The sequence below is a fragment of the Cronobacter dublinensis subsp. dublinensis LMG 23823 genome (assembly GCF_001277235.1).
Lineage (GTDB): Bacteria > Pseudomonadota > Gammaproteobacteria > Enterobacterales > Enterobacteriaceae > Cronobacter > Cronobacter dublinensis.
The window spans coordinates 3,829,154-4,057,644 of the sequence record NZ_CP012266.1 but is presented as its reverse complement, the minus strand read 5'-3'; the positions used below and the strand labels follow the sequence as shown (position 1 = coordinate 4,057,644).

The window sequence follows — 228,491 nt, the reverse complement described above, 5'->3', positions numbered from 1 at the left end:
CGCTCTGGTGGCGTGACCTTCGCTGCGCGTCCGCAGGACCACAGTCAAAAAGTTAACAAAAAGATGTACCGCGGCGCGCTGAAAAGCATCCTGTCCGAACTGGTACGTCAGGATCGTCTGATCGTTGTCGAGAAGTTCTCTGTTGAAGCGCCGAAAACCAAGCTGCTGGCACAGAAACTGAAAGACATGGCTCTGGAAGATGTGCTGATCATCACCGGTGAACTGGACGAAAACCTGTTCCTGGCCGCACGCAACCTGCACAAGGTTGACGTTCGCGATGCTACAGGTATCGACCCGGTTAGCCTGATCGCCTTCGACAAAGTCGTAATGACTGCTGATGCTGTTAAGCAAGTTGAGGAGATGCTGGCATGATTCGTGAAGAACGTCTGCTGAAGGTGCTGCGCGCACCGCACGTTTCTGAAAAAGCGTCTACTGCGATGGAAAAAACCAATACCATCGTTCTCAAAGTTGCTAAAGACGCGACTAAAGCAGAAATCAAAGCTGCTGTGCAGAAACTGTTTGAAGTCGAAGTCGAAGTCGTTAACACCCTGGTTGTTAAAGGGAAAGTTAAACGTCACGGACAGCGTATCGGTCGTCGTAGCGACTGGAAAAAAGCTTACGTCACCCTGAAAGAAGGCCAGAATCTGGACTTCATCGGCGGCGCTGAGTAAGTCGGAGGAGTAATACAATGGCAGTTGTTAAATGTAAACCGACATCTCCGGGTCGTCGCCACGTTGTTAAAGTGGTTAACCCTGAGCTGCACAAGGGCAAACCTTTTGCTCCGTTGCTGGAAAAAAACAGCAAATCCGGTGGTCGTAACAACAATGGCCGTATCACCACTCGTCACATCGGTGGTGGTCACAAACAGGCCTACCGTATTGTTGACTTCAAACGCAACAAAGACGGTATCCCGGCAGTTGTTGAACGTCTTGAGTACGATCCGAACCGCTCCGCGAACATCGCGCTGGTTCTGTACAAAGACGGCGAGCGCCGTTACATCCTGGCCCCTAAAGGCCTAAAAGCTGGCGACCAGATTCAGTCTGGCGTTGATGCTGCAATCAAACCAGGTAACACCCTGCCGATGCGCAACATCCCGGTTGGTTCTACTGTTCACAACGTAGAAATGAAACCAGGTAAAGGCGGTCAGCTGGCACGTTCAGCTGGTACCTATGTTCAGATCGTTGCTCGTGACGGTGCTTATGTCACCCTGCGTCTGCGTTCTGGCGAAATGCGTAAAGTGGAAGCTGACTGCCGCGCGACTCTGGGCGAAGTTGGTAACGCTGAGCATATGCTGCGCGTTCTGGGTAAAGCAGGTGCTGCACGCTGGCGTGGTGTTCGTCCTACCGTTCGCGGTACGGCGATGAACCCGGTAGATCACCCACATGGTGGTGGTGAAGGTCGTAACTTTGGTAAGCACCCGGTAACTCCGTGGGGCGTTCAGACCAAAGGTAAGAAGACCCGCAGCAACAAGCGTACTGATAAATTCATCGTACGTCGCCGTAGCAAATAATTTTAGAGGATAAGCCATGCCACGTTCTCTCAAGAAAGGTCCTTTTATTGACCTGCACTTGCTGAAGAAGGTAGAGAAAGCGGTGGAAAGCGGTGACAAGAAGCCCCTGCGCACTTGGTCCCGTCGTTCAACGATCTTTCCAAACATGATCGGTTTGACCATCGCTGTCCATAATGGTCGTCAGCACGTTCCAGTCTTTGTTTCCGATGAAATGGTCGGTCACAAACTGGGTGAATTCGCACCGACCCGTACTTATCGCGGTCACGCGGCTGATAAAAAAGCCAAGAAGAAATAAGTAGGAGGAAGAGATGGAAACTATCGCTAAACATCGCCATGCTCGTTCTTCTGCTCAGAAGGTTCGCCTGGTGGCTGACCTGATTCGCGGTAAGAAAGTGTCGCAGGCTCTGGATATTCTGACCTACACCAATAAGAAAGCGGCTGTATTGGTTAAGAAAGTCCTGGAATCTGCCATTGCTAACGCTGAACACAACGATGGCGCTGACATTGACGATCTGAAAGTCACGAAAATTTTCGTAGACGAAGGCCCGAGCATGAAACGCATTATGCCGCGTGCGAAAGGTCGTGCAGATCGCATTCTGAAGCGCACCAGCCACATCACTGTGGTTGTGTCCGATCGCTGAGACTCTGGAGACTAGCAATGGGTCAGAAAGTACATCCTAATGGTATTCGCCTGGGTATTGTCAAACCATGGAACTCTACCTGGTTCGCGAACACCAAAGAATTCGCTGACAACCTGGACAGCGACTTTAAAGTTCGTCAGTACCTGAACAAGGAACTGGCTAAAGCGTCTGTATCTCGTATCGTTATCGAGCGTCCGGCTAAAAGCATCCGTGTGACCATTCACACTGCTCGCCCGGGCATCGTTATCGGTAAGAAAGGTGAAGACGTCGAAAAACTGCGTAAGGGCGTAGCGGACATCGCTGGCGTGCCTGCACAGATCAATATCGCCGAAGTTCGTAAACCTGAACTGGACGCAAAACTGGTTGCTGACAGCATCACTTCTCAGCTGGAACGTCGCGTTATGTTCCGTCGTGCTATGAAGCGTGCTGTTCAGAACGCCATGCGTCTGGGCGCTAAAGGTATCAAAGTTGAAGTTAGCGGCCGTCTGGGCGGCGCTGAGATCGCACGTACCGAATGGTACCGTGAAGGTCGCGTTCCGCTGCATACTCTGCGCGCTGACATCGACTACAACACCTCCGAAGCGCACACCACTTACGGTGTAATCGGCGTTAAAGTGTGGATCTTCAAAGGTGAGATCCTTGGTGGTATGGCTGCTGTTGAACAACCGGAAAAACCGGCTGCTCAACCGAAAAAGCAGCAGCGTAAAGGCCGTAAATAAGGAGCGTCGCTGATGTTACAACCAAAGCGTACAAAATTCCGTAAAGTGCACAAAGGCCGCAACCGTGGTCTGGCGCAGGGTACGGATGTTAGCTTCGGCACTTACGGTCTTAAAGCTGTTGGCCGTGGTCGTCTGACTGCCCGTCAGATCGAAGCAGCACGTCGTGCAATGACCCGTGCAGTTAAGCGTCAGGGTAAGATCTGGATCCGTGTATTCCCGGACAAACCGATCACCGAAAAGCCGCTGGAAGTGCGTATGGGTAAAGGTAAAGGTAACGTGGAGTATTGGGTTGCCTTGATTCAGCCGGGTAAAGTCCTGTATGAAATGGATGGTGTGCCGGAAGAGCTGGCCCGTGAAGCATTCAAGCTGGCAGCAGCGAAACTGCCGATTAAAACCACCTTTGTAACTAAGACGGTGATGTAATGAAAGCAAAAGAGCTGCGTGAGAAGAGTGTTGAAGAGCTGAACACCGAGCTGCTTAACCTGCTGCGCGAGCAGTTCAACCTGCGTATGCAGGCTGCAAGTGGCCAGCTGCAACAGACTCACCTGTTGAAGCAAGTGCGTCGTGATGTCGCACGCGTTAAGACTTTACTGACTGAGAAGGCGGGTGCGTAATGACCGATAAAATCCGTACTCTGCAAGGTCGCGTTGTTAGCGACAAAATGGAGAAATCCATTGTTGTTGCCATCGAGCGTTTTGTGAAACACCCGATCTACGGTAAATTCATTAAGCGTACGACCAAACTGCACGTACATGACGAGAACAACGAATGCGGTATCGGTGACGTGGTTGAAATCCGCGAATGCCGTCCGCTGTCCAAGACTAAGTCCTGGACGCTGGTTCGCGTTGTAGAGAAAGCGGTTCTGTAATAGAGTAGCGCTCTCTAACAGAATAAACGGCTCAGCGATGAGCCGTTTATTTTTTCTACCCATATCCTGTGAGCGGTGTTATAATGCCGCGCCCTCGATTATGGGGATTTTTAACGACCTGATTTTTAGGTCCCGAAGTAGTAGTTGACATTAGCGGAGCACTGAAATGATCCAAGAACAGACTATGCTGAACGTCGCCGACAACTCCGGCGCGCGTCGCGTAATGTGTATCAAGGTTCTGGGTGGCTCGCACCGTCGCTACGCAGGCGTCGGCGATATCATCAAAATTACCATCAAGGAAGCAATTCCTCGCGGTAAAGTTAAGAAAGGTGATGTGCTGAAGGCGGTAGTGGTGCGCACCAAGAAGGGTGTTCGTCGCCCTGACGGTTCTGTCGTTCGCTTCGATGGCAATGCTTGTGTTCTTCTGAACAACAACAGCGAGCAGCCTATCGGTACGCGTATTTTTGGGCCGGTAACTCGTGAACTTCGTTCTGAGAAGTTTATGAAAATCATCTCTCTGGCACCAGAAGTACTCTAAGGAGCGAATCATGGCAGCTAAAATCCGTCGTGATGACGAAGTTATCGTGTTAACCGGTAAAGATAAAGGTAAGCGCGGTAAAGTTAAGAATGTCCTGTCTTCCGGCAAGGTCATTGTTGAAGGTATCAACCTGGTTAAGAAACATCAGAAGCCGGTTCCGGCCCTGAACCAACCGGGTGGCATCGTTGAAAAAGAAGCTGCTATTCAGGTTTCTAACGTTGCACTCTTCAATGCGGCAACCGGCAAGGCTGACCGTGTAGGCTTTAGATTCGAAGATGGCAAAAAAGTCCGTTTCTTCAAATCTAACAGCGAAACTATCAAGTAATTTGGAGTAGTACGATGGCGAAACTGCATGATTACTACAAAGACGAAGTAGTTAATAAACTGATGACTCAGTTCAACTACAATTCTGTCATGCAAGTCCCTCGGGTCGAGAAGATCACCCTGAACATGGGTGTTGGTGAAGCGATCGCTGACAAGAAACTGCTGGATAACGCAGCAGCTGACTTGGCAGCAATCTCCGGTCAAAAACCGCTGATCACCAAAGCACGCAAATCTGTTGCAGGCTTCAAAATCCGTCAGGGCTATCCGATCGGCTGTAAAGTAACTCTGCGTGGCGAACGCATGTGGGAGTTCTTTGAGCGCCTGATCACTATTGCTGTACCGCGTATTCGTGACTTCCGCGGCCTGTCCGCTAAGTCTTTCGACGGTCGTGGCAATTACAGCATGGGTGTCCGTGAGCAGATCATCTTCCCGGAAATCGACTATGACAAAGTCGATCGCGTTCGTGGTTTGGATATTACCATTACCACTACTGCGAAATCTGATGAAGAAGGCCGTGCTCTGCTGGCTGCCTTTGACTTCCCGTTCCGCAAGTAAGGTAGGGTTACTTCATGGCTAAGCAATCAATGAAAGCACGCGAAGTAAAGCGCGTAGCTTTAGCTGAAAAATACTTCGCTAAACGCGCTGAACTGAAAGCGATCATTTCTGATGTGAACGCTTCCGACGAAGATCGTTGGAACGCTGTTCTGAAGCTGCAGACTCTGCCGCGTGATTCCAGCCCGTCTCGTCAGCGTAACCGCTGCCGTCAAACTGGTCGTCCGCACGCTTTCCTGCGGAAGTTCGGGTTGAGCCGTATTAAGGTCCGTGAAGCCGCTATGCGCGGTGAAATCCCGGGTCTGAAAAAGGCTAGCTGGTAATTGTCACCAATTGAATCACGGGAGTAAAGACAGATGAGCATGCAAGATCCGATCGCGGATATGCTGACCCGTATCCGTAACGGTCAGGCCGCGAATAAAGCTGCGGTCACCATGCCTTCCTCCAAGCTGAAAGTGGCAATCGCCAACGTGCTGAAGGAAGAAGGTTTTATTGAAGATTTCAAAGTTGAAGGCGACACCAAGCCGGAACTGGAAGTAACTCTTAAGTACTTCCAGGGTAAAGCTGTTGTAGAAAGCATTCAGCGTGTCAGCCGCCCAGGTCTGCGCATCTATAAGAAAAAAGATGAGCTGCCGAAAGTTATGGCTGGCCTGGGTATCGCGGTTATTTCTACCTCTAAAGGTGTTATGACTGATCGTGCAGCGCGCCAGGCTGGTCTTGGTGGCGAAATTATCTGCTACGTAGCCTAATCGGAGGAAAGAATGTCTCGTGTTGCTAAAGCACCGGTCGTTATTCCTGCCGGCGTTGACGTAAAACTCAACGGTCAGGTTATCACGATCAAAGGTAAAAACGGCGAGCTGACTCGTACTCTCAACGATGCTGTTGAAGTCAAACATGCAGATAATGCTCTGACCTTCGGTCCGCGTGCTGGTTTTGCGGACGGTTGGGCTCAGGCTGGTACCGCGCGTGCCCTGCTGAATTCAATGGTTATCGGTGTTACCGAAGGCTTCACTAAGAAGCTGCAGCTGGTTGGTGTAGGTTATCGTGCAGCGATCAAAGGGAATGTAGTAAACCTGTCTCTGGGTTTCTCTCACCCCGTTGATCATCAGCTGCCTGCGGGTATCACTGCAGAATGTCCGTCTCAGACTGAAATCGTGCTGAAAGGCGCTGATAAACAGCTGATCGGCCAGGTTGCTGCTGACCTGCGCGCCTACCGTCGTCCTGAGCCTTACAAAGGCAAGGGTGTTCGTTACGCCGACGAAGTCGTGCGTACCAAAGAGGCTAAGAAGAAGTAAGGTAACACTATGGATAAGAAATCTGCTCGTATCCGTCGTGCGACCCGCGCACGTCGCAAGCTCAAAGAGCTTGGTGCGACCCGCCTGGTGGTACATCGTACCCCGCGTCATATTTACGCACAGGTAATCGCCCCGAACGGTTCTGAAGTTCTGGTAGCCGCTTCTACTGTAGAAAAAGCTATCGCTGAGCAACTGAAGTACACTGGAAACAAAGACGCCGCTGCTGCAGTTGGTAAAGCTGTTGCTGAGCGCGCGCTGGAAAAAGGCATCAAAGATGTTTCTTTTGACCGCTCTGGTTTCCAATATCATGGTCGTGTCCAGGCACTGGCAGATGCTGCCCGTGAAGCTGGCCTTCAGTTCTAAGGTAGAGGTGTAAGATGTCTCACATCGAAAAACAAGCTGGCGAACTGCAGGAAAAGCTGATCGCGGTAAACCGCGTATCTAAAACCGTTAAAGGTGGTCGTATTTTCTCCTTCACAGCTCTGACTGTAGTGGGTGATGGCAACGGCCGCGTTGGTTTTGGTTACGGTAAAGCACGCGAAGTTCCGGCAGCGATCCAGAAAGCGATGGAAAAAGCTCGTCGCAATATGATTAACGTCGCGCTGAACCACGGCACCCTGCAGCACCCGGTTAAAGGTGCTCACACGGGTTCTCGTGTATTCATGCAGCCGGCTTCCGAAGGTACCGGTATCATCGCCGGTGGTGCAATGCGCGCCGTTCTGGAAGTCGCTGGGGTTCATAACGTTCTGGCTAAAGCCTATGGTTCCACCAACCCGATCAACGTGGTTCGTGCAACTATTGATGGCCTGGCCAACATGAAATCCCCGGAAATGGTCGCTGCCAAGCGTGGTAAATCCGTTGAAGAAATTCTGGGGTAATTGACCATGGCAAAGACTATTAAAATCACTCAAACCCGCAGTGCAATCGGTCGTCTGCCGAAACATAAGGCAACGCTGCTTGGCCTGGGTCTGCGTCGTATTGGTCACACCGTTGAGCGCGAGGATACTCCTGCTGTTCGCGGTATGGTCAACGCGGTTTCCTTCATGGTTAAAGTTGAGGAGTAAGAGATGCGTTTAAATACTCTGTCTCCGGCCGAAGGCTCCAAAAAGGCGGGTAAACGCCTGGGTCGTGGTATCGGTTCTGGCCTCGGTAAAACCGGTGGTCGTGGTCACAAAGGTCAGAAGTCTCGTTCTGGCGGTGGCGTACGTCGCGGTTTCGAGGGCGGTCAGATGCCTCTGTACCGTCGTCTGCCGAAATTCGGTTTCACTTCTCGTAAAGCAATGATCACGGCAGAAGTTCGTCTGTCCGATCTGGCTAAAGTAGAAGGCGACGTAGTTGACCTGAACACGCTGAAAGCGGCAAACATTATCGGCATCCAGATCGAATTCGCGAAAGTGATTCTGGCTGGTGAAGTTACTCGTCCGGTAACTGTTCGTGGCCTGCGTGTGACTAAAGGCGCTCGTGCTGCTATCGAAGCTGCTGGCGGTAAAATCGAGGAATAAGTAGCAGATGGCTAAACAACCGGGATTAGATTTTCAAAGTGCCAAAGGTGGCCTTGGCGAACTGAAACGCAGACTGCTGTTTGTTATCGGTGCGCTGATTGTGTTCCGAATTGGCTCTTTTATTCCAATCCCTGGTATTGATGCCGCTGTACTTGCCAAACTGCTTGAGCAACAGCGTGGCACCATCATTGAAATGTTCAACATGTTCTCTGGTGGTGCCCTCAGCCGTGCTTCTATTTTCGCTCTGGGTATTATGCCGTATATTTCGGCTTCTATTATTATCCAACTGCTGACTGTCGTTCACCCGACACTGGCAGAAATGAAAAAAGAAGGGGAGTCTGGTCGTCGTAAGATCAGCCAGTACACCCGTTACGGCACTCTGGTGCTGGCAATATTTCAGTCGATCGGTATTGCTACCGGTCTGCCGAATATGCCTGGTATGCAAGGCCTGGTAATTAATCCGGGCTTTGCATTCTATTTCACCGCTGTTGTGAGTCTGGTTACCGGGACAATGTTCCTGATGTGGCTGGGTGAACAGATTACTGAACGCGGTATCGGCAACGGTATCTCAATCATAATCTTCGCTGGTATCGTTGCGGGGCTTCCGCCGGCCATTGGCCATACCATCGAGCAAGCGCGGCAAGGCGACCTGCACTTCCTCCTGTTGCTGTTGGTTGCAGTATTAGTATTCGCAGTGACTTTCTTTGTTGTGTTTGTTGAGCGTGGTCAACGTCGCATCGTCGTGAACTATGCAAAACGTCAGCAAGGTCGTCGTGTTTATGCTGCACAGAGCACACATTTACCGCTGAAAGTGAACATGGCTGGGGTTATTCCGGCAATTTTCGCTTCCAGTATTATTCTGTTCCCGGCAACCATCGCGTCATGGTTCGGGGGCGGTACTGGTTGGAACTGGCTGACAACAATTTCGCTGTATTTGCAGCCTGGGCAACCGCTTTATGTGTTACTCTATGCGTCTGCAATCATCTTCTTCTGTTTCTTCTACACGGCGTTGGTTTTCAACCCGCGCGAAACAGCAGATAACCTGAAGAAGTCCGGTGCATTCGTGCCAGGAATTCGTCCGGGAGAACAAACGGCGAAGTATATCGATAAAGTAATGACACGTCTGACTTTAGTCGGTGCGCTGTATATTACTTTCATTTGCCTGATCCCGGAGTTCATGCGTGATGCAATGAAGGTTCCGTTCTATTTCGGTGGAACATCGTTACTTATCGTTGTCGTTGTCATCATGGACTTTATGGCTCAAGTGCAAACTCTGATGATGTCTAGTCAGTATGAGTCTGCATTGAAGAAAGCGAACCTGAAAGGCTATGGCCGTTAATGGTCGCTTGAGAAGTTACGGAGAGTAAAAATGAAAGTTCGTGCTTCCGTCAAGAAATTATGCCGTAACTGCAAAATCGTTAAGCGTGATGGCGTCATCCGCGTGATTTGCAGTGCCGAGCCGAAGCATAAACAGCGTCAAGGCTGATTATCTCGCATATTTTTCTTGCAAAGTTGGGTTGAGCTGGCTAGATTAGCCAGCCAATCTTTTGTATGTCTGTGCGTTTCCATTTGAGTATCCTGAAAACGGGCTTTTCAGCATGGGACGCATAATCATTATAGTAGGAGTGCATAGTGGCCCGTATAGCAGGCATTAACATTCCTGATCATAAGCATGCCGTAATCGCATTAACCTCGATCTACGGTATCGGTAAAACCCGTTCTAAAGCTATCCTGGCTGCAGTGGGTTTCGCTGAAGATGTTAAGATCAGTGAGCTGTCTGAAGAACAAATCGACACGCTGCGTGACGAAGTTGCCAAATTTGTCGTTGAAGGTGATCTGCGCCGTGAAGTGAGTATGAGCATCAAGCGCCTGATGGATCTTGGTTGCTATCGCGGTTTGCGTCATCGTCGTGGTCTCCCGGTTCGCGGTCAGCGTACCAAGACCAACGCACGTACCCGTAAGGGTCCGCGCAAACCGATCAAGAAATAATCGGGGTGAATTGAATAATGGCAAAGGCACCAGTTCGTGCACGTAAGCGTGTAAGAAAACAAGTCTCTGACGGCGTGGCTCATATCCATGCTTCTTTCAACAACACCATCGTTACTATTACTGATCGTCAGGGTAACGCTCTGGGTTGGGCAACTGCCGGTGGTTCCGGTTTCCGTGGTTCTCGCAAATCCACTCCGTTCGCAGCTCAGGTTGCAGCAGAGCGTTGCGCAGAAGCCGTGAAAGAATACGGTATTAAGAACCTGGAAGTTATGGTTAAGGGACCGGGTCCGGGCCGCGAATCTACTATTCGTGCTCTGAACGCCGCTGGTTTCCGCATCACTAATATTACTGATGTGACTCCGATCCCTCACAACGGTTGTCGTCCGCCGAAAAAACGTCGCGTATAACGCCCGTTTTTAGGAATGTTGGAGAAAGAAAATGGCAAGATATTTGGGTCCTAAGCTCAAGCTGAGCCGTCGCGAGGGCACAGACCTGTTCCTTAAGTCTGGCGTTCGCGCGATCGATACCAAGTGTAAAATTGAACAAGCTCCTGGCCAGCACGGCGCACGTAAACCGCGTCTGTCTGACTATGGTGTACAGTTGCGTGAAAAGCAAAAAGTTCGCCGTATCTACGGTGTGCTGGAGCGTCAGTTCCGTAACTACTACAAAGAAGCAGCGCGTCTGAAAGGCAACACCGGTGAAAACCTGTTGGCTCTGCTGGAAGGTCGTCTGGACAACGTTGTATACCGTATGGGCTTTGGCGCCACTCGTGCAGAAGCACGTCAGTTGGTTAGCCACAAAGCGATTATGGTAAACGGTCGTGTTGTTAACATCGCTTCTTACCAGGTTGGTCCGAACGACGTAGTTAGCGTTCGTGAGAAAGCGAAAAAGCAGTCTCGCGTGAAAGCCGCTCTGGAGCTGGCTGAGCAGCGTGAAAAGCCAACCTGGCTGGAAGTTGATGCTGGCAAGATGGAAGGTACCTTCAAGCGTAAGCCTGAGCGCACCGATCTGTCTGCGGACATTAACGAACACCTGATCGTCGAGCTTTACTCCAAGTAAAGCTTAGTACCAAAGAGAGGACACAATGCAGGGTTCTGTGACAGAGTTTCTAAAACCGCGCCTGGTAGATATCGAGCAAGTGAGTTCGACGCACGCCAAGGTGACCCTTGAGCCTTTAGAGCGTGGCTTTGGCCATACTCTGGGTAACGCACTGCGCCGTATTCTGCTTTCATCGATGCCGGGTTGCGCGGTGACCGAGGTTGAGATTGATGGTGTACTGCACGAGTACAGCACCAAAGAAGGCGTTCAGGAAGATATCCTGGAAATCCTGCTCAACCTGAAAGGGCTGGCGGTGAGAGTTCAGGGTAAAGATGAAGTCGTACTTACTCTGAATAAATCTGGCATTGGCCCTGTAACCGCAGCCGACATCACCCATGACGGTGATGTCGAAATCGTCAAGCCGCAGCACGTGATCTGCCACCTGACCGATGAGAACGCATCTATCAGCATGCGTATCAAAGTTCAGCGCGGTCGTGGTTATGTGCCGGCGTCTGCCCGAATTCATTCGGAAGAAGATGAGCGCCCGATCGGCCGTCTGTTGGTCGACGCTTGCTACAGCCCTGTAGAACGTATTGCCTACAATGTTGAAGCAGCGCGTGTAGAACAGCGTACCGACCTGGACAAGCTGGTCATCGAAATGGAAACCAACGGCACAATCGATCCTGAAGAGGCGATTCGTCGTGCGGCGACCATCCTGGCAGAACAACTTGAAGCTTTCGTTGACTTACGTGATGTTCGTCAGCCGGAAGTTAAAGAAGAGAAACCAGAATTCGATCCGATCCTGCTGCGCCCTGTTGACGATCTGGAATTGACTGTCCGCTCTGCTAACTGCCTCAAGGCAGAAGCTATCCACTACATCGGTGATCTGGTACAACGTACCGAGGTTGAGTTGCTGAAAACGCCGAACCTCGGTAAGAAATCTCTTACTGAGATTAAAGATGTGCTGGCTTCCCGTGGTCTGTCTCTGGGCATGCGCCTGGAAAACTGGCCGCCGGCAAGCATTGCAGATGAGTAACCGGATCACAGGTTAAGGTTTTACTGAGAAGGATAAGGTCATGCGCCATCGTAAGAGTGGTCGTCAACTGAACCGCAACAGCAGCCATCGCCAGGCAATGTTCCGCAACATGGCCGGCTCCCTGGTTCGTCATGAAATCATCAAGACGACCCTGCCGAAAGCGAAAGAGCTGCGTCGCGTAGTTGAGCCGCTGATTACTCTTGCCAAGACCGACAGCGTAGCTAATCGTCGTCTGGCATTCGCCCGCACTCGTGATAACGAGATCGTGGCAAAACTGTTTAACGAGCTGGGCCCGCGTTTCGCGACCCGTGCCGGTGGTTACACTCGCATTCTGAAGTGTGGCTTCCGTGCTGGTGACAACGCTCCGATGGCATACATCGAGCTGGTTGATCGCGCCGAGCCGCAAGCAGAAGCAGCTGCAGAGTAATTTGCAGTGAAGTGAAAAAACCCGCCTCGGCGGGTTTTTTTATATCTGTCGTTCTGTGCTGCTATCGCCTATTCTTCAGTTCTGTTTCATTTCTCATTCCCTTTAAGGAGGCTGCAATGTGGTTAATGGATCAGTGGGCCGAGCGTCATATCCTCGAGGCCCAGCAAAAAGGTGAGTTCGACAATCTTCCTGGTTCCGGCGAGCCACTGGTACTCGACGATGATTCTCACCTCGATCCCGAACTCCGGGTCGGTTACCGGCTTTTAAAAAATGCGGGTTTCCTTCCTCCCGAGCTTGAAGCGCGTCGAGAGGCAGTACTGCTCAACGATCTTCTTAAGGAAATCAACCATCAGCATCCTGATTACCAGACCGTAAGCAAAAGGCTGGCTTTACTTGAGCTGAAGCTAAAACAGGCCGGGCTCAGTACGGATTTTCTTCATGGCAGTTATGCTCACTCTCTTGCCAGCAAACTGGAGGAATAGCGATGTATCGTATCGGAGAGCTTGCACGGCTCGCAGGCGTCACACCAGACACCGTGCGTTATTATGAAAAGCAGCAAATGATGGACCATGAAATCCGCACTGAAGGTGGCTTTCGGCTTTATTCAGAAAACGATTTGCGCCGTCTGCGATTCATTCGTCATGCGCGACAGTTGGGGTTTACCCTTGAATCAATAAGAGAGCTGTTATCGATTCGCATCGATCCGGAACATCACACCTGTCAGGAGTCGAAAAGCATTGTTCAGGCGCGGCTGCAGGAAGTCGACAGCCGTATACAGGAATTACAAAATATGCGCGTTTCTCTGCAGAAGCTGAATGATGCCTGTTGCGGCACGGCGCACAGCAGTGTCTATTGCTCGATCCTTGAAACGCTAGAACAGGGGGCGAACGGACAAACAGGACCACATTGATCTTTTCCAGTCGCAGGCCTACACTTGCGGCGAATAAACCACAGGAGCACTTATGACTCGCTATAAACATACGAAAGGGCAAATTCAGTATAATGCGATAGAAGCCTTGCTACACGATCCTCTGTTTCGTCAGCGTATTGAAAAGAATCTCAAAGGGAAAGGCAGTTATCAACGGAAAGGAAAGTACGGCAAGCGGGGGAACTGGGAGGCCAGTGGCAAACAAGCAGATCGCTTTTTTACCACTGGCCTTCTGCTTTTGAAGACCGTTATGGGTGACGGTTTTGCTCTTTCAGCAAATCGCGAATTTCGGTAAGTAACACTTCTTCTTTGCTCGGACCTGCGGCTTCCTTCGGTTTTTTCTGGTGCAATTTATTGATCACCTTAATGGCCAGAAAAATCGCGAAAGCGACGATGATGAAATCAAATACGTTCTGAATGAAAACGCCATAGTGCATGATGACTGCGGGTGTATCTCCAACAGCCGGGCGCAGCGTCAGGGCGAACTGTTTAAAATCGATTCCCCCTATCAGTAAGCCCAACGGCGGCATAATGATATCTGCCACTAATGACGAGACGATTTTACCGAATGCCGCACCGATAATGACACCCACCGCCAGGTCCACAACATTTCCGCGCATGGCGAATTCGCGAAACTCTTTAAAAAAGCTCATTTTTCTACTCCCTGGATTTCAAAGCCTAACTAAGTCTAACAAAGGAAATATGATTTTCCATTTTCTCGCTGAAGTAAGAATGTCCTTTTATCCTTGAAGATCATGCGGATATATTCAGCGATAATAATAAAGGCGGCCGCAGCCGCCTTTATTATAAAAAGAAGGGGCTTGGCTGGAAGAGACGCTCGACGTCAGTGACATATTTTTTATCGGTCAGGAACATGATCACATGATCGCCCTGCTCAATACGTAAATTGTCATTGGCAATCATGACATCATTACCGCGCACGACGGCGCCAATGATCGTGCCTGGCGGCAGTTTAATATCATCAATTACGCGCCCGACAACGCGGGAAGTCGTCTCGTCGCCATGGGCAACGGCTTCGATGGCTTCAGCCACGCCGCGGCGTAGCGACGACACGCTTACGATATCCGCCTTACGCACATGCCCGAGCAGCGCAGAAATGGTCGCCTGCTGCGGAGAGATAGCAATATCGATAACGCTGCCTTGCACCAGATCCACATAGGCGCGGCGCTGAATAAGCACCATCACCTTTTTCGCGCCCATGCGTTTGGCAAGCATCGCGGACATGATATTCGCTTCGTCATCATTGGTAACCGCGATAAAAAGATCTACCTGATCGATATGCTCTTCGGCCAGAAGCTCTTGATCCGACGCATCACCATAGAACACGATCGTATGCTGCAGCTTCTCTGCAAGCTCTGCGGCGCGCTGTTGATCGCGCTCGATAAGCTTAACGCTGTAATCTTTTTCCAGCCGGCGCGCGAGACCCGCGCCGATATTCCCGCCGCCTACCAGCATAATGCGCTTATAAGGTTTTTCGAGGCGTTGAAGCTCGCTCATCACCGCGCGAATATGCTGGGACGCCGCGATAAAAAACACTTCATCGCCCGCTTCCACAATCGTGGAACCCTGCGGCCTGATGGGTCTGTCGTGACGGAAAATCGCGGCGACGCGCGTGTCGATATGCGGCATATGCTCACGCATCGTGGAGAGCGCGTTACCAATCAGCGGACCGCCATAGTACGCTTTCACGACCGCGAGACTGACTTTACCTTCGGCAAAATTCACCACCTGCAGCGCGCCCGGATATTCAATCAGGCGGTAAATGTTATCAATCACCAGTTGCTCTGGCGCAATCAGATGATCGATAGGCACCGCTTCGGGCGTGAAGAGACGCTCGGCATCACGAACATAATCCGGCGCGCGGATGCGCGCGATTCGGTTAGGCGTATTAAAGAGCGAATACGCCACCTGGCAGGCGATCATGTTCGTCTCATCGGAACTGGTGACTGCAACCAGCATATCGGCGTCGTCAGCGCCCGCCTCGCGCAACACGCGCGGATGGGAGCCGTGCCCCTGTACGACACGCAAATCAAACTTATCCTGAAGTAAGCGCAGACGATCGCTGTTGGTATCGACAACGGTAATATCGTTGTTTTCTCCCACCAGGTTTTCCGCCAGCGTCCCGCCGACCTGACCGGCGCCCAGAATGATTATCTTCATCGTTTTGCTTCACCCGTCCGGGGCCGCCTGCGCGGGCCCAATCACTTTTTGATTAGCTTAGCGTAAAAGAAGCCATCGCCTTCGGTCGCGCCGGGAAGATTCTGTATGCCGGGCGTTTGTGCTGACCCGGTGCCGTCCAGTTGTGCATCCGGCGTTCTGGCGAGGAATGCCAGGATCTGTTCGCTGTTCTCTTCCGGCAAAATGGAGCAGGTCGCATACAGCAGCGTACCGCCTGGCTTAAGGTGTGGCCAGATGGCGTCCAGAATTTCCGACTGCAACTGCGCCAGCTCGGCGATATCGGAATCACGGCGCAGCCATTTGATATCCGGGTGACGACGGATAACACCGGTCGCGGAACAGGGCGCATCCAGCAAAATACGGTCGAACTGCGTATCTCCGCACCATTGCGCCGGGAAGCGACCGTCACCCACCTTGACGTCTGCCTTCATCCGGAGGCGTTTAAGGTTGTCATAGACGCGGGAGATACGCTGCGCGTCTATGTCCACCGCCATCACAGTGGCCTGCGGCGCGGCTTCAAGAATATGCGTGGTTTTTCCGCCAGGGGCGGCACAGAGATCGAGAATAGTTTCACCGTTTTGCGGTGCCAGAAGTTCGACACAGCCCTGCGCCGAAGCGTCCTGTACGGTTACCCAGCCCTGGTCAAACCCTGGAAGAGCACTGACAGGCGCGGGCGTTTCAAGGCGTACGGCGTCAGGATAACGCGGGTGAATATGGCCCGTCATCCCGCACTCTTCGAGCAGGCTGAGCCATTCATCTCGGGAATGATGCTGACGATTGACGCGCAGCCACATCGGCGGACGTTCGTTATTCGCCTCTACGATTGCCTGCCACTGCTGCGGCCAGGCCGCCTGTAACCGCGTTAATATCCACATCGGATGCAGATAGCGCGCATCCTGCTCTGCGAATTCGGCCAGCAATTCTTCCTGTTGGCGCTGAAACTGACGTAACACGCCATTAATGAGGCCTTTGAACTGCATACGCTTGATGGCTACTGCACCCTCGACGGTTTCCGCCAGCGCCGCGTGCGGTGGAATGCGCGTATACAGCAGCTGATAAAAGCCCACCATAATCAGATAGTGAATGGTGCGCTGTTTGCCGGTCATCGGGCGCGACATCAGCTTATTGATAAGCCACTCCAGCTGCGAGAACGTGCGAAGCACGCCGAAACAGAGCTCCTGTAGCAGGGCTTTGTCCTTGTCGGAGACTTTATGCTGGAGCGGTGGCAGAACGGTACTGAGTGACTGGCCTTTTTCGACTACCTGTTCGATAGCCTGCGCCGCCATGCTGCGCAGATTAATGGATTTTTTCATAGCCACGGGCAGGTTAACCTGCATCTGAAATAAAAAGGCCCGGAAATCCGGGCTGTTAATGCCGTCGCTCAGGCGAGAATATGGCCCGGCGTAAACCACTCCTGGCGGGAGTTTAAAAGATCTTGCGCTGACATCGCTTTTTTGCCCGCAGGCTGCAGCTCTTCCAGGTTAAGGATGCCATCGGCCGTCGCTATCTTGATGCCCGCTTTACCGGCCTCAAGCACGGTGCCCGGCGTTGCTTTGCTCTGCTGATCCAGCACTGACGCTTTCCAGACTTTAACCGGCTGGTCGTCAATCATGAAATAGCTGACCGGCCACGGGTTAAACGCACGAATGCAGCGTTCCAGCTGAGCAGCGCTTAGCGTCCAGTCGAGGCGCGCCTCTTCTTTGCTGAGCTTTTCAGCATAGGTGGCGTTTGTGTCATCCTGCTTTTCAGGCACCGCAGCGCCCGATGCCAGATCGCTCAGGGTGGCGAGCATTCCTTGCGGGCCCAGCTGCGCGAGTTTGTCATACAGCGAAGCGCTGGTGTCATCCGTCGTAATCGGGCATGAGAGCTTACGCAGCATATCGCCGGTATCAAGCCCTTTATCCATCTGCATGATAGTCACGCCGGTTTCCGTATCGCCCGCCCACAGCGAACGCTGAATAGGCGCCGCGCCGCGCCAGCGCGGCAGCAGGGAACCGTGGACATTAATGCAACCGAGACGCGGCATCGCAAGCACCGCCTCCGGAAGAATCAGGCCATAAGCGACAACAACCATCACGTCCGCATTCAGCGCAGCCACGAGCGCCTGATTTTCAGCAGGGCGCAGAGACTTAGGCTGGAAAACCGGCAGGCCGTTTTCCTCGGCCAGCACCTTTACAGGCCCTGGCATGAGCTTTTTACCGCGGCCCGCCGGACGGTCCGGCTGAGTAAACACGCCGACAATCTCATGGGAGGAGGACAACAGCGCTTCAAGATGACGCGCTGCGAAATCCGGCGTACCGGCGAAAATAATGCGAAGTGACTCGGACACGTTATTCCCTGTCTTTATTTAATCTGCGGCTTTCGCCTTCATGCGATCCAGTTTTTCAACTTTCTGACGAATACGCTGGCGCTTCATCGGCGACAGATAATCGATAAAGAGCTTACCGACCAGGTGGTCCATTTCGTGCTGGATACAGATAGCCAGCAGGCCGTCAGCTTCCAGTTCGAAAGACTTGCCGTTACGGTCGAGGGCGCGAATTTTTACTTTCTCGGCGCGCGGCACAAAAGCGCGCTGTTCCGGAATAGACAGGCAGCCTTCTTCAATGCCGGTTTCGCCGCACTGTTCCAGCAACTCCGGATTGATAAGCACCAGGCGTTCATCGCGGTTTTCAGAGACATCAATCACGATAATGCGCTGATGAATATCTACCTGCGTGGCGGCAAGCCCAATACCTTCTTCGGCGTACATCGTGTCGAACATATCATCAACGATGCGCTGAATATCTGCATTAACTTCTTTTACCGGTTCAGCGACGATGCGAAGCCGCTCGTCCGGAATATGTAATACCTGCAAAACTGACATAAATTTCCAGAGCTGTATTCAAGAGTTGAAAGGATCTTACCCTCTATTCTAGACAAATCCCCCTTTGATTGACAGCATCAGCAACGAATCACAGGGATTAGAGAGCGGCGTCTGGCGAGGGATAGCGCGATGTCACCAACGGAGATTTGGTTACGCCTGATGGCGGTTTACAGCCTGAGCGGTGAAATAATGGTGCAGGCATTTCAGCGTCTGCAAAACAGGCGGGAGGATCCTGCGGATGCATTGCGCCTGGCGGGGCTGAATGCAAAGCAACGAACACTGTTTTTCAGTTATCCCGCCGCGAAGCTTGATGCGGTTCTGCGCTGGCTTGAAATACCGGGGCATCATCTGCTCACGGCCCTTTCTCCGGCTTATCCGCTCCCTTTACGTGCGATTGAGTGGTTTCCCGGCGCGCTGCTGGTGGCGGGCGACCCAACAGTACTGACCAGACCGCAGATGGCCGTGGTGGGCAGTCGTCATCACTCCTGGTACGGCGAGCACTGGGGGAGCAAGCTTTGTTATGCGCTCGCGGAAGCCGGCCTGACGTTAACCAGCGGTCTTGCGCTGGGTATTGATGCCGTCGCGCATCGCAGTGCGCTGCGGGCTCAGGGGAAAACGATCGCAGTGCTGGGCAACGGCCTGACGCAGGTCTACCCGGCTCGCCACCGTAAACTGGCGGAGGAGATTATTGCGCAAGGCGGCGCCGTCATCTCGGAGTTCCCTTTCGAAGCACAGCCCCGTCCGGCCAATTTCCCCAGACGTAACCGTATTATCAGCGGGTTAAGCTTTGGCGTGCTGGTGGTCGAGGCAGCGCTGCGCAGCGGCTCGCTCGTTACCGCCCGGTGCGCGCTGGAGCAAGGGCGTGAAGTTTTCGCTCTGCCCGGCCCCATCGGTAATCCGGGATGTGAAGGGCCGCACTGGCTGATTCAGCAAGGCGCGATAGCCGTTACGCATCCTCAGGACATTATCGATTATTTACAAAACGAGCTGCCCTGGCTCAACGCGGCGAATTATTCACCGGATCAAGAGGAAGGTGCATTGCCATTTCCCGAGCTGTTGGCTAACGTAGGAGATGAGGTTACACCTGTTGACGTCGTCGCTGAACGTGCCGGCCAACCTGTGCCATTGACAGTAGCCCAGCTACTCGAACTGGAGTTAGCAGGATGGATCGCAGCTGTACCCGGCGGCTATGTCCGAGTGAGGAGGGCAGGCCATGTTCGACGTACTAATGTATTTGTTTGAAACCTATATCCATAACGAAGCTGAGATGCGCGTTGACCAGGATAAGCTGACGCGGGACCTGACGGATGCGGGTTTTGATCAGGAAGATATCTTTAATGCGCTGTTATGGCTGGAAAAGCTGGCGGATTATCAGGATGGTCTTTCCGCGCCGATGCAACTGGCTTCGGATCCACTCTCGATGCGTATTTATACCGCAGAAGAGTGCCAGCGGCTGGACGCCAGCTGTCGGGGGTTCCTGCTGTTTCTGGAACAAATTCAGGTGCTGAATCTCGAAACTCGTGAAATGGTTATTGAGCGCGTCATGGCGCTGGATACCGCCGAGTTTGATTTAGAAGATTTAAAGTGGGTCATCCTGATGGTGCTTTTCAACATTCCCGGATGTGAAAATGCCTATCAACAAATGGAAGAACTGCTCTTTGAAGTGAATGACGGTATGCTGCACTGATATTTTCAGTGCAGTGGTGAATTATGGCAAGGTCAGCACTCTTTTCAGTGCCCAAACACGAGCCCTGCCCAAAATGCGGGGCTGAACTTCTTATCCGTTCCGGGAAGCATGGTCCTTTCCTGGGATGTTCGCATTATCCTGAATGTGATTACGTCCGTCCGCTAAAAGGGCAGGCGGATGGTCACATTGTCAAAGTGCTGGATGGCCAGCAATGTCCGGTATGCGATGCAACGCTGGTGCTCCGCCAGGGACGCTTTGGCATGTTTATCGGTTGCAGCCGCTACCCTGAGTGTGAGCATACCGAGCAGATCGACAAACCTGATGACACCGCCCTGCAATGCCCTCAGTGCAGCACCGGCAATCTGGTTCAGCGGCGTTCGCGCTTTGGCAAAACCTTTTATTCCTGCGATCGCTACCCGGAGTGCCAGTTTGTGATTAATTTCAAACCGGTGGCTGGCGAGTGCCCGGAATGCCATTATCCCCTCCTTATAGAGAAGAAAACCGCACAGGGCGTAAAGCGCTTTTGTGCCAGTAAACAATGTGGAAAGCCGGTAACGGCGGAATCAGACCGTGAAGAATAACCAACCTGCGGACGCGATATCGCATGTCGTCGACGTCCTTAAAAATGAACATGTCATTGCTTACCCGACAGAAGCCGTATTTGGCGTAGGGTGCGATCCTGATAGCGAAACTGCTGTAAAGCGACTGCTTGAACTTAAGCAACGGCCCATGGAGAAAGGGCTTATTCTGATCGCGGCGAATTTTGAGCAACTGAAGCCTTATATAGATGATGAGGCGCTGACGCCAGAACAACGTGAGGCGGTCTTTGCCTGCTGGCCGGGCCCCGTGACGTTTGTCTTCCCGGCGAAGCCGTCAACGCCTCGCTGGCTGACTGGCCGTTTTGATTCGCTGGCGGTGCGCGTGACCAATCATCCGCAGGTTATCGCGCTCTGCGAAGCCTTTGGCAAACCATTGGTGTCGACCAGCGCCAATCTGTCCGGGCTGGAGCCGTGTCGTACGGCGCAGGAAGTCCTGGCGCAGTTTGGCGACGATTTCCCTGTGCTACATGGCGCAACGGGTGGACGGCAAAATCCGTCGGAGATCCGTGACGCGCTGACGGGTGAACTTTTCCGACAAGGTTAACGCATGGAAACTTACGCCGTTTTTGGCAATCCTGTCTCGCACAGCAAATCGCCGTTTATTCATCAGCAATTTGCCGCACAGCTGCAGATTGAGCATCCATATGGACGCGTGCTCGCGCCGCTCTATACGTTCGTGGAAACGCTGGAAGGCTTTTTCATGGCGGGAGGGAAAGGGGCCAACGTCACGGTGCCCTTCAAGGAACAGGCGTTTGCCCGTGCAGATGAGCTGACGGAAAGGGCGGCGCTGGCGGGAGCGGTCAATACGCTGAAGCGGCTCGATGATGGGCGTTTGCTTGGTGATAACACCGATGGTATCGGCCTGCTGAGCGATCTTGAACGCCTCGGTATGATCAAACCGCGCTACCGGATCCTTCTGACAGGCGCGGGTGGCGCAGCCAGAGGCGTCTTATTGCCGCTGCTTTCGTTAGATTGCGCAGTGACAATCACCAATCGCACTTTTGCGCGAGCGCAGGAACTGGCGAACCTGTTCAGCCATACCGGTAGCGTCAACGCCGTTGCGCTCCAGGATCTGGACGGTCACGTGTTCGATCTCATTATTAATGCGACGTCCAGCGGGATCAACGGTGACATACCGGCGCTCCCTGCTGCGCTGATAAATCAGACGGTTGGCTGCTACGACATGTTCTATCAAAAGGGACAGACGCCTTTTCTTTCATGGTGCGCAGCGCACGGCGCCACGCAGATGTCAGACGGCTTAGGAATGCTGGTGGGGCAGGCGGCGCATGCGGTGCTGCTCTGGCACGGCGTACTGCCGGAAGTGGAGCCCGTTATTGAAAAGCTTAAGCAGGAGCTGGCGCAATGAACCAGGCGATTCAGTTCCCCGATCGCGAGCACTGGGATGAACAGCGACAAGCCGTTTGCTTTCCGGCGCTGGTTAATGGCCTGGTGCTCACCTGCGCCATTCCTCAGCCTGTGCTGGTGGCGCGTTTCTCTGGCGAGTCGCCCGATGAATGGTTAGCCGCGTTCCGCGAGCATCGCTGGGATCTGGAAGAAAACGCTGAGCAGCTTATCGCCGCTCAGCAAGAAGATGCTCAGGGTTGGGTCTGGCTCTCCTGAGCCAGATATTCATCTTTCCACTTCACATAGTTATTGGCTGAATAGCGCAGCCCTTCCCGTTCAGCCTCTTTCAGAGGGCGGATCTGCTTTACCGGGCTACCGAGATAAAGGTACCCGCTTTCCAGCCGCTTATTTTGCGGCACCAGACTCCCGGCACCGATCATCACGTCGTCTTCTATAATGGCACCGTCGAGAACGATAGACCCCATCCCAACCAGCACGCGATTACCAATAGTGCAGCCGTGCAGCATCACCTTATGCCCGACGGTAACGTCTTCGCCAATAAGCAGCGGATTACCTTGCGGATTATAGGAGGACTTGTGAGTTACGTGCAGCACGCTGCCATCCTGAATGTTGGTGCGGGCACCGACGGAGACATAGTTTACGTCGCCCCGGATAACCACCAGAGGCCAGACCCCGACATCATCAGCCATTCTTACATCGCCAATCACCACGCTTGAGTTATCAACCATCACGCGCTGGCCGGTCTGGGGGAAGGTATTTTTATAAGGACGCAATACAGAAGACATGATCGCCTCGGTTTTTATCAATTGATAAGAAGACTTTGGTTGGATTTAAGGCGCTGCGCAAGCGTAAATGCGCGTATTCGTTGAGCAGATCGAGCGGGATCGCAGCAATGCGTGTGAAAAAACGACAGTTGAAAGAAAAGATCGAAAAAAGGGTTGTGCTGAAATCAGAGATCCCTATAATGCGCCTCCATCGAGACGGCAATGTGAAGCACTTCACGAAATAGTCGAAGCGATAAGAGAAAAACTCTGAAATTAAGGGTTGACTCTGAAAGAGGAAAGCGTAATATACGCCACCTCGCGACAGCAGGCTGAAAGCCGCGTCGCACCGCTCTTTAACAATTTATCAGACAATCTGTGTGGGCACTCGGGGCACTGATATCTTAACGTCTTCGGACGATAAATGATTATCAAGTCTCAAGTGAACAACAGTTAATTCATTACGAACTAACAGTTTAATTCTTTGAGCATCAAACTTTAATTGAAGAGTTTGATCATGGCTCAGATTGAACGCTGGCGGCAGGCCTAACACATGCAAGTCGGGCGGTAACAGGAATCAGCTTGCTGATTTGCTGACGAGCGGCGGACGGGTGAGTAATGTCTGGGAAACTGCCTGATGGAGGGGGATAACTACTGGAAACGGTAGCTAATACCGCATAACGTCTTCGGACCAAAGTGGGGGACCTTCGGGCCTCATGCCATCAGATGTGCCCAGATGGGATTAGCTAGTAGGTGGGGTAAAGGCTCACCTAGGCGACGATCCCTAGCTGGTCTGAGAGGATGACCAGCCACACTGGAACTGAGACACGGTCCAGACTCCTACGGGAGGCAGCAGTGGGGAATATTGCACAATGGGCGCAAGCCTGATGCAGCCATGCCGCGTGTATGAAGAAGGCCTTCGGGTTGTAAAGTACTTTCAGCGAGGAGGAAGGTGTTGTGGTTAATAACCACAGCAATTGACGTTACTCGCAGAAGAAGCACCGGCTAACTCCGTGCCAGCAGCCGCGGTAATACGGAGGGTGCAAGCGTTAATCGGAATTACTGGGCGTAAAGCGCACGCAGGCGGTTTGTTAAGTCAGATGTGAAATCCCCGGGCTCAACCTGGGAACTGCATTTGAAACTGGCAAGCTTGAGTCTCGTAGAGGGGGGTAGAATTCCAGGTGTAGCGGTGAAATGCGTAGAGATCTGGAGGAATACCGGTGGCGAAGGCGGCCCCCTGGACGAAGACTGACGCTCAGGTGCGAAAGCGTGGGGAGCAAACAGGATTAGATACCCTGGTAGTCCACGCCGTAAACGATGTCGACTTGGAGGTTGTGCCCTTGAGGCGTGGCTTCCGGAGCTAACGCGTTAAGTCGACCGCCTGGGGAGTACGGCCGCAAGGTTAAAACTCAAATGAATTGACGGGGGCCCGCACAAGCGGTGGAGCATGTGGTTTAATTCGATGCAACGCGAAGAACCTTACCTGGTCTTGACATCCAGAGAATCCTGCAGAGATGCGGGAGTGCCTTCGGGAACTCTGAGACAGGTGCTGCATGGCTGTCGTCAGCTCGTGTTGTGAAATGTTGGGTTAAGTCCCGCAACGAGCGCAACCCTTATCCTTTGTTGCCAGCACGTAATGGTGGGAACTCAAAGGAGACTGCCGGTGATAAACCGGAGGAAGGTGGGGATGACGTCAAGTCATCATGGCCCTTACGACCAGGGCTACACACGTGCTACAATGGCGCATACAAAGAGAAGCGACCTCGCGAGAGCAAGCGGACCTCATAAAGTGCGTCGTAGTCCGGATTGGAGTCTGCAACTCGACTCCATGAAGTCGGAATCGCTAGTAATCGTGGATCAGAATGCCACGGTGAATACGTTCCCGGGCCTTGTACACACCGCCCGTCACACCATGGGAGTGGGTTGCAAAAGAAGTAGGTAGCTTAACCTTCGGGAGGGCGCTTACCACTTTGTGATTCATGACTGGGGTGAAGTCGTAACAAGGTAACCGTAGGGGAACCTGCGGTTGGATCACCTCCTTACCTGCAAGATACAACCTCGTAGTGCTCACACAGATTGTCTGATAGAAAGTAAAGAAGCAAAACCTCTACAGGCTTGTAGCTCAGGTGGTTAGAGCGCACCCCTGATAAGGGTGAGGTCGGTGGTTCAAGTCCACTCAGGCCTACCAACTCCGCACGGAGTTGCAGAGGTTTAACTACGATGGGGCTATAGCTCAGCTGGGAGAGCGCCTGCTTTGCACGCAGGAGGTCTGCGGTTCGATCCCGCATAGCTCCACCATCACTTCAGAGTGTACTCCCTGAGTATACTGCGAAGTATTTGCTCTTTAACAATCCGGAACAAGCTGAAAATTGAAACAGACACGCTGCTGCATTCTTCCGTAAATAAGGAATGCGCGGTGTGTCAGAGTCTCTCAAACTCGCAGCACGAAGACTTCTTCGGGTTGTGAGGTTAAGCGAACAAGCGTACACGGTGGATGCCCTGGCAGTCAGAGGCGATGAAGGACGTGCTAATCTGCGAAAAGCGCCGGTAAGGTGATATGAACCGTTATAGCCGGCGATGTCCGAATGGGGAAACCCAGTGTGATTCGTCACACTATCTCAGCATGAATACATAGTGCTGTGAGGCGAACCGGGGGAACTGAAACATCTAAGTACCCCGAGGAAAAGAAATCAACCGAGATTCCCCCAGTAGCGGCGAGCGAACGGGGAACAGCCCAGAGCCTGAATCAGTTTGTGTGTCAGTGGAACGGTCTGGAAAGGCCGGCGATACAGGGTGACAGCCCCGTACACGAAGGCACACAGGCTGTGAGCTCGATGAGTAGGGCGGGACACGTGATATCCTGTCTGAAGATGGGGGGACCATCCTCCAAGGCTAAATACTCCTGACTGACCGATAGTGAACCAGTACCGTGAGGGAAAGGCGAAAAGAACCCCGGCGAGGGGAGTGAAACAGAACCTGAAACCGTGTACGTACAAGCAGTGGGAGCCTTCGTAAGAGGGTGACTGCGTACCTTTTGTATAATGGGTCAGCGACTTATATTCTGTAGCAAGGTTAACCGTATAGGGGAGCCGAAGGGAAACCGAGTCTTAATTGGGCGTTAAGTTGCAGGGTATAGACCCGAAACCCGGTGATCTAGCCATGGGCAGGTTGAAGGTTGGGTAACACTAACTGGAGGACCGAACCGACTAATGTTGAAAAATTAGCGGATGACCTGTGGCTGGGGGTGAAAGGCCAATCAAACCGGGAGATAGCTGGTTCTCCCCGAAAGCTATTTAGGTAGCGCCTCGTGAACTCATCTTCGGGGGTAGAGCACTGTTTCGGCTAGGGGGCCATCCCGGCTTACCAACCCGATGCAAACTACGAATACCGAAGAATGTTATCACGGGAGACACACGGCGGGTGCTAACGTCCGTCGTGAAGAGGGAAACAACCCAGACCGCCAGCTAAGGTCCCAAAGTCATGGTTAAGTGGGAAACGATGTGGGAAGGCACAGACAGCCAGGATGTTGGCTTAGAAGCAGCCATCATTTAAAGAAAGCGTAATAGCTCACTGGTCGAGTCGGCCTGCGCGGAAGATGTAACGGGGCTAAACCATGCACCGAAGCTGCGGCAGCGACACTATGTGTTGTTGGGTAGGGGAGCGTTCTGTAAGCCTGTGAAGGTGTGCTGTGAGGCATGCTGGAGGTATCAGAAGTGCGAATGCTGACATAAGTAACGATAAAGCGGGTGAAAAGCCCGCTCGCCGGAAGACCAAGGGTTCCTGTCCAACGTTAATCGGGGCAGGGTGAGTCGACCCCTAAGGCGAGGCCGAAAGGCGTAGTCGATGGGAAACAGGTTAATATTCCTGTACTTGGTGTTACTGCGAAGGGGGGACGGAGAAGGCTATGTTGGCCGGGCGACGGTTGTCCCGGTTTAAGCGTGTAGGTGTGTGTTCCAGGTAAATCCGGTTCACTTTAACACTGAGGCGTGATGACGAGGCACTACGGTGCTGAAGTAACAAATGCCCTGCTTCCAGGAAAAGCCTCTAAGCATCAGGTAACACGAAATCGTACCCCAAACCGACACAGGTGGTCAGGTAGAGAATACCAAGGCGCTTGAGAGAACTCGGGTGAAGGAACTAGGCAAAATGGTGCCGTAACTTCGGGAGAAGGCACGCTGACATGTAGGTGAAGCCCCTGCGGGTGGAGCTGAAGTCAGTCGAAGATACCAGCTGGCTGCAACTGTTTATTAAAAACACAGCACTGTGCAAACACGAAAGTGGACGTATACGGTGTGACGCCTGCCCGGTGCCGGAAGGTTAATTGATGGGGTTATCGCAAGAGAAGCTCCTGATCGAAGCCCCGGTAAACGGCGGCCGTAACTATAACGGTCCTAAGGTAGCGAAATTCCTTGTCGGGTAAGTTCCGACCTGCACGAATGGCGTAATGATGGCCAGGCTGTCTCCACCCGAGACTCAGTGAAATTGAACTCGCTGTGAAGATGCAGTGTACCCGCGGCAAGACGGAAAGACCCCGTGAACCTTTACTACAGCTTGACACTGAACATTGAGCCTTGATGTGTAGGATAGGTGGGAGGCTTTGAAGCGTGGACGCCAGTCTGCGTGGAGCCAACCTTGAAATACCACCCTTTAATGTTTGATGTTCTAACCTGGCGCCATAATCTGGCGTGGGGACAGTGTCTGGTGGGTAGTTTGACTGGGGCGGTCTCCTCCCAAAGTGTAACGGAGGAGCACGAAGGTCAGCTAATCCTGGTCGGACATCAGGAGGTTAGTGCAATGGCATAAGCTGGCTTGACTGCGAGAGTGACGGCTCGAGCAGGTGCGAAAGCAGGTCATAGTGATCCGGTGGTTCTGTATGGAAGGGCCATCGCTCAACGGATAAAAGGTACTCCGGGGATAACAGGCTGATACCGCCCAAGAGTTCATATCGACGGCGGTGTTTGGCACCTCGATGTCGGCTCATCACATCCTGGGGCTGAAGTAGGTCCCAAGGGTATGGCTGTTCGCCATTTAAAGTGGTACGCGAGCTGGGTTTAGAACGTCGTGAGACAGTTCGGTCCCTATCTGCCGTGGGCGCTGGAGAATTGAGGGGGGCTGCTCCCAGTACGAGAGGACCGGAGTGGACGCATCACTGGTGTTCGGGTTGTCATGCCAATGGCACTGCCCGGTAGCTAAATGCGGAAGAGATAAGTGCTGAAAGCATCTAAGCACGAAACTTGCCCCGAGATGAGTTCTCCCTGAGACTATAAGTCTCCTGAAGGAACGTTGAAGACGACGACGTTGATAGGCCGGGTGTGTAAGCGCAGCGATGCGTTGAGCTAACCGGTACTAATGAACCGTGAGGCTTAACCTTACAACGCCAAAGAAGTCTGGCGTGTTGAGAGACGATTCAGCTTGTGACGGATAAACGTTCATGGCGTAAGCGGTGGACGAACAGAATTTGCCTGGCGGCTGTAGCGCGGTGGTCCCACCTGACCCCATGCCGAACTCAGAAGTGAAACGCCGTAGCGCCGATGGTAGTGTGGGGCCTCCCCATGCGAGAGTAGGGAACTGCCAGTCATCAAATAAAGAACCCCTCAGCGATGCTGAGGGGTTTTTGCTTTCTGGGTACCAGACAACAGCATCAGCCCCGCCTTTTCCCCTCCCCATAACCCGCAACTCTGCGTCCGCTGCGCGATATCCCTTTCACCCTTCAGATCGCTATTCTATTCCCGTGAAACATTTTCACCTTATGCTGGCATGCTCGACATTCACGCCATTCCTGGTTATTGTTGGCTGTCTGGATGTCTAAACGTATAAACGTGTGTTATGAGGTAAGGTTATGCCGATTCGGGTGCCTGATGAGTTGCCAGCCGTAAATTTTTTGCGTCAGGAAAATGTTTTCGTGATGACCACATCACGCGCCAGCGTGCAGGAAATCCGCCCGCTGAAGGTGTTGATCCTCAATCTGATGCCGAAGAAAATCGAAACGGAAAATCAGTTCCTGCGGCTTCTCTCCAACTCGCCGTTGCAGGTCGATATCCGCCTGCTGCGCATCGACAGCCGCGAGTCACGCAACACGCCCGCAGAGCATCTCAACAACTTCTACTGTAACTTCGAAGATATCTGCAACGACAACTATGACGGCTTAATCGTCACCGGCGCCCCGCTGGGCCTGGTGGAGTTCAACGATGTCGCCTACTGGCCCCAGATCAAGCAGGTGCTGGAATGGGCGAAAGAGCACGTCACCTCAACGCTTTTTGTCTGTTGGGCCGTGCAGGCCGCACTGAACATCCTGTATGGCATCCCTAAACAGACGCGGCAGGAGAAAATCTCCGGCGTCTACGAGCATCACATCACGCAGCCGCACGCCCTGCTGACCAAAGGCTTTGACGACTCCTTCCTTGCTCCACATTCACGCTATGCGGATTTCCCGTCGGCGCTGATCCGCGACTACACCGATCTCGATATCCTTGCTGAGTCAGAAGAAGGCGATGCTTACCTGTTCGCCAGTAAAGACAAGCGCATCGCGTTTGTCACCGGCCACCCTGAATATGACGCCCTGACGCTCGCCGGCGAATATTTCCGTGACGTTGAAGCGGGTCTTTCGCCATGCGTACCCTATAACTATTTCCCGGATGACGATCCCACAAAAACGCCGCGCGCCACCTGGCGCAGCCACGGTAACCTGCTCTTTACCAACTGGCTCAACTATTACGTTTATCAGATAACCCCATACGATCTGCGGCATATGAACCCTACGCTCGAATAAAATTCCACGTACGCGATCCTTAAGCGTTTCAGCACGCTCCATAAGGCACCTTCGGGTGCCTTTCTTTATTTTTGAAAATCACTTCACTCTTAATCATTACTTTATTTTCATGAAATTCAATTACTTATTGAGTTTTTTTTGTAAAAATGGAAATTGTTTTTGATTTTGAAATTAGATTGAGTAGTCTTAATGATGCTGTACGAAATCTGAACGTGACAGATCGCGTACGCCAGCAATGAGGAATCTTTTGGATCAAAACCGAGGAGCGCTGCTATGAATCAACAGGCTATTACCGCAGAACTGGCGTTCAGCCAGCCCTTTGGCGAGCAGGAACGACAGATCCTGACGCCAGAAGCCGTCGAGTTTCTTACTGAACTGGTGGCCCGTTTTACGCCGCAGCGCAACAGCCTGCTCGCGGCGCGCCAGCAGGTGCAGCATGATATCGACAGCGGCAAGCTGCCAGATTTCCTTTTGGAAACGGCTTCCATAAGAGGTGGTGACTGGAAAATTCGCGGTATTCCTGACGATCTGCTCGACCGTCGCGTCGAGATAACAGGCCCGGTCGATCGCAAAATGGTGATCAACGCGCTCAATGCCAACGTCAAAGTGTTTATGGCCGATTTTGAGGATTCACTGGCGCCTGCCTGGAGCAAAGTGATTGAAGGTCAGGTTAACCTGCGCGATGCGATAAAAGGCACCATCACCTGGACCAACGAGGCAGGTAAAATTTACCAGCTCAAGCCCGACCCGGCGGTTCTGGTCTGCCGCGTGCGTGGCCTGCATCTGCCGGAAAAACATGTTACCTGGCGTGACGAGCCGATCCCCGGCAGCCTCTTTGACTTCGCGCTCTATTTCTTCCACAACCATAAAAATCTGCTGGCCAAAGGCAGCGGCCCTTACTTCTACTTGCCGAAAACTCAGTCCTGGCGTGAAGCCGCCTGGTGGAGCGAGGTGTTCAGCTATGCCGAAGACCGCTTCAGCCTGCCGCGCGGCACCATCAAAGCCACCCTGCTTATCGAGACGCTGCCTGCGGTTTTCCAGATGGACGAAATCCTGCACGCGCTGCGCGACCATATCGTCGGGCTCAACTGCGGCCGCTGGGATTACATCTTCAGCTATATCAAAACCCTCAAAAATCATCCGGATCGTGTCCTGCCGGACAGACAATCCGTGACGATGGACAAACCCTTCCTGAACGCGTATTCGCGGCTGCTGATTAAAACCTGCCATCGCCGCGGCGCGTTCGCAATGGGCGGCATGGCGGCATTCATTCCCAGCAAAGAGAGCGAGCGCAACACCTGGGTGCTCAACAAAGTGAAGGCGGATAAAGAGCTCGAAGCCGCCAACGGTCATGACGGCACCTGGATTGCGCACCCGGGTCTCGGCGATACGGTCATGGCCGTGTTCGACCGCGCCCTCGGCGAGCATAAAAATCAGCTGCATGTGCTGCGCGACGATGATGCGCCCATTACCGCAGAACAACTCCTTGAGCCGTGCCCCGGCGAGCGCACTGAAGAGGGCATGCGCGCCAATATCCGCGTGGCGGTGCAATACATCGAAGCCTGGATCTCCGGCAACGGCTGCGTGCCGATTTATGGCCTGATGGAAGATGCCGCGACGGCGGAGATCTCGCGCACCTCCATCTGGCAGTGGATCCATCATCAGAAAACGCTCAGCAATGGCAGACAGGTCACAAAAGACTTGTTCCGCCAGATGCTCGCCGAAGAGATGTTGGTCATTCAGGAAGAGCTGGGCGAGCAGCGCTACAGCCACGGCCGCTTTGATGAAGCCGCCCGCCTGATGGAACAAATCACCACCTCTGATGAACTGATCGACTTCCTGACGCTGCCTGGCTATCGCCTGCTGGCCTGAACCTACACCATAACAAAACGGAGCATCTGCCATGAAAACGACTCGTACCCAACAAATTCAGCAGTTAGAGCAGGAATGGACACACCCGCGCTGGGAAGGCATTCGTCGTCCTTACAGCGCGCAGGACGTGGTGAAATTACGCGGTTCGGTTAACCCGGAATGTACGCTGGCGCAGCTCGGCGCGGCCCGGATGTGGCGTCTGCTGCACGGCGAGTCAAAAAAAGGTTACGTCAACAGTCTCGGCGCGCTGACCGGCGGCCAGGCGCTGCAGCAGGCGAAGGCAGGGATCGAGGCGGTCTATCTTTCCGGCTGGCAGGTGGCGGCGGACGCTAACCTTGCGGCCAGCATGTACCCGGATCAATCGCTCTATCCGGCTAACTCGGTTCCGGCAGTGGTGGAGCGGATCAACAATACCTTCCGTCGCGCCGATCAGATCCAGTGGGCGGCGGGCATTGAGCCGGGCGATCCGCGCTATGTCGACTATTTCCTGCCGATCGTGGCCGATGCCGAGGCGGGGTTTGGCGGCGTACTTAATGCGTTCGAGTTAATGAAGGCCATGATTGAAGCCGGCGCGGCGGCGGTGCATTTTGAAGATCAGCTCGCCTCAGTGAAAAAGTGCGGCCATATGGGCGGCAAAGTGCTGGTGCCGACGCAGGAGGCTATCCAGAAGCTGGTGGCGGCACGCCTGGCGGCCGACGTGATGGGCGTACCGACGCTGCTTATTGCGCGCACCGATGCCGACGCGGCAGATCTCATCACCTCCGACTGCGATCCGTATGACAGCGAATTTATTACTGGCGAGCGCACCAGCGAGGGCTTCTTCCGCACCCGCGCAGGTGTCGAGCAGGCCATCAGCCGCGGACTCGCCTACGCGCCTTATGCGGATCTCGTGTGGTGCGAAACCTCCACGCCGGATCTCGACCAGGCCCGTCGCTTCGCCGAAGCCATCCATGCGCGCTTCCCTGGTAAACTGCTGGCTTACAACTGCTCGCCGTCTTTCAACTGGAAGAAAAAGCTCGATGACAAAACCATCGCGTCTTTCCAGGAGGAGCTGTCGGCGATGGGTTACAAATACCAGTTCATCACGCTCGCAGGCATCCACAGCATGTGGTTCAACATGTTCGATCTCGCCCACGCCTACGCGCAGGGCGAAGGGATGAAGCATTACGTCGAGAAAGTGCAGCAGCCGGAGTTCGCCGCAGGTAAAGAGGGCTACACCTTCGTCTCGCACCAGCAGGAAGTGGGCACTGGCTATTTCGACAACGTGACGACCATCATTCAGGGCGGCGCGTCGTCCGTCACGGCGCTGACAGGCTCGACCGAAGAAGCGCAGTTCTGACGACGCGATGGCGGGGGGCGCTAACGCTGACCCGCCTTACGTTCCACGATGGCGCGCTGTCGTTTTGTGGCACTGTAGGGCGGGTAAGCGAAGCGCACCCACCATTGAATAATGGCGCATATCGCTCACAGTCACCGGCTGACGCCTTTCCACTTTCACACACGGAGCCTGCCTATGCCGTCGCGTGGACTCGAACTCCTCATCGCTCAGACCATCCTGCAAGGGTTTGACGCGCAATATGGCCGCTTTCTGGAGATCACGGCGGGTGCGCAGCATCGCTTCGAGCAGGCCGACTGGCACGCCGTCCAGCAGGCGATGAAAAGCCGCATCCATCTCTACGATCATCACGTCGGGCTGGTGGTGGAGCAACTGCGCTGCATCATGGAAGGAAAGGCTACCGATGCGGACTTTCTGCTGCGCGTAAAGCGCCACTACACCGATCTTCTTCCCGACTACCCGCGCTTTGAAATAGCCGAAAGCTTTTTCAATTCGGTCTACTGCCGACTGTACGACCACCGCTCCCTGACGCCGGAGCGGCTCTTTATTTTCAGTTCTCAACCGGAGCGACGTTTTCGCACCATCGCGCGCCCGCTCGCCAAAACGTTTTTCCCGGAACAGGGCTGGCAACCGTTGCTCGCCACCTTGCTTGGCGATCTGCCGCTGCGTCTGCCGTGGCAGGATTTAGCGCGCGACATTCGCTACATCATCGCGCATCTCGGTGAGACGCTCGGCCCGACGCGACTCGCACAGGCGCATCTGGAAGTAGCCAACGAACTGTTTTACCGCAACAAAGCTGCCTGGCTGGTGGGTAAACTGCGCCTGCCCGACGCCACGCTGCCTTTCCTGCTGCCGATTCATCGCAGCGACGACGGCGAACTCTTCGTCGACACCTGCCTCACCGGCAGTGCCGGAGCCAGTATCGTCTTCGGCTTCGCCCGCTCCTATTTCATGGTCTATGCGCCGCTGCCCGCCGCGCTCGTCGAGTGGCTGCGTGAAATCCTGCCGGGTAAAACCACGGCGGAGCTCTACATGGCGATTGGCTGTCAGAAACACGCCAAAACCGAAAGCTATCGCGAATACCTTTACTACCTGCGCCATGCCGACGAACAGTTCATTGAAGCGCCCGGCATTCGCGGCATGGTGATGCTGGTCTTCACACTGCCGGGGTTCGACCGGGTGTTTAAAGTCATCAAAGACCGTTTCGCCCCGCAGAAGGAGATGAGCGAAGCGCACGTGCGCGCCTGCTATCAGCTGGTTAAAGAGCACGACCGCGTCGGGCGCATGGCGGACACCCAGGAATTTGAGAATTTCGTTATCGAAAAACGGCGAATCAGCCCGGCGCTGATGGCGTTGCTGCAACAGGAGGTCGGGCAGAAACTCACCGACATGGGCGACGCCATTTCCATCAGCCATCTTTATATTGAGCGGCGAATGGTGCCGCTCAACCTCTGGCTTGAGCAGGCGACCGGCCAGCAGTTGCGCGACGCCATCGAAGAATATGGCAACGCTATCCGCCAGCTCGCCGCCGCCAATATCTTCCCCGGCGATATGCTGTTTAAAAACTTCGGCGTCACACGCCACGGACGGGTCGTTTTCTACGACTATGACGAGATTTGCTACATGACCGAGGTGAACTTTCGCGATATCCCGCCGCCGCGCTACCCGGAAGACGAGCTCAGCGCCGAGCCCTGGTACAGCGTCGCCCCCGGCGACGTCTTCCCGGAAGAGTTTCGCCACTGGCTCTGCGCCGATCCGAAAATCGGTCCGCTGTTTGAAGAGATGCACAGCGACCTGTTCAGCGCCAGCTACTGGCGCGCGCTACAGACGCGCATTCGTGAAGGGCATGTGGAGGATGTGTATGCGTACCGCCGAAGGCAACGGTTCTGTGTTCGCTGGCCAGGTCCGAGCGCCGACCTGGAGAGTCTCATTTCCGGGCTGACGCCCTCGACGGTGAGCGAAGGGTAGAAGTAAAACAGGCCGGATGCGCAGCCGCTCCGGCCTTTTTGTATAACACGTTGACCGCTTTAACGAATACCGCCATAAGCCAGCGTAACTTCTTTTGCCGCCCGGATAACCAGCGCGCCCAGCTCCGTCACGCGATCGTCGGTCATGCGTGAAATGGGCCCGGAAATGGAGATCGCAGCGAACGCCTCGCGGTGCTCGTCATAAATACAGGCCGCCACGCAGCGCAGGCCGAGCGCGTGCTCTTCATCGTCAAAGGAGTAGCCGCGCTTGCGCGTCTGGGCGAGATCGTCTTTCAGGTGCGCGGGCGCGACCAGCGTTGCATGCGTATAGGCTTTCAGCCCCTGACGGTGCAGCAGCGCCGAGACCTCTTCATCACCGAGCTGCGACAAAAACGCTTTGCCGGCGCCGGAGGCGTGCATCGGCAGCTTGCCGCCAATCGGCGCGGACATACGCATCAGCTGATTACACTGCACCTGGTCGATAATAATCGCCTGATGATCGCTCTTATCGAGCACGGCCAGGTTCACGGTTTCGCCGGAATCTTCCATCAGCGTGCGCAGAATCGGATGAACAATCGCCAGCAGGTTACGGCTTTGCAGAAAACTGCTGCCGATAATAAACGCGTGCGCGCCAATCGCCCAGTGGCCTAAATCGCCGACCTGGCGCACAAAACCCAGCTGCTGCATGGTGGTCAGCAGACGATGCGTGGTGGAGTTCGGCAAACCAGCCTGTTGCGCCAGTTCGGTCAGCGCCACGCTGCCCTGCGATTCGGCGATCCACTCCAGCAGTTTCAGGCCGCGCGTGAGCGACTGCACCTGGCCCGTTGCCTGCGGCGCGGCGGCAGCGGTGGCGTTACGGGGCTTTTTGCCACGTTTGGCGGGTACGGCAGCGACCATAGCGGCCTCCTTTTCTGTATCGTGGAAATCATTTTCGTTTTATTTGGCGATAATGCAACCGCCAGGCAACTCATCGGATCAGTCAATAATGAACATGTCTCAAGTTACCGCCGCGCGCCTTTCCCGCCCGATCGCTTTATGCCAGTATGGTTTGCTGGCCTTTCCGGCCTGGGTTGAGTCGAGTATCAGGAGCATATGTGAGTAGCAAAACTGAACAGCTGCACCGGCAACTAGCTGAACGCATTATGGTGCTGGACGGCGGTATGGGCACCATGATCCAGAGCTATCGTCTGGATGAAGAAGATTTCCGCGGCGCGCGTTTTGCCGACTGGCCGTGCGATCTTAAAGGCAACAACGATCTGCTGGTGCTCACAAAGCCTGACATCATCGCGGCTATTCACTACGCCTACTTCGAAGCGGGCGCCGATATTATCGAAACTAACACCTTCAACTCGACGACCATCGCGATGGCCGATTACCAGATGGAATCGCTGTCGGCGGAAATCAACCTGGAGGCCGCGAAACTTGCCCGCGCCTGTGCCGACGAATGGACGGCGCGGACGCCGGAAAAACCGCGCTATGTAGCCGGTGTGTTAGGGCCCACTAACCGCACAGCGTCTATTTCTCCTGATGTTAACGATCCGGCCTTTCGAAATGTCACCTTTGACCAGCTGGTGGACGCCTACCGCGAATCCACGCGCGCGCTGATCGAAGGCGGCTCGGATCTTATCCTTATCGAAACCGTGTTCGACACGCTCAACGCCAAGGCCGCGATTTTCGCCGTGAAAGCGGAGTTCGAGGCGCTCGGCGTCGAGCTGCCCGTCATGATTTCCGGCACTATTACCGACGCCTCGGGCCGCACGCTGTCGGGCCAGACCACCGAGGCGTTTTACAACTCGCTGCGTCACGCCGACGCGCTGACGTTTGGCCTTAACTGCGCGCTGGGCCCGGATGAGCTGCGCCAGTACGTGGCCGAGCTGTCGCGCATCGCCGAATGCTACGTCACCGCGCACCCCAACGCCGGGCTGCCGAACGCCTTTGGCGAATATGATTTAGATGCCGACGTCATGGCCGCGCAGATCCGCGAGTGGGCGGAGTCGGGCTTTTTAAATATCGTCGGCGGCTGCTGCGGCACCACGCCGGAACATATCGCGGCCATGTGCCGCGCGGTGGACGGCGTGCCGCCGCGCAAACTTCCGGCCGTGCCGGTCGCCTGCCGCCTGGCGGGCCTTGAGCCGCTCAATATCGGCGACGATTCGCTGTTTGTGAACGTCGGCGAGCGCACCAACGTCACCGGCTCCGCTAAATTCAAGCGACTTATCAAAGAAGAGAAATACAGCGAGGCGCTGGACGTGGCGCGCCAGCAGGTCGAGAGCGGCGCGCAGATTATCGATATCAACATGGATGAGGGGATGCTCGACGCCGAAGCGGCGATGGTGCGTTTCCTCAATCTCATTGCCGGCGAGCCGGACATCGCCCGCGTGCCCATTATGATCGACTCCTCGAAATGGGACGTTATCGAAAAAGGGCTGAAGTGCATTCAGGGCAAGGGCATCGTTAACTCCATTTCGATGAAAGAGGGCGTTGAAACGTTCGTACATCACGCAAAACTGGTGCGGCGCTACGGCGCGGCAGTCGTGGTGATGGCGTTTGACGAAGTGGGCCAGGCTGACACCCGCGAGCGCAAAATCGAAATTTGCCGCCGGGCGTACAAAATTCTCACTGAAGAGGTGGGCTTCCCGCCGGAAGATATTATCTTCGACCCGAACATTTTCGCGGTCGCAACAGGCATCGACGAGCACAACAACTACGCGCAGGACTTTATCGGCGCGTGTGAAGACATTAAACGCGAGCTGCCGCACGCCCTGATCTCCGGCGGCGTCTCGAACGTGTCGTTCTCGTTTCGCGGCAACGATCCGGTGCGCGAAGCCATTCACGCCGTGTTCCTCTACTACGCTATCCGCAACGGCATGGACATGGGCATCGTGAACGCCGGGCAGCTCGCGATTTACGACGACCTTCCGGCCGAGCTGCGCGACGCGGTCGAGGACGTGATCCTCAACCGGCGCGCTGACGGCACCGAGCGGCTGCTGGCGCTGGCCGAAAAATACCGCGGCAGTAAAAGCGATGCGGCGGCTGACACCCAGCAGGCCGAATGGCGCTCGTGGGACGTGAAAAAGCGTCTCGAATATTCTCTGGTGAAAGGCATCACCGAATTTATCGAACAGGATACCGAAGAGGCGCGCCAGCAGGCCGCACGCCCGATTGAGGTTATTGAAGGGCCGCTGATGGACGGCATGAATGTCGTCGGCGATCTCTTCGGCGAAGGCAAAATGTTCCTGCCGCAGGTGGTGAAATCCGCGCGCGTAATGAAGCAGGCGGTGGCGTACCTGGAGCCCTATATTCAGGCGAGCAAAGAGGTCGGCAAGAGCAACGGCAAAATCGTGCTCGCGACCGTAAAAGGCGACGTGCATGACATCGGCAAAAACATCGTCGGCGTGGTGCTCCAGTGCAACAACTACGAGATTATCGATCTCGGTGTGATGGTGCCGACCGATAAAATCCTCAAAACCGCGCGCGAAGAGCACGCCGATATTATCGGGCTTTCCGGGCTGATTACGCCGTCGCTCGATGAGATGGTTAACGTGGCGAAAGAGATGGAGCGCCAGGGCTTTACGCTGCCGCTGCTGATTGGCGGCGCTACCACCTCCAAAGCGCATACGGCGGTTAAAATCGAGCAGAACTACAGCGGGCCGACCGTCTATGTGCAGAACGCCTCGCGCACCGTGGGCGTGGTCTCCTCGCTGCTCTCCGACACGCTGCGTAACGACTTTGTGGCGCGCACCCGTAAAGAGTATGAAACCGTGCGTATTCAGCATGCGCGTAAAAAGCCGCGCACGCCGCCGGTGACGATCGCCGCCGCGCGCGAGAACGATCTGGCGTTCGACTGGGAGAGCTACACGCCGCCCGCAGCGCATCGTCTGGGCGTTGAAGAGGTGGTCGCCAGCATTGAAACGCTGCGTAACTACATCGACTGGACGCCGTTCTTTATGACCTGGTCGCTGGCCGGGAAATACCCGCGCATTCTTGAAGATGAGATTGTGGGCGAAGAGGCGCAGCGGCTGTTTAAAGACGCCAATGAGATGCTCGACGCGCTGAGCGCCAATAAATCGCTCACGCCGCGCGGCGTGGTGGGGCTCTTCCCGGCGAACCGCGTTGGCGACGATATCGAAATCTACCGTGACGAGACGCGCACGCATGTATTGTCAGTGAGCCATCACTTACGTCAGCAGACCGAGAAAGTGGGCTTTGCGAACTATTGTCTGGCGGATTTCGTGGCGCCGAAGCACAGCGGCAAAGCTGATTACCTCGGCGCGTTTGCCGTCACCGGCGGGCTGGAAGAGGACGCGCTGGCGGAAGCCTTCGATGCACAGCACGATGATTACAACAAAATCATGGTGAAAGCGGTGGCGGACCGTCTGGCGGAGGCGTTCGCCGAGTACCTGCATGAGCGCGTGCGTAAAGTGCTGTGGGGTTATGCGCCGTATGAGAACCTCAGCAATGAAGAGCTTATCCGCGAAAATTACCAGGGTATCCGCCCGGCGCCGGGTTACCCCGCGTGTCCGGAGCACACCGAAAAAGCGGCTATCTGGCAATTGCTTGATGTGGAAAACCGCATCGGCATGAAGCTCACCGAATCCTATGCCATGTGGCCTGGCGCGTCGGTATCCGGCTGGTATTTCAGCCACCCGGAGAGCAAATATTTCGCCGTGGCGCAAATCCAGCGTGACCAGGTGGAGGATTACGCGCAGCGCAAAGGCATGAGCGTAAGTGACGTAGAACGGTGGCTGGCGGCGAACCTCGGCTACGACGCCGAGTAGTTTCACCCTTCTGGCCTGGCTTCGCCGCCGACGGCCAGACGCTTGCTTCTGTACGCCGGTGGGTGCGCTGCGCTTACCCATCCTGGACCGGATAAAATTCGCTGGATGGATTGGTAGGGCGGGTAAGCGCAGCGCACCCGCCAGTGATGCCATCCGCCATACATCACCGTCCCGCCGACTTCCTTTGATTAACCTCTTATAATGATGACAGGCGCGGTCGATAACCTGTTGATGCGCCTCGTCTCATGACACTCAGGAACTCTCATTGTAAGGAGAAGCCGTGTTAACGCTGTTACACCTGCTTTCTGCTGTGGCGCTGCTGGTCTGGGGCACACACATTGTGCGTACCGGCGTCATGCGCGTCTTCGGCGCGCGCTTGCGCAGCGTGCTTAGCCGCAGCGTGGAGAAAAAACCGCTCGCCTTCTGCGCGGGCATTGGCGTGACGGCGCTGGTGCAAAGCAGCAACGCCACCACGATGCTCGTCACCTCGTTTGTCGCGCAGGAGCTGGTGGCGCTCACGCCTGCGCTGGTTATCGTGCTCGGCGCCGATGTCGGGACGGCGCTAATGGCGCGCGTGCTGACGTTCGATCTCTCCTGGCTCTCGCCGCTGCTGATTTTCATCGGCGTCATCTTCTTTCTGGGCCGCAAGCAGACCCGCGCCGGGCAACTGGGACGCGTCGCCATCGGGCTTGGGCTGATCCTCCAGGCGCTGGAGCTTATCGTGCAGGCGGTCACGCCCATCACCAACGCCTCCGGCGTGCAGGTTATTTTCGCCTCGCTCACCGGCGATCTCATGCTCGATGCGCTGATCGGCGCCATGTTCGCCGTCATCAGCTATTCAAGCCTGGCGGCGGTACTGCTCACCGCCACGCTCACCGCCACGGATGTTATCTCGTTTGAGGTGGCGCTTTGTCTGGTGATCGGCGCGAACTTAGGCTCCGGCCTGCTGGCGATGCTCAACAACGGGGCCGCCAGCCCGGCGGCGCGACGCGTGGCGCTCGGCAGCCTGCTGTTTAAGCTGGTGGGCAGCCTGCTGGTGCTGCCTTTCGTACACCTGCTGGCGCAAACGCTGCATAAGCTGCCGCTGGAGGAGTCGGAGCTGGTCATCTACTTCCACGTTTTCTACAACCTCATCCGTTGTCTGGCGATGGTGCCGTTCGCGGGCTGGATGGCGCGGCTGTGCCAGCGCCTGATTGCCGATGCGCCGGAAACCGATCTGCGCATGAAGCCTCGCCATCTCGATCCCAGCGCCCTGGACACCCCGGCGCTCGGGCTTGCCAACGCGGCGCGCGAAACGCTGCGCATCGGCGATGTGCTGGAACAGATGCTGGAGGTCTACGGCAAGGTGATGCACGGCGAGCCGCGCCAGGAAAAGGCGCTGCGACGGCTTGCCGATGATGTCGACGTGCTTTATACCGCCATTAAGCTCTACATGGCGCGCATGCCGAAAGAAGACCTGGCGGAGGACGAAGCGAAGCGCTGGGCGGAAATCATTGAGATGTCGCTCAACCTTGAACAGGCGGCGGATATCCTGGAGCGCATGGGCAGCGAGGTGGCGGATAAATCCCTCGCCGCGCGCCGCGCGTTCTCGCCGGAAGGCGTCAAAGAGCTGGACACGCTGCTGAGCCAGCTTACCGCCAACCTGAAGCTGAGCCTGTCGGTCTTTTTCTCCGGCGATGTGCCGAGCGCCCGCCGCCTGCGGCGCTACAAGCATCGTTTCCGCATTCTTAACCGCCGCTATGCGCACGCGCACGTGGACCGGTTGCATCAGCAAAACGTGCAGAGCATCGAAACCAGCTCGCTGCATCTCGGGCTGCTTGGCGATATGAAACGCCTCAACTCGCTCTTCTGCGCCGTGGCTTACAGCATTCTGGAACAGCCGGACGACGATGAGGAAAGGCTGGAGGAGTAACCGGCAACCCGTTTCAGCGCTTACAAAAAACCTCGCCTGTGGCGAGGTTTTTTTATTTTGTCGTACAGGCTGGGCGCGCTGGCGTTAACGCCTGCCGCGCACCGGCGTGCTGGCGGACCACGAAAAGGTCGTTTCGCTGTCAGGTTTATACGCCTGCGCTTTTTTCTGTTTGCGGGTTTGTTTGGCGGCCAGTTCGCGCTGCGCCATCAGCTTGTCGATGTACTCTTTTTTAACGTGATTCGCTTCGGAATTGGTCAGCGGGCGGCCGTGAGCGATGCGGGCGCGGTCGAGCAGGGTTTTTAACTCGCGCTGTTCGCTTTCTGTCATCTCTTTCTGGGTCAGTCGGGGCAGGGACATGGTAGCGACTCCTCAGGGGGTGAGCCGCCAGTGTAGCGCAACGCCGCAGGCAACACAGTAACTACGCCCGGTTTTGCCGTGCTTATTTCATCCGGCGTCTCTGACGCTCTCCCAGCTCAGCCCGAAGCGCGCCAGATATTTACGCAGCCGGTCGGCATCGTTAGGGTTGGCCTTTTTCTGGCGTGAAACGGCAAACAGCGTGCGACCGGCATCGGAGAGCGAGGCGCTGCGCCTGCACACGGCGATCACCGCCGCCAGCTGATCTCTGTCGAAGAGATCAAGCGTTGCCGCATCAACAGGCAGCGCGGCGTCAGGGGCTGACCGCGGCTGCCAGCTCGCTTGCAGGCGGGCGATTTCCTCCTCCACCAGCGCGTCCGTGATGCGCCCCTGTTCAGCAAGCGTCGCCATGCGCGCCACCGAACTGCCCAGCTCGCGAAAGTTGCCCGGCCAGCGCGCCTGTGGCGAGCAGGCAAAGGCGAGGTAGGCCTCCCGCGCGGTTTTATCAAAGCGGATCTGCGCCTGTTGCTGGGCGGAGAAGCGTTGCAGCTCATACTCCACGTTGGGCGCGATATCCTCGCGCCGCTCGGCAAGGCCCGGCAGCGCGAACGACCACATATTAATACGCGCGTAGAGATCCTCGCGAAAACGCCCTTCGGCGACCCACGCTGGCATATCGCGATGCGTACCCGCGATCAGCTGAAAATCGCTCTGTACCTCTTTATCCGAGCCGAACGGGAAAAAGGTTTTTTCCTCAATGGCTTTGAGCAGCATCGCCTGTTCGTCGAGCCCCAGCTCGGCTATCTCATCAAGAAACAGCACGCCGCCATCGGCCTCGCGCAAAAGCCCTGGCCGCGCCTGCTGCGCGCCGGTAAACGCGCCTTTAACGTGGCCGAACAGCGTCGACATCGCGTTATCGCCACGAAGCGTCGCGCAGTTCACCGACACCAGCCGCCCCTGCACCAGGTGCCGCGCCTGACGCAGCTGGAAAATACGCGTTGCCAGAAACGATTTGCCCGCGCCGGTGGGCCCGGTCAGCAGGATGGGCGCGGTGGATCGCAGCGCCACGCGCTCGATCTGGTCGATCAGGCGGTTAAAGGTGGCGTTGCGGGTGTCGATGCCCGACTTCAGAAACGAGACCGACTGCTGCTGCTCGCGCTGAAAGCGGCTGGTGAGCGTCGCGTAGCGGCTTAAATCGAGATCGATAACCGAACTGGTGCCGATGGCTTTTTCGGCGTCCGTCACGTCGCGGTGGGCGGGACTGGTTTGCAGCAGACTCGCAGGCAGATAGCGGGCTTCCGTCAGCAGGAACCAGCAAATCTGCGCTACATGCGTGCCGGTGGTGATATGCACCAGATACTCTTCGTGGTCGGTATCAAACGTATAGCGCGTGGCGAAATCCAGCAGCGCGGCGTAGACCTCTTCGAAATCCCACGGGTCGTCCATCACGACGGTATGCGTGCGCACTTGCGTACCCGGCGAGACGGCGGCGATGTCTTCCGTGACCCGCTCGGCGAGCGACGCGTCGCGCGCCTGATGCAGCAGTTCAACGCGATCGACAGGCAAATCCGGCTGCTGGCACAGCGCAACAGAGGGCCGCCATTTCGTCCAGCGGTTGGCGCGTTTACCCCGCTGATCCAGTACCGTACCCAGCATGCCAATCACCACCCGACGTTTTTGCATTGCTTATCCTTAAAGATAAATACCGATAATTATGGATAAATCATAGCGTTTTTCAGGTGAACCGTCCCGACAGATTTGAAAAATTTAATTCATAAAAATCAACAAATTAAAAAATTATTTTTCCCTTAACTGAAACTGGCACGCTTCTGGCAAAGATTAGCTCGTCATCACGCTGGATATGCAGGGGTTAAAGACCCCGCCGGCGCACCGGGAACGGTAATACGTTATCCAGGGGGCGTTCCGCCAGACATGACGTGGAAAACTTTCGGTTTATCAGGTTCGACTCCTGAACATGCTTTTCTCCTCCCAGAGAAACGATCTCAGCAGTACCCCGGCGGTCGGGTGGTTAACGACCGCCACACGCTGACGCCGGTAACGGCGCCGGGCGGCAGGCAGAAAAGACCAGAGCAGCGGTTGCTTCCCCCTTTCGCTTCGCGCCGTTATTCGCGCCAGCTTTAACAGTAAGGGATAAAAATGAATAACAAACTGACGATTCGTAAAGGCCAGCTGGGCTTACTGGCAAAACAGGGCGACTTTTATCAGGTGCTGGAAGCGGGCGAGCATCGCCTGCCGTGGTTTAACAAACCGGAGGTGACCGTGGTCGCGCTGAACAGCGGCGACGTGGCGCCTGAGCTTGCCGACTATCTGCGCCGTTTTCAGCCAGAATGGGTAGAGCGTTATTGCCTGGCGGTCGATACCGCCGATAACGAAACGGCGGCGCTGTGGCGCAACAATGTGCTGGTGGAGATTATCCCGCCGGGCGCGCGTCGTCTCTTCTGGCGTGATGGCGATAGCCTGCGCGCCGTGACTATCGACACCCGCGATGTCCAGGTGCCGACGGAGATCATGAACGCGGTATTGCAGCCGCGCGGTCGCGACGCGGCGGTGAAGGGCCGCGATGCGCTCCTTACCGTCAACGTACCGGCGTGGCACGTGGGCGTGCTGAAAATCGACGGGGTGACCCAGCCGCTGCTGCCGCCAGGCTTGAGCGCATACTGGAAAATCAACCATCTGGTGGAAGCCGAAGTGGTGGATACGCGCCTCCAGGCGATGGAAGTCTCCGGTCAGGAGATCCTGACCAAAGATAAAGTGAACCTGCGCATTAACCTCGGCGCGAACTGGCGTTATCAGGACGTGTTGCAGGCGTACAGCCAGCTCACCAAACCGCTGGAGCACTTATACCGCGAATTACAGTTCGCCCTGCGCGAGGCGGTCGGCACCCGCACGCTCGATGAACTGCTGGAAAACAAGCAGGTCATCGACGACGTGGTGAGCGCGCAGGTGATTGCCCGAATGGCGCCGTTCGGCATCGAAGTCGCGTCAACCGGCGTAAAAGACATAGTGCTGCCGGGCGACATGAAAACGATTTTATCGCGGCTGGTGGAGGCGGAAAAATCCGCGCAGGCGAATGTTATCCGCCGCCGTGAAGAGACCGCCGCGACCCGTTCGCTGCTGAACACCGCGAAGGTGATGGAAAACAACCCGGTCGCCCTGCGACTGAAAGAACTCGAAACCCTGGAGAAAGTGGCGGAGCGTATCGATAAGATCTCCGTTTTCGGCGGCCTGGATCAGGTGCTGCAGGGTCTGGTACAGATTAAAGGAGTATGAAAATGAGCGAGAACCACTATCAGACGCTGGCGCAGGCTAACGGCGCACCGGTAAAAATGTGGACGCACGGCGTGCCGGTAGAGCCGGAAGCGCGCGAGCAACTCCTGAAAACGGCGAAGATGCCTTTTATCTTTAAACATCTGGCGGTGATGCCGGATGTGCATCTGGGGAAAGGCTCGACCATCGGCAGTGTGATCCCGACCAAAGGGGCGATTATCCCGGCGGCGGTGGGTGTCGATATCGGCTGCGGGATGATCGCGGTACGCACCTCGCTTGTCGCGCGCGATCTGCCGGATAACCTGAGCGGGCTGCGCAGCGCTATCGAACGGGCCGTGCCGCACGGGCGTAACGTCGGCCACGGTAAGCGCGATCACGGGTCGTGGTCGAACACGCCGCAGGATGTGGATAACCACTGGGCGACGCTCGCGCCGCGCTTTAAGCGCCTGACCGATAAATACCCCAACCTGCTGAAAACTAATAACCATCAGCACCTGGGAACGCTCGGTACCGGTAACCACTTTATCGAAATCTGTCTTGATGAGCAGGAGCGCGTCTGGGTGATGCTGCACAGCGGGTCGCGCGGCGTGGGTAACGCCATCGGCACGCACTTTATCGGGCTTGCCCAGAAAGATATGCAGCGCCATATCGCTAATTTGCCTGACCGCGACCTCGCGTATTTTGAAGAGGGAAGCAAACACTACGCCGATTACATCGAGGCGGTAGAGTGGGCGCAGGATTTCGCCCGTCAGAACCGTGAAGTGATGATGAATCGCGTGCTGGCCGCGCTGTCCGCCATCATCACGAAGCCGTTTATGACGCAGCAGGAGGCCGTGAACTGCCACCATAACTACGTGCAGAAGGAGACGCACTTTGGTGAGGAGATTCTGGTCACGCGTAAAGGCGCGGTGTCGGCGCAGAAAGGGCAGATGGGGATCATCCCAGGCTCGATGGGCGCGAAAAGCTTTATCGTGCGCGGGCTGGGTAATGAAGAGAGCTTCTGCTCATGCAGCCACGGCGCCGGGCGTACCATGAGCCGTACCGCGGCGAAAAAACGCTTCACGGTGGAAGATCAGATCCGCGCCACGGCGCACGTGGAGTGCCGTAAAGACAGTGACGTCATTGACGAAATCCCGATGGCGTATAAAGACATCGAGGCCGTGATGGCCGCCCAGTCATCGCTGGTGGAAATTGTGCATACGCTGCGTCAGGTCGTGTGCGTTAAGGGATAATTTTAAGGAAAACAACATGGAACTGAACGGCGTAGACGCCGCCATGCGCGAGCGCGTGCGGCAGGTGTTAAGCGAAGTGGAAGAAAAGTATGGCGTGAAGGTGCTTTACGCCTGTGAGTCGGGCAGTCGGGGCTGGGGCTTTGCCTCGCCGGACAGCGACTATGACGTGCGCTTTCTCTATGTGCATCCGCCCGCGTGGTATTTACGAGTTGATGCGCCGCGCGATGTCATCGAACTGCCGATAGACGATACGCTCGACGTCTGCGGCTGGGAGTGGCGCAAAGCGCTCGGGCTGCTCAAGCGTGCGAACCCGACGCTTATCGAGTGGCTCGATTCGCCCGTCGTCTATCAGCAGGATGAAACCGCCATCGCTGCGCTGCGCGAACAGGTGCCGCTGTGGTTCTCCGCCGAGCGGGCGCGCTGGCACTACTACTCGATGGCGCGCAAAAACTTTCACAGCTATTTGCAGGGCGAGCAGGTGCGGCTGAAGAAATATTTTTACGTGCTGCGCCCGCTGCTGGCGGTGCGCTGGATAGAAGCAGGCAAGGGCGCGCCGCCGATGCGTTTTGTCGACTTACTGGATGGCACGGTGGACAATCCGCTGCTGCGTGACGACATCGACGTACTGCTGGCGAGAAAACAGCGGGCGGACGAGGCCGAGTATGGCGCGGCGATGCCGCGGATACACGCGTTCATCGCCGCAGAGCTCGCGCGCGGTGAAATCCCGCCCGACCTGCCGCACAGCGAAAAAGCGCAGGCGAGTCTGTTAGATAAGCTGCTGTATGAAACGGTAATGGCCTGACGATGTCAGGCCATTTTTTTCTTATTCAAACAGATTGTGATGCAGCTTCTGCACGACCTGCTCGGCTTCGTGGCCCGGCACCAGGAAGCAAAGGTTATGGCTGGATGCGCCGTAACAAATCATGCGGATGTTGAACGGCTCCATCACGCCAAACACTTCTTTACCCACGCCGCAGGCTTTAGAGAGATCGTTGCCAATCAGCGCCACCAGCGCCAGGTTCTCTTCCACTTCCACGCGGCAGAGCGAGGAGAGCTCGGTCAACAGCGCCTGGGTGAGCAGCGTATCGCCGGTTGAGGTCGAGCCGGTGGTGTCGAGCGTCAGCGCCACGCTCACTTCCGAGGTGGTTATCAGATCGACCGAAATATTGTGCCGCGCCAGGATGCTGAACACCTCCGCGAGGAAACCGCGCGAGTGCAGCATGTTGAGGCTGTGGAGCGTGAGCAGCGTCTGTTTACGGCGCAGCGCCAGCGCGCGGAACAGCGGCGGGTGCGTGGTTTTGTTGCACACCAGCGTGCCGCCCGCTTGCGGATCTTTGCTGGAGCCGACAAACACCGGAATATCGCTGCGCACCGCCGGCAGCAGGGTCGCCGGGTGCAGCACTTTGGCGCCGAAGGTCGCCATCTCGGCGGCTTCTTCAAAGGCGATTTCATCAATGCGTTTCGCGGCAGGCACCACGCGCGGGTCGGTGGTGTAGATGCCCGGCACGTCCGTCCAGATATCGACGCGGCGCGCCTGTAACGCCTCGGCGAGCAGGGCGGCGGTATAGTCGCTGCCGCCGCGGCCAAGCGTGGTGGTGCGTCCTTTGGCTTCGCTGCCGATAAACCCTTGCGTGATGACCAGTCCTTGCGCCAGGCGCGGCGCGAGCTGCTGTGCGCAGAGTTCGGCGAGGGCCGCGACATCCGGCTCGGCGCGGCCAAAACGGTCGCTGGTGCGCATCACTTTACGCACGTCGAACCACTGCGCCTGCATGTCACGTTCGCGGAGGATCTCGACAAACAGCAGCGTGGACATGAGTTCGCCGTGACTGACCAGCTCGTCGGTCAGCGCCGTAGAGGTGGCAAGCGACGCGGCTTCCGAAAGGGTGGCGATGTTTTCCAGCAGACGGTCGATCTCTTCACGGATAACCGCCGGGTTTTGCAGGCGTTCCAGGATGTCGTACTGAATTTTGCGGATGGCGTCGAGCTTTACAAAGCGCTCGGTCGCTTCCAGCCCTTCGGCCAGCGCCACCAGCAGATTAGTGATGCCAGCGGAGGCGGAAAGCACCACCAGGCGGACCTTGCCATCGTCCAGGACGACATCGGCGCTGCGGTTCATGGCGTCGAAATCCGCCACGCTGGTGCCGCCAAATTTAGCGACCACTAAAGAATTTGTCATAACTACCTCGTGTCAGGGAGCCATCCGTGATGGCACAACGTTTATCAGCCATGGCACAAGGAGAGAGCGGTAAGGGGGCGGACGCAGACGGGAAAAACCACAACCACATTCACCCAGAAGCGCTCCACCTTGCGAAGCGTCCGACTGCGGGCGCTTCGGGTGACAACCCAGGGGATTCAGCCCCTGCAGTCGATAGCGAACGTTGCCAGACGCCGCGCTACCTCGGCGTCGCTCCCCATTACGTGTGGTCGCAGGACTGGCTCCTTGCACACGCTACCTGGGCGACGCGCCTCTTCCGGCGATACTCTGCGCCTTTCGTCCTGCTGCGGCGTTGGCTTTCCTCGCTCACCCCAGTCACATACCTTTGTATGCTCCCGGGGATTCGCTGCGTCGCCGCCTTGCGGCAAAACGAAATGCTGGAGTATCGGTTTTGTTCAGACTGAGCGTGCGTTCGCTTTCTCGCTTACCGCCTTGCCACATCCCGAACTATTTTGGAAAACAGCGACTCATTGCTATTTGTTTTCCCGCAGCGTTGGCTTTCCTCGCTCACCCCAGTCACATACCTTTGTATGCTCCTGAGGATTCGCTGCGTCGCCGCCTTGCGGCAAAACGAAATGCTGGAGTATCGGTTTTGTTCAGACTGAGCGTGCGTTTGCTTTCTCGCTTACCGCCTTGCCACATCCCGAACTATTTTGGAAAACAGCGACTCATTGCTATTTGTTTTCCCGCGGCATGTCTGGCCTGGCAAAACGAAATGCTGGAGTATCGGTTTTCAGCTATTTCAGGTTTCCATGTATTGCGCCTGAAACACTATAAAATTGTCCGGCAGATGGCGCGCAGCGCGCATCGTAGCGGGACGTATTCATAAATAAAGGTTTGGCCGGGGGATTGTCAACGATACGGTCATGGGGATTTTTCATGTTACGCGGCCTGCCAGGAAAATAACTTATAACGGCTATACTTTGCTCTGGTCTCTGGGAAGGCTTGCGTCCGGCCTTATGATAAAAATCATCACAATTTCAGCGACTGGCGCTACAATCGACCGCAGTCACGATTCTCAAATCACAAGAGTATTGCTATGAAAAACATCAACCCAACGCAGACTTCTGCCTGGCAGGCACTACAGAATCACTTTGACGCCATGAAAGAGGTCACGATCGCTGAGCTCTTCGCCAACGACGCCGACCGCTTCAGTAAATTCTCTGCCACCTTCAATGATTTGATGCTGGTGGACTACTCCAAAAACCGCATCACCGAAGAAACGCTCAGCAAACTGCTGGATCTCGCAAAAGAGACCGATCTGGCGGGCGCTATCAAATCCATGTTCTCCGGCGAGAAGATTAACCGCACCGAAGACCGCGCCGTGCTGCACGTCGCGCTGCGCAACCGCAGCAACACGCCTATTCTGGTGGACGGCAAAGACGTCATGCCGGAAGTGAACGCCGTACTGGAGAAAATGAAAAAATTCTCCGAAGCGATTATCTCTGGCGAATGGAAAGGCTATACCGGTAAACCTATTACTGACGTGGTAAACATCGGTATCGGCGGCTCTGACCTCGGCCCGTTCATGGTGACCGAAGCGCTGCGTCCGTACAAAAACCACCTGAACATGCACTTCGTCTCTAACGTCGATGGCACTCACATCGCCGAAGTGCTGAAAAACGTGAACCCGGAATCCACGCTGTTCCTGGTCGCCTCCAAAACTTTCACCACCCAGGAAACCATGACCAACGCCCACAGCGCGCGTGACTGGTTCCTGAACACGGCCGGTGATGAAAAACACGTGGCGAAGCACTTCGCGGCGCTTTCCACTAACGCCAAAGCGGTCGGCGAGTTCGGTATCGACACCGCCAATATGTTTGAATTCTGGGACTGGGTCGGCGGCCGTTACTCCCTGTGGTCGGCGATTGGCCTGTCCATTATTCTGTCTGTCGGTTACGACAACTTTGTCGAGCTGCTCTCCGGCGCGCACGCGATGGACCAGCACTTCTCCACCACCGCGCTCGACAAAAACCTGCCGGTGCTGCTGGCGCTGATTGGCATCTGGTACAACAACTTCTTTGGCGCGGAAACCGAAGCGATCCTGCCGTACGACCAGTACATGCACCGTTTCGCGGCGTACTTCCAGCAGGGCAACATGGAATCCAACGGCAAATACGTTGACCGCAACGGCAACGCCGTGGATTACCAGACTGGCCCGATTATCTGGGGCGAGCCGGGCACCAACGGCCAGCACGCGTTTTACCAGCTGATCCACCAGGGCACCAAGCTGGTGCCGTGCGATTTCATCGCGCCGGCTATCACGCATAACCCGCTCTCTGACCACCATCCGAAGCTGCTGTCTAACTTCTTCGCCCAGACCGAGGCGCTGGCGTTCGGTAAATCCCGCGAGGTCGTGGAGCAGGAATTCGCCGCGCAGGGCAAAGATCCGAAAACCCTCGATCACGTGGTGCCGTTTAAAGTGTTCCAGGGCAACCGCCCGACCAACTCCATTCTGCTGCGCGAGATAACGCCATTCAGCCTGGGCGCGCTGATTGCGCTCTACGAGCACAAAATCTTCACCCAGGGCGCAATCCTGAACATCTTCACCTTCGACCAGTGGGGCGTGGAGCTTGGCAAGCAGCTCGCTAACCGCATCCTGCCGGAGCTTGGCGATGAGAAAGCGATCGACAGCCATGACAGCTCGACCAACGGCTTAATTAACCGTTATAAAGCCTGGCGCGGCTGAGAGCAGCAGCCCTGAAAAATAAGCGTAATGATGCCGGCAATATGCCGGCATTTTTTTCTCAGATAAATCTTGTTGTCCGCCGTCTTCCCGCTACTCTTTAATCTTGAGGTTAATCCGAAAATCGCCGCGCCCGGCTTACGCACGCCGGAAGGGTTTCAGATAAACCGGATAAACATCTTGCAGGTATATATTATAACAAATTGAAAAATATGCGATTTATATAAAATTCATTATGCCATCTCGCGTTATTTGTCTAATTATCCTAAAACCCTGTGCCTATTTCCCTGTGTCGTAAACCGACAGGGGTTGTTGTGTATACTCGGAAGCGCCTGAAAATCTTTTCGGGTAAATCTCCATTCATTCAATGAAGGGAAATTGATATGAAGAAAATCCTTAGTGGCGTTTTCGCCATTGCAGCGCTGGGCGCTGCTGCCTCAGCCCAGGCTGAACCGGTTAGCGTCGGTGAAGCGGCAGGCTCGGCAGCAACCTCCGTGTCGGTGGGCAGCTCCAGCGCCACCGCGTCAAGCACTGTAGGGTCGGTAGTCGGTGTGGCGCTTGCCGCCACCGGCGGCGGTGATGGTTCCAATACCGGTACCACCACTACCACCACCACCAGCACCACCCAGTAAACCCTTCGGGGGCTTTAACCATAACCACACTACGGTGTGGTTATTTTGACTTTTTTTGGGGAAATATCGTGAAGCGACTCGCGATTGTGTTGATGTGCCTGATGCTCCAGGCCTGCTCCACCACCACCAGGGAACTCGGCAATTCACTCAGGCAAAGTATCTTCGGCCCGGATGGCGTGCAGCTCACGGATGAAGATATCCAGAATATGCCCTACGCCAGCCAGTACATGACGCTGAATAATGGCCCGCAGCTTTTTGTGGTGCTCGCGTTTTCTGAGAATGGCCAGCAAAAATGGGTTACGCAGGACCGTGCGACCATCGTGACGCAGCATGGCCGCGTCGTGAAAACCTTAAGCCTCGCCGACAATCTTATCGACATCAATAACGTGGCCGCCGACCCGCTGGCGCACGCGAACCAAATTATCGACGGCGCCACCTGGACGCGCACGATGGGCTGGACCGAGCGCCATCAGGTGCGTTACGCCACCGCGCGTTCCACTTTTACCTGGGACGGCACCGACACGCTGAACGTGGGCAGCGACACGACGACCGTGCGCGTGCTGGATGAAGAAGTGACCACCGACGCGGCCACCTGGCATAACCGCTTCTGGGTGGACAGCGAAGGGCAGATTCGTCAGTCAAAACAATATCTGGGTGCGGGCTATTTTCCCATCACCACTATTCTGTTGAAGGCAGCGAAATAATGAAAACCACTCTTATCGCTTCGCTGATATTTAGCCTCGGCAGCTTTTCCGCTTTCGCCGACGGCACCATTACCGTTTATCGGGACCATGCACAGCCGCTAAAAGTCTCCGGCGCGAAACATCTCGCCGATCTAGTTTCTCAACCGCAGTTAGCCGGCAGCTGGTGGCTGGGCGCGGTTATCAGCGAACGTCAGGCAAGCGTTGAAGCGCAGGCGAAGCATCAGGTGCTGTTAAGCCGCCTGGCGTCACTGGCCGCCGAAGAGGGCGGCGAAGACGGCGCGGCGATTAACCGCGTGCGCCAGCAGTTGCAGGCTATGAAAGTGACGGGTCGTCAGCGCGTGATCCTCGATCCTGACCGGGTGCGGGTGCGTGCGAAAAACAACCCGCCGCTGGAAGGCGACTATGAGCTATGGGTCGGCCAGCAGCCATCCACCATTACGCTCGCAGGTCTGGTCAGCTCGCCTGGCAAGAAAATTTTTACCCCCGGCAAGCCGGTGACCGATTACCTCGATGAAGTCAGCCGTCTGAGCGGCGCTGAGCGCAGCTACGCCTGGCTTATTCAGCCAACCGGGCGCGTGGAAAAAGTGCCGGTAGCCTACTGGAATAAACGCCACGTCGAACCGATGCCCGGCAGCATCCTGTACGTCGGCTTTGCCGACCATACGTTTACCTCAGCGTATGACGGGCTGAACGAGCAAATCATCTCCTCTCTGACGCATCGGATACCGGATTAATGAAAAAACATCACTACTTCAGCCTGCTGGCGCTGGCGGTCGCTTGCGGCTGTCATGCCGAAACGTATCAGGCGCCTGTTGGCCCCTCGCAGACCGATTTTGGGGGCGTGGGCCTGCTGCAGACGCCGACGGCGCGTATGGCGCGCGAAGGCGAGCTCAGCCTTAACTATCACGACAACGACCAGTATCGTTACTACTCGGCGTCTATTCAGCTGTTCCCGTGGCTCGAAACCACGCTGCGCTATACCGACGTGCGTACCCGCGAATACTCCAACGTGGAGTCGTTCTCCGGTAACCAGACCTATAAAGATAAAGCATTCGATCTCAAGCTGCGTCTGTGGGAAGAGGGCTACTGGCTGCCGCAGGTGGCGGTGGGCGCGCGCGATATCGGCGGTACGGGGCTGTTTGATGCCGAATACCTGGTCGCCAACAAAGCCTGGGGCCCGTTTGATTTTTCACTCGGGCTCGGCTGGGGCTATCTCGGCACCAACGGCAACGTGAAAAACCCGTTCTGCCAGTATGACGACAAATTCTGCTATCGCGACCCGAGCTACCAGCGCGCGGGCTCTATTGACGGCAGCACGATGTTCCACGGCCCGGCCGCGATTTTCGGCGGCGTCGAATACCAGACCCCGTGGCAGCCGCTGCGCCTGAAGCTGGAGTATGAAGGCAACAACTACACCCAAGACTTCGCGGGCAAAATCGATCAGAAGAGCAAGTTCAACGTCGGCGCTATCTACCGCGTCGCCGACTGGGCGGACGTTAACCTGAGCTACGAGCGCGGCAACACGGTGATGTTCGGCTTTACGCTGCGCACCAACTTTAACGATCTACGCCCGTCGTATAACGATAGCCGTCGCCCGGAGTATGATCCGCAGCCGCAGGATGCGATGCTGCAGCACAGCGTGGTGGCCAATCAGCTCACCTCGCTGAAATATAACGCCGGGCTTAACAACCCGCAGATTCAGGTCAAAGGCGACACCCTCTATGTGACCGGCGAGCAGTATAAATATCGCGACTCGCGCGAAGGCATCGAGCGCGCCAACCGTATCATCATGAACGACCTGCCGGAAGGCGTGAACCGCATCCGGGTGACCGAAACGCGGCTGAACATGCCGCAAGTGACGACGGAAACCGACGTGGCGAGCCTCAGGCACCATCTCGAAGGCGAGCCGCTCGGCCATGAAACCCAACTGGTGCAGCAGCGCGTCACGCCGGTTGAGGCAGAAAACCCGGAGCAGGGCTGGTATATCGAGAAGTCGCGCTTTAACTTTTCGATAAACCCGGTGCTGAACCAGTCCATCGGCGGCCCTGAAAACTTCTACATGTACCAGCTCGGCCTGATGGGCACCGCCGATCTGTGGCTGACCGACCATCTGCTGACGACAGGCAGCGTATTTGTGAACCTGGCGAATAACTACGACAAGTTCAGCTACACCAACCCGAAAGACAATTCGCCGCTGCCGCGCGTGCGTACCCGCGTGCGTGAATATGTTGAAAACAACTATTACGTTAACAACATGCAGGCGAACTACTTCCAGCATCTGGGCGGCGACTTCTACGGTCAGGTCTACGCGGGTTATCTGGAAACCATGTACGCGGGCGCGGGTGCCGAAGTGTTGTGGCGTCCGGTGGACAGCAACTGGGCGTTCGGCGTCAACGGCAACTATGTGAAGCAGCGTGACTGGACCAGCCCGCAGAACATGATGAAGTTCACCGATTACAGCGTGAAAACCGGGCATCTGACCGCCTACTGGACACCGCCATTCGCGCAGGACGTGTTGTTTAAAGCGAGCGTCGGCCAGTATCTGGCGGGCGATAAAGGCGGCACGCTTGAGGTGATGAAACATTTCGACAGCGGGATCGTGGTGGGCGCGTACGCGACCATCACCAACGTCTCGCCGGAAGAGTACGGCGAAGGGGATTTCACCAAGGGCGTGTATGTGTCCGTGCCGTTTGATCTCTTTACCACCAGCCCGACCCGCAGCCGCGCGGCCATCGGCTGGACGCCGCTCACCCGCGACGGCGGCCAGATGCTGGGCCGTAAATTTGATCTCTATAGCATGACCAGCGATAAGAGCCTGAACTTCCGTTAAAGGTACGGCAGATGTAGGGGGCGGTGGGCGCGCTGCGCTTACCGCCGTTACAAGGTTGTTCGTGTGGGATGGCGGGTGCGCTTAACCACCATACGGTTGAGATGTCGTAGGGCGGGTAAGCGTAGCGCACCCGCCACGCGATTTACCGCTTACAACCGCCGCAACAACCGCGCCGGATTCCCGGCGTACACGCCTTTCTCGGTGATGGGCTTCGTCACCACGCTGCCTGCGCCAATCACCGCACCGCTGCAAATCGACTCTGCGAGGATCGTCGCACCGCTACCAATCGAGACGTTATCGCCAATGGTTATCCGCACCCAGTGGTCGCTGTTCGGGTCTGGCTTGCCGTCACGGAACATATCGTTGGCGAACATCACCCCGTGACCGATAAAACAATCCTCGCCAATGGTCACAGACTCGCAGATAAACGTATGCGACTGCACCCGCGTGCCGCGGCCAATGCGCGTATAGCGCTGGATCTCCACAAACGGGCCGATAAATACCCCGTCGCCCAGCTCGCACTCATACAGGTTGGCGGGGTGATAAATCATCACGTCGCGCCCCACCACGACATCACTCACCCGCGCCTCGCGCATTTTCGGCGTATTTCCGAACATCACGCACGCTCCCGCTCAAGACGAGCGACAATCTGCGCCAGTGCGGCGCGTGGGCTGGTGAGCAATTTGGGGTGGCTGAAGTAACGCGCCGCGCCCGCCATCGAAGCCTGGGCCAGCGCCACGCAGCCTGCGCCGCGCGCGAATGCCTGCTCAGCGGCCCCGGCGACACGCTGGTGAAAGGCGTCATGCTGGCCGCTCTGGAACAGCGTCCAGGCGTCGGGAATAAGCTCTACGGCCAGCGGTGTGGTGGGCGACAGCGTGGCGCGAAACAGCGCTGCGGTCGGGTGAAGCGTGGTCGGCGCGGCGCACAGCACCACCACGGGCTGCCCGGCGGTGGACGCCGCCTGCGCCAGCGCGCGGTCCACGCGCATGATGCCCGGATCCTGGCTCAGGAAATCAGCAGCGGAGCCGAGCGTCGAGCAGGTAAGCAGGACCACATCGGCATCGGTACGCAACTGCGCCAGCGCGGCGATGGTCTCTTTTTCAATCTCTGGCGTCACACCGCCCGCGGCCTGCGCCTGTTCGAGCAGGTGCGGCATGACCTCGTGGGTTAGGGCGTCTTGCGCAAGACTCAGCGAGCGGGCGGCTTCATCAAACACCGCGACGTTACTTTGCGCCGTATGCAGGCAGGCTATTTTCATTCTCTTTCCCTGTCGTCAGTAAGCGTTAACGCGACCGTTAACGGTACGCAGGCCCGTCGGGCGCTGCAAAATCTGAACCCTTGAGTATAGACCCCGTCGCGCGCTTCGTGGCGGCGCGCGCGGACAATAAAAAAGGCGGCCCGCAGGCCGCCGAAACAAACATCAAGTCAGGGATACAATGGATCTACAGTGGCAAAAAAAATGATGAAGAGGGTTAGCCTTTCACGCCGCCCGCCGTCAGGCCGCTCACCAGCCAGCGCTGCGCCAGCAGGAAGACGACGGTAATCGGGATCGCGGACAGCACGGCCGCCGCGGCGAAATCGCCCCACAGGTAGTTTTGCGGGTTGAGATATTGCTGCATGCCCACCGCCAGGGTGTAGCTGTCCACATCGCGCAGCAGCAGCGAGGCGACCGGCACTTCGGTGATGGCGCCGATAAACGACAGAATAAACACCACCGCCAGAATCGGCACCGAGAGCGGCAGCAGCACCAGACGGAACGCCTGCCACGGCGTCGCGCCGTCCAGCGCCGCTGCTTCTTCCAGCGAGCCGTCGATCGTTTCGAAGTAGCCTTTGATGGTCCAGACATGCAGCGCGATACCGCCCAGATAGGCGAAGATCACGCCGCCGTGGGTGTTGAGCCCGATAAACGGAATGTACTGACCCAGGCGGTCAAACAGCGCATAGAGCGCCACCAGCGACAGCACCGCCGGGAACATCTGGAAAATCAGCATACCTTTCAGCAGCGCGCCCTTGCCCGGAAAGCGCATACGGGCGAAGGCGTAGGCGCAGGTGGTGGAGAGCGCCACGATGCCAGCTGCGGTGATCCCGGCGATTTTCACCGAGTTCCACAGCCATAACAGCACCGGGAACGGCGGCGGCGTTACGCGGCCATCGGCATGCTCGACGCTAAACCCGAGCGCGAGACGCCAGTGCTCCCAGGAGATCTGGTCCGGGATCAGGCTGCCGGTGGCAAAGTTGCCGGGGCGCAGCGAAATCGCCACGACCATCAACAGCGGAAACATAATGGCGGCGATAAAGGCCAGCAGCAGCAGATGCGTGGCCAGCAGACGCAGCTTCTGCGATTTCGGTTGAACCATAGCCATGTGAAGTCTCCTTAATCAAACTTAATGCGCGTGGCTTTGAGGTTCACCACCGCCAGCGCACCGACCAGCAGGAAGATCAGCGTGGCGATCGCCGCCGCAAGGCCGAAGTCCTGTCCGCCGCCGCCTTCAAAGGCGATACGCCAGGTGTAGCTCACCAGCAGGTCGGTATACCCCGCAGGCGTCGTCGTGCCGATGCGGTCCGGGCCGCCGTTGGTCAACAGCAGGATCAGCACGAAGTTATTAAAGTTAAACGCGAAGCTTGCAATCATCAGCGGCGTCAGCGGTTTGATGAGCAGCGGGAACGTTATCTTAAAGAAGTTCTGGAACGGGCCTGCGCCGTCCATCGCCGAGGCTTCATACAGATCGTCCGGAATCGCCTTCAAAAGGCCCATGCAGAGGATCATCATGTACGGATAACCAAGCCAGGTGTTGACGATGATTATCATGGCGCGCGCCGTGGTCGGGTCGGTAAACCAGGCCGGTTTGATGCCGAACAGCGCGCTCAGCATCATGTTGATCTCCCCGAAACTCTGGTTGAACAACCCTTTGAAAATCAGAATCGAGATAAACGATGGCACCGCGTAGGGCAGGATCAGCAGCACGCGATAGATGGCTTTGCCCTTGAGCGATTCCCACTGGACAAGACACGCCAGCACCATGCCGACCGCCACCGTCAGCACGACGGTCAGCGCCGCGAATACGATGGTCCAGACGAAGATGGCCATAAAGGGCTTCTGGATGCCATCATCGGCGAAAACGCGTAAAAAGTTGTCCCAGCCGATGGAAACGGTGTAACCGGGGCTGAGCTTTTCATCGCCCCACTGGCCATCGGCATTAATGGCCTGGTAGAAGCCGATGTCGTTATTCGGGCGATATTTCACGCCGCTCTGGTTATTCGTGAGCGTGCCGTCATCGGCGAGCGTGTAGAGCGGGCGGGTGCCGGAGAACTGGCGCAGCGAACTCATAACGAGCTGGCTGGCGTCCGGCAGTTCCGCGGTGAGCTGGGTCAGCGCCTGGCGGTTCTGGGTGATGACGCGAAGCGTCGCGCGCTCGCCTTCCGGCAGGGCAGGCGCGGCGGTGAGCTTGAGTTTCTGCTCGCCGCCGAATTTAAACGGCTCAGAGACGAAGTATTTGCCGCCAGCGCCGTCGGTCAGCGCCAGACGCCACTGTTCGCCTGAAGGGTAAAGGCCGAAGGTGTAGCTGTCGCCCGCCTGATATTTACGGTCCATCAGCACCTGACGCGCGCGCTCCTGGGTGAGCTGGTTGGTGCTGCTGTAGTTGGTAAAGGCGATGGCGATGGTGCAGGCCAGCGGAAAGAGGACGAACAGCCCCATGCCCGCAAGGCCCGGGTAGATATAACGCCACGCGTAGGCACGGCGATTAGCGAAAATATAGAGGCCAACCGAGCTTAAAATCAGCGTCATGATGGCGAACAGGTACTCCCCCTGCGCGTACATTAAAACGACAAGGTAACCCACCAGTAAGCCCAGCAGACCCATCGCCGACCATTTCAGCGCGTCGCTTTGCCACCAGCGTTTCTTTTTAATGACATCCATGGGGATCTTCCTCAACAACGGTGAAAACGTAGGTGTGGCCGTGCCACGATGTAACGCTTTGCATGCTGTGATGGGTACGTTGGCTTACCCACCGGTTTTTGTTGGTGGGTACGCTTCGCTTACCCACCGTAAATCTCTGCAATTGTTTTTGTAGGGCGGGTAAGCAAAGCGCCACCCGCCGTTTTCCATTAAGAATTACTTCGCAATACGGCCCTGCGCGTCTTTCAGCGCTTCGTCAACGGTCTGGCGACCGGTTACGGCGTTGATGACCGCAGTACGAACGGCATACCAGAACGCAGACATCTGCGGCACGTTCGGCATGATTTCACCGGTTTTCGCGTTCGCCATCGTGGCGGCGATGCGCGGATCTTTCTCCAGTTTCTCCTGGTAGGATTTCAGCGCGACGGCGCCCAGCGGTTTGTCTTTATTCACCGCTTCCAGACCTTGATCGGTCAGCAGGTAGTTTTCCAGAAACTCTTTCGCCAGCTCTTTGTTCGGGCTGGCGGCATTAATGCCGGCGCTCAGCACGCCCACGAACGGTTTAGACGGCTTGCCTTTGAAGGTCGGCAACTGGGCGACGCCGTAGTTCACCTTGCTCTTGTCGATGTTCGCCCACGCCCACGGACCGTTAATGGTCATGGCGGTGTCACCCTTGTTGAACGCGCCTTCCGCGATGGAGTAATCGGTGTCGGCGTTCATGTGTTTATCTTTGATAAGCTGAACCAGGAAATTCAGACCCGCTTTCGCGCCCGCGCTGTCCACACCGACGTTTTTCACGTCATATTTGCCGTTCTCAAACTTAAACGCGTAACCGCCGTCGGCTGCGATAATCGGCCATGTGAAGTACGGTTCCTGGAGGTTAAACATCAGCGCGCTCTTGCCTTTCGCTTTCAATTCTTTATCCAGTTTCGGGATCTCTTCCCAGGTCTTAGGCGGGTTCGGCACCAAATCTTTGTTGTAAATCAGCGACAGGGATTCCACCGCCACCGGGTAGGCGATGATTTTGCCGTTATAGCGCACCGCGTCCCAGGTGAAAGGATAGAGTTTGTCCTGGAAGGCTTTCTCCGGCGTGACTTCTGCCAGCAGGCCAGACTGCGCGTAACCACCAAAACGGTCGTGAGCCCAGAAGATGATGTCCGGACCGTCGCCCGTCGCGGCGACCTGCGGGTATTTCTCTTCCAGCTTGTCCGGATGCTCAACGGTGACTTTGATGCCGGTGTCCTGTTCAAACTTCTTACCCACTTCGGCCAGGCCGTTATAGCCTTTATCGCCGTTGATCCAGATAACCAGCTTACCTTCTTCAATTTTGGCCAGAGCAGAGGCAGAAAAGAGCGCCGTCGTCAGCGCGGAGAGGGCGAGGAGGCGTACGCCGCTTTTAATTTTCATAACTCCTATCCTTTTAGTGGTTTGCGCGTGGATACACGTGTTGGCTTTACCTTTACCAGTCTGGGCATCTGACAAGCGCTTCTCATCCTCCTTTCCTCTACGCCCCACCGCCTCGTAATGTGATCTGGGTTACATAAGTAGAATTTATGTGGTCTGGCGCACAGAAAACCGCTGCGTTTTTTGCCGTCCACATCACGAAAATCGCCGCGGGCCGCCCGGCGTCGGGACTGCCGCCAACCCCTCATCCTCCCGTCTCCTCCCCCATAAAAAAGCCGGGGGTGGAGGATGGCCCGGCCTCGCGCAGGGCGCATAGTGCCGTCAACGTGGTTTTCCCCCGCGAGAGGCGGGTGAAGTAGACAAGGGAGAAGGGAATGGCAGGCGTTCAGCTTCGCAACGTAACAAAAGCCTGGGGCGAGGTGGTGGTGTCGAAGGATATCAATCTCGACATTACCGAAGGCGAGTTTGTCGTGTTTGTCGGGCCGTCGGGCTGCGGTAAATCAACGCTGCTGCGTATGATTGCCGGGCTTGAGACCATCACCAGCGGCGATTTGCATATCGGCGGCAAGCGTATGAATGACGTGCCGCCCGCCGAGCGCGGCGTGGGGATGGTGTTTCAGTCTTATGCGCTCTATCCGCATTTGTCGGTTGCTGAAAACATGTCCTTTGGCCTGAAGCTGGCCGGCGCACGCAAAGAGGCTATCAACCAGCGCGTCACGCAGGTGGCCGAGGTGTTGCAGCTGGCGCACCTGCTGGATCGCCGCCCGAAAGCCCTCTCTGGCGGTCAGCGTCAGCGCGTGGCGATTGGCCGTACGCTGGTGGCGGAGCCGTCTGTCTTCCTGCTTGATGAGCCGCTTTCTAACCTTGACGCCGCGCTGCGCGTACAGATGCGCATAGAGATCTCCCGTCTTCATAAGCGCCTTAAGCGCACCATGATTTACGTCACCCATGATCAGGTCGAAGCGATGACGCTTGCCGACAAAATCGTGGTGCTGGACGCAGGCCGCGTCGCCCAGGTCGGCAAGCCGCTTGAGCTTTATCACTATCCGGCGGATCGCTTCGTCGCGGGCTTTATTGGCTCGCCGAAGATGAATTTCCTGCCGGTGAAAGTCACCGCCACCGCCATCGATCAGGTGCAGGTGGAGCTGCCGAACCGCCAGCTGGTCTGGCTGCCGGTAGAGAGTGCCCAGGTTCAGGTGGGCGCCAATATGTCTCTTGGCATCCGTCCGGAACACCTCCTGCCGAGCGATATCGCCGACGTTACCCTCGAAGGCGAAGTGCAGGTGGTCGAGCAGTTAGGTCATGAAACTCAGATTCACATCCAAATCCCTGCTCTGCGTCAGAACCTGGTTTACCGCCAGAATGACGTCGTGCTGGTAGAAGAGGGCGCCACATTCGCTATCGGCTTGCCGCCGGAGCGTTGTCATCTTTTTCGGGAAGATGGCACCGCCTGTCGTCGGTTGCATAAAGAGCCGGGCGTTTAAGCGCCCCCGATTACAAAGAAAAGCAAAAGATCTCAGGAGATAGAATGATGATAACTCTGCGTAAACTCCCTCTGGCTGTGGCCGTCATGGCGGGTATCTTCGCCGCGCAGGCCTCTGCGGTGGACTTCAAAGGTTATGCCCGTTCCGGCATTGGCTGGACCGGTAGTGGCGGCGAACAGCAGTGCTTCCAGGCAACGGGTGCGGGTTCTAAATACCGTCTGGGTAACGAATGCGAAACCTATGCGGAACTTAAATTCGGTCAGGAAGTGTGGAAAGAGGGCGACAAGAGCTTCTACTTCGATACTAACGTGGCGTACTCCGTTGCTCAGCAAAATGACTGGGAAGCCACCAGCCCGGCGTTCCGTGAAGCTAACGTGCAGGGTAAAAACCTGATCGATGCGCTGCCGGGTTCAACCATCTGGGCCGGTAAACGATTCTATCAGCGTCACGATGTTCACATGATCGACTTCTACTACTGGGATATCTCTGGCCCGGGCGCAGGTATTGAAAATGTCGATCTGGGCTTTGGTAAGCTCTCTGTTGCGGCAACCCGTTCCTCTGAAGCTGGCGGTTCGGCCACCTTCCAAAGCGACAGCATTTATGATTACAACAAGAGCACGGCTAACGACGTCTTTGACGTACGTTTAGGTAGCCTGGAATTGAACCCGGGCGGCACGCTGGAACTCGGTGTGGACTATGGCCGTGCCAACGCGCGTGACGACTACTATCTTGCTGACGATGCGACCAAAGACGGCTGGATGTTCACCGCTGAACACGTTCAGACCATCGGTACTGGCTTCAACAAATTTGTTGTTCAGTATGCGACAGATGCGCTGACCTCTCAGGGCAAAGGCCTGTCTCAGGGCTCCGGCATTGGCATCAGCGACACCGATCCTAAATTTGCGTATGCCCAGAACAACAACGGCCACATGCTGCGTTTGATCGACCACGGCTCAATTTCCATGGGCGATCGCTGGGACATGATGTATGTCGGTATGTACCAGGATATCGACTGGGATAACAACAACGGCACCCGCTGGTGGACCGTGGGTGTGCGCCCGATGTTCAAATGGACGCCTATCATGAGCACCCTGCTGGAAGTTGGCTATGACAACGTGAAATCCCAGCGTACTGACGAAACCAACAACCAGTACAAAATCACCCTGGCGCAACAGTGGCAGGCAGGCGACAGCATCTGGTCTCGTCCGGCGCTGCGCGTGTTCGCAACCTATGCGAAGTGGGATGAAAAATGGGGCTATGACCGTGAAGGTAACCCGAGCAACAACGCCAACTATGGCTACGCAGTTAAAGATGGCTTTAACGGCGGCAGCTTCGGCCGCGGCGACAGCGACGAGTGGAGCTTCGGCGCCCAGATGGAAATCTGGTGGTAATCACGCGTTATCGTAGTAACAAGGGGGGCGAAAGCCCCTCTTACCCCTCATTGAAAGTACCGATTTTCGGGAAACGCGCTATTGCCTGGCTACCGTTTCCCTTTCCACCCGAGGTAATAAAAATGAAAAAACGTCTCGTCGCATTATGCTTAAGCGCAGCGCTGCTCGCGGGCGCGCCTGCCGTCAGCGTTGCTGATGTGAATATCGTACCGCAGAACACCGCTGCTGCGCCCGCTATCCCGGCCGCTGAATTACAGCGCCTGACCTGGACCCCTGTCGCGCAGTCGCAAACTCAGACGACCGATCTCGCCGCCATCGGCCAGACCCTGAACGTGCCGGGCATTACCGGTAAAGTCGCCGCGTACAGCGTACCGGCGAATATCGGCGAGCTGACTATCACGCTCACCAGTCTGGCAAACAAACAGACCGGTATTTATGCCCCGAACGTGCTGGTGCTGGATCAGAACTTAACGCCTGCCGCGTACTTCCCGAGCAGCTACTTTACCTATCAGGAACCGGGAGTGGTCTCTGAAGACCGGCTCGAGGGCGTTATCAAGCTGACGCCAGCGCTCGGGCAGCAGAAACTTTACCTGCTGGTTTTCACTACGCCGCAGGATTTGCAAAAGACCACCACCATGACCAACCCGGCGAAAGCTTACGCCAAAGGGGTGGGTAACGCCGTGCCGGATATCGCTGACCCGGTGGCCCGTCATACGCCTGACGGCAAGCTTAAACTGAAAGTAAGCACTAACTCCGCATCCAGCGTTCTGGTCGGCCCGCTGTTTGGCTCTTCCGGCCCGTCTTCTGTGACGGTTGGCAATACCGCAGCGCCTGCCACGGCCTATAGCGCACCGGCACCAACACCAGCACCGGGTGCCGCACCTGCGCCTGCCGCGAAGAGCGAACCGGTACTGAATGACACTGAGGCCTATTTTAACCGCGCCATCAAACAGGCGGTCGCCAAAGGGGATGTCGATAAGGCCCTGAAACTGCTGAATGAAGCCGAGCGTCTGGGCTCCACCACGGCTCGCCAGACTTTTATCAGCAGCGTAAAAGGCAAGGGGTGACAGTCGCCCCGCGCTGCTGATGTTTGCAACACCTGGTGCGCGTTCGCGCACCTTTTTTCCCGACGCAACATGATGTCCTGTTGCACCCATGTTGCGCTCTTGTTCTTACTCCTTGTTTCCCCGCCCCCGTTTTGCCGGTTCTGCGTTACAATACGTCCACTTTTGGCCCCGGAGAGTCACGCATGTCCCATCCCGCGCTAAGACAACTGCGCGCGTTGTCCTTTTTTGACGATACCAGCACGCTTGATAGCACATTACTGGAGTGGCTGATGCTGGAAGACTCCATGACCCGCCGCTTTGAAGGTTTTTGCGAACGCGTCACCGTGGAGATGCTGTTTGAAGGGTTTGTCGGCCCCGAGGCACTGGCTGAAGAGGGCGCGTTTTTACCCCACGAGCCGCGTTACTGGCTGCGGGAGATTCTGCTGTGCGGCGATGGCGTACCGTGGCTGGTTGGGCGCACGCTGGTACCTGAGTCTACACTGTGTGGGCCGGAACTGGCGTTGCAGCAGCTTGGCACCACGCCGCTTGGCCGTTATCTCTTCACGTCATCGACCCTGACGCGCGACTTTATCCAGCCGGGCCGCAGCGACGAACTCTGGGGACGACGCTCCCTGCTGCGGTTGTCCGGCAAGCCGCTGCTGCTGACCGAACTGTTTTTACCCGCATCACCCTTGTACGGAGAGGAAAAATAATGGAGTGGAGCCTGACGCAGGATAAGCTGCTCGCCTATCACCGCCTGATGCGCACCGATAAGCCGATCGGCGCGTTACTGCTTCTCTGGCCGACGCTGTGGGCGCTGTGGGTGGCGTCTCCTGGCGTGCCGCCGCTGTGGATCCTCGCGGTCTTTGTCGCCGGTGTCTGGCTGATGCGCGCCGCAGGCTGCGTGGTGAACGATTATGCCGACCGTAAATTTGATGGTCATGTGAAGCGCACGGCGCACCGGCCTTTGCCGAGCGGCGCAGTGACGGAGAAAGAGGCACGGAATCTGTTCGTTATTCTGGTGCTGCTGTCGTTTTTGCTGGTGCTGACGCTGAATGTGAAAACGATCCTGCTTTCGGTCGCGGCGCTGGCGCTGGCCTGGATGTATCCCTTCATGAAGCGCTACACCCATCTGCCGCAGGTGGTGCTGGGCGCGGCGTTTGGCTGGTCGATTCCGATGGCGTTTTGCGCCGTCAGCGAGTCGCTGCCGTTAAGCTGCTGGCTGATGTTTTTCGCCAATATCTGCTGGGCGGTGGCCTACGATACGGAATACGCGATGGTCGATCGCGATGATGATGTGAAAATCGGCGTGAAGTCGACGGCTATCCTGTTCGGGCGTCACGATAAGTTGATTATCGGGCTGTTGCAGATTGCCGTGCTGGCGCTGCTGGGTACCGTCGGCTGGCTGAATGGCCTGGGCGCGTTTTTCTACACCGGGCTGGCAGGCGCTGCTGCGCTGTTTATCTGGCAGCAGAAAATCATCGCCGGGCGCGATCGCGACGCCTGCTTCCGCGCATTTTTAAATAATAACTACGTGGGGCTGTTGGTGTTTATCGGGCTGGCGCTAAGTTATTTAAAATTTTAATAAAAAGGCGGGGAAACCCGCCTTTTTTAATGGCGTGAAGAGCAGATGTGCGTAACGACAGAATGGACGCCTGATGGTGGATGCGCTGCGCTTACCTATCCTGTGAAACCAGATAATGCCTGAGCGCTGTATATACGCATGGCGGGTAAGCAAAGCGTCCTCGCTGCAGAAGATTTAACGCCGCACCCGCCAATAAAAAAGGCGGGTCTCCCCGCCTTTTTGTTGTCTGTTGCCAGAACCTGTCACTCGCCCGCTTGTGCGGCCGCGCTCTCAATCGTCAACCTGACGTCAGAGGTCATCAGCTCCGCCAGCATCTGGTAAACCTTCATGGTCTCCGCGGGCTCGGCATCCCCGGTATCGCTGATATAGCCTTCATCGCGAAGCGTCAGCACCAGCGTTGAGAACACCGCTTTATCAAAGAATTCCGGCGCATTGATGCCATGCAACACGGAGAGGCGCTGCGCCACGGTTCGGCTCTCTTTTTCCAGCGTGCCGCGGTTGATGGACGGATTCGCGCTCAGCAGCCAGAAGGTGATCGCGTAGCGTTGCAGCGTTTCGCGAACGCCCGCCGCCAGCAGTTGCAACGTGCGGGAGCGCGCCGGGTTAACCTGCAACCAGACGTCATCCGCAAGGATGAGCCCCTGGCGCGCCAGTTCGTTAACCAGCGCATCGACCACGGCGGCCACTTCTTCTTTTTCCCAGCGCAGGAACAGCTCCGCCTTGAGCATCGGGAACAGCAGTTCGACCTGCTGCTGCACCGCCTCGCGGCTGATGCGGCGATGCTGCGTCACGATAGCGGCGATAAGCGAAGGCAGCACCAGCATATGCATGATGTTGTTACGGTAATAGGTCATCAGCACGGCCTGCTCGCGCGGCAGAATGATGATATCGCCGATGGTGTCCTTCTCGACCTCGAACTTGTTCATCTGCAGCGCATGCTCGATGAGCTGTGTGGCCGTCGCGTCCGGCACCGTGGCGTCCGACGCGTACGGTACGTTGCGCAGCAGGCTCACGTAGCACTCCAGCTGTTCGGTCAGCTGCTCGCGGGTTAACGAGCGCTGGCGCGACGCCAGTAGCGCGGTGCAGCAGAGGTTCATGGCGTTAGCCGCGCCCGCGTTGTTGATGCGCACCATCAGCTGTGCCGCAATCTCATTGACCGTTGGCGTCAGCCATGCCGGACGCACCGCTTCGATAGGATCGATAGCGTCGCGCCACTCCGGCACATGCTGGTTAAGGAAGGCGATAAGCGGCAGCGGCTCGCCGAAGTTCACGTAACCCTGGCCTAAGTTACGCAGCTTGCTCAGGCCGCGGAGCATTTGCAGCAGGCTCTCTTTTTCCTTGGTGGCACCGCGCAGCTCTTTAGCGTAAGTGCCCACTTCCATCACGTGTTCATAGCCGATGTAAATCGGCACCAGCGTAATCGGACGCGTGCCGCCGCGCAGCATCGCCTGGATGGTCATAGAGAGCGTGCCGGTTTTCGGGTCGAGCAGACGACCGGTGCGTGAACGCCCGCCCTCAACGAAGTACTCTACCGAATAGCCGCGGCTGAACAGTTCACCCAGGTATTCGCGAAACACCGTGGAATAAAGCTTATTACCTTTAAAGGTGCGGCGAATAAAGAACGCGCCCAGGCGACGGAAAATCGGCCCGGCAGGCCAGAAGTTCAGGTTGATACCGGCAGCGATATGCGGCGGCACTAGCCCCTGATGATAGAGCACGTAGGAGAGCAGCAGATAGTCCATGTGGCTGCGATGGCAGGGCACATACACAATCTCATGGCCGTCGTGGGCCAGCTGACGCACGCGCTCGGCGTTATGGACGTTGATGCCCTGATAGAGACGGTTCCAGGTAAAGCCCAGTACGCGGTCTGTAAGGCGAATCGCCTCATAAGAGAAATTGGCGGCGATCTCTTCCATTAACGCCACGGCGTTCTGCTGGGCTTTCTCGTGCGAGATTTTTTTGGTGCGCGCTTCGTCTTCAACGGCGCGGGCGATAGCTTTTGACGAGAGCAGCTTGTTAAAGAGATCCTGACGCGCCGGCAGACGCGGACCGACGGCGGCGAGGCGCTGGCGGGCGAAATGCATGCGCGCCACGCGGGCCAGCTTCTGGGCGATACGCTTGTCGGTGCCGTGCTCGGTCGCCATGCGGCGCAGTGACACCGGCGGCGAGAAACGGACAAAGCTGTCGCGGCCAAGCCAGGAGACCGCAAAGAATTTCTGAATGCCGTTTAACATGCGCAGCGGCGGGTTTTCTTCGCCTTTTTCGCGGCCCGGTGCGCGACCGAACATGACGGAGACGGGCACCATCTGGACGTCGAGATCCGGGTTGCTGCGGTGCAGGTCAAGATAGTTGTGGAACAGCTTGATCGACTCTTCTTTCGGCGTGTAGTACGTGAACACGCGCGGGCCGCCATGGATAAACACATGGCGCGGCAACTCGGTGCCGTCGATAACCAGCGGCTCCAGAGGGTCCGGCAGATCGTGCGCCAGGCACTGGGCCCGCAGCGTCAGGAGATCTGCCTTCGAGTTATATGGCAGCACGTACATGATGGGACGTGACGTGTCGAGCCCAAGTTCGGGGCAGGGCGCCGCCGGGATGGACTTGCTTTTTACCAGCACGCTTAATGGTAAATTAAGTAATTTGTAGTAAATTCGTGGCCAACCGGACATAAACGATGTAAAGCCTCTGGTTAATAATGCAATTGCGGCGCAAGAATATCAGAAACTCCGTAGAATTTCTGTGGTGCTTCTTTATCGAAGCGCATTAGCATTGACGCCTGAATTTAAAAAAGGTTTCTTGTCATGGCCAATAACACCAAGGGATTAACCCGAATTATTAAAGCAGCTGGCTATTCCTGGAAGGGATTGAGCGCTGCCTGGAAAAATGAAGCGGCGTTTCGCCAGGAGGCGGTCGCCGTTATTGCTGCAATTATTATCGCTTGTTGGCTGGACGTCGACCCGATGACCCGTGTCATGCTCATAAGCTCCGTGATGCTGGTGATGATCGTCGAGATCCTCAACAGCGCCATCGAAGCGGTAGTGGACCGTATCGGTCCTGAATTTCATGAGCTTTCGGGCCGCGCCAAGGACATGGGCTCCGCCGCCGTGCTGATGTCGATTATCCTTGCGCTGGTCGTGTGGGTCACGCTGCTCTGGCAGCATTTGCGATAAGTTTTCCAGAAATCGCTAAAGAAGCGCTTTTTTAACCGGTTATGGTTTTAAAATCGCCTTTAGCTGTATATACTCACAGCATCACTGTATATGCACCCAGGGGGCGGAATGAAAGCATTAACTACCAGGCAACAAGAGGTGTTTGATCTCATTCGGGATCACATCAGCCAGACCGGCATGCCGCCTACGCGCGCGGAAATTGCGCAACGTCTGGGGTTCCGTTCGCCTAACGCGGCGGAAGAGCACCTGAAAGCGCTGGCGCGCAAAGGGGTGCTGGAGATTGTTTCTGGCGCATCGCGCGGTATTCGTCTGCTGCAGGAAGAAGAAAACGGCCTGCCGCTGGTAGGGCGTGTCGCTGCGGGCGAACCGCTGCTGGCGCAGCAGCATATCGAAGGCCACTATCAGGTCGATCCGGGCCTGTTTAAGCCGAATGCCGATTTTCTGCTGCGCGTTAGCGGGATGTCGATGAAAGACATCGGGATCATGGACGGCGACCTGTTAGCCGTGCATAAAACGCAGGATGTACGCAACGGCCAGGTCGTTGTGGCGCGTATCGACGATGAAGTGACGGTAAAACGCCTGAAAAAGCAGGGGAATGTCGTTGAGCTGCTGCCGGAAAACAGCGAGTTTAAACCTATCGTTGTCGATCTGCGTGAGCACAACTTCTCTATCGAAGGCCTCGCGGTCGGCGTTATTCGCAACGGCGAATGGCTCTGACAGCGTTACCGGCCTCGTGACGCTTCATTACCGTAACTGGCCCGCCCCGGTTACGGTAATGGCTCTCCGGCTTCGCGACCTCTCTTAACGGTTTTCTTCGCGTAACGGCATCGGAACGCCATATGCCCTTTCTGACCTCTACCGACAAAGCCCTCTGGCGCCTCGCGCTGCCAATGATTTTCTCCAATATCACCGTGCCCCTGCTCGGGCTGGTCGATACCGCAGTGATAGGCCATCTCGACAGCCCGGTGTATCTGGGCGGCGTCGCAGTCGGCGCGACCGCCACCAGCTTTTTGTTTATGCTGCTCCTCTTTTTGCGTATGAGCACCACTGGCCTTACTGCTCAAGCGTTCGGCGCGCGTGATCCGGCAGCGCTGGCCCGCGCGCTGGTACAGCCGATGGCGCTGGCGTTGCTTGCTGGCGCGCTGATTATCGCGCTGCGTGAACCGCTTATTCACCTGGCGTTACATATCACCGGCGGTAGCGAGGCTGTGCTGGCGCAGGCGCGGCGGTTTCTCGAAATTCGCTGGCTGAGCGCGCCCGCGTCGCTGGCGAATCTGGTGCTGCTGGGGTGGCTGCTCGGCGTGCAATATGCGAGAGCGCCGGTCATTCTGCTGGTCGTCGGTAATCTGCTTAATATCGCGCTCGATCTCTGGTTTGTGATGGGGCTGGGCCTGAATGTACAGGGCGCGGCGCTTGCGACCGCCATCGCGGAGTACGCGACGCTTGGCATCGGGCTTATTATGGCGGCGCGCGTTCTGCGCCTGCGCGGCATTACGCGCCTGATGCTGAAAACCGCCTGGCGCGGCGGCGTCGGCAGGCTGCTGGCGCTGAACCGGGACATCATGCTGCGCTCGCTGCTGCTGCAACTCTGTTTTGGATCCATTACTGTGCTTGGCGCGCGGCTCGGCAGCGATATCGTCGCCGTTAACGCGCTGCTGATGACGCTACTCACCTTTACCGCCTATGCGCTCGACGGCTTTGCCTACGCGGTGGAAGCCCACGCCGGTCAGGCGTTCGGCGCACAGGACAAATCGCAACTGCATAGCGTCTGGCGCGCCGCGTGCCGACAGGCGGGCATGGTGGCGCTCGCGTTCACGCTGCTGTATGCCGTCGCCGGGCCGTCTATCGTGTCGCTGCTAACCTCCCTGCCATCGCTGCAGGCGCTGGCGCAGCCTTATCTCTTCTGGCAGGCGATCCTGCCTCTCGTCGGCGTCTGGTGTTATCTGCTGGACGGCATGTTTATCGGCGCGACGCGCGGGGCCGAGATGCGCAACAGCATGGCTGTCGCGGCGCTGGGGTTTGGACTGACGCTGCTAACGCTGCCGTATCTCGGCAACCACGGGCTGTGGCTGGCGCTCACCGTGTTTCTGGCGCTGCGCGGGCTGTCGCTTGGCTATTTATGGCGTCGCGGGCGCCTGCTGCACTGAACTTTTCATCACGAATAAGCGGGTGCCGTCAGGGGAGTAATTGTCGGCTCCGGCGCTTCGTTATGGTTAAAGATTCTGAATATTCCGCCACGGTTAAAATTGACGTCTAAAATGAATAGTACGTTCAGCAAATGATGAAGATAACTCTGGCTGAGCCCCCACAGGAAAACCTGTGAGACTGATTCACTACCGAATGTTAAAGGAGACGTCTATGAACAGAGATGAAGCTGGCGGTAACTGGAAACAGTTTAAAGGTAAAGTGAAAGAACAATGGGGTAAATTAACCGACGATGACATGACCATCATCGAAGGGAAACGTGACCAGCTGGTAGGTAAAATCCAGGAGCGTTACGGTTACGCGAAAGACGAAGCGGATAAGGAAGTCACTGACTGGGAATCTCGCCACGATTACCGCTGGTAATCTGCTGGCTACCACCTCAACGGTATTTTCCCCTGAGGCTGCCCTGCCCGACGGTACAAGGATGTACCACCCACACTTTCCTGTTTTAACGTCCTTTCTTTTTCACCGTAATGCTGTGGTCATGTCCGCACTGGCCCTGGTGACGACACGCTTCGACTTCCACGCAGGCCGCGCAAAGCCCGTGCGCTTCAATGACATTATGGCGCAGCGCAAAGCCCATTTTCGCCGCGAGCGCATGCATAATATCTTCCACCCCTTCCGCTGCTTCCTCTTTCACCACGCCGCAACGACCGCAGATAAACATGGCTGACGTATGCGCCGGGTTGTCGAACAGATGACACAGCACATAGCTGTTGGTGGATTCCACCTTATGGACGAATCCTTGTTCGAGCAGAAAATCGAGCGCGCGATAGACGGTTGGCGGTTTCGCCTGCGGCTCGGTTTCGCGCAGCAGATCGAGCAGATCATACGCGCTGATGGCACCCGGCTGTAGCGTCATCAGGCGCAGCACTTCGAGGCGCTGCGGAGTCAGGCGCACATTACGTTGCTGGCAGAGCTTTTCAGCCTGCGCCAGAACTTCCTGCGAAATCGTCGTATCCATCGGCATCCTCTATGAATCATGATTAAGTCATCACTTTATCATGAACCGACCAAAACACCGACATATGGGCTGTGTTATACCTTTCAGGTAACGTTTTCTGGAGGTTCTATGCAAGCACGACCTGATTGTATTTGTCACTGGCAGGACATTGAGGGCAATGATGAGGCCGCCTATCCTGACAGCAATGAACGTATGTCGATTGGCGCGCCGCTGGCGAAGCGCATGGGGCTGACACGACTTGGCATCCATCATGAACGTCTGCCGCCGGGGCGTCGCACCTCGTACCCGCATGCCGAAAGTAGCGAAGAAGAGTTTGTTTATGTGCTGGAAGGATTCCCGGAGGTCTGGCTTAACGGCGAGCTCTGGCCGCTTAAACCGGGCGACAGCGTCGGTTTCCCGGCGGGTACCGGTCTGTGCCACACCTTTATCAATAATACCGACAGCGAGGTGCGGCTGCTGGTCGTCGGCGAGGCGAATAAACCGGAGAACCGCATCTATTACCCGCTCAACGGCGCTTATGCCGCTACCCGGCCGGATCGCTGGATCGATCATCCACCACAATTTTTCGGTCCGCACGATGGCTTACCTACACGAATTAAGAAGCCTAATCTATAAATAATGAGGGCGATCACGAAACGAGCCCGGAATTGCCGTTGAGTTAATGCCTCAACCTCTGGCGTAGTGCGTTCTTCACAACAGAAATCGTCTCTGTCTTACCAGGACAGAGGATGTCCTTCATGTTGATAATAAGCGGGTAAACTGTGAAACATATAATCAAACCTTCAGTGGCAGCCGTCGCTCTTTCTCTGGTGATGGCAAATCAGGCGAGTGCGGCAAATACCTGGGCGCAGGCCCGAAACGATGCAATGGGCGGAACGGGCGTGGCGTCAGCCGATTACGGCAGCGGCGCGCTGATTAACCCGGCCTTGCTGGCGCGCTCTCAACCGGAAGATGACATTACCGTTATTCTACCGGCGTTGCAGGCGCAAATTACCGACAAAGACAATCTTGAAGATGAGATCGACCATATCAGCGATCGCGTTAAATATTATCGCGATGTGGTGAACAGCCTGACGCCTGGCGATATCGCTGCCGACCCTGTCGGTACGCTGCGTCAGTTTCAGGGCGCGGCGGGTGAGCTTGGCGATGAGCTGGAATATCTTCGCGGCAAAACGGCGAGCGCCCGTGCGGCGGGCGGCATTGCGGTGAGTATCCCGAACGATGTGCTGGCGGTAGCCTTTGTGGCGAAAGCGTACGCGCATGCCCGCATCAGTACCCGTGTGGATCAGAGCGATATCGACTATCTGCGTCGTATCCAGAATGACGACATTTACGCGGGCGGGCAGATAATCAACGCCGCCATCAACGGCTCCGATGAAATTACTGACCGTCTGACCTCCACCGCGTTTGGTCGCGCGGCGATCGTGTCCGACTACGGCGTGGCGTTTGCGCACCAGTTCCAGCTGGGCGATGTGCCGGTTTCCGTCGGCGTTACGCCGAAGCTGCAAAAAACCTGGCTCTATAACTACACCGCGTCGATTTATAACTACGACAGCGGCGACCTGAACAGCACGCGCTATCGCAACGACGACACCGGCTTTAACGTCGACGCCGGCGTGGCGGCGGATTTCGGTCCGAACTGGACCGTGGGCCTGAGCGGCCAGAACCTGGTATCGCGCGATATCGAGACCAAAGAGGTCAACGGCTATAAAGATACTTATCAGATCTCGCCGCTGGTGACCGCCGGTGTGGCCTGGCATAACGAACTGGTGACGCTGAGCGCTGATGGCGACCTGACGGAAACCAAAGGCTTTAAGAGCGAAGAGAACTCGCAGTTTGTCGGCGTCGGCGCTGAAGTGCGTCCGCTTAACTGGCTGGCGGTGCGCGCCGGTTATCGTGCCGACGTGAAGGATAACGAGAGCAATGTGTTTACCGCGGGTGTCGGTTTTGCGCCGTTTAACCGCGTACATCTCGATCTCACCGGGATCGTCGGCGAAGACGAAACCTGGGGCGCAGGCGCGCAGCTGAGCCTGACCTTCTGATCCTTTGCAGGGGCGCTTTGCGCCCCTGCCTGAAGTTTGTGCTATAGTAGCGCCCCTTTTTCAGCCCGAACTTCGACTCGCTTAGCCATTATGACGTCCACATCCCGTAACGCTTTCCCCGCCCACCGCTTTTCCATCGCGCCGATGCTCGACTGGACCGATCGCCACTGCCGTTATTTCCTGCGCCAGCTCTCGTCGCAGGTGCTGCTGTACACCGAAATGGTGACGACCGGGGCTATCATTCACGGCAAAGGCGATTACCTCGCTTACAGCGAAGAGGAACATCCGGTGGCGTTACAGCTTGGCGGAAGCGATCCGGCGGCGCTGGCGCACTGCGCGAAGCTTGCCGAGGCGCGCGGCTATGATGAAATCAACCTCAACGTCGGTTGCCCATCCGATCGCGTGCAGAATGGCCGCTTCGGCGCCTGCCTGATGGGCGAAGCGCAGCTGGTTGCCGACTGCATTAAAGCGATGCGGGATGTCGTCTCCATTCCTGTCACCGTAAAAACCCGCATCGGCATTGACGAGCAGGACAGCTACGAATTTCTCTGCGATTTTGTCGGCACCGCGGCGGAGCAGGGCGGCTGCGACACCTTTATTATTCACGCGCGCAAAGCGTGGCTGTCTGGCCTGAGCCCGAAAGAAAACCGCGAAATCCCGCCGCTTGATTACCCGCGCGTTTATCAGCTCAGGCGCGATTTCCCGCAGCTTACAATGTCCATTAACGGCGGCATCAAGACGCTGGAAGAAGCCAAAGCGCATCTGGAACATATGGATGGCGTGATGGTGGGCCGTGAGGCGTACCAGAATCCGGGCCTGCTGGCGTCTGTTGACCGCGACATCTTCGGGCTCAATACGCCGGACGCCGACCCGGTGGCAGTAGTGCGCGCGATGTATCCATACATAGAGCGCGAGCTTTCGGATGGCGCTTATTTGGGCCATATCACCCGCCATATGCTCGGCCTTTTTCAGGGGATCCCGGGTGCGCGCCAGTGGCGGCGTTATCTGAGCGAAAACGCCCACAAGCCCGGCGCGGATGTCAGCGTGCTGGAGCAGGCGCTGAAGCTGGTGGCAGATAAACGTTAATCTTCGCCACAATATGGTTAATTTCACTAACGCCTCCGTCGGTTACCGGGGGCGTTTCTTTTTAATTCAACAGGTTAATTCTGGCACGAAACTTGTAATAGCAGGGCATAACGTTTTAAAGGAGAACGACAATGTTTGAACTGCTGTTTGTGGTGGCTTTCTTCCTGATGCTGCTTGCGACCGGCGTGTCGCTGCTGGGCATTATCGCTGCCTTGATGGTAGCGACGCTGGTGATGTTTTTCGGCGGCGTGTTCGCGTTGATGATTAAGGTGCTGCCGTGGCTGTTGCTGGCGGTCGCGGTCGTCTGGGTTATCCGCAGCGTGAAGGCCCCGAAAGTGCCTGCTTATCGCCGTACTTCACGCTATAGCCGCGCGAACCGCTGGCGTTACTGATAAGTTGCGGGGTTGATCACAACCTTGCAACTTTCCGGCGAGGTTTCAGTCGAAAGCCATATTATTTGCTTATTCAATCTGTCACTATGTCCGCCGTATTACAGAATTCATCAGCGCTGTACCCTACAACCAGCGCGAACAATAAAAAGAAAGGGCTTCCTGCGGGAAGCCCTAATTCTTTCAGGGAATCAACAAGCTGGAGCCCTGCGTACTGCGGCTCTCCAGCGTCTGATGCGCGCGCGCGGCGTCCTGTAGCGCGAATGTCTGGCTGTCAGTCACATCCACTTTAATCACGCCGCTGGCGATGAGCGAAAAGAGCTCGTTGCTCGCTTCTTCCAGCTCGGCGCGATTTGTTAAGTAGCCATTGAGCGACGGACGCGTGACGTAGAGTGAGCCTTTCTGGTTCAGGATCCCCAAATTGACGCCCGTCACCGGGCCGGAGGAATTGCCAAAGCTCACCATCAGGCCGCGGCGTTGCAAACAGTCGAGCGACGATTCCCACGTCTCTTTGCCGACCGAGTCATACACCACGCGCACCTTTTTGCCGCCGGTCAGCTCACGCACCCGCTCGGGCACACTCTCTTCGCGATAGTTAATGAGCTCCCACGCCCCCGCCTGCTTCGCGCGCTGGGCTTTCTCCGCCGAACCTACGGTGCCGATAAGGCGCGCGCCAAGCGCTTTCGCCCACTGACAGGCGATAAGCCCGACGCCGCCTGCGGCCGCGTGAAACAAAAACATCTCGTCGGGTTTGATTTCATAGGTTTTGCGCAGCAGATAAAAGACGGTCAGCCCTTTTAAAAAGCAGGCCGCCGCCTGTTCAAAAGAGATAACGTCCGGAAGCACGACGGCTTTGTCCGCTGGGACGTTATGCACAGAACTGTAAGCGCCAAGCGCCGACTGCGCATAGACCACGCGATCGCCGGGTTTAAGATGCGTCACGCCACTGCCGACTTTGGTGACAACGCCTGCGGCCTCAGTACCAAGCCCCGCCGGGAGCGCGGGCGGTGGATAGAGCCCGCTGCGAATATAGGTGTCGATATAGTTGATGCCGATGGCTTTGTTTTCCACCTGCACTTCAAGCTCGTCCGGGTCGGCCGGGGTGAACGTCACCGCTTTTAACACTTCTGGTCCGCCATGCTGGCTGAACTCAATACGCGTCGCCATAGGAACTCCTTGTTAAGTGTCGGGCATGAACGCGGGAGCGTGCAAACTGAGTACAAAACGACTCAGATCAGATACACTCCTCATTCTCTCTGATGATGATTTTTGGTAACTCCATTCACTATGGCAGGAAATAAACCCTTCAACAAACCCACTGAACCTCGTGACCCGCAGGTCGCCGGGCTGAAAATGCCGCCGCATTCCATGGAGGCGGAACAGTCGGTGTTGGGCGGTTTAATGCTGGATAACGAGCGCTGGGACGATGTGGCCGAGCGCGTCGTGGCTGAGGATTTCTATACCCGCCAGCACCGCATGATCTTCACCGAAATGCATCGCCTGCAGGAGATGGGTAAACCCATCGATCTGATTACGCTTTCTGAATCGCTGGAGCTGCAAGGGCAGCTGGAAAGCGTAGGCGGCTTTGCGTATCTCGCGGAGCTTTCCAAGAACACGCCAAGTGCCGCGAACATTAGCGCCTATGCCGATATCGTGCGCGAGCGCGCGGTGGTGCGCGACATGATTTCGGTCGCCAATGAAATCGCCGACGCCGGTTACGATCCGCAGGGCCGCACCAGCGAAGATCTGCTCGATCTCGCTGAATCGCGCGTGTTCCAGATAGCCGAAAACCGCGCCAATAAAGACGAAGGGCCCAAGAGTATCGATCAGATCCTCGAAGCCACCGTCGCGCGTATCGAAACGCTTTACCAGCAGCCGCACGACGGCGTGACGGGCGTCGATACCGGCTATCAGGATCTCAATAAAAAGACCGCGGGCTTACAGCGCTCGGATCTGATCATCGTCGCGGCGCGTCCGTCGATGGGTAAAACCACCTTCGCCATGAACCTGTGCGAAAACGCCGCGATGCTTCAGGATAAACCGGTGCTGATCTTCTCACTGGAGATGCCCGGCGAGCAGATCATGATGCGTATGCTGGCGTCGCTCTCGCGCGTGGATCAGACGCGTATTCGTACCGGCCAGCTGGACGACGAAGACTGGGCGCGTATTTCCGGCACCATGGGCATTCTGCTTGAGAAGCGCAATATGTATATTGATGACTCCTCCGGCCTGACCCCGACTGAAGTTCGCTCCCGCGCGCGCCGTATCTTTCGCGAGCACGGCGGCTTAAGCCTTATCATGATCGACTACCTGCAACTGATGCGCGTGCCGTCGCTCTCCGATAACCGCACCCTGGAAATTGCCGAAATTTCGCGCTCGCTGAAAGCCCTGGCGAAAGAGTTGCAGGTGCCGGTCGTGGCGCTTTCGCAGCTTAACCGCTCGCTGGAACAGCGCGCCGACAAACGCCCGGTGAACTCGGATCTGCGTGAATCTGGCTCTATCGAGCAGGACGCCGACCTTATCATGTTCATCTATCGTGACGAGGTGTATCACGAGAACAGCGACTTAAAAGGCATCGCGGAGATTATCATCGGTAAGCAGCGTAACGGCCCGATAGGCACGGTGCGCCTGACGTTTAATGGGCAGTGGTCGCGGTTTGATAACTACGCCGGCCCTCAGTACGACGACGAATAAAATCCCCGTCATCCTTCACGCCGCAGGTGCGTTGACCGCGCTCGCTCACCCACTTAGTTCACTAAGCGCCCGGGGATTCACGAGCTTGTCGCCTTCCTGCAACGCGAACGATTTAGGGGATTTACAGTAACCCTTTAAATAAGCAAGGAAAGTCAATGCAAGCGGCAACTGTGGTAGTAAACCGCCGCGCTCTGCGTCACAACCTGCAACGCCTGCGTGAACTGGCGCCCGCCAGCAAACTGGTTGCGGTGGTGAAGGCAAACGCCTATGGACACGGTCTTCTGGAGACCGCCCGCACTCTCCCCGATGCCGACGCGTTCGGCGTAGCCCGCCTTGAAGAGGCGCTGCGCCTGCGCGAAGGCGGTATCACCCAACCCATTCTGCTGCTGGAAGGCTTTTTTAGCGCAAGCGACCTGCCGGTTATCGCGGCGCAGCATCTGCACACCGCCGTGCATAGCGAAGAGCAACTGGCGGCGCTGGAGCAGGCGACGCTGCCGGAGTCGGTGGAGGTCTGGATGAAGCTTGATACCGGCATGCACCGCTTAGGCGTGCGTCCGGAGGCGGCGCAGGCCTTTTACGACCGGCTCGCGGCCTGTAAAAACGTGCGCCAGCCGGTGAATGTGGTAAGCCACTTCGCTCGTGCAGACGAACCGGACTGCGGTGCCACCGAGCGCCAGCTGGATATTTTCAACAGCTTTACGCACGACAAACCCGGCAAGCGCTCCATTGCGGCCTCCGGCGGTATTCTCTTCTGGCCGCAGTCGCATTTCGACTGGGTGCGTCCTGGCATTATTCTCTACGGCGTCTCGCCGCTCGATACGCACCCGTGGGGCGCGGAGCTTGGCTTTCAGCCTGCGATGTCGCTGACGTCCAGCCTGATTGCGGTGCGCGACCACAAAGCGGGCGAACCGGTCGGCTATGGCGGCACCTGGGTGAGCGAGCGTGACACGCGGCTTGGCGTGGTGGCGATGGGGTATGGCGACGGCTATCCGCGCTGCGCGCCCACGGGCACGCCAGTGTTGGTCAATGGTCGCGAAGTGCCCATCATCGGGCGCGTGGCGATGGACATGATTTGCGTCGATTTAGGCCCTGACGCGCAGGAGCGCGCGGGTGACGCCGTTATCCTGTGGGGCGACGGCTTGCCGGTCGAGCGTATCGCCGAAGCGACAAAAGTGAGCGCTTACGAGCTTGTCACGCGTTTAACCTCGCGGGTGGCGATGCGCTACGTGGATTAAGAGCAACGCAGGCGCGTCAAGGCATGGCGGTGGGTGCGCTTTGCTTATCCACCCTTCAACGCCCTTTTAATATGTAGGGCGGGTAAGCGCAGCGCACCCGCCATCTTCACGACCACCCGTTATCTTCATCACCCGCCATTGGTCCACATCCCGCTCGATCTGCTGCGCTATCCGGTTTATTGTGGAGAAACATCACACCGTAAATCTGGAGAACCAAGCGTGTTTCAGAATGTTGACGCCTACGCCGGCGACCCCATCCTTTCTCTCATGGAACGTTTTAAAGAAGACGCGCGCAGCGACAAAGTAAACCTGAGTATCGGCCTCTATTACAATGAGCAGGGCATCATCCCGCAGTTACAGGCCGTGGCTCAGGCAGAAGCGCGCCTCAATGCGCAGCCGCATGGCGCATCGCTTTATCTCCCGATGGAAGGGCTCAATCCTTACCGCAGTGCGATTGCACCGCTGCTGTTTGGTGCCGATCATCCGGCACTGACCGCGGGCCGTATCGCCAGTATCCAGACTGTGGGGGGATCGGGCGCGCTGAAAATCGGTGCGGATTTCCTTAAACGCTATTTTCCGCAGTCTCGTGTCTGGGTCAGCGACCCGACCTGGGAAAACCACGTGGCGATTTTCAGCGGCGCCGGGTTTGAAGTAAGCACTTACCCCTGGTTTGATAATGAAACCAACGGGGTACGTTTCGATGCGCTGTTGGCAACGCTTAACACGCTGCCCGCGCGCGACATCGTGCTGCTGCATCCGTGCTGTCATAACCCGACCGGCGCCGACCTCACTAACACCCAGTGGGACGCGGTGGTCGAGGTGCTGAAAGCGCGTGAGCTGATCCCGTTTCTGGATATTGCTTACCAGGGCTTTGGTGCCGGAATGGACGAAGACGCTTATGCTATCCGCGCCATTGCCAGCGCGGGCCTGCCGGCACTGGTCAGCAACTCTTTTTCGAAAATCTTCTCGCTGTATGGCGAGCGCGTGGGCGGGCTGTCGGTGGTCTGTGACGACGCGCAAACCGCCGCGCGCGTGCTTGGGCAGCTGAAAGCGACCGTGCGCCGCAACTACTCCAGCCCGCCGAATTTCGGCGCGCAGGTGGTGGCGATGGTTCTCAACGACGCCTCGCTGAAAGCGCAGTGGCTCGCGGAAGTCGAGGCGATGCGCCGCCGCATTCTGGAGATGCGTCAGGCGCTGGTGGACGTGCTGAAAACCGAGGTGCCGGGGCGGAATTTCGATTACCTGCTTAAGCAGCGTGGTATGTTCAGCTACACCGGCCTCAGCGCTGCGCAGGTTGATCGCCTGCGTGACGAATTTGGCGTTTATCTGATTAGCAGCGGCCGCATGTGCGTGGCTGGCCTTAACAGCCGCAACGTGCAACAGGTTGCAAAAGCGTTTGCTGCGGTCATGTAATGCTGATTACCAGGCGCTGCCCCGCAGCGCTTTTTTACTTTGACCGTTGCGTCCATTCCTATTCTCTCATCACTAAATTGTAACAGCGCAAAAATACATTCGTTCTGCTAATGATATTGGCGTTATTAATATTCTTGTCAGCAATATTTAGATTGTTAAATAAAAAACATTTTTATGGACACTGTTTTTAATTCTGGTTTACTTCTGGAAGAATTTAACCGTGTTGCTTTCCTGATAATTATTCACGCAAGAGTAATTTATTTTTATTTTGGAATAAGTCTTTTGCAATTATTTACACGTTTTTTTTGCGGGTGGTAACACGCCGTAATATATCTGTTCGCCATTTTTCCATCGCACTCTCGCGTTGGAAAAGGTTTTTTCAATCAAGGCGTGTTTAGGATATTAAGGATATTTAGATGAAACAACGGAATAAAGCAAAAGCACTGCGTAATAGCGTGAAATTACAAGCGAAACTGGCGCCGGCCTGTTTCGCGACTATGCTGGCGCTCGGCATGATCATGCCGGTCGACGCGGCGGTTATCGCCGACAAAGGTGCTGCAAATCAGCCAGCGGTACACACGGGTGCGAATGGCGCCACCATTGTGGACATTAATAAAGCCAGTGCTGAAGGCGTTTCGCATAACATTTATTCGTCATTCGACGTAGATAAGTCCGGCGTTATTCTCAATAACAGTGGTTCTGCTACCAATACGCAGCTTTCCGGCCAGATTGCCGGTAATGCCAATATGGCTGGCGGCAGTGCAAAAGTGATTTTGAATGAAGTGCGCTCAGCGGATCCAAGTCAGCTAAATGGGATAGTAGAAGTCGCCGGGCAGTCTGCACAGGTGATTATCGCGAACCCATCAGGCATTACCTGCGACGGCTGCGGGTTTATTAATACTAACCGCGCTACGCTCACGACAGGCAGCGCGACCTTCGACGGCCAGGGAAACCTTTCTGGCCTCGATGTTAAAAAAGGTCAGGTGATCATCACCGGTAAAGGAATGGATGCCGCTTCGGCGCAATACGCAGATATTATCGCCCGTTCCGTTAAGGTTAATGCGCAATTAAAAGCTAATGACCTGAATATCACCACCGGTGCTAATCACATCGCGAAAAATGGCCGTGTGACAGCAATTACCGGCGAAGGCGAAAAACCGGCGCTGGCATTGGATGTGTCATCACTGGGGTCAATGTATGCCAATAAGATCTACATGAAAGGCACCGAGGCGGGCGTTGGCGTGCGCATCGATCATGCTGACTTGACCGCAAACGACATGCTTTCTCTTGATGTTAACGGCAAAGTAGAAAACAACGGCGGCACGCTGAGCGGTAACAATGGCGCGGTGGTTATTGGCACAAGCGTTGCGAATAACAACGGCCATATCTCGGCGGTCAATGGACAGGCGGATGTCACCGCACGGAACGGCGCTGTGGATAATAGTGGCATCATTGATGGTTTGTACGCCAATGCGGACGGCAGCACGGTGAATAACCGCAACGGTGTCATTCACGGTAAAAACTCGACCGGCGTTACGGCAGATATCCTGGACAATACTCACGGTACTCTCCTGAGCGACGGTACGTTGAGTATTAGCCGCAGAACGCAGACCTCTTCTTACACATCAACGGCGCCAGGCCTCATCAATACGCAGGGCACCATCTCTGCGAAAGGCAATACTAATATTGATGCCGCGAATGTGGATAACCGCAACGGCAACATCACGACCGAAGCCAGCCTGAATATTAAAACCAATACGCTGAATAACGCGCAGGGCCATATTGCTGCGGGTAAAGCTGGTGTGGCGAGCTGGAATACGTTCCAGACCAATACGCTGAATAATAACGACGGCGATATCACAGTAAGTGGTGAGGGAAGCGAGTTGCAGTTCAGCACGCTGAAAGGGGACGGAACCGTTAGTAATGCAAACGGGGTCATCCGCAGCGCGGGAGACATCTCTTTCACTCAGCATCTTAATAACGCCTCCGGTACGGTCGAAGGCAAAAGCATTAGCCTTTATAACAGCGACTATCGCTCCGATGCCCATAGCCAGCTGAACGCGCAGCAAGATATCACTATCACTGGCGGGGAGTTCCGTAATGCCGGTCATATCCATGCAGGCAATAACATGACGCTGGATCTGAATGCAACGGGTCGCAACGCGCGTGCGCAGAACGCCGCTAACACGGGCGATATTCAGGTGACAGGCGATCTCGATGTGATGATGAGCAACGGCATTTTCACGAATACCGGTGCAATTCACGCTAATAGTATGAAATGGCAACTCAACGATCTTGAAAATAGCGGGATCATCAATGCCGCACGGACGCTTGATTTAAGCACCTCTTATCTTGAAAACCATGCGGGTAGTCGTATCGATGCTGTGGATAGTGCGTCGCTGTATGTAACGACGTTGACTAACGACGCCGGTGCAGTGATCCACGCGGGCCGGAATCTGTCTCTGGACGTGAAAAACTTGAGTAACAGTGGCGATCTCGCGGCGAGGGGCGATCTTAATCTGCGACTGAGCAGCAGCTCTTCTCGCTCCACGTCATCCGCGTATAACGACGGCAACATCACCGCCGGTGGTGCGCTAAATGCACAAATGAACCGCGTGAATTTCACTAACTACGGCACGATGAAAGGCGATGACAGTGTCTATGTTAACGCCAGCAGCCTGACGAACCGCGGGCTTATCCAGAGCGCAGGCAACGTTTATCTGAGTGGCTCGAACGGTGTCACAAACTACGAAACGGTTGTCGGTGACACTATCTCTACGTCCGGCAAGCTCAAAAACTACGGCACGATGACCGAAACCCACGGCCAGAGTGCAGATACAGGTTCATCAGATAACACACCAGCACCCGCTGATGACACGAATAACGCGCCTGCGCCTGATAACAACGGTAATGCCGATAGCGGCAGTTCCACCAATAATGGCGGCTCTACTGCGAATAACGGCGGCTATCCCGATGGTGTCGACAGTGACGGTCAGGGTGCCTGGATGAACGGCGTGCACTATCGCGTTGGGGATAAAATTAAAGGCAAAACTATTGTCTCAATTGACGTTACCCCTTACGGCTATGGTTTTGTTACCGCCTGACAGACGTTATTTATCTAAAAGCCAGGTCAGTATCTCTGCCCCGATTTATTCGGGGCATTTTATCGTGTTCACGCTTTTTATAAATGGCAATAGCGTTGTCGTGAATAAGCCTCAACGGGATGCCCGGTAACAGGGATGGTTAAGGAATTTATTGTGATTACTCGTCACTCTGGCATATACATTGCGATCCTGTCAGTTCTGAGCGGAGTTCATTCTCCGGCTTATGCTGAAGTGATGGCGAATCAGCAGGCATTAAACCAACAACAACAGAATGAAGCTCGGCACGACACGCTCGCTACAGAAAGTAAATCCTTACTTTCTTCAACGAAGCCAGAGGTCAAAGAGGGGCTTAATCTGCCGCAGGAGCAGCCCTGTTATCCTGTAAGCACGGTTTTATTTGAGAATAAAAATGCGGTAGCGCATTGGCTGAGTTTTCGTGATATTGAAAAAAGCGTAAAAGGAAAGTGCGTTGGTATTAATGGTATCCGAATGATTCATAAAGTGGCACAAAACCGCTTATTAGAACACGGCTATATTACGACCCGTATTCTGGTGCCCGCGCAGGATCTCAAAAGCGGCACGCTGAAATTTCAAATTCTGCCAGGTACCATCAGTGATATCGTTTTTAAAGACAATAGTGGAAAATATATTCACGCCATAAATAACTTTCCGCAGACAAAGGGCGATGTCCTGGATTTACGCGGCCTCGAACAGGGACTGGAAAACCTTCAGCGCGTGCCGGGCTCAAACGCCAGTATCAACCTGCTGCCAGGGACGAAGCCGGGTGAAACGCAAATTGAAGTCACGCGTACGCAGCCTAAACACTGGCGTCTTGGTGCCTGGGCGGATGATTCAGGCAGTAAGTATACCGGGCGCTATCAAAGCGGGTTGGCATTTTATCTTGATAATCTGACCTCACTTAACGATATGTTTTATGCCGCATATGGGGGAGGCCTAAAAAACGAAGATGGCCGGCGCAGCGATAACGTCTCGGCGTTTTATTCTGTTCCCTGGGGTAACTGGCTGCTTGAACTTTACGGCAGCAAATACCGTTATACCCAGACAATCCATGACGGGCCCTTTAGCTATCTCTACAGCGGTATAGAAAAATACCGCAGCGCGCAAATCAGCCGTGTGATTTACCGCAGCGCCAGCCAGAAAACGACGCTGGCATTAAAAGCGTTTCGTCGTGATTCCACCTACCTGCTTAACGACGTGGAAATCGACGTTCAGCGCCGTAAAACCAGCACCTGGAAATTGTCGCTGGAACATCTGGCATACCTGCCGTTCGGTCAGCTAAAAGCGAGCCTCGGTTACCAGAAAGCGGCGCACTGGTTTCATGAACAGGCGGACGCAGAAGAGGTCGTTGGCAATGCTGATCCGCAGGCGCGCATTATTACGCTTGGCGTTGACGGCACTCTGCCCTTTAACGTGGGCAAGTTGTCGATGAGCTATGAGCCGCATTTTATGTCGCAAACTTCCCCGGATCGCCTGACGCAGCCCGATAAGTTCACTATCGGTAACCGCTGGACCGTTCGCGGCTTTGATGGCGAAACGACAATCTATGCTGATAAAGGCTGGTATCTGCGTAACGATATCAACCTCAACCTGCCGCAGTGGGGTATGCAGCCGTATGTGGGCGTGGACTATGGTCAGGTGAAAGGCTCTAAAAATGACTACTGGAGCGGAAAACACATCGCAGGTGCCGCTATCGGCGTTCGTGGGGTGAAAGGCAAATTCGGTTACGATCTCTTCGCCGGTGCGCCTTTGTTAAAACCTGAAGAGATGCATACCAGCCCATTTACGCTGGGCTTTGCAATGCAGTGGCAATACTGATCCTCGCATGCCGGATTGCTTTTTTTGCTGGTGCGCTGTGTAAAATTCGTACAGAACGCCAGCGGAATTTTGCGTTTTGCCGCTCAGTCTGCACACTTAGAGAATCACGTTTTTTATGGGAGCCGACTATGTGGTTTCAACAAACCCTGACATTAAAGGCCAGGCCTCGGGGTTTTCACCTTATTACCGATGACATTGTCAGCCAGCTTCCGGCGCTTTCGCAGGTGCAGACGGGGTTATTGCATCTGCTGCTTGAACATACCTCTGCATCCCTCACGCTGAACGAAAATTGCTCTCCCGCCGTGCGCCACGATATGGAGCGCCATTTTCTTCAGGCTGTGCCTGAAAGTGTGACGTACGAACATGACGACGAAGGGCCGGACGATATGCCCGCGCACATTAAGTCTTCTACGCTGGGTGTTTCTTTAATGCTGCCGGTCAGGCAAGGGCGTCTGCAGCTCGGTACCTGGCAGGGCATCTGGCTCGGAGAACATCGCAATCATGGCGGCGCGCGCAGGATAGTCGCGACGCTTCAAGGAGATTCTTTATGAAAAACGCTGACTTGCTTGATTACTGTATGAAAAAACCGGGTGCTGAACAAAGCGAGCATCGCGACTGGAAAGCGGCGCAAATCAAAGTGGGCGACGTGCTGTTTGCCATGGTGCATGACGTTAACGCGCGTCCCGCTGTTTCGTTGAAAACGAGCCCGGAGCTGGCCGAGCTGCTGCGCCAGGAGCACAAAGACGTGTTCCCCAGCGCGCAACTGAATAAAGCGCACTGGAGCACCGTGTATCTGGATGGAGAATTACCGGATTCGCAAATTTACTATCTGGTCGATGCGTCGTATCAACAGGCTGTCGGTTTACTACCGGAACAAAGGCGGCAACAGTTGTCGGTTTAAACCTTTAGTCAGGTGCCAGGAGTTCGGCGACAGTCGCTGCACTTCTGGACTATTTCCCTCCTTTTCTTATTTATTCGATTCATTCCAGCGCCTTCCTCTCTTTATTAAATCCCTAATAAGAGTGAACTGTCTATTTTTATTGATATATTCACGATACGGTTGTTTATCGATATCTGCTTTTTGCAAACGAATAAGTTTAAGAATGGCTTCTTTATTTGGATAATATCGATCGAATATCTGAAAGTTATTTTCTGGCATCTATTAAGGCGTGCGGTCAATTATAATTACAAGCGGGGTGGTGAATTTATATTTATTCATTAACCCATTCATAAATAGTAATTATAATCTAAGTGTAACATATAAGGACGATCAATGAAAAATAATCAAGGAGCGGCGCAAAAAGAGTTGCGCGCTAAACTGGGGCCAGTCTGCTTCGCTACGCTGATGGCGCTGGGTATGGTGCAAAATGCCAGCGCGGCAATCACGGCGGATACCAGCGTTACTCATCAGCCGGACATCCACAGCAATGGTAGTGGAGCGACTGTCGTTGATATTAATAAAGCCAGCAGCCAGGGTGTTTCACATAATATTTACACCGAATTTAACGTAGATAAAAACGGAGTGGTGCTTAATAACAGCACCGCAAATACTAACACGCAGCTGGCAGGTAATATCAGCGGCAACGCCAACCTGGCTGGCAACAGTGCGACAATCATTCTGAACGAAGTGCGTTCTTCAGATCCGAGCCAGTTAAACGGTATGGTTGAAGTCGCAGGCAAGTCTGCACAGGTCATTATTGCTAACCCATCAGGTATTACCTGCGATGGTTGTGGCTTCATTAACACGAATCACGCGACGTTAACCACGGGTACTGCAAACTTCTCCGACGGTAAACTTACCGGCTACGATATCAAAAAAGGTCAGGTGGTTATAACCGGCGCGGGCATGGATGTCGATAACAACGGTAAACCGCAACTGACGGATATCTTTGCGCGTTCAGTGAAAGTGAATGCAAAACTGCAAGCAAACAACCTGAATATTGTCACCGGTGCTAACCGCCTTAAGATGAATGGCGATCTGGATAAATATATTACAGGCACCGGCGATGCGCCTCAGTTGGCGTTGGATGTCACCTCGCTAGGCTCTATGTACGCCGGTAAAATCAATATGCTGGGCACTGAAACAGGCGTAGGCGTTCGTCTCGATAACGCTGATATCGTCTCTACTGGCCGTTTGTCCCTTTCAACCAACGGTAAACTGGAAAATAACGGTAGCCGCATCGTGTCTATGTCGGAAATGGGCATTAATGCTGACTCGCTGGATAATAGCAACGGTATTATCCATGCAGAGCGCGGTAACCTTAACGTCAATATTTCCCACGATCTCAATAACCACAATGGTAAAATTACCGGTGAAAGTATTTATCTCAATGGCGGTCATACCAACAATACGAATGGCCTGATCGATGCAAAGCAGCAGATGAACTTAGGCGGCCAGACGCTGGATAACACGGAAGGTGAAATCCATAGCGGTTCTGATATGTGGGTGTCGTACAATTATAATGAACGCGCCGATCTTTCTGAAAGCGCTATCAACAATGAAAAAGGCGTGATTTCGTCTGGCGGGAACATGACCGTACAGTCATTAAAAATTAATAACCACGCTGGTTTAATTCATTCTGATGGTGCGCTAAGTATCGATGCACATAACCTTGTCAACACTGACAGCGATGCGTTCGCTGCGAATGATAAATGGCAGTACCAATACCAGGCACAGGGCGGGGTCTACGCTGGCAACGCCGCTACCTCGCCGTATGCGCACTATGCGCCGTCGCAGTCTGTCATTAACGCGAAAAATCTGAACAATGAAAATGGCCGTATTATTTCCAGCGGCGACCAAACCGCGCTGCAGATTTATGGTTACGACTCACTGAATAATAATAATGGCGTTATCGATTCAGCAGCGTCGCTGGCGGTAAGCTACGCGAATGCTATCAATAACGGCACGGGTAAAATTAATGCCGCTAAAGATTTATCACTGGAGTCTGCGGTATTTAATTCTGAGGATGATGGCAAAATTGCCGCAGGTAATAACGTAAATATCCGCACCTATGAGCATTTCAATAACAAAGGTGAGATCGCAGCAAATAATAATTTGAGCCTCGATATGTCCATTGCATATCGTTACCCGTCTGGTGAAAGCCGTAACGAAGGTAACATGTCTGCCGGTGGTGAAATGACACTGCAAACCCAGAGCGGTGACTTTGTTAACGCGGGCACGATGGACGCAGATAATGGTTTAACCTGGTACGGTAATAACGTTACTAACCAGGGCCGCATTTCCAGTAAAAACGCGATTAACTTTTATGTGAGCAAACTGACTAACGCGAAAGACGCAACCATTACGGGTGAGTCGGTTGGGGGCACCGGTGAAGTGGATAACCAGGGTACCATCACGCCGGATTTTGTTCCCGCTGGCGGAGGTAATACTCCGGTTCCGAACCCGGATGATAACGGCAGTCATGTGCCTGATAACGGCGGCTACACGCCGACGCCAGAGCCGATGCCGACGCCTGATCGCCCGGACTATCATGTACCGGTTACGCAGGACAACAATCATAATACTGCCTACAGCCATCATTAAGATGAGCCGCATTAAACCCCGCTCCGGCGGGGTTTTTTAATTTACCGCTCCGCTGAAGGAACGGATCGCGATATCAATTAGGCGCACCGTCAGTGTCTGAATACGTGTGCGCAGCGCGATCTCGCTGCTATTGGCATGGATCTGTGCGATCGTTTTCTGCTTGTTCAGAAGTGCAGTCATATCCTCTTCGGTGATCAACCCCTGCGCCTGATTCAGCACCGCCTGGGCTGTCATCTCCGCTGTCGTTTTAATAAACGTCTCTTCATCGTTCAGGCCCTCCTTTAACAGGCCGAGAAACTCCTCAGCGACAATCTTCCCGGCGCTTTTCTGGAACTGCGGTGACGCCAGCAGCTGGCGGACAGCGTTAAACAGATCACTCATCACGATCCTCCTCTACTGACAGGGCGAAGCGGGTCGGCTGCATTCGCCCCGGAGCGCTTCGAGATAGGCCAGGCGTGCCTGCTCGCGCCAGAGCGCGGCCTGCGCCGGGCTGAAAGGGTGGTTTTGTTTCACTAAACGCGTGTGATCGTCACGGTAGACCGACTGCAACAGACGCAAATTGTCGGTGCGAAGCGTGTCGTGCAGGCTTTCGGCATAAGGAATGGCCTGGGCAAAACGCAGCCGCATGTCGTGGTCTGCTTTCGCAAGCGCGGCGTTATCCAGCTCGGCAGACGGCGCGGTGAAATCATCAATCAGCTGCAAATGCGTGGCCATCAGATCGGTAAGCTGTTCGTGCGCCCTGGCCTGGTAATTTCCGGCGAGGCTACAGGCGGTGAGCAGAGCGGCGAGCAGCAGAGTTGTCTGCCTGAAAAGCATCAGGTGAGTCTGGTGCGGCATAGTGTCCCCTTGCGATGGCGTGTCTTTCGCAAAATTCAGCATCAGACCGTAATGCGCGCAAATCATCGTTGCTCACGCCGAACACAGGAAACCTCATCAGAAAGAAGTGAGAAGAAGTGAGGCGCGTCGGATCGGGCGATCCGACGCGTGAAGGGTTACTTCAGAAGGGGTTTGAGGAAGCGGGCCGTGTGCGATGCTTCGCACTCCGCCACGGTTTCCGGCGTGCCTGAGACGAGGATCTCGCCGCCGCCGCTACCGCCTTCCGGGCCAAGATCGACGATCCAGTCGGCGGTTTTGATAACATCAAGGTTATGTTCGATCACGACGATCGTGTTGCCCTGATCGCGAAGCTGATGCAATACCGCCAGCAGTTGCTGAATATCCGCGAAGTGCAGACCGGTGGTCGGCTCATCGAGAATATACAGCGTCTGGCCGGTGCCGCGTTTTGAGAGCTCGCGGGCGAGTTTCACGCGCTGGGCTTCACCGCCGGAGAGCGTCGTTGCGGACTGGCCGAGGCGAATGTAAGTCAGACCTACATCTATCAGCGTTTGCAGCTTACGCGCCAGCGCCGGCACCGCGTCGAAGAACTCGCGGGCTTCTTCGATAGTCATATCCAGCACTTCGTGGATAGTCTTGCCTTTGTATTTAATTTCCAGCGTTTCGCGGTTATAGCGTTTGCCTTTGCACTGGTCGCACGGCACGTAAATATCCGGCAGGAAGTGCATCTCAACTTTGATAACACCGTCGCCCTGGCACGCTTCACAGCGCCCGCCGCGCACGTTAAAGCTAAAACGGCCCGGCGTGTAGCCGCGCGAGCGCGATTCCGGCACGCCGGCGAACAGCTCACGCACGGGCGTAAACACGCCGGTGTACGTGGCGGGGTTCGAGCGCGGCGTGCGGCCAATCGGGCTCTGGTCGATATCGATAACTTTATCGAAATGCTCCATCCCCTGAACGTCGCGATATGGCGCAGGTTCGGCGATGGTCGCGCCGTTAAGCTGGCGCTGGGCTATCGGGAACAGGGTATCGTTAATCAGCGTCGACTTGCCGGAACCCGAAACGCCGGTCACGCAGGTGAACAGCCCAACCGGCAGCGTCAGCGTGACGTCTTTCAGGTTGTTGCCGCGCGCGCCGGTAAGCTTCAGCACCTTTTCCGGGTCCGCCTTCACGCGTTCTTTCGGCACTTCAATTTTGCGTTTGCCGCTCATGAACTGCCCGGTCAGCGACTCTGGCACCGCCATGATCGCGTCAAGCGGGCCTTCCGCGACGACCTGGCCACCGTGAACGCCCGCGCCAGGGCCGATATCGATGACATGGTCGGCGGCGCGAATGGCGTCTTCATCGTGCTCTACCACAATGACGGTATTACCAAGGTTGCGCAGATGGATAAGCGTGCCGAGCAGGCGTTCGTTATCGCGCTGATGCAGACCGATTGACGGTTCATCCAGCACATACATCACGCCGACCAGCCCGGCGCCAATCTGGCTCGCCAGACGAATACGCTGCGCCTCGCCGCCAGAGAGCGTCTCTGCAGAACGGGAGAGCGTCAGGTAGTTCAGGCCGACGTTCACCAGGAATTTCAGGCGATCGCCAATCTCTTTCAGCACTTTTTCCGCGATTTTGGCGCGCTGGCCGGAGAGCTTCATGTTATTGAAGAACTCCATCGCGTGTCCGATGCTCATGTCAGAAATCGTCGGCAGTGCGGTGTTTTCCACAAACACATGGCGCGCTTCACGACGCAGACGCGTGCCTTCACAGGTCGCGCAGGGACGGTTGCTGATGAATTTCGCCAGCTCTTCGCGCACCGCGTTGGATTCGGTCTCTTTATAGCGGCGCTCCATATTATGCAGCACGCCTTCGAACGGATGACGACGCACGGACGTATCGCCGCGATCGTTCATGTACTTAAATTCGATAGTTTCTTTACCGGAGCCGAACAGCACTGCTTTCTGTACTTTATCGCTGAGCGTGTTCCACGGCGCTTCGACGTCAAACTTATAATGGTCGGCGAGCGAGCGCAGCATCTGGAAATAGTAGAAGTTACGGCGATCCCAGCCGCGGATAGCGCCGCCCGCAAGCGAGAGCTCGGTATTCTGCACAACGCGATCCGGATCGAAATATTGCTGCACGCCGAGGCCGTCGCAAGTCGGACACGCGCCAGCCGGGTTGTTGAACGAAAACAGGCGCGGCTCAAGCTCGCGCATGCTGTAGCCGCACACCGGGCAGGCGAAGTTGGCGGAGAACAGCAGCTCTTCCGCTTTTTCGTCGTCCATATCGGCCACGACCGCCGTGCCGCCGGAGAGCTCCAGCGCGGTTTCAAACGACTCCGCCAGGCGCTGGGCTAAATCCTCGCGCACCTTAAAGCGGTCAACCACCACTTCAATGGTATGTTTTTTCTGCAGTTCAAGCTTCGGCGGATCGGAGAGGTCGCACACTTCGCCGTCAATACGGGCGCGGATGTACCCCTGGCTTGCGAGGTTCTCCAGCGTCTTGGTGTGCTCGCCTTTACGCTCTTTAATGACCGGCGCCAGCAGCATCAGGCGCTTGCCTTCCGGCAACGCCAGCACGTTATCCACCATCTGGCTGACGGTCTGTGCCGCTAGCGTGACGTCGTGATCCGGGCAGCGCGGCTCGCCAACGCGGGCATACAGCAGGCGCAGGTAATCGTGAATTTCAGTTATGGTACCCACGGTGGAACGCGGGTTATGGGAGGTCGACTTCTGCTCGATGGAAATCGCAGGCGACAGCCCTTCGATATGGTCGACATCCGGCTTTTCCATCAGCGACAGGAACTGACGCGCATAAGCGGAAAGCGACTCGACATAACGGCGCTGCCCTTCGGCGTAGAGCGTGTCGAACGCCAGAGAAGACTTGCCGGAACCCGACAGCCCGGTCACGACGATGAGTTTGTCGCGCGGAATGACGAGGTTGATATTTTTGAGATTGTGGGTGCGGGCGCCCCGAACTTCTATCTTATCCATTCACCTTTCCTGGATTTGAACGCTAATGCCTGGGTGTTTGAAGGACAACCGGTGGCCAGAAACGGTTAATTATGACACAATTTAACCTGAATGGATATCCAGTATTTATTTGCAACTGTGTATACTGTGTGAACATTTCCTGAAGCCGTCTCGCAGCTATCAACATTGAAGGCTGACGTGGTAGAATGGAATGTTTACACTATTAAGAAATGTTTTCAGGAGACACGATCATGGCCAGCAGAGGCGTAAACAAGGTGATTCTCGTCGGTAATCTGGGGCAGGACCCGGAAGTACGCTACATGCCGAACGGCGGGGCCGTGGCGAACCTGCGCCTGGCGACTTCCGAATCCTGGCGCGACAAGCAGACCGGTGAGATGAAAGAAGTAACCGAATGGCACAGCGTGGTGCTGTACGGCAAGCTGGCGGAAGTGGCGGGCGAATACCTGCGCAAAGGCTCGCAGATCTACATCGAAGGTCAGCTGCGCACCCGTAAGTGGCAGGATCAGAGCGGTCAGGATCGCTATTCTACCGAAGTGGTGGTTAACGTCGGCGGCACCATGCAGATGCTGGGCGGCCGTCAGGGCGGTGGCGCTCCGGCAGGCGGCAACATGGGCGGCGGCCAGCAGCAGGGCGGTTGGGGTCAGCCTCAGCAGCCGCAGCAGCAGGGTGGCGGCGCGCAGTTCAGCGGCGGCGCACAGTCTCGCCCGCAGCAGCAGGCACCGGCGCCTTCCAACGAACCGCCGATGGACTTTGACGACGATATCCCGTTCTGATTACGCGCGTTCCTTCGGGAGCGCCCTGTGTCAGCATGCACCGAAAAGCTCTGCCTCCGGCAGGGCTTTTTCTTTGCCCCTTTGCTTCTTTTCTCCCGCCACGCCACAGTCATCATCGACCGTATTGCGCACCCGCCATTTCGCGCTCATTCTCTTCTCGCCACGCTGCTCGTGAGTCTCGTGTAACAATATCGTCGGGCAGGCCATCACCGGCGTGCTGGGGCCAACGCGCCCACAGGTAAGCCAGGGTGATGCATTGCGCATCACCGCAGTCATGCCGCCAGCCGGCCATATAAACAGGCCGTAAATGAATGGCATAGCGCTTTTACGCGCCGCGAGGCTAAATCTCGCCCCACGGCTGCCGATATAGCTCTCATGAAGCATTCAGACGCTCAATACGTTTCCGGCAGGGATGCCCCGACTTCAGGTTAGCCCATGTCAGAAAGAGATCGTGACCAACTTCTTAGCCAGGCGACCGACCAGTACTGGCAACACATTATTCCGATCGTCTGGCTGGCGTTGATGATTCACGTCGGGCTGATTTTTCTTTTTCTGTCAATGAGTATTCCGACGCTCGCAATTTTTAATATTTTCAGCGTGATAGTGTATATCCACTGTCTGAATGAGATAGAGCATTACCGGTATCTCTACGTCGGCACTCTGATGAGCGTGGAGATCCTGGCGCATGCGGTAGCCACCACGGCGCTGCTGGGGTGGGAGAGTAATTTTTATCTCTTTGTGTTTTCGCTGATCCCGATTGTGTCGTTCAGCTTTCAGCAGGTGCCGGTGCGGCGCGCGTTGTTTCTGGCGGCGATTGCGGTGCTTGGCACGGTCGGCTATGCCCTGCGCGAACACACAGGGACGGCGTCCGGGTTAAGCCCATCGGTCATTAATGGTATCGGTATCGCCAACGCCGTGATGGCGATTGGACTGTTGATGTACACGACGCTGCGTTCGGTCGAGTTTACGCACACGATGAAATTCGACCTCTTTAATACCGCCAGCCGCGACAGCCTGACGAATCTCTATACCCGTCGACACTTTATGCATCAGGTTTCGCTACTGGACAAAGCGTCTGGCAACCATGACGTGGCGCTGCTGCTGCTGGATATCGATCATTTCAAAACGATCAACGACAGCTGCGGCCACAGCCACGGGGATATGATTTTGCAGCGCATCGCGCGGGCGATTACCGATAATGTGCGTGAGAGCGATATTGTGGCGCGCTGGGGCGGAGAGGAGTTTCTGGTGTTGATGCCAGAAACGTCGCTCCCGGACGCGCAACGGGTGGCGGAGCGCCTGCTTGCGCGTATTCAGGAGTGGGTGGGGCAGACGGATAAAAACCCGCGAGAAGTGACCGCGACGCTGGCGCTCAGCGCCTTCGGCAAAGGCGAAGCGTTCGAAAAGGCGCTCAATCGCGCCGATAAAATGCTGTACGCCGGGAAGCAGCAAGGCCGCAACCGGCTGGTTATCGCTGATTAACCTGCTAATTAACCGTTAAAAATGAATGAAAAATAACCCCCGGTTACCCCTTAGTTAGCATTTTACCGGTGGTGACGAAGTGCCATGCTTTGCGACTCCTTCCTGTGCGACGGCGTTTATTGACGCGCGCGCCAGTTGCCGCCCGCAGGTGAATTTCACACAGGGAACGCAAGCGATGACACAGGACATTAACCCGTTTACCGCCGCCTGGAGCCGTAATGGCAATCTGCTCTGCCACGGCCACTGGATTATTACGTTTGAAGGCCGCCCGGTCACGCTGCCGGAACACTGGCAGGAAAAGGCGATGAACACCTGGGGGATCTACTCAATTATCGATCCGGAAGATGAAACGTTCGCTGACGGGCTGCACGAGGATGAGTGGATTGTCGAGCATGTCGAGTGGCTGACCGACTGGTTTTTCGATAACGGCATTCCGCTTGAAGAGCGCTACTACCGCGCCTTCTGGCGTGCAGTCAATAAAGCGGACTGGCGCTGTACCAGCTGCGCCGGCTGTATGTAAACGGCATAAACAAAAACGCCCCTGGTACAGGGGCGTAAATGGTACGGGGAGTGGGTATCAGGTGACGACCATCGGCCATTCCGGCGGCGTATGGCTCATCACTTCCACCATGACGTCTTTCATATTGTGCCAGATGGCATGGAAGTCGATGCTGAGCCCGAGCAGACCGGTTGCGAAAACGCAGGAAGCGACGATGCCCAGCCCGCTGCTGATCACCGCCAGCGCCTGGTAATCTGATTTGCGAAATTGAATATTAAGCGTGCTGGCAAGAAACATTAAAACCGCACCCAGAAGTTGCCAGCGCATCAATACCATGCTGGCGGTAAGCGTAGCCATGAAACCTGTCCTCAAAACGACCTGCCGCGCGGGTGGCCGGGGGAGGAAGGGCCTGGCGCGGCGTAAAGATTTAACGTGACGGCAAGTTTGCAAACTTGCACACTAAGTGTGAACTGTATCACATTTGTTGTTTTATTCGCCAGTCCGGCAGTTGCGCTTCGTCGAAAAAAAGTCGCGAAGAAAGTCGGGGACAACGACCCGGGACACGATACCTGGTCAGAAAGAACGCAATACAGAAAAAACGCATATTAGTTTTTACCGACGCGGACATTTTCATTTCTGCGCCGCTAAAACGCAGTCGTACATTTTTTCGACAGACGCGATTAATTTAACTTAAATCATTTTCAGAAGCGGTTGATAAATTTTAGCGCCGGCATCAGCGCAAATATTTCACTTAAGAAAAATTAAATCGCCATGCTGTATTTTCCTTACGGCAAATTTTAATCTTTCGCGTGAAATATTGACCTGATAACCGGAAATGGCTATTGCCAATGCCTGCTGATTGATGCAACGTAAACACCTGTTTGCGACGTGTCTCATCAGGCAATAAATGTGACACAGAAAGCAGGGATATGAGGCCATAATGAATTTCAGGGCACGACGTCAGGCGTTGCGAATCTCAGGCATAATCATGGTGGTCTTACTGCCTGTGATGCTTGCGCTTTGGCTCGCCCACCATCGGGCTGTCAACGAAACGCGCGAGCATCTCGATACCTTCGCGCAGCTTGTGCTCAACCGTACCGAACTGGTGTTAAGTCACGTCGAAAAAGCCCGTAATGAAGCCGAAAAATATCAGGGCGAAATATGTTCGCCAGCGCATCAGCGCAATATGCTGGATATTTCTCGCGGCCAGATTTATGTCGAAGATTTAATTTATGCGCAGGGCGATGAGTTATTGTGCTCGCCGCTGTTTGATCAGCCTTTTATTCTCTCTCCGGCGAATTACACACGCACGCCGGATATCGCCTTCTATTATTACCGTGACACGCCGTTTTTCTCTGGTCATAAAATGATTTACTTGCGTAAAGGGAATTATGTCGCAGTGGTTAACCCGCTCTCGTTTAGCGAAATATTATCTAACGACGCGACGTTGTCTTACGGCGTTTATGATACGGTCACTCGCGACTTTTTTTCGCTTAGCGAAAAAGTCGAGGCCCGAACGCTGGCACCCTTTGTTCATTCGCCGCAAACCGTTTTCCAGAAAGAGGGCCGTTTCTGGTCGATTGTCGTTTCCGGCAAGCGCCCCATCGCGATTGTCGTCTCGACCTCGGACACCTGGTTCTGGCAGGCGTGGCAGCGTCAGATGTCGGTCATGTTGCCGCTTGGGCTGCTGATGGGCGGCTTCCTGGTATTTATCGGCACGCGCACCCGCAACCGCTTTAACTCACCGAGCAGACAACTGCAACGCGCCCTGCATAAGCGTGCGCTGCGCCTGCATTATCAGCCCATTATGGATATCAAACACGGCATGTGCGTCGGCGCGGAAGCGCTGCTGCGCTGGCCTGGCTATAACGGTCAGGTGATGAGCCCGGCGGAATTTATTCCGCTCGCCGAAAAAACGGGAATGATCGCGCAGGTGACGGATTATGTAGTCGAAGAGTTATTTAATGACTTAGGGCATTTCTTAGCGACGCACCCGCAAATTTATATTTCTATTAACCTTTCGGCGTCTGATTTCCATTCGTCACGGCTGATTGCGTTAATTGAAGGCAAAAATAGCCAGCACGGCGTGCGGGCGCAGCAAATCAAGATTGAAGTGACCGAGCGGGGCTTTATTGACGTGCCGCGCACCACGCCGGTTATTCAGGCGTTTCGCCAGTCAGGCTTTGAGATTGCGATTGACGATTTCGGCACCGGCTATTCCAACCTCCATAACCTCTATTCGCTGAACGTCGATATTCTCAAGATTGATAAATCGTTTATTGATACGCTCACCACCAACAGCACCAGCCATTTGATTGCCGAACATATTATCGATATGGCCCAGAGTCTGCGGCTGAAGATCATCGCCGAAGGCGTGGAGACCGCCGAACAGGTGACCTGGCTGTTAAAGCGCGGCGTGCAGTATTGTCAGGGCTGGCACTTCTCAAAAGCGCTGTCGCAGCAGGAGTTTATCACCTGGCTGCAACAGGATGACGCCCGGGCGATGCCGGGCTGGCATAACTGCGTCGTTAACCGTCAGGCGCTCTGACGATAATCGCTCGGCGTACGGTCAAACTGGCGACGGAAGATACGCGAAAACGTCTGCTGCGACACATAACCATAATCCATCGCGATATCAAATATCGGCCGCCGTGTCGTGCGCAACTCCTGCGCGGCCAGTTGCAGACGACGTTTTCGAATGTATTCTCCGAGCGTCTGGTGCATCACGGTGCGAAACATCCGCTGTAAATACCATTTCGAATAGCCCGACTTCTTTGCCACCACGTCGATATTCAGTGGCTGGTCAATATGCTCATCAATCCATTGCGTCAGGGCGTGGATAATTTCCTGATGTGACATAAGCCGTCCTCTTCCTCAGTTATGGATTCGCTGTTCTTCTGGTCGGCGAGTATAATTCCTCAAGTTAACTTGAGGTAAAGCCCCTGATGGAAAAGAAAGCACCCCGAATCAAATCGCTACTGACGCCCGGCGAAGTGGCGAAGCGCAGCGGCGTCGCGGTCTCCGCGTTGCACTTTTATGAGACCAAAGGGTTAATCAAAAGCACCCGCAACAGCGGCAATCAGCGCCGTTACCGGCGTGACGTGCTGCGCCAGGTGGCCATCATTAAAATCGCCCAGCGCATCGGAATTCCGCTGGCGACGATTGGCGAAGCCATCGGCGTCCTGCCGGAAGGGCATAACCTGAGCCCGAAGGCCTGGAAACAGCTCTCGACCCAATGGCGCGAGGAGCTGGACCGGCGCATTAAAACCCTGACTGCCCTGCGCGACGATCTGGACGGCTGCATCGGCTGCGGCTGTTTGTCGCACCGCGATTGTCCGCTGCGCAACCCCGAGGACCGGCTCGGCGCGCAGGGCAGCGGGGCGCGGCTGCTGGAAGACGAATAGACGTCGGGCAAACAAATTCTGTGCGAGCGCGGCGGATTCTCTATAGTTAATGCAATGAAAAGCGAAAGGAAAACGCCATGCTGACGGTCCATCATCTGAATAACTCCCGCTCGCAGCGCATTCTTTTTGCGCTGGAAGAGCTGGGCCTGCCTTATGAACTGGTGCGTTATCAGCGCGAGCCCACCATGCTGGCGCCGTCGGCGCTGAAGAAGGTGCATCCGCTCGGCAAGTCGCCGGTGCTGGAAGATAACGGCCACAAAATTATCGAGTCCGGCGCGATTCTGGAGTATCTGCAGGAGACGTATGACACCGCGCAGCGCCTGAAGCCGCAGGACGCCGAAGAGAAAATTCAGTACCGGATCTGGCTGCATTACGCCGAAGGCTCATTGATGCCGCTGCTGCTGATGAAGCTGGTGTTCGGCAGCCTCGGTAAAAAACCGGTGCCGATAGGCCTTCGCACGCTCGGCAAAGCGCTCGGCCAGGGCGTGCAGAAAGCCTGGCTCAATAAGCAGATAGCCACGCACACGCGGTTTATCGAAGATCACCTGACCCTGCATCCGTGGTTTGCGGGGCAGAGCTTCAGCATGGCGGATATCCAGATGAGCTTCCCGATTATCGCCCTGCTGGCGCGTAGCGATGCCAGCGAATTCCGCCAGCTGCGCGCGTGGCTCACTAATCTGCAGGCGCGCCCGGCCTGGCAGCGTGCTATCGAAAAAGGCGGCCCGCTGGAGATCCCTGGCGGTTAACCCTGATGGCCTTCACCCGAAGGCCACTTTTTTGCGCATCAACGATATCGTTTGCGCAGCCTGTGCTGAATTCTTCATCAGCCAGCGTAAGTTTTTGCCAAAAGCCATAAAGTTCTGTTGAAAATCCCCGTCCGAACGCTGGATAATCGTTTGCCTTAAAATTTTGCCGTTTTTTGCGCGTGGAGTTAAACGTTTGCTTTTTGTGGTCACTCCAAAACCACAAACAGAACGCAGGGAGTTAACGTTTGATCCGCAGTGGGTTGTTTGCCACGCGCGAGCTATAAAAACTTACTTTCAGGGGATGTCTTATTATGTCTACGCCTTCTGCGCGTAACGGCGGTTCACTCGACGCCTTCTTTAAAATTTCCGCACGCGGCAGCAATGTCCGTCAGGAGATTGTTGCCGGTCTCACTACGTTTCTGGCGATGGTCTATTCGGTGATCGTCGTGCCGGGCATGCTCGGCAAAGCAGGTTTCCCGCCTGCCGCCGTGTTCGTCGCCACGTGTCTGGTCGCGGGCGTTGGCTCCATCGTCATGGGGCTGTGGGCGAACCTGCCGCTTGCCATCGGCTGCGCCATCTCGTTGACCGCGTTTACCGCGTTTAGCCTGGTGCTCGGCCAGCACATCAGCGTTCCGGTCGCGCTAGGCGCGGTCTTCCTGATGGGCGTGCTGTTTACCGTTATCTCCGCGACCGGCATTCGCAGTTGGATCCTGCGCAACCTGCCGCAGGGCGTGGCGCACGGCACCGGTATCGGCATCGGTCTGTTCCTGCTGCTGATTGCGGCCAACGGCGTGGGCCTGGTCATCAAGAACCCGCTCGACGGCCTGCCGGTGGCGCTCGGTCATTTCGCAAGCTTCCCGGTTATCATGTCGCTGGTGGGTCTCGCCGTGATTATCGGTCTGGAAAAACTTAAAGTGCCGGGCGGAATTCTGCTCACCATTATTGGCATCTCTGTCGTTGCCCTGATTTTCGACCCGGCGGTGAAATTCACCGGCCTGTTCGCCATGCCGTCACTGAGCGATGAGCACGGCAATTCGCTCATCGGCAGCCTTGATATCATGGGCGCGCTCGACCCGGTGGTTATTCCAAGCGTGCTGGCGCTGGTGATGACCGCCGTATTCGACGCCACCGGCACCATTCGCGCGGTCGCAGGCCAGGCGAATCTGCTGGATAAAGACGGTCAGATTATCGACGGCGGCAAAGCGCTGACCACCGATTCGCTCTCCAGCGTCTTCTCAGGCCTGGTGGGTGCGGCGCCGGCGGCCGTTTATATCGAATCCGCCGCAGGCACCGCCGCGGGCGGTAAAACGGGCCTGACGGCGCTCACCGTCGGCGTGCTGTTCCTGCTGATCCTGTTCCTTTCGCCGCTCTCTTACCTGGTTCCGGCTTACGCTACCGCGCCGGCGCTGATGTACGTCGGCCTGCTGATGCTCAGCAACGTCGCGAAAATCGATTTCAATGATTTCGTTGACGCGATGGCTGGTCTTATCACGGCGGTATTCATCGTGCTGACCTGCAACATCGTCACCGGCATCATGATCGGTTTCGCGTCGCTGGTGATTGGCCGCCTCGTTTCCGGCGAGTTCCGCAAGCTCAATATCGGCACTGTCGTTATCGCCATCGCGCTGGTCGCTTTCTACGCGGGCGGCTGGGCAATCTAAATATTTCTTTAACGAAGCGGGCTACGGCCCGCTTTTTGCTGCCCTCACGGCACAACCTGGTTCCTTTTCCGGCGCGTCAATGTTCTATTATCAGGGGTGAGTCTTTCATCACAGATAACAAGGAGCCGCACAGACCGCATGGAAATCTTCTTTACCATCCTCATTATGACCCTCATGGTCTCGCTCTCCGGCGTCGTGACCCGCATGCTGCCGTTTCAGATCCCGCTGCCGCTGATGCAGATAGCCATCGGGGCGCTGCTGGCCTGGCCGACGTTCGGTCTGCACGTTGACTTTAACCCCGAGCTGTTCCTGGTCCTGTTTATTCCGCCGCTGCTGTTTGCCGACGGCTGGAAAACGCCGACCCGCGAATTCCTCGATCATGGCCGCGAAATCATCGGCCTTGCGCTGGCGCTGGTGGTCATCACCGTCGTCGGTATCGGTTTTCTCATCTACTGGATGGTGCCGGGTATCCCGCTGATCCCCGCGTTCGCGCTCGCGGCTGTTCTGTCGCCCACCGATGCGGTAGCCCTCTCCGGCATTGTCGGCGAAGGCCGCATTCCAAAGAAAATCATGGGGATTTTGCAGGGCGAGGCGCTGATGAACGACGCCTCCGGCCTGGTGTCGCTGAAATTCGCCGTGGCGGTCGCGATGGGCACGATGGTCTTTACCGTCGGCGGCGCGTCGCTGGAGTTTTTAAAAGTGGCGATTGGCGGCCTGCTGGCTGGTATCGCCGTCAGTTGGCTGTACGGCCGCTCGCTGCGTCTGCTGAGCCGCTGGGGCGGCGATGAACCCGCCACGCAGATAGTCCTGCTGTTCCTGCTGCCGTTCGCGTCATACCTGATTGCCGAACATATCGGCTTCTCCGGCATTCTGGCCGCCGTGGCCGCCGGGATGACCATCACCCGCTCCGGCGTGATGCGCACCGCGCCGCTGGCGATGCGCCTGCGCGCCAACAGCGTCTGGTCGATGCTGGAGTTTGTATTTAACGGCATGGTGTTCCTGATGCTCGGCCTGCAACTGCCGGGGATTATGGAAACCTCACTCGCCGCCGCCGAACTGGATCCGAACGTGGAAACCTGGATGTTGTTCATGGATATCGTCCTGATCTACGCGGCGTTGATCAGCGTGCGGTTCCTGTGGCTGTGGATAATGAAGCGCTTTAGCCTGCGTTTTCTTAAGAAGAAACCGCTGACGTTTGGCGCGTACACCACGCGCGAGCTGCTGGTTGCGTCGTTCGCCGGGGTGCGCGGGGCGATTACGCTTGCGGGTGTGCTCTCGATCCCGCTGCTGCTGCCGGACGGTTCGCCGTTCCCGGCGCGCTACGAACTGGTATTCCTGGCCGCGGGCGTGATCCTCTTCTCGCTGTTTGTCGGCGTAGTCCTGCTGCCTATTCTGCTGCAACAGGTCGAAACGCCGGACCACGGCCTCGCGCATAAGGAAGAGCGCATGGCGCGCGCGGTGACGGCGGAAGTGGCGATTACGGCTATCCAGAAAATGGAAGAACGTCTGGCCGCCAATACCGAAGAGAATATCGACGATCAGCTGCTGAAAGAGGTGTCGGCGCGCGTCGTTGGCAATCTGCGCCGCCGCGCCGACGGGCGCAACGACGTCGAAAACAGCGAGCTTGAGGAAAACCTTGAGCGGCGTTTTCGCCTGACCGCGCTGCGTGCGGAGCGTGGCGAGCTGTATCACCTGCGCGCCACGCGGCAGATAAGCAACGAGACGCTGCAGAAAATGCTGCACGATATGGACCTGCTGGAAGCGCTGCTGATGGAGCGTAAATAACAAAAACCGCCGGGCCTGCCCGGCGGTTTTTCTTTATCGTCCCTGACGCCGCGCCGGTGCAAATGCCCTGATATACACTGGCTGCTGCGTCAGGATCCCGGCCGCAATGGCCGGGGGAGAGGCTTAGTGCGAGCGGCCCTGTTCGATGCCAAGACCGGTCTGCGAGCGGATAAACTGCGCGCGGAACTGCTCGCGCTCCAGATTCCCTTCCGGGCTGTTGTCGGTCGCGGAGAAGATCCAGATTCCGATAAACGCCACGGCAATGGAGAACAGCGCCGGGTACTCATATGGGAACACCGGCGCACTATGGCCGAGCACCTGTACCCAGACGGTCGGACCCAGCACCATCAGGATCACCGCCGTCAGCAGACCCAGCCAGCCGCCAATCATCGCACCGCGCGTGGTCAGCTTCGACCAGTACATCGACAGCAGGATTATCGGGAAGTTACAGCTGGCGGCAATAGAGAACGCGAGACCCACCATGAACGCGATATTCTGCTTCTCAAACAGAATGCCGAGCAGAATCGCCACCACGCCGAGCACCAGTACGGTAATTTTCGAGACCCGCAGCTCTTCACGTTCGGTCGCGCCCTTGCGGAACACGTTGGCGTAGAGGTCGTGCGACACCGCCGAAGCGCCCGCAAGCGTCAGCCCCGCGACTACCGCGAGAATGGTGGCGAAGGCGACCGCCGAGATAAAGCCCAGGAACAGATTGCCGCCCACCGCGTCGGCCAGATGCACCGCCGCCATGTTGTTGCCGCCAATCAGCGCGCCGGCAGCGTCTTTAAACGCCGGATTCGCGCCCACCAGCATGATGGCGCCGAAACCGATGATAAAGGTCAGAATGTAGAAGTAACCCATAAAACCGGTGGCGTAAAAGACGCTCTTACGCGCCTCGCGGGCATCGCTAACCGTGAAGAAACGCATCAGAATATGCGGCAGACCGGCGGTGCCGAACATCAGGCCGAGGCCCAGCGAGAGGGCGGAGACCGGATCTTTCACCAGGCCGCCAGGGCTCATAATCGCGCTGCCTTTCGGGTGTACCGCCATCGCCTCTGAGAACAGATTATTAAAGCTAAAGCCGACATGCTTCATCACCATAAAGGCCATAAAGCTTGCGCCGAACAGCAGCAGCACGGCTTTGATTATCTGCACCCAGGTGGTCGCCAGCATACCGCCGAAGAGCACGTACATCACCATCAGCACACCGACCAGCACCACGGCGATGTGGTAGTTAAGGCCGAACAGCAGCTGAATCAGCTTACCCGCGCCAACCATCTGCGCGATGAGATAGAGCGCTACCACCACCAGCGAGCCGCAGGCGGAGAGCAAACGAATGGGCCGCTGTTTGAGGCGGTAAGAAGCGACATCCGCAAAGGTGTAACGCCCGAGGTTGCGCAACCGCTCGGCGATTAAAAACAGGATGATCGGCCAGCCCACCAGGAAGCCCAGCGAGTAAATCAGCCCGTCATAGCCGGAGGTGTAAACCAGCGCGGAAATCCCCAGAAAAGACGCGGCGGACATAAAGTCGCCCGCAATCGCCAGGCCGTTCTGGAAGCCGGTAATGTTGCCGCCCGCGGTGTAATAATCGCTGCGCGAGCGGGTGCGTTTGGAGGCCCAGTACGTGATGCCAAGCGTCAGCGCCACGAAAATGAGGAACATGATAATCGCCTGCCAGTTAGTCGGCTGACGTTCGACATTGCCGGTGAGCGCATCCGCCAGGACGGCAGGCGACAGCGCCATCAGCAGCGGAAAAAGTAGCCTTTTCATCATGACTGCACCTCTTTGAGCACCGCACGGGTCAGGCGGTCAAATTCGCTATTGGCGCGCCAGACATAGACGCCCGTGAGAATAAACGAAATCAGGATCACTCCGATGCCTATCGGAATGCCGCGCGTCACGCTGCTGCCAGGCGAGAGCGGCGTGCCAAGCCAGCCCGGCGCGAAGGCGATAAGCAGGATAAAGCCGACGTAGATAATCAGCATGATGATGGAAAGGGTGAAGGCAAACCGTTGCCGTTTATGAATTAACTCCCTGTAAGGCGCACTGTTCTCTATCTGCTGACAAATATCGTTATTCATCATCGCAGTCTCCAGAAGTAGGGTAGGGGTTGTTATTATCGGTAGGGTGGTTTTCCCTCTCCCCACCGGGGAGAGGGTGCCGCGACAAGCGGTGTTCGGTTATGACGGCATCGCGATGGACTGTTTCTCTTCGAGCAGTTTTTCCACCACGCCAGGATCGGCAAGCGTTGAGGTATCGCCGAGGTTGCTGGTATCGCCCGCGGCGATTTTGCGCAAAATGCGGCGCATGATTTTGCCGGAACGGGTTTTCGGCAGCGAATCAGTCCAGTGCAGCACGTCCGGCGTCGCCAGCGGGCCAATCTCTTTGCGCACCCAGTTGCGCACTTCGCTGTAGAGCTCCGCCGACGGCTCTTCGCCGTGGTTCAGCGTCACGTAAGCGTAAATCGCCTGGCCTTTAATGCTGTGCGGAATGCCGACCACGGCGGCTTCGGCGATTTTCGGGTGCGACACCAGCGCAGATTCGATCTCTGCCGTGCCGAGACGATGGCCGGAGACGTTCAGCACGTCATCCACGCGACCGGTTATCCAGTAGTAGCCATCTTCGTCGCGACGCGCGCCGTCGCCGCTGAAGTACATGTTTTTAAAGGTTGAGAAATAGGTCTGCTCAAAGCGCTCGTGATCGCCGAACAGCGTACGCGCCTGACCAGGCCAGGAGTCAGTGATCACCAGATTGCCTTCGGTAGCGCCCTGTTGCGGGTTGCCTTCGTTATCCACCAGCGCAGGCTGCACGCCGAAGAACGGACGCGTGGCGGAACCGGCCTTCAGTTCGGTCGCGCCCGGTAGCGGCGTTATCATGAAGCCGCCGGTTTCGGTCTGCCACCAGGTGTCGATAACCGGACATTTTTCGTTGCCGATTTTCTTCCAGTACCACTCCCAGGCTTCCGGGTTGATGGGCTCGCCCACCGAGCCGAGAATGCGCAGCGACGAGCGGTCGGTGCCGTCGATGGCTTTATCGCCTTCCGCCATCAGCGCGCGAATGGCCGTCGGCGCGGTGTAGAGAATATTGACCTTATGCTTATCCACCACCTGCGCCATGCGGTTGGCGGAAGGCCAGTTCGGTACGCCTTCAAACATCAGCGTGGTCGCGCCGCACGCGAGCGGCCCGTAGAGCAGATAGCTATGACCGGTGACCCAGCCAACATCCGCGGTGCACCAGTAGATATCGCCCGGATGGTAGTCGAAAGCGTAGAGGAAGGTGGTTGCGGCATACACCAGATAACCGCCAGTGGTGTGCAGTACCCCTTTCGGTTTGCCGGTTGAGCCGGAGGTATAGAGGATGAACAGCGGATCTTCGGCGTTCATTTCTACCGGCTGGTGGTGCGCGCTGGCTTTCTCGACCAGCTCGTTCCACCAGAGATCGCGCCCTTCATGCCAGTCGATCGCGCCGCCGGTGCGTTTAAACACCACCACATGTTCAACGCTGGTTACGCCCGGGTTTTTCAGCGCGTCATCGACGTTTTTCTTAAGCGGGATCGCGCGGCCGGCGCGCACACCTTCGTCCGCGGTAATAACCAGACGGGCGCTGGAGTCGATAATGCGCCCGGCGACCGCCTCCGGCGAAAAGCCGCCGAAAATGACCGAATGCACCGCGCCAATGCGGGCGCAGGCGAGCATGGCGACCGCGGCTTCCGCCACCATCGGCATATAGATAGCGACAACGTCGCCTTTCTTGATGCCAAGCGTGGTCAGCGTGTTGGCGAAGCGGCAGACATCGCGATGCAGTTCGCGATAGGTGATGTGCTTGCTCTGGGTGGCGTCATCGCCTTCCCAAATGATCGCGGTCTGGTCGCCGCGCTCGTTAAGATGACGGTCAAGACAGTTCGCCGCGAGGTTCAGCGTGCCATCTTCGTACCATTTAATAGAGACATTGCCGGGGGCGAAGGAGGTGTTTTTCACCTTCTGGTAGGGCGTTATCCAGTCGAGGATTTTACCTTGCTCACCCCAGAACGCGTCAGGGTCATGCACGGACTGCTGATATTTCTCTTCGTACTGTTCCGTTGTTATCAGGCAGCGTTCCGCGATAGTTGCGGGAATAGGGTGTTTATGGATTTGGCTCATGGCTTTTTTCTCCTTTTAGATGTTAATGATATGTCACGCAAAAGTTAAGAACAGGCTTGCGAATAGCTTTGTTTACTTTTTGGGCGGCAGATCACGCATTACCGAAACTGCATGAAAATTCATCAAACGAATCTTTCAGGGAAAATAATTGCTGTTAAGTATTATTTTCTGGATCGATTTTGTAATCCTTTTTATAACATCAACTTATAGTTGATTACCGCGATAAATTAGGGTTATTAAGGCAATTTTCAGTGAATATGCCTGTTCTTAAAGGGTTGCGCAGGATGCCGTGCAAGTGGTACTGATTAAAAGCGTTAAAAAACCCCACAATATCACCCAACGTTTGTCATACCCCTTTCAGCTTGCGTCGTTCTCACTGGAGCACGCGTGGGAATGGCGCTGTAATTTAGGAAGTAAAGTCGTTATGAAAAACAGTAAAATCAGCCTGGCCTGGCAGATCCTGCTGGCTCTGGTGCTGGGTATTCTTCTGGGCAGTTTTCTTCATTATCAGGCGGATAGCCGCGAATGGCTGGTCACTAATCTTCTTTCGCCCGCCGGCGACATTTTTATTCATTTGATCAAAATGATTGTGGTGCCGATTGTTATCTCCACGCTGGTGGTGGGCATTGCCGGTGTCGGTGATGCGAAACAGCTTGGACGTATCGGCGCGAAAACCATCCTCTATTTTGAAGTGATCACGACCGTCGCGATCGTCATTGGTATTACGCTTGCGAACGTGTTTCAGCCGGGCAGCGGCATCGATATGTCGCAGCTGGCGGCCGTGGATATTTCAAAATATCAGCATACGACCGAAGAGGTGCAGAGCCACGCTCACGGCCTGATGGGTACGATCCTGTCGCTGGTGCCGACCAACATTTTCGCCTCGATGGCGAAGGGCGAGATGCTGCCGATCATCTTCTTCTCGGTACTGTTCGGCTTAGGGCTGTCTTCGCTCCCGGCCACGCACCGTGAGCCGCTGGTGACCGTGTTCCGCTCTGTTTCCGAAACCATGTTTAAAGTCACCCATATGGTGATGCGTTATGCACCGGTGGGGGTGTTTGCGCTGATCTCGGTGACGGTGGCGAACTTTGGTTTCGCATCGCTGTGGCCGCTCGCCAAGCTGGTTATCCTGGTCTACGTGGCGATTCTGTTCTTCGCGCTGGTGGTGCTGGGCGCGGTCGCGCGGATGTGTGGGCTACGCGTATGGACGCTGATCCGCATCCTGAAAGATGAGCTGATCCTGGCGTACTCCACGGCGAGCTCCGAAAGCGTGCTGCCGCGTATTATCGAAAAAATGGAAGCCTACGGCGCGCCTGCGTCTATTACGAGCTTCGTGGTGCCGACCGGCTACTCGTTTAACCTCGACGGCTCAACGCTTTATCAGAGCATCGCGGCGATTTTCATCGCGCAGCTTTACGGAATTGAGCTGTCGCTGGGCCAGGAAATTATCCTGGTGCTGACGCTGATGGTGACCTCAAAAGGGATCGCCGGCGTACCGGGCGTCTCTTTTGTGGTGTTGCTGGCGACGCTTGGCAGCGTCGGTATTCCGCTGGAAGGCCTGGCCTTTATCGCGGGCGTTGACCGTATCCTCGACATGGCGCGCACCGCGCTGAACGTGGTGGGCAACGCGCTGGCGGTGCTGGTTATCGCCAAGTGGGAGCATAAATTCGACCGCAAAAAAGCGCAGGCTTATGAGCGCGAGGTGCTTGGCCGGTTCGACAGTACCGCCAACGATTAACGCGCCGCACTTAAGGCTTTGCGCGTACTGTTCTGCAAACCCCGCTCCGGCGGGGTTTTTTTATTGCCCGGCGGCGTGCTGAATACCGCGTACGAGACGTTTACGACTTTGCCAGCCCACCAATGATGTCGGCGTAAAACAAGGCGGTGTAAACAAGGCGGCGCACCGCCAGTGGCGACAGGCCGATAACCGTAAAAACGGGTGCGTTAAGCACTCAACGCCAGCAAGTCGGGCGGAGCGAACTCCGCCCGGAAAGCATTACCGGTCAGAGCAGGCAAGCCGTGCCGCCACCTCCTTATTTCCGTGCTTTATCGTTAACTCACATAACGTGCCGTGGTTAATTAAAGCGAAAATTAATATCGTGACGCAAAATACAACGAAACATGCGAACAGATATTTGAGTGGCTTCATGCCTTTTACTCCTTGCCTTTCGGCGAGTAAGCGGCTAATTTCAACTTGTCGGAGTTGAGGGATAGCCTCGGGTTAATAGGAATATTGCCCGGGGCTTTCTTCTTTCTGTCCCTCGCGTCGGCTTAAGACAGAAAGTCTTAAGCCGACGCCCATCATAATGATCATCACGCCTGATTTAAATAAAAATTCAAATGTAATTTAATGCGGGTTTGCTGCATTTATTTTGGTGATGGATATTAAAGGGCTGTAGAGTAATATGAATATACGTGCCGTTTTTAGCGCAATAAAATCTCATAAACCTACGAGCAGACCCCATTATGCGAGCAGAAAAAATGGGTGCGTTAAGTCCTCAACGCCCGGCTTGCCGGGCGAGGAAACCCCGCCCGGGAGAGCCTTACTTGTCCTTACAGGAAAGCATAGCTGCCACCTCCTGGTTGCCGCTTCTGAGGGTAAATTCGCATAACAACCCCGATTCATTAAAGCAAAAATCAAAATAGTTACGCAGACCACTAATAAACAGGCCAGTAAATAACGCAGTGGCATCATGCCTTTTACTCCTTGTCATTCGATGAGTAAGCGGCTAATCTCAACTTGTTGGGAGTTGAGGGATAGCCTCGGGTTAATAGAAATATTGTCCGGGGCTTTCTTCTTTCTGTCCCTCACGTTTGCTTAAGACAGAAAGCCTTAAGCACCCGCGCTTATAATACTCCTTCACCTGGATTTTTATATAAAAGCATCATGTAACTCCTGATGCACCATTTGCAGGGTTTCTGGAATAACGCTCGCATTTTAAAATACTTTTAAATAACAGCTCGTGTAACAGGGTGTTATTACACGATCCAGTAAAGGCGGTTATTTACGGTATTTTATTTCCGGGCAGGCGCGCTGAAATCTCCGCATTGTGTATGCTTATGAAGAGAGTCAGCGTGACGGCAAGCCAGTGGGCCTGAAAACTATCGGGAATGATAGTATACCCCGCGTCCGTACACCCTTATCATCTCCCTCTTATGCCTGCCGAAAAGGCGAAGACGCGCTTGCGCGCAGCCCGGCCAGGCCTACCGACAACCACAGCCGGAAAATACAGAGAGTCACAGTGGATAACCTCATTACCGCGCCATTAACAGGACAACACGAGACGCCGGTGAACTTGCCGGGGTTAATGCAGGTGCTCAGCAAACACCTTTACTCCACGCCAATGGTCGCCATTCGCGAGCTGGTGCAAAACGCGCACGACGCGATTGTCAGACGACGACTGGAAGAGGGCGCTGCGGACCGGCTTGCGGAGATCCGCGTCACGGGCGATACGCAAAACCGTACCATCGTCATACATGATACCGGCTCAGGCCTGACGGAACAGGAGATCCACGATTTCCTGGCGACCGTCGGCGTGGGTTACACCCGCCATTTACGCCAGCAGGATGACGACACCGGGCTTATCGGGATGTTTGGTCTCGGTTTCCTTTCCGCCTTTGTGCTGGCGGAGCGGGTCACGGTACACACCACCTCCTGGAAAACGCCCGAGGAAGGTTGGCTTTACGCCTCCGCCAGTGGCGAAACCTACAGCGTCACGCCCGCGACGCCGCGCGAGCCTGGCGCCACCGTCACGCTGCATCTGAAAGACGAGTTCTTATACCTGGCGAATAACAAACTGCTCGGCGACGTGCTGGGCCGCTACTGCATATTAATGAAAGAGCCGCTGTTTGTCGGCGACGAGCAGACCGCCGTCAACCACCTGACGCCGCCGTGGCGCGTGGCATCGCAGGATGGCGTGGCGCTGCACCCGGCGCTGCGTCAGAAGCAGAATATCGAATTCGCCAGCCGCTTTGAGCGCGCCTTTACCCCGCTGTGTACGCTGCTGGTCGAGCCTTCGGCTGACAGCGACGCGGTCGGCATGCTGTGGCTGCAGGATGGCGCGACGTATGGCACCAGCGATAACCGCAATCTGTCGCTCTTTCTGCGCGGCATGCTGCTTGACGATCAGGCGCGCGAGCTGCTGCCGCCCTGGGCCGGTTTCGTCGGCGGGGTTATCGAGTCTAACCGCCTGACGCCAACCGCCAGCCGCGAGGATTTACAGCGCGACGTCACCTGGTACGCCACCCAGGCGGCGCTCACCGAGGCGCTGATTAACGGCCTTGCGGATCTCGCGAAACAGCAGCCCGCCGTCTGGCGTCGTGTACTGGTGCGTCATAACGAAGCGCTCCTCGGCGCGGCCATCTGCGACGATCGTTTGTTCGATCTGCTGAAAGATGAGCTGTTGATTCCGACCTCGCAGGGCGATCTGCCGGTCAAGGCGCTGCGCCAGAACAACACCCTGAACGTGATGCTCAGCGAAGAAGGCGGCTTTGAGGAGATGCTGTTCCGTCTCTCGGGGCGTCCGGTCGCGCTGGGTTATCGTTACGCCGTGGTGCCGTTCCTGCGCCGCTGGGCCACGCTTTACGGCGCGCGCCTGGTGGAGGTCGGCACCTCGGCGGGCAACGAGCAGCTGTTCGCGCTGCATGACGTCAGCGAAGACGAAGCCGCCTGGTGGAGCGAGCAGCTGCGCGACGATGAAGAGTGCGTGATGTCCTCTTTTGAACCCGCGACGCTGCCGCTGGTGATGGTCGTCAACCGCGACGCCGAGCTGAAAGCCCGGCTGGAACAGGATGACGCCGACCGCCGCATGAGCACCGCTGCGCTGATGCTGGCGCGCCAGTTTGCCAGCAAAATCGAACAGCAGGCGCCGGTGCGGCTCTACATCAATTTTAACAATCCTGCGGTAAAAGCCTTGTCACAGGCCTGGCGCGCCGGGCAACCCATCGCGCCCGGCACCACGCAGCTGTTAAAGAGCCTCAAAATTATTCTTGCTCTGGCGACGGGAGATTCTCGTGAGTATGACTTCCGTCAGGCGCTGGAGACTTTCAGTTGCATCACCGCGCAACTTATTACACCGACAACAAAAGGAAGCAACTAATGGATATCTGGGCATGGTATGAGCAATATCAGCGAGACCTGGAAGAAGCCGGTAAACCCTGGATAACGCAGCATGTCGATAAACTTATCGATTCCGTTGTTGAAGTACAGACCGGTAAAACCGAAGCGCTGTTGCCGGAAGCGCGCGCGCTGAAAAAAACCTCAGGCAATCCGTGGATTGAAGTCATGGTCGGCCACTGGGAGATGCGCCACCGCATCGGCAACCTCGGTGAAGGCGAAAAAGCGCTCGGCGACGTCGTCGCGCTGTTTGAACGCGCCCACCAGGCCGATGCCGCGGAGTGCCCGCAATCCATTTGCGTTACCCAGGATCTCAGCGCCTGTTACAGCAATGTCGATGGTCCGGGCTGGGCGGATGAGCGTATCGCCGTCTGTCAGGAAACGCTGTCGAAAATTACTCCGCTGCGCAGCTGCTTCCTTTGTCTTTCGGAAGAGCAATTCTTCGCGATGATCGACAAAGGCGAAGTTGAGCAGGCGCTGGCCTTTATTCATCAGCAGATGGAAAAACGTCGCGCGGCAGGCGAAGAAGATGTCAACGGCCTGAAAGAGAACGAAGCGCAGGCGCTGATGCTGCTGGGCCGTTATGACGAAGCGCTGGCGATCATCGATAAGTTGCACGAAGACGAGATGGAAAACAGTAGCGAGCAGACCCGCCAGGTCATGATGATGATGAAGGCGGAAGTCCTGGCGCTGATGGGCCGCGAAGAAGATGCCCGCGAATGGCTGCTGCCTTGGGATCGCCTCACCGCCTATAACCGTATGCGCTGGGTGCGCGTGGTGGAGCAACTGGCGCGCCTCAACCCGGCATACAACAACTGGCAGACCGGCAGCGCGCTGCAGCTGATTCTGGAACAGCGCCTTGAAGCCCAGGCCTGGCGCGAAGCCATCATCGTCGCGAAAACCCATATCGCGATGGCGCTGGCGCGCGGCACCACCTGGATTGCGCGTCGTGCGCTTTCTCAGGCGAAAGCGTGTGCGGCCAGACTGCGTAACCCGCATGACGAAGATGACGCTCTGAACGCGTTTGAGCAGCAGATCGCAGCGATGGAAACCCAGGTTGAACTGCCGGTGCCTGCCGAATCACTGATGGCGTGGCTTGAAGAGCGCGGCGAGCAGGAAGGCGTCACGCGCGATCCGGAGCAGGAAGCCCAGTGGCTGATGCTGGCCTCCGCCCAGCGTCCGGACGACGAAAACCTGTTGATGCTCGCGGCCGCGGCGCTCGAAGCCTGCCAGGCGAATGGCGAAGCGACGGATCTCCTGCTCGACTGGCAGAAGCGTCATCCGCAGGAGGAGGCGTCGCCGCTGTTCCATCTGCTCTCCGCGCTCATCAACGCACGCCGCTACGATGAGATTGTGGCGCTGGCTGACACCTACAACGACGCGCTGCCGCATGTGGCGCTGTGGTTTAAAGCGCAGGTCGCGCAGGCGCAGGAAGACTGGGAAAGCCTTGAAACCTTAAGCCAGGCGCTGCGCGCCACGCCGCAGGGCCAGCACAAAATCGCGCCGCTGATGCTCGCAGGCCAGGCGGCAATTCGCCAGAAAGCGCATGATCGCGCGACCGCGTATTTTAAAGATGCCGTGGCGATGATGGACGCGCGCGAAGAAGACGCCAGCAACATCCTGTGGGATCTGCTGACTGCGGCGAGCGCCAGCGAAGACTGGACGACCGTGCGCGAAGCCGGTGCGCGTCTTGGTATGCAGTTCAGCACCGATGAAGGCCCGGTCGAAGAGGAGTGGGGCACCGTGCGCCTGCGCTTCTTCGAGAACCACGATGAGCATTTCTATTTCGCCCAGCGTACCGGTCCGGTGACGGCGCGCGTCTTCCAGCCGTCATGGCGAAAAGCGCCGCAGCATATGAACGAGTCGGTGGTGTTTGACGCCAACCTGCTCAACACCCCGCCGGAAGATGAGCAGGAGCGCGCGAACTTTATCCCGCTGCATAACGTGGTGAAAACCCTTGCGTCAGGCGACTACGCGCCGAGCTGGTTTATTGACGGCGTCGATCCGGGCGAAGAGACGTTCAACGCGTTTGTGAATGGCGTTCGCCAGCGCGGCGGCGCAGTCTGGGTGCATTGCGAATCGGATTATCAGGTTACCGACAGCGAAAGCGGTGAAACGCTGCCGGGCATCTACTTTATGCTGGCGATGCCGCAGTCGGTGTCGCCGCTGGAAGTGGACGCGATGCTGCGCGAACTGACGCAGGGGTGGAAACACCCGATCCACTGGCTGGATGTCGCCATGTCGGGCGGCCTTGATGAAACCCGTCACCGCCAGGTGATGGAGCGTTACCAGCTGTAGTCGATATCACGGGCGGCGGTCAACGCCGCCCGATTTGAGAATCCTCCGCTGTCTGCCTCTCTTCGTCCTCTTTACCTTAAGACCAGTCAAACACAGGACTGGCATTATGAAATCACCTCTTCACGCCTGGCTTTTTGCCGCACTTTCGCTCTCCAGCACGCACGCGCTGGCGGACGGTCTCGATTCGGTTTTTGATGATACGGTGAATGCCGTGACGCAGGCGATTAACGAGGCTTATCGCCCGGATGGCCGCGACACGCAGGATAACCGCGACTATGACGACGAGGATCGCACGCGCTATGACCAACGCCGTTCAGGCTATGACGAGCGGCGCAGGCGTCTGGAGGAGCGTCACCGGCAGCTCGATGAGCGCCAGCGTCGGCTGGATGATGAACGCCGCCGTCTTGAGGAAGAAGAACAGCGGCTGGATGACGACGCGTATCGCTAGCGGCCGCTGTCGGCGATTTCCACGTGGGTCGCGCGCGGGATGGCCAGCAGACGATCGCCGCAGGTCAGCAGCAGATCGATGCCGAGCGACCCGGCATGAAAGCGATCGGCGAGCTGTTCAATAATGCACTCCGGCAGCTGCGGCGCGATCATGCGCTCTTCCGCAATGCCCGCGCCCGTGAGGCGCAGCATTCGCCCGCCGCTCAGGCTGTTGACCTGCAAAATCAGGGTGGCGCTGTGCTCCGGCGCGATGGCGCTGCCGTGGGCCAGTCGGTCGGGCAGCAGCGGGCTAAGATTGTCATCAGCCACGGCGAACACCGCGTCGTCCGGCGTTTCGGCGATCCGCGTGCCGGTATGAAAGCGCAGATTAGAGCGCACAATGTCATTTGTCAGGCCAGGGGACAGCCAGACGGGCGTATCGCTGTCGGTCATTGTGAGCAGCACGCTGGTGGTCGCCACGCCGAGCGGCTGCCAGCCGTGACGAAGCAGTTGCAGCGATACAATCACGCCAGGCTCGCTCATGGCCTTTAGCAGGCGACGAAAGCACTGTTGCGCATCGTGCACCGGTGAATCAAAGTCGGTATTTAACGTCATCAGGTTCTCCATACTGCTGCGCATCGCGGCGTGACGTCAGCAGACGTTGCCGGATGCAGGTTGCGGCACATCCTGACCGCCTAATATGACCCTATTGTTAAACAAACATGACAGCCCGATGAATTGTGACGCAATAAAGGCAGAAGACGATCGCGCTGCCTTTAACGGAATCATCGATGAGAGGAGATAATATTGGGCTTAAGTCAGGTAAGAAAAAAGAACAGCCTGCTGCTTTAAATAAAGGGTTTTGCTTTTATCGGTTATTATATGTCAGCCCGGAATGCGCAGTGCTATTTTATTTAATTGTTTTTGTGATTATATTTATCGGCGTGCATTTAACATTTAAATGTGGCGCTCTAATAATATTCTTAAAAGAAACTGGCGAAAAGTTAAGCAGGGCTTAATTTGTATGTAGGGTTTATTTATTTCGTTGATTTTTAAGGTTATTTGCGAGCGTTGCTCTTCAGGTTTCTATTTTATGCCGCTTTGGAGGATTTTTTCATTATTTTTTTAGAATAAACGTGAAAATAAGCGTCGGATCGTGTTAACGATACCCGGGTACGAATAAATCAGGCTTAAAAAAATCAGGGATAAATCGGGCGAGCGCGCTATTTTATTCTGCCCAGAGCTCCGTCCAGTTGGTTTGCGGCGCTCTGGCTTCTGAACTGGCAGCGCTGGCTGCCAGCCCAGGAGAAATGCGGCCTGGCGAGGCGTCAGCTTTTTTTGACGAACTCAGATTTGAGCTTCATCGGGCCGAAACCGTCGATTTTGCAGTCGATATTATGATCGCCTTCCACCAGGCGGATATTTTTCACTTTAGTGCCGATTTTCAGCATCGACGAGCTGCCTTTGACCTTGAGATCCTTAGCAATTGTCACGCTGTCGCCGTCGGCAAGCAGGTTGCCGTTAGCGTCTTTCACTACCAGCGCGTCGCTGTCGGCGGCGGCCTCGCCGTCGCGCCATTCGTGGGCGCATTCAGGGCAGACGTAAAGATTATTATCCAGATAGGTATACTCAGAACCGCATTGCGGGCAGGCGGGCAGGGACATGGTGACTCCTTAAAATGAACCAACGGGGCAGCAAAAGAGGGCTGCACAAGAAGCGCTCGCTGACGCGACGCGCGCGAAAGGCGGGATTATACCCTAAAACCTTACCTTTTACGGGCCTGTCTGCGGCGCAAACGTGTCTGGCGCGGCGAAGCCGCAGGCCGCGTTACAATTTTCCGGTTCGCGATAAAACATATATCGTGATTTATTGCCAGGCGGTGTTATTCTGGAGCGGTTAATGTAGATTTGTATTATTAAATCCATCCCCTGAAGTCGGAACATTTTTGTGAAATGGCCGATGTGAGGATATATTCTTTCGCTCTGAAAAACCGCTCAGCTCTCTGGTATCACAGAGTGATTATTTGGTTTCCTGACGAAGATGAAGGTTCAGAAACGTTTCTCATCGTCTCATGCTTATTTTACCACAACGATGGTATGGCATTTTTTACGCCAGTTTTCATCGGGTGTCGTTGTGACGCGCAGGATATTTTCCACACGTAATTATAAAAGCCGCATTGAGCTAATAAAAAGATAAGGCAAAAGGTCATTTAATTTGTGTTAAGGAAAGATTTTTCATGCACACACAGACTGTATTTGAAATGAATCAGGAAGCGGAACGGCTACTTCAACTGGCGCTGCGTAATCTCAGCGCCATGAAAAAAGTGCCGCTGGCGGTACAGGACGACCGTGGGAACGCCGCCAGCTACGCTTGCGCAACCGTGCATCCGCTTCATTTTTCTTTGCGTGGTATGGAAGCCCAGCAGGAGATGCTGCAGGCCGAGCTTCGAAAAACCACCCATCAGGAGATGGTGCTCGCGATTGTCGGCACGATGAAGGCGGGTAAGTCGACCACCATTAACGCGATTGTCGGTAAAGAAGTGCTGCCCAACCGCAACCGCCCGATGACGGCGCTGCCGACGCTTATCCGCCACACGCCGGGTCAGAAGGAGCCGGTGCTGCACTTTTCGCACGCCGGACCTATCGAAACGCTGATGCAGGCGTTGCGCGCGCGTTTGCAGAACGCCTCGCGCGACACCCTGACGCAGCGTCTTGAAATCGATCGCGATATGGACGCCCTGCTGGCGCGCATCCTGAACGGCACCTCGTTTGAAAAACACTACCTCGGCGCCCAGCCGATTTTTCACTGCCTGAAAAGCTTAAACGATCTGGTGCGTCTCTCGGGCGTGCTGGACGTGCCTTTTCCGTTTCGCGCTTACGCGGCTATTGAACACATTCCGGTGATAGAAGTGGAGTTTACCCACCTGGCCGGGATGGAGCGCGGGCTGGGTCAGCTGACGCTGCTCGACACCCCAGGCCCGAACGAAGCCGGACAGCCGCATCTGCAAAAAATGTTGCAGGAGCAAATCGCCCGCGCTTCGGCGGTTCTCGCCGTGATGGATTACACCCAGCTGAAATCGACCTCCGACGAGGAGGTGCGCCTGGCGCTGGCGGCGGTGGGTGAGTCGGTACCGCTCTACGCCCTGGTGAATAAATTCGATCAGATGGATCGCAACAGCGACGATGAAGATCAGGTGCGGGCGCTGATTGCCGGCACGCTAATGAAAGGCGCTATCGATCCGGCGCATATTTTCCCCGTCTCCTCCATGTGGGGCTATCTGGCCAACCGCGCGCGTCAGGAGCTGGCGGCGCAGGGCTGCCTGCCGCCTCACGAGGAACAGCGCTGGGTGCAGGACTTCGCCGAGGCGGCGCTCGGCCGCCGCTGGCGCAGCGCGGATTTCTCTGACGCCGAACACCTGCGCCACGCCGCCGACCTGCTCTGGGAGGATTCCCTTTTTGAAGCGCCCATCCGCGCTATTTTGCACACGGCGCACGCTCACGCTTCGCTCTATGCGCTGCGTTCGGCCTGCGCAAAATTAATTTACTATGCGCAATGCACCCGAGACTACCTGGACTTTCGCTGTCAGGGGCTGGATATCGCAAATGACCAACTGGTGGAGAGTATTTCTCAAATGAAGAATGACATCGCACAGCTACAACGTTCCCAGGCAGACGCCAGCAAAGCCATTCAGGAGCAGGTCGTTCAGGCGCTGGCGCGCGCGTCGGAGAACATCGCGGGTCACGAGCAAAAGGTGCTGGCGGATATCGCCAGCTATTTCGACACCGGTAACGTGCCGCCACTCTCTCTCAGCAGCCCGGTACGCCGCGCGGTGACCTGGGGTCGCGATTTCGATGCGGGCAGCGAACAGCTTCATCTGGACCAGGAGAGCGACGCCCGGATGCTGCTGCATAAAATCCGCGCCTCCTGCGAGTTGATCCTGTTATCGGTACAGGAAAACCTGACCCGTGACCTGGCGGCCCATTTCAGCGAGCTGGAAACCGCGCTCGGCGATATCCTGCGTACGGCCCTGGCGCCGCTGGAGCAGCGCGTGACGGAAGGGCTGCGTCGCACCGGTTTTCGCGCGCATATCACGCTGCCGGTATTCCAGCGCAGCCAGCTTAATTTCAACGCGCACCAGTTGTTTAACGATGTGATTGAAGAAGAGAGCGTGCCGGTCGCCACCGCCCCGCGTAATAACGGCGTGCGCGGCACCGTGGCCCGCTGGCTGAACAGCAACGATCTGGGCTGGGATGATTGTACGGCGATGCGTTCGCGTTACGTTATCGACCTGCCGCAGCTCAAACAGACGCTGAGCCGCTATGTCAGCCGCTTCTGCGCGCAGATCCGCCAGGCGATGAATGCGCAGGTGGATATCTCCGTGACGGCGGGCATGGCGACCTTTTTCGCGGAATTCCAGATGGCGATGGCGGCCATTGAGGCAAATCTCAAGCAGAGCCTGACGGCGCGCCAGCAGAGCGAAACGTCACGCGATGCGCTGCGCGAGCAGCTTCAGCAATGCGCGCGGACCGCGCGTGATATTAATGAAGACGCCCGTTTACTGCAGGATGACATTCTGACGCTGTTTTCCGTGGAGCACTGAACGCCATGAACGGTTCACTCGTTGAAGGGCCGGGCCGACATTTACACGCCTTGCACGGGCGCCTGATGGTTGATCTGGCAAAAGGGACGGACGACGATCGCCACTGTCGCCCGCATCTGCAGCATCAGAAAGTGCGCGAGCAGCTGCACAAATCGCTGGCGGCGGCTGAGCCGCCTGCGGCGACGCCGGACATTCTCGCGCTGAACATGCTGGCGACGCTGAGCCGCCAGCGCCCGCCTGGGCATCTGGCGTTAAGTCTGACGGCGCAGACGCTGGCCCTGCGCCGTCAGCGGCTCAGTGAAAAAGGCGTTTCGGCGTCTTTCGCCGAGGCGCTGGACGGGATTATCGGGCAGTATCAGCACAGCGCTGCACGGCTGGAATCGCAGTTACGACAGCAGGATCTCACGGCCGCGGCGCAGCGCCATTTCAGGGATGTCATGACGCGCTGGCAGCGTGGCGAGTTCAACGGCTGGTCGCCCGCCGGGCGCTGCTATGTGGCGCTGGAAGAGCTGCGCTGGGGCGCTTTCGGCGACGCATTGCGCCTGAGTGAGCCCTCGGTGAAAAGCGCGCTGCTGCAACCGGTGTATGAAGAGAGCGCGATGCGGCTGGCGCAGAGCGTCGACGCCTCGACCCACACGCGGCATTTTTATCACCAATGGATGCATATGCCGCCACAGCCGGGCCTGCTGGAGCATAAAGATCTGCTCTGCTGGCTGGGGGCAGACTATGACGACGAGCGCCATCCGGTGAGCTGGTCGGTCACCCAGACCTGGCAGAGCGTCTCCCTCGGTATGCCGCGTATCTGCTCTGCCCGGCGGCTGGCGAACGCGCTGGTGGAGGAGATTTTCCTGCTGTAAAGCGCAAAAAACACCCCGCCGCAGCGGGGTGTTGGGGTTAGCGCGGCAGCGTACCGACGCTTTGCGCTTTCTCCGCCTCTGGCACGGGTTTCGCCACACGCCGGGCATAGAGCGCGGTGATGATGGGCACCAGGATCGCCGTAACAATGACGCTCGCGGCGACCAGCGCCGTGGCCGACGCCGCCACCGGTTCAAACGCCGGGTTAATTTGCGCAATGATAACCGGGTTCGCTACCGCAGCGCCCGCTGCCGATGACGCCGCCACGCCCGCCGTCCCGTTACCGCCGCCCAGGAATTTATCCGCCATGATCAACGGGATGCCGGTGATGATGATCACCGCCACGCCCAGCAGAATGCCCAGCAGGCCGGTATGCATAATCACGCCCAGATTAATGGTGTTGCCAAGCGCGAAACCGAAGAACGGGATCAGCACCGGTGTGGCTTTACTGAAGAAAGCGCGAAGATCGTGGTCGAGGTTGCCGAGCGTGAAGCCAATCAGGAACGGCAGCACTGCGCCGATGAAATGATGCGGCTCGAAAGAGGCCAGCCCCGCAGAGCCTAAGATCACCATCGTCATCAGCGGGCCGGATTCCAGCGACATCAGCACAAACGCGCCGGATTCTTCCTTCGTACCGTACTGGTTCATCAGGCTGGCGTAGAGGCCGCCGTTGGTCATGTCCATCGCGGAGACGATAGCCAGCACCGACAGTCCGGCGAAAAAGCCGGTCTGGATGCCGGTATCCGGAATAAAAGACGCCGCAATCATCGCCACCAGCCAGGCCACGGCGATTTTAGTCAGGACCAGCGTGCCCGATTTACGCAGCACCGTGCCCGTCGCGCGCAAATCAATGGATGCGCCAATACAGAAAAACCAGACGGCGAGGATGGGCACCGTTCCGCTAATCATTCCTTTCGTAAACGAGCCGAAATAATTCCCGGTCTCCGGGGCAAACGTATTTAACATTGCCCCAAGTAACAGCGGGATAAGCATCATCCCTCCCGGAATGCGCTCCATCGTGGCTTTAATCTTCATCATAAACCTCAGCGGTATTATTCAGCGCCTGGCTGAATGAAAGTCAAAAGTGTCCTGCGATGAAAATCATTCATTTTCATCGTGTTAGTTTCTTTTCTTTGGCGTAGGGCGGCAGCGAAGAGGCAGCTGCGGCTATCATTAGCGTTATGATTATGGAGAGTCGTCTGTCAGTGACTTATCCCGTTATTGAAGTAACTGGTGCTACTATGTCTCTTGTGGAATAATGATTCAATAGAAATGAAACAACGTTTTAGTTATCTCGATCACATTATTGATTCACGCGTTTGATAGCATCAAATTCAGCGCAAATTTATGTAAATTGATTGTTATTTAATTGAGTTTTTTACGCTTACAACATAGCGGGGGCGACGTTACCCTGCGCACGTCACGAGGAGTCAGAATGGACGTTCGTCAAAGCATTCATAGCGATCACGCGAAAACCCTGGATACCGCCGGGCTTCGCAAAGAATTCTTAATCGAGAAGATTTTTGTGGCTGACGAGTACACCATGACCTACAGCCATATCGATCGCATCATCGTCGGCGGCGTCATGCCGGTGAACCGCACGGTTAGCGTGGGCGGCGAAGTGGGCAAGCAACTGGGCGTGAGTTATTTTCTGGAGCGCCGCGAACTGGGCGTGATTAATATCGGCGGGCCGGGCGTTATCACGGTGGATGGCACCCGTTATGAGATGAACAGCCGCGACGGGCTGTACGTCGGCAAGGGCGCGCAGGAAGTGGTGTTTGCGAGCGTAGAGGCGGCGAATCCGGCCCGTTTTTACTATAACTGCGCCCCGGCGCATACGAGCTTCCCGACCAGGCGCGTCACGCCGGCGGATGTTTCGCCGGTGCATCTTGGCGAGGACGTCACCAGCAACCGCCGTACCATCAATAAATATTTCATTCCTGATGTGCTGGAAACCTGTCAGCTCAGCATGGGGCTAACCGAGCTCGCGCCGGGCAACCTGTGGAACACGATGCCGTGCCACACGCATGAGCGCCGCATGGAGGTCTATTTCTACTTCGGTCTCGAAGAGAACAGCTGCGTGTTTCACATGATGGGCCAGCCGCAGGAGACGCGTCATATCGTGGTGCAAAACGAGCAGGCAGTGATTTCGCCGAGCTGGTCGATTCACTCCGGCGTCGGCACGCGTGCCTACACCTTTATCTGGGGCATGGTGGGCGAAAACCAGGTATTCGACGATATGGATCACGTTGCGGTGAAAGATCTGCGCTAACGGTTCATGAGGTTACGCGCATAAAAAAGCCTCGTCACTGACGAGGCTTTTTTGTGGCTTATGCGCCGCGTTTGTCTTCGGTGTTGCGCTCAAAATCCGAAGCGTCGTGCCGCTCGTGAAGCTGCTCGTTAAGCGGCCCCCAGGTGCGGTTAACGATACGCCCGCGCTGTACCGCCGGACGCTGCGCCACTTCTTCGGCCCAGCGCTTCACGTTTTTGTATTCATCAGCCTGGAGGAACTTGCTCGCTTCATACAGCCCGCCGATAACGATATTGCCATACCACGGCCAGATGGCGATGTCGGCGATGGAGTACTCGTCGCCCGCGATAAAGCGATGCTGCGCGAGCTGGCGATCCAGTACGTCGAGCTGGCGTTTGGCTTCCATGGTGAAGCGGTTAATCGCGTACTCGATTTTCTGCGGGGCATAGTGATAGAAATGGCCGAAACCGCCGCCGAGATAAGGCGCTGATCCCTGCAGCCAGAACAGCCAGTTCAGCGCTTCGGCGCGCCCGGCGAAATCTTCCGGCAGGAAATGGCCGAATTTGTCGGCGAGATACAGCAGGATCGCGCCGGATTCAAACACGCGCACCGCCGGCGTAACCGAGCGGTCCAGCAGCGCCGGGATCTTGGAGTTCGGGTTTACCTCCACAAAGCCGCTGGAGAATTGATCGCCTTCGCCGATGCGAATCAGATGCGCGTCATACTCCGCGCCGCTGATGCCGAGCGCCAGCAGTTCTTCCAGCAGGATGGTCACTTTCTGGCCGTTCGGCGTGCCGAGGGAATAGAGCTGTAGCGGATGTTTGGCGACCGGCAACGTTTTCTCATGCGTCGGCCCGGCGACAGGCCGGTTGATACTGGCAAAGGCACCGCCAGATTGTGGTTCCCAGGTCCAGACTTCAGGTGGCTGATATTCGTTTTGAGACATCATGTTACCCCGCGCGGTAAGTAAGTAATAAACCGGGCCTCCGGCTCGCGTTTTCGAGTGTAGCAGGCGAGGGCGTCTTCACCTGTTATCCGGTTGTGGCATTACGCGCTCAACAACCGGCGGCGATATAGTCGCCGCCCGCGCTGACCGGGATAACGGTGGCAAACAGCACGGCGGCGAACAGCAGCAGCGCCAGCCCGCCCGCGATACGCAGCAGCGCAGCGATACGCTGTGCCTGGCGCGGCGTCGTCTGCGCGCCGAACAGCCGCGTGGTGGCGTTGCGCGCATACTGCACGCCGAGCGACAGCGCCATAATGGAGAGCGCTGTGCCAAGCGCCATTGTCATGACCGCCGCGATGCCCCAGCTCACCATGCCGAGCGCGTTGGCGAACAGCATAATCATGATGGCGCCGCTGCAGGGCCGCGCGCCGATGGCGAAAATCACACCCAGCCGGGTGCGCCAGTCGCTGTCGTCCTGCGTTCTGCCGACGCCGTGATGGCCGCAGCCGCAGTGCTCCGGATGCGACCCGACCGGCGTAAGCGCATGAATATTGAGTGTCGGGGCGCGCAGGCTGCGCAACGCGCGCAGAATGAGAAACAGCCCGAACGCGCCGATAAGCAGCGCGCTCGCCTTTTCAAGATACCAGCGGCTCTGGCTGAGATCGCCCGACGCGAGGTTAAAGCCCACCGCCAGAATAAACACAAACGCGATGGCGCTGACGCCCTGCATCAGGCTGCCCGCGAGCGGCACCAGCCGTGCGGCGAAGAGGCTTTCGCGGTTAGTGGCGAGGTAAGCGCTGACGATAAATTTGCCGTGACCCGGCCCGATAGCATGCAGCACGCCATAAATAAACGCGCCGCTGATAAGCCAGACGCCGCCCGTGTATTGATGGTTGTTGAGCTGCAAAAGATAGAGCACCAGATAACGATGCAGAGCGACTTGCAGGCTGAACGCCCACTGAAGAAACGCGCCCCAGTGGTGCCAGAGCAAAAACGCCGCGCCCAGCGCGCAGAACGCCAGCAGCAGCGCGCCGGGGCGTTGCCAGCGGCGGTTCAGGATGGCAGTCGACATGCGGATATCCCGTAAATAAGCATCCAGCAAGTATAACGATGTCAGCCGCGCAGGCCAGCGGGAAAGAGGGAAGGGAGGCGACGAGTGAATCGAACGGCGTTCGATGGAGAGTCCGGATCTCCAAAAGCAAAAAACCAGCCCTGGGGCTGGTTTTTCTGAATAAGTGGTGCCCGGACCGGACAAAAACGCCGGGAGCGTTTTTGCACAGCGCGCCGCGCTGCCCGCAGGGCGAGTCGCAGGGAGGCGACGAGTGAATCGAACGCAGTTCGATGAAGAGTCCGAATTCACCAAAGCAAAAAACCAGCCCTAGGGCTGGTTTTTCTGAATAAGTGGTGCCCGGACTCGGAATCGAACCAAGGACACGGGGATTTTCAATCCCCTGCTCTACCGACTGAGCTATCCGGGCAACGGGGCGCATTAAACCGTAAAGGCCCGAAGGCGTCAACGGCTTTGTCATAAAAAATCCCTGAAACTGTGCTGACTGGCTGATTTTCAGGCAAAAAGGCCGGTCAGCGCGTCTCAGGTCAGGGCACCGCCCTGACGGCACTGCGCGAAACGCAGGATATCTTCGGCGAGACGACGCGCGGTGTCGACATCGGCCTGGCTGCGTTTCACCAGCAGCCGGCTCAGGCAGCCTTCCAGCACCAGTTCCATCTGCTCGGCGACCATCGCCGGGTCGTCCACTTCCAGCTGCGTCAGCAGTTCGTGCGTATAGTGATACGCGGCGCGCTTTTGATTATCCGCCAGCTGATGGATAGGGTGCGACGCCTCCGGATAGAAAGTACAGGCGGCGATGAACAGACAGCCGGGGTAGCGGTCCTGGCTGACGCAATCGGTCAGCGCCTGGTAGCGCGCCATCAGTTTTTGCTCGGCGCTCAGCGTATCGTCATAAATCAGCTGACGACGCCAGGCGTCCACGCGCTGGCTTAAATAGCGCAGCGCGTCATACAACAGCGCTTCGCGATCCGGCCAGTAGCGCTGCATCTCTTCCGTCGGACACTGCGCGGCAGCGGCCACCATTTCAGGTGTGGTATTGGCAATCCCTTCCTGTTCAAGGACATGCAGGGCCTGCTCCAGCACTTCTTCACGTTGCACGGTTTACTCCTCTCCGTTTAGCCCAACGGTTTCTCCCACTCAAGTGTTGTTTACCGCAGGCGATTGTGCAAATGCGTGGCGAACGCGGACGCGTCCATAAAGCCGGTAACACGTGCATTAGCGACCTCGTTGCCCTGCGCATCGAAGAAAATAATCGTAGGCAGTCCGAGGACGTTCAGGCGCTTCAGGAGCGCGACATCCGCTGGTCGATTGGCGGTGACATCGGCCTGTAACAGCACGGCACCGTCGAGCGCGCGCCGCACCTCGGGTGCGCTGAACGTGTATTTCTCAAACTCTTTGCAGGCGACGCACCAGTCGGCGTAGAGATCGAGCATGACCGGCTTGCCCTTCGCCTGCGCCAGCGCCCGCTCGAGATCGCCTTCTGTCGCGATACGCGTAAACGTCAGGTGCGCCTGCGTTTCGGCCGTGGGTGCGCCGAAGGCCCAGTCCTGCAGCGGACGCGCGCAAATCAGCGCGGCGCCCAGTAGTACAATTTGCACCGCGCGCATCCAGGGTTTGACGGCGCTGAGGCTTGCGATAAACGCCCACCCAAAACACGCGACGCCAAGCGCGCTCCAGAGCCGTAGCCCCCAGACGTCACCCAGCACGCGTTCCAGCAGAAACACGGGAAGGGCGAGGATAACAAAGCCGAAGGCGATTTTTACCTGCTCCATCCACGGGCCGCTTTTCGGCAGCAGGCGGTTGCCGAACACGGTAACGAGTATCAGCGGCAGGCCCATGCCGAGCGCGTACAGATAAAGCGTGCCGCCGCCGAGCCACAGATTGCCGCTCTGGGCGATGTAAAGCAGGATGGCGCTGAGCGGCGCGGTGGTGCAGGGCGAGCAGATAAGCCCGGCTATCGCGCCCATCGCAAAGACGCCGCCCGGCGAACCGCCGCGCTGACGGTTGCTCATCAACGTCAGGCGCGTTTGCAGCGATGCGGGCAGCTGCAGCGTGAAAGCTCCGAACATGGAGAGCGCCAGCAGAATAAACACCACGGAGAGGGTCACCAGCACCCACGGGCTTTGCAGCGCCGCCTGAAATTGCAGCCCGGCGGCGGCGACAATCAGCCCCAGCGCGGTGTAAGTCAGCGCCATGCCCTGCACGTAGACAAAGGCCAGCAGCAGCGCTCGCCCGGTGGAGAGGCGCTTCTCGCCGCCGAGCACGATGCCGGAAATCAGCGGGTACATCGGCAGCACACAGGGCGTGAAGGCGACGCCGATGCCGATAAGCAGCGCCCAGAGGGCGGAGAAAGGCAGCGTCGCGGGCGGCGCGTCGTCCTTCACGGCTTCTCGTTCTCCGGTGGAGAGCGAGGGCTGCTCAGCGCGGGGTTGTGCGGCGGCATCTGCGGCTTTCGGTGGCTCAACCGCGCTCAACGGCACGCTGCGCGTCTCCGGCGGATAACAAAAGCCCGCGTCGGCGCAGCCCTGATACGTGACGGTCAGCGTCGCGCCCGTCGATGCCTGCTCTACGGTGACCGGCACGCGCAGCATGTCGCGGTAAATTTCGCTTTTGCCGAAGAATTCATCTTCATGCCATTCGCCTGCGGGCAGCACGGGCGAGGCCACGCGCGCGTTCGCAGGCGTGACGCGGATCTGCTGGCGATAGAGGTAGTAACCCGGCTTAATCTGCCAGTTCAGCGTCAGGGCGTCTTGCTGCTGCTGGAAATCAAATGCGAAGGCCTGGTCCGCAGGCACAAATTGTGAGGCGTTTTGCTGGCTGAAAAGACCGGCGGATGCGTGAACGCTGCAAAAAAGCAGGATCAGCGTAAGGATGCGTTGAGCCATGAGAGGTAGTCTTCGTCTCCGTGAATGACAGGTATGACAAGCAGTTCGGGCGTCTGGTAGGGATGATGGCTTTTCAGACACGTCAGTAGCGCCTGCTGACGCGCGGTGTCGCTTTTCAGCACCATCTGCACTTCGTACTCCTGTTCCAGTTTCCCTTCCCAGTAGTAGAGCGACGTAGCGCCCGGCAGCAGCGTGACGCAGGCGGCGAGATGTTCCGCCAGCGCTTTGGCGGCCAGGTCCTGCGCGGTGGCTTCATCCGGCGCGGTGCAAAGCACAACAACCGGCTCCGGCGCGGCGTGAGTAACGGTATTTTCATCCAGCATAGAGCCCTCCTGCCTGAAACGTTCAAACGGTTACTATACAACGGGCAGGGGATACGCGTTAGCGACGGAGTGTAAGCGTGGGTTTTGGCGCAGAAAAAGGGGCGCCGCAGCGCCCCGAAGAGGTTACAGCAGTACGCTGCCCAGCAGGAAGCCGAAGCAGACCGACAGCACGACGCCGAGCGTGCCGGGAATAAAGAACGGGTGGTTAAAAACAAAACGTCCGATACGCGTGGTGCCGGTGTCGTCCATCTGTACGGCGGCGACCAGCGTGGGGTAGGTCGGCAGAATAAACAGGCCGGACACGGCGGCGAACGACGCTACGGCGGTCAGCGGCGAAACGTTGAGGGCCAGCGCCATCGGCATCAGCGCTTTGGCGGTGGCCGCCTGGGAGTAGAGCAGCGCCGAGGCGACGAAGAAAATCAGCGCCAGCAGCCACGGATGGCCCTGGATCACGCTGCCTGCGGTCGCTTTGATCCAGTCGATATTGGCGGAAACAAAGGTATCGCCAAGCCACGCCACGCCGAGAATACAGATACAGGCGCTCATCCCGGCTTTAAACGTGCTGGAGTTCAGGATGCTGTCGGTTTCCACGCGGCAGATAAGCGTGATAAGCGTCGCGACGCTCAGCATGATGATGAGGATAGCGCTGGTGGTGTTCATCAGCGGTTTGGCCACCAGGCCCAGGCTCGGGCTGTTGATGATGGCGTAAGCCACCACGCAGACCACGCCCAGCAGGAACAGCCAGACGGAGGTTTTGGCGCGCGGTTTGATCTCAATCTGCTTGTCGCCACGCAGTTCGATTAACCCTTCCTCCAGACGTTTGCGATAAACCGGATCGTCAGAGAGTTTTGAGTTAAACAGCATGGAAACCAGGAATGACATCACCAGCACGGCGGCGAGTGTTGAGGGGATCACGACCATCAGCAGGTGAATGTAGCTGACGCCGTGGCCTTCCATCACGGAGGACATATACACCACAGCGGCGGAGATAGGCGACGCGGTGATAGCGATTTGCGCGGCGACCACAGCCGTCGAGAGCGGGCGGCAGGGCTTCACGCCCTGTTCTTTCGCGACCTCGGCGATAACCGGCAGCGTGGCGAGCGAGATGTTGCCGGTACCGGCGAAAATGGTCAGAAAATAGGTGACCAGCGGCGCCAGGACAGTAATGTATTTCGGGTTCTTACGCAGCAGCTTTTCCGTCTGGTTGACCAGGAAATCCAGCCCGCCTGCGACCTGCATGGCGGAAATGGCGGCGATCACCGCCATGATGATAGAGATAACGTCAAAAGGGATATTACCGGGTTTAACCCCGATAGCGGCGAGCACCAATACCCCGAGCCCGCCGGCGTACCCTATGCCGATCCCCCCAAGCCTGGCGCCAAGAAAAATGGCCAGTAAAACGATGATAAGTTCGACAACTATCATGATGGCTTCCTTGATGGTTAATTATTGGATAATTAAAAGTTATAATTTGGTATCCATTAAACGAAAAAGGCACGTCCGGAGACGTGCCTTTTTAGTGTATCCCGAAAGGGGATTATTGTTCGCTTTCATCGGTATAGCGTTTAGCTTTGTAAGCCGGATGCATCAGGTTCTGGACAGAGAAGATGTCGTCCAGCTCCGCTTCCGTCAGCAGGCCGCGCTCCAGCACGACTTCACGTACGCTCTTGCCGGTTTCGGCGCAAATCTTCCCGACGATATCGCCATTGTGGTGGCCGATGAACGGGTTGAGATAGGTGACGATACCGATAGAGTTGTAGACGTAGCCTTCGCAAACTTCTTTGTTGGCGGTGATGCCGTTAACGCATTTTTCCAGCAGGTTGTAGCAGGCGTTGGTCAGAATGTGGACAGATTCAAACATCGCCTGGCCGATAACCGGCTCCATCACGTTCAGCTGTAACTGACCCGCTTCGGACGCCATCGTGACGGTGGTGTCATTGCCGATCACTTTAAAGCAGACCTGGTTTACCACTTCCGGCACGACCGGGTTCACTTTGGCTGGCATGATGGACGAGCCCGCCTGCAGTTCGGGCAGGTTGATTTCGTTCAGGCCCGCGCGCGGACCGGAGGAGAGCAGACGCAGGTCGTTACAGATTTTGGAGAGTTTTACCGCCAGACGCTTGAGCGAGCTGTGCACCATGACGTAAGCGCCGCAGTCGGAGGTCGCTTCAATCAGGTCTTCCGCCGGGACGACCGGCAGGTTGCTCACTTCCGCAAGTTTCTGCACCGCCAGCTGCTGATAGCCGTCCGGAGTGTTCAGACGGGTGCCGATAGCGGTCGCGCCGAGGTTCACTTCCAGCAGCAGCTCCGCAGTACGCAGCAGGTTTTTGGTCTCTTCGTTCAGCAGCACGTTAAACGCGTGGAACTCCTGGCCGAGGGTCATCGGCACAGCGTCCTGCAGCTGGGTACGGCCCATCTTCAGGATGTTTTCAAATTCTACGGCTTTGCGCTGGAAGCCTTCGCCCAGCTCTTTGATGGCGTCGACCAGCTTCACGATGGACGCGTAAACCGCGATGCGGAAACCGGTCGGGTAGGCGTCGTTGGTAGACTGGCACTTGTTCACATGATCGTTGGGGTTGAGGAACTGATATTCCCCTTTCTGGTGGCCCATCAGCTCAAGGCCAATATTCGCCAGCACTTCGTTGGTGTTCATGTTCACGGAAGTGCCCGCGCCGCCCTGGTAGACGTCCACCGGGAACTGATCCATGCATTTTCCGTTGTTCAGCACTTCATCGCAGGCGGCGATAATCGTGTCGGCAACTTTGCGCGGAATGGTCTGCAGCTCTTTGTTGGCCAGCGCCGCCGCCTTTTTCACCATCACCATGCCACGAACAAATTCAGGGATGTCGCTGATTTTGCTGTTGCTGATGTAAAAGTTTTCAATCGCTCGCAGAGTATGAACACCATAGTAGGCATCCGCTGGAACTTCCCTGGTACCCAACAAATCTTCTTCGATACGAATGTTGTTTAACATGTGAACCTTCTTACTTAAGCTGACTAAGATTGCACCAAACTCACAGGATATATGTGGTTATGGAGATAAAATGACCGACATTTATGTCCTTAATCGGTCTGGTGCCCACGATCATATGCTGATGATAGCGAAAAGCAGTAACCTGGATCACTTATTCCCGGCCGCGTCTGATGACAATTATTAAACTGTGAAATGGGTCACCGCTTAAAAATTTCCAGAAAAAATGTCCGTGCAAAGTGATTGAACTTTGGCTAAGGCGCCTCCATCTCACGGTATATGCGTTTGCACATCTATTTCTAAGGCGCCAGAAGGCGCCTGCTTTTTACAGGAGAACCCGGTGCGCTGGATACCCTTTATCGCCTTCTTTCTTTACATCTACATTGAAATTTCCATCTTTATTCAGGTGGCGCATGTGTTCGGCGTTTTTCTGACCTTGCTGCTGGTTATCTTCACGTCGGTTATCGGGATGTCGCTGGTGCGCAACCAGGGCTTTAAAAACCTGATGCTGATGCAGCAGAAAATGGAAGCAGGCGAGAGCCCGGCGGCGGAAATGCTGAAAAGCGTGTCGCTGATTATCGCCGGTCTGCTGCTGCTGTTGCCTGGCTTCTTTACCGACTTCCTGGGCCTGCTGCTGTTACTGCCGCCCGTGCAGAAACTCATCACGCTGCGCCTGATGCCGCATCTGCGCTTTAGCCGCACGCCAGGCGGCGGTTTTGGCGCTTCTTCGCAGGGCGGCAATACCTTTGACGGCGAGTACCAGCGCAAAGATGACGGCCCGAAGCGCCTCGACGACCACGATCGCGACTCGCGATAAAAAATCCAAAAAATTTTTCTTTTACCCCCTTGAAGGGGGAAAACCCCAACCCCATCTCTCTGGGCACCAGCCGGAAACCTCAACGGGCCGGCTCAATCCCTAACTGATACGGACTTTCTCAAAGGAGAGCTATCAATGAATATTCGTCCATTGCATGATCGCGTGATCGTCAAGCGTAAAGAAATTGAATCTAAATCTGCTGGCGGCATCGTTCTGACCGGCTCTGCCGCGGGTAAATCTACGCGTGGCGAAGTGCTGGCTGTTGGCAATGGCCGCATCCTTGAAAACGGCGAAGTGAAGCCGCTGGATGTGAAAGTCGGCGACATCGTTATTTTCAACGATGGCTATGGTGTGAAAACCGAGAAGCTGGACGATCAGGAAGTGCTGATCATGTCTGAAAGCGACATTCTGGCAATTGTTGAAGCGTAATCTCACGCGCGAACAAACTGAACGTACGAATTTAAGGGAAATAACGATATGGCAGCTAAAGACGTAAAATTCGGTAACGACGCTCGTGTAAAAATGCTGCGCGGCGTAAACGTACTGGCAGACGCAGTGAAAGTCACCCTGGGCCCGAAAGGCCGTAACGTGGTGCTGGATAAATCTTTCGGTGCGCCGACCATCACCAAAGACGGCGTGTCCGTAGCACGTGAAATCGAGCTGGAAGACAAGTTCGAAAACATGGGTGCCCAGATGGTGAAAGAAGTGGCCTCCAAAGCGAACGATGCGGCAGGCGACGGCACCACCACTGCAACCGTACTGGCTCAGGCTATCATCACCGAAGGCCTGAAAGCCGTTGCGGCAGGCATGAACCCGATGGACCTGAAACGCGGTATCGATAAAGCGGTTATCGCCGCTGTTGAAGAGCTGAAAGCGCTCTCCGTACCGTGCTCTGACTCTAAAGCTATCGCTCAGGTCGGTACCATCTCCGCTAACTCCGATGAAACCGTGGGCAAACTGATTGCCGAAGCGATGGAGAAAGTGGGTAAAGAAGGCGTTATCACCGTTGAAGAAGGCACCGGCCTGCAGGACGAGCTGGACGTGGTTGAAGGTATGCAGTTCGACCGCGGCTACCTGTCTCCGTACTTCATCAACAAGCCGGAGACCGGCGCTGTTGAACTGGAAAGCCCATTCATCCTGCTGGCTGACAAAAAAGTCTCCAACATCCGCGAAATGCTGCCGGTTCTCGAAGCCGTTGCGAAAGCAGGCAAACCGCTGCTGATCATCGCTGAAGATGTTGAAGGCGAAGCGCTGGCGACCCTGGTGGTGAACACCATGCGCGGCATCGTGAAAGTGGCTGCGGTGAAAGCGCCGGGCTTCGGCGACCGTCGTAAAGCCATGCTGCAGGATATCGCTATCCTGACCGGCGGTACCGTTATCTCTGAAGAGATCGGTATGGAACTGGAAAAAGCGACTCTGGAAGATCTGGGTCAGGCTAAACGTGTGGTTATCAACAAAGACACCACCACCATCATCGATGGTGTGGGCGACGAAACCGCAATCCAGGGCCGTGTTGGTCAGATTCGTCAGCAGATCGAAGAAGCGACCTCTGACTACGACCGTGAAAAACTGCAGGAGCGCGTAGCGAAACTGGCTGGCGGCGTTGCGGTTATCAAAGTTGGCGCGGCGACCGAAGTTGAAATGAAAGAGAAAAAAGCACGCGTTGAAGACGCCCTGCACGCGACCCGTGCTGCGGTGGAAGAAGGCGTGGTGGCTGGCGGCGGCGTGGCGCTGATCCGTGCAGCAAGCAAACTGAGCGACCTGCGTGGCGCGAACGAAGATCAGAACGTCGGTATCAAAGTTGCACTGCGTGCAATGGAAGCGCCGCTGCGTCAGATCGTGCTGAACTGCGGTGAAGAGCCGTCAGTGGTTGCGAACACCGTTAAGTCAGGCGACGGTAACTACGGTTACAACGCGGCAACCGAAGAATACGGCAACATGATCGACATGGGTATCCTGGATCCGACCAAAGTGACCCGTTCTGCGCTGCAGTACGCGTCCTCCGTGGCGGGCCTGATGATCACCACCGAGTGCATGGTTACCGATCTGCCGAAAGAAGATAAAGCCGACTTAGGCGCTGCAGGCATGGGCGGCATGGGCGGTATGGGCGGCATGATGTAATGTCATCCGCTTACTTCAGGCCGCTCGGGCGTGAATGGTATTCCGTCATCCCGGCAGCTTAAGTAGAGAAAACCCCGGTCAGTAATGGCCGGGGTTTTTCTTTTGGTCATCTTTTTAGTATAAGGTCTTACCGGGCATACGAAGCCCAGGCTATCAATAGCTACTCATCATGGGGAATAACATGCGCTTGAAAGTCACTACAGGAATGGTTGTCGCCGCGCTGCTGCTGGCGGGATGCAGCAGCGGTAACTCACTCTCGACCGCAGGCCAGAGCGTGCGTTTTGTCGAAGAGCAGCCGGGCAAAGAGTGCCGCTTACTGGGCACCGCGACGGGCGAGCAGAGCAACTGGCTTTCCGGCCAGCATGGCGAAGAGGGTGGCTCTATGCGCGGCGCGGCGAACGATCTGCGTAATCAGGCTGCCGCAATGGGCGGAAACGTGCTTTACGGCGTAAGTAGCCCGACCCAGAATCTGCTTTCAAGCTTCGTTCCTACCTCCAGCAAAATGGTCGGCCAGGTCTATAAGTGCCCGAATTGATGGCGATGCCCGCGCGCTAACGGTTTTTTAAAGATAAAAAATGGCGGATACGCTGATGCTTACCCGCCCTGTGGTTTGTAATACCGCCACTTTTTTGTGTAGGGCGGGTAAGCGCCAGCGCACCCGCCATCTCATCATTCACAAAAATATCAATTCTGCCGCAACTGCAAATCCAGCGGCGTCTTGCTCGGCTCGCCGCCTATCTCGCGCGCCAGCTTCGGCACCAGATAACCCGACACCTGTGACAGCAGCTCGCGCATGATTGCGCGCGCCTCGTCGTCGCTCACCATAAAATGCGCCGCGCCCTGCACTTTATCCAGCACGTGCAGGTAATAGGGCATCACGCCCGCGTCAAACAGCGCATTGCTGAGCGCCGCCAGCGTCGCGGCGTTGTCGTTCACGCCTTTCAGCAGCACGCTCTGGTTGAGCAGCGTCACGCCCGCCGCTCGCAGCTTCGTCATACCGGCGCGAAATGCGTCGTCGATCTCCTGAGCGTGATTAATATGGTTGACCAGCAGCACCTGCAGTCGCGTCTGCCCGAGCAAGCGCACCAGACCGTCGGTGACCCGCGCCGGGATAACGATCGGCAGGCGGCTGTGGATCCGCAGGCGTTTCAGGTGAGGAATCGCCTCAAGGTGCGTCACCAGCCACTCCAGCTCGTTGTCTTTCGCCATCAGCGGGTCGCCGCCGGAGAAAATAATCTCGTCCAGCTCCGGGTGCGCGGCGATATAGTCCAGCGCGGCCTGCCAGTTACGCTTGTTGCCCTGGTTATCCGCATACGGGAAATGACGGCGGAAGCAGTAGCGGCAGTTAACCGCGCAGCCACCTTTCACCAGCAGTAACGCGCGGTTGTGATACTTATGCAGCAACCCAGGCACGACACTGTTTTGCTCTTCGAGCGGATCGGTGGTAAAACCTGGCGCCGCCACAAACTCCTCGCGCGACGTCAGCACCTGGCGCAGCAGCGGATCCTGCGGGTTGCCTTTCTCCATGCGCGCGACAAACGCCCGCGGGACGCGTAGCGCAAATAAACGGCGCGCATCGCGTCCGGCCAGCAGTTCTTCGTCAGCGTCTATATTGAGAAGGTGCAGGAGCTCATCGGGATCGGTGATAACATCGGCAAGTTGCGATAACCAATCTTCTCTGGATGGGGGATTTAGGGTTACAATATGCGCCATTTTGTGGCTTAGCTACCAGTTAACAATTTCAGAGGGCCTTATGGCGACTTATTCTAGCAACGATTTTCGTGCCGGTCTTAAAATCATGATGGACGGCGAACCGTACGCCGTTGAATCCAGCGAATTCGTTAAACCGGGTAAAGGTCAGGCGTTCGCGCGCGTTAAGCTGCGCCGTCTGCTGACGGGTTCCCGCGTAGAGAAAACCTTCAAATCCACCGACTCCGCTGAAGGCGCAGACGTTGTCGATATGAACCTGACTTACCTGTACAACGACGGTGAGTTCTGGCACTTCATGAACAACGAAACTTTCGAACAGCTGGCCGCAGACGCGAAAGCCGTAGGCGACAACGCGAAATGGCTGCTGGATCAGGCTGAGTGCATCGTGACCCTGTGGAACGGCCAGCCGATCTCCGTGACGCCGCCGAACTTCGTAGAACTGGAAATCGTTGATACCGATCCGGGCCTGAAAGGCGACACCGCAGGGACTGGTGGCAAACCGGCTACGCTTTCTACCGGCGCTGTGGTGAAAGTGCCGCTGTTCGTTCAGATCGGCGAAATCATCAAAGTGGATACCCGCTCTGGTGAATACGTTTCCCGCGTAAAATAATCCCGATTGCGCTCTGCGGCGTGGTTTCGCTACGCCGCAGATGTGCAGAGATCCGCGATGAAAACCCCGCTGTTACGTCCTTTCATTGTCTTGCTGCTCTGTTCGCTTGCCTGCGCCTGTAATACGGCTCGCGGCTTTGGCGAAGATATCCGCCATCTCGGCGGCGCGATTGAGCGCGCGGCAAAATAGTTCCTCTGTTCCTAAAAACCGTTTCCTTCCGCCAACTTGTCAGTTTTTGTCTATGCTTAAACAGCTATACACAAATAACGTAGGCAATAAAAGGAAGAGATTATGGTTAAGAAAACAATTGCGGCGCTCTTTTCAGCACTGGTCCTTTCTTCACTGTTGACGGCCTGTAACACCACTCGTGGTGTGGGTGAAGATATTCAGGACGGCGGCAGCGCGATCTCCGGCGCGGCAACCCGCGCATCGCAGTAATTATGACGACGACGGTACGGCTCCGTGCGGCGTCGTACCGTTATCTTGCGTCCATCTCCGGCAACGGCACGAACAGCGAAAAGCGGTTATCGGCGCCGAGTTTCATGCGAATATTGCGTTTATAGGTGTAAACCGTTTTTACGGCGATCTCCATTTTGCGCGCAATCTCTTCATTGCTCATCCCCACGCCCCACCATTCCAGAATGCGCTCTTCACGCAGCGTCAGTAACGGCGTAATGCTTTTCGGCTCGCCAAAAGGTGGCCGCGACATCAGCGCTTTGCTAATCAGCTGTCCCAGGTCGCGCAGCCCAATCGCTTTATTGACGATACGCCAGGTGATTTGCTGCGAACAGTAATCATCCAGCACATCCGATTCGCCGCTTTGCAGCAGGATCAAACGCGTGGTGTTGCCGCAGGCGGCAAAGATGGAGGAGAACTGATTGACGTGATGAACATCTCCCATAAACCCGTGAAGATCGGCAATCACCATATTGGGCTGCCACTGAAGAAGAAGCTCACGCGCGCGCAGTAAATGATCGGTTGCCGTCACATGGAACGGCGCGGCGAAATCTTCGGAGTGATTGAGCCAGCTTTCGAGCCCGGTACGGCTGAAATGACAGCGATCAACCAGTAAAATTTTATACATGCTCGGATTCATTATGGAGAGGAAGACGCACCTGCTGAAGCCAGCAGGAAAGTGTCCCATAATAGGAATATTTATCGTTAACTGAACCCGTGATGTACGCGCACAATCGCGGCTATTTCCTGGCTTAACCCGCGTAAATCCGCTGTTTGCGGAAAAACACGGTTGCAAAATGGGCGCTGAGAAGGGATGATCGCGACGTTTTAATCACCTGGCCTTGCGGGACGACCTGCAAGCGCGTCACGTTGAACGGGGACGGCCCCACAAACCTGGAGCTGATTATGTCCTGGTTCGTTCTGTTTATTGCTGGTCTTCTGGAAGTGGTCTGGGCCGTCGGCCTGAAATATACCCACGGTTTTACGCGTATTGTTCCGAGCCTCATCACCGTTTCGGCGATGATCGTCAGTATTGTGCTGCTTTCATGGGCGATGAAAAGCCTGCCGACCGGCACGGCCTATGCCGTCTGGACGGGCATTGGCGCGGTCGGCGCGGCTATCACCGGGATCCTGCTATTAGGCGAGTCGGCAAGCCCCGCGCGTCTGGTGAGCCTGGGGTTGATTGTCGCCGGGATCATCGGTCTTAAACTCAGCACCCACTAACGGGCGCGCTGGTCTACCCAGATCAGTTTTTCCACCGCAAAGCCCTGATGGGTGGCGGAATCGAGCAGATCCTCTTTCACTTGCTTGCTGATGGTGGGTGTGCGGGAGAGGATCCACAGGTAGCTGCGATCCGGGCCGCAGATTAGCGCATGCTGATAATCTTTATCCAGCGCAATAATGTTATAGCCGCCATAGAACGGGCCGAAGAAAGAGACTTTCAGCGCGGCGCGGCGCGTATTTCCGGTGAAATAGGCTTTGCCTTCGCTCTGCTGCCACTTGTTGCGGTCGGGGTTAAAACCGCGATTAATGACGTTCAGACCGCCATCGCCGCGCAGGCTGTAAGTGGCGGTGACCTGCTCCAGCCCACGCTCAAAGCGGTGATCGAAGCGGGCAATTTCATACCACGTGCCGAGATAGCGGTTGACGTTGAAATCTTCCACCACCCTCACGCCGTTTGGTGGAGTCGGGGTGCTGCAGGCGACCAGCAGTGCCGCGGTCGCGACGGTAGCAATAACCGGGAGTAGTCGAATACGCATGACGGGATCCTTCTGTTTTTTTACTGCTAAGTGTAGATGCCCGTTGCGCTTTTGTAATCGCGCGAAAGTGAAATAGTGCGGGAAACGCGCCGCTTGCGAAGAAGCGGCGCGAGGGCGTCAGAGCGTGACGACGCCAATCAGCGTAACAACCGTCAGAATAGCGGCGAGGCCGTAGAAGACCCATTTGCCGGCGGGAACATGCACTTTCAGATCGTGCATGCCGTGGTGAATGCGGTGCAGCCCGCACCACAGCGGCAGCACAATCATCAGCAGCAAAAACAAGCGGCCGATCCAGCTCTGGGCGAACGCCATAACGCGCGCATAGCTGAACGCGCCTTCCGGGCCGATACCGAGCGGCAGCAGAATGCCCACTAGCAGCACAATGACCGGCGCGACAATGGCGCACCACATGCCGCCTGCGCCAAACAGGCCCCAGAATACCGGCTCGTCGGAACGTTTCGGGTGTTGATTAATCACGATATCCTCCTTACCAGTACAGGGCGACAAACAGCACGATAATGGTGACGAGCACCGTCACGCCCCAGAGCCCTTTGATGACCGGCTCAGGCCCCATTTTTTCATCTTTCACCACCACGATGGCGGCTTTTGGCGCCAGCTCAAACCAGGTTTTGGTATGCAGCAGCGCTGCCAGCAGCGTGATGACGTTGATTAACACGACGACCGGGTTTTGCAGAAAGCCCACAAAACCAGCCCAGCTCTCCGGGCCATGTTTAAGCGCGAACAGGCCATAAATCAGCACGATGCTGAACCAGACGGCGGGCACAGACGTGCCTTCGCGCAGCATGTAAAAGCGGTAGAAGGGCAGCTGTTTCCACCAGCCCGCTTCCATCGTCCGTACATAAGGCTTACGTTTCGAGGTCATTATTCACTCCTTGCGCCGGGTTTCAGCATGGCGATTAAGAAATCCTTCGAGCTCTCTACTTTGCTCTGCTGGATTGCCGCGGCCGGGTCGACATGTTTCGGGCAGACTTCCGAGCAGTAACCGACGAACGTACAGGTCCACACACCGTTCTGGCTGTTCAACTGCGGCATACGCGCCTTCTGGCCCTTATCACGGCTGTCGAGGTTATAGCGGTGAGCAAGCGTAATGGCGGCGGGCCCGATAAACTCCGGGTTCAGCCCGAATTGCGGACAGGCGGCGTAGCAGAGGCCGCAGTTAATGCAGCCGGAAAACTGATGGTATTTCGCCATCTGCGCCGGCGTCTGGGTATTCGGCCCCTGTTCCGGCGTGCGCGGGTTGCCGATGATGTACGGCTTAATCGCCTCCAGGCTTTCGATAAAGTGGGTCATATCGACCACTAAATCGCGCTCGATAGGGAAGTTCGCCAACGCTTCAACTTTCATGCCCGAGGGATAGTCGCGCAGGAAGGTTTTGCAGGCGAGTTTCGGTACACGGTTGACCATCATCCCACAGGAGCCGCAAATCGCCATGCGGCACGACCAGCGGTAGCTTAAGTCTGCCGCCAGGTTGTCTTTGATATAGCCCAGCGCGTCCAGCAGCGAGGTCTGTTCATCCCAGGGCACGTCATAAAATGCGCTGTGCGGCGCGTGGTCGGTTTCCGGGTTATAGCGCACCACTTCAATGCGCAGCGTTTTCATCTCAGCCATTCGCCGTCTCCTTTTTATCGGCCGCTTCCGATTCCGCGCCATAGACGCGTTTCGCCGGAGCCAGGGTGGTAATTTTCACGTCGCTGTAATCCAGGCGAGTGGTGCCGTCAGCGTCGCGAAAGGCGAGGGTGTGGCGCAGGAAATTAACGTCGTCGCGTTCGGTACAGCCTTCATCCAGGCGCTGATGCGCGCCGCGAGACTCTTTACGCGCCATGGCGGAGTGCGCCATGCATTCGGCGACATTCAGGCCATGGCCCAGCTCAATGGTGTAGAGCAGATCGGTGTTGAAGACGCTGGAGGTATCGCTGATGCGCACGCGCTTAACGCGCTCCTGCAGCTCGGCGAGTTTATCGATGGTTTTCTGCATCAGTTCCGGCGTGCGGTAAATGCCGCAGCCTTCTTCCATGGAGAGCCCCATTTCATCGCGGATTTTCGCAAAGCTTTCGCTGCCTTCCTGATTAACGAGCTGATGCAAACGCGCTTCGATATCCGCCGTCTGGGCGCTCAGCGCGCCGTCGCTGGCGGGTGCGGCCGCCATCGCGCGCTCCATCGCCTGTTCGCCCGCCAGGCGGCCAAACACCACCAGTTCCGCAAGCGAATTCGAGCCGAGGCGATTGGCGCCGTGTAGCCCGACGGATGAGCATTCGCCGACGGCGAACAGCCCTTTAATGCGCGTTTCGCACTGCTGATCGGTTTCAATGCCGCCCATGGTGTAGTGCGCCGTCGGGCGCACCGGAATCGGCTCTTTGACCGGGTCGACGCCGACGTAGGCTTTCGCCAGTTCGCAGATAAATGGCAGCCGCTCCAGCAGCTTTTTCTCGCCAAGATGGCGCAGATCGAGATAGACCACATCGCCGCGCGGCGTGGCGATCGTGTTGCCTTTACGCCATTCGTGCCAGAACGCCTGCGAGACTTTATCGCGCGGACCGAGCTCCATATATTTGTTTTTCGGCTCGCCGAGCGGCGTTTCCGGGCCCATGCCGTAATCCTGCAGGTAACGGTAGCCGTCTTTATTGACCAGAATGCCGCCTTCGCCGCGGCAGCCTTCCGTCATCAGAATGCCGGAGCCGGGCAGGCCCGTCGGGTGATATTGTACGAATTCCATATCGCGCAGCGGAACGCCGTGTGAGAGCGCCATGCCCATGCCGTCGCCTGTGACGATGCCGCCGTTGGTGTTGTAGCGGTAAACGCGACCCGCGCCGCCGGTCGCCATCACGACCGCATTGGCCCGGATCTGCACCAGCGTGCCTTCCATCATGTTCATCGCCACCAGACCGCGCGCCTGGCCGTCGTCCACTAAAATATCGAGGACGAAATGCTCATCGAAACGCTGAATTTGCGGAAATTGCAGGGAAGTCTGGAAGAGGGTGTGGAGCATGTGAAAGCCGGTTTTATCGGCGGCAAACCAGGTACGCTCGATTTTCATGCCGCCAAAGCGCCTCACGTTGACCGAGCCATCCGGGCGGCGGCTCCACGGGCAGCCCCACTGTTCAAGCTGGGTCATCTCGCGCGGGCAGTGCTTCACAAAATAGTCGACCACGTCCTGCTCGCACAACCAGTCGCCGCCAGCGACGGTGTCATGGAAGTGATACTCGAAACTATCATGATCCTGGGCGACCGCCGCCGAACCGCCCTCTGCGGCGACGGTATGGCTACGCATCGGGTAGACTTTTGAAATCAGTGCGATTTTAGCGTTGGGATTGCGCTCGGCCGCCGCAATGGCTGCCCGCAGTCCCGCCCCGCCAGCACCGATAATGGCCAGATCGGCTTGAAAAGTATGCACGACATTCCTCCGGGTTTTAGTTATTCCCACCGCGCGGTAACAAAGGCAAAAATACGGGGCTGCGCGGGGGTAAAGCGTTCCCCTGCTCCTTTTTGGGTAGCTGAGTATAACCGTGCCCCCAGAGGGGAAATTTGATGTGTTCGATTTTTTAGGGCAGTACGAGGGGCTTTATCCGCCCGGTTGATGAGGTGGCTCACAAAACGGAACATCGGCCCCTTCAGCGGAAAACGCTGCGCAAAATTTGTCTGGCGAACGCGATACGAGTAGACTTCGTGCCCTTGTTTGACGACGGAGAAAGTATCATGAGCGAGACGGCCACCTGGCAGCCGAGCGCATCCATCCCCAACCTGTTAAAACGCGCCGCGATTATGGCGGAGATCCGCCGCTTCTTTGCGGACCGCGGCGTACTGGAGGTGGACACCCCCTGCATGAGCCAGGCGACGGTAACCGATATCCACCTGTTCCCGTTCGAAACGCGTTTCGTCGGCCCCGGCCATTCTCAGGGGATCAATCTCTATCTGATGACCAGCCCGGAATACCACATGAAGCGCCTGCTGGCCGCGGGCTGCGGGCCGGTGTATCAGCTGTGCCGCAGCTTTCGCAATGAAGAGATGGGGCGTCATCACAACCCAGAATTTACGATGCTGGAGTGGTACCGCCCGCACTACGATATGTACCGCCTGATGAACGAGGTGGACGATCTTCTGCAACAGGTGCTGGAATGCCAGCCCGCAGAGACTATCTCTTACCAGCAGGCGTTTCAGCGCCATCTGGAGATAGACCCGCTGTCGGCGGATAAAACCCAGCTGCGTGAGGTCGCGGCGAAGCTCGATCTGAGCAACATCGCCGATACCGAAGAAGATCGCGATACGCTGCTGCAACTGCTGTTCTCAATGGGCGTCGAGCCGCATATCGGCAAAGACCGCCCGGTGTTTGTCTATCACTTCCCGGCAAGCCAGGCGGCGCTGGCGCAGATCAGCACCGAAGATCATCGCGTGGCGGAGCGCTTCGAGGTCTATTACAAAGGCATTGAGCTGGCGAATGGTTTCCATGAACTCACCGACGCGCGCGAACAGCAGCAGCGTTTTGAGCAGGACAACCGCAAGCGACTCCAGCGCGGTTTGCCGCAACAGCCAGTGGATTACAACCTGCTGGAGGCGCTGAAAGTCGGCCTGCCGGACTGCTCTGGCGTCGCGCTGGGCGTGGATCGTCTGATTATGCTGGCGCTCGGCGCGGAAAGCCTCGCGGAAGTTATCGCCTTCACGGTCGACCGGGCGTAACGGCCGAATCCTGGCCTGTGGCGGTGCGCTTCGCTTACCCGCCCTACAAAAAAGGATTGTGCTTTTGCAGGGGGGCTAAGCGAAGCGCACCCACCTTTACTAAACCGCTTTAACAGCAGCATCACAGCCATAAAAAAGGAGCCTTGCGGCTCCTTTTTCGTTACGTATTACATACTTCCCGGCGCGCGGCTGGCGCGCCCGGCAGAGCTTAACGTTCGCGCCATACGCTTGCCGTCGAGACTCTCCAGACGCATCTGGAACGGCGGGAACGGCATATCGATACCGTGTTCGCGGAAACCCTGCAAAATCAGCTGGTGGATCTCGTGGCGCAGCGGCATGCGGTGCCCCATTTCAGCGGCATGGATACGCAGCTCGAAAATCTGAATACCCTGCTGCAAATCGACCAAAAAGACTTCCGGCGACGGGTTATCTATCACATAGCTGCACTTCTCGGCGGCGCGGTAAAGCAACTGCGTCACCTCTTCGCTATTGGCATCCGACGGCGCAGGCACCGTCAGCACCACGCGGGTGACGGAATCCGAAAGCGACCAGTTGATAAACTGCTCGGTGATAAACGCTTTATTCGGCACGATAATCTCTTTGCGGTCCCAGTCGCTGATGGTGGTGGCACGCGTATTAATGCGCGTCACGCTGCCCGTTAAATCGCGGATGGTCACGGTATCGCCGATACGAATCGGTTTTTCAAAGAGAATAATCAGGCCCGAGATAAAGTTAGCGAAAATTTCCTGCAGGCCGAAACCGAGCCCGACGCCGAGCGCCGCCACCAGCCACTGTAACTTCGACCATTCAATACCAATCATCGAGAAGCCCACCAGACCGCCAATCAGCATCAGCAGATATTTGGTGATGGTGGTAATGGCGTAGCCGGTGCCGGGCGTCAGCTCCAGATGTTGCAGCACGACCAGCTCCAGAAGCGCGGGCAGGTTGCGCACGAGCTGCGTGGTGACGATAAACACCAGAATGGCTATCAGCACCGCGCCAAGCGTAATGGGCTCAATGCTCTCGACGCCCTGAACGGTTGAGGTGACATCCCACAGCGAAATATTCTCAAGGAATCCAAACGCCGAGTGAATTTCCGACCACAGCACAATTACCGACAGCAGGGCGATAAGCGTCAGGATGGAGCGCACCAGGCGCAGCGACTGGGCGCTGATGGCGTCGAGATCGAGCTCGGCGACATCTACCTCAACGCTGCCCTCGGTGCTGTGCCCGTGATGTGGTTCTTCTTCGCCACGGGCGCGCTGGGCCAGGATTTCCGCACGGCGCGAGCGGGCGCGGTCAAAGGCCAGACGACGGCGCTGGATAAGCATCCAGCGGCGAATAATGTGGTAGATGACCAGCAGCAGGAACCAGATGGCTACGGAGGTTTCCAGGCGCGCCAGCAACGCCTGCGCGGTGGCGAGATAGCCGACGGCCGCGGCGAGGATCGCCATTAGCGGCGCGCACAGCATCAGATTCCATAGCAGCCGGTTGACCCAGTTATCGCCGTTGCCTTCGTTATCCAGATAGAGCGGAATGCCCGCGCGCTTGAGGCTGAGCGTCACGATGGCCAGCGCGCCGCAAATCAGCACGAAGCACAGACGTCCCAGCGAGCCGGAGAATTCGCGGTCATTGAGGTTATCGAAGGTGATCAGCGCCATGATAAGCGGCACGATAAAGCCGATGCTCATCAGGTAGTAGCGCATCGCGCGGGCGACGCGGTTGCGCGGCCAGCCGAAGTGTGTGGTAAAGAGGCCATTCGGGCGGGCGAAGGCCGCCGAGATCATCACGACCCACAGCAGCGGCACGGTCGCGGTCACGCCGTCGCCTACCGCCACGGCGATAGGCCAGGGCCAGGCTTCGCGCAGCCCATAGCCGAGCGTCGCCCAGAGCACCGGCAGCGGCGAGGCCACCAGAATCGACCAGAACACCGTACGCATGGTCAGCCAGAAATGGTCCTGCGTGACCTTACCGACGCGCGCGCTGGAACGCTCCAGAAACGCGGTGAAATGGCGGCGGGAGCTGATGCTAAAGCCCACCAGCAGCAGCGCGCCGAAGAGCGGCAGCAGCGTTTCTTTGCTGGTGACCATCATCACGGCGGCTTTGCCGAGCTGGCCGAAAAAGTCGAGCGAGATAAGACGACGCAAGTCCTGAACGATATCCACCGGCCAGCTGATGCTGAGCGGGCTGACATCCGAGGTCCAGAACAGATAACGGTGCGTTGCCTCGTTCACTTCCTTCAGCGCATCCTCAAGCTGGCTGTTGGCCACTTTCAGCTTGGTGAGCTCAAGAATTAACGTATCGCCGCCCTGCAACAGCGAGCCGAGCAGTTCGCGCTGGGTGCGCAACTGGGCGTCGAGAATGCGGTTCTGCTCCGCCGTCAGCGGCTTGCCGTCGGCCTGACGAAGCTGGCGCAGCTGCGGCTGTTTGTTGAGTTGATCCTCATAGCGCAGTCGATGCACGCGCAACTGGGCCATTTCGGTATCCAGCTGTTGCAGCTTCGGCATTTCCGGCAGGCGTGAGACCTGCGCACGAAGCGCCTCGCCAAGCACATTGGAGACGCCAAGCCACTGCGACTGTTCGCGCAGCGTGGTTAATGCCTGACGCACCTGCATCGTCTGGCTGGTGGCCTGACGCTGCTGCGACGCGACAAGATCCATGCGCTGCGCCTGCTGGTTCAGCGCGCGGGAGAGCTCGCGGTTGACGTTGAACTGTTCGACGATGGCCGGCGGCAGGTTGGCGCTGTTTTCCGCCAGCAGCTCGGTGCTTTCCAGCGCGCGCTCGGCTTCCTGCTGGCGCTGGCTGTTTAACTGGTTACGCAGCGCCTGGAGGTAAGTATCGAGCTGTTCGCTCTGCTTTTGCGCGAGTTCGGAGCGCAGGCGCGCCAGCTCCTGGCGGTTGCTGGCGGAGAGCTGCGCGAGTTCCAGTTCATCCACGCGCGCTTTAAGCTGTGCGGATTCCGCCTGCTGGGCGAGAAGCTGCGCCGCCCCGAGCGCGCTGGAACCGGTCGACGCGCCCGAACGGCGCTCCATCTCGTTAAGCTGGCGGCGCGCGTCGGTTTGCTGCTGGGGAAGCTGGCTTAAGGAGTCGGCGATTTCGCGGGCGCGATCCTGCTCCTGCTGCGCTTCGCGGCTCTTCTCCAGCAACTGACTACTGACCTGGAGGATCTCCTGATTGAGCGCGTCAGTGGTGAGCCCTGTCGGCACCCGGCGCGGCTCGTCGCGCAGGTTATTGAGCTGCTGACGCAGCGATTGCGACAGCTTGGGGAAATTATCGATAACCTGTTGATATTGTTTGGCGCGCTCAAGGGAGGCTTTTCTCTCCTCGAGCGCGTTTTGCGCAGATTGCAGCGTTTCAACCACTTGCGCCTGATCGGGCTGGTTTTTGGCCGCTTTGGCCTGCTCCAGCTCCTGCGCTATCTGTTTTTCATCAGGCGCGGTTGCGGCGTTCGCCCAAAAGCTCAGGCTCCATGCCAGCAGCACGTAAAGGATCAGGCGCACGTCATTTTACCTTTGTCTTAATGGTCTTTGTCGTTATCTACCAGCGGGTTGGCATCGCGCTCAGCGTCAACTTCTTCGGCTGAAATCACCGCAGGCGTGACATCGGCCGTCACCGCGTCGGTCGATACCGCCAGAGGCTCGCCGAGGCGAGTGACTGAGAGACTTTGCAGATGCTCGACCAGTTCAACGTTGCCCGGCGCGAACAGATTGATAACCGTCGAGCCCAGCTTGAAGCGGCCCATCTCCTGGCCTTTCAGCAGCGCCACCGCGCCATCGCTTTCGCCCGCCGGGTACGTCCAGCGTTTGATAATACCTTCGCGCGGCGGTGTGATGGTGCCTGCCCAGACGGTTTCGATGCTCCCCACAATGGTCGCGCCCACCAGAATCTGCGCCATCGGCCCGAATTCGGTATCGAACAGGCAGATAACGCGCTCGTTACGGGCGAACAGGTTCGGCACGTTTTGGGCGGTCAGGTGATTGACCGAGAAGAGATCGCCCGGTACGTAGATCATTTCGCGCAGGATGCCGTTGCACGGCATATGCACGCGATGGTAGTCGCGCGGCGACAGGTAGGTGGTGGCGAAGGTGCCGTTGCGGAACAGATCGGCCATCAGGTAGTTGCCCGCCAGCAGCGCTTCCAGCGAGTAGTTGTGGCCTTTGGCCTGCAGGATTTTATCGCCTTCAATGCGACCGAGCTGGCTAATGACGCCATCGGCGGGCATTACCAGCACGTTCGGATCAGTGTTAAGCGGGCGGACTTCATCGCGCAGCGGGCGCACGAAAAATTCGTTAAAGGTGCGGTAGCTGGCGGTATCGGGCTTTTGCGCCTCGCTCATGTTGACCTTGTAGTATTTCACGAACAGGTCGATGACCAGTTTGGTCAGCCAGCCCGCGCGTTTACTCGCGCCCCAGCCGGCAAGGCGAGTGAGCCACTGCTTAGGCAGAATGTATTGCAGCGAAAGTTTGATTTCGTTTAACAAGGTAGCCTCCAGGCCAGTGTTTCATCATTCCTGACCCGGCTGTGCGCCGGGCCTGTCAGAAAAAGGGGCTGATTCTAACGACGCCCAGCTTAATTGTCAGTCGTCGCTATCAGAAAAGTTTTTACGCGTTTTTACCTGCGCCATGCTTTCCAGAATCCGGTGATAGTTGTCGAAGCGGCTTTCGGCGATGTCGCCGCGCTCGACGGCCTCGCGGATGGCGCAACCGGGATCGTTGCCGTGCTTGCAATCGCGGAATTTGCACAGGCCCAGGTAGTCGTGGAACTCGGTAAAGCCGTGGGTTATCTGCTCCGGCTCAAGGTGCCACAGGCCGAACTCGCGCACGCCTGGCGAATCGATGACTTCGCCGCCGCCAGGGAAGTGGTACAGGCGCGAGGCGGTAGTGGTGTGCTGGCCAAGCCCGGAGTTGTCGGAAACGTCGTTAACCAGAATCTGATTATCTTTCAGGCCCAGCAGGTTATTCAGCAGGCTCGATTTACCCACGCCCGACTGTCCGGCGAAAATACTCGTGCGATCGATAAGCGCCTGCTCCAGCTCCTTCAGCCCTTCGTCTTTGTAGCTGGACACCAGCAGGACGCGATAGCCGATGCGGCGATAGATATCCATTTGCTCGTTGACGAAGGCGAGGCCTTCTTCATCCAGCAGATCGGTTTTGTTGAGGACCAGTAGCGGTTCAACGTCCAGCGTTTCGCAGGCCACCAGATAACGGTCGATGATGTTCAGCGACAGCTCCGGCAGGATGGCCGAGACGATGATTATCTGATCGATATTCGCGGCGATAGGCTTCACGCCGTCGTAGAAATCCGGGCGCGTCAGGACTGAGGTGCGCTCGTGGACCGCATCGACAATGCCTTTGCCCTGCACATTCTCTTTCGCCGGACGCCAGACGACGCGATCGCCGGTGACCAGCGAACGGATGGTGCGGCGAATGTTACAGCGGTACACCCCGCCGTCAGACGATTCGACGTCGGCATGCTGACCAAAACGACTGATAACGCGGCCGTCGCGGGGCTCACCAAATTGTGAGTCGTCGGGATCGGCTTTCTCCGTAGTCTGTTTGAGCCGGCGCTGATGGTTCGCTGACACGCGGCGCTGCTGACCTTTGGAGAGTTTATTTTTGCTCAATCTTAATGGCTCCTGGTCGCCCCTGGTGGGCAAAACCTCTATGATATCAGCTATTGTAAATGAATTAACTGCCTGTCACCCCAGTGTGACGCGATAACGGATGGAAAATAGCATGAGTGCCAATGAAAACAACCTCATTTGGATCGATCTGGAGATGACCGGGCTCGATCCGCGTCAGGATCGCATCATTGAAATCGCTACCCTGGTGACCGACGCCGAGCTGAATATTCTGGCGGAAGGACCGGTTATCGCTGTGCATCAGTCTGACGAGCAACTGGCGCTGATGGATGACTGGAACGTGCGCACCCACACCGCCAGCGGTCTGGTGGATCGCGTTAAAGCGAGCACGATGGACGAACATGAGGCGGAGCGGGCGACGATTGAATTTCTTAAAGAATGGGTCCCGGCGGGTAAATCGCCCATCTGCGGCAACAGCATCGGCCAGGACCGCCGCTTCCTGTTTAAGTACATGCCGGAGCTGGAGGCGTACTTCCACTACCGTTATCTGGACGTGAGCACGCTGAAAGAACTGGCGCGCCGCTGGAAGCCGGAAGTGCTCGACGGCCTGAAGAAACAGAATACGCATCAGGCGCTGGATGATATCCGCGAGTCGGTAGCGGAGCTTGCCTATTACCGCGAACATTTTATTAAATTGTGATGACGAAGAGGGGCTAAGCCCCTCTTTTGCTGGTAAAGTGATCACTTTGGCGAATAAAAACGCAGTCAGACAAAAATCACGAAAAAAAGCGTTTAAGGGGTTGCGGTAGAAATCATTTCTCGTATAATGCGCCTCCCGTAACGACACAGAAATGTGAATTACGCAGAGCGGGAATAGCTCAGTTGGTAGAGCACGACCTTGCCAAGGTCGGGGTCGCGAGTTCGAGTCTCGTTTCCCGCTCCAAAATTTGAAATCGCCGAAAGGCAGCACCACCCAATCAAAGAATTTCGGGTTGCAACAAGGCAGCAACTGAACGAATCCTTGGGAACTTACTTAAGTAAGTGACTAAGGTGAGTGAAGGCAGCTAACGTAGTAGCAACCAGAAAGACGAAGATTAAGCGGGAATAGCTCAGTTGGTAGAGCACGACCTTGCCAAGGTCGGGGTCGCGAGTTCGAGTCTCGTTTCCCGCTCCAAAATTTGATATGCCGAAAGGCAACACCACCCAAGCGGGAATAGCTCAGTTGGTAGAGCACGACCTTGCCAAGGTCGGGGTCGCGAGTTCGAGTCTCGTTTCCCGCTCCAAATCTCTTCGATTGTACAAATTATCCACAGCGACAATGCGCGCTGCGGCTGGTTTTTCTCGTCTGACGTAAAATTTTCTGAACAGACTTATCCACAGATTGCATAAACTTATCCTGCGCGCGGCAATGATAATTTTGCTCACATCTTTTTGTTAACCTGCTGATTTTATTAATCAATAATTTATTACTAAATGTTATTTTTGAGGCTTTTTGATAAATCGGGCCTTTGAATGACAACGCTTTTTCGATTTTATTCACAGCGAAACGCGTCTAGGCGTCGCGCGGCAAGCCTTTTTCAATGACCCTCACCAGCCGTTGTTTCTGCGGCAGCTGCACTTCCACCACGCAGGCATTGCGTTTGTCTGTTTGTTGCGCAATCGCCCAGTCTATGTGCTCATCAAGAAGCGGGTGCTCACCTTTGCGCTGACGCAGCGCCACAATGTTCGCTTCGTCCCAGGGCGCATTGCCGAGCGCGACCGCAATATTACGCAGCCAGCGCAGGTGGCCGATGCGGCGGATCGCCGAGCCTTCGGTGACTTTCAGGAAGTGCGCCTCGCTCCAGCCAAACAGTTCGATTAGCTTTGGCGCGTGTAGCGCCTGGCGCGGGCTAAAATCTGCCTCGTCGGTGAGCTGCGAAAAGCGGTTCCACGGGCAAATCAGCTGGCAATCGTCGCAGCCGTAGATGCGGTTACCCATCAGCGGGCGAAATTCTTCCGGGATAGCGCCTTCCAGCTCAATAGTCAGATACGAGATACAGCGGCGCGCATCCACCGTGTACGGCTCGACAATCGCGCCAGTCGGGCAGATAGTCATGCAGGCCACACAGCGCCCGCAGCCCTCTTCGACGGGTTTATCCACCGGCAACGGCAAATCGACCAGCAGCTCGCCGAGAAAGAAAAACGACCCGGCGTCACGGTTGAGGATCAGCGAATGTTTGCCTGTCCAGCCGAGCCCCGCTTTTTCCGCCAGCGGGCGTTCAAGAAGGGGCGCAGAGTCGACAAAGGGTCTAAAATTCAGCGACGCGCAATGCGCTTGCAGCGTTTCGCCGAGTTTTTTCAGCCGGTTTCTCAAAAGCTTATGATAATCACGCCCCAGGGCGTAACGGCTCACATAACCGAGCGAGGGATCTTTTAGCGTACGGGCAAAGGCGGCGTTGGCGGGCAGGTAATTCATCCGCACGCTGATGACGCGCAGCGTGCCTGGCAGGAGTTCATGCGGACGCGCGCGCAGCATACCGTGACGGGCCATCCACTCCATCTCGCCGTGATACTGCTTATCGAGCCACGCCTGAAGCGCGCCTTCGCTGGCGCTCAGATCGGTATCGGTAATACCTACCTGCTGAAAGCCAAGCTCGGCACCCCATTGTTTAATTTTTTGGGCTAACTGATTGAGATCGAGGGGTTCAGACATGACGGACCACGGGATGAATAAAAACGGCGCCAGTATACCACACTCCGTCTGGCCTGCGGACTGGCTGCGCACGGCGGAGCGAGAGGCGGCGGACAGCCTCGGGCTGACGCTTTACGAGCTGATGCAGCGCGCCGGCGACGCGGCGTTTGAGGTGGCGCGCGCGGCGTATCCGCACAGTCAACACTGGCTGGTGCTCTGCGGCCATGGTAATAACGGCGGCGATGGCTATGTCGTGGCGCGTCTCGCGCAGGCGGCGGGTATTAACGTTACGCTGCTGGCGCTGGAGCGCGACAAACCGCTGCCGGAAGAAGCCCAGGCCGCGCGCGACGCGTGGCTCAACGCGGGCGGCGAAATTCATGCGCCGCACGCGCCGCTGCCGGAAACCAGCGATGTCATCATCGACGCGCTGCTGGGCACAGGGCTCACTCAGGCGCCGCGTGAGAACGTCGCCGCGCTGATTGATCAGGCCAACCGCCATGCCGCGCCCGTTGTGGCGCTGGATATTCCCTCCGGCCTGCTGGCGCAAACTGGCGGCGCGCCGGGCGCGGTCATTCACGCCGCGCATACGGTCACGTTTATCGCACTCAAACCGGGCCTGCTTACCGGCCGGGCGCGCGATGTGGTCGGGCGGCTGCACTACCACGCGCTGGGCCTTGAGGCGTGGCTTGCCGGGCAGCAGGCGCCGTATGCCCGGTTCGACACGGCGCAGCTTTCTCAATGGCTGACACCGCGCAGGCCCGGCTCGCACAAAGGCGATAACGGCAAGCTGGTGATCATCGGCGGCGACCACGGCACCGCGGGCGCTATCCGCATGACCGGCGAGGCGGCGCTGCGCGCGGGCGCGGGTCTGGTGCGAGTGCTTACTCGCGCGGAAAACATCGCGCCGCTGGTGACTGCAAGACCGGAGCTGATGGTGCATGCGCTCACCGACGACGCGCTCGATGAGAGCCTGGCCTGGGCGGATGTCGTGGTCATCGGACCGGGGCTCGGACAGCAGGAATGGGGCAAGGCGGCGCTGGAAAAAGTACGCCGCTGCGACAAACCGATGCTCTGGGATGCGGACGCGCTGAACCTTCTGGCAATCGCTCCCGATACACGTCACAATCGCATTCTTACGCCGCACCCTGGCGAGGCTGCGCGGTTGCTTAATCGCCGCGTAGCGGAAATTGAGAGTGACCGCTTACTTAGCGCCAGAGAGTTGGCGCAGCGCTACGGCGGTTGCGTGGTGCTGAAAGGCGCGGGCACGTTGGTGACAGGCCCGCAGGGCGAATGCGGCATTATCGACGTCGGCAACCCTGGCATGGGCACGGGCGGCATGGGCGATGTGCTGTCGGGCATTATCGGCGCGTTGCTGGCGCAGCGGCTGAGCCCGTATGATGCCGCCTGCGCGGGCTGTGTGGCCCACGGCGCGGCGGCGGATGCGCTGGCGGCGCGTTTTGGCACGCGCGGTATGCTGGCGACCGATCTGTTCTCCACGCTCTATCGTTTTGTTAACCCGGATACAGACAGACCAGAATCATGATGAATCGCGTTATACCTTTACCCGAAGAACAGGCGACCCTCGACCTCGGCGCACGCGTGGCGCGTGCCTGTCGCGGGGCGACCGTAATCCATCTGTACGGCGATTTGGGCGCGGGTAAAACCACGTTCAGCCGCGGGTTCCTGCAGGCGTGCGGTCACCAGGGCAACGTCAAAAGCCCGACCTACACGCTGGTCGAGCCCTACACGCTTGAAAATATAATGGTCTATCACTTCGATCTCTATCGCCTTGCCGATCCGGAAGAGCTTGAGTTTATGGGCATCCGCGATTACTTCACCGATGACGCTATTTGTCTGGTGGAGTGGCCGCAGCAGGGGGCGGGCGTTCTGCCGCCGCCGGATATCGAAATTCACTTGTCATGGCAGGATCAGGGGCGTGAAGCGCGGGTGAAAGCGGTCTCCGCCGCCGGCGACGCGCTGCTGACGCGCCTCGCCTGAACGCAGGGACGACGGGATGATCATACGCATGAAAAACTGGGTAGCGGCGCTTCTGCTGGCGGTATGCGCGCCCGCGTTCGGGGCGACGCTTTCCGATATTCAGGTTTCCAACGGCGACGGCCAGGCGCGGATCACCTTAAGTTTCATGGGCGATCCGGAATATGCATATTCGCAGCAGGGTAAACGCAGCGTCGCGCTTGATATTAAACAGACCGGCGTGATTCAGGGCCTGCCGCTGCTCTTCAGCGGCGAAAACCTGGTGAAAAGCATCCGCGCCGGGCAGCCGAAAGATAATCAATCCCTGCGTCTGGTGGTCGATTTAACGAAAGACGGCAAGGCGCGCGCCGTGAAGCAGCAAAAAGGCGCGGGCTATAACGTAGTTTTCACCATTGAGGCCGACGAACCGCCGCCTCCTCCGCCGCCACCTGTCGTGGCGCAGCGTGAGCCGGTCGCCGCGCCCGTGCGGTCGTCGGATCCTGCGCGCAATCCGTTCCGCTCGGATAACGACCGCATCACCAGCGTCGTGGGCAGCAATACCGTGACCCGCCCTGGCCGCAGCGCGAGCCGTGTGTCGTCCGACCGGGTAATTGTGGCGATCGACGCCGGACACGGCGGGCAGGATCCTGGCGCTATCGGCCCCGGCGGCGTGCGCGAGAAAAACGTGACTATCGCCATCGCCCGTAAGCTAAGTACGCTGCTGAACAACGATCCGATGTTTAAAGGCGTGCTGACCCGCGACGGCGACTATTTTATTTCGGTGATGGGCCGCTCGGACGTGGCGCGCCAGCAAAATGCGAACCTGCTGGTGTCGATTCACGCCGACGCCGCGCCAAACCGCGACGCCACCGGTGCGTCCGTCTGGGTGCTCTCCAACCGCCGCGCCAATAGTGAGATGGCGGGCTGGCTGGAGCAGCACGAGAAGCAGTCGGAGCTGCTGGGCGGGGCAGGCGACGTACTGGCTAACAGCCAGGCTGACCCTTACCTGAGCCAGGCGGTGCTGGATTTGCAGTTCGGCCATTCGCAGCGTGTCGGGTATGATGTCGCCACCAGCGTGCTGGGGCAGCTACAGCGCGTCGGTTCGTTGCATAAACGCCGCCCGGAACATGCGAGTCTCGGCGTGCTGCGCTCGCCGGATATTCCGTCGCTGCTGGTCGAAACCGGTTTTATTAGTAACAACGGCGAAGAGCGCTTGCTGGCAAGCGATGACTACCAGCAGCAAATTGCCGACGCCATCTATCAGGGGCTGCGCGATTATTTTATCGCGCATCCGCTCCAGGCCGCGCCAAAGGGTGACGGCGGAACGGGGCAGACCGCCCGCTCCGCTGACAACGCGTCAGGTCAGGTCACTGTTATCCAGTAAGGAGAGTTCATGCCGATTCAGGTTCTGCCGCCGCAGCTTGCGAACCAGATCGCCGCCGGCGAGGTGGTGGAGCGCCCTGCGTCGGTGGTAAAAGAGCTGGTTGAAAACAGCCTCGACGCGAGCGCCACGCGCATTGATATCGATATCGAGCGCGGCGGCGCGAAGCTTATTCGCATTCGCGACAACGGTGGCGGCATCAAAAAAGAGGAGCTGGCGCTGGCGTTGGCGCGTCATGCCACCAGCAAAATCGCCTCGCTGGACGATCTGGAAGCCATCATCAGCCTCGGCTTTCGCGGCGAGGCGCTGGCGAGTATCAGTTCGGTATCGCGCCTGACGCTCACCTCCCGCACGGCTGACCAGCAGGAAGCGTGGCAGGCTTACGCCGAAGGGCGTGACATGAACGTGACCATAAAACCGGCGGCGCATCCGGTCGGCACCACGCTGGAGGTGCTCGATCTCTTCTACAACACCCCCGCGCGGCGCAAGTTTATGCGCACCGAGAAAACCGAATTCACCCACATTGACGAAGTGGTGCGGCGCATCGCGCTGGCGCGCTTTGACGTGACGATTAACCTCAGCCACAACGGCAAGATGATGCGCCAGTACCGGGCGGTGCAGGGCAACGCGCCGCGCGAGCGTCGTCTTGGCTCGATTTGCGGCCCCGCCTTTCTTGAGCAGGCGCTGGCTATTGAGTGGCAGCACGGCGATCTGGCGCTGCGCGGCTGGGTGGCGAAGCCGAAAGGCACCACAGCGGCGCTTGCCGAAATTCAATATTGCTACGTGAATGGCCGCATGATGCGCGATCGGCTGATCAACCACGCGATTCGCCAGGCCTGCGAAGATAAGCTCGGCATCGATCAGCAGCCTGCGTATGTGCTGTATCTGGAAATCGACCCGCACCAGGTGGATGTCAACGTGCATCCCGCCAAGCATGAAGTGCGGTTCCACCAGTCGCGGCTGGTGCACGATTTTATCTATCAGGGCGTGGTCAGCGTGTTCCAGCAGCAGGCGGCGAATCCGCTGGCGCTGGAAGAACCTGCCGAAGACGCGCCGCGCTGGCAGCCGGAAAACCGCGTCGCAGCGGGGAAAAATCACTTTGCCGACCCGGCGCCGCGCGAACGTGATCGCACCTCTGCGCGGGAAAACGACGCGCCGCGCTATGCGGTTTCGGGCGGTTCGTCCTCCGGCGGCGCAGGGCGCGCAAACGCACCCGGCAACGGCGGCTGGCCTCACGCGGCGCCGGGGTATCAGAAACAGCAGGGCGCGCTCTATAAGCAACTGCTGGAAACGCCTGCCAGTGCCACGCCGCCAGCCACGCCCGCGCGTGAATCGTCATCGCCGCCCGCAGCCGCGCTTGACGGTCATACGCACAGTTTCGGGCGCGTGCTTACGCTGGTGTCCGGAAATGTCGCGTTGCTGGAGCGCGACGGAAAGCTGATGCTGCTGGCGTTAAGCGTCGCCGAGCGCCACCTCAAACAGGCACAACTGCTGCCGCGCGGCGAGAAGCCCTGCGCGCAGCCGCTGCTGATCCCGGTGCGGCTCAAAATTTCCGGCGAGGAGCGGGATATCGTGACGCGCGCGCAGCCGCAGCTTCAGCGGTTGGGCATTGAAATCGTGCTGGATGCGCAACATGTGACGATTCGTGCAGTGCCTTTACCCTTACGCCAACAAAATTTACAAATCTTGATTCCTGAACTGATAGGCTACCTGGCGCAGCAGACAAACGCTGACGACGCCGCTGTGGCCGGATGGCTTGCCCGCCATCTGGTTAACGCGCAGCCGTGGAGCATCGCGCAAGCCATCGCGACGCTCGCGGAACTCGAAAGGTTGTGTCCGCTGATGGTGAAAACACCGCCGGATGGTTTATTGCACCTTATTGATTTACAACCGGCGATGAATGCCCTGACACATGAATGACGTAAGCAATACTGGCCTTCCGAAGGCGATTTTTCTGATGGGTCCGACGGCGTCGGGCAAAACGGCGTTAGCCATTCGCCTGCGCCAGACGCTGCCGGTAGAGTTGATTAGCGTCGATTCGGCGCTGGTCTATAAGGGCATGGATATCGGCACCGCCAAGCCTGACGCGCACGAATTGTCGCAGGCGCCGCACCGGTTACTGGATATTATCGACCCGGCGCAGGCGTACTCGGCGGCTGATTTTCGCCGCGACGCGCTAAAGGAAATGGCAGAGATTGTCGCCGCCGGGCGCATACCGCTGCTGGTGGGTGGCACCATGCTCTATTTTAAGGCGCTGCTGGAAGGGCTTTCCCCGCTTCCGTCGGCAGACGCCGCCGTCAGAGCGGAGATTGAACAACAGGCGGCAGAGCAGGGATGGGACGCGCTGCATCGCAAGCTTCAGGAGATAGATCCTGTCGCGGCACAGCGAATCCATCCCAACGATCCGCAAAGGCTTTCCCGGGCACTGGAAGTTTTTTTCATTTCGGGTAAAACTTTAACGGAACTGACGCAAACGTCAGGAGAAGCTCTGCCCTATCAGGTGCATCAGTTCGCCATCGCCCCGGCGAGCCGTGAACTGCTCCATCAACGCATTGAGCAGCGTTTTCACCAGATGTTAGCTTCAGGTTTTGAGGCAGAAGTCCGGGCGCTATTTGCCCGTGGAGATTTGCATACGGATATGCCTTCCGTTCGTTGCGTGGGATACCGGCAGATGTGGTCTTATCTGGCGGGTGAAATCTCATACGACGAAATGGTTTATCGAGGTATTTGCGCCACGAGACAGTTAGCGAAGCGCCAGATGACCTGGCTGCGCGGTTGGGAAGGGGTACACTGGCTCGACAGTGCGGCGCCTGAACAAGCGTACAGCGATGTGTTACAGGTTATTGGTGCGAAGCAACAATGAATGTGTACAATTGAATCGTATCGTGCGCGGATTTTTACGCAGTTTTTCAGAGCCCAAGGGTTCAAGAGTATAAACAACAAGCATATAAGGAAAAGATAGAATGGCTAAGGGGCAATCTTTGCAAGATCCGTTCCTCAACGCTCTGCGTCGGGAACGTGTTCCAGTTTCTATTTATTTGGTGAATGGTATTAAGCTGCAAGGTCAGATTGAATCTTTCGATCAGTTCGTGATCCTGTTGAAAAACACGGTCAGTCAGATGGTTTATAAGCACGCGATCTCGACCGTGGTGCCGTCTCGTCCGGTTTCTCACCATAGCAACAACGCGGGTGGCGGTTCTAACAACTACCATCACAGCAACAACGCACAGCCATCTTCCGCTGCCTCTCAGGATAGCGAAGACGCCGAATAAGGCCAGGCTGTTGCTCCATGTCGGGGGACCAGGTCGTCTGTGTTCCCCGCTGGTATTTTAAGAGGGTTTACGCTTGTTTGACCGTTATGATGCCGGTGAGCAGGCGGTGCTGGTACACATCTATTTTACGCAAGACAAAGATATGGAAGACCTCCAGGAGTTTGAATCTCTGGTCTCTTCCGCCGGTGTCGAAGCATTACAGGTGATTACCGGTAGCCGTAAAGCGCCGCACCCAAAGTATTTTGTTGGTGAAGGTAAAGCCGTTGAGATTGCCGATGCAGTCAAAGCCACTGGGGCGTCTGTTGTCCTTTTTGATCATGCGTTGACCCCGGCTCAGGAACGTAACCTTGAGCGCCTGTGCGAGTGTCGCGTTATCGACCGCACCGGGCTGATTCTCGATATTTTCGCCCAACGTGCGCGCACCCATGAAGGGAAGCTGCAGGTTGAGCTGGCGCAGTTGCGCCATTTAGCCACGCGACTGGTGCGCGGCTGGACCCACCTTGAGCGCCAGAAAGGTGGTATCGGCCTGCGCGGCCCGGGTGAAACCCAGCTGGAAACCGACCGTCGCTTACTGCGTAACCGTATTACTCAGATCCTCTCGCGGCTGGAGCGCGTCGAGAAGCAACGCGAGCAGGGACGTCGGTCGCGCACGAAAGCCGATATTCCCACCGTCTCGCTGGTGGGCTACACCAACGCCGGCAAATCCACCCTGTTTAACCAAATCACCACGGCTGAGGTGTATGCAGCAGATCAGCTGTTTGCGACCCTCGACCCGACCCTGCGCCGCATTGACGTCGCGGACGTCGGCGAAACGGTGCTGGCGGATACCGTAGGGTTTATCCGTCACCTGCCGCATGATCTGGTGGCGGCGTTTAAAGCGACGCTGCAGGAAACGCGTCAGGCGACGCTGCTGCTGCATGTCATTGACGCCGCGGACGTGCGGATGGCGGAAAACATTGAGGCGGTGAACACCGTGCTCGAAGAGATTGACGCCCACGAGATCCCAACGCTGCTGGTGATGAATAAAGTCGACATGCTGGAAGATTTCGAGCCGCGTATCGACAGGAATGATGAGAATTTGCCCATCCGCGTGTGGCTTTCCGCACAGACGGGGGCGGGCGTGCCACTGCTTTTCCAGGCCCTGACAGAACGTCTTTCCGGTGAAATCGTCCAGCATGCGCTGCACCTTCCGCCGGAAGCCGGACGTCTGCGGAGCCGGTTTTACCAGCTTCAGGCGATAGAAAAAGAGTGGATGGAGGAGAACGGTAGCGTCGGGCTGCAAATTCGCATGCCGATAGTCGACTGGCGTCGCCTCTGTAAACAGGAGCCGGCATTGGTTGACTACGTGGTCTAACTGGCTGGCCGAAGCCTGAAAATATTCCCCTTTGGGGGGTACCCGGATGGACCCCGGCCGCGTTATGGCGCCCGCGCGTGTTTCACTCATGCCGAGTGAGAAAGGCGCCTGCCATGACGCGACCAGGAGAACGAAAGGTATATCACCGCATAACAAATATGGAGCATAAACATGGCGTGGAATCAGCCCGGTAATAACGGACAGGACCGCGACCCGTGGGGAAGCAGCAAGCCTGGCGGCAACTCTGGGGGAAATAAAGGCGGTCGCGAGCAGGGGCCGCCGGATCTGGATGATATCTTCCGTAAGCTCAGTAAAAAGCTGGGCGGAATTGGCGGTGGTAAAGGCGGTGGTTCTTCGCAGGAGCCGCGCGGTCATCTCGGCGGTCGCGTCGTGGGTATCGTCGCCGCGGCGGCGGTCATCTTATGGGCCGTCACCGGGTTCTATACCATTAAAGAAGCCGAGCGCGGCGTTGTGACGCGCTTTGGCAAATTCAGCCATCTGGTCGAGCCGGGCCTGAACTGGAAGCCGACTTTTATTGATGAAGTGGTGCCCGTCAACGTGGAAGCCGTGCGCGAGCTGGCAGCCTCCGGGGTCATGCTGACCTCTGACGAAAACGTCGTGCGCGTCGAAATGAACGTGCAGTACCGCGTAACCGATCCGCAGCGCTACCTGTTTAGCGTCGCCAACGCAGATGACAGCCTGCGTCAGGCCACCGACAGCGCCCTGCGCGGCGTTATCGGCAAATACACCATGGACCGCATTCTCACCGAAGGCCGTACCGTTATCCGCAGCGACACCCAGCGCGAGCTGGAAGAGACGATTCGTCCGTACAACATGGGTATCACGCTGCTGGACGTCAACTTCCAGGCCGCTCGTCCGCCGGAAGAGGTGAAAGCGGCGTTTGACGACGCGATTGCCGCCCGTGAAAACGAGCAGCAGTACATCCGTGAAGCGGAAGCGTATACCAACGAAGTGCAGCCGCGTGCGAACGGTCAGGCGCAGCGTATCCTCGAAGAGGCTCGCGCGTACAAAACCCAGACTGTCCTTGAGGCGCAGGGTGAAGTAGCGCGTTTTGCGAAGATCCTGCCGGAGTATAAAGCCGCGCCGGAAATCACCCGCGAGCGTCTCTATATCGAAACCATGGAAAAAGTGCTTAGCCACACCCGTAAAGTGCTGGTTAACGACAAGGGCGGCAACCTGATGGTCCTGCCTCTCGACCAGATGCTGAAAGGCGGTTCCGCGCCTGCGGCCAGCGACGACAGCAACAGCGGCAATCCGCTGCTGCGTCTGCCGCCGGTTTCCGGCAGCGGCAACAGCGGCGCGAGCAACAGCGCGTCTTCTGGCCGTGGCGATATTATGGATCAACGCCGTGCCAACGCGCAGCGTAACGATTACCAGCGCGAAGGGAGTGAATAACGATGCGTAAGTCAGTCATTGCGGTAATCATCATCGTGCTGGTGGTGCTTTACACCTCGATTTTTGTGGTGAAAGAGGGTGAGCGCGGCATCATCCTGCAATTCAGCAAAGTAGTACGCGACAACGATAACAAACCGAAGGTGTATGAGCCTGGCCTGCACTTTAAGATGCCGTTTATCGAGTCGGTGAAAACGCTGGACGCCCGTATCCAGACTATGGATAACCAGGCGGACCGCTTTGTTACTAAAGAGAAGAAAGACCTGATCGTTGACTCTTACATCAAGTGGCGCATCAGCGATTTCAGCCGTTACTACCTGGCGACAGGCGGCGGCGATCTCTCTCAGGCTGAAGTCCTGCTCAAACGTAAGTTCTCGGACCGTCTGCGTTCTGAAATTGGTCGTCTTGACGTAAAAGATATCGTTACCGACTCCCGCGGTCGCCTGACCTCAGAAGTGCGCGAAGCGCTGAACTCCGGTTCTGCGGGCACGGAAGATGAAGTCGAAACCCCGGCGGCGGATGACGCTATCGCCTCTGCGGCCAAGCGCGTGACGGAAGAGACCAACGGCAAAGTGCCGGTAATCAACCCGAACAGCATGGCGGCGCTCGGTATAGAAGTGGTCGATGTGCGTATTAAGCAGATCAACCTGCCTGCGGAAGTCTCCGAGGCTATCTACAACCGTATGCGTGCCGAGCGTGAAGCGGTCGCCCGTCGTCACCGTTCGCAGGGTCAGGAAGAAGCGGAGAAGCTGCGCGCTGCAGCGGATTACGAAGTCACCCGTACCCTTGCGGAAGCTGAGCGTCAGGCGCGTATCCTGCGTGGTGAAGGCGATGCCGAAGCCGCGAAATTGTTCGCCGACGCGTTCAGCCAGGATCCGGATTTCTACGCCTTTATTCGTAGCCTGCGTGCCTATGAGAGCAGCTTTAACTCGAATCAGGACGTGATGGTGTTGAGCCCGGACAGCGATTTCTTCCGCTATATGAAAACGCCGGCCAATAGCGCACGCTAAGCCATAATCCTAAACAAGAGCCGGTCATTGCCGGCTCTTTTTTTATCCAGGTTTTACGCACCATGAATACAACGGTTTTGCTGGCGCTCGCGCTGGTGCTGGTGGTTGAAGGGCTCGGTCCGTTGCTTTTTCCGCGCTTGTGGCGGCGCATGATCGTCTCGGTAGCGCAATTACCGGACACCTTACTGCGCCGTTTCGGCGGCGGTCTTGTGGTGGCCGGGATAGTTATCTACTACATGTTGAGGAAAACGATTAACTGAATAAAATTCGGGCATAATCGACGAAATTTGTATACAAAAAGGGCTGAACATCAGGAAAGCTGGTGTTAGAATCCTTTTTTAAGCAAACGGTGATTTTGAAAAATGGGTAACAACGTCGTCGTACTGGGCACCCAATGGGGTGACGAAGGTAAAGGGAAGATTGTCGATCTTCTGACTGAACGGGCTAAATATGTTGTGCGCTACCAGGGCGGTCACAACGCAGGCCATACTCTCGTAATCAACGGTGAAAAAACCGTCCTCCATCTTATCCCCTCAGGTATTCTTCGCGATAACGTCACCAGCATCATTGGTAACGGTGTTGTGCTGTCGCCTGCGGCGCTGATGAAAGAGATGAAGGAACTGGAAGACCGCGGTATCCCGGTTCGCGAACGACTGCTGTTATCTGAAGCCTGCCCGCTTATCCTCGACTACCATGTCGCGCTCGACGTGGCGCGTGAGAAAGCACGTGGCGCCAAAGCCATCGGCACCACGGGTCGCGGCATTGGCCCGGCCTATGAAGATAAAGTGGCGCGTCGCGGTCTGCGCGTGGGCGATCTCTTCGATAAAGCCACTTTCGCCGACAAACTGAAAGAAGTGCTGGAATACCATAACTTCCAGTTGGTGAACTTCTATAAAGTGGAAGCGGTTGACTACCAGAAAGTGCTGGATGACGTTATGGCGATTGCCGACGTGCTGACCAGCATGGTGGTGGACGTGTCCGATCTGCTGGATCAGGCGCGTAAACGCGGCGACTTCATCATGTTTGAAGGCGCGCAGGGTACGCTGCTGGATATCGACCACGGCACCTATCCGTACGTCACCTCCTCCAACACCACCGCCGGCGGCGTGGCGACCGGTTCCGGCATTGGCCCGCGTTATGTGGACTACGTGCTCGGCATCATTAAAGCCTACTCCACCCGCGTTGGCGCAGGCCCATTCCCGACGGAGCTGTTCGACGACATCGGTGAATTCCTGTGCAAGAAAGGCAACGAATTCGGTGCTACCACTGGCCGTCGCCGTCGTACCGGCTGGCTGGATGCGGTCGCGGTACGCCGCGCCGTGCAGATCAACTCCCTCTCCGGCTTCTGCCTGACCAAACTGGATGTGCTGGATGGTCTGGAAGAGGTGAAAATCTGCGTCGCTTACCGTATGCCGGATGGCCGTGAAGTCACCACCACCCCGATGGCGGCGGATGACTGGGAAGGTATCGAGCCGATCTACGAAACCATGCCGGGCTGGTCTGAATCCACCTTCGGCGTGAAAGAGCGTAGTGGTCTGCCGCAGGCGGCACTGAACTACATCAAACGTATTGAAGAAGTCACCGGCGTGCCGATCGACATCATCTCTACCGGTCCGGATCGTACCGAAACCATGATCCTGCGCGATCCGTTCGACGCATAAGACACCCAGGGCGCGGCGATCGCGCCCTCTGTTTTTCCCGGATTTTACCCGCCTTTTTCAAATAAATTAGCCGCCTGACATCTGGCTGGTTTATCATCAACACATCGCCCTTTGGGCGAACCGCGTTTTTCCCCTCCCATACTCTGAGGTTGATGTGCAGTTAACGAGTTTTACCGATTTCGGGCTACGGGCTTTGATCTATATGGCGTCCTTGCCGGAAGGCCGCATGACCAGCATTTCTGAAGTCACTCAGGTGTACGGCGTCTCCCGCAATCATATGGTTAAAATTATCAACCAACTGAGTCGTGCGGGCTATGTTACCGCCGTGCGGGGCAAAAACGGCGGGATCCGCCTTGGCAAACCGGCCGCGACCATCCGCATCGGCGATGTCGTGCGCGAGCTGGAGCCCCTGTCTATAGTGAACTGTAGCAGCGCGTTCTGTCACATCACGCCCGCGTGTCGCCTGAAGCAGGTGCTGGGCGGGGCGGTAGAACGCTTTCTTCAGGAACTGGATAACTACACGCTGGCCGATTTAGTGCATGAAAACCAGCCGCTCTACAAATTATTGCTGGTGGAATGACGCATTCGCGCCACAGATGACAACGGAGGAACCGCCATGTCACAAGATCCTTTTCAGGAACGAGAAGCTGAGAAGTACACCAATCCCATCCCGAGCCGGGAATTTATCCTCGAGCATTTAACAAAACGTGAAAAACCGGCTAACCGCGATGAACTGGCAAACGAACTCGGCATTGAAGGCGAAGAGCAGCAGGAAGCGCTGCGCCGCCGCCTGCGCGCGATGGAGCGCGACGGCCAGCTCGTCTTTACCCGCCGCCAGTGCTACGCGCTGCCGGAACGTCTCGATCTGCAAAAAGGCACCGTGATCGGCCACCGCGACGGTTACGGTTTTTTGCGCGTCGAAGGGCGTAAAGACGATCTGTATCTCTCTTCAGAGCAGATGAAAACCTGCATTCACGGCGATATCGTGCTGGCGCAGCCGCTCGGATCGGATCGTAAAGGCCGCCGCGAAGCGCGCATCGTGCGCGTGCTGGTGCCAAAGCAGAGCAATATCGTCGGCCGCTATTTCACGGACGCCGGTGTCGGCTTTGTGGTGCCGGACGACAGCCGCCTGAGCTTTGATATTCTCATCCCGCCGGAAGAGATTATGGGCGCCCGCATGGGCTACGTCGTGGTCGTCGAGCTGACCCAGCGTCCGACCCGCCGCACCAAAGCCATCGGTAAAATCGTCGAAGTACTCGGCGATAACATGGGCACCGGCATGGCCGTGGATATGGCGCTGCGCACCCATGAAATTCCCTACGTCTGGCCGAAAGCCGTCGAAGAGCAGATTGCGCACCTGAAAGAAGAGGTGCCGGAAGAGGCGAAGGTCGGACGCGTCGATTTGCGCGACCTGCCGCTCGTCACCATTGATGGCGAAGACGCCCGCGACTTTGACGACGCCGTTTTCTGCGAGAAGAAACGCGGCGGCGGCTGGCGCCTGTGGGTCGCCATTGCGGACGTCAGCTACTACGTGCGTCCGCCGACGCCGCTCGATGACGAAGCGCGCAATCGCGGCACGTCGGTCTACTTCCCCTCGCAGGTCGTCCCGATGCTGCCGGAAGTGCTCTCCAACGGCCTCTGCTCGCTCAATCCGCAGGTTGACCGCCTCTGTATGGTCTGTGAGATGACTATCTCCGCCAAAGGCCGCCTGACGGGCTATAAATTCTATGAAGCGGTCATGAGCTCGCACGCGCGTCTCACCTATACCAAGGTGTGGCACATCCTGCAGGGCGATGAAGAACTGCGCAGCCAGTATCAGCCGCTGGTGAAACATCTCGAAGAGCTGCATCATCTTTATAAAGCGCTGGATGAAGCGCGTACCGAGCGCGGTGGCATCTCGTTTGAGAGCGAAGAGGCGAAGTTTATCTTCAACGCCGAGCGTCGCATCGATCGCATCGAACAGACCCAGCGTAACGATGCTCACAAGCTCATCGAAGAGTGCATGATCCTCGCCAACATTTCGGCGGCGCGCTTTGTCGAGAAGCACAAAGAGCCGGCGCTGTTCCGTATTCACGATCGTCCGACCAACGAAGCGATTACCTCGTTCCGTTCGGTGCTGGCGGAGCTGGGCCTGGAACTGCCGGGCGGCAGCAAGCCGGAGCCGCGCGACTACGCCGAGTTGCTGAATTCCATCGCCGATCGTCCCGATCACGAGATGCTGCAAACCATGCTGCTGCGCTCGATGAAACAGGCGATTTACGATCCGGAAAACCGCGGCCACTTTGGCCTGGCGCTGCAATCCTACGCGCACTTTACCTCGCCTATCCGCCGCTACCCGGATCTTACGCTGCACCGCGCGATTAAATATCTGCTGGCGAAAGAGCAGGGCCATGAAGGCCACACCACCGAAAGCGGCGGTTGCCACTACACCATGGAAGAGATGCTGCAACTTGGCCAGCACTGCTCCATGACCGAGCGCCGCGCCGATGAAGCGACCCGCGAAGTGGCGGACTGGCTCAAATGCGACTTCATGCAGGACCAGGTCGGACAGACTTTCTCCGGGGTCATCTCCAGCGTGACCGGCTTTGGCTTCTTTGTGCGCCTCGCGGACCTCTTTATCGATGGTCTGGTGCATGTCTCCTCGCTCGACAACGACTACTACCGTTTCGATCAGGTCGGCCAGCGGTTGATCGGCGAATCTGGCGGCCAGACGTACCGTCTGGGCGATCGCGTCGAAGTGAAAGTCGAAGCCGTGAACATGGATGAGCGTAAAATCGACTTCTCGCTGATCTCCAGCGAACGCGGGCCGCGTAACGTCGGCAAAACCGCGCGCGAGCGTGAGAAAAGAGGCGGCGGTGGCGGCGGCAAAAACCGCAGCCGTCGTCAGGTCGGCAAGCGCCAGAATTTCGAACCTAACGACGCTTTTCGTAACGAGAAAGTCCGTGGAAAGGTGAAGAAAGACGGCGTCGCACGCGCTGAGAAGAGTGACAAACCGGCGAAAAGCAGTAAAAAACCGTCGGAGAAAACCGCTAAAATCCCCGCCGCCACGAAAGCGAAGCGCGCGGCGAAGAAAAAGCGCGACAGCTAATCGCGGGGCCTGCGCGTCAGGCCCGCTTGATAATGTATTGCCTAACACCGGGCGGCTCGCCGCCCATAACGAGTACCATTCATGAGTGAAATGATTTACGGCATCCACGCGGTGCAGGCCCTGCTGGAGCGCGCTCCCGAGCGTTTTCAGGAAGTTTTTATTCTGAAAGGGCGTGAAGATAAACGCCTGCTGCCGCTCATCCATGCTATCGAAGCGCAGGGCGTGCCGGTGCAGGTGGCGAACCGCCAGTGGCTGGATGAAAAAGCCGACGGCGCGGTGCATCAGGGCATTGTGGCGCGCGTGAAGCCAGGGCGTCAGTATGGCGAAAACGATCTGCCAGATCTGCTGGCGGCGCACGATCAGCCGTTCCTGCTGATCCTCGACGGCGTTACCGATCCGCATAACCTCGGCGCCTGCCTGCGCAGCGCCGACGCGGCGGGCGTTCATGCGGTGATCGTACCGAAAGACCGCTCCGCGCAGCTCAACGCGACGGCCAAAAAAGTGGCTTGCGGCGCGGCGGAAAACGTCCCGCTGATCCGCGTCACCAACCTCGCGCGCACCATGCGTCTCTTACAGGAAGAGAACGTCTGGATCGTCGGCACGGCAGGTGAGGCAGATCATACGCTGTTTCAGAGCAAAATGACTGGCCCGCTGGCGCTGGTGATGGGCGCGGAAGGCGAAGGTATGCGCCGTCTCACCCGCGAGCATTGCGATGAGCTTATCAGCATCCCGATGGCGGGCAGCGTCTCCTCGCTGAACGTCTCGGTCGCAACCGGTATTTGCCTTTTTGAAGCCGTGCGTCAGCGCAGCTAATCTTAAAAACCCTCTGCGGAGGGTTTTTTATTTCCGCGGCCTTTGCCGCGCGCCCGCCGATAACCCTCTGGCCTGTGTAAAGTTTTATTAAAGCGTCAATCACGCTAAACTGCGCTGCTACTATAAGCGCCACAGGTTATTTACCTGTTAATTACCTACCTCTAACTGGATTCAGGAGATGAAATCGTGCAGACATTCCACGGACTGATGGCGTTTTGCGCTTACTTTTTTATCGGGCTGGCGATGATCAACTGTTTTATGTTCATCTACACCCGTATTACCTCCCACGACGAATGGACGCTGATTAAAGAGAATAACAGCGCGGCGGCCATTACCTTCGGCGGCGCGATTTTAGGCTATGTGGTGCCGCTCGCCAGCGCCGCGATTAACTCCGTCAGCATTACTGACTATCTGATTTGGGGGGCGATCGCGCTCGTCGTACAGCTTATAATCTACGGCGGCGTGCGCTTATACATGCCGAAACTGAGCGAGAAAATTATTAACCGTAACGTCGCAGCCGGTATTTTCATGGGCGTGGCGTCGCTGGCTGGCGGTATTCTGAATGCGGCCTGCATGACCTGGTAAAAAGAGAAAACAAGGAAGGATATGGCGGCAGCAAGGAAAAAACGCGGCAGAAGAAAACCGTATACGCCGGTGGACAACTCGCCCGAACTGAAATCGTATTCGCGCCCCGAGTCGGACCGAAAAGGGGCGAAAATATTAACGCTCGCCATTATGGGCGGGGCGGCGTTTTTCGGTCTGAAAGCCTGTCAGGATGATGGCGATAACGACAATGACGGCGATGGCATTTACTACGCCACGGCGGAAGAGTGCACCGCCGACGGCCAGCCCGCAGACGTCTGCACGAACGCGTGGAACACCGCCAAATCCGAGTTCGAAAGAAATATTCCCACCGCAAAAATGAACTGGGATGACTGTAGCGCGAGCTACGGCAACAACTGCTATTACGACGGCGTGGGGAAAACCTGGGTCCCGATGATGGCCGGCTTCCTGCTGGCCAGCAACGCGAATAAAAAGCGCGATCAGGACGATAACCCCTCGACCTATACGACCTCCAGCACGGGTTATCATTACTACTACACGCGGCCCGTGTGGCAGAACGGCTCCGGCGACTACGTCTGGCGCGGCAGCAAAGGCACGACCGCGAGCAGCAGCCGTAGCCTGGTGACCCGCAGCGCGACGACGATTTCACGCGGCGGTTTTGGCCGCTCATCAAGTTCCCGCAGTAGCTGGGGAGGTTAAATGCTGCGCCACCAAACCCCGGTACGCCCCGATCTCGCGCGTATCGCCCATGACCACGGCTTTCACTTTCACATCATTGACGATGAGATCTACTGGGATGAGAGCCGCGCCTATCGCTTTACGCTGCGCCAGATAGAAGAGCAGATAGAATCGCCTACCGCCGAGCTGCACGAGATGTGCCTGGAGGTGGTCGACCGCGCCGTACGCGATCAGGCGATGCTTGAGCGCCTGGCTATCCCCGAGCTGTACTGGGACGCCATCGCCGAAAGCTGGAATGCGCAGGATCCGTCGCTCTACGGGCGCATGGATTTTGTCTGGACCGGCAAGGGGCCCGTCAAGCTGCTGGAATACAACGCCGATACGCCCACCTCACTGTATGAATCCGCCTATTTTCAGTGGCAATGGCTGGAAGACGCCCGCCGTCACGGCACCATCCCGCGCGACGCCGATCAGTTCAACTCCATCCAGGAAAAGCTTATCGCTCGTCTGGCCGAGATAGCCACGCCCGATCCGCTCTATTTCAGCTGCTGTCAGGAGTCTGAGGAAGATCGCGGCACGGTGCTCTATCTGGAAGACTGCGCGCGTCAGGCGGGGCTGGATACGCGGTTTATCTATGTTGAAGATATCGGGCTGGGTCTCGGCGGCGTCCTGACCGATCTGGACGATAACGTCATCCGCCAGGCGTTTAAGCTCTACCCGCTGGAGTGGATGATGCGCGATGACAACGGCCCGCTGCTGCGTAAGCGCGCGGAACGTTGGTATGAGCCGCTGTGGAAAAGCATCCTCAGCAATAAAGGACTGCTGCCGCTGCTCTGGGCGCAATTTCCGGGGCATCCGAACCTGCTGCCGTCCTGGTTTGCTGATGACTTCGCGCGCGAGCGGCATGACGTGGCGCAAGCGCTTTCCGGCTATGCGGGCTATGTGCGCAAGCCGCTCTTTTCACGCGAAGGCGGCAACGTGACGCTGTTTGATAACGACGCGCGGGTGCTGGCGCAGGAAGACGGCGACTACGGCCATGAGCCGGTCATCTGGCAGGCGTTTCAGGCGCTGCCGCGCTTTGGCGAAAGCTATACGCTGCTTGGCAGCTGGATCGTCGGCGACGAGCCCGCCGGTATCGGCATCCGCGAGGATTGCTCGCTCATCACCAAAGATACTTCACGCTTCGTTCCGCACTATATCGCCGGCTGACGGCTTTTCGCTTTTGTGAAGCGAGCGGGCGGTTTCTTTTCCCTCTCCATCCATACTTACTGGCGTTGCCACAGGTAAGGAGAGGGAATATGCACTGGCAAACCCATACGGTGTTTAACCAGCCCGTCGCGCTCAATAACAGCAATCTTTTTCTTTCCGATACGGCGCTGCGCGAGGCGGTGCTGCGCGAAGGCGCAGGCTGGGACGCCGAACTGCTCGCCAGCATCGGCCAGCAGCTTGGCACGGCGGAATCGCTGGAACTGGGGCGTCTCGCCAACGCCAACCCGCCGGAGCTTCTGCGCTACGACGCGCGCGGCGCGCGCCTCGACGATGTGCGCTTTCACCCGGCCTGGCACCTGCTGATGCAGGGGCTGTGCGCCAACCGCGTTCATAATCTGCCCTGGAGCGAGACCGCGCCTGATGGCGCGCTGGTGGCCCGCGCCGCGCGCTTTGTGCTCCATGCGCAGGTGGAGGCGGGCACGCTCTGCCCCATTACCATGACCTTCGCCGCCACGCCGCTGCTTCAGGCCCAGTTGCCGCCGCTCTTCGCCGACTGGCGTGCGCCGCTTGCGGGCGATCGCTACGATCCCCACCTGCTGCCCGGCGCTCAAAAGCGCGGGCTGCTTATCGGCATGGGAATGACCGAAAAACAGGGCGGTTCGGATGTGCTTAGCAACACCACCCGCGCGGAGCCCGTCGCACGACGCGGCGCGGGCGAAGCCTACCGGCTGGTGGGGCACAAATGGTTTTTCTCGGTGCCGCAAAGCGACGCGCACCTGGTGCTGGCGCAGACGAAAGGCGGGCTCTCCTGCTTCTTCGTGCCGCGTTTTCTGCCTGACGGACAGCGTAACGCGGTGCGGCTCGAACGTCTGAAAGAGAAGCTCGGCAACCGCTCAAACGCCAGCAGCGAGGCGGAGTTTCTGGACGCGCTCGGCTGGCTGCTGGGCGAGGAGGGCGAAGGCGTGCGCCAGATCCTACGAATGGGCGGCATGACGCGCTTTGACTGTGCGCTCGGCAGTCACGGGCTGATGCGTCGCGCGCTGGCGGTGGCGCTCTATCACGCCCATCAGCGTCAGGCGTTCGGGAAAAACCTTATCGACCAGCCGCTGATGCGCCAGGTGTTAGGGCGTATGGCGCTGCAACTGGAAGGCCAGACTGCGCTGCTCTTTCGCCTCGCCCGCGCCTGGGAGCGGCGCGAATCGCCGCATGAGGTGGCTTTCGCGCGGCTGTTCACGCCGGCCGTGAAATATGGCGTCTGCAAAGGCGGTATTCCGTTTGTGGCGGAGGCGATGGAAGCGCTGGGCGGCATCGGCTATTGCGAGGAGAGCGAATTACCGCGTCTGTATCGTGAGATGCCGGTCAACAGTATCTGGGAAGGTTCTGGCAACATCATGTGCCTTGACGTGCTGCGGGTGCTGGCGCGCCAGCCTGGCGTCATGGAGATGCTGAGCGACGAGTTTGAGGCGGTGAAAGGGCAGGACCGGCACTTCGACCGCGCCTGGCGACAACTGGCCGGGCGACTGCGGCATCCGGATGAAGCGGCCGGTCGCGCCATTACCGGCCAGCTCTTTTTACTGGCGACCGGCGCTCAGGTGCTGCGTTCGCTGACCCCGCCGCTGGCGCAGGCCTGGTGTCGGACGATGCTGGATACCCGTGGCGACAGCCCGCTACCGGAGCCGGTGCTGGCGCAGGCGCTGCTGCGCGCCACGGGTGGGGCAGGCTAATCAGGCCTTGAGGCGGAACAGGCTTACCAGCTCGTTCAGGTGATTCCCTTTCTCACGCAACGTCTGCGAGGTCTGCTCGCTGCGCGTGACGCGCTCGGCGTTGATGTGGGTGGCTTCGCCAATCTGATGCATGGCGATATTCACCTGACCAATACCCGCCGACTGCTCGTGCGAAGCGTGGTTGATTTCCGTCACCAGCTGGTTGATCTGGCCGATACGCCCGATGATTGACTCCATCGCCTGGCGCGTCTGCTCGGACAGCGCGTGACCTTCGCTCACTTTGGCGAGCGTATCGCTGATCAGCTGCTCTATCTCTTTAACCGCGTTGGCGCTGCGTGCCGCCAGCGCGCGCACTTCCTGCGCCACGACCGCGAAGCCTTTGCCGTGCTCACCCGCGCGCGCCGCTTCCACCGCGGCGTTCAGCGCCAGAATGTTGGTCTGGAAGGCGATAGATTCGATAACATGGGTGATATCCGCGATGCGCTGGGAGGCGCTGCGAATGTCGTTCATGGTGGTCACCGCATTGCTGACGGTCGCGCCGCCTTGCTGTACGGCGTCAGACGCTTCTTTCACCAGGCTTTGCGTCTGCTCCATGTTCGCGGCGTTCTGCGCCACGGTGGCAGCCAGCTGCTCCATGCTCGCGGACGTTTCTTCCACGCTGCTGGCCTGTTTGTTGATCTGCTCGCTTATCTCGCCGCTGTCGGACGCCAGCGCGCGCGTGCCCTGGCTGATTTCGCCTGCGGCGTCGCGCACCTGCGTCACAATCTGCTGTAAGCCGTTGCCGATGCCGTTAATCGCGTCGATAAGCTGGCCGACTTCATCATGACGACGGGTATCGATAGTCTCACGCAGATCGCCTGCGGCGTACTGGCGCGCAAGGGTAATGACATTGCGCAGTGGTGTAGTCAGCCAGCGGCGGACGGTCCAGACAAACGCGGCGGCAAACAGCAGCGACACGATAATCCCGGCCGCAAGGAACTGATTACGCATACTGTTTACACCGCTGAGCAGCGTCGCTTTATCCACTTCGCCGACAATGGCCCAGTTCCAGCCCGGCATCTGCGTAAAGCTCAGGAGCGCTGTGCGGCCATCCGGTTTTTCCATCTCCAGCGTTCCCTGCGGCTGCGTCAGCACCGGCGTGAGAATCGCCTCCGGCCATGTCGGGCGCTTACCTTCTTCGCTCGGGTGGAAGAGGAACTGGCCGTAGGCTTTGCCCGGCGCGCGGCTGATAACATAGAAATGACCGCTTTCGCCGAGGCGGCGGCTCAGGATTTTATTGCGCATCACCTGCCAGGAGTTGGTGATGTCGACCCCGACGAACAGAATCGCGATCACCTGGCCGCTGGCGTCTTTTACCGGCTCATACTGGGTGATGTAGCGTTTACCGAACAGCAGCGCCAGACCGCGGTAGGTTTCGCCTTTCATCACGGGCGCGAACGCCGGGCTTGCGGTGTCGAGCTGCGTGCCGATTGCGCGGCTACCGTCTTCTTTGCGAAGCGAGGTCGCCACGCGCACGAAGTTGTCGCCGCTGCGTACAAACAGCGTGGCGATGGCACCAGTACGGGTCAGAAAATCATCAGGCAGCGCGTTGTTTTCATGCAGGGAGGTTTCGCCGCCCTTAAGCATCGGCACGCTGATGCCGTTAATGCTCTGCATCTGGCTGTCGTCGCGGCTGATGGGCTGCGGGATAAAGCTGTTGAAGAGTTTCGTGAAGCTCGCGACTTCTTCATTGAGGCTGCTGTCGAACATCTGCGCCATATCGACCACGCTGGCGGTCTGGTTATGCAGATCTTCGAGCGCCAGCGCTTCCAGTTGCTGGCTGGCTTTGTGACTTAAAGCAAACGTGAATAACAGAAAAAGCGCCGCCACCGCGACGCCCGTGAGGAATGAGAGCTTCGCGCCCAGTCCCCAGCGTTGAAATGAAAGTGTCATAAATTAGCCCATGTGCGCTTAATATTCGGCACCTTCAACGGCAGGTGAGCGCTAACATTTAGTGGCTAACTGTAACTATTTGTTTCAAGTAAATTTGATGCAGATCATTGCAAGGGTAAATAAAAAACAAAATTTAGCTAAAGAACGTTCAACTATAAATAATTGCCTGCACGCGCCAGTTATCGGGCCGGTGGTTTTCATGCATTTGAATAATTCGATAATATGCCGCGCCCTGTTCGTCCGCTTTATACGCAATGACTTTTTCAATCTCCTGGGGCGTGCCGGAAATATCATTAACCGAAATGAGGCCGATTTCATTTAAGCCCGTCGTCCGGTCGGCATTCACCTCTTCAGCAGATTGCGCAGAAGTGCTAATCAGACCCGCGGATAATAATAGCGACGTCAAAGCCAGCGATCGTTTCATTGTCAGCTCCCTTACACCTGTTTCGATAAACGCAGCGCTCCGGTTCCCGGCGCAGTCCGAAAGGTATTGTGCAGGAGGTACGATCAATGCACGCAAAGCAGTGTAAATTTCGCTAAATAAAACGGCGGCTTACGCTTACTTTCGATACAAAATGGCCTGCGCGTGCCAGCGGCCCGGCAACAGGGTGTCGTCATTCGAGACCACCTGATAGTAATCCGCGCCGGCAGCGCCCGCCTGGGCGGCGATATCGCGCAGCGCATCGTCTGGCGAACCATATTGCAGCGTGGTGACGGTGCCCATTTTTGTGAGCCCCTGCGTCTGGTAGCGCTGGATCTCCTGGGGATGATCCGCCACCGGCGGCGCAGGCTGTGGTGTGCCCTGCAGGGCGCTGCATGCGGTAAGTGTCGCCACCATGAATAAAGGAATGAGCCGTCGTACAGGCATTGTCGTTACCTCAGCGTTAAAGTGTAGTGAGTGTTAAAGAATGGGGGCGTTGAATATCCCGTTTCTGCCGGGTAAGGCGCGATTTTTTCACAATAAAATCGAAAAAACGTAAGCCATCTCTCAACCCGATAAAAACTCTCACGCATTGCGCTCATCTGTGCGCCGTGGCATACCTGCCCCATGACGCTGCGCAGGAGACAAGTATGATCGAAATTTCAACACGACGGTTTGCGGATATCGAGGCGTTGCACGCCGCACCGGCAGGCGCGGGCGACACGGCGCTGCCGACGGTGCTGTTTTATCATGGTTTTACCTCGTCCAAAACGGTCTACAGCTATTTCGCCGTCGCGCTGGCGCAGGCCGGGTTTCGGGTGGTGATGCCGGATGCGCCTGAGCACGGCGCGCGCTTTAATGGCGACGCGGCGCGGCGCTTAACGCGGTTCTGGCACATTCTTCATGCCACTATCACGGAATATCCTCGGCTTCGCGACGCGCTGCGGGAAGAAGGGCTGGTGGCGGATGACAGGCTCGCCATCGGCGGCGCGTCGATGGGCGCGATGACCGCGCTCGGCATCATGACGCATCACCCCGAGGCGCGGGCGGTCGCGGCGCTGATGGGCTCCGGTTACTTCACCTCGCTTTCGCATACGCTCTTTGCGCCAGACCCCGCGGGGGCCGACGCCATTCGGGCCGTGCTGGCGCCCTGGGATGTCAGCACGCAGCTGGCGCGCGTCGCGGATCGCCCGCTGCTGCTCTGGCATGGGGAAGACGATGACGTGGTGCCCGCGGCGCAGAGCCTGCGTCTCGCCAGCGCGCTGCGCGAACACGGGCTGGACGCGAACCTCACGTGCGCCTGGGAGGCAGGCGTAAAACATCGCATCACCCCCGACGCGCTGGAGGCGACGGTGGCCTTTTTCCGCCGTCATCTCTAGCGGCTTGCCATGCAAAAAAGCCATTGCGCTTTTTTTTACCAATCGCCTTGAGTTTATCAGGGTGCGCAAGTAGAATGACGCGTCAATTTTTCAGCCGCACTTTAATCACGTTCCTTGCCTCCATGGGCCGCGGCTGACCCAGACAGGAGGCTGAATAATCCGTAAGGAGCAATTCGATGCGTCATTACGAAATCGTTTTTATGGTCCATCCTGACCAGAGCGAACAGGTTCCGGGCATGATCGAGCGCTACTCTGCTGCCATCACTGGTGCAGAAGGCAAGATCCACCGTCTGGAAGACTGGGGCCGCCGTCAGCTGGCTTACCCGATCAACAAACTGCACAAAGCACACTACGTTCTGATGAACGTTGAAGCGCCGCAGGAAGTGATCGATGAGCTGGAAACTACCTTCCGCTTCAACGATGCCGTTATCCGCAGCATGGTTATGCGTACCAAACACGCCGTAACTGAAGCCTCTCCAATGGTTAAAGCGAAAGACGAGCGCCGTGAGCGTCGCGATGATTTCGCTAACGAAACCGCAGATGATGCTGAAGCTGGGGATTCTGAAGAGTAATTCTGATGGCCAACCGTCTGGTGTTGTCCGGCACCGTGTGCAGGGCACCGCTTCGTAAGGTCAGCCCATCAGGAATTCCTCATTGCCAGTTCGTGCTTGAGCATCGTTCTGTGCAGGAGGAAGCCGGTTTCCACCGGCAGGCGTGGTGTCAGATGCCTGTAATAATCAGCGGGCACGAAAACCAGGCCATTACTCACAGTATAACGGTCGGTACGGCAGTCACCGTTCAGGGGTTCATCAGTTGCCACAAGGCAAAGAACGGACTGAGCAAAATGGTGCTGCATGCCGAGCAGATTGAATTGATAGATTCTGGAGACTAGCCAAATGGCACGTTATTTCCGTCGTCGCAAGTTCTGCCGTTTCACCGCGGAAGGCGTTCAAGAGATCGACTATAAAGATATCGCTACGCTGAAAAACTACATCACCGAAAGCGGTAAGATTGTCCCGAGCCGTATCACCGGTACCCGTGCAAAATATCAGCGTCAGCTGGCTCGCGCTATCAAACGCGCTCGCTACCTGTCCCTGCTGCCGTACACTGATCGTCATCAGTAATCGGTCACGGTCCATTAATACGACTTTGAGAGGATAAGGTAATGCAAGTTATTCTGCTTGATAAAGTAGCAAACCTGGGCAGCCTGGGCGACCAGGTAAACGTTAAAGCGGGCTACGCTCGTAACTTCCTGGTTCCGCAGGGCAAAGCTGTCCCGGCTACCAAGAAAAACGTTGAGTTCTTCGAAGCACGTCGTGCTGAACTGGAAGCCAAACTGGCTGACGTTCTGTCCGCTGCTGAAGCTCGCGCAGAGAAAATCAATGCGCTGGGCACCGTTACCATCGCGTCCAAAGCGGGCGATGAAGGTAAACTGTTCGGTTCCATCGGTACTCGCGACATCGCTGACGCTGTTACTGCAGCTGGCGTTGACGTGGCTAAGAGCGAAGTTCGTCTGCCGAACGGCGTTCTGCGTACCACTGGCGAACACGAAGTGGACTTCCAGGTTCACAGCGAAGTATTCGCTAAACTGACTGTAAACGTGGTTGCTGAGTAAGTTCTTACTCGACTGCACGTAAAAACGCCGGCCTTGTGCCGGCGTTTTGCTTTTCTGAGCCGCTGAAAACCTCAGCGCACCCGTAAGAAACTGCCGTCCGGCTGGCGGGTAAACAGCACCTGCTGGTTATCGCCCGTATCAATAGTCAGCGCGGTTACCACGCCGCTGGCGTTCTGACGCACCTGCACCATCTGTCCCTCCTGAAGATTGCTGAGCGGCTTGCCGTCGCCTTCTACTTTCGCCATCGCGTAAACATCCGTTGGCGGCAGGTTATGGTCACGGAAGAGCTGCGCCATGGTTTTGCCAGGCTCTACACGATAGGTACGCCACTGCTGTTCGATATCGTTATTCTGGAAGGGTTGCGGCGCGCTGGCGCCAGGCTGCGCGACGTTTGTCTCGGGCGTTTGCGTTTCTGTCGGCGCGACGGCTTGCGGCTGCACGGGCGGCTCCGGTGTGCGGTTAAAGTCGAGTTCGGCATCGCGTCGCTGCGGGGTATCCGGCGCGTCGGGAGAAGGCCATAAAAAGCACAGCACAATGACTACCGCGCACAGAATAATGCCGCGTCGGTGCGCGGGGGGCAGCGGATCCATCAGGCGGATATGGTCCGGGGCGTGCCATACCTGCGCCAGCAGCGGTTTAATTCGTCCAGGCATGTCTTCTCCTCATTCACTCAAACGCTATCGCCGCGCCAGTGTATCATTATAGCGCGCTAACTGTTTGATGCCGGTAGTAAAGCGCGCATTCGTGAGCGCCATGACATACAGCGCGCCGGAGGATTATTTTACCCGACGTGGCGCTGCTGTTATGCTGCCCGCTAATTTTCCCAATGAGAAAGGATAACCCCATGACAACCCCTTCTTTTGACACCATCGAAGCGCAGGCAAGCTACGGTATTGGCTTACAGGTCGGACAGCAACTGCGCGAGTCAGGCTTACAAGGGCTGCTGCCGGAAGCGCTGGTGGCGGGGCTGCGTGACGCGCTGGAAGGCAACCAGCCTGCCGTGCCTGTTGATGTCGTGCATCGCGCGCTGCGTGAAATCCACGAACGCGCCGATGCGGTGCGCCGCGAGCGCCAGCAGGAGATGGCGGTAGAAGGCCAGAAATACCTGGACGAAAACCGCGAGCGCGACGGGGTGAACAGCACCGAGTCCGGTCTGCAATTCCGCGTACTGACCCAGGGCGAGGGCCCGATCCCTTCTCGTAAAGATCGCGTGCGCGTGCACTACACCGGCAAGCTTATCGACGGCACCGTGTTCGACAGCTCCGTCGCGCGCGGCGAACCGGCGGAGTTCCCGGTGAGCGGCGTGATCGCGGGCTGGATTGAAGCGCTGACCCTGATGCCGGTGGGTTCCAAATGGGAGCTGACCATTCCGCACAACCTGGCTTACGGCGAGCGCGGCGCTGGCGCGTCCATTCCGCCGTTCAGCACGCTGGTATTTGAAGTCGAACTGCTGGAAATCCTGTAACGGCTTTATCATCCCCGCGGCGGCGGGGATTTGTTTTCCCATAAGTGAAATGACGCGATTTTATTTTGATAATAAGCGGATTGCGGGTATTTTTGTGATGCATTTCGCGAAGTGAAAGTGATTTGCCACCCATTTTAAACATAAAATTAACATTATATTTAAATCTTAGTATTCAACCCTCCGATTCTTACCTAATATCGATGATGTTTTGCCAAGGACATCGTCATTTCGATGCGTAAATAGAGGCCAGCAGAGCCTCAACAACACAGACAGGTACAGGAAACGAACATGTCAGATCAGATCAAAGTGGCTGATGCTGCTGAGGCGCCGGGCGAGCAGTCGCTACGGCGTAATCTTACTAATCGTCATATACAGTTAATTGCTATCGGCGGCGCTATCGGCACCGGGCTGTTTATGGGGTCCGGCAAAACGATCAGCCTCGCCGGTCCGTCGATTATTTTCGTCTATATGATAATCGGCTTTATGCTGTTTTTCGTCATGCGGGCAATGGGCGAGCTGCTGCTCTCTAATCTCGAATATAAATCTTTCAGCGACTTCGCCGCCGATTTGCTCGGGCCGTGGGCGGGGTATTTTACCGGCTGGACGTACTGGTTCTGCTGGGTTGTCACCGGGATGGCAGATGTCGTGGCGATCACCGCCTACGCGCAGTTCTGGTTCCCCGGCTTGTCGGACTGGGTCGCGTCGCTGGCCGTCGTCGTGCTGCTGCTCTCCCTTAACCTCGCCACCGTAAAAATGTTCGGCGAAATGGAGTTCTGGTTCGCGATGATCAAAATTGTCGCCATCGTCGGGCTTATTGTGGTCGGGTTGGTGATGGTGCTGATGCACTTTAAATCGCCGACCGGCGTCGAGGCGTCTTTCACGCATCTGTGGAACGAGGGTGGCTGGTTCCCGAAAGGGCTGAGCGGCTTCTTCGCAGGCTTCCAGATTGCGGTCTTCGCGTTTGTCGGCATTGAGTTGGTAGGCACCACCGCCGCCGAAACCAAAGATCCGGAGAAATCGCTGCCGCGCGCCATCAACTCCATTCCTGTTCGTATCATCATGTTCTACGTCTTCGCGCTGATCATTATTATGTCCGTGACGCCGTGGAGCTCGGTCGTCCCGACCAAGAGCCCGTTCGTGGAGCTGTTTGTGCTGGTGGGGCTGCCAGCGGCGGCGAGCCTGATTAACTTCGTGGTGCTGACCTCGGCGGCGTCTTCCGCTAACAGCGGCGTCTTCTCCACCAGCCGTATGCTCTACGGTCTGGCGCAGGACGGCGTGGCGCCGAAAGCGTTCGCCAAGCTTTCCAAACGCGCGGTACCGGCGAAAGGGCTTACCTTCTCCTGTATCTGCCTGCTCGGCGGCGTCGTGATGCTCTATATCAACCCGAACGTCATCACCGCCTTTACGATGATAACCACCGTGTCGGCGATCCTGTTTATGTTCGTCTGGACCATCATCCTGTGCTCTTACCTGGTATACCGTAAGCAGCGCCCGCAGCTGCATGAGACGTCGATTTACAAAATGCCGCTCGGTAAGGTGATGTGCTGGGTCTGCATGGCGTTCTTCGTGTTTGTTATCGCGCTGTTGACGCTGGAAGATGACACGCGCCAGGCGCTGATGGTCACTCCGCTGTGGTTTGTCGTGCTCGGCGTGTGCTGGTTGTTTATCGGCAAGAAACGCCTCGCGAACTTTCGCCGTTAAACCATAAAAAAGGGCCCACGTATCGGGCCCAAAAGGTCAGGTTAAAGAGGCGCTCGAAAGGGCGCCTTTATTTTTCGCCAGCGAGGGCACGCGGGAATAAATTATTATTTTCCAGACTGATGTGATTCATTAGATCGTCGATAAGCTCGTTAATGCCGTTGTACATCGCGCGCCACGTGGTGCAGGCCTCCGGCGGCGGCGTCACGTTATTGGTGGCGTGTTTAATTACTTCCAGCAGTTCGCCCGCCTCGTCGTGCTCGCTCTCCATCACGCTAATCGGCCCCATCGCCTGGCTGCCCATTCCCTGTTTAATCATCGGGAACAGCACGCGCTCTTCTTTCATCATATGGCTGGTCAGCTCTTCGTGGAGCATCGTCAGGTATTTGGCGAGCCCTTTTGGCACGCCCGGTTTATCGGCGTGGACGCGCTCTACTTTGGTGGCCTGCAAAATCAGCTCCGGCAGCTGCTCACGGTGGCGGTCGTGATAGCGCGCGATGATGTGATCGATGATTTCCTCAAGCGGCGCGGCTTTCCAGTCCTTCTCCAGCGGCGCTTCGGCAAGGGTCGCGAGCTCGTTTTCAATCATCTCCAGATTGAGATCCTGACGCGTTGCCGCGCGCAGCAGGGTTTGTTTGCCGCCGCAGCAGAAATCGAGGTTGTATTTACGGAACAGCGCGGAGGCGCGGGGGATGGTTAACGCCAGTTCGCCAAGGGGTTGGTCACGGAAGGCCATAGTAGTACCTCACTCATCATTTATATAAGATGCATATTAAATGCATCTTTAAAAACAGGCTATAACCCTTTCGGGGAGGGGGATTAAAATGAGAGGTGCGTCACAAAAATATTTTCATGACTAAACTACTGATCGCTATCAGGAAATAACTGGAAACCGCGCTGCGCCGGGGCTGGCGCGTTAAATAACCTGAATGTCCTGCCGATAGATACACATCAGATTACACCTGCACTAAGGCCATTCATGTTTAAACGTATAAAAGTCATAACCCTTTTAATTACTGTTCTGATCGTTTTGGGTGCGATGCAGCTTATCGCAGCGGGCATCTTTATTAGCGCGCTCAATAACGACAAAGACAATTTTAACGTGTCGCAACTCTCCAGCCAGAACGTGGCGGAATTTACCGACGCGTGGATTAGCCTCAACCAGACGCGCGTCACGCTGAACCGCGGCATGCTGCGCCTGCAAAGCAGCATGGCGAACCAGATCAACGGCGGTCAGCTGACCGAACTGGTCAATACGGCCAATACGCAGCTGGCGGACGCGAAAAGTCATTACGATAAATATTTTGCGCTACCAGAAACGCCGGGCATGAGCGAACCGCTCGTTGACCGTCTGGAAGAGCAGTATCGCATCTATTCTTCGACGCTCGCGCAGATGAACAAGCTGCTGGCGGAAGGCAAGCTTGAAGAGATGTTCAAGCAGAACGCCGAGAAGAAGCAAAACGCGATGCAGGTGGTCTACCGCGAGTGGCGCGCCGAGCAGGCGAAGCTGACCAGCCAGGGCGTGAAGGATAACGAAAGCGACTACCAGCGCATTATGTGGATCCTCTCCGCCGTTATGGTGCTGGTGCTGGCTGTGATTGTGGTCAGCTGGGTGGCGATGCGCCGCGTGCTCCTGCTGCCGCTGCATGACGTCATGGGTCATATCCGCGCGATTGCCGCAGGCGATCTGACGCAGCCTATCGACGCCGACGGCAATAACGAAATGGCGCTGCTGGCGCGCAACGTACACGACATGCAGCAGTCGCTGGCTCGCACGGTCAGCACCGTGCGCGACAGCACCGACACCATCTTTACCGGCGCGAGCGAAATCTCTGCGGGCAGCAACGATCTCTCTTCGCGTACCGAGCAGCAGGCCGCGTCGCTGGAAGAAACCGCCGCCAGCATGGAAGAGCTCACCGCGACGGTGAAACAGAACGCCGATAACGCCCGTCAGGCGACCCAGCTGGCGCGTACCGCGTCGGAAACCGCGCTGAAAGGCGGTGAAGTGGTGGATGGCGTCGTGCGCACTATGGATGAAATCGCCGCCAGCTCTAATCAGATTGCCCAGATAACCAACGTCATTGACGGTATCGCGTTCCAGACCAACATCCTCGCGCTCAACGCGGCGGTGGAAGCGGCGCGCGCCGGTGAGCAGGGCCGTGGTTTTGCGGTCGTGGCGGGTGAAGTTCGCACGCTGGCAAGCCGCAGCGCCCAGGCGGCGAAAGAGATCAAAGCGCTTATCGAGAACTCCGGCAACCGCGTTGACGCGGGTTCGCAGCTGGTGCGTGAAGCGGGTGAAACCATGAAAGAAGTGGTCGGTGCGGTAACGCGCGTGACCGATATCATGGGCGAAATCGCCTCCGCGTCCGATGAGCAGAGCCGCGGCATCGACCAGGTTGGCCTTGCGGTCTCCGAGATGGATAAAGTGACGCAGCAGAACGCCGCGCTGGTGGAAGAATCCGCCGCCGCCGCCGCCGCCCTGGAAGATCAGGCGGGCAAACTGAACGAGGCGGTCGCGGTGTTTAAACTCAACCGCGCCCAGTCCCGCATGGCGAGCGCCGCGCCGAAGGCGTCATCCTTCAACGCGCCGGAGCCTGCGGTGAGCCTGAAAGCCGCCCCGGCTGGCGGCAGCGACAACTGGGAAACCTTCTGAGCCTTAAGGCCCGTCACTGACGGGCCTTTTTTTATGGCGTCTCCTGCGCGGCGCGCGCCGCTACCGGCACGATCTTTACCCGCACCGCCATCACCACGCCCAGCGCCAGCAGCGCGATGCCGGTCAGGGTCAGGAGCGGCGGCATACTCTGGCGCAGCAAAAAAGTATAGAGCAGCCCGGCCAGCGTTTCGAAAACAATCAGCGGCCCGAGGATCACCGTCGGCAGACGCTGGCTCGCGATATTCCAGCACAGCGCGCCAATCCATGAACAGCACAGCGCGATAGCCACCATCAGCGCGATAAACGCGCCGGGGCGCGGGCCGAAGGGCAGCGCGAAACCGCTGTCGCCCGCCGCCAGCCACAGGCACGCCGCAATATAACCCGCCAGTGAAACCGGCAGCGTCACCAGCCCCTGCGCGGTCGCCCACATCATCGGGTGTTTGTCGGGGTTTTCCCGCAGCCAGCGCGCGTTGCGCAGCGCATACCAGGCCCAGCAGATAACCGAGATGACCGCGAGCGCGATGCCGCTCCCGTAACGGGCGGGCGTGAAGCCCGGCAGGCCCTGGCGCAGCTCGGCGAAATTGACGCAGATAAGCCCGCAGAAAATCGCCGCCAGCGCCGGAAAGAGCCGCCGCCAGGGCAGGCGACCATCGCGTCGGCTGTAGAGCAGATTGGCGAAAACCGGAATCACTACCGGCAGCGTGCCGATAATCATCGTGGAAACGGGTGCCCCGGTGCGCTGGATGGCGCTGGCGAGACACACGTAATAGATAAGATTGCCCATCATGGTTAGCGCCAGCGCGGTCAGCCAGTCGCGCCCGCTCAGCTGTTTTAGCCGCCTGCGTCCGGCCCAGGCCAGCGGCACGGCCAGCAGGCCCAGCGCCAGATAGCGCCCCATCGACTGCAATACCGCCGGGTATTCCGGCACCAGTAACGGGCCGACGAAAATCAGCCCCCACATCAGCCCCGCCAGCAGGGCATACAACACGCCAGTTAACATCTCAACCACCTGCTCATCTCGTGAGCCTTCGAGTGTAGCGGCGGGGGAAAGCGGGCGTCTTGTACCAGCTTGCTGCGCATCAGCTCAGATCGTGCAGGTCTTTACCGTTCGGCGGCCCGAGGCGGAAATCGGAGAACGTGACCTCCAGCCCGGCGCGCGTCGGCGTGCAGCACATCGCGCCCAGGAAATAGCGGTCGGCGTCCGGGAACGGACACAGGCGCAGCAGCGGCCAGGTCTCGCCATCGGTGGAGTACTGAAGCCGCAGGCAGTGGTTCTGGTGCGTCAGGCGCAGCCAGAAGTGCTGCTGCGCTTCGGGGAAAATTCCGGTCGCCCAGTCGGAGCGCTCAAGCGTCAGCACGCTGCCTATCATCGGCTGCGCGTCGTTATACTCAATGCCCGCCTTCAGCCAGTGGTGTTCGTCTGCCATCAGCAGCAATCCCGCCTGGTCATACAGCGTGGTGAAATCGCCCTCGACGCGCACCTGAAACGTAAAATCGCCGGTTACTTCCACGCCGAACACATGCCCGGAGTGGCGCTGAAAGCCATACCAGGTGGTTTGCCAGAAATCGGTTTGCGCGTCGGTCGTCACATGCAGCGCGTCACCCTCAAGCCGCCAGCGGGCCGGTTCGTTCAGCCAGCGCCCGTTCGCCAGATATTCCATCGGTCTTCTCCCTTGCAAATGTGCCTGAATTATAGCCGGGCTGAAGATCTAGCGAGCCACCTGTTTCTGGTAGCGTGCGGGGGTGATGCCGTAGCGGCGGGTGAACGCGCGGGTGAGATGCGGCTGATCGGCAAGGCCCACGGCGGCGGCCACCTCGGCCGCGGGCAGACCGGCGGCGAGAAACTGCTTGGCGCGCCACAGCCGCACCGCCATCAGCATCTGATGCGGCGTGACGTGATAGCGGGCTTTGAACTGCCGCTGAAAATGATACGGGCTGAGCGACGCCTCGGCGGCGATGTCATCGAGCGTCAGCGGCTGCATGTAGTTGTCGTAAAGATAGTCGCGCACCCGGTCGAAACGGTGCGCGCCGTCGGCCGCCGTTTGCGGCGCATGGCGCGCGTAGGGGCGAAACGTGTCGATAATATCGAGCAACAACCCCTGCTGCGCCAACGTGTCCGGCGCGGACCAGAGCGCGGCGATAAGCTGGCCCGTCTGGCGCGCGCGCAGCGGATCATGACGTTCCACCTCGCCAAACCACCAGTGGCGCTCGCCGGTGAGTTGCTCAAGTGTGCCGGGCTCCAGATAGATCATCCGGTAGCGCCAGCCGTGCTGCGTGGCCGCCTCGCCGGTGTGGAGTTCGTCAGGATTCATTGTGACCAGTGAATTGACCGCCGCCACGTGCTGCGCGCCGCGATAGCGAAAGCGCTCGGCGCCGAGTTCGATAGCGCCGATGCCGAAGGCTTCGTGCGTATGGGGTTCAAAGGCGTAACGGGCGATATGGGCGTGATAAAGCTCAACGCCCGGCAGTGCGGGCAACTGTCGGAAGCGGGCGCTGTCGCGTTCGTCGAAGAACTGCTCGGGTACGCCTTGCACGGTGGCTCTCCACTAAAGGTGAAGCCTCATTATAAGAACAACTGCGGGCTTAGCCACCGGTATTAACAATTAATTAACTTGGCGGTTATTCGATGCGGGAGAGGTCGGCATCGTTACAGCCGGAGTTACGGCACTCGCGCTCGATGCTTTTCAGCAGTTCGATACGGGCGGCCATTTTCTCATTGGCGCAGCCGAGCAGCAGCGTGGAGCCTTCCGCGCATTCGTGGTCACGCACTTTCAGCCAGGAGATCTGCGCGTTTTTCACGACCTGTTTCTGCGCGGGCGAGAGCGCCGCCATCGTGTTTTTGTACTGCTGGTTGAGGTCGCGGTCACCCTGAACCATTTCCAGTGCGGCGCAGTAGGTGGTGTCGTACGGGCTACGCGGATTGTCGCAGCTCATCGACCATGCGGCGGCGCTGCACAGCAGCAGCGGAAGAGCGAGAATATGTGCTTTCATGAGATCCCTGTTTTCAGTTTTTTGTTGTGAGCGCCTTCGGCAGGCGAGCGCATTGTATCCGGCAGGCCCAGGGAAATCAGCCTGCCAGATTTGGCGCGTGCGAAATATTACTTTTCGAGCATTTCACGCAGGTTGGCGGCAAGCGGCGTGGTGGGGCGGCCAATCAGCGCGCTGAGCTGATGGCTGTCATCAAACAGACCGCCTTTGGACGCGCCGATATCGGAATCGGCCAGCAGTTTCGCGAAGCCTTCTGGCAGGCCCGCGCCCGCGAGCGCCGCGGCGAAATCCGCCTCGCTCAGGTTCTGGTACATCACGTTTTTACCGGTGGTTTCGCTTAACAGCGCGGTGAGATCGCGAAGCGTCCAGGCTTCATCGCCCGCCAGTTCGTATACGCGTCCGGCCTGGTTATCAAGCGTCAGCACGTTTGCGGCGGCATCGGCGTAATCCTGACGGCTGGCGGAAGCGATTTTCCCGTCGCCTGCGCTGCCGATAAATACGCCGTGTTCAAGCGCAGGCGGCACGCTTGCCAGATAGTTTTCGGTATACCAGCCGTTACGCAGCAGCACATAAGGAATAGCCGCGTCGGCGAGCATTTTTTCGGTCGCAACGTGTTCATCCGCCAGGGCGAGCGGCGAACGGTCAGCATGCAGGAGGCTGGTGTAGGCAATCAGCGTAACCCCTGCGGCTTTGGCCGCTTCAATCACGTTGCGGTGCTGCGCCACGCGCTGGCCAACTTCGCTTGAGGAGATAAGCAGCAGCTTTTCCACGCCCTGTAATGCCGCGCTCAGCGCCGCGACGTCGCTGTAGTCGGCGGCGCGTACCTGCACGCCTTTTTCCTGCAGGGCGGTGGCTTTCGCCGGGTTACGGACGATGGCCACGACATCCTTTGCCGCGACGGTTTTCATGAGGGTATGGATAACGCGCTGGCCAAGCTGGCCGGTAGCGCCGGTAATCGCGATCATGGTCTTTTCCTTTGTCTCTGGTGTGTGTTGTGGCACACTATCATCCAAGCTCACTTTTAGTAAGTACGTACAAAAAGGTAAGTATCCTATGTCCATCCCTACCTTGAGCGAACAGCTGCGCGACGGCAATCTGTTCGCCGAAGAGTGCCCGTCCCGCGACGTGCTGAAGCACGTGACCAGCCGCTGGGGCGTGCTGATCCTGGTGGCGCTGCGCGACGGCACGCACCGTTTCAGCGATTTACGCCGCAAAATGGGCGGCGTCAGCGAGAAGATGCTGGCGCAGTCGTTACAGGCGCTGGAGCAGGACGGCTTCGTAGATCGCGTCTCCTATCCGGTGGTGCCGCCGCACGTGGAGTACAGCCTGACGCCGCTCGGCGTGGAGGTGAGTGAGAAGGTGGCGGCGCTGGCCGACTGGATTGAAGTGCATACGCCGCAGGTGATAGCAAACCGGGACGCGCGTGCGGCGTGAGCGTCGGGCTCTGGTGCTGGAGACAGAGTGCCGGGTGCGGCTACCACCACACCCGGCACTGATAACCCTTATTTCGACAGATCCAGCTGATAGACCGCGAAACCGATGTCGTCGTTGCCGACCTTTTTCATCGGGTATTGCGCTTTCTCTTTGATAAACGCGGCGGCTTTGTCGGACGGCGAGGTTTCAAAGCGGATATCCAGTTTCTGGCGGCTGTTAATGGGCGCCAGACGCCAGTTGTTATCCGCCGCCGGGTGGATTTCGCCCGCGCGTTTGGTTTCAGCGCCGATCCACGCCGCCAGCACCGCGCGGTTCTCGTCCGGCGAGGCGAAGGCGATATGGCTGTCGCCCGTGCCTGCGAACTTGCCGCTGTAGGCGCGGTAGTTATTGGTCGCGACCAGGAATGTCGCGTTGGGATCGATGGGTTTGCCGTTAAACGTCAAATGCTTAATGCGTTCCGCCTTCGGGTTCACGGTCTGGCATTCGCCGTCATATTTCGCAGGCTGCGTGACGTCTATCTGGTACTTCACGCCGTCTATCACGTCGAAGTTATAGGTGCGAAAGCCGTCCCAGTTCAGCAGCGGCTGCGGTTTGGCGCTGTTGACGTCAATCTGATTAAACTGCCCGGCGGAGCACTCCAGCCACTCTTTTACCTCGGCGCCGGTCGCTTTTACCACCACCAGCGTGTTGGGGTAAAGGTAGAGATCGGCGGCGTTGCGCAGCGTCAGCTGGCCTTTTTCCACTTCGACAAAGCTTGCCGGATCGTTTTTACGCCCGCCCACTTTAAACGGCGCGGCGGCGGAGAGCACCGGTAACTGCGCCAGATCCGGGTCGCCCTGGATAAAGTGTTCGACATAGGCTTTCTGGGCGTTATTCACCACTTGCACGGTCGGATCGTCCTGCACCAGCGCGAGATAGCTGTACATCGGATCGGCGGATTTCCCGACCGGCTGGCCGACAAATTCGCGCGTGGCGTCGTGATCGGCCTTCAGCACCTTCACCAGATCCTGATCTTCCGCGGCGAGCGATTTCTTCGCCTGGGCGTCGTAGATAGGGCGCGCTTCGGCTTTACTCTGCGTGACCTTCCATTTGCCGTGGTCGTTATTCAGCACTAAATCGACGATCCCCAGATGATCGCCCCACATGCCCGGCATCACCGCCGGTACGCCGTTCAGCGTACCCTGCGCGATGTCCGCGCCTTTGATGGTCGCGAAATCTTTGCCAGGGAAGACGGCGTGCGCGTGGCCAAAGAGGATGGCATCCACGCCCGTAACCTGGCTTAAGTAGTAAACCGAGTTTTCCGCCAGCGCCTTGTACGGCTCGGCGGAAAGCCCCGAATGCGCTACCACAACCACCAGATCCGCGCCTTCTGCGCGCATCTGCGGCACATATTTCCGCGCGGTTTCGGTGATATCGTTAACGGTGACTTTACCGCTCAGGTTCGCTTTATCCCAGGTCATGATCTGCGGCGGCACAAAGCCGATATAGCCGATTTTCAGCGTGTGCGGCTTGCCGTCTTTGTCTTTTACCTGGGTTTCTTTAATGAGATAAGGCGTGAACAGCGGCTTCTGGGTTTTGGCGTCGATGATATTGGCGTTGACGTAGGGGAAGTTCGCGCCCGCCAGCGCCTTGTGCAGGTAATCGAGGCCGTAGTTGAATTCATGGTTGCCGAGGTTGCCGACGGCGTAATCAAGCGTGTTCATCGCTTTATAGACCGGATGCACATCGCCGTCTTTCAGGCCTTTGGCCGCCATATAATCGCCAAGCGGGCTGCCCTGAATCAGATCGCCGTTATCCACCAGCACGCTGTTGGCGGCTTCCTGACGCGCGGCATTGATTAAGCTTGCGGTACGCACCAGACCGAATTTTTCCGTCGGCGCGTCTTTGTAATAATCAAAGTCCATCATATTACTGTGCAGATCGGTGGTTTCCAGAATCCGCAGATCCACCGTGGCGGCGTTCACGCTGGCGGCGACCAGCGTGGCTATCATCGTTGCACTAAACTTAATCATTATGCAGGTCCTTTTTCAGAGCGAAGCCACAAAAGTTTATGTATTTATCGTTTGTTGCTTACAAAAGTGTGAATCCTGCCAGAAAAAAAGGCAGGGAAACCGGAATCGCTTCACAGATAGCGGAATACGACGCAATGCGATATAAAAATCATATCGATAAAACAAGGTGTTAAATCCGCAGCCGGGACGGACTGCGAAACGAGAAAGAGGTGGATGACAATGTTAGAACAGATTTGCCAACTGGCGCGCGATGCAGGCGACGCCATCATGGAAGTCTACGAGGGTCACAAACCGCTGGAAGCCACCCATAAGGTTGATGATTCGCCGGTAACGGCGGCGGATATCGCAGCGCACGCGGTGATTGTCGCCGGGCTGAAAGCGCTGACGCCGCAGGTGCCGGTACTTTCAGAAGAGGATCCGCCAGGCTGGGACGAACGTCAGCACTGGCAGCGCTACTGGCTGGTGGACCCGCTGGACGGTACTAAAGAGTTTCTGAAGCGCAACGGTGAATTCACCGTCAATATCGCGCTGATTGAAGACGGCAAACCGGTGCTCGGCGTGGTTTACGCGCCGGTGCTGAAGGTGATGTACAGCGCGGCGGACGGCAAAGCCTGGAAAGAAGAGTGCGGCGTGCGTAAGCAGATTCAGGTGCGTGATGCGCGCCCGCCGCGCGTGGTGATTAGCCGCTCGCACGGCAATAACGCGGAACTGAAGGATTATCTACAGCAGTTGGGTGAGCATCAGACCACGTCTATCGGCTCGTCGCTGAAGTTCTGTCTGGTGGCGGAGGGCGAGGCGCAGCTCTATCCGCGCTTCGGGCCGACCTGTACCTGGGATACCGCGGCCGGTCACGCCGTAGCAGTCGCCGCCGGGGCGCAGGTTCACGACTGGCAGGGCAAAACCCTGGATTATACGCCGCGTGAATCGTTCCTGAACCCCAGCTTCCGCGTCTCTATTTACTGAGCAACTGTTGCAGCAGGCTAATCACCTGCTGCACTTCATCCTGCGTCAGTCCGCCGTCTTTCGCGAACCGCACCCGCCCGTCTTTATCCAGCACGACAATCGCCGAGCTTTCCGGCTCCAGATGCCAGGCTTTCAGCGCTACGCCGTTGCTGTCGACGATAAACTGCGACCACGGGTATTGCTGTTTATTGGTCTCAATGCTGTGACGAACAAACATGCCGGTGCCGGGAATGGCGTCGTCGCTGTTTACTACAGTTGTGGTCTGGTAGCGGTCATGCGGGAATTTCGCGGCTTTGATGGCTTCAATCAGCCCCGCGTTTTTCTCTTTTGCCGAGGTGCGCCCGGCAATATGTTGCAGCACTCGCACTTTTCCAGGCAGCTGCGCGCTGTTCCAGTTTTTGTAGCTAAACTGATCTTTATCCAGCATCAGTTCGCCTTTGTCGTTGATACCCACCGGTGGGACGCGCTCGTTCTCTTTGAAGTTATGTGCCGAGGCCATCAACGGCAGCAGCAGACAGCTCAGCGCCAGCATTCCGCGCAGGGTCATAGGTGACTCCTTCTTCTGTTTTGCAGGTGATCGGACCACTTGAGTCCATTGCTTGTTAGCTTAATTGTTAATTTTCTGTTTTCACGCAACCAGAGTGCCAGTTTGCGGGCGAACGCACAGAACCCGTGAAAAAAAGCGGCATTCTCCTGCGGTTTTTAGAGTTTTGAAAAGAAAATTCTGAAACATTGTAATAAAAGGGTAAATAAAGTCAGGCAGAGTGGGTGCTCTCGCGGTTCTGGTCTATAGTCATCTGGCAACAAATTTTGCGCCTTCATCATGCTGGTCCAAATGTGGCACCGCAGGGCGTAATCTTCAGCAGGAGAGAACAATGAAAATTTTCCAACGTTACAACCCGCTTCAGGTGGCGAAGTACGTGAAGATCCTGTTTCGTGGACGGTTGTATATCAAGGATGTTGGCGCTTTCGAGTTTGATAAAGGCAAAATCCTCGTCCCGAAAGTGAAGGACAAGCAGCACTACTCCGTCATGTCCGAAGTCAACCGTCAGGTTATGCGCCTCCAGACCGAGGCGGCGTAACGACAGCGTTGTGCGTAGGCAGTAAAGACAAACGGCCCCGATGGGGCCGTTAGTGTTTTGAGGCTCAGGCAGCGGTGGACTCGTCCGGCAGTTTGGGCGTCAGGACGCCCGGCTTGCTGTCGATACGCGTCACCAGCAGCTGGTCGATGCGGTAGTTATCGATATCCACGACTTCAAACTTATAGCCGGAGAACTTTACCGAATCGGTGCGTTTCGGGATTTTTCGCAGCATAAACATCATAAAGCCGCCGATGGTTTCATAGTTGCCGGACTGCGGGAACTCGTCGATATCCAGCACGCGCATCACGTCGTCAATAGGCGTGCCGCCGTCGATAAGCCAGGAGTTCTCGTCGCGGGCGACGATCTGCTCTTCCAGCCCCTGACCCACCAGGTCGCCCATCAGCGTGGTCATCACGTCGTTCAGCGTAATAAGCCCCACCACCAGCGCGTATTCGTTCATGATAACCGCGAAGTCTTCGCCCGCCGTTTTGAAGCTTTCCAGCGCTTCGGAGAGCGTCAGCGTATCCGGCACGATCAGCGTGTTGCGGATCTGCACGCCGCTGTTGAGCGCGAGACTCTGGTTGCCCAGCACCCGGTTCAACAGCTCTTTGGAATCGACATACCCGACGATGTGGTCGATATCCTGGTTACACACCAGGAATTTCGAGTGCGGGTGATCGGCGATTTTCTGCTTCAGGCTGTGCTCGTCTTCATGGAGATCGAACCAGACGATGTTTTCGCGCGAGGTCATGGAGGACGGCACGGTGCGCGACTCCAGCTCAAACACGTTTTCGATAAGCTCATGCTCCTGCTTACGCAGCACGCCCGCGAGCGCGCCGGCTTCCACCACCGCATAGATATCGTCGGAGGTGATGTCGTCTTTGCGCACCATCGGCAGTTTGAAGATGCGGAAAATCACATTCGCCATGCCGTTAAAGAACCACACCAGCGGGCGGAAGATGAACAGACAGAAGCGCATCGGGTTGATGATACGCAAAGCCACGGCTTCAGGCGCAATCATACCGATGCGTTTCGGGGTCAGGTCGGCGAAGAGAATGAACAGGCTGGTCACGAGCGTAAAGGAGAGAATAAAGCTGACCTGCTCGGCGACTTCAGGCGAGACAAAGCGCACCAGCAGCGTATAGAAAGCCGGGGAAAACGCCGCATCGCCCACGATACCGCCCAGAATGGCGACGGCGTTCAGGCCAATCTGCACCACGGTAAAGAACGTGCCGGGGTTTTCCTGCATCTTCAACACCCGTTGGGCGTTGATGTTGCCTTCATCGGCCAGCAGCTTGAGTTTGATTTTACGGGAGGCGGCAAGCGAGATCTCGGAAAGCGAGAAAAACGAGCTGACGCCAATGAGACAAAGTATCAGTAAAATACTGTTTAACATATCTTATCCAGCCATCGCCGGATCCTCGGAAGGGAAGTTGATTATTGTGTGAAAACACGGTGACTGCGGGCCCGTAGAGAAGGAGGCCTGCAAATTCAAAGGGTAGTATAGCGTAAGCCCCAGCGGGGCTGCCAGAGGGTTGCGCAACGCGTGAAGAAAGCCGCCGCCGCGCCAGGGCGCGACGGCGGGGTAAAGGGTCAGATTTCCGGCGTGGTTTTATAGCCTACCAGCATTAGCAGCAGATTTTCTTTACTGCCTGCCGGGTTAAAGCTGTAGTTGTTACCCTGACGATCGCCGCCGATATACCAGGCGATCTCCGTTTTCCCGGCTGCCAGCGCGGCCCGCACGGCGCTATCGACATCCACGTAGCGATAGACGCGCTGTTTATCGAGATAAAGTCTGCCGTCCGATCGGTAATTGCACGCCGGGCGATTGTTCCAGGTCACCTGATGCTCGTCCCACTGCGTGTCCGTCGGGTAAAAGAAGATCTGATCCGCCCCTTCGGCGTTTTTGCCGCCGTAAATGCGAATTTTATATTTAAACAGCGCCGCATCGGCCTCGGAATAACCCTCCGGCAGCGGCGGAATGGTAAATTTCACCAGCGACATGATCTCCGTATTGGCGGTGCGCCCGCCGTTACGCCAGTCGTCCTGCACCTGCAATGTGGTGTCGTCGCCGTAATTACGCTGTGGCTCGGCGCTGCTGACCCAGGTATCGGCAATTGCGCGGGTGTAGCTAAACGGAATATTGGTGCCGCAGTCCATGTTGTTGTTCATGCACTCCTCAGTCATAAACTGCGCTGACTGCACCGGCCAGCCGTTCATGAAATCGCCGTGCGCGGTGTAGATACTGCCCCACTGTTCGATGCGCGTTTCGCCGTTCATCACCGGGTCCATGGAGAGCTGAATTTTTGCCGTATCCAGCGAGGTGATTTGCGGCAATACCCAGGCGACATTCATATTGACCGTCGGGATTTTTACCGGGAAGGCCGCCGGGCACGCGCCCGCGTCGCTGGCATAGGTGGCGTTCATTCTGCCGCGCACCGGCTTCAGGTTGACGCCGTCCCAGCAGTTCGGAAACTGAATGCCGATATTAAATTGCACCGCGTCGCCTTTTTCGCGCAGACCGCAGACCTCGCCCGCCGTGTTGGTATAGCCCTTGCCGTTGCCGCAAAGGAATGTGATGCGTTTATTCGGCCCCATGCCGTGGTGATCGCCCGCCAGCAGCTCCAGCCCGAGCGGGAAGGGCGTCAGCGGGTATTGATCGACATTGGTGCTCTGATAGTAGGTTTTCTGATAGGCCGGCTTGACGATTTGCCCGTCGGGCAGCTTCATGGTGGGCGCCCACCAGGCGGAGCTGTCCGCTTTGTTGTTGCAGGTGGTCTCCGGCTGACTGCGCAGCCGGGCGTAATCGGAATAGGCGTCGGTGTGTGTATTGCCGAAAAAGTCATGCAGCATGGCATGGTTCGGCATCCCGTACATCATGATGGCGTCATCGCCAGCGGTATGGTGGTAAGAACAGACAACGTCCGCCTGAGGGCCAGCCCAGGCGGAGAGGGCGCTAAGGCCCGTTACAACCGGAATAAACGTGCGTAACAGCGTCGTGGTTTTCATAGTATGTCTCCGCAGTCAGGATCGCCTGAGACATACCATGCGCGTGCCGCTTATCGCCTCTCATCACTTATCAAAAAGCGTGATAAAACGATGATTGATAAATCGTTACGCCTCGGGCGGCAGGCAGACGCCGATGCCGCCGATACCGCAATAGCCGTACGGGTTTTTATGCAGATACTGCTGATGCTCGTCTTCGGCGTAGTAGAACGGCGAGGCTGGCGCGATTTCCGTCGTAATGTGGCGATAGTCGCCCGCCGCTTCCATCGCCGCGCGGAACCGATCGAGGCTCGCCAGCGCGGCGGTTTCCTGCTCAGGCGTCAGCGGATAAATCGCCGAACGGTATTGCGTGCCGACATCGTTACCCTGACGCATCCCCTGGGCCGGATCGTGATTTTCCCAGAACACCTGCAACAGCTGGTCATAGCTGATGACTTTCGGGTCATAAACCACGCGCACCGCTTCCGCGTGGCCGGTCTGGCCGCTGCACACTTCGCGGTAGGTCGGATTTGGCGTATAGCCGCCGGTATAACCCGCCGCGGTGCTGTAGACGCCCGGCAATGGCCAGAACAGCCGTTCCACGCCCCAGAAGCAACCCATGGCGAACAGCGCCACCTCCATGCTTTCCGGTACATTGGTCATTGAGTGGCCTGTCACGGTATGCAGTGACGCCACCGGCATTTTGGTATTTCGTCCCGGCAGGGCCTCTTCTTCGGTAATTATCTGTTTTTTATCAAAAAAACTCATGGCGCCGACCTCCTGAAAATTGTTGAGCGCGCAAATTTTCGCCTGCGGTTGTCACGAAGCGGCTCTTTGCCCACAATAAAGCGCTTAAATGCGACTAAATTAAACATAAGAAATATTTGGCTGATCGTCTTTTTTTCAACTCCATTTAGCGGAGTTTTGTCAGGCCGCGGAGCGGCGTCAGGTTTCCTTCCAGGGGTGGGAATAAGGGATATTCAGGAGAAAACGTGCCACAAATCCGTAACTTGTGTTGGGCCGCACTGCTGATGGCGAGCGCCTCGACTGCGGCGCCCGTGCGTTTGCAGGTAGAAGGGTTGTCCGGCGCGCTGCAAAAAAACGTTCGCGCTCAACTTTCCACGATTCAGGTTGATGAGGTCACGCCGGACCGCCGCTTTCGCGCGCGCGTTGATGACGCTATCCGCAAAGGGCTGAAAGCGCTGGGCTATTATGAGCCTACCATTGATTTCGAACTGCGCGAGCCGCCGGCCGGCGGTCGCCGTCAGGTGCTGCTGGCGCGCGTCAGCCCTGGCGAGCCGGTGCGTATCGGCGCCACCAACGTCATTCTGCGCGGCGGCGCGCGCGATGATAAAGAGTATCTCGCGCTGCTGAAAAAGCGTCCCGCCGTCGGCACCGTGCTGAACCATAACGACTACGACAGCTTCAAAAAAGGGCTGACCAGCGTGGCGCTGCGTCGGGGCTATTTCGACAGCGAATACAAAAAAAGCCAGCTCGGCGTCTCGGTGGAGCGCCGCCAGGCGTTCTGGGATATCGATTACGACAGCGGCACCCGCTACCGCTTCGGCGACGTCACTTTCGCGGGCTCGCAGATCCGTGAAGAGTATCTGCAAAACCTCGTGCCGTTTAAAAAAGGCGATTACTACCAGTCGAGCGATGTGGCGGAGCTGAGCCGTCGTTTATCCGCCACCGGCTGGTTTAACTCCGTGGTTGTGGCACCGGAATTTGAAAAATCCCGTCAGACGAAAGTGCTGCCGCTGCGCGGTGTGGTATCGCCGCGCATTAAAAACACCGTGGAGGTGGGGGCGGGGTATTCCACCGACGTCGGGCCGCGCCTGAAAGCGAACTGGCGCAAGCCGTGGATCAACTCTTACGGTCACAGCCTGACCACGTCGACCAGTATCTCCGCGCCGGAACAGCAGCTCGATTTCAGCTATAAAATGCCGCTGCTGAAGAACCCGCTGGAGCAATATTATCTGGTGCAGGGCGGCTTTAAGCGCACCGATCTCAACGATACCGAGGCCGACTCAACGACCCTTGCGGTCTCACGCTACTGGGATCTTTCGAGCGGCTGGCAGCGCGCGATTAACCTGCGCTGGAGTCTCGACCACTTTACCCAGGCCAACGTCACCCATACCACGATGCTGCTCTATCCTGGCGTGATGCTGAGCCGCACCCGCTCGCGCGGCGGCCTGATGCCGACGTGGGGCGATTCACAGCGCTATTCCATTGATTACTCCGATACCGCCTGGGGCTCGGACGTCGATTTCGTGGTGTTGCAGGCGCAAAACGCCTGGATCCGCACGCTCTATGACAAACACCGCTTTGTGGCGCGCGGCAATCTCGGCTGGATCGAGACGAACGATTTCGAACGCGTACCGCCGGATCTGCGCTTCTTTGCGGGCGGCGACCGCAGCATTCGCGGGTATAAATACAAATCGATTTCGCCGGAAAACGACAAGGGCAAGCTGACGGGGGCCTCGAAACTTGCCACCGGATCGCTGGAGTACCAGTACAACGTCACCGGCAAATGGTGGGGTGCGGTGTTCATCGATTCCGGCGAAGCGGTGAACGATATCAAACAGAGTAATTTTAAAACCGGCGCGGGCGTCGGGGTGCGCTGGCAGTCGCCGGTCGGCCCGATCAAGCTCGATTTCGCGGTGCCGGTAGGCGACAAAGAGGAGCATGGTTTGCAGTTTTACATCGGTCTGGGGCCTGAATTATGAGTCGTGTAAAAAAAATCAGCCTCGCCGTACTGGTCGTCATTGTTCTGCTTATCGCCACCGTCGGGTTCCTGGTGGGCACCACCACCGGCCTGCATCTGATTTTCAACGCGGCGAACCGCTGGGTGCCGGGGCTCGACATCGGCAGCGTCACCGGGGGCTGGCGTAATCTTACCGTTAAGTCGCTGCGCTACCAGCAGCCGGGCGTGGATGTGAACGCCGGTGAGATACACCTTTCCGTAAAGCTCGCATGCCTTCGCGACAGCAGCCTGTGCGTGAATGATTTCTCGCTCAAAGATGTGAATGTGGTGGTGGACACCAAAAAGATGCCGCCTGCCGCGAAAGTGGAAGAAGAAGAGAGCGGGCCGCTCGATCTCTCCACGCCCTACCCGGTTACGCTGAGCCGCGCGGCGCTGCATAACGTCAATATTAAAATCGACGACACGCTGGTGTCGGTGATGGATTTCAGCTCCGGTCTCGCCTGGGAGAGCCGCAACCTGACGCTCAAACCCACCTCTTTGCAGGGGCTGCTGATAGCCCTGCCTAAAGCGGCGGATGTCGCGCAGGAAGAAGTGGTCGAACCGAAGGTTAATAACCCGCAGCCGCAGGAGAAACCGCTCGGCGAGACGCTGCGGGATCTGTTCGCCAAACCGGTGCTTCCGGAGATGACCGACGTGCATCTGCCGCTGAACCTGACGGTGGAAAGTTTTCGCGGCGAACAGCTGCGCCTGACCGGCGATACCGATATCACGGTTAATACGATGCTGGTGAAAATCAGCAGCGTGGAGGGCGTGACGAAGCTCGACACGCTGGATATCGATTCGAACCAGGGCACGGTAAACGCCACCGGCAGCGCCGAACTGCGCAATAACTGGCCGGTGGACATCACGCTCAACAGTACGCTGAACGTCGAGCCGCTCAAGGGCGAAAAGGTGAAGCTCAAAGTGGGCGGCGCGCTGCGTGAGCAGCTGGAGTTTGGCGTCAATCTTTCCGGCCCGGTGGATGTGGTGCTGCGCGGCCAGACGAAACTGGCCGAGGCCGGGTTACCGCTTAATCTGGATATCACCAGCGAGCAACTTTACTGGCCGCTCACCGGCCCGAAACAGTATCAGGCGGACGATCTTAAACTGAAGCTTTCCGGCAAAATGACCGACTACGCGCTGTCGTTCCGTACCGCCGTGAAAGGCGATCAGCTGCCGCCCGCCACCATTACGCTCGATGGCAAAGGCAACGAACAGCAGATCGCTATCGATAAGCTGGATGTCGCGGCGCTCGAGGGGCATACCACGCTGAAGGCGCTGCTCGACTGGCAGCAGGCCATCAGCTGGCGCGGCGAGCTGGCGCTCAAGGGTATTAATACCGCCAAACAGTATCCTGACTGGCCGTCGAAGCTCGACGGGCTGATGAAGCTGCGCGGCAGCCTCTACGGCGGCACCTGGCAGCTTGACGTGCCGGAGCTGAAGCTTGCTGGCAACGTTAAACAGAATAAGGTGAAGGTTGACGGGCAGCTTAAGGGCAACAGCTATCTTCAGTGGACAATCCCCGGCCTGCATCTCGAGCTTGGGCGTAATAAAGCGGATGTCAAAGGCGAGCTTGGCGTTAAAGATCTGGCGCTGGATGCGACGATTGACGCGCCCTCGCTTGATAACGCGCTGCCGGGGCTTGGCGGCACGGCGAAAGGGCTGGTGAAAATCCGCGGCAACGTCGAGGCGCCTGAGCTTAACGCCGACGTGACCGCGCGCAATCTGCGCTGGCAGGAACTCTCCGTGGCCCAGGTGCGTCTGCTGGGCGATGTGAAATCCACCGATCAGATTGGCGGCACGCTGGATCTGCGCGTCGAGCGCCTCGTGCAGGGCGATATCAACCTGCGGTTGATTACGCTTGCGGCCAAAGGCAACGAGAAATCGCACCAGATGGCGCTGCGCGTGCAGGGCGAGCCTGTTTCCGGCCAGCTTGACCTGCGCGGCAGTTTTGACCGTCAGGCGATGCGCTGGCGCGGCGAAATAGACAACACCCGCTTCGCCACGCCGGTCGGCCCGTGGGCGCTGAGCCGCGCGCTCACGCTCGATTATCGCGGTCAGGAGCAGAAAATCGCCATTGGCCCGCACTGCTGGCGTAACCCGAACGCCGAACTGTGCGTGCCGCAAACCATCGACGCGGGCGCCAGCGGCCGCGCGCAGGTCAATCTCAACCGCTTCGACCTCGCGATGATCAAGCCGTTTATGCCCGAAGAGACGCAGGCGAGCGGCCTCTTTACCGGTAAGGCGGACGTCAGCTGGGATACGACGAAAGAAGGGCTGCCGCAGGGGCAGGTGCAGCTGGCCGGTCGCAGCGTGCAGGTTACGCAACAGGTTAACGGCAGCCCGCTGCGGGTGGCGTTCGACACGCTGAATCTCAACGCGGAGCTGCGCAACAATCGTGCGCGGCTTAACTGGCTGATTCGGCTGGCGAATAATGGCCAGTTCGACGGCGATATTCAGGTGGCGGACCCGCAGGAGCGACGTAATCTTTCCGGGAACGTGAATATCCGTAATTTCTCGCTGGCTATCGCCAACCCGGTCTTTTCACGCGGTGAAAAGGCGGCGGGCATCCTGAGCGCGAACCTGCGGCTTGGCGGCAACGCGCGTCAGCCGCAGCTTTTCGGCCAGATGCAGCTGAACGGTGTGGATATCGAAGGCAACTTTATGCCGTTTGAAATGCAGCCGAGCCAGCTCGCGATGAATTTTAACGGCATGAGCTCGACGCTACAGGGCGTGGTGCGCACGAAACAGGGCGATATCGCGCTCGACGGCAACGCCGACTGGAGCCAGCTCGACAACTGGCGCGCCCGAGTGGCAGCGCGCGGCAGCCGGGTGCGGATCACTGTGCCGCCGATGGTGCGTCTGGATGTGTCGCCGGATGTGGTGCTGGAGGCAACGCCGAGCCTGATTTCGCTCGATGGCCGCGTGGATGTGCCCTGGGCGCGGATCGTCGTGCATGACCTGCCGGAAAGCGCCGTGGGCGTCTCCAGCGATGAAGTTTTGCTCGATGAAAATCTGAAACCGGAAGAAGAACAGCGCGCGTCCATTCCTATCAATAGTAATCTGATTGTTCACGTTGGAAACAACGTGCGGATAGATGCTTTTGGGCTGAAGGCGCGCCTCACGGGCGATCTGAAAGTCGCGCAGGATAAACAGGGGCTCGGCCTGAACGGGCAGATCAACATCCCGCAAGGTCGCTTCCATGCCTACGGGCAGGATCTGCTGGTGCGTAAAGGCGAGCTGCTGTTCTCTGGCCCGCCGGACCGACCGCTGGTAAATATCGAGGCGATCCGGAACCCTGAGGCCACCGAAAACGACGTGATAGCCGGCGTTCGCGTGACCGGCGAGACCGACGAGCCGAAAGTGGAAGTCTTCTCCGACCCGGCGATGTCGCAGCAGGAAGCCCTTTCTTATCTGCTGCGCGGGCAGGGGCTGGAGAGCGGTCAGAGCGACAGCGACGCCATGACTTCCATGCTTATTGGCCTGGGGGTTGCACAAAGTGGGCAGGTTGTGGGTAAAATCGGCGAGACGTTTGGCGTAAGCAATCTGGCGCTGGACACCGAAGGGGTAGGGGATTCCTCCCAGGTGGTGGTCAGCGGCTATGTACTGCCGGGTCTCCAGGTGAAATACGGCGTGGGCATTTTTGACTCGCTGGCGACGCTCACGCTAAGGTATCGCCTGATGCCTAAGCTATATCTGGAAGCGGTGTCTGGCGTAGATCAGGCACTTGATTTGCTCTATCAGTTTGAGTTTTAGCAATGCGAATATTTGTCTACGGCAGTTTACGACGCAAACAAGGCAACAGCCACTGGATGACCAACGCCCAGTGGCTGGGTGATTACGACATCGAAAACTTCCAGCTCTTCAGCCTGGGTCACTATCCGGGCGCTGTGCCGGGAGAAGGCCTGGTCGTGGGCGAAGTGTATCGTATCGACGCCACGACGCTTGCCGAGCTGGATGCGCTGCGCACCGCGCGCGGCGAGTATAAACGTCAGCTTATCCAGACGCCCTATGGCAGCGCCTGGATGTATGTGTATCAGCGTTCCACAGAAGGGCTTATCCGTATCGAGAGCGGTAACTGGCTCGACCGGTAATAGAAATACGTTTTGAAAACCACGCTCCGGCGTGGTTTTTTATTGCCTTGAGTTTCATTAAACCTGTTTTTTAATAAACGTCAATTGACACTTTTATAAGAAGCATGTTGCAAAACATGTCAATTGTGTCGTAAATAAATAGATATCTGGAGGTCCCCCTAATAAGGGGAATGAGGCTTGTTAATGGCTTTTAAGAAGTATTTTTCTTTTTAATTTTAAAGGGTTGACGCTTTTTTTAATTAATGAATTTATCTCTTCTTTTTTTAGAATTTATATTCCTTGATGTGGTCAGTTCTGAAACATAAAATTCTCCCGAATTCGCAGGATGGTAAATATAAAGTGCGCCATATATTCATATGGTGAATTTTATATAAGCCAAGTGGATCCTTTTTTAAGGAACTCTTTATTTTACTCAAGGAAAAAACATGAAATTCAGCAAAGTTTCTCTGGCTGCGGCTATGGGCCTGATCCTGGCAACCGGTATGGCTAACGCGAAAGATCAGGGCCACGGAAAAGTTACTTTTACGGGTTCTATCATTGATGCGCCGTGCTCCATTAACCCGGACAGCGTTGATCAGACCGTCAGCATGGGTCAGATTTCTAACGTTGCGCTGAAAGCAAATGGTAACACTGGTACTTCTGTACCGCGTAACTTCGAAATCAAGCTGGAAAACTGCGATGTTTCCACGCTGAAAACCGTGAAAACCACCTTTACCGGTGCTGAAGGCGCAACTGACGGTTCTCTGGGCATCACCGGTACGGCGAAAGGCGCCAGCCTGATCCTGACCAACGGTGACGGCGAGCAGATTAAACTGGGTGAAGCGTCTGACGCGCATCAACTGCAGGAAGGCAATAACACCCTGCTGTTCTCTGCTTACCTGCAGGGCGATGGTGCGTCTGCCACTGTAACCCCAGGTGATTTCACTGCTGTTGCTGACTTTACTCTTGCTTATCAGTAATACAGCTTTTTAGGCAGCATACGCCCGCTGCGGCGGGCGTATAATTTTTCGCTTTCAGAGATGGAGCTCATGACAAGACTTACGCATTGTGCGATAGCGCTAACAATGGTGTTAGCGAGCGGAGCCGTGCGGGCATCACTGCAGAATGCCAACCCTGCATCAGAATTTGATCTCGGATTGACAGGGCGGGTCAGTATGCAAGGCGCGATTGTTTCAAAAGCCTGCGATATCGCGATGGAAAGTCGTTATCAGTCCATCAAAATGCCTGACGATACGGTAGGTATTATGAAACGTACCGGAGAAGGAATAACAAAACCCTTTTCCATACATCTGGTTAATTGCACCTTTGATAATGGTGATCCTGACAGTGCGCCGTGGCATTTTTTACAAGTCACGTTCGATGGAGCAAATGATGAAGGGTTATTTGCAGTTACCGGTGAAGCACAAGGCGTAGCGCTTGAGATTGCCAGTAAAAATGGCGAACAGATATACCCGGGCAAACCCCAATCTTATACAGAAATATCCACGGACGATATTCGACTGGATTACACGTTACGTTTGAAAGCTAATCATGAGGATTTGCGTCCTGGTGGTTATTCTTCAGTAATCAAATACCGCATTGATTATTTTTGAATATTGCTTTTTCCAAATAATTTTTCGATGAAAGAGATTGCCCGTAAACAGGCAAAAGGGATATGGCCAGACTACATAACAAACAAGCCACCATGTCGAAACTGGTGATGCCATCAGCATTGGCTTTATGCATCTGCGCGTGTTTACGGACTCCCGCGATGGCGGCGGATGATATCCAGTTTAATACTGATGTATTAGACGTAAAAGATAAGCAAAATATCGATCTGAGTCGCTTCTCAAAGCGCGGCTATATTATGCCGGGCACTTACGATTTTAAAATAAAAATAAATCAAAACGAACTGGAAGAACAATCGGTCAATGTGTTTGCTGCCGAAAATGATAAAAGCCAGTCGATAGTTTGTTTTACGCCGGAGCAGGTAAAAAAATTCGGTTTTAAAGAAAAATTTTTGCCGCAGTTTAAAAGCTGGCATAACGGCGAGTGTATAGACGTGACGGCGTTGAACGGTGTGGAAGTCACGCCGGATCTCGGCAGCAACACGCTCACGTTAAACGTGCCGCAGGCATACCTGGAATATACGTCAGACGACTGGGTGCCGCCGTCCATGTGGGATGACGGTATACCGGGTGTGCTGGCGGATTACAACGTCAACGCACAAGCACGTCATAACGAAGGACGTCATGGCGGTGACGATAATTCGGTTTCCGGTAATGGTACGGTCGGTTTTAACGCGGGTCCATGGCGCGCGCGCGCGGACTGGCAAGCCAATTATGATAATCATGATGAGAATAGCGGTGGCCAGAAAAAGTGGACATGGAGCCGCTTTCAGATGTATCGCGCGCTGCCAAAAATGGGCGCGAAGCTGACTGTCGGCGAAGACTACATGAATTCCGACATGTTCGACAGCGTGCGCTTCACCGGGGCAAGCCTGGTGTCGGACGATAATATGCTGCCACCAAACCTGCGTGGTTATGCGCCGCAGGTCACGGGTGTTGCGAAAACTAACGCCAAAGTGACGATTTCGCAGCAGGGCCGCGTGGTTTATGAAACACAGGTCGCGGCGGGGCCGTTTGCGATTCAGGATTTGAATAACTCAGTATCTGGCGCACTGGATGTACGCATTCAGGAACAGGATGGTTCGGTGCAGGAATATAAGGTGAATACCGCTTCGATCCCTTACCTGACGCGCCCGGGTAGCGTGCGTTACAAAATGTATGCCGGTCGACCAAGCACGTACGATCACAAAAGCGAAGGCAACGGTTTTGGTTCTGGTGAATTTTCCTGGGGGATCAGTAACGGCTGGTCTCTCTATGGTGGTCTGGTGGCGAGCCGTAATTATCTCGCAACGGCGTTGGGTGTAGGTCGTGACCTTATGGCGCTGGGCGCGCTGGCATTCGACATCACTCGTTCCAGCGCGACGCTAAATAATGGCGACGATCGTCATGGCCAGTCTTACCGCGTGAGTTATTCGAAACGGTTCGATGAAACCGGAAGCCAGGTGACGTTCGCAGGCTATCGATTCTCTGAAAAAGACTTTATGAGCTTTAACGATTATCTGAATCACAGCGCAGATAACGGCGATTTTATGCAAAGTAAGGAGATGTATACCGTCACCTTCAACCAGCAGTTTGAAAGTCTGGGGCTGAGCGCGTACCTGAACTATTCGCATCAGACCTACTGGAATAATCCGGCTGAAGATCGCTACAGCCTGTCGCTGTCCCGGTATTTTGACATCGGTAAATGGAAAAACATTAGCGCGTCACTGACGGCGTACCGTAACAAATTTAATGGTGAGAAAGACGATGGAATGTATATGTCGCTTTCTGTACCGATGGGCGATTCCGGCACGCTTGGGCTCAACTCGTCATACAGCGCTGATGCCAATAGCCATAACCTGAGCTACTACAACCGTCTCGACAATGGTGACAACTATCGCCTTGCCGCTGGCGGCAGCAATGACGGCGGAAATCTGAGCGGCTATTACGATCATCTGGGCAATTTGGCAGAAGTGAGCGGGAATGTTGACTATCAGCACAGCCAGTACAGCTCGGCAGGTCTGTCGCTGCGTGGTGGCATGACGGCAACAGCCAAAGGCGCGGCGTTACATCGCTCCAATGTGATGGGGGGTACACGCGTTCTGCTGGATACCGGCGATGCGGCGGACATTCCAGTACAAGGCTATGCCGGTGCAACCACGACCAACCATTTTGGTAAAGCCGTGGTGACAGATGTCAGTAATTACAGCAAAAACAGCCTGAGTATTGATATCAACCGACTGCCGGAGAATGCCGAGGCGTCTGCCTCTGTCGTGCAGGCGACGCTGACCGAAGGGGCGATTGGGTATCGTAAATTTAACGTTATTTCCGGGCTTAAGGCGATGGCCATACTTCGTCTGGCAGACGGTACCTTCCCGCCATTTGGTGCCAGCGTGCGTAACGAGGAAAACCAGGAGGTGGGCATCGTCAACGACGATGGCCAGGCGTACCTGAGCGGCCTTAAGCCGGGCCACAAATTACAGGTTAGCTGGAACGGTGAAACGCAATGCGCGGTCACGGTGCCGGAAAATCTGCAAGGAACGAGCGAGAACGGAAATCTGCTACTGCCGTGCCGTTAAGGCACGGTGAGAATTGATTAACTAAACCAGGTCTTTGAACATGTTAACGATGAATAAAACGGTTTTCGCTGCCGCGCTAACGCTTACCAGCATAATAGCTTCCCAACAGGCATTTGCGGCAATCGCGCTTGATCGCACCCGCGTGGTCTATAACGGCGATGAGAAATCTATCAGCCTGACCATCAGCAACGAAAACAAACATTTGCCTTATCTTGCGCAGGCGTGGATTGAAGATGCGCAGGGCAACAAAATTACTGCGCCGCTGAATGTCTTGCCGCCAGTGCAACGCGTTGAGGCGGGGGCGAAAAGTCAGGTGAAAGTGCAGGCTTCTGCTGCAACAGCCTCTTTGCCGCAGGACCGTGAAACCTTGTTCTATTTTAACCTGCGCGAAATTCCGCCGCGCAGCAATAAACCGAACACACTGCAAATTGCATTGCAGACGCGTATCAAATTGTTTTACCGACCTGCTGCCATTGCGCTTGATAAAACCCAGGCAGCGGAAGGCGACTGGGCGGAAAAAATCACCCTGACGCGCCAGGGGGATAAATATTTGGTGAATAATCCGACGCCCTATTTCATGACCATTGTTGAAGGCACGGCAGGTGTAAAAGGGAAACCGGTAAACTTTGAACCGCTCATGGTGGGTCCGAAATCCAGCGCGGCGATTGAAGCATCAGCATCTGCATTTGGCACGAGTCCAGTACTGTCATATGTGAATGATTACGGCGGTCGCCCTCATATTCAATTCAGCTGCAACGGGGCGACTTGCACAGCGAAGTTGCTGAAAGAGAAACGTTAAGCAACAACGTTAAGGAACCGGTATGAAAAGGATAACCACAATATTGACGTTCTGCGCAGCTTTATCAATTCTGCCGCCTGCGGTTGCAGATGAGTCGATAGTCAATGGCGGCGAAATTTACGCTTATGGTGTACTGCGCGAAAATACGTGTCGTCTGGATATGGATTCCGCCTGGCAGGATGTCGATCTCGGCGATACGGCGCGAGCAGACGTCAATATCATTGGCAGAATGGCGAAGCCGGTCACCGTTAAGCTTTATTTGCATGACTGCCCGGAAATTATGACGCGAAGCACCAACATTACGCCGTTGACGCACACAAGAAGTGCACAACAGCCCGGTTACCAGGCGCGCTTTATTGCCCGCGCTGATAACAGTAATCCTGAGCTGATTAGTGTAACTGGCGCATCGGGTATTGGTTTGCGGTTAAAAGACAGTCGAGGACAGACGGTAAAATTATCGCGCGTCAGCGATACCTTGTTGCTTAATCCCGGCCAGGACGAGATGGTTTTTACGCTGATACCGGAACGCACTGCGGCTCCGTTCATCGCCGGGCCGTACCATGCGGTAATTAACTTTAGCCTGATCTACCAATAGGAGCGGGCGAAGAAGATGGTAGCAAAACTCAACATACAGGCGCTTTACCTGATGACCTCGGTGCTATTAGTGGGTCTGAATCCTGCGGCCCAGGCTAATACTGGCTCGCAATATTCAATGAATATTGCGATTGACGGCACGATCATGGCAAACGGCTCTTGCAAATTTAACCAGGGTGGCACCCTGACTGTGGATTTTGGTGAAGTTCGGCTGCAGGGAAGCGCAAATGACACTGTGATTCTGGATGGCACTTACCGCAAGCCCATCGTCAGCGACTTTACATGTAGCGGTGACAGTGCCGGGTTGCTCCAGATGAAGCTCAGCAATACCGGTGGCGGCGAAAAAATCTATAACGGCGTTCAGGTTTTGGATACCGATAAAGGGATAGTCGGCGTTGAACTGCTGGTCAACGGCGTTGCGCAAAGTACGGGAAGTTGGTTCACCGTAAATCAGGACAGTCCGCCATCGCTGGAGGCCCAACTAGTCCAGACCAGCACAACGAACAGCAGCAATGTGGTCAGTGGTGATACGTTCACCGCAGCCGCGACGCTAGTGATGGCTTTTAACTAAGGTTACAGGATATGAAAAGCAAAAAAGCAGTAGCGCTTTCCGCCCTGGGGCTGATGTTACTCGCAATAGTATCGACGGGAAGAGCCGAGCAGACAGGCGACACGATGAATATTACTTTTCAGGGGAAATTTATTATTTCTACCCCCTGTACGGTGTCGAATGACAAAGTGATTGATGTCACTTTTGGCAATATCAGTGTAAATGGTGTCGACGGTAAGGCTAATAGCCAGATCATACCTTACAGTGTTGACTGCCACGGCGCGCCGGATGATTCTCCGCTGGATCTTACCATTAAAGGCACCGCAGAAAGCTATGACGATGCGGCGTTAACCACCTCAGCAGATGGCCTTGGGTTGCAAATTCAGGCTAACGGTCAGACGATGAAGCTCAACAAACCGTTCAGTACCACGCTTGGGGCATTGCCTTCGCTGACCCTGACCGCAGTGCCGGTAAAAGACCCGTTAAAGACGTTAACCGAACAGCCTTTTAACGCCACCGCAACGCTGATCGCGCAGTACCAGTGAGGACGACATGAAGAGATCATTTTGTGCAGGTGTGCCCCTTTGCGCGCTCAGTTTGGCGCTGCTTGCTGCTATTAACGTTAACGAGGCTCGGGCACTGGATAACAACCTGCATTTCAGTGGCTCTCTGGTCAGTGAACCCTGCAATCTGGACCCGCAGACCAGTGATATCACCGTAGATTTTAGTTCTGTAGTGGAAAAATACCTGTATCAGAACGCCCGCACCCAGGGGGTGCCGTTTGTGGTGAACCTGACGGACTGCGATATCAGCCTTGGAAACAAAGTGACGATGACCTTTAAAGGCACCGAAAACAGCGCGCTACCGGGGTTGTTGGCAGTCACGGGGACTGCGACGGGAATCGCAATTGGTATGGAAACGCCGGAGGGCACGGCGCTGCCGTTTAATCAGCCTACGCCGGAATATGCGATAGCCACCGGCAACAACCAAATTACGTTGCAGGCCTATGTGCAGGGCGAGCCAGTAGCAATCGCCCAGAAAACTATTACGCCTGGAGATTTTTCGGCGACGGCGACGTTTGAGTTGGCGTATCCATAATATCGCTCATAGCAGCAGTGATCGTTTATAGAAAATATAAAACTTTATTGCCGCGGTTATATTTATTGCCATTATGGATGTTATCTTTATTTTCAATTTCATGCGGTTTTATATGACGCTTGAAAAGTTTTTTTGAGGTGTCTATGTATTTCAGGTATATGCTAAAGCCAATCATTAAAATATTTTTGATGGCTGTTCTTTTTTCAATTAGTATTCAGGTTTCATGGGCCCAGGTTCGTGGCATACCGCAACTGGATTATGATTATGATCAAAAACCTGCGGCATGTATTACTGAAGGGCAGGAGCAAGTTGACGGACCTAAGGGGCCATTATTGATACCAGGCAACTGTAGCTATAATATGTCCGGCTACGTGCCTAGTGGATACTATTCCTTATATGTTATGGATGGCGTAACTCATAGCTTTCGTTCTCTTTATAGTAACTCTGTATATATTGATTCAACAACGAATTTAGGAGCGACTGATATTGTCTTTTCCATAAGTTCGGCGAAATGGTTACGCACAGACGCCTGGTATTCATTATGCATTGCTATGATAAAGGATGGTGATAGTAGTAAGGGGGTTCCTGTTGTATCAACGGCGGGTTATGGTAATTGCGGAGGTCGTCTCCCGTCACCTTCGCCAACGCCGCCAGTCCCAGATACATCCTGTACTATCAATAACAGTAATGCGTTAAGCGTCTCTCTTGGAACGTTAAACCGCGATGAAATCCCTACGGTACCTGACTCAGGTTCAGCCATCAGTAAAACGATTTCAGTCGTCTGTACTGGTGGAGCCCTGACGGCCAAAATGCAACTGAACTATACGCCGGTTTCTATTGGTAGCGGTCAGGCGGTAAAAAGCTCAGCCAATGGCGTTGGGGCAGCGATATTTTACAATAATAAACTGCTTGCACCTACGGACGTTACAGCGGTGAATTTTTTAGAGGGCTCGAATACCCTGACGTTAGGTTTCCAGGCCGTGCGTGATGCTACTGTGGCATTAAAAGATATTCCTACCGGTGCTTTTACAGCGAGTGCGGTATTAGTAATGACTCAGCAGTAATCACTCCCTTTATATACATTAACAGGACGGGATATTTCCCGTCCTGAATGTTGTCATCTATCGTTATGTTGCTACGCTATTTAAAAAAACGGTCCGCGAATAAGCTTGTCACTCTGTTCATTCTACTCTGGCTTTGCGGTGGGTTGCTCTGGATGCTACCCAACCACGGTCACGCCGGGTTAGCCCTGCCACAAAACCTTCTCGCCTGGTGCGTGTTGGCGCTGATTGCGCTGTGTTGCGCACTATTTTCCCCTCAATGGAAAGTGGCCTGGCCACCTGGCACATACCTAATACTTGCGGGTACTGCGCTGTGGTCACTGCCGTTGTTCTGGTCTCCTCGTGTCGCCTGGCAGTGGAATGCGCTGCCCAAAGTACTGGCATTTTGGGGGCTGGTCGGTATCTGGTTGCTGATGCTGAAATCGACCCGCTGCCACCTGATGCGTCGTGGGTGGCTGTTGATTATGGTGATATCCGCGCTGCTCCAGGTCGGTTTTGGGGTAGTTCAACTCAGCGATATTGCGCATCTGACCGGGGGCCGCCCCTATGGTAGCTTCCAGCAGGTCAACGTGCTGGCCTCGTTTCTGGCAACCGGAATGATCTGTGCCTTGTGGCTATTTCTGGGCGCCCGTGAGCGATTACCTGCATATATATCCGCCACCGCGCTGGTGGTGATTCCGGTCATGCTGGTGTTATTACAAAGCCGCGCGGGAGGACTCGGAGCGGTTTCAGGCGCTCTGGTTCTGTTGCTGGCGGCAGGCAAAAACCGACGTCGTACTGGATATGCGGTACTGCTACTCATGATGGGCGCTGGCGTGGGTGTGCTCACGTTGTACGTCGGGCCGCTGCTGATCTCTGGCTTCATACCTGAGCTGGTGCAAAAGGAGAGCTCTAATGTTCAGCGCTGGTATTTGATCACACTGACATGGCAACTGCTTCTGAATCATCCACTCATCGGCAACGGCTACGGCAGTTTTGAAACACTGTTTGGGCAAATGGTGCAGCAGGTGCCACTGGGTATGGGCAGCGCCACGATCGAGTATCCGCACAATGAGTTTCTCTATACCTGGATGGAAGGTGGGCTGGTCGCTGTAGCAGGTATTGCGCTAATGATTATCGGCATTCTCAGACGGCTGTGGGGAAAAGGTGGTTGTCGCTGGCCAGGCCTTGCTGTGATGCTACCGCTGGCGTTACATATGAACCTGGAATATCCCCTTTATCAATCGGTGACGCATGGCATGACGCTGGTGATGCTACTGACCATAACCGGCCCGGCGGCGAGAAAGACCGCTACTCTTTATGGCCGTCTTGAGAAGCCGCTGCGTATCGGCGTGGGCCTGCTGGCATGCAGCGTACTGGCGTTTATGATTTCTGGTGTGGTGACGGAAGTGCAGTTAACCCGTATTGAGCAACAGGGGCTGGTACCTTTTGTATATAATGAACAGGCTGTGATTGAATCATTAGCCAACTCATACAGTCAGTATGATCGCCTCGATTTTGACCGTCATGTTGCGTTACTGCTTCGCTTTAATATTACGAGGGATGCCGCGTTGCTTACCCGCTTCCGCGCATGGGCAGAACACTATTTAACCGTGCATAACGACCCTGCTGTCTACACAAGTTTGCTTATGATCTATCGTTCGCAAGGCGAACCTCTGGCGCAGTCGTTATGCGTTAAGGCAAAAGCTATGTGGCCTGACGATCCGCGGTTTGATTGCTTTTGACGCTGATGCTGTCGTACGTTGCTAAAAAGCCGTGTGCAACCGTTCAAATAAAAACACCGCCCGGAGGCGGTGTTTTTCATTCGCGGCGAATTACTTCTTCGCGCGTTCGAAAGAGGCGCGGATCTCTTCTTTAGCGGCTTCGGCGTTTTCCCAGCCTTCCACTTTGACCCACTTGCCTTTTTCCAGATCTTTGTAGTGTTCAAAGAAGTGGGTGATCTGCGCTTTCAGCAGTTCCGGCAGATCGTTCACGTCTTTGATGTGATCGTATTCTTTAGAGAGTTTGGTGTGCGGAACCGCAACCAGTTTGGCGTCTTCGCCAGACTCGTCGGTCATTTTCAGCACGCCGACCGGACGGCAGCGGATCACAGAGCCCGGCTGCAGCGGGTACGGCGTCGGGACCAGCACGTCAACCGGGTCGCCATCCAGAGACAGGGTGTGGTTGATGTAGCCGTAGTTGCACGGGTAGAACATGGCGGTGGACATGAAACGGTCAACGAACAGCGCGCCGCTGTCTTTATCCACTTCGTATTTGATCGGGTCTGCGTTAGCCGGAATTTCGATAATAACGTAGATGTCTTCCGGCAGATCTTTGCCCGCAGGTACGTTCAGTAAGCTCATGTCTGTTTCCTTAAAAATGTATGGCAAACAAGTGCCCGGTATTATAGCCAACTGCAATGGAAAGTCGTGGACTCTTTTCTTTCGCCCGCGCGCCTGGTGGCGCTTTCAGCGTTTTCCCATAACAAAATAATCCATAAAGCCAGCTGCATCCTCAATAAATTACTGAAACCGTTTACAAAGCGTCGCTGACGGGCGTTTTTACGCTAAAAATTTTTGCCCGATGCCGTGCTGGTGCCTGCCGCGTCGTATCCCGGCTGGCGTGACATCGCGGGCATCCTGATTTTTAACTTTTTCGTTACTTTTTTGAATTGTGATGTAACGCATTCAGTTACATCCACGCTTGTCTATAGTTTCGCCACAGGTGGACCTTACCCAACAATAACCCTACGAGGATACCTTTATGTGGAAGCGCTTACTTGTTGTCACAGCAGTTTCGGCAGCCATGTCGTCTATGGCATTCGCTGCCCCTTTAACCGTGGGATTTTCTCAGGTTGGTTCTGAATCGGGCTGGCGCGCGGCGGAAACCAGCGTTGCGAAAAGCGAGGCGCAAAAGCGCGGCATTACGCTAAAAGTCGCCGATGGTCAGCAGAAACAAGAGAACCAGATTAAAGCCGTACGCTCGTTCATCGCCCAGGGCGTGGACGCGATCTTTATCGCGCCGGTGGTAGCGACCGGTTGGGAGCCGGTGCTGAAAGAGGCGAAAGACGCCGAGATCCCGGTGATGCTGCTGGACCGCTCCATTGATGTGAAAGACAAGTCGCTCTACATGACCACCGTCACCGCTGACAACGTGCTGGAAGGCAAGCTTATCGGCGAATGGCTGGTGAAAACCGTCGCGGGCAAACCATGTAACGTCGTCGAATTGCAAGGCACCGTCGGCGCGAGCGTGGCTATCGATCGTAAAAAAGGTTTCGCCGAGGCGATTTCAAAGGCTTCCAATATCAAGATCATCCGTTCGCAGTCCGGCGACTTTACCCGCTCTAAAGGGAAAGAAGTCATGGAAAGCTTTATCAAGGCCGAGAACAACGGCAAAAACATCTGCATGGTTTATGCCCATAACGACGACATGGCGATTGGCGCCATTCAGGCCATCAAAGAGGCCGGACTGAAGCCGGGCAAAGATATCCTGACGGGCTCCATCGACGGCGTACCGGATATTTTCAAAGCGATGGTGGACGGCGAGGCCAACGCGAGCGTGGAGCTGACCCCGAATATGGCGGGCCCGGCGTTTGACGCGCTGGAGAAATTCAAGAAAGACGGCACGCAGCCAGAGAAGCTGACCCTCACCAAATCGGTGCTCTATCTGCCGGATACCGCCAAAGAGATGTTAGAGAAGAAGAAAACGATGGGTTACTGACAGGCCGCGCGTGACAGGCTTCTGGCGAGGGGGCCGTGAGGGATTGCCCCTCACCCCGGCCCTCTCCCTGGAAGGGAAGGGGGAAACCCGCCGCCCCGCTCCACGACACGTAGCAATGTTCTGGAGCGGCGAAGCAAAGCGCACCCGCTATTCGGGCAACACGGCCCGAGGCCACAGGAGAGTCCGACAATGCATAACAATAACCACCAGGAAATCCTGCGAACGGAAGGCTTAAGCAAAACGTTTCCTGGCGTAAAGGCGCTCGACCATGTCGATTTCAGCCTGCGGCGCGGGGAAATCATGGCGCTGCTGGGGGAAAACGGCGCCGGTAAATCGACGCTCATTAAAGCGCTCACCGGCGTCTACCAGCCTGACGGCGGCACAATTTATCTCGGCGGCGAGGCGGTGCGCCCGCGCAACACCGCGCACGCGCAGCAGCTCGGTATCGGCACCGTGTACCAGGAGGTCAACCTGCTGCCTAACATGTCGGTGGCGGATAACCTGTTTATCGGCCGCGAGCCGCGCCGCTTCGGCCTGCTGCGCCGCAAAGAGATGGAGCAACGCGCCACTGCGCTACTCGAATCGTACGGTTTCCACCTCGACGTGCGCGAGCCGCTCAACCGCTTCTCGGTCGCGATGCAGCAGATCGTCGCAATCTGCCGCGCTATCGATCTCTCGGCGCGCGTATTGATCCTCGATGAACCCACCGCGAGCCTCGACGCCAAAGAGGTCGAAATGCTCTTTACCCTGATGCGCCAGCTGCGCGCGCAGGGCGTCAGCCTCGTGTTCGTCACCCATTTTCTCGATCAGGTCTATGAAGTGACCGATCGCATCACGGTACTGCGCAACGGCAAATTTGTCGGTACGCGGGAGACCGCCGAACTGCCGCAAATCGAGCTGGTGAAAATGATGCTCGGGCGTGAGCTTGAGAGTAACGCCCTTCAGCGTGCCGGGCGCACGCTACTTAGCGAAAAACCGGTCGCCGCGTTCCAGGATTACGGCAAAAAAGGCGTCATCGCGCCGTTTTCGCTGGAGGTCCGCCCCGGCGAAATCGTCGGCCTCGCGGGCCTGCTCGGCTCCGGGCGCACCGAAACCGCCGAAGTTATCTTCGGCATCCACCCGGCGGACAGCGGCACGGCGAGCGTCAAAGGCAAACCGGTCGCGCTGCGCTCGCCGCAGCAGGCCTCACGGCTGGGGATCGGCTTCTGCCCGGAAGACAGGAAAACCGACGGGATCATTGGGGCTGCGTCGGTGCGTGAAAACATCATTCTGGCGCTCCAGGCCCAGCGCGGCTGGCTGCGCCCGATCCCGCGGCGCGAACAGGATGAAATAGCCGCGCGCTTTATTCGCCAGCTCGGCATCCGCACGCCGGGGCCGGAACAGCCCATCGAGTTTCTCTCCGGCGGTAACCAGCAGAAAGTGTTGTTGTCGCGCTGGCTGCTGACAAAACCCCAGTTCCTGATCCTCGACGAGCCGACCCGCGGCATCGACGTCGGGGCGCATGCGGAGATTATCCGGCTTATCGAAACCCTCTGCGCCGATGGACTGGCGCTGCTGGTTATCTCGTCGGAACTCGAGGAACTGGTGGGCTACGCCGACCGGGTGATTATTCTGCGCGACCGTCAGCAGGTGGCTGAGATCCCGCTCGGCGAGCTCTCGGTCGGCGCCATTATGAATGCCATTGCGGCATAAGGAGCAACGCGTGATGTCTCGTTCATTACCGGAAACGGGAGCGCCGAAGCGCCGCTTACGCTTTCCGCCTGGCATGCCGCAAATCGCGGCGCTGCTGCTGGTGCTGCTGGTTGACGGCCTGGTGGCCGATCACTTCTTCCAGATAGTCCTGCAGGACGGGCGGCTCTTCGGCAGCCCTGTCGATATTCTCAACCGCGCCGCCCCCGTGGCGCTGCTCGCCATCGGGATGACGCTGGTGATAGCCACCGGCGGCATCGATCTTTCCGTCGGTGCCGTCATGGCGATTGCGGGCGCCACCGCCGCGACGCTCACCGTGGAAGGGCACAGCCTCGCGGTGGTAATCCTGGCGGCGCTTGGCGTCGGCGTGCTGGCAGGGCTCTGGAACGGCATCCTGGTCGCGGTGCTGAAAATCCAGCCCTTTGTGGCGACACTTATTCTGATGGTCGCCGGACGCGGCGTGGCGCAGCTCATTACCTCGGGGCAGATCGTCACCTTTGATTCGCCGGCGCTCGCCTGGCTTGGCAGCGGCTCGCTGCTGCTCTTCCCGACGCCGGTCATCATCGCGCTGGTGACGCTGCTGGCGTTCTGGCTCTTTACCCGCAAAACCGCGCTCGGGATGTTTATCGAAGCGGTGGGGATTAACATTCGCGCGGCGAAAAACGCGGGCGTCAGCACCCGGCTTATCGTCATGCTCACCTATATGCTGAGCGGGCTGTGTGCGGCTATAGCCGGGCTTATCGTCACGGCGGATATCCGCGGGGCGGACGCCAACAACGCCGGGCTGTGGCTGGAGCTCGACGCCATTCTGGCGGTGGTGATTGGCGGCGCATCGCTGATGGGTGGGCGCTTTAATCTCGCGCTGTCCGTTGTGGGCGCGCTGATTATTCAGGGGATGAATACCGGGATTTTGTTATCGGGCTTCCCGCCGGAGCTGAACCAGGTCGTGAAAGCCATCGTGGTGCTCTGCGTGCTGATTGTTCAGTCGCCGCGGTTTATTGGTCTGATTAAAGGAGTGCGCCGCCATGATAAAACGTAATCTGCCGCTCACCATTACGCTTGCGGTATTTGTACTCGGCTACCTCTACTGCCTGACGCAGTTTCCGGGGTTCGCCTCCACGCGCGTGATTTGCAACATTCTGACCGATAACGCCTTTCTCGGCATTATCGCCGTCGGCATGACGTTTGTGATCCTCTCCGGCGGTATCGATCTGTCGGTCGGCTCGGTGATCGCCTTTACCGGCGTGTTTCTCGCCAAAGCGATCGGCTTTTGGGGCATGTCGCCGCTGGTGGCGTTTCCGCTGATCCTGCTGATGGGTTGCGCGTTCGGCGCGCTGATGGGCTGGCTTATCGACGCGCTTAAAATTCCGGCGTTTATCATCACGCTGGCGGGCATGTTCTTTCTGCGCGGCGTCAGTTATCTGGTCTCGGAGGAGTCTATTCCGATTAACCATCCGATTTACGACACGCTCTCAAGTCTCGCCTGGAAAATCCCCGGCGGCGGACGGCTCAGCGCGATGGGACTGCTGATGCTCGGCGTGGTGGTTATCGGGATTTTTCTCGCGCACCGCACCCGCTTTGGCAACCAGGTGTACGCCATCGGCGGCAACGCCACGTCCGCAAACCTGATGGGCATCTCAACCCGCAGCGTCACGGTGCGCATCTATATGCTCTCAACCGGGCTTGCCACGCTCGCAGGCATCGTCTTCTCCGTGTACACCTCGGCGGGTTATGCGCTCGCGGGCGTGGGGGTTGAACTGGACGCCATCGCGTCAGTGGTGATTGGCGGCACGCTGCTCTCCGGCGGCGTCGGCACGGTGCTCGGCACGCTGTTTGGGGTGGCTATCCAGGGGCTGATTCAGACCTATATTAACTTCGACGGCACGTTAAGCTCCTGGTGGACCAAAATCGCCATCGGCCTGCTGCTGTTTATTTTTATCGCGCTGCAACGCGGGCTGACGGTGCTCTGGGAGAGCCGCCAGAGCGCCGAGGTAACGCGTGTGACGCCACACTAACTTTTCATATATAAGATATTGATCTGACTAAATTGTCTAAACTTTCCCCGGTCATTGCCGATAGTTTTTTACTCAATGGAATACGCTATCGCGATGACCGGGACCCATATGTTGAGAAATCTCTCTATCCGTACTGGGCTGCTGACGCTGTTGGCAGTCATGGCTTTTCTGCTTCTGCTCGTAAGCGCCATGGGCATCTATTCTCTGACGCAAAGTTCTGCCTCCTTACAGCGCATTAATGCGTTGCAGGGTGAGAAAATGATGCGTCTGAACGAAGGTTATACGCTGCTGTTGCGCGCGCGCAACGAGGCGGGGCAGGCGGTGCGCCTGATGGAAATCGGCATGGTCGATGACGCCGCCACCTCCATTAAAACCATCGCGGGCGAACTGGTGCGCGGCCAGCAACTGCTGAAAACGGTGCTGACCGGCGATGTCGATGACGAACAGGGCGCGCTGCTGTTAAGCAAACTCAATCAAAGCTTTAACGCGCTGAACAGTCAGGGGCTCGCGCCGATGATGGCCGCGCTCAATAAGCAGAGCCCGGATGATTATTACGATCTGCTCGGTAACGGTCTCATCCCGCTGACCCGCGCGTTTGATAACGACGTGCACGCGTTCCAGCGCTGGGGCGAGGCGCGCGGTAGCCGGGAAGTGGCAAGCGTGCTGACGCAAAAACAGGTGATGCTGGCGCTGATTGGGCTGGTTGCGCTGCTGACGGCCGCCATCATGACGCTGGTCTGGCTGGCGCTGCGTCATCTGCTGTTACGCCCGCTTGAACAGTCGGTGGAACAGCTGGAGCACGTGGCGGCGGGCGATTTAACGCGCGCGCTGACGGCGACCAGCAATAACGAGCTGGGGCGTCTTATCAGCGCTATCGAAACCATGCGTCTGTCGCTGGCGGAGTCGGTGATGCGCGTGCGTGACGCCAGCGCGCAGATAGACACCGGCAGCCGCGAGCTGGCGGCGGGCAACGTCGATCTGGCCCAGCGCACCGAATCCACCGCTACGTCGCTTGAGCAGACGGCGGCGAGCATGGAGCAGATCACCGCGACGGTGAAGCAAAACGCCGACAACGCCGGAATGGCGCATCAGCTGGCGAAGGCGGTTTCCGATACCGCCGATCGCGGCAGCGAGATGGTGTGTTATGTGATTGAAAAGATGCGTGATATTTCCGGGAGTTCCAACCGTATCGGCGACATTCTGAGCGTGATTGACGCCATCGCTTTCCAGACCAATATCCTCGCGCTGAACGCGGCGGTGGAAGCCGCGCGCGCGGGCGAGCAGGGGCGCGGGTTTGCGGTCGTGGCGGGCGAAGTGCGCACGCTCGCCAGCCGCAGCGCCGAGGCGGCGAAAGAGATCCGCACGCTTATCAGTAATTCCCAGAGTCAGGTGGGCGAGGGCAGCGAGCTGGCCCTGCAGGCCGGGGAGACGATGGATGAAATCGCCGAAGAAGTGTTGCGGATGACGAAGCTGGTGCGCGAGATTGCCGATGCGTCGCTGGAGCAGAGTCGCGGCATTGAACAGGTAAATATCGCGGTGAGCCAGATGGACGAAACCGCCCAGCAGAACGCCGCGCTGGTGCAGCAATCCTCCGCCGCGACCCGTTCGCTGGAAGAACAGGCCCAGCAACTGGTGGAGGCGATGGCGTCGTTCCGGTTGCAGACGGCCGGGTAACGGTTTACGGCTGACGGGTGGGCTCGCCGTGGCGGATGGTATGGGGTAGTGGTTGGTATGGGTTAGTGGTGCGCTGCGCTTACCCACCCTACAATCCACAATCTACCTTCGCGTGGAGCGGGTAAGCGCAGCGCACCCGCCGTTTTCCCCTCTCGCCGCCAATAAGAAAGGCAGCCGTGGCTGCCTTTATCTTTAACGTCCAACGCGCGCTTACGCGTCCGGGAACTCGCGGATAAACCGCTCGACGTCATTCACCATCTGCTCGGTGCCGACGAAGAACGGACGGCGCTGGTGCAGGCTGTCCGGCTTGATGTCCAGGATACGCTGCTTGCCGTCGCTCGCTTTACCGCCCGCCTGCTCGGCCAGGAACGCCATCGGGTTGCACTCATACAGCAGGCGCAGCTTGCCTTCCGGGTGGCTCGCGGTGCTCGGGTAAAGGTAAATGCCGCCTTTCAGCAGGTTACGGTGGAAATCGGCTACCAGCGAACCGATATAGCGCGAGGTATACGGGCGCTGCGTCGCTTTGTCCTCTTCCTGGCAATATTTAATGTACTTCTTCACGCCCGCCGGGAATTTAATGTAGTTCCCTTCGTTAATGGAGTACGTATTGCCGCTCTGCGGGAAGCGCATACGCTCCTGGCTCAGGCAGAACACGCCGAGCGACGGGTCGTAGGTAAACGCATGTACGCCGCAACCGGTGGTATAGACCAGCATCGTTGAGGAGCCGTAAACCACGTAACCCGCGGCGACCTGCTGGCTGCCAGGCTGCAGGAAATCTTCCATCGTGACCGGCGTGCCGACCGGCGTCACGCGGCGATAGATAGAGAAAATGGTGCCGACAGAAACGTTGACATCAATGTTGGAAGAGCCGTCCAGCGGGTCCATCAGCACGACATACTTCGCGTGTTCGCAGCCTTCGAAAACGACGATTTCGTCCTCTTCTTCAGAGGCGATGCCCGCGACGATATCGCGTGCCTTAAGCGCGGCTTTCAGCTTTTCATTGGCGAACAGATCGAGTTTTTGCTGCGTCTCGCCCTGCACGTTTTCGACGCCGCTGGCACCCAGGATATCGACCAGACCGGCCTTATTGATATCGCGGTGGATGATCTTCGCGCCAAGCTTTATTGCCGACAGCAGCGCCGTCAGTTCCCCGGTCGCGTGAGAAAATTCGTGCTGCTTTTCAACAATAAATTCACCTAACGTTTTCATAACACTTTCCCTGCATCCTGAAGTTGAGTAAAGCGATCGCAACAATCTTAACAAAGATTCAAATTGTAGCGCACAGGTGAATCGCGCCAGCAAAATGCGGATTATCCTGAAATGCATTTATTCGCCCCGCTTCATGCAGGTAGAATGTGCGTCAGTTTTTATAAGGACTGTACCTATGCGTATTCATATACTGGGAATTTGCGGCACATTTATGGGCGGCGTGGCGATGCTGGCGCGCTCGCTGGGTCATGAAGTGACAGGCTCGGACGCCAACGTCTATCCGCCGATGAGTACCCTGCTGGAAAAGCAAGGGATCGACTTAATTCAGGGCTATGACGCCTCGCAACTGGAGCCGCGACCGGATCTGGTGGTGATCGGCAACGCCATGACCCGCGGCAACCCGTGCGTCGAGGCGGTGCTGGAGCAGGGCATTCCTTATATGTCCGGCCCGCAATGGCTGCATGATTTCGTGCTGGGCGACCGCTGGGTCGTGGCGGTGGCGGGCACCCACGGCAAAACCACCACGGCGGGCATGGCGACCTGGATTCTGGAAGCCTGCGGTTATAAGCCTGGCTTCGTTATCGGTGGCGTGCCGGGCAATTTCGACGTCTCCGCACGCCTGGGCGAAAGCCCGTTTTTCGTTATCGAAGCGGACGAATATGACTGCGCGTTCTTTGATAAACGCTCCAAGTTTGTTCACTACGCGCCGCGCACGCTGGTGCTGAACAACCTCGAATTCGACCACGCCGATATCTTTGACGATCTCAAAGCCATACAGAAGCAGTTCCACCATCTGGTGCGCATCGTGCCAGGGCAAGGGAAAATCATCTGGCCGGAAAACGACGTCAACCTGAAACAGGTGATGGCGATGGGCTGCTGGAGCGAACAGGAGCAGCTCGGCGAGCAGGGCCGCTGGCAGGCGAAAAAACTCACCAACGACGCGTCGAAATGGGAAGTCTGGCTGGACGGCGAATGCGTGGGTCAGGTGGAGTGGCAGCTGGTGGGCGAGCACAACATGCATAATGGGCTGGCGGCCATCGCTGCGGCACGCCATGTCGGTGTGACGCCGGCTGACGCCGCGCAGGCGCTGGGCTCGTTTGTGAACGCGCGCCGCCGCCTTGAACTGCGCGGCGAGGCCAACGGCGTTACCGTGTATGACGATTTCGCGCATCACCCGACGGCTATCCTCGCGACGCTTGCTGCGCTGCGTGGCAAAGTGGGCGGCACCGCGCGCATCATCGCCGTGCTTGAGCCGCGCTCCAACACCATGAAAATGGGCGTCTGCAAAGACGATCTCGCGCCGTCCCTCGGTCGCGCTGATGAAGTGTTCCTGTTCCAGCCGCACCACATTCCGTGGCAGGTGGCGGAAGTGGCTGACGCCTGTATTCAGCCAGCCCACTGGAGCGCCGACATCGACACGCTGGTAGAGATGATTGTTAAAACCGCGCAGCCGGGCGACCACATTCTGGTCATGAGCAACGGCGGCTTCGGCGGCATTCATCAAAAACTGCTGGATGCGCTGTCGAAAAAAGCGGAACAGGCGCAGACGCACTGAGCCGTTTCCGCTGATAAAAAAAGCCTCCGCATGCGGAGGCTTTTTTACAGGCAACGATTACTCTTTGGCGATCGGCGTCTCTTCCTGGGTGGTCTTTTTATCCCCCTGAATGTCGGCAACGCGTTTTTCTACCTCGGACACCTGCTGTGCGTTATGCAGCAGCGTATAGGTCAGCTCAAAGCGCGTGCTCTCGCCAGGCGCCAGCTGTTTCACGCGTTTCTGCTCGCGCTCAATCGTCACCGGATACGCGTAGCTGGTGCCAGGCTCGATGCCGGTCACATAACCCTGTTTCAGCGTGTCGGTGTTTTTCCACATCGTCAGCACCGGCAGCTGTTTCAGGTTAAAGCTAATCGCCGCGCCCTTATCGCCCGCTTTATTGACCACGGCGGCGACGGTCTGCTGGCTGGCGTCGCCAAGCGGCGTGAGGTTAAAGACCATTTCGTCAAAGCCTTTAGTCGGCCCGCTGTAGGTGTTCCAGCTGTTCATCCCGCCTTTGGCGTAATCGTTGAATGGGCTCACTTTTTCCAGCGGAGCGATAAAGCGCGAGCCCTCTTCCAGAATCGGCTGGCCGAAGTTGCTGTGGTAGATAATCTGGTAGTCGTGCGGGTAATCCGCGTGGTTGGTCAGCACGTCGTTCAGGCTGAAACTGTTACTGCCCGGCACGTAGCGCAACTCGGTCATCGTCTGCAAATCGGCTTTCTTGAACGTGCTCTCTTTGAGCAGCCCGCGCACTTTGATTTCATACGGCGCTTTCTCGCTCACTTCCACTTCTACGCGTGAGGCAGGCGTGTTGCCCGCTTTACCATGCAGCGTGTACAGCTGACCGTCAGCGGTGGTCGGGTGGCCGGTCCATTCATAGCCGCAGCGCACCATCATCTCGTTGAAGCCTTCCAGCCAGCCGAGGCCGTTGCGGCTTTCCAGATTGATGAACGCCGGGTTCACCACTTCTTTTACCGGCGAATCCCAGCCCATACGCACGCCAAACCCGTCGGCGTGCAGCAGGTTCATGCCGCGCGTCGGGCTTAAGACGATAGTCAGGCCATCTTTGCTGGTGATAGTGATGATTTTACTGCCTTCCTGTTTGCCGCCGTGCAGCACTTTTTGCTCAATGCTGAACGGCGCGCCCTGCAACTTCAGCTTTTGACTGCTGATTTGCCAGTTTCCTTTCTCGACGCCCTGTTCAGCATCGGTCAGCACCCAAGTCTGCGCGCTCGCCTGGGCGCAAATCAGCAGGGCAAGCGGGGTAAGCCATACGGTTTTGTTCATCTTTTCGTCCTTTTAGCTGAATCGATTTTTGTTTCGCCCGTGCAGCCTGGCTGATTGGATGAAAAGAAAACGTGATCGTTTTCAACTGTCCAAAAAAAGCCGTTTTTAACGCCGCTAACTGTGATGAATGTCGCGATGAGAATGAAAATGTCAGTTTTATGGAGTGAAAATGTGTGAGATGGGGTGGTTTTAGCTTTAACGATTCAGCTCGCTAAAGGTAAACACATTGCGGCACGTAAACGCGTGGGAAGACCGCCGTAAAGCATCAGCAAAAGGAATAGAAAAAGAAAACGGCTCAGGCAGCGCCTGAGCCGTGGGGATTACTGCTCGCCTTCCGCCAGTTCGCGCAGATACTGGAAGATCAGACGTGAGGATTTCGGCGGTTTATTGCCTTCTTTCTCTTTTTTGGCGTTGCGGATGAGCGAACGCAGCTGCTGGCGATCCGCCTGCGGCCACAGGTTCAGCACGTCCGGCACCGCGTCGTCGCCTTCTTCAATCAGGCGGTCGCGCAGCTGCTCCAGCTTGTGGAACAGGGCCACCTGCTGGTTATGACGGTTTTTCAGCTTATCCAGCGCCTGACGAATCGGCTCATCGTCACGCTGACGCAACATTTTGCCGATAAGCTGCATCTGGCGGCGGCGGCCTTCTTTCTTAATACGCTGCGCCAGTTCAATGGCCGCGCGCAGATCGTCATCCAGCGGGATTTTTTCCAGCGCGTTTTTACCGAGATCCACCAGTTCAGCGCCAAGGCGCTTCAGCTCTTCGGCATCGCGTTTAATTTCACTTTTGCTGACCCAGATAATCTCATCATCGTCGTCATCGTTTTCGTTATCGGGCACTTCATCGAGCCAGTCATCGGGCTGCTTTGTCATCTCAGGCTCCTCAAAAAAGAGGCTAATACTACCAGTTAAGGCGCGCACTGCGAAATGGTTCTCTGTTAGACTCACAAAATGTGGCTTTGAAGTTTCACCTTACATTATGGCACTCGCGATGAAAGTAATCACACAAGTTGAAGCGCAGCGCAAAGCGCTGGAACAGGCGGTTTCTCAGGCGCTGGAGCTGGCGTCCGGCAAGTCGGACGGCGCGGAAGTGGCGGTCAGTAAAACGACCGGCATTAGCGTCAGCACCCGCTACGGTGAGGTGGAGAATGTCGAGTTCAACAGCGACGGCGCGCTTGGCATCACGGTTTATCATCAGAACCGCAAAGGCAGCGCCTCGTCGACCGATTTAAGCCCGGACGCTATCGCCCGTACCGTACAGGCGGCGCTGGATATCGCCCGTTACACCTCGCCCGACCCGTACGCAGGCGTCGCGGAAAAAGATCTGCTGGCTTTTGACGCGCCGGATCTCGACCTCTTCCACCCGGCTGAAATCGAACCGGAACAGGCTATCGAGTACGCCGCGCGCGCCGAACAGGCGTCCTTAAAAGCGGATAAACGCATCACCAACACCGAAGGCGGCAGCTTTAACAGTCACTACGGCATCAAAGTGTTCGGCAACAGCCACGGCATGCTGCAGAGCTACAGCTCGACGCGCCATTCGCTCTCCAGCTGCGTTATCGCGGAAGAAAACGGCGACATGGAACGCGACTACGCCTACACCATCGGCCGCGCGCTGGGCGATCTGGAATCGCCGGAGTGGGTCGGTGAAGAGTGCGCCCGCCGCACGCTGTCCCGCCTCTCGCCGCGCAAACTGCCGACCATGAAAGCGCCGGTGATTTTTGGCCGCGAAGTGGCGACCGGGCTGTTTGGTCATCTGGTCGGCGCGATCAGCGGCGGCGCGGTATACCGTAAATCGACGTTCCTGCTCGACTCGCTCGGCAAACAGATCCTGCCGGAGTGGCTGACCATTGAAGAGCATCCGCACCTGCGCAAAGGTCTCGCCTCAACGCCGTTCGACAGCGAAGGCGTGGCGACCTCGCGCCGCGACATTATCAAAGACGGCGTGCTGCAACAGTGGCTGCTTACCAACTACTCCGCGCGCAAGCTGGGGCTGAAAAGCACTGGTCACGCGGGCGGCATCCACAACTGGCGCATCAACGGGCGCGGCCTGAGCTTTGAGCAACTGCTGAAAGAGATGGGTACCGGTCTTGTCGTGACCGAGCTGATGGGTCAGGGTGTCAGCGGCATCACTGGCGATTACTCGCGCGGCGCGGCGGGCTTCTGGGTGGAGAACGGTGAAATCCAGTATCCGGTGAGCGAAATCACCATCGCCGGCAACCTCAAAGAGATGTGGCGCAATATGGTTACCATTGGTGACGATATTGAAACACGTAGCAATATTCAGTGTGGTTCAGTACTGCTGCCGGAGATGAAAATCGCCGGTGAGTAAGGCAAGGGCGCCCGTTGCGGCGCCTTTTTTTCGTCATAACAATAAAAAGGTGAGTCAATGCGTAAGCAAGCGTTAGCGATGTTAGCGGTCTCCTCTCTGTTGTTCACCAGCGCCGCGGCGTGGGCGGATCTGGAAGACAACATGGACACCCTCAATGAAAACCTGAAAGTCGTGCAGAAAACCAGCGATGCGGCAGAGATGAAAACGGCGCTCACGAAAATGCGTGAGGCGGCGCTGGAAGCCAAAAAGGAAACCCCGCCGAAACTTGAAGATAAACCGGCTGACAGCCCGGAAATGAAAGATTTCCGCCACGGTCTCGACACGCTGGTAGGCCAGATTGACGGCGCGCTGAAGCTGGTTGATGAAGGCAAAATCAAAGAGGCGCAGGTGAGCGCCGAAGACTTCAAAACCACCCGCAACACCTATCACAAGAAATACCGTTAAGCCCCTTTCTGCGCGGCGGTTCGCCGCCGCGTTCCCCTCGTTTTCCCACTGCCATAAGCAACGCTTATTCACCGCTGTCTTTCACGCGCGGCGTCGCAAGCCCGATATTTTCTTTTCCGGTCTGCTGACCCCCCACCTGGTGACATTCATCACATTTATCTAGTGATTTATATCTATTCACAGATTTTATGTGGGACGGATCACTGCCGCCGTTCTCCTTTCCACTTCGAAGTGGAAAACAACTCGCTACAAACCTTTAACACCCGCCGCTACTGTGACTTCAGCGCAATCAACCAGGTATGCAGAGTGAATAACGGAGCGGTAATGAACAACGCGGGATGTCAACACACGGAATGCGCCGCGACGCTTGCCGAGCGGATGCTTGGCGAGGTTTACGCGCTGCTCGAACGTCACCAGATAGCGCCGAACGCCGTGCAGCGGCAGATGCTCAGCTCGCATGTGCGGGCCATGGCGCACCGCGCGGTGACGGGCGAGCCGCTGCCGGAAGTCGAAGAGAGCCTGTTTGAGGAGATCTCCCCAGCCTCTATGACGCTTGCGCGTGAAATTGTGGCGCAGTTCGGCAACCTGCCCGATGAAGAGGCCTGGCTGTTGTCGGTGCACTTCGAGGTAGCGAAAGAGAATCTTTAACCTTCAGGAGCGAACCATGGAACAGATTACGGTAGTGATTGGCGATCGTCTGGGCAAAGGCCAGAAAGTGGCGGCGGGGGTCGAAAAGGCGGGCGGACGCGCCGTGGTGGTACCGGGTGTGGCGGCAGATATGAAGCTTGGCGACGTCATGAAAACCGAAGGCGCGACGTTCGGCATCTCGTTTTGCGGCAGCGGCGGCGCAGGCGCTATCACCGCGCAAACCAAACATGGGTACAAAGCCAAATATGGTATGCGCTCTGTCGAAGAGGGCGTCACCGCCATCAACGAGGGCTGCAATGTGCTGGGCTTCGGCTTTATGGATAAAGAAGAGCTGGGCGAGCGGCTGGTGGAAGCCTGGAAAAAGAAATACGGCGCATAACGTATGAAAGAACAATTCACCACCACGGTGACGGTGCAAGGCAAAGGCGAGGCACGCGCACGCGCGTTTGCCGATGCCTTAAATCAGGTTCAGGCGGCGGTGATGAAAGCCTCGCCGCACATCTTACTGCGCATTGAGCCACAGGAGGTGCAGGTTGTTCATGCGCGGGAAACGGTGCGCAAAGAAGCGTTTCTGTTTTTCTTTTTGCGCCGGGAACGACGGACTTTCAGCGTGGCGCTGGAGGTGACCGTCAACGTGACCGCCATCAATCTCGACAAGGTGGATTTCGTCACGCAACACAGCTGATCGTTACTATAAGGGCAGACGAATGTTCCTGATAATTTTAATAAAATCGCTCATCATCGGCGGCCTGGTCGGCGTTGGCGTGGGCGCCGGGGCCGCACGCATGTTTCATGCGCCCACCACGCAGGGGATGGGCGCCTTTCGTACCCTCGGCGAGCTGAACGCCTGCGAAGGCGATCCGGCCTCGCATTTCTCCTTTGGGTTAGGGTTCTTCTTTAACGCCTGGGCCTCGTCCGTCGCGGCGGGCGCGTTCACGCAGGATGTGGACCACCGCATTATCCCCAACTGGGGCGCGGCGGCGCTGATGGTGAAAAACCGCAACCTCGGCGAAACCCTGCACAATCCGAAAAAAATGGCTATCGCCTGCGGGCTTATCGGCATGGCGGTCGTCACGTTCCTGAATACCACGGCCTCTGCCGTGCCGGAAGCCTTACAGGTGACCGCCGTCAAAGTGCTGGTGCCTGCCGCCAACCTGCTTGTGAATACAGTCATGCCGGTGATTTTCTGGCTGGCCGCTATCGACGCCGGTAAAAAATCGGGTTTCTGGGCTACCGTCTTCGGCGGCGCGGCGCAGCTGATTATGGGCAACGCCGTACCGGGCCTGGTGCTTGGCATTCTTATCGGCAAAGGCGTCGAGGAGAGCGGCTGGAACCGCGTCACCAAAGTGATGATGGTCGCCATTGTGCTGCTGTTTGTGCTGAGCGCCTTCTTCCGCGGCTTCGACATGAAAATGATCGAATCTTTCCACCTGACCGTGCCGGACTGGCTCAGTCTTATCCACAACTCGCTGAGCGGCAAATAAGGAGCGCGTAATGGAAGAGAACAAAGGTTTCTGGTACGCCGACTGGTCATTCCCGATCTTCGTCGGCCTGCTCTCCTCCGGCGTGTTCGCCGGAACGCACATGTACTACCTCTACGGCATCGGCGCGTTTAACGAAGTGGCGTTCGTGGCGATGCTCAAAGCCGGGATCGACACGGGCGTTTACGGCGCGGTGGCGGCGTTCGGCGCGAGTTTTCTCTTTGCGCGCATTATCGA

The 228,491-nt window shown here is 56.8% G+C and carries 222 protein-coding genes, 6 tRNA genes, 3 rRNA genes, 1 pseudogene and 1 riboswitch (2 of these 233 running past the window's edge); of the genes and pseudogenes, 160 read left to right on the top strand and 72 right to left on the bottom strand.

Annotation, left to right across the window (positions count from 1 at the left end; genetic code table 11):
* The 29 genes from rplD to AFK67_RS22305 all read left to right on the top strand — a co-directional run.
* A protein-coding gene (gene rplD, locus AFK67_RS18825; protein WP_000424395.1) for a 50S ribosomal protein L4 crosses the window boundary here: on the top strand, positions 1–372 show its 3' portion. 234 nt of this gene lie to the left of the window's left edge; 372 of the gene's 606 nt are visible here — the last part of the coding sequence; the start codon falls outside the window, past its left edge; its stop codon occupies positions 370–372.
* Positions 369–671, top strand: a complete 303-nt coding sequence (rplW, locus tag AFK67_RS18820; RefSeq protein WP_004388606.1) for a 50S ribosomal protein L23 — start codon at positions 369–371, stop codon at positions 669–671. The genes rplD and rplW overlap by 4 nt, the downstream gene beginning before the upstream one ends.
* Positions 672–688: 17 nt before the next feature.
* Positions 689–1,510: a 50S ribosomal protein L2 gene (gene rplB, locus AFK67_RS18815; protein WP_000301864.1), complete on the top strand. Its 822-nt coding sequence runs from the start codon at positions 689–691 to the stop codon at positions 1,508–1,510.
* A 16-nt stretch (positions 1,511–1,526) separates the two neighbouring features.
* Complete coding sequence (rpsS, locus tag AFK67_RS18810; RefSeq protein WP_001138115.1) at positions 1,527–1,805, top strand: 30S ribosomal protein S19; 279 nt, start codon at positions 1,527–1,529, stop codon at positions 1,803–1,805.
* 13 nt (positions 1,806–1,818) lie between these two features.
* Positions 1,819–2,151 (top strand): 50S ribosomal protein L22, encoded by a 333-nt coding sequence (rplV, locus tag AFK67_RS18805; RefSeq protein ID WP_000447529.1) that lies wholly within the window; start codon positions 1,819–1,821, stop codon positions 2,149–2,151.
* A 17-nt stretch (positions 2,152–2,168) separates the two neighbouring features.
* On the top strand, positions 2,169–2,870 hold the full coding sequence (gene rpsC / locus AFK67_RS18800) for a 30S ribosomal protein S3 (protein WP_004388607.1): 702 nt from the start codon (positions 2,169–2,171) through the stop codon (positions 2,868–2,870).
* 12 nt (positions 2,871–2,882) lie between these two features.
* Positions 2,883–3,293 carry a 50S ribosomal protein L16 gene (gene rplP / locus AFK67_RS18795; protein ID WP_004388608.1) on the top strand — a complete coding sequence of 137 codons (411 nt, stop codon included), beginning with the start codon at positions 2,883–2,885 and terminating at the stop codon, positions 3,291–3,293.
* Positions 3,293–3,484, top strand: a complete 192-nt coding sequence (gene rpmC, locus AFK67_RS18790; protein ID WP_004388609.1) for a 50S ribosomal protein L29 — start codon at positions 3,293–3,295, stop codon at positions 3,482–3,484. Before rplP ends, rpmC begins: the two co-directional genes overlap by 1 nt.
* Positions 3,484–3,738 carry a 30S ribosomal protein S17 gene (gene rpsQ / locus AFK67_RS18785; protein ID WP_000130100.1) on the top strand — a complete coding sequence of 85 codons (255 nt, stop codon included), beginning with the start codon at positions 3,484–3,486 and terminating at the stop codon, positions 3,736–3,738. The genes rpmC and rpsQ overlap by 1 nt, the downstream gene beginning before the upstream one ends.
* A 166-nt stretch (positions 3,739–3,904) precedes the next feature.
* Positions 3,905–4,276 carry a 50S ribosomal protein L14 gene (gene rplN, locus AFK67_RS18780; protein WP_004388611.1) on the top strand — a complete coding sequence of 124 codons (372 nt, stop codon included), beginning with the start codon at positions 3,905–3,907 and terminating at the stop codon, positions 4,274–4,276.
* 10 nt (positions 4,277–4,286) lie between these two features.
* Positions 4,287–4,601: a 50S ribosomal protein L24 gene (gene rplX, locus AFK67_RS18775; protein ID WP_007724317.1), complete on the top strand. Its 315-nt coding sequence runs from the start codon at positions 4,287–4,289 to the stop codon at positions 4,599–4,601.
* A 14-nt stretch (positions 4,602–4,615) separates the two neighbouring features.
* A complete protein-coding gene (rplE, locus tag AFK67_RS18770) occupies positions 4,616–5,155 on the top strand; it encodes a 50S ribosomal protein L5 (RefSeq protein ID WP_007670001.1) in 540 nt (179 codons plus the stop codon).
* 14 nt (positions 5,156–5,169) lie between these two features.
* Positions 5,170–5,475, top strand: coding sequence for a 30S ribosomal protein S14 (rpsN, locus tag AFK67_RS18765; protein ID WP_004388614.1), 306 nt, complete (start codon positions 5,170–5,172; stop codon positions 5,473–5,475).
* 33 nt (positions 5,476–5,508) lie between these two features.
* The gene (rpsH, locus tag AFK67_RS18760) at positions 5,509–5,901 is read left to right on the top strand and encodes a 30S ribosomal protein S8 (RefSeq protein ID WP_007702493.1); all 393 of its coding nucleotides are present in this window, start codon (positions 5,509–5,511) and stop codon (positions 5,899–5,901) included.
* A gap of 12 nt (positions 5,902–5,913) precedes the next feature.
* Entirely contained in the window at positions 5,914–6,447 is a 534-nt protein-coding gene (gene rplF, locus AFK67_RS18755; protein WP_007724313.1) for a 50S ribosomal protein L6, read from the top strand.
* Positions 6,448–6,456: 9 nt separating this feature from the next.
* On the top strand, positions 6,457–6,810 hold the full coding sequence (gene rplR / locus AFK67_RS18750) for a 50S ribosomal protein L18 (RefSeq protein ID WP_000358956.1): 354 nt from the start codon (positions 6,457–6,459) through the stop codon (positions 6,808–6,810).
* Positions 6,811–6,824: 14 nt separating this feature from the next.
* Complete coding sequence (gene rpsE / locus AFK67_RS18745; RefSeq protein WP_007724309.1) at positions 6,825–7,325, top strand: 30S ribosomal protein S5; 501 nt, start codon at positions 6,825–6,827, stop codon at positions 7,323–7,325.
* A gap of 6 nt (positions 7,326–7,331) precedes the next feature.
* Positions 7,332–7,511, top strand: a complete 180-nt coding sequence (rpmD, locus tag AFK67_RS18740; RefSeq protein WP_001140434.1) for a 50S ribosomal protein L30 — start codon at positions 7,332–7,334, stop codon at positions 7,509–7,511.
* Positions 7,512–7,514: 3 nt separating this feature from the next.
* On the top strand, positions 7,515–7,949 hold the full coding sequence (gene rplO, locus AFK67_RS18735) for a 50S ribosomal protein L15 (protein WP_004388618.1): 435 nt from the start codon (positions 7,515–7,517) through the stop codon (positions 7,947–7,949).
* A gap of 7 nt (positions 7,950–7,956) precedes the next feature.
* On the top strand, positions 7,957–9,288 hold the full coding sequence (gene secY / locus AFK67_RS18730; protein WP_004388619.1) for a preprotein translocase subunit SecY: 1,332 nt from the start codon (positions 7,957–7,959) through the stop codon (positions 9,286–9,288).
* 30 nt (positions 9,289–9,318) lie between these two features.
* A complete protein-coding gene (gene rpmJ / locus AFK67_RS22310) occupies positions 9,319–9,435 on the top strand; it encodes a 50S ribosomal protein L36 (RefSeq protein ID WP_000868187.1) in 117 nt (38 codons plus the stop codon).
* A gap of 146 nt (positions 9,436–9,581) precedes the next feature.
* Entirely contained in the window at positions 9,582–9,938 is a 357-nt protein-coding gene (gene rpsM, locus AFK67_RS18725; protein WP_004388620.1) for a 30S ribosomal protein S13, read from the top strand.
* Between the two features lie 17 nt (positions 9,939–9,955).
* Positions 9,956–10,345, top strand: coding sequence for a 30S ribosomal protein S11 (gene rpsK / locus AFK67_RS18720; RefSeq protein WP_004388621.1), 390 nt, complete (start codon positions 9,956–9,958; stop codon positions 10,343–10,345).
* A 31-nt stretch (positions 10,346–10,376) separates the two neighbouring features.
* Entirely contained in the window at positions 10,377–10,997 is a 621-nt protein-coding gene (gene rpsD, locus AFK67_RS18715; RefSeq protein WP_032967342.1) for a 30S ribosomal protein S4, read from the top strand.
* Positions 10,998–11,022: 25 nt separating this feature from the next.
* Entirely contained in the window at positions 11,023–12,012 is a 990-nt protein-coding gene (locus tag AFK67_RS18710) for a DNA-directed RNA polymerase subunit alpha (protein ID WP_004388623.1), read from the top strand.
* Between the two features lie 40 nt (positions 12,013–12,052).
* Complete coding sequence (gene rplQ / locus AFK67_RS18705) at positions 12,053–12,439, top strand: 50S ribosomal protein L17 (RefSeq protein ID WP_007724289.1); 387 nt, start codon at positions 12,053–12,055, stop codon at positions 12,437–12,439.
* A gap of 116 nt (positions 12,440–12,555) precedes the next feature.
* A complete protein-coding gene (locus tag AFK67_RS18700; RefSeq protein WP_007724285.1) occupies positions 12,556–12,921 on the top strand; it encodes a DnaJ family domain-containing protein in 366 nt (121 codons plus the stop codon).
* Between the two features lie 2 nt (positions 12,922–12,923).
* Positions 12,924–13,349: a Zn(2+)-responsive transcriptional regulator gene (gene zntR / locus AFK67_RS18695; RefSeq protein WP_007724282.1), complete on the top strand. Its 426-nt coding sequence runs from the start codon at positions 12,924–12,926 to the stop codon at positions 13,347–13,349.
* A gap of 52 nt (positions 13,350–13,401) precedes the next feature.
* Positions 13,402–13,662: an alternative ribosome-rescue factor A gene (locus tag AFK67_RS22305; RefSeq protein WP_071602780.1), complete on the top strand. Its 261-nt coding sequence runs from the start codon at positions 13,402–13,404 to the stop codon at positions 13,660–13,662.
* Here the strand turns inward: AFK67_RS22305 and mscL are convergent.
* The 5 genes from mscL to def all read right to left on the bottom strand — a co-directional run bounded on the left by mscL (position 13,616) and on the right by def (position 18,429).
* Positions 13,616–14,020 (bottom strand): large-conductance mechanosensitive channel protein MscL, encoded by a 405-nt coding sequence (mscL, locus tag AFK67_RS18690; protein ID WP_007724278.1) that lies wholly within the window; start codon positions 14,018–14,020, stop codon positions 13,616–13,618. The two genes, AFK67_RS22305 and mscL, sit on opposite strands and share 47 nt — an antisense overlap.
* Before the next feature lie 151 nt (positions 14,021–14,171).
* Entirely contained in the window at positions 14,172–15,548 is a 1,377-nt protein-coding gene (gene trkA, locus AFK67_RS18685; protein WP_007752947.1) for a Trk system potassium transporter TrkA, read from the bottom strand.
* Positions 15,549–15,589: 41 nt separating this feature from the next.
* Positions 15,590–16,879, bottom strand: coding sequence for a 16S rRNA (cytosine(967)-C(5))-methyltransferase RsmB (rsmB, locus tag AFK67_RS18680; RefSeq protein WP_038884620.1), 1,290 nt, complete (start codon positions 16,877–16,879; stop codon positions 15,590–15,592).
* 68 nt (positions 16,880–16,947) lie between these two features.
* Positions 16,948–17,895: a methionyl-tRNA formyltransferase gene (fmt, locus tag AFK67_RS18675; protein ID WP_007728125.1), complete on the bottom strand. Its 948-nt coding sequence runs from the start codon at positions 17,893–17,895 to the stop codon at positions 16,948–16,950.
* An 18-nt stretch (positions 17,896–17,913) separates the two neighbouring features.
* Positions 17,914–18,429, bottom strand: a complete 516-nt coding sequence (def, locus tag AFK67_RS18670) for a peptide deformylase (RefSeq protein ID WP_007752944.1) — start codon at positions 18,427–18,429, stop codon at positions 17,914–17,916.
* 129 nt (positions 18,430–18,558) lie between these two features.
* On the opposite strand from def, the gene dprA reads away from it, so the two are divergent.
* The 6 genes from dprA to AFK67_RS18640 are packed head-to-tail and all read left to right on the top strand — an operon-like array spanning position 18,559 to position 22,335.
* The gene (dprA, locus tag AFK67_RS18665; RefSeq protein ID WP_007728121.1) at positions 18,559–19,671 is read left to right on the top strand and encodes a DNA-protecting protein DprA; all 1,113 of its coding nucleotides are present in this window, start codon (positions 18,559–18,561) and stop codon (positions 19,669–19,671) included.
* Complete coding sequence (smg, locus tag AFK67_RS18660; RefSeq protein WP_004388634.1) at positions 19,643–20,116, top strand: DUF494 family protein Smg; 474 nt, start codon at positions 19,643–19,645, stop codon at positions 20,114–20,116. Before dprA ends, smg begins: the two co-directional genes overlap by 29 nt.
* A 23-nt stretch (positions 20,117–20,139) precedes the next feature.
* Complete coding sequence (locus AFK67_RS22300; RefSeq protein WP_071602779.1) at positions 20,140–20,697, top strand: DNA topoisomerase family protein; 558 nt, start codon at positions 20,140–20,142, stop codon at positions 20,695–20,697.
* A complete protein-coding gene (gene tsaC, locus AFK67_RS18650) occupies positions 20,687–21,259 on the top strand; it encodes an L-threonylcarbamoyladenylate synthase type 1 TsaC (protein ID WP_032967499.1) in 573 nt (190 codons plus the stop codon). Before AFK67_RS22300 ends, tsaC begins: the two co-directional genes overlap by 11 nt.
* 3 nt (positions 21,260–21,262) lie before the next feature.
* Entirely contained in the window at positions 21,263–22,081 is an 819-nt protein-coding gene (gene aroE / locus AFK67_RS18645; RefSeq protein ID WP_007728116.1) for a shikimate dehydrogenase, read from the top strand.
* A complete protein-coding gene (locus AFK67_RS18640) occupies positions 22,078–22,335 on the top strand; it encodes a DUF1488 family protein (protein ID WP_007728115.1) in 258 nt (85 codons plus the stop codon). Before aroE ends, AFK67_RS18640 begins: the two co-directional genes overlap by 4 nt.
* On the opposite strand, the gene AFK67_RS18635 is transcribed toward AFK67_RS18640, so the two are convergent.
* Positions 22,311–22,865: a gamma carbonic anhydrase family protein gene (locus tag AFK67_RS18635; protein WP_007728111.1), complete on the bottom strand. Its 555-nt coding sequence runs from the start codon at positions 22,863–22,865 to the stop codon at positions 22,311–22,313. The genes AFK67_RS18640 and AFK67_RS18635 overlap by 25 nt on opposite strands.
* Before the next feature lie 475 nt (positions 22,866–23,340).
* Here AFK67_RS18635 and AFK67_RS18630 point away from each other — a divergent pair.
* The 9 genes from AFK67_RS18630 to aceK all read left to right on the top strand — a co-directional run bounded on the left by AFK67_RS18630 (position 23,341) and on the right by aceK (position 34,786).
* Positions 23,341–24,883: ribosomal RNA gene (locus AFK67_RS18630) — 16S ribosomal RNA — on the top strand.
* A 69-nt stretch (positions 24,884–24,952) separates the two neighbouring features.
* Positions 24,953–25,029, top strand: a tRNA-Ile gene (locus AFK67_RS18625).
* 34 nt (positions 25,030–25,063) lie between these two features.
* Positions 25,064–25,139 (top strand) — tRNA-Ala (locus AFK67_RS18620).
* Positions 25,140–25,308: 169 nt separating this feature from the next.
* A 23S ribosomal RNA gene (locus AFK67_RS18615) occupies positions 25,309–28,212 on the top strand.
* A 90-nt stretch (positions 28,213–28,302) separates the two neighbouring features.
* Positions 28,303–28,418 (top strand): 5S ribosomal RNA (rrf, locus tag AFK67_RS18610).
* The 16S, 23S and 5S rRNA genes sit together here with 2 tRNA genes alongside, the layout of an rRNA operon.
* A 262-nt stretch (positions 28,419–28,680) precedes the next feature.
* A complete protein-coding gene (gene metA, locus AFK67_RS18605; RefSeq protein WP_032966194.1) occupies positions 28,681–29,610 on the top strand; it encodes a homoserine O-acetyltransferase MetA in 930 nt (309 codons plus the stop codon).
* Between the two features lie 273 nt (positions 29,611–29,883).
* The gene (gene aceB / locus AFK67_RS18600) at positions 29,884–31,482 is read left to right on the top strand and encodes a malate synthase A (protein ID WP_007709131.1); all 1,599 of its coding nucleotides are present in this window, start codon (positions 29,884–29,886) and stop codon (positions 31,480–31,482) included.
* 31 nt (positions 31,483–31,513) lie between these two features.
* Entirely contained in the window at positions 31,514–32,821 is a 1,308-nt protein-coding gene (gene aceA, locus AFK67_RS18595) for an isocitrate lyase (protein ID WP_007709133.1), read from the top strand.
* A 174-nt stretch (positions 32,822–32,995) separates the two neighbouring features.
* The gene (aceK, locus tag AFK67_RS18590) at positions 32,996–34,786 is read left to right on the top strand and encodes a bifunctional isocitrate dehydrogenase kinase/phosphatase (protein ID WP_007709135.1); all 1,791 of its coding nucleotides are present in this window, start codon (positions 32,996–32,998) and stop codon (positions 34,784–34,786) included.
* A gap of 59 nt (positions 34,787–34,845) precedes the next feature.
* On the opposite strand, the gene iclR is transcribed toward aceK, so the two are convergent.
* Positions 34,846–35,682, bottom strand: a complete 837-nt coding sequence (iclR, locus tag AFK67_RS18585; RefSeq protein WP_007709137.1) for a glyoxylate bypass operon transcriptional repressor IclR — start codon at positions 35,680–35,682, stop codon at positions 34,846–34,848.
* Between the two features lie 197 nt (positions 35,683–35,879).
* Here iclR and metH point away from each other — a divergent pair, with 197 nt between their 5' ends.
* Positions 35,880–39,563 (top strand): methionine synthase, encoded by a 3,684-nt coding sequence (gene metH, locus AFK67_RS18580; protein ID WP_038884591.1) that lies wholly within the window; start codon positions 35,880–35,882, stop codon positions 39,561–39,563.
* Between the two features lie 280 nt (positions 39,564–39,843).
* Positions 39,844–41,475, top strand: coding sequence for a Na/Pi cotransporter family protein (locus AFK67_RS18575; protein WP_007709142.1), 1,632 nt, complete (start codon positions 39,844–39,846; stop codon positions 41,473–41,475).
* Positions 41,476–41,559: 84 nt separating this feature from the next.
* Here AFK67_RS18575 and AFK67_RS18570 read toward each other — a convergent pair whose 3' ends face one another.
* Positions 41,560–41,832 carry a YjbD family protein gene (locus AFK67_RS18570; RefSeq protein ID WP_007709147.1) on the bottom strand — a complete coding sequence of 91 codons (273 nt, stop codon included), beginning with the start codon at positions 41,830–41,832 and terminating at the stop codon, positions 41,560–41,562.
* Positions 41,833–41,919: 87 nt separating this feature from the next.
* Entirely contained in the window at positions 41,920–43,512 is a 1,593-nt protein-coding gene (gene rtcR, locus AFK67_RS18565) for an RNA repair transcriptional activator RtcR (protein WP_007709149.1), read from the bottom strand.
* Between the two features lie 474 nt (positions 43,513–43,986).
* On the opposite strand from rtcR, the gene AFK67_RS18560 reads away from it, so the two are divergent.
* The 3 genes from AFK67_RS18560 to AFK67_RS18550 are packed head-to-tail and all read left to right on the top strand — an operon-like array spanning position 43,987 to position 47,151.
* A complete protein-coding gene (locus AFK67_RS18560) occupies positions 43,987–45,120 on the top strand; it encodes a slipin family protein (protein ID WP_038884588.1) in 1,134 nt (377 codons plus the stop codon).
* Positions 45,121–45,122: 2 nt separating this feature from the next.
* A complete protein-coding gene (locus AFK67_RS18555; RefSeq protein ID WP_007709167.1) occupies positions 45,123–46,349 on the top strand; it encodes an RtcB family protein in 1,227 nt (408 codons plus the stop codon).
* A gap of 16 nt (positions 46,350–46,365) precedes the next feature.
* On the top strand, positions 46,366–47,151 hold the full coding sequence (locus AFK67_RS18550; protein ID WP_007709169.1) for a nucleotidyltransferase domain-containing protein: 786 nt from the start codon (positions 46,366–46,368) through the stop codon (positions 47,149–47,151).
* A 21-nt stretch (positions 47,152–47,172) separates the two neighbouring features.
* Here the strand turns inward: AFK67_RS18550 and lysC are convergent, their stop codons facing one another.
* Positions 47,173–48,525 carry a lysine-sensitive aspartokinase 3 gene (lysC, locus tag AFK67_RS18545; protein ID WP_007709172.1) on the bottom strand — a complete coding sequence of 451 codons (1,353 nt, stop codon included), beginning with the start codon at positions 48,523–48,525 and terminating at the stop codon, positions 47,173–47,175.
* Between the two features lie 109 nt (positions 48,526–48,634).
* A riboswitch (Lysine riboswitch) is annotated at positions 48,635–48,828 on the bottom strand.
* Between the two features lie 127 nt (positions 48,829–48,955).
* Between lysC and AFK67_RS23100 the strand changes: the two genes are divergently transcribed.
* The 6 genes from AFK67_RS23100 (at position 48,956) to AFK67_RS18515 (ending at position 55,416) form a co-directional block, all read left to right on the top strand.
* On the top strand, positions 48,956–49,393 hold the full coding sequence (locus AFK67_RS23100) for a hypothetical protein (protein ID WP_155885897.1): 438 nt from the start codon (positions 48,956–48,958) through the stop codon (positions 49,391–49,393).
* A gap of 210 nt (positions 49,394–49,603) precedes the next feature.
* Positions 49,604–51,253: a glucose-6-phosphate isomerase gene (pgi, locus tag AFK67_RS18535; protein ID WP_007709178.1), complete on the top strand. Its 1,650-nt coding sequence runs from the start codon at positions 49,604–49,606 to the stop codon at positions 51,251–51,253.
* Positions 51,254–51,633: 380 nt separating this feature from the next.
* The gene (gene yjbE / locus AFK67_RS18530; protein ID WP_007709184.1) at positions 51,634–51,882 is read left to right on the top strand and encodes an exopolysaccharide production protein YjbE; all 249 of its coding nucleotides are present in this window, start codon (positions 51,634–51,636) and stop codon (positions 51,880–51,882) included.
* Between the two features lie 68 nt (positions 51,883–51,950).
* Complete coding sequence (locus AFK67_RS18525) at positions 51,951–52,586, top strand: YjbF family lipoprotein (RefSeq protein ID WP_007752870.1); 636 nt, start codon at positions 51,951–51,953, stop codon at positions 52,584–52,586.
* Positions 52,586–53,320 (top strand): capsule biosynthesis GfcC D2 domain-containing protein, encoded by a 735-nt coding sequence (locus AFK67_RS18520; RefSeq protein ID WP_007733637.1) that lies wholly within the window; start codon positions 52,586–52,588, stop codon positions 53,318–53,320. The genes AFK67_RS18525 and AFK67_RS18520 overlap by 1 nt, the downstream gene beginning before the upstream one ends.
* Positions 53,320–55,416, top strand: coding sequence for a YjbH domain-containing protein (locus AFK67_RS18515; RefSeq protein ID WP_007733636.1), 2,097 nt, complete (start codon positions 53,320–53,322; stop codon positions 55,414–55,416). The genes AFK67_RS18520 and AFK67_RS18515 overlap by 1 nt, the downstream gene beginning before the upstream one ends.
* A gap of 149 nt (positions 55,417–55,565) precedes the next feature.
* On the opposite strand, the gene AFK67_RS18510 is transcribed toward AFK67_RS18515, so the two are convergent.
* The 5 genes from AFK67_RS18510 to malE form a co-directional block, all read right to left on the bottom strand.
* On the bottom strand, positions 55,566–56,033 hold the full coding sequence (locus AFK67_RS18510) for an acyltransferase (protein WP_007733635.1): 468 nt from the start codon (positions 56,031–56,033) through the stop codon (positions 55,566–55,568).
* Positions 56,033–56,674, bottom strand: a complete 642-nt coding sequence (locus AFK67_RS18505) for a hypothetical protein (protein WP_007733634.1) — start codon at positions 56,672–56,674, stop codon at positions 56,033–56,035. The genes AFK67_RS18510 and AFK67_RS18505 overlap by 1 nt, the downstream gene beginning before the upstream one ends.
* Positions 56,675–56,888: 214 nt before the next feature.
* Positions 56,889–57,779 carry a maltose ABC transporter permease MalG gene (gene malG / locus AFK67_RS18500; protein WP_004387533.1) on the bottom strand — a complete coding sequence of 297 codons (891 nt, stop codon included), beginning with the start codon at positions 57,777–57,779 and terminating at the stop codon, positions 56,889–56,891.
* Positions 57,780–57,790: 11 nt separating this feature from the next.
* Positions 57,791–59,335, bottom strand: a complete 1,545-nt coding sequence (gene malF / locus AFK67_RS18495; protein ID WP_007733630.1) for a maltose ABC transporter permease MalF — start codon at positions 59,333–59,335, stop codon at positions 57,791–57,793.
* A 195-nt stretch (positions 59,336–59,530) separates the two neighbouring features.
* A complete protein-coding gene (gene malE, locus AFK67_RS18490; protein ID WP_007733627.1) occupies positions 59,531–60,721 on the bottom strand; it encodes a maltose/maltodextrin ABC transporter substrate-binding protein MalE in 1,191 nt (396 codons plus the stop codon).
* A gap of 371 nt (positions 60,722–61,092) precedes the next feature.
* On the opposite strand from malE, the gene malK reads away from it, so the two are divergent.
* From malK to ubiA, 5 genes are all read left to right on the top strand, one after another.
* Positions 61,093–62,202, top strand: coding sequence for a maltose/maltodextrin ABC transporter ATP-binding protein MalK (malK, locus tag AFK67_RS18485; RefSeq protein WP_007667583.1), 1,110 nt, complete (start codon positions 61,093–61,095; stop codon positions 62,200–62,202).
* Between the two features lie 44 nt (positions 62,203–62,246).
* Positions 62,247–63,593 carry a maltoporin gene (locus tag AFK67_RS18480; RefSeq protein ID WP_038884584.1) on the top strand — a complete coding sequence of 449 codons (1,347 nt, stop codon included), beginning with the start codon at positions 62,247–62,249 and terminating at the stop codon, positions 63,591–63,593.
* A gap of 122 nt (positions 63,594–63,715) precedes the next feature.
* Entirely contained in the window at positions 63,716–64,660 is a 945-nt protein-coding gene (malM, locus tag AFK67_RS18475) for a maltose operon protein MalM (RefSeq protein WP_200863226.1), read from the top strand.
* A gap of 182 nt (positions 64,661–64,842) precedes the next feature.
* Positions 64,843–65,352, top strand: a complete 510-nt coding sequence (gene ubiC, locus AFK67_RS18470) for a chorismate lyase (protein ID WP_007725868.1) — start codon at positions 64,843–64,845, stop codon at positions 65,350–65,352.
* Positions 65,352–66,224, top strand: a complete 873-nt coding sequence (gene ubiA / locus AFK67_RS18465; RefSeq protein WP_007725871.1) for a 4-hydroxybenzoate octaprenyltransferase — start codon at positions 65,352–65,354, stop codon at positions 66,222–66,224. Before ubiC ends, ubiA begins: the two co-directional genes overlap by 1 nt.
* Positions 66,225–66,466: 242 nt before the next feature.
* Here ubiA and plsB read toward each other — a convergent pair whose 3' ends face one another.
* Complete coding sequence (gene plsB / locus AFK67_RS18460; RefSeq protein WP_038884581.1) at positions 66,467–68,893, bottom strand: glycerol-3-phosphate 1-O-acyltransferase PlsB; 2,427 nt, start codon at positions 68,891–68,893, stop codon at positions 66,467–66,469.
* A gap of 132 nt (positions 68,894–69,025) precedes the next feature.
* Between plsB and AFK67_RS18455 the strand changes: the two genes are divergently transcribed.
* The 4 genes from AFK67_RS18455 (at position 69,026) to AFK67_RS18440 (ending at position 71,962) form a co-directional block, all read left to right on the top strand.
* Positions 69,026–69,394 (top strand): diacylglycerol kinase, encoded by a 369-nt coding sequence (locus AFK67_RS18455; protein ID WP_007725875.1) that lies wholly within the window; start codon positions 69,026–69,028, stop codon positions 69,392–69,394.
* Positions 69,395–69,502: 108 nt separating this feature from the next.
* Entirely contained in the window at positions 69,503–70,111 is a 609-nt protein-coding gene (lexA, locus tag AFK67_RS18450; protein WP_032967395.1) for a transcriptional repressor LexA, read from the top strand.
* A 122-nt stretch (positions 70,112–70,233) separates the two neighbouring features.
* Positions 70,234–71,541, top strand: a complete 1,308-nt coding sequence (dinF, locus tag AFK67_RS18445; protein WP_007725879.1) for an MATE family efflux transporter DinF — start codon at positions 70,234–70,236, stop codon at positions 71,539–71,541.
* 211 nt (positions 71,542–71,752) lie between these two features.
* Complete coding sequence (locus tag AFK67_RS18440; protein ID WP_004388591.1) at positions 71,753–71,962, top strand: CsbD family protein; 210 nt, start codon at positions 71,753–71,755, stop codon at positions 71,960–71,962.
* A gap of 85 nt (positions 71,963–72,047) precedes the next feature.
* Here AFK67_RS18440 and zur read toward each other — a convergent pair whose 3' ends face one another.
* The gene (zur, locus tag AFK67_RS18435; protein ID WP_007725881.1) at positions 72,048–72,563 is read right to left on the bottom strand and encodes a zinc uptake transcriptional repressor Zur; all 516 of its coding nucleotides are present in this window, start codon (positions 72,561–72,563) and stop codon (positions 72,048–72,050) included.
* 108 nt (positions 72,564–72,671) lie between these two features.
* Here zur and AFK67_RS18430 point away from each other — a divergent pair, with 108 nt between their 5' ends.
* From AFK67_RS18430 to pspG, 4 genes are all read left to right on the top strand, one after another.
* Positions 72,672–73,178, top strand: a complete 507-nt coding sequence (locus AFK67_RS18430; RefSeq protein WP_007725886.1) for a cupin domain-containing protein — start codon at positions 72,672–72,674, stop codon at positions 73,176–73,178.
* A 146-nt stretch (positions 73,179–73,324) separates the two neighbouring features.
* A complete protein-coding gene (locus AFK67_RS18425) occupies positions 73,325–74,605 on the top strand; it encodes a conjugal transfer protein TraF (RefSeq protein WP_007725889.1) in 1,281 nt (426 codons plus the stop codon).
* 90 nt (positions 74,606–74,695) lie between these two features.
* Positions 74,696–75,691 (top strand): tRNA dihydrouridine(20/20a) synthase DusA, encoded by a 996-nt coding sequence (gene dusA / locus AFK67_RS18420; protein WP_007725891.1) that lies wholly within the window; start codon positions 74,696–74,698, stop codon positions 75,689–75,691.
* Between the two features lie 131 nt (positions 75,692–75,822).
* Entirely contained in the window at positions 75,823–76,083 is a 261-nt protein-coding gene (pspG, locus tag AFK67_RS18415; RefSeq protein WP_007725895.1) for an envelope stress response protein PspG, read from the top strand.
* 180 nt (positions 76,084–76,263) lie between these two features.
* On the opposite strand, the gene AFK67_RS18410 is transcribed toward pspG, so the two are convergent.
* Positions 76,264–77,247 carry a quinone oxidoreductase gene (locus AFK67_RS18410; RefSeq protein ID WP_007725897.1) on the bottom strand — a complete coding sequence of 328 codons (984 nt, stop codon included), beginning with the start codon at positions 77,245–77,247 and terminating at the stop codon, positions 76,264–76,266.
* Positions 77,248–77,367: 120 nt separating this feature from the next.
* Between AFK67_RS18410 and dnaB the strand changes: the two genes are divergently transcribed.
* From dnaB to AFK67_RS18370, 8 genes are all read left to right on the top strand, one after another.
* A complete protein-coding gene (gene dnaB / locus AFK67_RS18405) occupies positions 77,368–78,774 on the top strand; it encodes a replicative DNA helicase (RefSeq protein ID WP_007667540.1) in 1,407 nt (468 codons plus the stop codon).
* Between the two features lie 155 nt (positions 78,775–78,929).
* Positions 78,930–80,009, top strand: a complete 1,080-nt coding sequence (gene alr, locus AFK67_RS18400; RefSeq protein WP_007725899.1) for an alanine racemase — start codon at positions 78,930–78,932, stop codon at positions 80,007–80,009.
* A gap of 219 nt (positions 80,010–80,228) precedes the next feature.
* Positions 80,229–81,422: an aromatic amino acid transaminase gene (tyrB, locus tag AFK67_RS18395; RefSeq protein ID WP_038884577.1), complete on the top strand. Its 1,194-nt coding sequence runs from the start codon at positions 80,229–80,231 to the stop codon at positions 81,420–81,422.
* A gap of 416 nt (positions 81,423–81,838) precedes the next feature.
* Positions 81,839–84,526, top strand: a complete 2,688-nt coding sequence (locus AFK67_RS18390) for a two-partner secretion domain-containing protein (RefSeq protein ID WP_007711999.1) — start codon at positions 81,839–81,841, stop codon at positions 84,524–84,526.
* A gap of 135 nt (positions 84,527–84,661) precedes the next feature.
* Positions 84,662–86,362 carry a ShlB/FhaC/HecB family hemolysin secretion/activation protein gene (locus AFK67_RS18385; protein ID WP_235047946.1) on the top strand — a complete coding sequence of 567 codons (1,701 nt, stop codon included), beginning with the start codon at positions 84,662–84,664 and terminating at the stop codon, positions 86,360–86,362.
* Between the two features lie 128 nt (positions 86,363–86,490).
* Positions 86,491–86,913 carry a secondary thiamine-phosphate synthase enzyme YjbQ gene (locus tag AFK67_RS18380; protein ID WP_007712007.1) on the top strand — a complete coding sequence of 141 codons (423 nt, stop codon included), beginning with the start codon at positions 86,491–86,493 and terminating at the stop codon, positions 86,911–86,913.
* Positions 86,910–87,263: an MmcQ/YjbR family DNA-binding protein gene (locus tag AFK67_RS18375; RefSeq protein WP_007712011.1), complete on the top strand. Its 354-nt coding sequence runs from the start codon at positions 86,910–86,912 to the stop codon at positions 87,261–87,263. The genes AFK67_RS18380 and AFK67_RS18375 overlap by 4 nt, the downstream gene beginning before the upstream one ends.
* A 372-nt stretch (positions 87,264–87,635) precedes the next feature.
* On the top strand, positions 87,636–89,906 hold the full coding sequence (locus tag AFK67_RS18370) for a filamentous hemagglutinin N-terminal domain-containing protein (protein ID WP_007712019.1): 2,271 nt from the start codon (positions 87,636–87,638) through the stop codon (positions 89,904–89,906).
* A gap of 36 nt (positions 89,907–89,942) precedes the next feature.
* Here the strand turns inward: AFK67_RS18370 and AFK67_RS18365 are convergent, their stop codons facing one another.
* From AFK67_RS18365 to uvrA, 3 genes are all read right to left on the bottom strand, one after another.
* Positions 89,943–90,287, bottom strand: a complete 345-nt coding sequence (locus AFK67_RS18365) for a hypothetical protein (RefSeq protein WP_007712022.1) — start codon at positions 90,285–90,287, stop codon at positions 89,943–89,945.
* Positions 90,288–90,299: 12 nt separating this feature from the next.
* Positions 90,300–90,743 (bottom strand): hypothetical protein, encoded by a 444-nt coding sequence (locus AFK67_RS18360; protein ID WP_235047945.1) that lies wholly within the window; start codon positions 90,741–90,743, stop codon positions 90,300–90,302.
* 155 nt (positions 90,744–90,898) lie between these two features.
* Entirely contained in the window at positions 90,899–93,724 is a 2,826-nt protein-coding gene (gene uvrA, locus AFK67_RS18355) for an excinuclease ABC subunit UvrA (protein WP_007712026.1), read from the bottom strand.
* Between the two features lie 230 nt (positions 93,725–93,954).
* Between uvrA and ssb1 the strand changes: the two genes are divergently transcribed.
* Entirely contained in the window at positions 93,955–94,497 is a 543-nt protein-coding gene (ssb1, locus tag AFK67_RS18350; RefSeq protein ID WP_007702264.1) for a single-stranded DNA-binding protein SSB1, read from the top strand.
* 30 nt (positions 94,498–94,527) lie between these two features.
* On the opposite strand, the gene AFK67_RS18345 is transcribed toward ssb1, so the two are convergent.
* The gene (locus tag AFK67_RS18345) at positions 94,528–94,881 is read right to left on the bottom strand and encodes a hypothetical protein (RefSeq protein WP_032966405.1); all 354 of its coding nucleotides are present in this window, start codon (positions 94,879–94,881) and stop codon (positions 94,528–94,530) included.
* 51 nt (positions 94,882–94,932) lie between these two features.
* Here AFK67_RS18345 and AFK67_RS18340 point away from each other — a divergent pair, with 51 nt between their 5' ends.
* Entirely contained in the window at positions 94,933–95,979 is a 1,047-nt protein-coding gene (locus tag AFK67_RS18340) for a GGDEF domain-containing protein (RefSeq protein WP_007712032.1), read from the top strand.
* Positions 95,980–96,154: 175 nt separating this feature from the next.
* On the top strand, positions 96,155–96,499 hold the full coding sequence (locus tag AFK67_RS18335; protein WP_007712037.1) for a PM0253 family protein: 345 nt from the start codon (positions 96,155–96,157) through the stop codon (positions 96,497–96,499).
* Positions 96,500–96,556: 57 nt separating this feature from the next.
* Here AFK67_RS18335 and AFK67_RS18330 read toward each other — a convergent pair whose 3' ends face one another.
* Positions 96,557–96,835, bottom strand: a complete 279-nt coding sequence (locus AFK67_RS18330; RefSeq protein WP_007712039.1) for a YjcB family protein — start codon at positions 96,833–96,835, stop codon at positions 96,557–96,559.
* 583 nt (positions 96,836–97,418) lie between these two features.
* Between AFK67_RS18330 and AFK67_RS18325 the strand changes: the two genes are divergently transcribed.
* The gene (locus AFK67_RS18325) at positions 97,419–99,026 is read left to right on the top strand and encodes a cyclic di-3',5'-guanosine monophosphate phosphodiesterase PdeC (RefSeq protein WP_144421365.1); all 1,608 of its coding nucleotides are present in this window, start codon (positions 97,419–97,421) and stop codon (positions 99,024–99,026) included.
* Here AFK67_RS18325 and soxS read toward each other — a convergent pair.
* Entirely contained in the window at positions 99,014–99,337 is a 324-nt protein-coding gene (gene soxS, locus AFK67_RS18320) for a superoxide response transcriptional regulator SoxS (RefSeq protein WP_004386206.1), read from the bottom strand. The genes AFK67_RS18325 and soxS overlap by 13 nt on opposite strands.
* A gap of 86 nt (positions 99,338–99,423) precedes the next feature.
* Between soxS and soxR the strand changes: the two genes are divergently transcribed.
* Both soxR and AFK67_RS18310 read left to right on the top strand, forming a co-directional pair.
* Positions 99,424–99,882, top strand: coding sequence for a redox-sensitive transcriptional activator SoxR (gene soxR / locus AFK67_RS18315; protein WP_007675616.1), 459 nt, complete (start codon positions 99,424–99,426; stop codon positions 99,880–99,882).
* 77 nt (positions 99,883–99,959) lie between these two features.
* On the top strand, positions 99,960–100,628 hold the full coding sequence (locus AFK67_RS18310) for a glutathione S-transferase family protein (RefSeq protein ID WP_007712046.1): 669 nt from the start codon (positions 99,960–99,962) through the stop codon (positions 100,626–100,628).
* 12 nt (positions 100,629–100,640) lie between these two features.
* Here AFK67_RS18310 and AFK67_RS18305 read toward each other — a convergent pair whose 3' ends face one another.
* The gene (locus AFK67_RS18305; RefSeq protein WP_038884571.1) at positions 100,641–100,838 is read right to left on the bottom strand and encodes a hypothetical protein; all 198 of its coding nucleotides are present in this window, start codon (positions 100,836–100,838) and stop codon (positions 100,641–100,643) included.
* A 101-nt stretch (positions 100,839–100,939) separates the two neighbouring features.
* On the opposite strand from AFK67_RS18305, the gene AFK67_RS18300 reads away from it, so the two are divergent.
* Together AFK67_RS18300 and AFK67_RS18295 are read left to right on the top strand one after the other, a co-directional pair.
* Positions 100,940–102,289, top strand: a complete 1,350-nt coding sequence (locus AFK67_RS18300; protein ID WP_007712048.1) for an NCS2 family permease — start codon at positions 100,940–100,942, stop codon at positions 102,287–102,289.
* 138 nt (positions 102,290–102,427) lie between these two features.
* The gene (locus AFK67_RS18295; protein WP_007712050.1) at positions 102,428–104,074 is read left to right on the top strand and encodes a Na+/H+ antiporter; all 1,647 of its coding nucleotides are present in this window, start codon (positions 102,428–102,430) and stop codon (positions 104,072–104,074) included.
* Positions 104,075–104,197: 123 nt separating this feature from the next.
* On the opposite strand, the gene actP is transcribed toward AFK67_RS18295, so the two are convergent.
* The 3 genes from actP to acs form a co-directional block, all read right to left on the bottom strand.
* Positions 104,198–105,847, bottom strand: a complete 1,650-nt coding sequence (actP, locus tag AFK67_RS18290) for a cation/acetate symporter ActP (protein WP_007712053.1) — start codon at positions 105,845–105,847, stop codon at positions 104,198–104,200.
* Positions 105,844–106,155, bottom strand: coding sequence for a DUF485 domain-containing protein (locus AFK67_RS18285; RefSeq protein WP_032966409.1), 312 nt, complete (start codon positions 106,153–106,155; stop codon positions 105,844–105,846). The genes actP and AFK67_RS18285 overlap by 4 nt, the downstream gene beginning before the upstream one ends.
* A gap of 99 nt (positions 106,156–106,254) precedes the next feature.
* Entirely contained in the window at positions 106,255–108,213 is a 1,959-nt protein-coding gene (gene acs, locus AFK67_RS18280) for an acetate--CoA ligase (RefSeq protein WP_038870052.1), read from the bottom strand.
* Positions 108,214–108,637: 424 nt separating this feature from the next.
* Here acs and gltP point away from each other — a divergent pair, with 424 nt between their 5' ends.
* On the top strand, positions 108,638–109,951 hold the full coding sequence (gene gltP / locus AFK67_RS18275) for a glutamate/aspartate:proton symporter GltP (RefSeq protein ID WP_032966412.1): 1,314 nt from the start codon (positions 108,638–108,640) through the stop codon (positions 109,949–109,951).
* A 258-nt stretch (positions 109,952–110,209) separates the two neighbouring features.
* Here the strand turns inward: gltP and AFK67_RS18270 are convergent, their stop codons facing one another.
* The gene (locus AFK67_RS18270) at positions 110,210–110,362 is read right to left on the bottom strand and encodes a Hok/Gef family protein (RefSeq protein WP_032966408.1); all 153 of its coding nucleotides are present in this window, start codon (positions 110,360–110,362) and stop codon (positions 110,210–110,212) included.
* Positions 110,363–111,455: 1,093 nt separating this feature from the next.
* Between AFK67_RS18270 and AFK67_RS18265 the strand changes: the two genes are divergently transcribed.
* The 3 genes from AFK67_RS18265 (at position 111,456) to yjdP (ending at position 116,075) form a co-directional block, all read left to right on the top strand.
* The gene (locus tag AFK67_RS18265) at positions 111,456–113,312 is read left to right on the top strand and encodes an ATP-binding protein (protein ID WP_007711899.1); all 1,857 of its coding nucleotides are present in this window, start codon (positions 111,456–111,458) and stop codon (positions 113,310–113,312) included.
* Positions 113,312–115,627, top strand: a complete 2,316-nt coding sequence (locus AFK67_RS18260) for an ATP-binding protein (protein WP_007711902.1) — start codon at positions 113,312–113,314, stop codon at positions 115,625–115,627. Before AFK67_RS18265 ends, AFK67_RS18260 begins: the two co-directional genes overlap by 1 nt.
* Before the next feature lie 106 nt (positions 115,628–115,733).
* Positions 115,734–116,075 carry a DDRRRQL repeat protein YjdP gene (yjdP, locus tag AFK67_RS18255; protein ID WP_007711905.1) on the top strand — a complete coding sequence of 114 codons (342 nt, stop codon included), beginning with the start codon at positions 115,734–115,736 and terminating at the stop codon, positions 116,073–116,075.
* Here the strand turns inward: yjdP and phnH are convergent.
* The gene (gene phnH / locus AFK67_RS18250; RefSeq protein ID WP_032966401.1) at positions 116,072–116,668 is read right to left on the bottom strand and encodes a phosphonate C-P lyase system protein PhnH; all 597 of its coding nucleotides are present in this window, start codon (positions 116,666–116,668) and stop codon (positions 116,072–116,074) included. The two genes, yjdP and phnH, sit on opposite strands and share 4 nt — an antisense overlap.
* A 176-nt stretch (positions 116,669–116,844) precedes the next feature.
* Here phnH and AFK67_RS22980 point away from each other — a divergent pair, with 176 nt between their 5' ends.
* Positions 116,845–117,072: a hypothetical protein gene (locus tag AFK67_RS22980; protein ID WP_134792903.1), complete on the top strand. Its 228-nt coding sequence runs from the start codon at positions 116,845–116,847 to the stop codon at positions 117,070–117,072.
* 309 nt (positions 117,073–117,381) lie between these two features.
* Here AFK67_RS22980 and AFK67_RS18245 read toward each other — a convergent pair whose 3' ends face one another.
* A complete protein-coding gene (locus AFK67_RS18245; protein ID WP_007711909.1) occupies positions 117,382–117,717 on the bottom strand; it encodes a zinc ribbon domain-containing protein YjdM in 336 nt (111 codons plus the stop codon).
* A 572-nt stretch (positions 117,718–118,289) separates the two neighbouring features.
* Here AFK67_RS18245 and crfC point away from each other — a divergent pair.
* The gene (gene crfC / locus AFK67_RS18240; protein WP_007734856.1) at positions 118,290–120,653 is read left to right on the top strand and encodes a clamp-binding protein CrfC; all 2,364 of its coding nucleotides are present in this window, start codon (positions 118,290–118,292) and stop codon (positions 120,651–120,653) included.
* 5 nt (positions 120,654–120,658) lie between these two features.
* A complete protein-coding gene (locus AFK67_RS18235) occupies positions 120,659–121,510 on the top strand; it encodes a diguanylate cyclase regulator RdcB family protein (RefSeq protein ID WP_032967720.1) in 852 nt (283 codons plus the stop codon).
* Positions 121,511–121,547: 37 nt separating this feature from the next.
* Here AFK67_RS18235 and kdgT read toward each other — a convergent pair whose 3' ends face one another.
* Positions 121,548–122,543 (bottom strand): 2-keto-3-deoxygluconate transporter, encoded by a 996-nt coding sequence (gene kdgT / locus AFK67_RS18230; RefSeq protein ID WP_007734860.1) that lies wholly within the window; start codon positions 122,541–122,543, stop codon positions 121,548–121,550.
* Between the two features lie 400 nt (positions 122,544–122,943).
* Here kdgT and kduI point away from each other — a divergent pair, with 400 nt between their 5' ends.
* Positions 122,944–123,780, top strand: a complete 837-nt coding sequence (gene kduI, locus AFK67_RS18225) for a 5-dehydro-4-deoxy-D-glucuronate isomerase (protein ID WP_007734869.1) — start codon at positions 122,944–122,946, stop codon at positions 123,778–123,780.
* Positions 123,781–123,838: 58 nt separating this feature from the next.
* Here the strand turns inward: kduI and yghU are convergent, their stop codons facing one another.
* From yghU to aspA, 8 genes are all read right to left on the bottom strand, one after another.
* Positions 123,839–124,705 carry a glutathione-dependent disulfide-bond oxidoreductase gene (gene yghU, locus AFK67_RS18220; RefSeq protein ID WP_032967721.1) on the bottom strand — a complete coding sequence of 289 codons (867 nt, stop codon included), beginning with the start codon at positions 124,703–124,705 and terminating at the stop codon, positions 123,839–123,841.
* A 109-nt stretch (positions 124,706–124,814) separates the two neighbouring features.
* The gene (locus AFK67_RS18215; RefSeq protein ID WP_038884565.1) at positions 124,815–125,777 is read right to left on the bottom strand and encodes a nickel/cobalt transporter; all 963 of its coding nucleotides are present in this window, start codon (positions 125,775–125,777) and stop codon (positions 124,815–124,817) included.
* 330 nt (positions 125,778–126,107) lie between these two features.
* Positions 126,108–126,183: transfer RNA gene (locus AFK67_RS18210), tRNA-Phe, on the bottom strand.
* 113 nt (positions 126,184–126,296) lie between these two features.
* Positions 126,297–126,872, bottom strand: coding sequence for a transcriptional regulator (locus tag AFK67_RS18205; protein ID WP_007722867.1), 576 nt, complete (start codon positions 126,870–126,872; stop codon positions 126,297–126,299).
* A 50-nt stretch (positions 126,873–126,922) separates the two neighbouring features.
* Positions 126,923–128,659 (bottom strand): protein-disulfide reductase DsbD, encoded by a 1,737-nt coding sequence (locus AFK67_RS18200; RefSeq protein ID WP_007722870.1) that lies wholly within the window; start codon positions 128,657–128,659, stop codon positions 126,923–126,925.
* Entirely contained in the window at positions 128,635–128,982 is a 348-nt protein-coding gene (gene cutA, locus AFK67_RS18195; RefSeq protein ID WP_007722873.1) for a divalent cation tolerance protein CutA, read from the bottom strand. The genes AFK67_RS18200 and cutA overlap by 25 nt, the downstream gene beginning before the upstream one ends.
* A 123-nt stretch (positions 128,983–129,105) precedes the next feature.
* Positions 129,106–130,407 (bottom strand): anaerobic C4-dicarboxylate transporter, encoded by a 1,302-nt coding sequence (locus AFK67_RS18190; protein WP_007722876.1) that lies wholly within the window; start codon positions 130,405–130,407, stop codon positions 129,106–129,108.
* 112 nt (positions 130,408–130,519) lie between these two features.
* Positions 130,520–131,956, bottom strand: coding sequence for an aspartate ammonia-lyase (gene aspA, locus AFK67_RS18185; RefSeq protein ID WP_038884562.1), 1,437 nt, complete (start codon positions 131,954–131,956; stop codon positions 130,520–130,522).
* Between the two features lie 337 nt (positions 131,957–132,293).
* Here aspA and AFK67_RS18180 point away from each other — a divergent pair, with 337 nt between their 5' ends.
* The 4 genes from AFK67_RS18180 (at position 132,294) to AFK67_RS18165 (ending at position 135,426) form a co-directional block, all read left to right on the top strand.
* Positions 132,294–132,770: an FxsA family protein gene (locus AFK67_RS18180; RefSeq protein WP_007722882.1), complete on the top strand. Its 477-nt coding sequence runs from the start codon at positions 132,294–132,296 to the stop codon at positions 132,768–132,770.
* Positions 132,771–132,905: 135 nt separating this feature from the next.
* Complete coding sequence (locus tag AFK67_RS18175; protein WP_004387018.1) at positions 132,906–133,199, top strand: co-chaperone GroES; 294 nt, start codon at positions 132,906–132,908, stop codon at positions 133,197–133,199.
* 48 nt (positions 133,200–133,247) lie between these two features.
* Positions 133,248–134,891, top strand: coding sequence for a chaperonin GroEL (groL, locus tag AFK67_RS18170; protein ID WP_007722885.1), 1,644 nt, complete (start codon positions 133,248–133,250; stop codon positions 134,889–134,891).
* A gap of 181 nt (positions 134,892–135,072) precedes the next feature.
* Complete coding sequence (locus AFK67_RS18165) at positions 135,073–135,426, top strand: DUF4156 domain-containing protein (RefSeq protein WP_032967268.1); 354 nt, start codon at positions 135,073–135,075, stop codon at positions 135,424–135,426.
* A gap of 149 nt (positions 135,427–135,575) precedes the next feature.
* On the opposite strand, the gene epmB is transcribed toward AFK67_RS18165, so the two are convergent.
* Complete coding sequence (gene epmB, locus AFK67_RS18160; protein WP_032967271.1) at positions 135,576–136,604, bottom strand: EF-P beta-lysylation protein EpmB; 1,029 nt, start codon at positions 136,602–136,604, stop codon at positions 135,576–135,578.
* A gap of 40 nt (positions 136,605–136,644) precedes the next feature.
* On the opposite strand from epmB, the gene efp reads away from it, so the two are divergent.
* From efp to ecnB, 3 genes are all read left to right on the top strand, one after another.
* Positions 136,645–137,211, top strand: coding sequence for an elongation factor P (gene efp / locus AFK67_RS18155; RefSeq protein ID WP_007722891.1), 567 nt, complete (start codon positions 136,645–136,647; stop codon positions 137,209–137,211).
* A gap of 57 nt (positions 137,212–137,268) precedes the next feature.
* Complete coding sequence (locus tag AFK67_RS22280) at positions 137,269–137,400, top strand: entericidin A/B family lipoprotein (protein WP_007722892.1); 132 nt, start codon at positions 137,269–137,271, stop codon at positions 137,398–137,400.
* Between the two features lie 102 nt (positions 137,401–137,502).
* Entirely contained in the window at positions 137,503–137,649 is a 147-nt protein-coding gene (gene ecnB, locus AFK67_RS18150) for a lipoprotein toxin entericidin B (RefSeq protein WP_004386070.1), read from the top strand.
* Between the two features lie 40 nt (positions 137,650–137,689).
* On the opposite strand, the gene AFK67_RS18145 is transcribed toward ecnB, so the two are convergent.
* Positions 137,690–138,295 carry a helix-turn-helix transcriptional regulator gene (locus AFK67_RS18145; protein WP_007722893.1) on the bottom strand — a complete coding sequence of 202 codons (606 nt, stop codon included), beginning with the start codon at positions 138,293–138,295 and terminating at the stop codon, positions 137,690–137,692.
* Positions 138,296–138,573: 278 nt separating this feature from the next.
* Between AFK67_RS18145 and sugE the strand changes: the two genes are divergently transcribed.
* Entirely contained in the window at positions 138,574–138,891 is a 318-nt protein-coding gene (gene sugE, locus AFK67_RS18140) for a quaternary ammonium compound efflux SMR transporter SugE (RefSeq protein WP_007722894.1), read from the top strand.
* Here the strand turns inward: sugE and AFK67_RS18135 are convergent.
* The 5 genes from AFK67_RS18135 to frdA form a co-directional block, all read right to left on the bottom strand.
* Positions 138,888–139,427 carry a lipocalin family protein gene (locus AFK67_RS18135; protein ID WP_071602777.1) on the bottom strand — a complete coding sequence of 180 codons (540 nt, stop codon included), beginning with the start codon at positions 139,425–139,427 and terminating at the stop codon, positions 138,888–138,890. The two genes, sugE and AFK67_RS18135, sit on opposite strands and share 4 nt — an antisense overlap.
* A 117-nt stretch (positions 139,428–139,544) precedes the next feature.
* Complete coding sequence (gene frdD, locus AFK67_RS18130; protein WP_007722898.1) at positions 139,545–139,904, bottom strand: fumarate reductase subunit FrdD; 360 nt, start codon at positions 139,902–139,904, stop codon at positions 139,545–139,547.
* Between the two features lie 10 nt (positions 139,905–139,914).
* On the bottom strand, positions 139,915–140,310 hold the full coding sequence (frdC, locus tag AFK67_RS18125; protein WP_007722901.1) for a fumarate reductase subunit FrdC: 396 nt from the start codon (positions 140,308–140,310) through the stop codon (positions 139,915–139,917).
* Positions 140,310–141,056 (bottom strand): succinate dehydrogenase/fumarate reductase iron-sulfur subunit, encoded by a 747-nt coding sequence (locus tag AFK67_RS18120; RefSeq protein ID WP_007722904.1) that lies wholly within the window; start codon positions 141,054–141,056, stop codon positions 140,310–140,312. Before AFK67_RS18120 ends, frdC begins: the two co-directional genes overlap by 1 nt.
* The gene (gene frdA, locus AFK67_RS18115) at positions 141,049–142,839 is read right to left on the bottom strand and encodes a fumarate reductase (quinol) flavoprotein subunit (protein WP_007722908.1); all 1,791 of its coding nucleotides are present in this window, start codon (positions 142,837–142,839) and stop codon (positions 141,049–141,051) included. Before frdA ends, AFK67_RS18120 begins: the two co-directional genes overlap by 8 nt.
* Before the next feature lie 302 nt (positions 142,840–143,141).
* Here frdA and epmA point away from each other — a divergent pair, with 302 nt between their 5' ends.
* On the top strand, positions 143,142–144,119 hold the full coding sequence (gene epmA / locus AFK67_RS18110; protein WP_038884560.1) for an elongation factor P--(R)-beta-lysine ligase: 978 nt from the start codon (positions 143,142–143,144) through the stop codon (positions 144,117–144,119).
* Positions 144,120–144,286: 167 nt separating this feature from the next.
* Here epmA and mscM read toward each other — a convergent pair whose 3' ends face one another.
* The 3 genes from mscM to rsgA form a co-directional block, all read right to left on the bottom strand.
* Positions 144,287–147,619, bottom strand: a complete 3,333-nt coding sequence (gene mscM, locus AFK67_RS18105; RefSeq protein WP_038884558.1) for a miniconductance mechanosensitive channel MscM — start codon at positions 147,617–147,619, stop codon at positions 144,287–144,289.
* Positions 147,620–147,636: 17 nt separating this feature from the next.
* Positions 147,637–148,599 carry an archaetidylserine decarboxylase gene (gene asd / locus AFK67_RS18100; protein ID WP_007709233.1) on the bottom strand — a complete coding sequence of 321 codons (963 nt, stop codon included), beginning with the start codon at positions 148,597–148,599 and terminating at the stop codon, positions 147,637–147,639.
* 96 nt (positions 148,600–148,695) lie between these two features.
* Positions 148,696–149,742: a small ribosomal subunit biogenesis GTPase RsgA gene (gene rsgA / locus AFK67_RS18095; protein ID WP_007709235.1), complete on the bottom strand. Its 1,047-nt coding sequence runs from the start codon at positions 149,740–149,742 to the stop codon at positions 148,696–148,698.
* A gap of 112 nt (positions 149,743–149,854) precedes the next feature.
* On the opposite strand from rsgA, the gene orn reads away from it, so the two are divergent.
* The 4 genes from orn to AFK67_RS18075 all read left to right on the top strand — a co-directional run bounded on the left by orn (position 149,855) and on the right by AFK67_RS18075 (position 150,983).
* Entirely contained in the window at positions 149,855–150,400 is a 546-nt protein-coding gene (gene orn, locus AFK67_RS18090) for an oligoribonuclease (RefSeq protein ID WP_007709237.1), read from the top strand.
* 167 nt (positions 150,401–150,567) lie between these two features.
* A tRNA-Gly gene (locus tag AFK67_RS18085) sits at positions 150,568–150,643 on the top strand.
* Positions 150,644–150,798: 155 nt separating this feature from the next.
* Positions 150,799–150,874: transfer RNA gene (locus AFK67_RS18080), tRNA-Gly, on the top strand.
* Positions 150,875–150,907: 33 nt separating this feature from the next.
* Positions 150,908–150,983: transfer RNA gene (locus tag AFK67_RS18075), tRNA-Gly, on the top strand.
* Positions 150,984–151,003: 20 nt separating this feature from the next.
* Here AFK67_RS18075 and AFK67_RS22275 read toward each other — a convergent pair.
* Both AFK67_RS22275 and queG read right to left on the bottom strand, forming a co-directional pair.
* On the bottom strand, positions 151,004–151,240 hold the full coding sequence (locus tag AFK67_RS22275) for a hypothetical protein (protein ID WP_007709239.1): 237 nt from the start codon (positions 151,238–151,240) through the stop codon (positions 151,004–151,006).
* A 12-nt stretch (positions 151,241–151,252) separates the two neighbouring features.
* Positions 151,253–152,392 carry a tRNA epoxyqueuosine(34) reductase QueG gene (gene queG / locus AFK67_RS18070; protein ID WP_007709240.1) on the bottom strand — a complete coding sequence of 380 codons (1,140 nt, stop codon included), beginning with the start codon at positions 152,390–152,392 and terminating at the stop codon, positions 151,253–151,255.
* Here queG and nnr point away from each other — a divergent pair.
* From nnr to AFK67_RS17980, 18 genes and pseudogenes are all read left to right on the top strand, one after another.
* A pseudogene (gene nnr / locus AFK67_RS18065) lies at positions 152,391–153,921 on the top strand (bifunctional ADP-dependent NAD(P)H-hydrate dehydratase/NAD(P)H-hydrate epimerase); the annotation flags it as partial. The gene queG and the pseudogene nnr sit on opposite strands and share 2 nt — an antisense overlap.
* Positions 153,911–154,369 (top strand): tRNA (adenosine(37)-N6)-threonylcarbamoyltransferase complex ATPase subunit type 1 TsaE, encoded by a 459-nt coding sequence (tsaE, locus tag AFK67_RS18060; protein WP_007709244.1) that lies wholly within the window; start codon positions 153,911–153,913, stop codon positions 154,367–154,369. The pseudogene nnr and the gene tsaE, both read left to right, overlap by 11 nt.
* Before the next feature lie 16 nt (positions 154,370–154,385).
* Entirely contained in the window at positions 154,386–155,729 is a 1,344-nt protein-coding gene (amiB, locus tag AFK67_RS18055; RefSeq protein WP_032966198.1) for an N-acetylmuramoyl-L-alanine amidase AmiB, read from the top strand.
* Between the two features lie 9 nt (positions 155,730–155,738).
* The gene (gene mutL / locus AFK67_RS18050; protein ID WP_038884555.1) at positions 155,739–157,646 is read left to right on the top strand and encodes a DNA mismatch repair endonuclease MutL; all 1,908 of its coding nucleotides are present in this window, start codon (positions 155,739–155,741) and stop codon (positions 157,644–157,646) included.
* Entirely contained in the window at positions 157,639–158,589 is a 951-nt protein-coding gene (gene miaA / locus AFK67_RS18045) for a tRNA (adenosine(37)-N6)-dimethylallyltransferase MiaA (protein WP_032966199.1), read from the top strand. Before mutL ends, miaA begins: the two co-directional genes overlap by 8 nt.
* Before the next feature lie 100 nt (positions 158,590–158,689).
* Complete coding sequence (gene hfq, locus AFK67_RS18040) at positions 158,690–158,998, top strand: RNA chaperone Hfq (protein WP_004385293.1); 309 nt, start codon at positions 158,690–158,692, stop codon at positions 158,996–158,998.
* 73 nt (positions 158,999–159,071) lie between these two features.
* Positions 159,072–160,352 carry a ribosome rescue GTPase HflX gene (gene hflX / locus AFK67_RS18035; RefSeq protein ID WP_007709252.1) on the top strand — a complete coding sequence of 427 codons (1,281 nt, stop codon included), beginning with the start codon at positions 159,072–159,074 and terminating at the stop codon, positions 160,350–160,352.
* 171 nt (positions 160,353–160,523) lie between these two features.
* On the top strand, positions 160,524–161,768 hold the full coding sequence (hflK, locus tag AFK67_RS18030; RefSeq protein WP_007709254.1) for an FtsH protease activity modulator HflK: 1,245 nt from the start codon (positions 160,524–160,526) through the stop codon (positions 161,766–161,768).
* Positions 161,769–161,770: 2 nt separating this feature from the next.
* Complete coding sequence (gene hflC, locus AFK67_RS18025; RefSeq protein ID WP_007709255.1) at positions 161,771–162,775, top strand: protease modulator HflC; 1,005 nt, start codon at positions 161,771–161,773, stop codon at positions 162,773–162,775.
* Between the two features lie 62 nt (positions 162,776–162,837).
* On the top strand, positions 162,838–163,035 hold the full coding sequence (locus tag AFK67_RS18020) for a DUF2065 domain-containing protein (protein WP_007709257.1): 198 nt from the start codon (positions 162,838–162,840) through the stop codon (positions 163,033–163,035).
* A gap of 102 nt (positions 163,036–163,137) precedes the next feature.
* The gene (locus AFK67_RS18015; protein WP_007709266.1) at positions 163,138–164,436 is read left to right on the top strand and encodes an adenylosuccinate synthase; all 1,299 of its coding nucleotides are present in this window, start codon (positions 163,138–163,140) and stop codon (positions 164,434–164,436) included.
* 154 nt (positions 164,437–164,590) lie between these two features.
* The gene (gene nsrR, locus AFK67_RS18010; protein ID WP_032966202.1) at positions 164,591–165,016 is read left to right on the top strand and encodes a nitric oxide-sensing transcriptional repressor NsrR; all 426 of its coding nucleotides are present in this window, start codon (positions 164,591–164,593) and stop codon (positions 165,014–165,016) included.
* Between the two features lie 36 nt (positions 165,017–165,052).
* Positions 165,053–167,524 carry a ribonuclease R gene (gene rnr / locus AFK67_RS18005; RefSeq protein WP_007709268.1) on the top strand — a complete coding sequence of 824 codons (2,472 nt, stop codon included), beginning with the start codon at positions 165,053–165,055 and terminating at the stop codon, positions 167,522–167,524.
* An 81-nt stretch (positions 167,525–167,605) separates the two neighbouring features.
* Complete coding sequence (gene rlmB / locus AFK67_RS18000) at positions 167,606–168,337, top strand: 23S rRNA (guanosine(2251)-2'-O)-methyltransferase RlmB (RefSeq protein ID WP_007709269.1); 732 nt, start codon at positions 167,606–167,608, stop codon at positions 168,335–168,337.
* Between the two features lie 186 nt (positions 168,338–168,523).
* Positions 168,524–168,922: a DUF350 domain-containing protein gene (locus AFK67_RS17995; protein ID WP_007709270.1), complete on the top strand. Its 399-nt coding sequence runs from the start codon at positions 168,524–168,526 to the stop codon at positions 168,920–168,922.
* Positions 168,923–168,943: 21 nt separating this feature from the next.
* A complete protein-coding gene (locus AFK67_RS17990) occupies positions 168,944–169,600 on the top strand; it encodes a DUF1190 domain-containing protein (RefSeq protein WP_007709272.1) in 657 nt (218 codons plus the stop codon).
* On the top strand, positions 169,601–170,788 hold the full coding sequence (locus tag AFK67_RS17985) for a glutathionylspermidine synthase family protein (RefSeq protein WP_007709274.1): 1,188 nt from the start codon (positions 169,601–169,603) through the stop codon (positions 170,786–170,788).
* Positions 170,789–170,877: 89 nt separating this feature from the next.
* Positions 170,878–172,512, top strand: a complete 1,635-nt coding sequence (locus AFK67_RS17980) for an isovaleryl-CoA dehydrogenase (RefSeq protein ID WP_007709276.1) — start codon at positions 170,878–170,880, stop codon at positions 172,510–172,512.
* On the opposite strand, the gene AFK67_RS17975 is transcribed toward AFK67_RS17980, so the two are convergent.
* The 3 genes from AFK67_RS17975 to bsmA form a co-directional block, all read right to left on the bottom strand.
* Positions 172,513–174,444 carry a methyl-accepting chemotaxis protein gene (locus tag AFK67_RS17975; RefSeq protein WP_038884553.1) on the bottom strand — a complete coding sequence of 644 codons (1,932 nt, stop codon included), beginning with the start codon at positions 174,442–174,444 and terminating at the stop codon, positions 172,513–172,515.
* A 148-nt stretch (positions 174,445–174,592) separates the two neighbouring features.
* Positions 174,593–174,868, bottom strand: coding sequence for a YdgH/BhsA/McbA family protein (locus AFK67_RS17970; protein WP_007709284.1), 276 nt, complete (start codon positions 174,866–174,868; stop codon positions 174,593–174,595).
* 135 nt (positions 174,869–175,003) lie between these two features.
* On the bottom strand, positions 175,004–175,312 hold the full coding sequence (gene bsmA / locus AFK67_RS17965; protein ID WP_007752625.1) for a biofilm peroxide resistance protein BsmA: 309 nt from the start codon (positions 175,310–175,312) through the stop codon (positions 175,004–175,006).
* A gap of 203 nt (positions 175,313–175,515) precedes the next feature.
* Here bsmA and yjfP point away from each other — a divergent pair, with 203 nt between their 5' ends.
* The 5 genes from yjfP (at position 175,516) to rplI (ending at position 177,859) form a co-directional block, all read left to right on the top strand.
* The gene (gene yjfP, locus AFK67_RS17960; protein WP_038884552.1) at positions 175,516–176,244 is read left to right on the top strand and encodes an esterase; all 729 of its coding nucleotides are present in this window, start codon (positions 175,516–175,518) and stop codon (positions 176,242–176,244) included.
* Positions 176,245–176,420: 176 nt separating this feature from the next.
* Positions 176,421–176,816 carry a 30S ribosomal protein S6 gene (gene rpsF, locus AFK67_RS17955; RefSeq protein WP_001216673.1) on the top strand — a complete coding sequence of 132 codons (396 nt, stop codon included), beginning with the start codon at positions 176,421–176,423 and terminating at the stop codon, positions 176,814–176,816.
* Positions 176,817–176,821: 5 nt separating this feature from the next.
* Positions 176,822–177,136 (top strand): primosomal replication protein N, encoded by a 315-nt coding sequence (gene priB, locus AFK67_RS17950; protein ID WP_032966206.1) that lies wholly within the window; start codon positions 176,822–176,824, stop codon positions 177,134–177,136.
* 4 nt (positions 177,137–177,140) lie between these two features.
* Positions 177,141–177,368, top strand: coding sequence for a 30S ribosomal protein S18 (rpsR, locus tag AFK67_RS17945; protein WP_000135199.1), 228 nt, complete (start codon positions 177,141–177,143; stop codon positions 177,366–177,368).
* Positions 177,369–177,409: 41 nt separating this feature from the next.
* On the top strand, positions 177,410–177,859 hold the full coding sequence (rplI, locus tag AFK67_RS17940; protein ID WP_007709290.1) for a 50S ribosomal protein L9: 450 nt from the start codon (positions 177,410–177,412) through the stop codon (positions 177,857–177,859).
* A gap of 71 nt (positions 177,860–177,930) precedes the next feature.
* On the opposite strand, the gene AFK67_RS17935 is transcribed toward rplI, so the two are convergent.
* Positions 177,931–178,512, bottom strand: a complete 582-nt coding sequence (locus tag AFK67_RS17935) for an OapA family protein (protein ID WP_007709292.1) — start codon at positions 178,510–178,512, stop codon at positions 177,931–177,933.
* 191 nt (positions 178,513–178,703) lie between these two features.
* On the opposite strand from AFK67_RS17935, the gene fklB reads away from it, so the two are divergent.
* Positions 178,704–179,324 (top strand): BamJ family beta-barrel-assembly machinery protein, encoded by a 621-nt coding sequence (gene fklB / locus AFK67_RS17930; protein ID WP_007709296.1) that lies wholly within the window; start codon positions 178,704–178,706, stop codon positions 179,322–179,324.
* 288 nt (positions 179,325–179,612) lie between these two features.
* The gene (gene cycA / locus AFK67_RS17925; protein ID WP_007709298.1) at positions 179,613–181,025 is read left to right on the top strand and encodes a D-serine/D-alanine/glycine transporter; all 1,413 of its coding nucleotides are present in this window, start codon (positions 179,613–179,615) and stop codon (positions 181,023–181,025) included.
* Positions 181,026–181,092: 67 nt separating this feature from the next.
* Here cycA and ytfE read toward each other — a convergent pair whose 3' ends face one another.
* On the bottom strand, positions 181,093–181,758 hold the full coding sequence (gene ytfE, locus AFK67_RS17920) for an iron-sulfur cluster repair protein YtfE (RefSeq protein WP_007709300.1): 666 nt from the start codon (positions 181,756–181,758) through the stop codon (positions 181,093–181,095).
* Between the two features lie 243 nt (positions 181,759–182,001).
* Here ytfE and AFK67_RS17915 point away from each other — a divergent pair, with 243 nt between their 5' ends.
* Entirely contained in the window at positions 182,002–183,675 is a 1,674-nt protein-coding gene (locus AFK67_RS17915) for a methyl-accepting chemotaxis protein (protein ID WP_038884548.1), read from the top strand.
* Positions 183,676–183,706: 31 nt separating this feature from the next.
* Here AFK67_RS17915 and AFK67_RS17910 read toward each other — a convergent pair whose 3' ends face one another.
* From AFK67_RS17910 to AFK67_RS17890, 5 genes are all read right to left on the bottom strand, one after another.
* A complete protein-coding gene (locus tag AFK67_RS17910) occupies positions 183,707–184,675 on the bottom strand; it encodes a DMT family transporter (RefSeq protein ID WP_007721365.1) in 969 nt (322 codons plus the stop codon).
* Between the two features lie 79 nt (positions 184,676–184,754).
* Positions 184,755–185,336 (bottom strand): DUF1349 domain-containing protein, encoded by a 582-nt coding sequence (locus tag AFK67_RS17905; RefSeq protein WP_007721362.1) that lies wholly within the window; start codon positions 185,334–185,336, stop codon positions 184,755–184,757.
* Between the two features lie 48 nt (positions 185,337–185,384).
* Positions 185,385–186,209, bottom strand: coding sequence for an AraC family transcriptional regulator (locus AFK67_RS17900; RefSeq protein WP_007721360.1), 825 nt, complete (start codon positions 186,207–186,209; stop codon positions 185,385–185,387).
* An 85-nt stretch (positions 186,210–186,294) separates the two neighbouring features.
* Complete coding sequence (locus tag AFK67_RS17895) at positions 186,295–186,666, bottom strand: lysozyme inhibitor LprI family protein (RefSeq protein ID WP_007721357.1); 372 nt, start codon at positions 186,664–186,666, stop codon at positions 186,295–186,297.
* 107 nt (positions 186,667–186,773) lie between these two features.
* Complete coding sequence (locus AFK67_RS17890) at positions 186,774–187,628, bottom strand: SDR family oxidoreductase (protein ID WP_007721354.1); 855 nt, start codon at positions 187,626–187,628, stop codon at positions 186,774–186,776.
* Positions 187,629–187,716: 88 nt separating this feature from the next.
* On the opposite strand from AFK67_RS17890, the gene AFK67_RS17885 reads away from it, so the two are divergent.
* Positions 187,717–188,097, top strand: a complete 381-nt coding sequence (locus tag AFK67_RS17885; protein ID WP_007721351.1) for a winged helix-turn-helix transcriptional regulator — start codon at positions 187,717–187,719, stop codon at positions 188,095–188,097.
* 68 nt (positions 188,098–188,165) lie between these two features.
* On the opposite strand, the gene AFK67_RS17880 is transcribed toward AFK67_RS17885, so the two are convergent.
* The gene (locus AFK67_RS17880; RefSeq protein ID WP_007721349.1) at positions 188,166–190,109 is read right to left on the bottom strand and encodes a bifunctional 2',3'-cyclic-nucleotide 2'-phosphodiesterase/3'-nucleotidase; all 1,944 of its coding nucleotides are present in this window, start codon (positions 190,107–190,109) and stop codon (positions 188,166–188,168) included.
* Between the two features lie 219 nt (positions 190,110–190,328).
* Between AFK67_RS17880 and cysQ the strand changes: the two genes are divergently transcribed.
* A complete protein-coding gene (cysQ, locus tag AFK67_RS17875; protein ID WP_007721347.1) occupies positions 190,329–191,072 on the top strand; it encodes a 3'(2'),5'-bisphosphate nucleotidase CysQ in 744 nt (247 codons plus the stop codon).
* On the opposite strand, the gene AFK67_RS17870 is transcribed toward cysQ, so the two are convergent.
* Positions 191,062–191,619: a YtfJ family protein gene (locus AFK67_RS17870; RefSeq protein WP_007721342.1), complete on the bottom strand. Its 558-nt coding sequence runs from the start codon at positions 191,617–191,619 to the stop codon at positions 191,062–191,064. The two genes, cysQ and AFK67_RS17870, sit on opposite strands and share 11 nt — an antisense overlap.
* 328 nt (positions 191,620–191,947) lie before the next feature.
* Here AFK67_RS17870 and AFK67_RS17865 point away from each other — a divergent pair, with 328 nt between their 5' ends.
* Entirely contained in the window at positions 191,948–192,154 is a 207-nt protein-coding gene (locus AFK67_RS17865) for a DUF1107 domain-containing protein (protein WP_007721340.1), read from the top strand.
* A 64-nt stretch (positions 192,155–192,218) separates the two neighbouring features.
* On the opposite strand, the gene AFK67_RS17860 is transcribed toward AFK67_RS17865, so the two are convergent.
* From AFK67_RS17860 to msrA, 3 genes are all read right to left on the bottom strand, one after another.
* The gene (locus AFK67_RS17860) at positions 192,219–193,550 is read right to left on the bottom strand and encodes a polyamine export protein PaeA (RefSeq protein ID WP_007721337.1); all 1,332 of its coding nucleotides are present in this window, start codon (positions 193,548–193,550) and stop codon (positions 192,219–192,221) included.
* A gap of 197 nt (positions 193,551–193,747) precedes the next feature.
* Positions 193,748–195,163: a CBM96 family carbohydrate-binding protein gene (locus AFK67_RS17855; protein WP_038884544.1), complete on the bottom strand. Its 1,416-nt coding sequence runs from the start codon at positions 195,161–195,163 to the stop codon at positions 193,748–193,750.
* Positions 195,164–195,268: 105 nt separating this feature from the next.
* Positions 195,269–195,907 carry a peptide-methionine (S)-S-oxide reductase MsrA gene (gene msrA / locus AFK67_RS17850; RefSeq protein ID WP_007721331.1) on the bottom strand — a complete coding sequence of 213 codons (639 nt, stop codon included), beginning with the start codon at positions 195,905–195,907 and terminating at the stop codon, positions 195,269–195,271.
* A 224-nt stretch (positions 195,908–196,131) separates the two neighbouring features.
* On the opposite strand from msrA, the gene tamA reads away from it, so the two are divergent.
* From tamA to AFK67_RS17790, 13 genes are all read left to right on the top strand, one after another.
* The gene (gene tamA / locus AFK67_RS17845) at positions 196,132–197,865 is read left to right on the top strand and encodes an autotransporter assembly complex protein TamA (protein ID WP_032967190.1); all 1,734 of its coding nucleotides are present in this window, start codon (positions 196,132–196,134) and stop codon (positions 197,863–197,865) included.
* Complete coding sequence (gene tamB, locus AFK67_RS17840) at positions 197,862–201,638, top strand: autotransporter assembly complex protein TamB (protein ID WP_038884542.1); 3,777 nt, start codon at positions 197,862–197,864, stop codon at positions 201,636–201,638. Before tamA ends, tamB begins: the two co-directional genes overlap by 4 nt.
* A gap of 2 nt (positions 201,639–201,640) precedes the next feature.
* On the top strand, positions 201,641–201,976 hold the full coding sequence (locus AFK67_RS17835; RefSeq protein WP_032967257.1) for a gamma-glutamylcyclotransferase family protein: 336 nt from the start codon (positions 201,641–201,643) through the stop codon (positions 201,974–201,976).
* A 425-nt stretch (positions 201,977–202,401) separates the two neighbouring features.
* Positions 202,402–202,935 carry a fimbrial protein gene (locus tag AFK67_RS17830; protein ID WP_007722681.1) on the top strand — a complete coding sequence of 178 codons (534 nt, stop codon included), beginning with the start codon at positions 202,402–202,404 and terminating at the stop codon, positions 202,933–202,935.
* Between the two features lie 69 nt (positions 202,936–203,004).
* The gene (locus AFK67_RS17825; RefSeq protein WP_235047944.1) at positions 203,005–203,568 is read left to right on the top strand and encodes a fimbrial protein; all 564 of its coding nucleotides are present in this window, start codon (positions 203,005–203,007) and stop codon (positions 203,566–203,568) included.
* A 62-nt stretch (positions 203,569–203,630) separates the two neighbouring features.
* Positions 203,631–206,141, top strand: a complete 2,511-nt coding sequence (locus AFK67_RS17820) for an outer membrane usher protein (protein ID WP_148563374.1) — start codon at positions 203,631–203,633, stop codon at positions 206,139–206,141.
* A gap of 40 nt (positions 206,142–206,181) precedes the next feature.
* On the top strand, positions 206,182–206,940 hold the full coding sequence (locus AFK67_RS17815) for a fimbria/pilus periplasmic chaperone (protein ID WP_007722691.1): 759 nt from the start codon (positions 206,182–206,184) through the stop codon (positions 206,938–206,940).
* A gap of 22 nt (positions 206,941–206,962) precedes the next feature.
* Positions 206,963–207,535 carry a fimbrial protein gene (locus AFK67_RS17810; protein ID WP_007678711.1) on the top strand — a complete coding sequence of 191 codons (573 nt, stop codon included), beginning with the start codon at positions 206,963–206,965 and terminating at the stop codon, positions 207,533–207,535.
* A 15-nt stretch (positions 207,536–207,550) separates the two neighbouring features.
* Positions 207,551–208,105, top strand: a complete 555-nt coding sequence (locus AFK67_RS17805; protein ID WP_007678707.1) for a fimbrial protein — start codon at positions 207,551–207,553, stop codon at positions 208,103–208,105.
* Between the two features lie 11 nt (positions 208,106–208,116).
* Positions 208,117–208,629 (top strand): fimbrial protein, encoded by a 513-nt coding sequence (locus AFK67_RS17800; protein ID WP_007722694.1) that lies wholly within the window; start codon positions 208,117–208,119, stop codon positions 208,627–208,629.
* Positions 208,630–208,636: 7 nt separating this feature from the next.
* Entirely contained in the window at positions 208,637–209,182 is a 546-nt protein-coding gene (locus tag AFK67_RS17795) for a fimbrial protein (RefSeq protein ID WP_235047943.1), read from the top strand.
* 143 nt (positions 209,183–209,325) lie between these two features.
* Entirely contained in the window at positions 209,326–210,246 is a 921-nt protein-coding gene (locus AFK67_RS22270) for a fimbrial protein (protein WP_071602775.1), read from the top strand.
* A 47-nt stretch (positions 210,247–210,293) separates the two neighbouring features.
* Positions 210,294–211,967, top strand: a complete 1,674-nt coding sequence (locus AFK67_RS17790; protein ID WP_235508997.1) for a PglL family O-oligosaccharyltransferase — start codon at positions 210,294–210,296, stop codon at positions 211,965–211,967.
* Between the two features lie 90 nt (positions 211,968–212,057).
* Here the strand turns inward: AFK67_RS17790 and ppa are convergent, their stop codons facing one another.
* Both ppa and AFK67_RS23545 read right to left on the bottom strand, forming a co-directional pair.
* Positions 212,058–212,585, bottom strand: a complete 528-nt coding sequence (gene ppa / locus AFK67_RS17785) for an inorganic diphosphatase (RefSeq protein WP_007722707.1) — start codon at positions 212,583–212,585, stop codon at positions 212,058–212,060.
* Between the two features lie 198 nt (positions 212,586–212,783).
* Entirely contained in the window at positions 212,784–212,909 is a 126-nt protein-coding gene (locus AFK67_RS23545) for a hypothetical protein (protein ID WP_007722713.1), read from the bottom strand.
* Between the two features lie 76 nt (positions 212,910–212,985).
* Between AFK67_RS23545 and ytfQ the strand changes: the two genes are divergently transcribed.
* The 5 genes from ytfQ (at position 212,986) to AFK67_RS17760 (ending at position 219,320) form a co-directional block, all read left to right on the top strand.
* Positions 212,986–213,942 carry a galactofuranose ABC transporter, galactofuranose-binding protein YtfQ gene (gene ytfQ, locus AFK67_RS17780; protein ID WP_007722716.1) on the top strand — a complete coding sequence of 319 codons (957 nt, stop codon included), beginning with the start codon at positions 212,986–212,988 and terminating at the stop codon, positions 213,940–213,942.
* A 189-nt stretch (positions 213,943–214,131) separates the two neighbouring features.
* Entirely contained in the window at positions 214,132–215,634 is a 1,503-nt protein-coding gene (gene ytfR, locus AFK67_RS17775; RefSeq protein ID WP_007722719.1) for a galactofuranose ABC transporter, ATP-binding protein YtfR, read from the top strand.
* A 10-nt stretch (positions 215,635–215,644) separates the two neighbouring features.
* A complete protein-coding gene (ytfT, locus tag AFK67_RS17770; RefSeq protein WP_085958832.1) occupies positions 215,645–216,670 on the top strand; it encodes a galactofuranose ABC transporter, ATP-binding protein YtfT in 1,026 nt (341 codons plus the stop codon).
* On the top strand, positions 216,657–217,646 hold the full coding sequence (yjfF, locus tag AFK67_RS17765) for a galactofuranose ABC transporter, permease protein YjfF (RefSeq protein WP_007722734.1): 990 nt from the start codon (positions 216,657–216,659) through the stop codon (positions 217,644–217,646). Before ytfT ends, yjfF begins: the two co-directional genes overlap by 14 nt.
* 108 nt (positions 217,647–217,754) lie before the next feature.
* Positions 217,755–219,320, top strand: a complete 1,566-nt coding sequence (locus AFK67_RS17760) for a methyl-accepting chemotaxis protein (RefSeq protein ID WP_038884596.1) — start codon at positions 217,755–217,757, stop codon at positions 219,318–219,320.
* A gap of 210 nt (positions 219,321–219,530) precedes the next feature.
* Here AFK67_RS17760 and fbp read toward each other — a convergent pair whose 3' ends face one another.
* Positions 219,531–220,529 (bottom strand): class 1 fructose-bisphosphatase, encoded by a 999-nt coding sequence (gene fbp / locus AFK67_RS17755; protein ID WP_007722744.1) that lies wholly within the window; start codon positions 220,527–220,529, stop codon positions 219,531–219,533.
* Between the two features lie 175 nt (positions 220,530–220,704).
* On the opposite strand from fbp, the gene mpl reads away from it, so the two are divergent.
* The gene (gene mpl / locus AFK67_RS17750) at positions 220,705–222,084 is read left to right on the top strand and encodes a UDP-N-acetylmuramate:L-alanyl-gamma-D-glutamyl-meso-diaminopimelate ligase (protein ID WP_007722746.1); all 1,380 of its coding nucleotides are present in this window, start codon (positions 220,705–220,707) and stop codon (positions 222,082–222,084) included.
* 57 nt (positions 222,085–222,141) lie between these two features.
* Here mpl and AFK67_RS17745 read toward each other — a convergent pair whose 3' ends face one another.
* The gene (locus AFK67_RS17745) at positions 222,142–223,350 is read right to left on the bottom strand and encodes an aldose 1-epimerase family protein (RefSeq protein WP_007722749.1); all 1,209 of its coding nucleotides are present in this window, start codon (positions 223,348–223,350) and stop codon (positions 222,142–222,144) included.
* 320 nt (positions 223,351–223,670) lie between these two features.
* On the bottom strand, positions 223,671–224,222 hold the full coding sequence (gene yjgA, locus AFK67_RS17740; RefSeq protein ID WP_007752525.1) for a ribosome biogenesis factor YjgA: 552 nt from the start codon (positions 224,220–224,222) through the stop codon (positions 223,671–223,673).
* A gap of 106 nt (positions 224,223–224,328) precedes the next feature.
* Between yjgA and pmbA the strand changes: the two genes are divergently transcribed.
* The 7 genes from pmbA to AFK67_RS17705 form a co-directional block, all read left to right on the top strand.
* Positions 224,329–225,681: a metalloprotease PmbA gene (gene pmbA / locus AFK67_RS17735; RefSeq protein ID WP_032967260.1), complete on the top strand. Its 1,353-nt coding sequence runs from the start codon at positions 224,329–224,331 to the stop codon at positions 225,679–225,681.
* Positions 225,682–225,738: 57 nt separating this feature from the next.
* On the top strand, positions 225,739–226,125 hold the full coding sequence (gene cybC / locus AFK67_RS17730) for a cytochrome b562 (protein WP_007722755.1): 387 nt from the start codon (positions 225,739–225,741) through the stop codon (positions 226,123–226,125).
* Between the two features lie 306 nt (positions 226,126–226,431).
* A complete protein-coding gene (locus AFK67_RS17725; protein WP_071602243.1) occupies positions 226,432–226,773 on the top strand; it encodes a glycine dehydrogenase in 342 nt (113 codons plus the stop codon).
* 16 nt (positions 226,774–226,789) lie between these two features.
* On the top strand, positions 226,790–227,152 hold the full coding sequence (locus AFK67_RS17720) for an SFCGS family glycine-rich protein (protein WP_007722760.1): 363 nt from the start codon (positions 226,790–226,792) through the stop codon (positions 227,150–227,152).
* Positions 227,153–227,155: 3 nt separating this feature from the next.
* On the top strand, positions 227,156–227,458 hold the full coding sequence (locus tag AFK67_RS17715) for a DUF4312 family protein (protein ID WP_007722763.1): 303 nt from the start codon (positions 227,156–227,158) through the stop codon (positions 227,456–227,458).
* Positions 227,459–227,480: 22 nt separating this feature from the next.
* Positions 227,481–228,257 (top strand): DUF4311 domain-containing protein, encoded by a 777-nt coding sequence (locus tag AFK67_RS17710; protein WP_007722767.1) that lies wholly within the window; start codon positions 227,481–227,483, stop codon positions 228,255–228,257.
* 10 nt (positions 228,258–228,267) lie between these two features.
* Positions 228,268–228,491, top strand: the start of a protein-coding gene (locus tag AFK67_RS17705) for a DUF4310 family protein (RefSeq protein WP_038869929.1). The gene runs 421 nt beyond the window's last position; the window shows 224 of its 645 coding nt (coding positions 1–224); the start codon lies at positions 228,268–228,270; its stop codon lies off the right edge, out of view.

Bases quoted from the DNA above. Each gene is read 5' to 3' on its own strand.
- rplW (WP_004388606.1), top strand. From the start codon at position 369: ATGATTCGTGAAGAACGTCTGCTGAAGGTGCTGCGCGCACCGCACGTT.
- rplB (WP_000301864.1), top strand. From the start codon at position 689: ATGGCAGTTGTTAAATGTAAACCGACATCTCCGGGTCGTCGCCACGTT.
- rpsS (WP_001138115.1), top strand. From the start codon at position 1,527: ATGCCACGTTCTCTCAAGAAAGGTCCTTTTATTGACCTGCACTTGCTG.
- rplV (WP_000447529.1), top strand. From the start codon at position 1,819: ATGGAAACTATCGCTAAACATCGCCATGCTCGTTCTTCTGCTCAGAAG.
- rpsC (WP_004388607.1), top strand. From the start codon at position 2,169: ATGGGTCAGAAAGTACATCCTAATGGTATTCGCCTGGGTATTGTCAAA.
- rplP (WP_004388608.1), top strand. From the start codon at position 2,883: ATGTTACAACCAAAGCGTACAAAATTCCGTAAAGTGCACAAAGGCCGC.
- rpmC (WP_004388609.1), top strand. From the start codon at position 3,293: ATGAAAGCAAAAGAGCTGCGTGAGAAGAGTGTTGAAGAGCTGAACACC.
- rpsQ (WP_000130100.1), top strand. From the start codon at position 3,484: ATGACCGATAAAATCCGTACTCTGCAAGGTCGCGTTGTTAGCGACAAA.
- rplN (WP_004388611.1), top strand. From the start codon at position 3,905: ATGATCCAAGAACAGACTATGCTGAACGTCGCCGACAACTCCGGCGCG.
- rplX (WP_007724317.1), top strand. From the start codon at position 4,287: ATGGCAGCTAAAATCCGTCGTGATGACGAAGTTATCGTGTTAACCGGT.
- rplE (WP_007670001.1), top strand. From the start codon at position 4,616: ATGGCGAAACTGCATGATTACTACAAAGACGAAGTAGTTAATAAACTG.
- rpsN (WP_004388614.1), top strand. From the start codon at position 5,170: ATGGCTAAGCAATCAATGAAAGCACGCGAAGTAAAGCGCGTAGCTTTA.
- rpsH (WP_007702493.1), top strand. From the start codon at position 5,509: ATGAGCATGCAAGATCCGATCGCGGATATGCTGACCCGTATCCGTAAC.
- rplF (WP_007724313.1), top strand. From the start codon at position 5,914: ATGTCTCGTGTTGCTAAAGCACCGGTCGTTATTCCTGCCGGCGTTGAC.
- rplR (WP_000358956.1), top strand. From the start codon at position 6,457: ATGGATAAGAAATCTGCTCGTATCCGTCGTGCGACCCGCGCACGTCGC.
- rpsE (WP_007724309.1), top strand. From the start codon at position 6,825: ATGTCTCACATCGAAAAACAAGCTGGCGAACTGCAGGAAAAGCTGATC.
- rpmD (WP_001140434.1), top strand. From the start codon at position 7,332: ATGGCAAAGACTATTAAAATCACTCAAACCCGCAGTGCAATCGGTCGT.
- rplO (WP_004388618.1), top strand. From the start codon at position 7,515: ATGCGTTTAAATACTCTGTCTCCGGCCGAAGGCTCCAAAAAGGCGGGT.
- secY (WP_004388619.1), top strand. From the start codon at position 7,957: ATGGCTAAACAACCGGGATTAGATTTTCAAAGTGCCAAAGGTGGCCTT.
- rpmJ (WP_000868187.1), top strand. From the start codon at position 9,319: ATGAAAGTTCGTGCTTCCGTCAAGAAATTATGCCGTAACTGCAAAATC.
- rpsK (WP_004388621.1), top strand. From the start codon at position 9,956: ATGGCAAAGGCACCAGTTCGTGCACGTAAGCGTGTAAGAAAACAAGTC.
- rpsD (WP_032967342.1), top strand. From the start codon at position 10,377: ATGGCAAGATATTTGGGTCCTAAGCTCAAGCTGAGCCGTCGCGAGGGC.
- AFK67_RS18710 (WP_004388623.1), top strand. From the start codon at position 11,023: ATGCAGGGTTCTGTGACAGAGTTTCTAAAACCGCGCCTGGTAGATATC.
- rplQ (WP_007724289.1), top strand. From the start codon at position 12,053: ATGCGCCATCGTAAGAGTGGTCGTCAACTGAACCGCAACAGCAGCCAT.
- AFK67_RS18700 (WP_007724285.1), top strand. From the start codon at position 12,556: ATGTGGTTAATGGATCAGTGGGCCGAGCGTCATATCCTCGAGGCCCAG.
- zntR (WP_007724282.1), top strand. From the start codon at position 12,924: ATGTATCGTATCGGAGAGCTTGCACGGCTCGCAGGCGTCACACCAGAC.
- AFK67_RS22305 (WP_071602780.1), top strand. From the start codon at position 13,402: ATGACTCGCTATAAACATACGAAAGGGCAAATTCAGTATAATGCGATA.
- mscL (WP_007724278.1), bottom strand. From the start codon at position 14,020: ATGAGCTTTTTTAAAGAGTTTCGCGAATTCGCCATGCGCGGAAATGTT.
- trkA (WP_007752947.1), bottom strand. From the start codon at position 15,548: ATGAAGATAATCATTCTGGGCGCCGGTCAGGTCGGCGGGACGCTGGCG.
- rsmB (WP_038884620.1), bottom strand. From the start codon at position 16,879: ATGAAAAAATCCATTAATCTGCGCAGCATGGCGGCGCAGGCTATCGAA.
- def (WP_007752944.1), bottom strand. From the start codon at position 18,429: ATGTCAGTTTTGCAGGTATTACATATTCCGGACGAGCGGCTTCGCATC.
- dprA (WP_007728121.1), top strand. From the start codon at position 18,559: ATGTCACCAACGGAGATTTGGTTACGCCTGATGGCGGTTTACAGCCTG.
- smg (WP_004388634.1), top strand. From the start codon at position 19,643: ATGTTCGACGTACTAATGTATTTGTTTGAAACCTATATCCATAACGAA.
- AFK67_RS22300 (WP_071602779.1), top strand. From the start codon at position 20,140: ATGGCAAGGTCAGCACTCTTTTCAGTGCCCAAACACGAGCCCTGCCCA.
- aroE (WP_007728116.1), top strand. From the start codon at position 21,263: ATGGAAACTTACGCCGTTTTTGGCAATCCTGTCTCGCACAGCAAATCG.
- AFK67_RS18640 (WP_007728115.1), top strand. From the start codon at position 22,078: ATGAACCAGGCGATTCAGTTCCCCGATCGCGAGCACTGGGATGAACAG.
- AFK67_RS18635 (WP_007728111.1), bottom strand. From the start codon at position 22,865: ATGTCTTCTGTATTGCGTCCTTATAAAAATACCTTCCCCCAGACCGGC.
- metA (WP_032966194.1), top strand. From the start codon at position 28,681: ATGCCGATTCGGGTGCCTGATGAGTTGCCAGCCGTAAATTTTTTGCGT.
- aceB (WP_007709131.1), top strand. From the start codon at position 29,884: ATGAATCAACAGGCTATTACCGCAGAACTGGCGTTCAGCCAGCCCTTT.
- aceA (WP_007709133.1), top strand. From the start codon at position 31,514: ATGAAAACGACTCGTACCCAACAAATTCAGCAGTTAGAGCAGGAATGG.
- aceK (WP_007709135.1), top strand. From the start codon at position 32,996: ATGCCGTCGCGTGGACTCGAACTCCTCATCGCTCAGACCATCCTGCAA.
- iclR (WP_007709137.1), bottom strand. From the start codon at position 35,682: ATGGTCGCTGCCGTACCCGCCAAACGTGGCAAAAAGCCCCGTAACGCC.
- AFK67_RS18570 (WP_007709147.1), bottom strand. From the start codon at position 41,832: ATGTCCCTGCCCCGACTGACCCAGAAAGAGATGACAGAAAGCGAACAG.
- rtcR (WP_007709149.1), bottom strand. From the start codon at position 43,512: ATGCAAAAACGTCGGGTGGTGATTGGCATGCTGGGTACGGTACTGGAT.
- AFK67_RS18560 (WP_038884588.1), top strand. From the start codon at position 43,987: ATGAATAACAAACTGACGATTCGTAAAGGCCAGCTGGGCTTACTGGCA.
- AFK67_RS18555 (WP_007709167.1), top strand. From the start codon at position 45,123: ATGAGCGAGAACCACTATCAGACGCTGGCGCAGGCTAACGGCGCACCG.
- AFK67_RS18550 (WP_007709169.1), top strand. From the start codon at position 46,366: ATGGAACTGAACGGCGTAGACGCCGCCATGCGCGAGCGCGTGCGGCAG.
- lysC (WP_007709172.1), bottom strand. From the start codon at position 48,525: ATGACAAATTCTTTAGTGGTCGCTAAATTTGGCGGCACCAGCGTGGCG.
- pgi (WP_007709178.1), top strand. From the start codon at position 49,604: ATGAAAAACATCAACCCAACGCAGACTTCTGCCTGGCAGGCACTACAG.
- yjbE (WP_007709184.1), top strand. From the start codon at position 51,634: ATGAAGAAAATCCTTAGTGGCGTTTTCGCCATTGCAGCGCTGGGCGCT.
- AFK67_RS18520 (WP_007733637.1), top strand. From the start codon at position 52,586: ATGAAAACCACTCTTATCGCTTCGCTGATATTTAGCCTCGGCAGCTTT.
- AFK67_RS18515 (WP_007733636.1), top strand. From the start codon at position 53,320: ATGAAAAAACATCACTACTTCAGCCTGCTGGCGCTGGCGGTCGCTTGC.
- AFK67_RS18510 (WP_007733635.1), bottom strand. From the start codon at position 56,033: ATGTTCGGAAATACGCCGAAAATGCGCGAGGCGCGGGTGAGTGATGTC.
- AFK67_RS18505 (WP_007733634.1), bottom strand. From the start codon at position 56,674: ATGAAAATAGCCTGCCTGCATACGGCGCAAAGTAACGTCGCGGTGTTT.
- malG (WP_004387533.1), bottom strand. From the start codon at position 57,779: ATGGCTATGGTTCAACCGAAATCGCAGAAGCTGCGTCTGCTGGCCACG.
- malF (WP_007733630.1), bottom strand. From the start codon at position 59,335: ATGGATGTCATTAAAAAGAAACGCTGGTGGCAAAGCGACGCGCTGAAA.
- malE (WP_007733627.1), bottom strand. From the start codon at position 60,721: ATGAAAATTAAAAGCGGCGTACGCCTCCTCGCCCTCTCCGCGCTGACG.
- malK (WP_007667583.1), top strand. From the start codon at position 61,093: ATGGCAGGCGTTCAGCTTCGCAACGTAACAAAAGCCTGGGGCGAGGTG.
- AFK67_RS18480 (WP_038884584.1), top strand. From the start codon at position 62,247: ATGATGATAACTCTGCGTAAACTCCCTCTGGCTGTGGCCGTCATGGCG.
- malM (WP_200863226.1), top strand. From the start codon at position 63,716: ATGAAAAAACGTCTCGTCGCATTATGCTTAAGCGCAGCGCTGCTCGCG.
- ubiC (WP_007725868.1), top strand. From the start codon at position 64,843: ATGTCCCATCCCGCGCTAAGACAACTGCGCGCGTTGTCCTTTTTTGAC.
- ubiA (WP_007725871.1), top strand. From the start codon at position 65,352: ATGGAGTGGAGCCTGACGCAGGATAAGCTGCTCGCCTATCACCGCCTG.
- plsB (WP_038884581.1), bottom strand. From the start codon at position 68,893: ATGTCCGGTTGGCCACGAATTTACTACAAATTACTTAATTTACCATTA.
- AFK67_RS18455 (WP_007725875.1), top strand. From the start codon at position 69,026: ATGGCCAATAACACCAAGGGATTAACCCGAATTATTAAAGCAGCTGGC.
- lexA (WP_032967395.1), top strand. From the start codon at position 69,503: ATGAAAGCATTAACTACCAGGCAACAAGAGGTGTTTGATCTCATTCGG.
- dinF (WP_007725879.1), top strand. From the start codon at position 70,234: ATGCCCTTTCTGACCTCTACCGACAAAGCCCTCTGGCGCCTCGCGCTG.
- AFK67_RS18440 (WP_004388591.1), top strand. From the start codon at position 71,753: ATGAACAGAGATGAAGCTGGCGGTAACTGGAAACAGTTTAAAGGTAAA.
- zur (WP_007725881.1), bottom strand. From the start codon at position 72,563: ATGGATACGACGATTTCGCAGGAAGTTCTGGCGCAGGCTGAAAAGCTC.
- AFK67_RS18430 (WP_007725886.1), top strand. From the start codon at position 72,672: ATGCAAGCACGACCTGATTGTATTTGTCACTGGCAGGACATTGAGGGC.
- dusA (WP_007725891.1), top strand. From the start codon at position 74,696: ATGACGTCCACATCCCGTAACGCTTTCCCCGCCCACCGCTTTTCCATC.
- pspG (WP_007725895.1), top strand. From the start codon at position 75,823: ATGTTTGAACTGCTGTTTGTGGTGGCTTTCTTCCTGATGCTGCTTGCG.
- AFK67_RS18410 (WP_007725897.1), bottom strand. From the start codon at position 77,247: ATGGCGACGCGTATTGAGTTCAGCCAGCATGGCGGACCAGAAGTGTTA.
- dnaB (WP_007667540.1), top strand. From the start codon at position 77,368: ATGGCAGGAAATAAACCCTTCAACAAACCCACTGAACCTCGTGACCCG.
- alr (WP_007725899.1), top strand. From the start codon at position 78,930: ATGCAAGCGGCAACTGTGGTAGTAAACCGCCGCGCTCTGCGTCACAAC.
- AFK67_RS18390 (WP_007711999.1), top strand. From the start codon at position 81,839: ATGAAACAACGGAATAAAGCAAAAGCACTGCGTAATAGCGTGAAATTA.
- AFK67_RS18385 (WP_235047946.1), top strand. From the start codon at position 84,662: ATGGTTAAGGAATTTATTGTGATTACTCGTCACTCTGGCATATACATT.
- AFK67_RS18380 (WP_007712007.1), top strand. From the start codon at position 86,491: ATGTGGTTTCAACAAACCCTGACATTAAAGGCCAGGCCTCGGGGTTTT.
- AFK67_RS18375 (WP_007712011.1), top strand. From the start codon at position 86,910: ATGAAAAACGCTGACTTGCTTGATTACTGTATGAAAAAACCGGGTGCT.
- AFK67_RS18370 (WP_007712019.1), top strand. From the start codon at position 87,636: ATGAAAAATAATCAAGGAGCGGCGCAAAAAGAGTTGCGCGCTAAACTG.
- AFK67_RS18365 (WP_007712022.1), bottom strand. From the start codon at position 90,287: ATGAGTGATCTGTTTAACGCTGTCCGCCAGCTGCTGGCGTCACCGCAG.
- AFK67_RS18360 (WP_235047945.1), bottom strand. From the start codon at position 90,743: ATGCCGCACCAGACTCACCTGATGCTTTTCAGGCAGACAACTCTGCTG.
- uvrA (WP_007712026.1), bottom strand. From the start codon at position 93,724: ATGGATAAGATAGAAGTTCGGGGCGCCCGCACCCACAATCTCAAAAAT.
- ssb1 (WP_007702264.1), top strand. From the start codon at position 93,955: ATGGCCAGCAGAGGCGTAAACAAGGTGATTCTCGTCGGTAATCTGGGG.
- AFK67_RS18345 (WP_032966405.1), bottom strand. From the start codon at position 94,881: ATGCTTCATGAGAGCTATATCGGCAGCCGTGGGGCGAGATTTAGCCTC.
- AFK67_RS18340 (WP_007712032.1), top strand. From the start codon at position 94,933: ATGTCAGAAAGAGATCGTGACCAACTTCTTAGCCAGGCGACCGACCAG.
- AFK67_RS18335 (WP_007712037.1), top strand. From the start codon at position 96,155: ATGACACAGGACATTAACCCGTTTACCGCCGCCTGGAGCCGTAATGGC.
- AFK67_RS18330 (WP_007712039.1), bottom strand. From the start codon at position 96,835: ATGGCTACGCTTACCGCCAGCATGGTATTGATGCGCTGGCAACTTCTG.
- AFK67_RS18325 (WP_144421365.1), top strand. From the start codon at position 97,419: ATGAATTTCAGGGCACGACGTCAGGCGTTGCGAATCTCAGGCATAATC.
- soxS (WP_004386206.1), bottom strand. From the start codon at position 99,337: ATGTCACATCAGGAAATTATCCACGCCCTGACGCAATGGATTGATGAG.
- soxR (WP_007675616.1), top strand. From the start codon at position 99,424: ATGGAAAAGAAAGCACCCCGAATCAAATCGCTACTGACGCCCGGCGAA.
- AFK67_RS18310 (WP_007712046.1), top strand. From the start codon at position 99,960: ATGCTGACGGTCCATCATCTGAATAACTCCCGCTCGCAGCGCATTCTT.
- AFK67_RS18300 (WP_007712048.1), top strand. From the start codon at position 100,940: ATGTCTACGCCTTCTGCGCGTAACGGCGGTTCACTCGACGCCTTCTTT.
- AFK67_RS18295 (WP_007712050.1), top strand. From the start codon at position 102,428: ATGGAAATCTTCTTTACCATCCTCATTATGACCCTCATGGTCTCGCTC.
- actP (WP_007712053.1), bottom strand. From the start codon at position 105,847: ATGATGAAAAGGCTACTTTTTCCGCTGCTGATGGCGCTGTCGCCTGCC.
- AFK67_RS18285 (WP_032966409.1), bottom strand. From the start codon at position 106,155: ATGAATAACGATATTTGTCAGCAGATAGAGAACAGTGCGCCTTACAGG.
- acs (WP_038870052.1), bottom strand. From the start codon at position 108,213: ATGAGCCAAATCCATAAACACCCTATTCCCGCAACTATCGCGGAACGC.
- gltP (WP_032966412.1), top strand. From the start codon at position 108,638: ATGAAAAACAGTAAAATCAGCCTGGCCTGGCAGATCCTGCTGGCTCTG.
- AFK67_RS18270 (WP_032966408.1), bottom strand. From the start codon at position 110,362: ATGAAGCCACTCAAATATCTGTTCGCATGTTTCGTTGTATTTTGCGTC.
- AFK67_RS18260 (WP_007711902.1), top strand. From the start codon at position 113,312: ATGGATATCTGGGCATGGTATGAGCAATATCAGCGAGACCTGGAAGAA.
- yjdP (WP_007711905.1), top strand. From the start codon at position 115,734: ATGAAATCACCTCTTCACGCCTGGCTTTTTGCCGCACTTTCGCTCTCC.
- phnH (WP_032966401.1), bottom strand. From the start codon at position 116,668: ATGACGTTAAATACCGACTTTGATTCACCGGTGCACGATGCGCAACAG.
- AFK67_RS22980 (WP_134792903.1), top strand. From the start codon at position 116,845: ATGAGAGGAGATAATATTGGGCTTAAGTCAGGTAAGAAAAAAGAACAG.
- AFK67_RS18245 (WP_007711909.1), bottom strand. From the start codon at position 117,717: ATGTCCCTGCCCGCCTGCCCGCAATGCGGTTCTGAGTATACCTATCTG.
- crfC (WP_007734856.1), top strand. From the start codon at position 118,290: ATGCACACACAGACTGTATTTGAAATGAATCAGGAAGCGGAACGGCTA.
- AFK67_RS18235 (WP_032967720.1), top strand. From the start codon at position 120,659: ATGAACGGTTCACTCGTTGAAGGGCCGGGCCGACATTTACACGCCTTG.
- kdgT (WP_007734860.1), bottom strand. From the start codon at position 122,543: ATGAAGATTAAAGCCACGATGGAGCGCATTCCGGGAGGGATGATGCTT.
- kduI (WP_007734869.1), top strand. From the start codon at position 122,944: ATGGACGTTCGTCAAAGCATTCATAGCGATCACGCGAAAACCCTGGAT.
- yghU (WP_032967721.1), bottom strand. From the start codon at position 124,705: ATGTCTCAAAACGAATATCAGCCACCTGAAGTCTGGACCTGGGAACCA.
- AFK67_RS18215 (WP_038884565.1), bottom strand. From the start codon at position 125,777: ATGTCGACTGCCATCCTGAACCGCCGCTGGCAACGCCCCGGCGCGCTG.
- AFK67_RS18200 (WP_007722870.1), bottom strand. From the start codon at position 128,659: ATGGCTCAACGCATCCTTACGCTGATCCTGCTTTTTTGCAGCGTTCAC.
- cutA (WP_007722873.1), bottom strand. From the start codon at position 128,982: ATGCTGGATGAAAATACCGTTACTCACGCCGCGCCGGAGCCGGTTGTT.
- AFK67_RS18190 (WP_007722876.1), bottom strand. From the start codon at position 130,407: ATGATAGTTGTCGAACTTATCATCGTTTTACTGGCCATTTTTCTTGGC.
- aspA (WP_038884562.1), bottom strand. From the start codon at position 131,956: ATGTTAAACAACATTCGTATCGAAGAAGATTTGTTGGGTACCAGGGAA.
- AFK67_RS18175 (WP_004387018.1), top strand. From the start codon at position 132,906: ATGAATATTCGTCCATTGCATGATCGCGTGATCGTCAAGCGTAAAGAA.
- groL (WP_007722885.1), top strand. From the start codon at position 133,248: ATGGCAGCTAAAGACGTAAAATTCGGTAACGACGCTCGTGTAAAAATG.
- AFK67_RS18165 (WP_032967268.1), top strand. From the start codon at position 135,073: ATGCGCTTGAAAGTCACTACAGGAATGGTTGTCGCCGCGCTGCTGCTG.
- epmB (WP_032967271.1), bottom strand. From the start codon at position 136,604: ATGGCGCATATTGTAACCCTAAATCCCCCATCCAGAGAAGATTGGTTA.
- efp (WP_007722891.1), top strand. From the start codon at position 136,645: ATGGCGACTTATTCTAGCAACGATTTTCGTGCCGGTCTTAAAATCATG.
- AFK67_RS22280 (WP_007722892.1), top strand. From the start codon at position 137,269: ATGAAAACCCCGCTGTTACGTCCTTTCATTGTCTTGCTGCTCTGTTCG.
- ecnB (WP_004386070.1), top strand. From the start codon at position 137,503: ATGGTTAAGAAAACAATTGCGGCGCTCTTTTCAGCACTGGTCCTTTCT.
- AFK67_RS18145 (WP_007722893.1), bottom strand. From the start codon at position 138,295: ATGTATAAAATTTTACTGGTTGATCGCTGTCATTTCAGCCGTACCGGG.
- sugE (WP_007722894.1), top strand. From the start codon at position 138,574: ATGTCCTGGTTCGTTCTGTTTATTGCTGGTCTTCTGGAAGTGGTCTGG.
- AFK67_RS18135 (WP_071602777.1), bottom strand. From the start codon at position 139,427: ATGCGTATTCGACTACTCCCGGTTATTGCTACCGTCGCGACCGCGGCA.
- frdC (WP_007722901.1), bottom strand. From the start codon at position 140,310: ATGACCTCGAAACGTAAGCCTTATGTACGGACGATGGAAGCGGGCTGG.
- AFK67_RS18120 (WP_007722904.1), bottom strand. From the start codon at position 141,056: ATGGCTGAGATGAAAACGCTGCGCATTGAAGTGGTGCGCTATAACCCG.
- epmA (WP_038884560.1), top strand. From the start codon at position 143,142: ATGAGCGAGACGGCCACCTGGCAGCCGAGCGCATCCATCCCCAACCTG.
- orn (WP_007709237.1), top strand. From the start codon at position 149,855: ATGAGTGCCAATGAAAACAACCTCATTTGGATCGATCTGGAGATGACC.
- queG (WP_007709240.1), bottom strand. From the start codon at position 152,392: ATGTCTGAACCCCTCGATCTCAATCAGTTAGCCCAAAAAATTAAACAA.
- tsaE (WP_007709244.1), top strand. From the start codon at position 153,911: ATGATGAATCGCGTTATACCTTTACCCGAAGAACAGGCGACCCTCGAC.
- amiB (WP_032966198.1), top strand. From the start codon at position 154,386: ATGATCATACGCATGAAAAACTGGGTAGCGGCGCTTCTGCTGGCGGTA.
- mutL (WP_038884555.1), top strand. From the start codon at position 155,739: ATGCCGATTCAGGTTCTGCCGCCGCAGCTTGCGAACCAGATCGCCGCC.
- miaA (WP_032966199.1), top strand. From the start codon at position 157,639: ATGAATGACGTAAGCAATACTGGCCTTCCGAAGGCGATTTTTCTGATG.
- hfq (WP_004385293.1), top strand. From the start codon at position 158,690: ATGGCTAAGGGGCAATCTTTGCAAGATCCGTTCCTCAACGCTCTGCGT.
- hflK (WP_007709254.1), top strand. From the start codon at position 160,524: ATGGCGTGGAATCAGCCCGGTAATAACGGACAGGACCGCGACCCGTGG.
- hflC (WP_007709255.1), top strand. From the start codon at position 161,771: ATGCGTAAGTCAGTCATTGCGGTAATCATCATCGTGCTGGTGGTGCTT.
- AFK67_RS18020 (WP_007709257.1), top strand. From the start codon at position 162,838: ATGAATACAACGGTTTTGCTGGCGCTCGCGCTGGTGCTGGTGGTTGAA.
- AFK67_RS18015 (WP_007709266.1), top strand. From the start codon at position 163,138: ATGGGTAACAACGTCGTCGTACTGGGCACCCAATGGGGTGACGAAGGT.
- rnr (WP_007709268.1), top strand. From the start codon at position 165,053: ATGTCACAAGATCCTTTTCAGGAACGAGAAGCTGAGAAGTACACCAAT.
- rlmB (WP_007709269.1), top strand. From the start codon at position 167,606: ATGAGTGAAATGATTTACGGCATCCACGCGGTGCAGGCCCTGCTGGAG.
- AFK67_RS17990 (WP_007709272.1), top strand. From the start codon at position 168,944: ATGGCGGCAGCAAGGAAAAAACGCGGCAGAAGAAAACCGTATACGCCG.
- AFK67_RS17985 (WP_007709274.1), top strand. From the start codon at position 169,601: ATGCTGCGCCACCAAACCCCGGTACGCCCCGATCTCGCGCGTATCGCC.
- AFK67_RS17980 (WP_007709276.1), top strand. From the start codon at position 170,878: ATGCACTGGCAAACCCATACGGTGTTTAACCAGCCCGTCGCGCTCAAT.
- AFK67_RS17975 (WP_038884553.1), bottom strand. From the start codon at position 174,444: ATGACACTTTCATTTCAACGCTGGGGACTGGGCGCGAAGCTCTCATTC.
- AFK67_RS17970 (WP_007709284.1), bottom strand. From the start codon at position 174,868: ATGAAACGATCGCTGGCTTTGACGTCGCTATTATTATCCGCGGGTCTG.
- bsmA (WP_007752625.1), bottom strand. From the start codon at position 175,312: ATGCCTGTACGACGGCTCATTCCTTTATTCATGGTGGCGACACTTACC.
- yjfP (WP_038884552.1), top strand. From the start codon at position 175,516: ATGATCGAAATTTCAACACGACGGTTTGCGGATATCGAGGCGTTGCAC.
- rpsF (WP_001216673.1), top strand. From the start codon at position 176,421: ATGCGTCATTACGAAATCGTTTTTATGGTCCATCCTGACCAGAGCGAA.
- priB (WP_032966206.1), top strand. From the start codon at position 176,822: ATGGCCAACCGTCTGGTGTTGTCCGGCACCGTGTGCAGGGCACCGCTT.
- rpsR (WP_000135199.1), top strand. From the start codon at position 177,141: ATGGCACGTTATTTCCGTCGTCGCAAGTTCTGCCGTTTCACCGCGGAA.
- rplI (WP_007709290.1), top strand. From the start codon at position 177,410: ATGCAAGTTATTCTGCTTGATAAAGTAGCAAACCTGGGCAGCCTGGGC.
- AFK67_RS17935 (WP_007709292.1), bottom strand. From the start codon at position 178,512: ATGCCTGGACGAATTAAACCGCTGCTGGCGCAGGTATGGCACGCCCCG.
- fklB (WP_007709296.1), top strand. From the start codon at position 178,704: ATGACAACCCCTTCTTTTGACACCATCGAAGCGCAGGCAAGCTACGGT.
- cycA (WP_007709298.1), top strand. From the start codon at position 179,613: ATGTCAGATCAGATCAAAGTGGCTGATGCTGCTGAGGCGCCGGGCGAG.
- ytfE (WP_007709300.1), bottom strand. From the start codon at position 181,758: ATGGCCTTCCGTGACCAACCCCTTGGCGAACTGGCGTTAACCATCCCC.
- AFK67_RS17915 (WP_038884548.1), top strand. From the start codon at position 182,002: ATGTTTAAACGTATAAAAGTCATAACCCTTTTAATTACTGTTCTGATC.
- AFK67_RS17910 (WP_007721365.1), bottom strand. From the start codon at position 184,675: ATGTTAACTGGCGTGTTGTATGCCCTGCTGGCGGGGCTGATGTGGGGG.
- AFK67_RS17905 (WP_007721362.1), bottom strand. From the start codon at position 185,336: ATGGAATATCTGGCGAACGGGCGCTGGCTGAACGAACCGGCCCGCTGG.
- AFK67_RS17895 (WP_007721357.1), bottom strand. From the start codon at position 186,666: ATGAAAGCACATATTCTCGCTCTTCCGCTGCTGCTGTGCAGCGCCGCC.
- AFK67_RS17890 (WP_007721354.1), bottom strand. From the start codon at position 187,628: ATGATCGCGATTACCGGCGCTACCGGCCAGCTTGGCCAGCGCGTTATC.
- AFK67_RS17885 (WP_007721351.1), top strand. From the start codon at position 187,717: ATGTCCATCCCTACCTTGAGCGAACAGCTGCGCGACGGCAATCTGTTC.
- AFK67_RS17880 (WP_007721349.1), bottom strand. From the start codon at position 190,109: ATGATTAAGTTTAGTGCAACGATGATAGCCACGCTGGTCGCCGCCAGC.
- cysQ (WP_007721347.1), top strand. From the start codon at position 190,329: ATGTTAGAACAGATTTGCCAACTGGCGCGCGATGCAGGCGACGCCATC.
- AFK67_RS17870 (WP_007721342.1), bottom strand. From the start codon at position 191,619: ATGACCCTGCGCGGAATGCTGGCGCTGAGCTGTCTGCTGCTGCCGTTG.
- AFK67_RS17865 (WP_007721340.1), top strand. From the start codon at position 191,948: ATGAAAATTTTCCAACGTTACAACCCGCTTCAGGTGGCGAAGTACGTG.
- AFK67_RS17860 (WP_007721337.1), bottom strand. From the start codon at position 193,550: ATGTTAAACAGTATTTTACTGATACTTTGTCTCATTGGCGTCAGCTCG.
- AFK67_RS17855 (WP_038884544.1), bottom strand. From the start codon at position 195,163: ATGAAAACCACGACGCTGTTACGCACGTTTATTCCGGTTGTAACGGGC.
- msrA (WP_007721331.1), bottom strand. From the start codon at position 195,907: ATGAGTTTTTTTGATAAAAAACAGATAATTACCGAAGAAGAGGCCCTG.
- tamB (WP_038884542.1), top strand. From the start codon at position 197,862: ATGAGTCGTGTAAAAAAAATCAGCCTCGCCGTACTGGTCGTCATTGTT.
- AFK67_RS17835 (WP_032967257.1), top strand. From the start codon at position 201,641: ATGCGAATATTTGTCTACGGCAGTTTACGACGCAAACAAGGCAACAGC.
- AFK67_RS17830 (WP_007722681.1), top strand. From the start codon at position 202,402: ATGAAATTCAGCAAAGTTTCTCTGGCTGCGGCTATGGGCCTGATCCTG.
- AFK67_RS17825 (WP_235047944.1), top strand. From the start codon at position 203,005: ATGACAAGACTTACGCATTGTGCGATAGCGCTAACAATGGTGTTAGCG.
- AFK67_RS17820 (WP_148563374.1), top strand. From the start codon at position 203,631: ATGGCCAGACTACATAACAAACAAGCCACCATGTCGAAACTGGTGATG.
- AFK67_RS17815 (WP_007722691.1), top strand. From the start codon at position 206,182: ATGTTAACGATGAATAAAACGGTTTTCGCTGCCGCGCTAACGCTTACC.
- AFK67_RS17810 (WP_007678711.1), top strand. From the start codon at position 206,963: ATGAAAAGGATAACCACAATATTGACGTTCTGCGCAGCTTTATCAATT.
- AFK67_RS17805 (WP_007678707.1), top strand. From the start codon at position 207,551: ATGGTAGCAAAACTCAACATACAGGCGCTTTACCTGATGACCTCGGTG.
- AFK67_RS17800 (WP_007722694.1), top strand. From the start codon at position 208,117: ATGAAAAGCAAAAAAGCAGTAGCGCTTTCCGCCCTGGGGCTGATGTTA.
- AFK67_RS17795 (WP_235047943.1), top strand. From the start codon at position 208,637: ATGAAGAGATCATTTTGTGCAGGTGTGCCCCTTTGCGCGCTCAGTTTG.
- AFK67_RS22270 (WP_071602775.1), top strand. From the start codon at position 209,326: ATGTATTTCAGGTATATGCTAAAGCCAATCATTAAAATATTTTTGATG.
- AFK67_RS17790 (WP_235508997.1), top strand. From the start codon at position 210,294: ATGTTGTCATCTATCGTTATGTTGCTACGCTATTTAAAAAAACGGTCC.
- ppa (WP_007722707.1), bottom strand. From the start codon at position 212,585: ATGAGCTTACTGAACGTACCTGCGGGCAAAGATCTGCCGGAAGACATC.
- AFK67_RS23545 (WP_007722713.1), bottom strand. From the start codon at position 212,909: ATGCGTTACATCACAATTCAAAAAAGTAACGAAAAAGTTAAAAATCAG.
- ytfQ (WP_007722716.1), top strand. From the start codon at position 212,986: ATGTGGAAGCGCTTACTTGTTGTCACAGCAGTTTCGGCAGCCATGTCG.
- ytfR (WP_007722719.1), top strand. From the start codon at position 214,132: ATGCATAACAATAACCACCAGGAAATCCTGCGAACGGAAGGCTTAAGC.
- yjfF (WP_007722734.1), top strand. From the start codon at position 216,657: ATGATAAAACGTAATCTGCCGCTCACCATTACGCTTGCGGTATTTGTA.
- AFK67_RS17760 (WP_038884596.1), top strand. From the start codon at position 217,755: ATGTTGAGAAATCTCTCTATCCGTACTGGGCTGCTGACGCTGTTGGCA.
- fbp (WP_007722744.1), bottom strand. From the start codon at position 220,529: ATGAAAACGTTAGGTGAATTTATTGTTGAAAAGCAGCACGAATTTTCT.
- mpl (WP_007722746.1), top strand. From the start codon at position 220,705: ATGCGTATTCATATACTGGGAATTTGCGGCACATTTATGGGCGGCGTG.
- AFK67_RS17745 (WP_007722749.1), bottom strand. From the start codon at position 223,350: ATGAACAAAACCGTATGGCTTACCCCGCTTGCCCTGCTGATTTGCGCC.
- yjgA (WP_007752525.1), bottom strand. From the start codon at position 224,222: ATGACAAAGCAGCCCGATGACTGGCTCGATGAAGTGCCCGATAACGAA.
- pmbA (WP_032967260.1), top strand. From the start codon at position 224,329: ATGGCACTCGCGATGAAAGTAATCACACAAGTTGAAGCGCAGCGCAAA.
- cybC (WP_007722755.1), top strand. From the start codon at position 225,739: ATGCGTAAGCAAGCGTTAGCGATGTTAGCGGTCTCCTCTCTGTTGTTC.
- AFK67_RS17720 (WP_007722760.1), top strand. From the start codon at position 226,790: ATGGAACAGATTACGGTAGTGATTGGCGATCGTCTGGGCAAAGGCCAG.
- AFK67_RS17715 (WP_007722763.1), top strand. From the start codon at position 227,156: ATGAAAGAACAATTCACCACCACGGTGACGGTGCAAGGCAAAGGCGAG.
- AFK67_RS17710 (WP_007722767.1), top strand. From the start codon at position 227,481: ATGTTCCTGATAATTTTAATAAAATCGCTCATCATCGGCGGCCTGGTC.